The following is a 227,050-nucleotide window of genomic DNA, read 5'->3' as shown; positions in this document are numbered from 1 at the left end:
GGCCCGGCCGGCCTCTTTCGAGGCCCTTCAGTCAAGCGTCCCGGAACTCTCCGCGACAGTGCGCACACGCTGCGGATGCGCGTACTCCGTTCACACCCCGTGTGAAGCCCGGCACACTACGCTGTCGGCACCGAGTCACCGCGGCACCGGGGGGCACCCATGCAGCCCAACACCCTGCTCGACGCGATCCTGGACGAGGCCGGGATCTCGCACGCGGGACTGGCCGCGCACGTCAACCAGGCGGGACGCGCCCGCGGGCTGGCGCTGAGGTACGAACACACCGCCGTCGCACGGTGGTTGAAGGGCCAGCGCCCGCGCGGTCAGGTGCCCGACCTGATCTGCGAGGTCCTCGCCTCCCGCCTGCACCGCCCCGTCACCCTCGACGACATCGGCCTCGGTGTGCCCGGCGAACCGGCCGCCCCGCACACCGGCTCGCTCTCCGGGTTCGTGGAGCGAGCCACCGCCCTGTGGCGCTCCGACCAGCAGCGGCGCCCGCACATCCTCGGTGCCCCCGCGCTCACCGGCACGCCCGCCGTGATGCCGGTCTGGGAGTGGGAGAACCCGCCCGAGGACGTCGACGTCTCCCGCGGCGGGCGGCACCGGGTGACCGCCGCCGACCTGGAGATGCTGCGCTGCGCGCGGGCCCACTACGAGCAGATGTACCGCAAGGCCGGCGGCATGGCGACCCGTGCCCGCATCGTCGGCTTCCTCAACTCCGAGGCCGCGCCGCTGCTGCGCGGCGGTTACACCGACGCCACCGGACGCCAACTGCACCGGGCCACCGGCGGCCTGGTGGCGGTCGCCGGGATCTGCGCGTACGACTCCGACGCGCACGGACTCGCGCAGCGCTACTTCCACCAGGCCCTGCGGCTCGCCAAGGCCAGCGGCGACCAGGGCCTCGGCGCCTACGTCATCGCGCTGCTGGTCAACCAGGCGCTGTTCATGCGGGAGTACCGGCAGGCCGTCGCCTTCGCCGAGGCCGCGCTGCGCGCCGCGGGCCGCCACATCACCCCGGCGCTCGCCTCCGACCTCTACGCGATGCAGGCGAAGGCGTACGCGCACCTCGGCGACGGCAGCGGCGCGCTGTCCTGCATCCGCCGGGCCGAGCAGGCCGCCGAGCGCATCCGACGCGGCTACGAGCCCGACGAGACCGGCTATGTCCAGCCCGGGCTGGTCAACGTCCAGGTCGCCGAGGCCCTGTTGAGCCTCGGGGAACTGGCCGCGGCCGGGGAGCACGCCGCGGCGGCGGTCGACAACCCGGCGCACGACCGCGGCCGGGTGCACCGGCTCGCCATGCTCAGCACCATCGAACTGCGCAAGGGCAACGCCGACAAGGCGGTGGCCACCGCCGTGCAGATGGCCGAACAGGCCCGGGGCATGGAGTCCCAGCGTCTGCGCGACCGACTCCGCGCGGTGCGCGAGCACCTGGTGCGCAGCGGCTGCGCGGGCACGACCGAGGCCGCCGAACTCATCGACGGGGCGCTGCGCGTACCGCTGTGATCCGTCCGCCCCTCGGGGCACACTGCGCCCACCACTGCGCCGTGAGCGGCCGCCGTGCGCCTGCTGCCGGGACGCTGCTGCTGCGATATTGCCACCTACTCCAAGAAAGGTGGCAGAACCGTGCAGTGGACGAAACAGAGCGAACAAAATGTGTACGCAAATCGCTGGTTCAGCGTCAATCTCGCCGATGTCGAACTACCGGACGGTCGGCACCTCGACCACTTCCTCATACGGATGCGTCCGGTGGCCGTGGCCACGGTCGTGAACGAGGCGAACGAGGTCCTCCTGCTGTGGCGGCACCGCTTCATCACCGACAGCTGGGGCTGGGAACTGGCGGCCGGCGTCGTCGAGGACGGCGAGGACGTCGCGGTGGCGGCGGCCAGGGAACTGGTGGAGGAGACCGGCTGGCGGCCGGGACCGCTGCGGCACCTGATGAGCGTGGAGCCGTCCAACGGGCTCACCGACGCCCGGCACCACGTCTACTGGGCCGACGAGGGCACGTACGTCGGGCACCCCGTGGACGACTTCGAGTCGGACCGCCGGGAGTGGATTCCGCTCAAGCTCGTTCCCGACCTGGTCGCCCGCGGGGAGGTCCCGGCCGCCAACATGGCGGCCGCGTTACTCCTGCTGCACCATCTCAGGCTCGGCCAGGACATGCCCGGCCTCGGCCGCCGGGCCGGCTAGCGTCCGAGGGCCTGCCAGACCGCCACGATCAGCGCGCCCAGGGCCGTGACGACGGCCACCGAGGGCAGGGGCCAGCGGGCGTGCTCCAGCGCGGTCAGCCGGGTACTGAGGTCCGCCAGCTCCTTGGCGGTCTCCTCGGTGCGGTGGGAGAGCAGGGCGTGCCCGCCCTCGACTCGGGCGTAGGCCACATCGAGCCGGCGTCGTAACTCTGCGAGTTCTCCCTGGGCGACAGGGTGCTCGGGATCGGCGGTCACGGACCGCTCCTTTCCGTAGGCGTCTCACGTCCCTTGCATGTGCATGTCGAGTCAACTCGCCTGGTGGGCGCCTGGGGAGAGTGTGCGGACGGCATATGCGAGCCCGGGGCGCACACGCCGTGTGAAAGCCGCGGGCCCGGCACCACCTGAGGTGCCGGGCCCGTGCGCGTAGCTGCGCGTAATCAGCCGTAGGAGTAGAAGCCCGAACCGCTCTTGCGGCCGAGGCGGCCCGCGTCGACCATGCGCTGGAGCAGCGGGGGAGCGGCGTACAGCGGCTCCTTGTACTCCTCGTACATCGAGTACGCCACCGAGGAGACCGTGTCCAGGCCGATCAGGTCCGCCAGCTTCAGCGGGCCCATCGGGTGGGCGCAGCCCATCTCCATGCCGTTGTCGATGTCCTCGCGGCTCGCGATGCCCGACTCGAACATCCGGATCGCGGAGAGCAGGTACGGGATCAGCAGCGCGTTCACCACGAAGCCGGAGCGGTCCTGGGCGCGGATGGCGTGCTTGCCGAGCACCTTCTCGGTGAACAGCTGCGCCCGGCTCAGCGTGCCCTCGGAGGTGGTGAGCGCCGGGATCAGCTCGACCAGCTGCTGCACCGGGGCCGGGTTGAAGAAGTGGATGCCGATGACGTGGTCGGGCCGCGAGGTGGCGACCGCCAGCTTCACCAGCGGGATCGAGGAGGTGTTGGAGGCCAGGATCGCGTCCGGCCGGGTCACGACCTGGTCGAGCACCTGGAAGATCTCGGTCTTGACCTGCTCGTTCTCGACGACCGCCTCGATCACCAGGTCACGGTCGGCGAACTCGCCGAGATCGGTGGTGAAGCTGAGCCGCGCCTGCGTGGCGTCCCGCTCCTCCTCGGTGATCTTGCCGCGCTCGGCGGCCTTGGCCAGCGAGTTGTACAGCCGGGTGCGGCCGATCTCCAGAGCCTCGCCCGTGGTCTCGGCGACCATCACCTCCAGACCGGAGCGGGCGCACACCTCGGCGATGCCCGCCCCCATCTGGCCGCAGCCCACCACGCCGACGCGTGCGATATCTCCCGAGATGCCGGTCACATCGTCCCTTTCGCTGACTTCAAGGCCGGTAACAGGCGTACCGGGGTCCCCGGCGCCTGCTCCGATCGAGCACGTTACCCCCGAATGGTCACGGATCCGTCTCCCGGGTCGGGCATGCTGAGGCCCCGTACACGATCCGTGAGCGTGCGGATCCACAGCGTTCAGGAGGTCCTCCCATGGGCGGTGTCTCGCGTCGTGCCTTCGCGGTGGCGGCGTTGTCGGCGTTCACCATGGCGCCCGCGGCGTCGGCGGCGCCGGTCTCCGCGTCGGAACCGCCGGTGCGCCGCGCCGCCGCCGGGATGCGGGGCATGTGGCTCGCCACGGTGGCCGGCCGCGACTGGCCCACCCGCGCCGGGCTGGGCGCCGCGGAGCAGCGCGCGGAACTGGTCGAGCACCTGGACAACGCGGTCCGGCACCGGCTGAACACGGTGTTCCTCCAGGTGCGGCCGACGGCCGACGCGCTGTGGCCCTCGCCGTACGAGCCGTGGTCGCAGTACCTGTCCGGCAGCCAGGGACGCGACCCGGGCTGGGACCCGCTGGGCACGGCGGTCGAGGAGGCGCACGCCCGCGGCCTGGAGCTGCACGCCTGGTTCAACCCGTACCGGGTCTCCCTGCACGACGATCCGAGCCACCTGGTCCCCGCCCACCCCGCGCGCAAGCACCCCGAGTGGGTGGTGCCGTACGGCGGGAAGCTCTACTACAACCCCGGGCTGCCCGAGGTCCGGGCCTTCGTCCAGGACGCGATGCTCGACGCGGTGGAGAAGTACGCCGTGGACGGCGTCCACTTCGACGACTACTTCTACCCCTATCCGGTCACCGGCGAGAGCTTCGACGACGGCGTGGCCTTCAGCACCTTCGGCGCCGGCTTCGGCAGCCGGGCCGACTGGCGGCGGGACAACATCGACCGGCTGGTGCGCGAGACCGCGGCACGCGTCAGGAAGGTCCGCCCGTCCGCCCGGTTCGGGGTGAGCCCCTTCGGGGTGTGGCGCAACGCGGCCACCGACGAGCGCGGCTCGGACACCCGGGCGGGCGTCCAGACGTACGACGACCTGTACGCGGACACCCGCAAGTGGGTGCGCGAGGGCTGGCTCGACTACGTCGTGCCGCAGCTGTACTGGAGCATCGGCCAGAACGGCGCGGACTACGCGAAGCTGCTCCCCTGGTGGGCCGAGGTGGCCGAGGGCAGCCGGACGCAGCTGTACGTGGGCGAGGCGCTGTACAAGGCCGGGGACCAGGCGCAGCCCGCCGCCTGGCAGGACCCGGCCGAGCTGTCCCGGCACCTCACGCTGGCCGCCCGCTACCCGCAGGTGCGCGGACACGTCTTCTTCTCCGCCAAGGACGTGGCGGAGGACCAGGGCGGTGCGATGGCGCGGCTGACGGCGGACCACTACACGCTGCCGGCCACCGCACCGCGCTGAGCCGGCCGCCCGGGACCGGCGCGGGCTAGAGCTGGATCTCCCGGTGCCGGATCTCGGTGTCGGGTCCGGGCGAGCACACGCCCTCGTGCCCGTCCTCGAACCGGACCCGGTACGGGGGAGAGCCCTTCTCGCCCAGAACCTCGACGATCTCGCCGACCTTGTCGTGTTCACCGACCACCCGGCCGTGCTGCACCAGCTGGTCGCCCTTCATTGCGTGCATGCGTGGGGCCTCCTCGCCTGTGTGCCGCTCTCAGCCCCGGGCCCGCTGGGTGACCGCGATGCACACCAGTACCGCCGCGGCCGTCAGCGGAGCGGCCACCGTCAGGTGCTCGCCCAGGAGAAGTACCGACCACACCAGTGTGAGCAGCGGCTGGGCCAGCTGCAACTGGCTGGCCTTCGGGATCCCGATGGCCGCCATGCCCCGGTACCAGACGACCAGGCCGAGGAACTGCGAGCCCGCCGCCACCCACAGCAGCCCGGTCACGCTGTGCGCCGTCAGGTGCACCGGCTCGAACGACAGGGCGACCGCGGCCATCGGCACCGTCAGCGGCAGACACAGCACCAGCGCCCAGCCGATCACGTGCCAGCCCGGCATCACCCGGGCCAGCCGGCCGCCCTCCGTGTAGCCGGCCGCGCACACCAGCAGCGCCGCGAAGAGATAGGCGTCGGCCGAGGTCAGCGCCCCGCCGCTCTGCTGCACCGTGAAGGCGATCACGGCCGCCGCACCCGCCAGGGCGGCGAGCCAGAAGGTGCGCGAGGGCCGGGTGCCGATGCGCAGGGCCGAGAACAGCGCGGTCGTCAGCGGGAGGAGGCCGACCACGACGGCGGCGTGCGCGGTCGTCGACGTCTGGAGGGCGAGCGTGGTCAGGAGCGGAAAGCCCAGGACCACCCCGGCGCCGACCACCGCGAGCCCCGCCCAGTGCCGCCGCTCGGGGAACGCCACGCGCAGTACGAGCAGGCAGCCCCCGGCGATCACCGCGGCCAGGATGCTGCGCACCGCGATCAGGGACCAGGGGCCGAAGCCCTCCAGGCCCCAGGCGGTGGCCGGGAAGGTGAGGGAGAAGGCGACGACGCCGAGCGCGGCCAGCAGCGTGCCGGAGGACCGGCCGCCGGTGCTCGCGGTCGGACCGCCCACTGCTATCCCGGACGGTGCGGTAGCGCTACTCTGTGCTCTCATGCAAGAGCGTAGCAGTGTCGCTGACCTGGTGAGTGAGTTGCGGGGAGAACTGGACCGCTACTCGCCCGGCGGAAAGCTCCCGTCGAGCCGGGCCCTCGTCGACCGGTTCCGGGTGAGCCCGGTGACCGTCTCCCGGGCCCTGGCGCAGCTGGCGGCCGAGGGACTGGTGGTCACCCGGCCCGGCGCCGGCGCCTTCCGTGCCCGGCCGCGCCCCACGGCCGCACCCACGGGGGACACCTCCTGGCAGGAGGTCGCGCTCAGCGCCGACGGTGCCGCCGACCTCGTACCGCGCACGGTGGACGCCTCGGGCGTGCTGGTCTCGCTGGCCGCCCCGCCGCCCGGCGTCGTGGAGTTCAACGGCGGCTACCTGCACCCGTCGCTCCAGCCCGAGCGCGCGATGGCCGCGGCCCTGGCGCGGGCCGGGCGGCGGCCCGGTGCGTGGGGGCGGCCGCCGATGGAGGGGCTGCCGGAGCTGCGGGAGTGGTTCGCGCGCGGGATCGGCGGAGCCATCACGGCCGCGGAGGTGCTGATCACGGCGGGCGGGCAGTCCGCGCTGACCACCGCCCTGCGCGCCCTCACCCCGCCCGGCACCCCCGTGCTGGTCGAGTCGCCGACGTACCCCGGCATGCTGGCCATCGCGCGGGCGGCCGGACTGCGCCCGGTGCCGGTCCCCGTGGACGCCGACGGTGTCCGCCCGTCCCTGCTCGCCGACGCCTTCCGGGCCACTGGCGCCCGTGTCCTGGTCTGCCAGCCCCTCTTCCAGAACCCGACCGGTGCCGTGCTCGCCCCCGAGCGGCGCGGTGAGGTGCTGCGCATCGCGCGGGCGGCCGGCGCCTTCGTGGTGGAGGACGACTTCGTACGGCGGCTGGTGCACGAGGACGCCGGACCGCTGCCGGCGCCGCTCGCCGCCGACGACCCGGACGGCGTCGTGGTCCACGTCTGCTCGCTGACCAAGGCGACCTCGCCCAGCTTCCGGGTCAGCGCGCTGGCCGCACGCGGGCCGGTCCTGGAGCGGCTGCGGGCCATCCAGGTCGTCGACACCTTCTTCGTGCCCCGGCCGCTCCAGGAGGCGGCGCTGGAACTGGTGGGGTCACCCGCCTGGCCGCGCCATCTGCGCGCGATCGCCGCCGAGTTGAAGGACCGGCGGGACGCGATGACGTCCGCGCTGCGGCTGAGCCTGCCCGAGGTGTCGCTGCCGCACATCCCGTCCGGCGGATACCACCTGTGGCTCCGCCTGCCCGACGGCACCGACGAGGTCGCGCTCACCGCGGCCGCCCTGCGCGCGGGCGTGGCGATCACCCCGGGCCGCCCCTACTTCAGCGCCGAACCCCCCGCCGCCCACCTCCGGCTGAGCTTCGCGGCGGTGGCGGGCGCCGGCGAGATCGCCGAAGGCGTACGACGGCTGCGCACCGCCTGCACGGAGACGTGGGGCGGCTGACGCGGCCGGCCTCGGCGCGACATCCGGTCGACGCGGCCCCACCGGCCCTGCGAGCATCCCGGCATGACCCACACCCCGAGGCTGCCGAGGGCTACGAGATCTCCACCGACCCGCGGCGCATCGACGGGGAGCGCGTGCACCGGCGGCTCTCCACCGACGCGTACTGGGCCCTCGGGCGGCCCCGCGAGAGGCAGGACCGGGCCATCGAGGGCTCGCTCGACTTCGGGGTCTGCGACGCCCTGCCGGGGGAGCAGCACGGGGTCTACGAGAAGGTCGGCTTCACCGCGCTGGAGTGGCCCGGCGCGTGGATGGCGCTCACCTTCGGGCCGTGAATGGCGTGAATCCTGGGTAGCCCCGAGTAACACCCCTTGACCTGGTCACCTCGGCCCTCCACCATCACGGCATGGCGCTTCGGGTCACGTTCGTCGCCTCCGCACGCAGCTCACCGCTGCTCGCCGAGCGCTTCGACGACGACCGGCCGCTGGACCAGGCCGGATGGGACGAGGCGCTCCGTGCCGCGGGCGGTCTGCTGTCGCTGGCGGCCGCCGAGCTGCGCTACTGCTCGCCCACGCCCCGCAGCCGCGCCACCGGGGACGCCCTCGGCTGCGCGCCGCTGGTCCAACTCGCCCTGCGGGACTGCGACATGGGCCGCTGGCGCGGACTGACGCTCGCCGAGGCCATGGCCCGCGAGCCCGCGGCGGTGGACGCCTGGCTCGCCGACCCGTGGTCGGCCCCGCACGGCGGGGAGTCGCTGCTGGTCTTCATCAGCCGGGTCGGCGGCTGGCTCGACACCCGCCCGGGCGAGCACGGCGACCGCATCGTCGCCGTCGCCGAGCCCTCCGTGATCCGGGCCGCGCTGGTCTACGCGCTGCGGGCGCCACCGGCGACGTACTGGAACCTGGACGTGCGGCCCCTCTCGGCGACCACGCTCACGGGCCGGGCGGGCCGCTGGAGTCTGCGGTTCGAGGGGACGCCTCCGCAGTGGGCCGCGCATCCGGCGTTCCGCGAAGATAATCCGTGGTGAGCAGCAGGTCCTTGGCCGGGCCGCCCACCCGCCACACCGTCCGCCAGCGGTCCGGGCCCTGGACGGTGAACTCGCCGCGGTAGAGGTCGGCGGCGCACGGATGGTCGGCCACATGGCGTCCCGAGGCCAGGTCGAGGCCGTGGAAGGGGCGGCCGTCCGCGAAGCGCACGTCGGCGGTGCCCGGAGAGCTCCCCGGCGCATAGCGCAGCGTCCGCTCCGCGGGCCGGGTCACGCCCTGCCAGTTGAAGGCACCGGACTCCCGGCTCAGCAGCCCGCCCTCCGGCAGCGCGTCGAACGCGGTGGTCCCCTCGAAGCGGCCCTCCGCGCCATTCGTCAGGTCCCGCACCGTCCGCTCGGTGTGCCACCGGCCCGCGAGATACGCCAGCACGTCCGGCACCGGCCACGACTCGCCCATGTCCACTCGCTTTCCGGCCCCGGCCACTGTTTGCCTCTGATTGCTGTGCGACCCGTTGACGCACTTCGGCCTCCTCTCCCATCTTGCCGTTCCAAGTACTGATCAACGTCCGGTATACCGAATCTTCGTCAACGGGCGGCTTCTGGAGGTGTTGCTGGCGGCTGAGGCGGCAAGCGAGGAAGACGAAGGTGTCGTGAAGGTCGCGAACCTGTGGACCTCGCCGCACAGGAAGGTGCTGAAGACTCCTCCCGAGGCGCACCCACCCACCGCACCGAGCGGCACGTCCGCCCACGACGACAAGGAGTACTCATGCAGAGCGGCCGGGCACCCGCATCCCAGGCGCCCCTCTCGCGCCGACGGCTCTTCGGTCTCTCCGCCGGGGCCTTTCTGGCCGCCGGGTGCACCGGCGACGCGGACCGCGACGACCGGGGAAACGACACCACGGGCAGGCCGAAGAGCACGGAGTCCGGACGGCCCCGCGCCGCCGCCCCGGACGGTGCGCTCGGCGCGAACTTCAACGAGGACCCCACCTATGTGGACAAGGCGGCCCTGGACGGCCTGGGCACCAGCTGGGTGCGCGGCTTCACCGTGCTGGACCGCGTCAAGGAGGGTATGGCCCCGGAGCGCCTGCGGGCGGTCCGCGCGCTCCTGGACCTGCACAGCCAGGGTTTCGGCACCATTCTGGCGCTGAAGTTCCAGTTCAGGAAGGAGGGCCGGACGGTCCCGGCCCCGGGGACCCGGGAGATGCGGGCCGAACTGGCGGCCGTGGACAAGGTTCTTGAGACCGTCCTGGACAAGGTGGAGATCCTCACCCTTGGCAACGAACCCTTCCTGGAAACCCGGCCGCAGGAGAGGCGGACCAAGCTCAACCCCTTCTACCAGGCGGTCGCGAAGCACGTCATCGACTACCGGGACGCGCGCTTCCCCGGCGGGTGCCGCACCCGGCTGCACATGGGCGCCCTCAACCACCTGGACGACCCCGCGATGCTCTCGGATGCCACCGAGGAGTGGATCGCCTTCGTCAACCGGACCGTGCAGCTCGACGGACTGGACATGCACCCGCACGTCACCTCGGCCGGGGCCGCCCAGAAGTACCTGGACTACGTCCTGCCCCGGCTCGACCGCGCCAAGAAATTCCTCGTCACCGAGTTCTCCCTGGTCAACCACTACCAGCGGCAGATGCCGAAGCCCCTGCCCGCCCCATTCCTCACCGCCCACGGCAAGGACCTTGGCCTCGGCCGGGACACCCGGGTGTGGCAGTTCCTCAAGGCCGCCGCCGCACGCCCTCTCACCGAGGAGCAGTGGCGGGACTTCCTGCGGATGAGCCCGTGGTTCGAGGACCACAAGCACTTCATGCGGGACCAGGTGACCGCGTACCGGGAGACGGGCCGCCTGGCTGTGGCCACTTACGGAGTGGTGCAGGGCAAGGCGTCCGTGCGCGACATCACCGAGAAGACGAAACCCTGGATGCTCAACAGCCTCTACGTGCCCCGCACCGTCCGTCACGAACGAGGCGCGCCACTCCCGCGTAGCTACACCGTCTCCGACGACTTCGCCGCCCTGCAGCGCGAACAGGACCGCCTCCCGAAACGCTGATCCGGCTCAGGGGGGCTTGGCCGCGTCCCGGGCGGGCCCCTCGTGGACCGGATTGCATAAACGTGCAGCGAAACGTATAGTCATGCCATCAAGGATGGAGGACGTCATGGCGGTACGTGCGGCGGTGGCCGGAGCGAGTGGGTATGCGGGCGGTGAGCTGCTGCGTCTGCTGCTCGCGCACCCCGAGGTCGAGATCGGCGCCCTGACCGGCAACTCCAACGCGGGTCAGAGGCTCGGCGCGCTGCAGCCGCATCTGCTGCCGCTGGCCGACCGGGTCCTGAAGGCGACCACGCCCGAGGCGCTCGGCGGGCACGATGTCGTGTTCCTCGCGCTGCCGCACGGCCAGTCCGCCGCCGTCGCCGAGCAGCTCGGGCCGGACGTGCTGGTCGTGGACATGGGCGCCGACTTCCGCCTGAAGGACGCCGGCGACTGGGAGAGGTTCTACGACTCCCCGCACGCCGGCACCTGGCCCTACGGCCTCCCCGAACTGCCGGGTGCCCGCGCCGCGCTGGAGGGGTCCAAGCGTGTCGCGGTGCCCGGTTGCTACCCGACCGCCGTCTCGCTGGCCCTCTTCCCGGCCTACGCCGCCGGCCTCGCCGAGCCCGAGGCCGTGATCGTCGCCGCCTCCGGCACCTCCGGCGCGGGCAAGGCGGCCAAGCCGCACCTGCTGGGCAGCGAGGTCATGGGGTCCATGTCGCCGTACGGCGTCGGGGGCCTGCACCGGCACACCCCCGAGATGATCCAGAACCTCGGCGCGGTCGCCGGTGAGCCGGTCTCCGTCTCCTTCACGCCGACCCTCGCACCGATGCCCCGCGGCATCCTCGCCACCTGCACCGCCAAGGCGAAGCCCGGCGTCACCGCCGAAGCCGTCCGCGCCGCCTACGAGAAGGCCTTCGCCGACGAGCCCTTCGTGCACCTGCTGCCCGAGGGCCAGTGGCCCGCCACCGCTTCCGTCTACGGTTCCAACGCCGTTCAGGTCCAGGTCGCGTACGACCCCGCCGCGGGCCGCGTCATCGCCATCGGAGCCATCGACAACCTGGCCAAGGGCACCGCGGGCGGTGCCGTCCAGAGCATGAACATCGCCCTGGGTCTCGACGAGACCACCGGACTGACGACGATCGGAGTCGCCCCGTGAGCGTGACCGCAGCAAAGGGATTCACGGCGGCCGGAATCACCGCCGGGATCAAGGAGAGCGGCAACCCCGACCTGGCCCTCGTGGTCAACACCGGTCCCCGCCGCGCCGCCGCGGGCGTCTTCACCTCCAACCGCGTCAAGGCCGCGCCGGTCCTCTGGTCCGAGCAGGTGCTGAAGAGCGGGCAGGTGTCCGCCGTGGTCCTCAACTCCGGTGGCGCCAACGCCTGCACCGGCCCCCAGGGCTTCCAGGACACCCACGCCACCGCCGAGAAGGTCGCCGAGGTGCTCGGGACCGGGGCGGGCGAGGTCGCCGTCTGCTCGACGGGACTGATCGGCGTACTGCTGCCCATGGACAAGGTGCTCCCGGGCGTCGAGACCGCCGCCGGGCAGCTCTCCGAGCACGGCGGCGAGAAGGCCGCCATCGCCATCAAGACCACCGACACCGTGCACAAGACGTCCGTCGTCACGAAGGCGGGCTGGACCGTCGGCGGCATGGCCAAGGGCGCCGGGATGCTCGCGCCGGGCCTCGCCACCATGCTCGTCGTCCTCACCACCGACGCCGACCTGGAGGCCGGCGCGCTGGACACCGCGCTGCGCGCCGCCACCCGCGTCACGTTCGACCGCGTCGACTCCGACGGCTGCATGTCCACCAACGACACCGTGCTGCTGCTGGCCTCGGGCGCCTCCGGCGTCACCCCGGCCCAGGACGACTTCGCCGAGGCCGTACGGACCGTCTGCGACGACCTCGGGCAGCAGCTCATCCGGGACGCCGAGGGCGCCAGCAAGGACATCAAGGTCGAGGTCGTGAACGCCGCGACCGAGGACGACGCCGTCCTGGTCGGCCGCACCATCGCCCGCAACAACCTCCTCAAGTGCGCCATCCACGGCGAGGACCCCAACTGGGGCCGCGTGCTCTCCGCCATCGGCACGACCTCCGCCGCCTTCGAGCCCGACCGGCTGAACGTCGCCATCAACGGCGTCTGGGTCTGCAAGAACGGCGGTGTCGGCGAGGACCGCGAGCTGGTCGACATGCGCTACCGCGAGGTCCACGTCGTCGCCGACCTCGCCGCCGGCGACGCCACGGCCACCATCTGGACCAACGACCTCACCGCCGACTACGTCCACGAGAACAGCGCGTACTCCTCATGAGCACCCGTAAGCACACCGCGCTCCCCAAGGCCCAGACCCTCATCGAGGCGCTGCCCTGGCTGACCCGGCACCACGGCAAGACCGTCGTCATCAAGTTCGGCGGCAACGCCATGGTCGACGAGGACCTGAAGTCCGCCTTCGCCCAGGACGTGGTCTTCCTGCGCCACGCCGGCCTCAAGCCCGTCGTCGTGCACGGCGGCGGCCCGCAGATCAGCGCCGCCCTCGACCGGCACGGCATCGTCAGCGAGTTCAAGGCCGGCCTGCGCGTCACCACCGAGGACGCCATGGACGTCGTACGGATGGTGCTGGCCGGACAGGTCCAGCGCGAGCTGGTCGGGCTGCTCAACCAGCACGGACCGCTCGCCGTCGGCCTCACCGGTGAGGACGCCCACACCATCACCGCCACCAAGCACCAGCCCCGGATCGAGGGCGAGCTCGTCGACATCGGGCGGGTCGGACAGATCACCGAGATCGACACCGGCGCCATCGAGGCGCTGCTCGCCGACGGCCGCATCCCGGTCGTCTCCTCGATCGCCCGCTCCCAGGACGACCACCATGTCTACAACGTCAATGCTGATACGGCGGCTGCGGCACTCGCTGCGGCGCTCGGCGCCGAGACTCTCATGGTCCTCACCGACGTCGAGGGTCTCTACGAGGACTGGCCGGACTCCGACGAGGTGATCAGCCGCCTCACCGCGACCCAGCTGGAGAAACTGCTGCCCGACCTGTCCTCCGGCATGGTGCCGAAGATGGAGGGCTGCCTGCACGCCGTGCGCAACGGCGTCACCACCGCCCGGGTCATCGACGGCCGGGTCCAGCACTCGATCCTGCTGGAGATCTTCACCGACGAGGGCATCGGCACGATGGTCGTGCCGGACGAACAGGGGGAGTCGTGAGCAACACCGGGGACACCGCGGGCAACGCGGAGCTGACCGAGCGCTGGCAGGGCACGCTGATGAACAACTACGGCACGCCCCGCCTGCCCCTGGTGCGCGGCGAGGGCAGCCGGCTCTGGGACGCCGACGGCACCGAGTACCTGGACTTCGTCGGCGGCATCGCGGTCAACGCGCTCGGCCACGCCCACCCGGCGGTGGTCGAGGCCGTGAGCCGGCAGATCGCCTCCCTCGGCCACGTCTCCAACCTCTTCATCGCCGAACCGCCCGTCGCCCTCGCCGAACGGCTGCTCCAGCACTTCGGCCGCGACGGCAGGGTCTACTTCTGCAACTCCGGCGCCGAGGCCAACGAGGGCGCCTTCAAGATCGGCCGGCTCACCGGGCGGCCGCACATGGTCGCCACCGAGGGCGGCTTCCACGGCCGCACCATGGGCGCCCTGGCGCTGACCGGCCAGCCCGGCAAGCAGGAGCCGTTCCGGCCGCTGCCCGGCGACGTCACCCACGTGCCCTACGGGGACGCGCAGGCGCTGGCGGCGGCGGTCACCGAGGAGACGGCCCTGGTCGTCATCGAGCCGATCCAGGGCGAGAACGGCGTGGTCGTCCCGCCGCCCGGCTATCTCAAGGCCGCCCGCGCCATCACAGCCGCCACCGGGGCGCTGCTGGTCCTGGACGAGGTGCAGACCGGCGTCGGCCGCACCGGCCACTGGTTCGAGTACCAGGCGCACGAGGGCGTCCTGCCGGACGTCGTCACCCTCGCCAAGGGCCTCGGCGGCGGGCTGCCGCTGGGCGCGACGGTCGCCTTCGGACGCGCGGCCGAACTCCTCCAGCCGGGCCAGCACGGGACGACCTTCGGCGGCAACCCGGTCGCCTGCGCCGCCGGACTCGCCGTCCTCGACACCATCGCGGACGAGGGTCTGCTGGACAACGTGAAGCGGCAGGGCGAGAGGATCCGCGGCGGAGTCGAGGCTCTCGGCCACCCGTTGGTCGGGCACGTCCGGGGCGCCGGACTGCTCCTGGGTATCGTGCTCACCGAGCCGCTCGCGCCCCAGGTGCAGCAGGCGGCTCAGGACGCCGGAATCCTGGTGAACGCGCCCGCCCCCGATGTCGTACGGCTGATGCCCGCGCTGAACCTCGGCGACGACGTGGTGGACGCCTTCCTCGGGGCCCTGCCCGGCATCCTTGACCAGGCCGCCCACGCGGCCCACGGGGACGGACGATCCGGAGAATGAGACGACGATGAGCCAGGCGCAGGAGCACGATCAGACGGCGGGGCCCGCCCTGCCGCAGACCCGCACCGCACGCCACCGGCGGATCGTGGACATCCTCAACCGGCAGGCGGTGCGCTCGCAGAGCCAGCTCGCGAAGCTGCTCGCCGACGACGGGCTGACCGTCACCCAGGCGACGCTCTCCCGCGATCTGGACGAGCTGAACGCGGTGAAGATCCGCAACACCGACGGCGACCTCATCTACGCGGTGCCCAGCGAGGGCGGTTTCCGCACCCCGCGGGCGCCGCTCGGCGAGTCGGCGAAGGAGGAGCGGATGCGGCGGCTCTCCGCGGAGCTGCTGATCTCCGCGGAGGCCTCGGCGAACCTCGTGGTCCTGCGTACCCCGCCGGGTGCGGCGCAGTTCCTCGCCTCGGCCATCGACCAGGCGGAGCTGCACGACATCCTCGGCACCATCGCCGGCGACGACACGCTGATGCTGATCAGCAGGGAGCCGACGGGCGGACAGGCGCTCGCCGACCACCTGCTGCGGCTGGCGCAGAACGGCCACTGAGCGGGGCCGGCGCGCCGGGGGTCATCTCCGTGTCAGCACCGCGACCAGCTCGGCCAGACCGTCCACCGCCCAGTCGAAGGCGTCCGAGCCGCGCGGCGGGTCACCCACCGGGCGCCGGACGTAGGCGGTGCGCATGCCCACGGCCTGGGCACCACGCAGATCCCAGGCGTGGGCGGCGACCATCAGCACCCGCTCCGGCGGACAGCCGGCGGCGCCGAGGGCGAGCCGGTAGACCTCCGGCGCGGGTTTGTACGCCCCCGCGTCCTCGGCCGACAGGGCCTGGTGCCAGCGCAGTCCCGCGTACGCGTTGAGGCGGAGCAGCGACGCGCGGCTCGCGTTGGAGAGCCCCAGGACCGGGAAGCGTTCGGCCAGGCGCGCGAGACCCGCGACGGAGTCGTCCCACGACGGCAGGCGCCGGCCGGCGGTGGCCAGCCGCGCGACGGCGTCCACGTCGGTGAGCCCGGCGTGTTCGGCGACCCGCTCCGCCGCCTCGCGGTCCAGGACCCCGGAGTCGGCGTAGGGCCGCTCCTTCGCCCCGATGCGTCCCGTCTCGTGCTCGACGTGCTCCTGCCACACCGTGAGCAGGTGACCGACCGACGCCGCGTCGGCCTCGGGCACCGCCTCGCGCAACGCCGCGCGCAGTCCCCCCGGTTCGTCGACCATCGTGCCGAGCACGTCGAACACGACGGCCTCGATATCGCTCGCCTCTGCCATGCGGCCTCCTCCAGCGCGTGCGGACACCTGCCCGGCGGCACGCCGGTCACCCGTCGGCCGGGTTCAGCCCAGCCGGGCCGCCAGTCCTCCAGTACACCGCACCTCGTCCCCGGCCGTGATCAGCAGCCCCTCGACGCCGGGCAGCGACTCCAGCCACCGCAGCCCCTCCCGCGAACCCATCGCGAACGCCGCCGTCGCCCAGCAGTCCGCCCAGGTCAGCCGCGGCGCCACCACCGTCACGGACAACAGGTCGGTGACCGCCGAACGCCCGGTGCGCGGGTCGACGACATGCGCGCCCCGCTCGGCGCTGCCGGACGTCGCCACGGCCAGCTCGGCCGCCCCGGCCGCGGAGACCACGGCCGCGAGCCCGCCGGGCCGCAGCGGGTCCGACACACCGACCCGCCAGGGCCGCCGTGCCCCCGGCGACCCGAGCAACTGCACGTCCCCTCCGCCGTTGAGGCTGACCCCCGTCGCACCCGCCGCCGCGATCCGGCGGGCGGCACGCTCCACGGCCCAGCCCTTGACGATCCCGGTCGGATCGAGCCGTCCGCGGTACCGCGTGCTGAACCAGCCGTCGCTGACCCGCTCCGCCTCGGCCGCCAGCTCCAGCACCTCGGCGACCTCGGGCGCGCACGCTTCGACGGTCACCTCGTCCCGCGCCAGCCGGGAGACCTGGCTGTCGTCGCGGTAGGTGCTGAACACCTCGTCGGCCCGGTGCAGCCCGGCGACCGCCTCGTCCAACGCCGCCCGGACGGCCTTGGGTTCCCCGCCGCGGACGTCGAAGGAGAAGACGGTCCCCATCGCCTCCTCCACGTGACGCACCGCGGCGGGAGCCTGTGCGGACTCGGCCACGGCGTCAGCCACCGGCCCGGTCCAGTGCCGATTGCAGGGACTGCTTGTATCCGGCGCTCGTGTAGGTGGCGCCGGAGACGGCGTCGATGTCGGCGGTGCCGGCGCTGACGGCGGCCCGGTCGAGCTTGGGCACCGCGTCGGCTGTGACCTGGTCGCTCCGTCCGCCCTTGGGTGCCTGGAGGGTCTCGGCGTCGGTGATCCTCCCGCCGCTGACGGTGACACGCACCTGGACGGGCCCGTACTGGGTCTGCGCGACGTCACCGGTGAGCACCTGCGTGCCCTGCCCACCGCCGCCCTGCTCCTCGCCCGAGCCGTCACCGGAGCCCTGCCCCGTCCCGCCGCCGGAACCCTGCCCCGAGCCCGAGCCCTCGCCCGAGTCCTGTCCCGCGGAGGCGGCCGCGACCTTGTCCAGCGCCGACTGGAGGGACTTCACGTATCCGGCGCTGGTGTAGGTGGCGCCGGAGACGGCGTCGATGTCGGCGGTGCCGGCGCTGACGGCGGCCTGGTTGAGCTTGGGCACCGCGTCGGCGGTCACCTGGTCGCTCTGCCCGCCCTTGGGCGCCTGCACGGCCTCGGCCCCGGTGATCTTCCCACCGCTCACCGTGAGCCGGACCTGCACCGGCCCGTACTGGGTGTCGGCCGCGTCTCCGGTGACCGTGCCGGACCCGGCGCCCCGGCCGCCCTGCGGCGACTGCGCGGCCACCGGCGGTGCGGCGCCGCCCGCCGCCGATGCGGAGCCCGGGTCCGAGGCCGGTTTCAGCGACAGCAGCAGCACGATCCCGGACACGGTCGCGGCGCCGGCGAGCACGGCACGCCGAACGGGGTGACTTTTCCTCATCTGTCCTGGACTCCTGATGTCCGTCGCTCACATCTCGAACGACTCGTGGTGGATACGGCGGGCGGGAACTCCCGCGCCGCGCAGTGCCTCGTACACCGACTGGGCGAAACCGGGCGGCCCGCACAGGAAGACGTCGTGGCGTTCGACGTCCGGGATCTTGCGGCTCAGGGTCTCCGCGGAGATGTCCGGGCGCTCCCCGTCCGGGCTGTTGACCGCGTACATCAGCCGGGCGCCGCGCTCCTCGGCGATCCCGGCCAGCTCGTCCCACAGCGCCAGCTCCTGCGTGCTGTTGGCCCGGTAGAGCAGCGTGATGTCGCCGGACGCGCCGGGCAGCGTCTCGAACAGCGCCCGCATCGGCGTGATCCCGACCCCGCCCGCCACCAGCAGCACCTTGCCGCGGCTGCGGCGCTGGGCGGTCAGGGCGCCGTACGGACCCTCGGCCCACACCCGGGTGCCGGGCTCCAGCTCGCGCAGCCGGGCGCTGTGGTCGCCGATCGCCTTCACGGTGATCCGCAGCATGTCCGGGCGCGGCGCCGCCGACAGAGAGTACGGGTGGGAGCTGAACCGCATCCCCGGCGCCAGGAACCGCCAGCGGAAGAACTGGCCGGCCTCCGCGCCCATCCGGTGCAGCCGGCGACCGCCGATCAGCACCGACACGATGCCGGGCGTCTCCTCGATCACCGCCTCCACCCGCATCCGGTGCCGCAGGTTGAGGCGCAGTGGCGTCAGCACGCGGTACCAGAGGACGAGCGCCGTCACCGACCCGTACAGCACGTACCAGACGGTCTTGGCGACCGGCTCGACCGCGAAGTCGTTGCCGGTGCTCAACTGGTGCCAGAAGGTCAGGAACACGGCCGCGTACGTCAGCAGGTGCACGTGGTACCAGAGGTCGTACGGGATGCGCCGGCGGACCGGGCCGATCGAGATCAGCCCGATGACGACCAGCAGTCCGGTGCCGATGGCGGCCTTGCCCATGTCGGGCAGCTGGTTCACGGAGTCGACCGTCTGGGCGACGATGTCACCGAGGCCCTTGCCGGCCTGCGCGGCGTAGCCCCACATGATCAGGAAGACGTGGGCGAGGACCAGGCAGAGCGTGTAGCGGCCGGTCATGGCGTGCCAGCGGGCGACCCGGTCTGAGCCCACCCGTCGCTCCAGCGCCGGCACCCGCGCCATCTGGAGCACCACCAGCGCCATGAGGTACCCGGCGAGCAGGCCGGTGATCCGGCCCGCGTTGAGGATCATGCCGGTCTGGTCGGAAATGGCGGGCGTGTTGCGCCACCACAGCCACAACACGCCCGCCGCGCCCGCCCACACGGCGAGCAGCAGGGGGACGGCGGGGGAGCGGCGCGGACGGATGCGCCGCATCGTCTGACGGCGGGCGGCACGGCCGCCGGCGAGCGTGGTGGTCACGGTTCCTCCGTGGGGACTTGACCCTTGGCCCACAGATACGCGCCGCGCCGCCCGAGCGTTCAGCCCGGTCCGGACTCCTGTCGCCGGTCAGTAGCGCGTGATCGCCGTCGCGCCGCCGGTGGTGCCGATCGCGAGGTGCGGGCGCTCGTCGGGCTCGGCCCACCGCAGGATGCGCCGCATCGCCTCGGCCGGCACCGACACGCAGCCGGCGGTGGCCCCGCGCCCGTCGACGTGCAGGAAGATGCCGGCGCCGCGCCCGCGCACGGGGCGGTGGTAGTTGAAGCCCACGACCAGGGCGTGGGCGTACTGCGCCGTGTAGGTGACCAGGTGTTCGGCCTCGGCGGCGCGGCAGTCGGCGGGGCGCGGCTCGGTCCAGCGGTTGTAGGCGCGCGAGGCGTTGTCCTGGCACCACCAGGAGTCCTGGCGGACCGGCCGGTACCGGTACGCCGTGCCGCGCGGGGCGGGCCGGATGCCGAAGGCGTACGGCAGGTCGTACAGCCCGGTCGGGGTGGTGTTCGTGCCCTGCACGCGCGTCGCCCCGTCGGTCAGCCCCCCGGCCCCGAAACGGGCGGGCGCGGAACCGGCCCGCACCCACCGGCCGTCCCCCGCGCCCCTGCGGTCCCACCAGGTGACCGTGCCCGTCGTCGAGCCGGTGCCCGGCGCGACGGCGGTGATCAGCTGGGTGCCGCCGCCGGTGTCCGCCATCCGGGCCGGAAGCGGCTGGGCGGCGGGCCCGCCGGGCGGCGCGGAACCGAGCGTGAGGAGGGACGCGGAGACGAGGACGGCTACGACACCGGGGCGCATGGGTCAGACGGTAGAGGGGGGCAGCGGCAACGGCAGCCCGGGAAGGCCGTCCAGGCTCGTCGCGACGTGGTCCTTCTTGGTGAAATAGGCACTGAGCGAGGCGTCGTCCTCCCGGGCGAACCGCTTGCCGTGCAGATCCCGGTCCTCCTCGTACGCCATGAAGGGGACGGCGTAGCCGCAGGTGTCGCGGACGAGTTCGGCGGTCACGACGATGATCGCGCGCAGTCCGTGCGCGGTGCTGTCGATGTCGGGGAAGTGGCCGAGGAGGCCGGGGAAGCGTGGGTCGTCGCGGAAGACGGGCTCCCCGCGGCCGTGCACCCGGACGATGTTCGGCGGGCCCTGGAACGCGCACCACATCAGGGTGATCCGCCCGTTCTCCCGCAGGTGGGCGATGGTCTCGGCGTTGGAGCCTGCGAAGTCGAGATAGGCGACGGTGAGTTCGTCCAGCACCGCGAAGCTGCCCGTGAGGCCCTTGGGGGACAGGTTCACCGTGCCGTCGCCGGCCAGGGGTGCGGTGGCGGTGAAGAAGAGGGGCTGCGCCTCGATGAAGGCGCGGAGTCTGCCGTCTATGCGCTCATAAGTCTTTCCCATGCCTAATGATTATGCGGGAGTGGACGCGAGGCGTCCCGCCTGCCTGCGAGATTGACGAAACATGCAGAGTTCTGCATACTCATGCATGACAGTGATCGTACGGTGAGGAGCGACCCAAGTGAGCAGCAACAGCGGTGACGTCCGGCTCTGGGGCGGCCGTTTCGCCGACGGTCCCGCCGAGGCCCTGGCGAAGCTGTCCGCGTCCGTGCACTTCGACTGGCGGCTCGCGCCCTACGACATCGCCGGTTCGCGTGCCCACGCGCGCGTGCTGCACAAGGCGGGCCTGCTCACCGAGGACGAGCTGACCCGGATGACCGACGGCCTCGACCGGCTCGAGGCCGACGTCGCCGACGGCTCCTTCACCGGCACCATCGCCGACGAGGACGTGCACACCGCCCTGGAGCGCGGCCTGCTGGAGCGCCTCGGCGCCGACCTCGGCGGCAAGCTGCGCGCCGGCCGGTCCCGCAACGACCAGGTGGCCACCCTCTTCCGGATGTACCTGCGCGACCACGCCCGGACCGTCGGCGGCCTGATCGCCGACCTCCAGGACGCGCTGATCGGCCTCGCCGAGGCCCACCCGGACGTGGCCATGCCCGGCCGCACCCACCTCCAGCACGCCCAGCCCGTGCTCTTCGCGCACCACGTCCTCGCCCACGTCCAGGCGCTCGGCCGGGACGCGGAGCGGCTGCGCCAGTGGGACGAGCGCACCGCCGTGTCCCCGTACGGCTCCGGCGCGCTCGCCGGCAGCAGCCTCGGCCTGGACCCGGAGGCGGTCGCCCGCGACCTCGGCTTCGAGCACGGCAGCGCCGGCAACTCCATCGACGGCACCGCCTCCCGCGACTTCGTCGCCGAGTTCGCCTTCGTCACCGCGATGATCGGCGTGAACGTCTCGCGGATCGCCGAGGAGATCATCATCTGGAACACGAAGGAGTTCTCCTTCGTGACCCTGCACGACGCCTTCTCCACCGGCTCGTCGATCATGCCGCAGAAGAAGAACCCGGACATCGCCGAGCTGGCCCGCGGCAAGTCCGGCCGCCTGATCGGCAACCTGACCGGCCTGATGGCGACCCTCAAGGCCCTCCCGCTCGCGTACAACCGCGACCTCCAGGAGGACAAGGAGCCGGTCTTCGACTCCATCGACCAGCTGGAGATCCTGCTCCCCGCCTTCACCGGCATGATGGCCACCCTCACCGTGCACCGCGAGCGCATGGAGGAGCTGGCCCCGGCCGGCTTCTCGCTGGCCACCGACATCGCCGAGTGGCTGGTCCGGCAGGGCGTCCCGTTCCGCGTGGCGCACGAGGTGGCCGGCGAGTGCGTGAAGGCCGCCGAGGCCGAGGGCAAGGAACTGGACGAGCTGACCGACGAGCAGTTCGCGAAGATCTCCGCCCACCTCACCCCCGAGGTCCGCTCCGTGCTCGACGTCCCCGGCGCCCTGGCCTCCCGCAACGGCCGCGGCGGCACGGCGCCCGAGGCGGTCGCCGTCCAGCTCGCCGAGGTGAAGGCGGACGTGGCGGCCCAGCACATGTGGGCGAACGCCAAAACGAGCGCCCCGCAGGGGCGCGGGGAACTGCGCGCCTAGCCACGACGCACTCGCACCCGGAACCACCGTCCGGACCGTGCTCAGAAGCGGAGGGTCGCGGGTTACGTTGGTCGCAAGCCTCACCGGAGCCGACCGAACGGAGCCCGCGATGCCCTTCGCCCGCCTGGCCACAGCAACGACCCCGACCTGCCACATCGGCCTCGGTCTCGCCGCCGTCGGGCGCCCCGGCTACATCAACCTCGGCCGCGACCGTGACCTCGGAGAGAACCGCACGGTACAGGCGATGCGCGAGCGGACCCACGACCTCCTCGACGCCGCCTACGCCCAGGGCGTGCGCTACTTCGACGCGGCCCGCTCCTACGGGCGCTCGGAGGAGTTCCTGGCGGACTGGCTCCGGGAGCGCCCGGAGGCCGACGACGTGATCGTCGGCAGCAAGTGGGGTTACACCTACACCGCCGACTGGTCCACCGCGGCCGAGCGGCACGAGGTCAAGGACCACGGCGCGGCGACCTACGAACGTCAGCGCGGCGAGACCGACGCCCTGCTCGGCGACCGGCTCGACCTCTACCAGATCCACTCGCTGACCCCCGACAGTCCGGCCCTCACGGACAAGGAACTGCACGCGAAGCTGGCCGAGGCCGCCGCGGGCGGGGTCACCGTCGGCTTCTCCACCAGCGGCCCCGCCCAGGCCGAGGCGATCCGCGCCGCGCTCGCGGTGACCGTGGACGGCGAACCCCTCTTCCGTACCGTCCAGTCGACGTACAACGCGCTGGAGACCTCCGCCGGGCCCGCGCTGGCCGAGGCGCACCAGGCCGGGCTCACCGTGATCGTCAAGGAGGGCATGGCCAACGGCCGCCTCGCCGAGCCCCACGCGCCCGGCGCCCTGCGGGCCGTCGCGGAGGAGACGGCCCTGGGCTGCGACGCGGTCGCCCTCGCGCTGATCCTGCGTCAGCCGTGGGCGGGCGTGGTCCTCTCCGGGGCCGCCACCGTGAACCAGCTCGGTTCGAACCTGCACGCCGCCGTCGTCGACTTCGACGAGGACCAAGTGGCACGCCTCGGCGCGCTCGTCGAGGAACCGGGCGCCTACTGGGAGCGGCGCGGGCAGCTGCCCTGGCACTGAGCCCTTCGCAAGTCCGTGACTCATCTCTGAGAGGTGAGTCACGCATGCCCAGTGTGAGACAAGATTGTCTCATGTGGGTTATCGTTGTCTCATGGCCGTTGATCGAGACCAGGTACTGCGCGACGCCGCGTCCCTGCTGACCCGCAAAGCCACCGCGACGATGGACGAGGTGGCACGGGCGGCCGGGATCAGCCGGGCCACGCTGCACCGGCACTTCGCCGGGCGCGACGCGCTGGTCCGGGCGCTGGAGGCGCTCGGCATCGCCGAGTGCGAGGCCGCCCTGGCGGCGGCCCGCCTCGACGAGGGAGCGGCGGCCGACGCGGTCCGCCGGCTCGTCGGCGAGATGGAGCCCGCCGCCGGTCTGATCGCCTTCCTCTACACCGAGAACCAGCTGTTCGAGGGCGAGGAGCAGAACGAGGGCTGGGCACGCGTCGACGCCCGACTGGCCGCGCTGTTCCGCCGGGGTCAGGAGAGCGGCGAGTTCCGCATCGACCTCACCCCGGCCTGGCTCACCGAGGCGCTCTACGGCCTGATCGGCGCCGGCGCCTGGGCCGTGACCGAGGGCCGCGTGGCCCGCAACGACTTCACCCACATGATCGTCGAGCTGCTGCTCGGCGGCGCACTCCGGAGAGAGGGATCATGACCCGCACCCTGCAGTCGGCACACACGACCGAGGCGGTGAAGCGCCCCGGCCGCTGGCTGGCGCTGTCCGTCCTCGTGCTGGCCGTGCTGCTGGTGGCCGTCGACGCGACCGTGCTCGGTCTCGCGACCCCCTACATCAGTGAGGACCTCGCCCCGTCCGGCACCCAGCTGCTCTGGATCGGCGACGTCTACTCCTTCGTCATCGCCGGTCTGCTCGTCTCCATGGGCAGCCTCGGCGACCGCATCGGCCGCAAGCGGATCCTGCTCGTGGGCGCCACGGCGTTCGGCGCGATATCCGTGCTCAACGCCTACGCGCACACGCCCGAGCTGATGATCCTCGCCCGGGCGCTGCTCGGCGTCGCGGGCGCCACCCTGATGCCCGCCACCCTCGCCCTGATCCGGAACCTCTTCCACGACCCGCGCGAACGCAGCCTCGCCGTCGGCATCTGGGGCGCCACCGCCTCCGCCGGTACGGCGGTCGGCCCGATCGTCGGCGGGTTCCTGCTGGAGCACTTCTGGTGGGGCTCGGTCTTCCTGATCAACCTGCCCGTGATGGCCGTCCTGGTCGTCGTCGGCGCCAAGCTGCTGCCCGAGTCCCGCAACCCCAACCCCGGCCCGTGGGACCTGCTGAGCGTCACCCTCTCCCTGGTCGGCATGGTCGGTGTCGTGTACGCCGTCAAGGAGGCCGCCGCGCACGGCTTCGCGTGGGCCACGCTCGCCGCGGGCCTGCTGGGCGCCGCCGCGCTCCACGGGTTCGTGCGCCGTCAGCTGACGATGCCGAAGCCGCTGCTCGACATGCGGCTGTTCCGCAGCCGGGGCTTCAGCGGGGCGGTCCTGGCCGACCTGCTGACCATCCTGGGCCTGTCGGGGCTGGTGTTCTTCCTCTCCCAGTACCTGCAACTCGTCCAGGGCAGGCGGCCCTTCGAGGCGGGACTGGCCGAGCTGCCGGCCGCCGTCGGCGCGGTGGTGGCGGGTCTGATCGCGGGCCGCGCGGCCCGGCGCTTCTCGGTCCGTGCCGTGGTCGCGGGCGGGCTCGCCGCCGTCGGCCTCGCGCTCGCCGCCCTGACCGTCGTCGGGCAGAACACCGGCTACCCGCTGCTCGGCGCGGCCCTGCTGGTCGTCGGCGTCGGCGCCGGGTTCTCCTTCACCGTGACCGCCGACGTGATCCTCTCCAGCGTGCCCAAGGAACAGGCGGGCGCCGCCTCGGCGGTCTCCGAGACGGCGTACGAACTCGGCGCCGCGCTCGGCATCGCGGTGCTCGGCTCCATCGTGACCGGCATCTACCGCGACTTCACCGGTCCGGCGGGCACTCCGGCGGCGGCACACGAGTCACTGGGGGGCGCGGTGGAGGCCGCCGCGGGTCTCCCCGCCGACACGGCCGGGGCGCTCCTGGACTCCGCCCGCCAGGCCTTCGTCGACGGCCTGACCCTCGCGGCCGGTGTCGGCGCCGCGGTCCTCCTGGCCGCCGCGGTGGCCTCCTGGTTCCTGCTCCGGGGCCAGCGCCTGGAGGACGGGGTGGAACACCCGTAGCCCCCGGCGCGGACACACGAACGGCGAGCCACACCCTGGGGTGCGGCTCGCCGTTCGTGGTCTGCGGGGCCTGCCGTCCGTGGCACGGTTGCCGCCCGTGGTACTCGGGGAGTGCCGCACCGGCGTCTGCCGTCCGCGATTCGAGGACCCGCCGCCGTGGTGTGGGCGTCTGCCGTCCGCGTCCTGCGGCACCCGCCGCCGTGGCTTGGGCGGGTCCGGTGCGTGCGGTGGCGCGGCGCGCTGTCCGCGGTCGCGGTTCTCTCCGCCGATCGCGCGGTCAGCCGTGCGCGTCGTGGACGGCCTGCCTCATCCATGGCCGAGCGGCCCGGCCTCCGCGAGGTGCGAGGCTCCAGCCGTGCTTGGTGGATCACGTCCCGGCCCGGCGGTGATGCCCGACCGACCCGCGTGGCCCCGCACGGGGGAGTACGGCGCCGACGAGGGCGGTCGGCCCACCCGGCGCACGTGGGCGAGGGGCGTGAGGTCAATCCCGCGGGTCCGCCGGAGGCTTACGCCGCCTTCGCCTTGCTCGCGTACATGTCCACGTACTCCTGGCCCGACAGCCGCATGACCTCGGTCATCACGGAGTCGGTCACGGCGCGCAGGACGTAGCGGTCGCGGTCCATGCCCTCGTAGCGGGAGAACTCCATCGCCTCGCCGAAGCGGACCGTGACCTTGCCCGGCCGGGGCAGCCCCGCGCCGCCCGGCTGGAGCTTGTCGGTGCCGATCATGGCGAACGGGACGACGGGGGCGCCGGTCATCAGGGTCAGCCGGGCGATGCCGGTGCGGCCGCGGTAGAGGCGGCCGTCGGGGGAGCGGGTGCCCTCCGGGTAGATGCCGAAGACCCGGCCCTCGTCCAGCACCCGGCGCCCGGTCATCAGCGCCGCGACACCGCCCCGGCCGCCGTCGCGGTCGACCGGGATCATGCCGACGCCGGTGAAGAACCAGGCCATCAGGCGGCCCTTGAAGCCCTTGCCCGTGACGTACTCGTCCTTGCCGATGAAGAAGACCTGCCGGTCGCAGACCAGCGGCAGGATCATCGAGTCGATGAAGGTGAGGTGGTTGCCGGCCAGGATCACCGGACCGTCGCCCGGGATGTTCTCCACGCCCTCCACCCGTGGGCGGAACATCAGGCGCATGATCGGGCCGAGCACTGCCTTGATGAGCGCGAAGCGGGACAACGGGTCCTCCGGTGTCGGGGATGCGGTATGAGTCTGTGCAGGTGAGGACATTACTCGCGGCCCAGGGGGTCACGCACCTCGGGTCACCCGGGTCTTACGCGGTGTTGACGCGTGTTCACCTGCGGTGCCGTCGTGTTGCGCGGCGGTAACGTCCCCACGCCGGTGTGAGGCAGGTCGCGCCCGGAGACCGGTGTGTCGCCGGTCCGGGTGTGCCGACCCGGCCCGGATCGAAGCACGGGCGCCGCCCGCACCGTACGAGGCGCGCCGCCGGAGCCGCGCCACCGACCCGTGTGACATCGGGTACCCCCGCAGACCGCCCTCAAGCCGACGGCCCGTCAGCCATCCGCACCCACCACTCTCAGGGGCCTCCGGCGCCACGCTCGTACCGCGTACGACATCACCTCGCACCCGCGTGTTCCGGCCACGGTCTCCCACTCGTCATGTACGCGCCCCTACGATCGGCCCGCACCGACGTCGACGGCAGGAGGCCCTCATGGGAACGCAGGAGTCGGACGAGCAGGCGGGCGGCACGGGACGGCGCGCGCTGCTCGGAGCGGCGGTGCTCGGCGCGGGCGGAGCCGTGTTCGGCCTGTCCGGCACGGCGAGAGCCGCCGGCACCGGGCACGGCGGGGGGCACGGCGGCGGCCTGGGAGGCCTGCCCGTACCGACCGTCATCGGCCACCGCGGCGCCAGCGGCTACCGCCCCGAGCACACCTTCGGCTCCTACGAACTGGCCCTCGACATGGGCGCCGACATCGTCGAGGCCGGCGACCTGGTACCGACCAGGGACGGCCACCTCGTCTGCCGCCACGAGCCCGAGATCGGCGGCACCACCGACGTCGCCGACCACCCCGAGTTCGCCGACCGCGAGCGCACCAAGCTGCTCGACGGCGTCTCCACCACCGGCTGGTTCACCGAGGACTTCACCCTCGCCGAGCTGAAGACGCTCCGCGCGACCGAGCGCATCCCGGCCAACCGCCCGCACAACACCCTCTACGACGGCCGCTGGGAGATCCCCACCTTCGAAGAGGTGCTCCGCTGGCAGAACGAGCAGACCCGCAGGCGGGGCAGGCAGGTCTGGATCTACCCCGAACTCAAGCACCCCACCTACTTCCGCAAGCTGGGCCTGGGCACGGAGGAGCGCCTCGCGCGGCTGCTGCGCAAGTACGGCAAGGACCGCAAGAACTCGCCCGTCGTCATCCAGTCCTTCGAACCCACCAGCATCCAGCGGATGAACAGGCTCGTCGGCAACCCCCTCGCCGTCCTGCTGTCCGGCGCGAACAGCCGCCCCTGGGACTTCGTCGAGACCGGCGACCCGCGCACCACGGCCGACCTGATCACGCCGAAGGGCCTCAAGGAGATCGCCTCCTACGCGCAGGGCATCGGTCCCACGCTCGACCTGATCATCCCGAAGGACTCCGCGGGCCGGCTCACCGAACCGACGACCCTGGTCCGCGACGCGCACCGCGCGGGCCTGATCCTGCACCCCTACACCATGCGCAACGAGAACCCCTTCCTGCCCGCCGAGTTCCGCAAGGGCGGCGACCCCGACGCCTACGGTGACGTCTTCGGGGCGTTCCGCACCTACTTCGCCACCGGCATCGACGGCATCTTCACCGACAACCCGGACACCGGCGTGCTGGCCCGCGAGGACTTCGTCAACGGCTGAGCGTCCGCCCCCGGTTGGGGTGAGCTTCGGCCGCCCGGGCAACCCGCCGCCCGGGCGGCCGCGTCGACGTGCGTATGACGCACGACCTGGTCACCTCCCTGAGTCCCCTGCTCACCGCCGAGGCCGCGGCCGAGGCACATGCGTCCGGGGCCGAGCCCGGCGACCTCGAACAGGCGGTCTGGCTGCGCCTGCTGGAACGCCTGGAGGCCGACGGCCCGCCCTCCGACCCGCACCGCTGGCTGCGCCGCGCCGTCCGCACCGAGGCCCGCCGCACCCGCCGGACGACCCGGCGCGAGCGGCCGTACGAGACCGAGCCCGCCGGTGCCGCCGAGCACGATCCCGAGCAACTCGCCCTCGCCGCCGCCCGGCACCGCGCCCTGCGCGACGCGGTGCGCAGGCTGCCCGGCCGCTGCCCCCGGCTGATGGAGGCGCTGTTGTCGCAGAGAGACCTCACATACCGGGAGATCGCGGGGGAGTTGGGTATCTCACAGGGCAGCCTTGGACCGGAACGTTCCCGATGTCTGGGATGTCTGCGCCGATTGTTGACGCCGGAGGTTGCGGCCCGCTGAGGACGGGGATAGGAGTGGGGGACCACTGGTGATCAGGTGAGCGGGAGGCATGCGCACATGGGCATGAGCGTGACCATCTCGGCGGCGACCGAAAAGGACGCCGAGCAGATCTTCCGGTTGCAGTACCTCTGCTTCCAGAGCGAGGCGGCGCTGTACGGCAACTACCGCATCGACCCGCTCGTCCAGACCCTGGACTCCGTGCGCGGCGAGGTCGCCGCCGACTGCGTCTACGTGGCGCGGCTCGGCGAGGAGGTCGTCGGCTCGGTGCGCGGCCGGGTGAGCGAGGACGGCGCCGCCGCCATCGGCAAGCTGTGCGTCCATCCCCGGCTCCAGGGACACGGCATCGGAGCCCGCCTGCTGCGGGCCGCCGAGGCCGCCCTCGCCGACGAGCGGGGCGCCAAGCGCTTCCGCCTGCACACCGGACACCGCAGCGAGAGCGGCCTGCGGCTGTACCGGCGGGTCGGCTACGAGACGGTGGGCACCGCCCAGGGTGACGACGGCGTTCCCATGATCGTCCTGGAGAAGCCCGCCAAGGCGTACGCGACGACCGCCTGACCCACCGCCGGGACCGTACGGCGGCGTCAAGCGGTGCGGGCCCGGCGCAGCCAGTAGAGCGCGGACAGCGGCAGCAGTACGGGAATGAAGAGGTAGCCCATCCCGTAGTCGGACCACACGGTCGCGTCGTGGAAGGCGGACGGCTCCACCATCGTCCAGGTGCCGACCGTCAGCACGCCCACCAGCTCTGCGGCGCAGCACACCACCGCCGCTCTGCGGGCCGTCTCACCGCCGCGCACCAGCGTGTACGTGATGAACCCGTACACGAGACCCGCCAGGGCGGACAGCGTGTAGGGCAGCGGCGCCCGGTCGAACTCGGTCGCGATCTGGTACGCGGAGCGGGACACGGCGCCGACCACCATCACCCCGTACAGCCACACCAGCAGGATCCCGGGCCCGCTGATCAGCCGCGCACCGGCCGGCTTCTCCTCCGTGGCCACCACGTCAGCCTCCCCAGATGTCATACAGCCGCACCTCCAGGACGGCGAGGACGACGCCGCCCGCGGCCACCGTCACCGAGCCCCAGCGGGTGCGCTCGGCCAGCGACATGAACCCCGCCGCAGGAACACAGGCGAAGGCGCCCAGCAGATACGCCACGAAGATCGTCGTGCCCTGGTCCGGCTCCTCGCCCCGCGCCAGCTGCACGATCCCGACCACGAGCTGGACCAGCGCCAGCAGCGAGACCACGGCCATGCCGATGAAGTGCCAGTCCTTGGTCGGCTGGTCACGGTAGGCCGCCCAGCCGCACCAGGCGGCGAGCAGCAGCGCGGCGACACCGGTCACCAGCGTCAGGGCGTCAAGCATGGCAGCGAGCCTATTACGGCCCAAAAGGCCCGCCGTCCCCGGCCCCGCCCCCGCACCCGGCACCGACCCGCGGCGGACCCGTAGGGTCGGGGGCATGAAGCTCCACGCGCAGGCCCTGCTGTTCGACAACGACGGAACCCTCGTCTCCTCCCTCGAGTCCGTGGGCCGCTGCTGGACGCGGTGGGCCGGCGAGTACGGGATCACCGCGGAGGAGTTCTCACGGGTCGAACTGCACGGCCGGACCGCCGCCGAGATAGCCGCCGACCTGCTCCCCGCCCACGCGGTGCCGCGGGCCGTCGCGCGGATCGAGCAGCTGGAGGTCGAGGACGTGCCGAACGGCGGAGTACGACTGCTGCCCGGCACCCGGGACTTCCTCGACGCGCTGCCCGCCGACCGCTGGGCCGTGGTCACCTCCGCGACCCGGCGGCTCGCCGAGGCCCGGCTCGGGGCCGTCGACGTCCTCCCCAAGAACCTCGTCGCCGCCGACGACGTCACACGCGGCAAGCCCGACCCCGAGCCCTACCTGCTGGGCGCCCGCGTCCTGGGCGTCGACCCGGCCGACTGCGTCGTCTTCGAGGACGCCCCCGCCGGTCTGCGGGCCGGCCGCGCCGCCGGGATGCGGACCGTGGCGTTGGCCACAACCCACCGGCCCGGCGAACTCGAGGCCGACCTGGTGGTCACCGACCTGTCGGCCTTGTCCCCACTGGTCACCGACGCGGGCATCGAGATCGTCGTCCGGGGCTGATCCACCGGCCCGCGACCACACCACCGTCCACCGCTGTCCATCATGCGGACAGCGGCGTCCGGTCACGAGTACACGTCTGCTTTACTGATCGCATGAGCACGACGAGCGACCGCACCCCTGCGACCGAGGCGACGATGACGCCCGGTGCTCGTTGTATGTGCCGCATCGCTCCTCGCACGTGTCGAATGTGCGCCTTCTAGAGGGCCCCTGCACCACCTGAGCCTCGCGCCCCGAAGCGAGCGCCGCTCATGACCGCAACCGTGCCCCGCGCACGCGGCTGAGCCACGCCCCGCGCACACGTTTCTCCCCGGTCAGCCGGGTCGCACCGCCACCGCGAGAACGTGCCGCGTTCCGAAGGACCCCAAGCCCCCGAAGAACAACGCCCCGTGCCCGGCGCCCACCACCGCGCCGCGCACTCGACAGTGACGGAAACCCACGTGATCACCACATCGGGCCTCACGAAGGTCTATCGCTCACGCGGCCGCGAGGTCACCGCCCTGGACGGCGTCGACCTGCACGTCCGCGAGGGCGAGGTGTACGGCGTCATCGGCCAGTCCGGCGCCGGCAAGTCCTCGCTCATCCGCTGCGTCAACCTCCTGGAGCGGCCCACGGCCGGCACGGTGACCGTCGCCGGCCAGGACCTCACCGCGCTGGCCGGCCGCGGCCCCCGCGCGAGCCGCGAACTGCGGCAGGCACGCAGCCGCATCGGCATGGTCTTCCAGCACTTCAACCTGCTCTCCGCGCGGACCGTGCGGGACAACGTCGAACTGCCCCTGGAGATCCTCGGCAAGTCCGGGAAGGAACGTTCCCGCAAGGCGCTGGAGCTGCTCGACCTCGTCGGCCTCGCCGACAAGGCGGGGGCCTATCCCGCCCAGCTCTCCGGCGGCCAGAAGCAGCGCGTCGGCATCGCCCGCGCCCTGGCCGGCGACCCCAAGGTGCTGCTCTCCGACGAGGCCACCAGCGCCCTCGACCCGGAGACCACCCGCTCCATCCTCCAGCTGCTGCGCGACCTGAACCAGCAGCTCGGTCTGACCGTTCTGCTCATCACCCACGAGATGGACGTCGTCAAGACCATCTGCGACTCCGCCGCCCTCATGGAACACGGCCGCATCGTCGAGTCCGGCACCGTCGGCGAACTCCTCGCCACTCCGGGCTCCGAACTGGCCGCCGCGCTCTTCCCGGTCGGCGGCGACGCCTCCGCCGACGACCGCACCGTCCTCGACATCACCTTCCACGGCGAGGCCGCCACCCAGCCGGTCGTCTCCCAGCTCTCCCGCACCTACAACATCGACATATCGATCCTCGGCGCCGCCATCGACACCGTCGGCGGCCTCCAGGTCGGCCGGATGCGCATCGAACTGCCCGGCCGCTACGAGGACAACGTCGTGCCCGTCGGCTTCCTGCGCGAACAGGGCCTCCAGATCGACGTGGTGAACGCGACGAGCGAGACGCCGTCCGCGCTGGTGAAGGAAGGTGCCAAGTGACCTGGTCCGAGATGCAGCCCCTGCTGGAGCAGGCCTCCTGGGAGACCCTGATCATGGTCGGCTGGTCCACCCTGATCGCCGTCGTCGCGGGACTCCCGCTCGGTGTCCTGCTCGTCCTCAGCGACCGGGGCGGACTGCTCCAGAACGTCGTGGTCAACAAGGTCGTCGGCCAGGTCGTGAACGTGGGCCGCTCGATGCCGTTCATCATCCTGATGGTCGCGCTGATGAGCTTCACCCGCTGGGTCACCGGCACCACCATCGGCAGCGAGGCCGCGATCGTGCCGCTCGCCATCGGCGGCATCCCGTTCTTCGCGCGCCTCGTCGAGACCGCCGTGCGCGAGGTCGACGGAGGGCTCGTCGAGGCCGTCCAGTCCATGGGCGGGAACACCTGGACCATCGTCCGCAAGGTCCTGGTCCCCGAGGCGCTCCCGTCCCTGATCGCCAGCACCACCACCACGGTCATCGCGCTCATCGGCTACTCGGCCATGGCCGGCACCGTCGGCGGCGGCGGCCTCGGCGACCTCGCCGTCCGCTACGGCTACCAGCGCTTCGAGACCGGGCTGATGTGGATCACCGTCGCGCTCCTCGCCGTCGCCATCTCCCTCATCCAGTTCGCCGGCGACTACGCGGCCCGCACCCTGCACAGCCGCGGGCGCGGCGGCGCCGCCCCCAGGCTCCGGCTGCTCAAGGCGAAGGAACCCGCCGCCGCCGACATCGGCAAGGTCGCCTGACCCACCCCTCCCAAAGACTCCCCGTTGTACCCGAGACGGGGTCGCACCACCTCAGGAAAGGCACTTTTCGTGCGTAACACCGCCAAGATCACCACCGCCGTCCTCGCCACCGGAGCCCTCACCCTCGGTCTCTCCGCCTGCGGCTCGGACAAGGACTCCGCCTCCGACACCTCCGGCCCGCTGGTCGTCGCCGCGACGCCCGTCCCGCACGCCGAGATCCTCACCTACGTCAAGGACAACCTGGCGCAGAAGGAGGGCCTCGACCTGGAGGTCAAGGAGTTCACCGACTACGTCACGCCGAACACGGCGACGGAGGACGGCTCGGTGGGCGCCAACTACTTCCAGACCGAGCCCTACCTCGCGGACTTCAACAAGAAGAACGGCACGCACCTGAAGTCCGTGGCCTCGGTGCACCTGGAGCCGCTCGGCCTGTACTCCCACAAGGCCGACAAGGCCGGCGACCTGAAGAACGGCGCGACCATCGCCCTGCCCAACGACACCGTCACCGAGGCCCGCGCGCTGCAGCTGCTCGCCTCGGAGGGCCTGATCACCCTCAAGGACGGCGCGGGCAACTCGGCCACCACCGCCGACATCACCAAGAACCCGAAGAACCTCGAGTTCAAGGAGCTGGAGGCGGCCCAGACCCCGCGCTCCCTGAACGACGTCGACGCCGCGGTGATCAACGGCAACTACGCCCTCGAGGCCGACCTCAAGCCGGCCAAGGACGCCCTCGTCCTGGAGTCCGCCAAGGACAACCCGAACGTCAACCTCCTCGTCGTCAAGGAGGGCCAGGAGGACGACCCGCGGGTCAAGAAGCTCGCGAGGCTCCTCACCTCGCCCGAGGTCGAGAAGTACATCGAGGACAACTTCGCCGGGTCCGTGCTCCCCTCCTTCTGATCCGTCCCTGCTCCGGTCCCGATCCGAACAGCGCGTCCCGCACCGGGTCCGCTCCGCACGGCGGAGCGGACCCGGTGGTGCGGTTGAGTGCTTTCATGCTGCATGCTGGGCAGTTCGAGCAGGCCCTGACGGTTACACAGGTTACGGAGCGGCGCATGACGAGCACCTTCCCCAACATCTCCATCAGCACGGAGCGGTTGGTGCTGCGCCCCCTCGACGAGGACGACGTCCCGGCCCTCGCCGCCATGATGAACGACGAGCAGGTCGCCGCCTGGACCCACGTCCCCCAGCCCTTCACCGAGGACGGCGCCCGCGCCTGGATCGGCGGCCACGCCCCCGCCGAGCGCACCGCCGGCCGCGGCCTCGACCTCGCCGTCACCGAGTTCCTCACCCAGCGGCTGGTCGGCGTCGTGCAGCTGGCCAAGACCAACTGGCACGTCCGGTCCACCGAACTGTCGTACATCATCGCCCCCTGGGCCCGCGGCGAGGGCTACGCCTCCGAGGCGGCCCTGGCCACCGCCCAGTGGCTCTTCGGCGACCAGAAGTTCGAACGCGTCGAGCTGCGCACCGCGGCCGACAACACCGCCTCCCAGCAGGTCGCCCAGAAGATCGGCTGCATCAGCGAGGGGGTCCTGCGCAACGCCTGTATAGCGCGGGTCCGCACCGAGGACGGCCTCTGGACGGACGTACGCACCGACTTCATCGTGTGGAGCCTGCTGCCGGAGGACCTGGAGGGTGGGTCCGGGCAGCTCACCGACAACGGCGACTTCACCGCCTTCACGGACTGGAACTGACCCCGGGGGCCGACGCCGCCGCTCCGGGACCGGGCCGCAGCGGGTACCCTCACGGGGCGCGCCCGCGCATGGTTTCGTGACCACGACCTGCGAAATTCCTGGAGACTGACGACGATGGCCGACCGTGTCACGGTGATCGGCTGGGACGGTTCACCGCTGACCGCCGCGGCACGCTCCGCACTGGGTGCCGCCACGCTGGTGGCCGGCGCCGCCCACCACCTGGCACTTCCCGAGGTACCGCCCACCGCAGAGCGCATCCGTCTCGGCAGCGTGGCCCTCGCCGCCCGGCGCATCGCCGCCCACCGCGGCACGACCGTCGTCCTCGCCGACGGGGACCCCGGCTTCTTCGGCGTCGTACGCACCCTGCGGGCGCCCGAGTTCGGCCTGGAGGTGGAGGTCGTCCCCGCCGTCTCCTCCGTGGCCGCCGCCTTCGCCCGCGCCGGGATGCCCTGGGACGACGCCCATGTGGTCGTCGCCCACCCCCGCACCCTGCGACGTGCGGTGAACGTATGCCGGGCCCACACCAAGGTCGCGGTCCTCACCTCCCCGGGCGCCGGGCCCGCCGAACTCGGCCTGCTGATGGAGGGCGTCCACCGCACCTTCGTCATCTGCGAGGAACTCGGCACCACACGCGAGCGGGTCACCGTCGTCACCTCCGACAAGGCCGCCGACCACACCTGGCGCGACCCGAACGTCGTCATCGTGGCCGGCGGCAGCGTCGGCCCGGGCGTGGCACCCGACGGCACCGGCTGGATCGCCGGCCGCGACCCCGCCGCCGGACCGCGCGGCTGGTCCCTGCCCGCCGAGGCGTACGCCGGCCCGCTGGGCGAGGGGGAGACCGATCTGCTGCGCACGGCCCAACTCGCCAGGCTCGGACCCCGCCCGGGGGACCTGGTGTGGGACATCGGCTCCGGCAGCGGTGCCTTCGCCACCGAGGCGGCACGGGGCGGCGCCGCCGTCATCGCGGTGGACCGCGACGCCGACGCCTGCGCCCGCACCGAGGCCACCGCACGCCACTTCGGCGTCCAGCTCCAGACCGTGCACGGCACCGCGCCGCACGTCCTGGAGAACCTGCCCGAACCCGACGTCGTCCGTGTCGGCGGCGGGGGAGCGGCCGTGGTCTCCGCGGTCGCCGACCGGCGCCCGCAGCGCATCGTGGCGCACGCCGCGACCCGTGACGCGGCCGAACTCGTGGGCAGGGACCTGACGGAGCACGGGTACCGGGTCGAGTGCGCCCTGCTCCAGTCCGTCGGACTGGACACCCGGACGTGGACGGAGACGGAGCGGAGCGTCGCGTTCCTGCTCGCCGGTGAAATCCCGCGGCGCGAAGCGCCTCGTTGAGGGGCGGTGGCCGGGCGGCGGGTGGGACTGCCGGACCGCGCCCCGTGATCGGTTGTTCATACCGCGCGGGGTAGGCTGGCGGATTGTTGTACCGCACTCGGACACCCGGCACTTCGTCGGCCGATGTCCGCAAAAACCCGCACCTTCCGGGGCGGGTGTGGTACGGCAGAACCGGAGGACGCGCAACGTGGCGCAGTCCACAGCGGGCCGTCGCGGATCAAGCTGTCGTGGCGGGGGAACGACCGCGACAATGCCACTCAATGGCTTTGTCGTCTTTCCTGCGGGTCGTTCGTGCCGCTGGGCACGCACGCTCGTTCTTCACTGTGGGGCGGTCGGTGCGCCGCCCCGGGTGAGCTGGTCGTAGAAGCACTAACCGATGGGCGAGGGGTTACGCATGACCGACACCGGCCAGATCCCCGGCGAGGGGCTGCCGGAGAACGCAGGCATGGTGGAGCAGCCGGGCGTCCCCGCACCCGGCGCGTACACCTACCTCTCCGAGGCCGAAGCCGAGGACGAGGACCTGTTGTTGCTGCCGGGAGCCCAGGGTGCATGGGGCAACGAGGTCGCGCCGCCCGCGCCGGAGCCGGTCGTCGAGACCGTGCACCAGCCGGGCCCGCACGAGCTGTCCGGACGTGACAGCGGCTCGGTCGACCTCAATGGCGTCCGCCTGCCCGATCCGGCGCAGGACCCCGCGACCGCCCCGGCCCCGCCGCGCAGGCCCCTGCACCTCGGCCCGCCGATTCCCGACACCTCCGCCAGCCCGGTCCGCTCCCTCGCCGACCGCGGCCCGGCCGACGCTCCGGTACGGCACTCCGGACCGCCGGCCGCCGGCCCGGAGTACCTCGACGGCCAGCAGGCCGCCGCGACGCCTCCGCAGGCCGCCGCGCCCTGGGGAGCGCAGAACGAGCCCCAGACCGCGCCGGCGCCGGTGAGCGCCGCGGCGGGGCATGCGGAAACGGTTATTCCGGTACCGGAGCAGGCGTCGGAGCCGGTGGGCGCCGCCCAGGCGCTCGTCACGCGCGTCGCCACGGAGGCCGTCGCGGCGACGGGTGGAACGGGCACGCCCGAGCCCGAGTCCGGCGAGGATTCCGCGCCGGTGGCCCACGTACCCGGCCCGGCGGAGGAGCCTGCTCCCGAGCCGGTCGTCGCGGAGCCCACTCCCGAGCCGTTCGCCACGGAGCCCACTCCCGAGCCGTTCGCCACGGACCCCATGGCCCTGGCGGGTGACGAAGGCCAAGAGGCCCAGGCGGCCGAAGGCGCCGAGGGGGCCGACGCGGTCTCCGAGCCGTCGGCTCCCGAGGAACCGGTGGCGTGGGAGGAACCCCGGCCCGCCGAGGCTCCCGCGCCTCAGGAGGCCCCGCCGGCCGAGGCTCCCGCGCTACAGGACGCCCCGGTTCCGGAGATGCCCGCGCCGCAGGACGCCCCGGTCCCGGAGATGCCCGCGCCGCAGGACGCCCCGGTCCCGGAGATGCCCGCGCCGCAGGACGCCCCTGTCCCGGAGATGCCCGCGCCGCCCGTCCCGGCAGCCGAACCCGCACCCGAGGTCACCGAGCCCGAACCGGCCCCGGCGCCGGAGGCACTGGTGGCCACCGAACCGCCCGCACCGGCGCAGCAGGAGGAGGTGCCGCAGCCCGAGCCGCAGGCACCCCCCGTACCGCAGGATCCGGCACCGGCACAGCCGGAGGTCGAGTTCGCCGCGCAGCCGCCCGCCGAGCCCGCCCCCGAAGCCCACCCCACCGCCGAAGAGGCCCCGGACGTACCGCAGGAGGACGTGCCCCAGGACGCGGCCGTGTTCCCCGCCCCGCCCGAGCCCGCGGCCACCGACGCGACTCCGGTCGCCGCCACCGCCGAGCAGCCCCGGCCCGAGCAGGCGCCCGTCGCCCAGGAACCGCAGCCCGACGACTCGGTCGGCCGGTTCCTGCCGGTCGACGGTGCTCCCGTGCCCACCACCCCGCACCTCGCCCCCACCCCGCCGGAGGCGCTGGTCCTTCCGCCGGAGGGCCTGGCCGCGGAACCCGGCACCGAGGCCCCCGCGACGGACCCCGCACCCGAGATCCCGGCCCCCCGCGAGGCCGACCCGGGCCTCGCCCAGAGCGCCGACGACCTGGACACCCACGCCGCCGACCAGGACGACCTCGTCGACGCCGCCGCGCCGGCCCCGGAGCAGACGGCGTCCCAGGACGTACGCCGGTCCGCCGGACCCGCGGCCCCCGCCTACGACGACGCCGAGCGCGAGGCCGTACTGAAGGTCATGCGCGAGCGGCGCGACATCCGCAACGGCTTCCGCGGCGACCCCATCCCGCACGAGGTGCTGCTCCGCGTCCTGGAGGCCGCGCACACGGCGCCTTCCGTGGGCCACTCGCAGCCCTGGGACTTCGTCGTCATCCGCTCCGCCGACACCCGCCGCGCCATGCACGAACTGGCGATGCGTCAGCGCGAGGCGTACGCGAAGTCCCTCCCCAAGGGCCGGGCCAAGCAGTTCAAGGAACTGAAGATCGAGGCCATCCTCGACACCCCGGTCAACATCGTCGTCACCGCCGACCCGACGCGCGGCGGCCGGCACACCCTGGGCCGGCACACCCAGCCGCAGATGGCGCCGTACTCCTCGGCGCTCGCCGTCGAGAACCTGTGGCTCGCCGCCCGCGCCGAGGGCCTCGGCGTCGGCTGGGTCAGCTTCTTCGACGAGCGCGAGATGGTCCGCGCCCTGGGCCTGCCCGAGCACCTGGACGTCGTCGCCTACCTGTGCGTCGGCTACGTCGACGAGTTCCCGGACGAGCCCGAGCTGATGCAGGCCGGCTGGTCCAAGCGCCGCCCGCTGTCCTGGGTCGTGCACGAGGAGACGTACGGCCGTCGCGCCCTGCCCGGCGAGGCGCCGCACGACCTGCTCGCCGAGACCGTCGCGCAGATCCGCCCGCTGGACGCCAAGGCGCTCGGCGAGGCGTGGGAGCGGCAGAAGCGGATGACCAAGCCGGCCGGCGCGCTCGGCATGCTGGAGATCATCTCCGCCCAGCTCTCCGGGCTCTCCCGGCAGTGCCCGCCGCCCATCCCGGAGCCCGCGGCCGTCGCGGTCTTCGCCGGTGACCACGGAGTGCACGCCCAGGGCGTCACCCCCTGGCCGCAGGAGGTCACCGCCCAGATGGTGGCCAACTTCCTCGGCGGGGGAGCGGTCTGCAACGCGTTCGCGACCCAGGTCGGCGCCGAGGTCTGCGTCGTGGACGTCGGCGTCGCCACCGACCTGCCCGCCACGCCCGGCCTGCTGCCCCGTAAGGTCCGGGCCGGCACGTCCGACATGACCACCGGCCCCGCGATGACCCGCGAGGAGGCCAAGCAGGCCGTCGAGGTCGGCATCGAGACCGCCCGCGACCTGGTGGCGGCGGGCAACAAGGCGCTGCTCACCGGCGAGATGGGCATCGCCAACACCACCGCGTCCGCTGCGCTGATCTCGGTCTTCACCGGCGCCGACCCCGCCGAGGTCACCGGCCGGGGCACCGGCATCAACGACGAGACGCTGGCCCGCAAGACCGAGGTCGTCCGCCGCGCCCTGGAACTCCACCAGCCGGACCCGGCCGACCCGCTGGGCGTCCTCGCCGCCATCGGAGGATTCGAGCACGCCGCCATCGTCGGCCTGCTCCTCGGCGGCGCCTCCCTGCGCACGCCGGTGATCCTGGACGGTGTCAGCGCCGGCGCCGCCGCCCTGGTGGCCCGGGCGATCGCCCCCGAGGTCCTCGCGGCCTGCATCGCGGGCCACCGCAGCGCCGAGCCGGGACACGTCGCCGCGCTCAACAAGCTCGGCCTGCGTCCCCTGGTCGACCTGGACCTCCGCCTCGGCGAGGGCACCGGCGCGCTGCTGGCCCTGCCGATGGTGCAGAGCACCGCGCGGGCGATGCACGAGGTGGCGACCTTCGACTCGGCCGGGGTCACCGAGAAGTAGCACCGCGACGCGCCGGACGGGCGGAGCGGGAGCGGGCGGCGGCAGATCCGTCGCCACCGTCCCGCCACCGCCCCGGGCCGGCCGTACGCTGGACCGACCTCGTGCCGCCCGTGCACGTCTTTTACAATCCGCACGTATCCGCACGTCAGGGCCGCTCCACCGACGCAGCGCCCCCCCCGCATGTCAGGACGAGGAGCCCACCCTGATGGCCGAACACCCCGCCTACCCCGTAGGCCTCCGCCTCACCGGCCGTCGCGTGGTCGTCCTCGGCGGCGGTCAGGTCGCCCAGCGCCGCCTGCCCGCGCTGATCGCGGCGGGCGCCGACGTCCTCCTCGTCTCTCCCTCGGCGACCGCGTCGGTCGAGGCGATGGTGGACGCGGGCGAACTCACCTGGGAGCGACGCCGGTACGCGGAAGGCGACCTCACGGACGCCTGGTACGCCCTGATCGCCACCAGTGACGCCGAGGCCAACGCCGCCGCCTCCGCCGAGGGCGAGCGGCGCCGCGTCTGGTGCGTCCGCGCCGACGACGCCGACCGGGCCACCGCGTGGACCCCGGCGTCCGGCCACAGCGCGGGCGTGACCGTGGCCGTGCTCACCACCGACGCGCGCGACCGGGACCCCCGCCACACCGCCGCCATCCGCGACGCGGTCGTGGAGGGCCTGCGCGACGGGACGCTCGTCGCCCCGCACCAGCGCACCCGGGCCACCGGCGTCGCCCTCGTCGGCGGCGGCCCCGGCGACCCGGACCTGATCACCGTCCGGGGACGCCGCCTGCTCGCCGAGGCCGACGTCGTCATCGCCGACCGGCTCGGCCCGCGCGACCTGCTCGCCGAGCTGCCGCCGCACGTCGAGGTCATCGACGCCGCGAAGATCCCGTACGGCCGTTTCATGGCCCAGGAGGCCATCAACAACGCGCTGATCGAGCACGCCAAGCAGGGCAAGGCCGTGGTCCGGCTGAAGGGCGGCGACCCGTTCGTCTTCGGCAGGGGCATGGAGGAGGCGCAGGCGCTGGCCGAGGCGGGCATCCCGTGCACCGTGGTCCCCGGCATCTCCAGCTCCATCTCGGTGCCCGGCGCGGTCGGCATCCCGGTCACCCACCGCGGCGTCGCCCACGAGTTCACCGTGGTCAGCGGCCATGTCGCCCCCGACGACGAGCGCTCCCTGGTCGACTGGGCGTCCCTCGCCAAGCTCACCGGCACCCTCGTGATCCTGATGGGCGTCGACAAGATCGGCCGGATCGCCGAGACCCTCGTCGCGCACGGCAGGTCCCCCGAGACGCCGGTCGCCCTGGTCCAGGAGGGCACGACGGCCGCCCAGCGCCGGGTGGACGCGACCCTCGCCACCGTCGCCGACCGGGTCGTCTCCGAGGGCGTCAGGCCCCCGGCCGTCATCGTCGTCGGCGAGGTCGTCGGCGTGGGCCCGCACGGGACGGTCTGACATGGGCGACATCGTCACCGTCGACGACCCCGGCGACCCGCGACTGCACGACTACACGAACCTGACCGACGTCGAACTGCGCCGTCGCCGCGAACCCGCCGAGGGCCTGTTCATCGCCGAGGGCGAGAAGGTCATCCGCAGGGCCGGCGAGGCGGGCTACGCGATGCGCTCGATGCTGCTGTCCGCCAAGTGGGTCGACACCATGCGCGACGTCATCGAAGAGGCCCCCGCCCCCGTGTACGTCGTGGACCCCGTGCTCGCCGAGCGGGTCACCGGCTACCACGTCCACCGCGGCGCCCTCGCCTCCATGCGGCGCAGGCCGCTCCCGGCCACCGCCGACCTGCTGCGCACCGCCCGGCGCGTCGTGGTCATGGAGTCGGTCAACGACCACACCAACATCGGCGCGATCTTCCGCTCCGCCGCCGCCCTCGGAATGGACGCGGTCCTGCTCTCCCCGGACTGCGCCGACCCCCTGTACCGGCGCAGCGTGAAGGTCTCCATGGGCGCGGTCTTCTCCGTGCCCTACGCCCGCCTCGACACCTGGCCGGCCGGGCTGGAGACGGTCCGCGAGGGAGGCTTCTCGCTGCTCGCCCTCACGCCGGACGCACGGGCCGAGCCCCTCGACGAGGTCGCCCCGCACCGCATGGACCGGGTGGCCCTCATGCTGGGCGCCGAGGGTGACGGGCTGTCCCGTCGGGCGCTGGCCGCGTCCGACACCTGGGTCCGCATCCCGATGTCCCACGGCGTCGACTCCCTGAACGTGGGCGCGGCGGCGGCGGTCGCCTTCTACGCGGTGACGGTGGGCCGCCCCACGGCGTAGCCCGCGGCTACCGCCCCGGTGCCGGGTCCCCGGAGCGGGATCCGCCGCCGGGCACCTGCACCCGCTCCTGAGCCGCCCGTACGACACCGCGGTCGTCGCCGAGCCCCTGCGACGGCCCCTGGCAGCCCTGCGCGACGGCGATACCCAGCGCGACCAGCAGCGTCACCACCACGAAGACGAACAGGCGCTGCCGCAGCAGCCGCGGGTTCGCGGGGCGGCGCCGCCCGGTTCCCGTGGTTCTCGGCCCGGTGCGGCCGGTCCCGCTGCGCGGCCCCGGCCGGCCGCCGTCGTTGCGTGTGTTGCCGCGGCCGGTGCCGTCGCGGGGGGCGGGCGTGGACCGGGACGAGGACCGGGCGCCCGTACCGCCGTTGCGCGACGGCGTACCCCCGCGCGCGGGCGTACCCCCACGCGACGGAGTGGCGCGCCGGGGCGCCGGCCCACGGGACCCCGGGGTGCTCCGCGGCGCCGGGGTGCCCTGCGTACGCCGTGGCGCGCGCTCGGGGTAGGTGTCGGCGAGCCGTCCCGTCGGCAGGTCGGCCTCCGCGCTGCGCGGCGCCGGCGGCCGGGCGTCGGCCAGGCCCTGGGCCTCGCGGGCGGCGATCTCCTTCAGCCGCAGCGACAGTTGCAGCGTGCTGGGGCGCTCCTCGGGGTCCTTGGCCAGGCACGCCCGCACCAGCGGGGCCAGCGCGTCGGGAACGCCGTGCAGCTGGGCCTCCTCGTGCACCACGCGGTACAGCATCACCTCGGAACTGCCGTGCCCGAAGGGCGAGTCGCCCATCGAGGCGTACGCCAGCGTGGCACCGAGCGAGAACACGTCCGTGGCCGGCGTGACCGCCGCCCCGCGCACCTGCTCCGGCGCGAGGAACCCGGGGGAGCCGACCGCGGTGCCCACGTGGGTGAGGGTGGAGGCGCCCGTCGCCCAGGCGATGCCGAAGTCGATGATCCGCGGCCCCTTCGGGGACAGCAGGATGTTGGACGGCTTCAGGTCCCGGTGCACCACCCCGGCCTCGTGCACCGCGACCAGCCCCTCGGAGAGGGCGGCGCCCACGGCGGCGACGTCCGCCGCGCCGAGCGGGCCCCCGTCGACGACCTTGTCGTGCAGGGAGGGGCCGGGCACGTACTGCGTGGCGAACCAGGGGCGGTCGGCGTCCAGGTCGGCGGCGACCAGCCGGGCGGTGCAGCCGCCCCGGATCCGCCGGGCCGCCGAGACCTCACGCGCGAAGCGCGACCGGAACTCCTGGTCCTCGGCCAGGTCCGGCCGGATGACCTTCAGCGCGACCCGCTGCCCCTTCTTGTCGGAGCCCAGGTAGACCACGCCCATTCCACCCGCGCCGAGCCGCCTGTGAAGCCTGAACGAGCCGACGACGCGCGGGTCCTCGCGCCTCAGGCGCATCATCGCCATGTTCATCCCCGCTGCCCGGTCCCTGTGACGAGCCACAGCTTACGTTTCCACGGCCGCCCGCGCGCAGAGGCCGCGCCCTCTCGCGACGACGGATTGTCAGTGCGGGGTGCGACAGTTGAGGGGCGGTCAGGAAACGGGCGGGCGATCCGCCCCCGGCCCGCCGGTGATCCCAACCGACCGTCAAGGGCGGGGGATTGGGTCCGGGACGGGAGGCCGGGCGGTGCGGGTGGAGGACGCCGGGAGGACGCCGGGTGCCTGCCGTGCGGGCCGGTCCGGGTCGGACGGCCGGTGGAGACGGGGGCGCACGGGGCGCTGTCGGAAGTGAGCGAAGTCACCGGACGGCCCGGCGATACCGGGGCAGGGCGGGCACCCCGTCCGGGAAGACCCCGAGTCCCGGGACGCGGTCTCCACCCAGGGGAGTACTCGGCTGGTCATGGCTCATCCTCCGGGAGGCCCGGCAATCGGTACGAGGGCATGACGCCCGGCGATCCCCGGGCACCTAGATTTGAGGTCAAGCGGCGGGTGGCAGCACTCGTCCCCCGAGGTCAGACACCCGCCGCTGCCAAGGACAACGGAATCGGTCAGGAGAGGGACCATGGCCCAGACGCTGCCGCGGACGCTGGTCCGCACGCGGGAGACCCGCAGTCAGGGCCGCCGCCACCCCGCGGTGGCGACGCTCATGGCCCTGCCCCTGGCGGTCCTGCTCCTCCTCGTCTTCGACGGGTGGGAGACAGTGGCCACACAAGCGTCGTCCGTGGGTGTGGTGCTGGGGCGCTGAGCGGCGCCCCGGGCCCGGAAGAGCGGTCCGGGCGGGGACATCCATCCATGAAACCCCGTGGGGACGGGGGTGCGGCGGACGGCAAGAATGCCGGCGCAGCTGGGGAGCTGCGCCGGCATTGCCGTGTCCGAGGAAGCGGTGCGTACCCTCACCCGGTGACCACGGACGCCCTCCTCCTCGCCCTCGCGGCCCGCGTCAGGGCCACGGCCCACGCCGGCACTCCGGCCTGTGCCTGCGGCGCGGCCACCCTCACCACCCTGGCCGACCGTCCGGACGCCACCGTCGTCCGGCACGCAGGCGCCGTCGCCAAGGCCCACGCGGAGGACGCCGACCCCGCCGCCCTGGCCCTCCGCGTCGAGGTCGCCGCCCGGCTCCCCGGCGTCCTCCTGCCGCCGCTCGCCCTGGCGCCCGTGACGCTGCACGGGCGGCTCGTCACCTCCTGGCCGTACGGCACCCCCGTGGACCCCGAGGATCCGGACGCGGCGCCCTGGGAGGCTGCGGCCGTACTCCTCGCGCGCCTTCACCGGGCGCCGGTGCCCGCCGCCGTTCCCGCGATGCGCGGACCCGCGAAGGCGGCCCAGGCCGTCGCCCGCCTCCGGGCCGGCGCCCCGGACCACCCCGCCACCGACCCCGTGCTCCGGGCCTGGGCGGACCTGCCCGCCTGGGCGCGCGGCGAGGCCGCCCCGCCGACGGCGGCCGGCCTGGTCCACGGCGACTTCCACCTCGGCCAGCTCGTCCGCCACCCCGCCCCCGGAGGGCCCTGGCTGCTGATAGACGTCGACGACCTCGGCACCGGCGTCCCGGCCTGGGACCTGGCGCGTCCGGCGGCCTGGTACGCCTGTGGACTGCTCCTGCCCGAGGAGTGGCACCGCTTCCTGACCGCCTACCGCGCAGCCGGCGGCCCCGCCGTCCCGTCCGACGGCGATCCCTGGCCCGCGCTGGACGTCCCGGCCCGCGCCCTCACCGTGCAGACCGCGGCCCGCTCCGTCACCAAGGCGCTCGCGGCGGGCCGGCCCCTGGACGAGGTGGAGCTGCCCCTGGTCGACGCCTGCGCCCGCATGGCCGCCGTCCGCCCCTGCGCCCCAGGCGGTTGAGCCGAATTTCCGCGAAGTAGGGTGCAACCGACCCGCGGCCGGACAGAGTCTGTCCTGGCGATACGCGAAGCAGGACCGACCGGCGAGGAGTTGAGCCGTCCATGCAGTGCCCCAAGTGCCACGCACCGATGCACACCTACAACCGCAACGGCGTTCAGATCGAGCAGTGCAGCGGCTGCCGCGGCATCTTCCTCGACTACGGCGAGCTGGAGTCGCTGACCCGCCTGGAGGCCCAGTGGTCCCAGTCCGCTCCGCCGCCGGCCCCGCCCGCCGCCCCGCAGGCGTACCCGGCCGCGCAGCAGCCCGCCTGGGGTGCCCCGCACGGCGGTCACGGTCACGGGCACGGCCACTACGGTCACCACCGTCAGAAGGGCTTCGGCCGGATGCTCTTCTCCAGCTGATCCGGCTCTCCGGCTGATCCGGACACGACGAAGCCCCGGCCGTACGAGACGGCCGGGGCTTCGGTGGGTGTGGACGATACTGGGATTGAACCAGTGACCTCTTCCGTGTCAGGGAAGCGCTCTCCCGCTGAGCTAATCGTCCTGGGAGTGATGCGATGGTGCGACGTACTGCGTGCGCGATACTGGGATTGAACCAGTGACCTCTTCCGTGTCAGGGAAGCGCTCTCCCGCTGAGCTAATCGCGCGGGGATCCTTACGGACCGGTGATCCTTGCGGACCAGTGGACGATACTGGGATTGAACCAGTGACCTCTTCCGTGTCAGGGAAGCGCTCTCCCGCTGAGCTAATCGTCCTTGGAGGTGGAGACGGGATTTGAACCCGTGTAGACGGCTTTGCAGGCCGTTGCCTCGCCTCTCGGCCACTCCACCAGGAGTGTAGGAGGCCCGGGAGACCCCCTGTTCCTGCGAGCGGACGACGAGGCTCGAACTCGCGACCTCAACCTTGGCAAGGTTGCGCTCTACCAACTGAGCTACGTCCGCCTGTCGGTTCGGTCCGCTTGCGCGGCCCGGCGACGTGATGAACTCTAGCGGATACCGGGGCCAGTACAAAAACGCGTTTGTGCAGCGTGCTGCGGTGCGTCCGCTCGCGGACCTGGTCAGGGCTCCCGGAAGGACACGTTCGGGTGCCCTCCGGGACACCGGCCTAGACTCGGGCACGTGCACGACCTCCCTCCTCTCGCCCGCTTCGGCGACCGCGTCGCCACCGGTCTCCTCGACGTCACGAGCGATCCCGCCGCTCTGGAGTCCGAGGGTTTCTGGGCCGTCTGCGCGGACTTCGAGGGCCGTACGACCTGCGCACGCTTCGCGGACGTACGGACCGAGCCGGTGCCGGCGCCCGCACCGGGGCGGTGGCACGGACCGGCCGTCGGTGACTGGACGTCCTCCCTCGACCGCGCCGCGTACACGTCGGCGGTCCGGCGCATCCGCGAGCACATAGCGGCCGGCGAGGTCTACCAGGCCAACCTCTGCCGGGTCCTCTCGGCGCCTCTCGCCCCCGACGCCGACGTGGACGCCCTCACCGCCCTGCTGGCCCGGGGCAACCCGGCGCCGTACGGCGGCACGATCAGGCTGCCCGGACACGGCGTCGAGATCGCCACCGCCTCGCCCGAGCTGTTCCTGCGCCGGGACGGCCGGACCGTGGAGTCCGGGCCGATCAAGGGGACCGGGCTGACCGAGGGAGACCTGCTGGAGAAGGACTACGCCGAGAACGTCATGATCGTGGACCTGGTCCGCAACGACGTCGGACGGGTCTGCGCCACGGGCAGTGTGACCGTCCCCGACCTGTGCGCCGTCGAGAAGCACCCCGGCCTCGTCCACCTGGTGTCGACCGTACGCGGCGAACTGCGCGCGGACGCCGGCTGGCCGGAGCTGTTCGACGCGGCCTTCCCTCCCGGGTCCGTCACCGGTGCGCCCAAGTCGAGCGCCCTGCGGATCATCGACGCCCTGGAGACCGCGCCGCGCGGCCCGTACTGCGGGGGCGTCGGCTGGGTCGACGCGGACCGGGGCACCGGCGAGCTGGCCGTCGGCATCCGGACGTTCTGGACCGACCGGACCGAGGGGCTGCTGCGCTTCGGCACCGGCGCCGGCATCACCTGGGGGTCCGACCCGGACGGCGAATGGCGGGAGACCGAACTGAAGGCGTCCCGGCTGCTCGCGGTAGCGTCGGGGGTGTACGAGGTCACCGGAAGTGGAGAGGCGCTACCGACGTGAAGATCTGGCTCGACGGCGGGCTGCAGGACATGGAATCCGCCCGCGTCTCCGTCCTCGACCACGGGCTCACCGTGGGCGACGGCATCTTCGAGACGGTGAAGGCGGTGGCCGGCCGGCCGTTCGCGCTCACCCGCCACCTGGACCGGCTGACCCGATCGGCCCGCGGCCTGGGCCTGCCCGACCCCGACCTCGACGAGGTCCGCCGCGCCTGCGCCGCCGTCCTGGCGGCCGACCCGGTGCCGCTGGGACGGCTCCGCATCACCTACACCGGCGGCCACGGCCCCCTCGGCTCCGACCGCGGCGAGCACGGCCCGACCCTCGTCGTCGCCCTCGGGGAGACGAGCCGCCGCCCCGATTCCACGGCCGTCGTCACGGTGCCGTGGACCCGCAACGAACGCGGCGCGCTGACCGGCCTCAAGACCACCTCCTACGCCGAGAACGTCGTCGCCCTGGCCCGCGCCCGGGAGCGGGGCGCCTCGGAGGCGCTGTTCGCCAACACGGTCGGGCAGCTCTGCGAGGGCACCGGCTCCAACGTCTTCGTCGTCCTCGACGGAGAGATCCACACCCCGCCGGTCGCCTCCGGCTGCCTCGCCGGAATCACCCGCGCCCTGGCCGTCGAGTGGAGCGGCGCCCGCGAGACCGACCTCCCGCTGGACGTACTGGAACGCGCCGACGAGGTCTTCCTGACCTCCACGCTGCGGGACGTGCAGGCCGTGCACCGGGTCGACGACCGCGAACTTCCGGGCGCTCCCGGACCGGTGACCGCCAAGGCCATGCGGGTCTTCGAGGAGCGCTCCGGGGACGACCTGGATCCCTGAGCGCGGATATTGGGCTGCCCTTCGGCCTCTTTGATGGGTAGAACTGCCCTGATGACCACGACCCTGCGGCCGACCGAGCCGCTCCAGCGCGCCGCCGACGGGACGCGCTCCCGCCGCTACCAGGTGTGCGTGAACAGCCGCCCCGTCGGTGCCATACACCTCGGCACCTCGCGCTCCCTCGGCGACTCGGTGGCCGTGATCCACCGGCTGCGCATCGACGAACCGGACCGCCGGCGGGGCCGGGGCACGGTGGCCGCGCTCGCCGCCGAGGAGATCGCGCGCGGCTGGGGCTGCCAGCAGATCGAGGTGGGCGTCGCCGCCGACGCGGAGGCCGGCGCCCGCCTCACGCAGGCGCTCGGGTACGTCCTGCGCAACCGCGGCATGACCAAGCAGCTCGGCGGCACCCCGCCCGCCCTGCCCGAGGGCAGCCGCGCCCGGCCGATGACACCGGACGAGTTCGACACCTGGCAGGCCTACGAGTCCGAGCAGTACGCCCGCACCTGGATGGAGCGGGGGCTGCCGGAGGCCGAAGCGCGCACCAAGGCCCGCCGTGACCACGAGGTGCTCCTGCCACAGGGTCTGGCCACGGAGAACACGCTGTTCAACGTGTTGGAGCACGAGGGGACCAGGGTCGGGATCCTCTGGCTCGCGCTGCACGAGGACCGGGCCTTCGTCTTCGACGTCGAGGCCGACGAGGCCCACCGGGGCCGGGGGCACGGCCGCACCCTGATGCTGCTGGCCGAGAGCCGGGCGATCGGCGCCGGCCGGCCCCTGATCGGCCTCAACGTGTTCGCGGGGAACACCGCGGCCGAGCGCCTCTACGAGTCGCTCGGCTACCGGACCACGCGGTCCCTGTTCTACAAACCCCTGCTGTAAGCGCGGTGGGGGACCGGCACGGGACGGCTTACGGGTCTCAGCCCTGCCGCTCGGCCAGCAGCCGGTCCGCGATCTCCTCGATCCGCTCGCGCAGCCCCTCCTGGCTCTTGCCGCCGTCGAGGCGCTCGCCGCCGATCACGTAGGTCGGCGTGCCGGTCACGCCGATCGCCTTGCCCTCGGCCTGGTCGGCGTCGACGATCAGGATGTGCCGGCCGTCGACGAGGGCGGTGTCGAACTCCTCCGCGTCCAGTCCGAGGTCGCCCGCGACCTCCACCAGCAGCGCCTCGCCCTTGCGGTCCAGCTCCGCCACGCGGCCCAGCACGGCCTCGGCGTACGGCCATCCGCTGCCCTGGGCGACGGCCTCCTCGGCGGCCTGCGCGGCGGCGAAGGCGTGCTTGTGCTTCTCCAGCGGGAAGTGCCGCAGCCGCAGCTCCAGCCGGTCGCCGTAGCGGGCGCGAAGGGCGCGCAGGTCGTCCAGGGCGGCGTGGCAGTCCGGGCACTGGAGCTCGCACCAGACGTCGAGTACGGGCGCGGCGGGCCCGGCGGGGGAGGAGTCACTCATGGCCCCATCCTCCCAGCCCACGGGGCGGCACCCCGACCGCGGTCCTCCTCCGGCACCGGCACCTGGGGAGGAGTCGACCCGGAGATCTCCCTGATCTCGGGCCACGGCATGGCCTCACCGCGTGCGGGCGGTGCAGGATGGAAGGGACGAAGTACTCATGCCCGACCTGGCCCAGCTCTGGAGGACCGGATGATTGCCGAGACCGTCTGCTCCGCGGTGTCCGCGGCGGGCCTGGGCATCGCGGCGGTCACCGCGTACCGCAGGCGTTTCCTCACCGCCGTCCGTGTCGCCGCCTACGCGCTGGTTCCGATCGGCCTGGTGATGACCGGGGTCGTGGAGTGGCTGGCCGACACCGCCTTCAGCCCGGTGGCCTGGGCCGGATTCGGAGTCCTGGGCGTGGCCTGGGTGCTCTTCATGATCACGCGCACGGTCGAGCGCCGCCGCGGCGGCACCCGCAAGGAGCGCAAGCAGGCCAGGGCGGCGGCACAGCGCGACGCGGTGGCGCCGGGCGCCTCCGCACCCTCGCTGGGCGCCGGTGCGAGCCCGGCCGCCAAGCCCGCGCCCAAGCCGGCGAACGCGTCCCGTGGTGAGGACGACTTCAGCGACATCGAGGCCATCCTCAAGAAGCACGGCATATGACCTCCGTCGTCCCGGGCTGAAGCGACACAGCGGTCCCAGGCCGACAGCGCGTGCTCCGTAACGATCACGATCCGACCGGACATTGCGACATTCAACGAACTCCCGGTCGTTACGGGCGTGCTGATCGCGAAGGCCCGCTCCGCTGCGTCATCATCGCCGCGAGATGCCGGACACCACTCAGCTGGATCCCCAGCTGGACACGAGACAGAGCGAAACCGCGCGGACACGGAGTGAACCACGCGGCTGCCTCTTCGCCCTTTCCCAGCCACCGCTCATGATCTTCCTAGCGGTGATCGGGTGTCTGCTGCTCATGGCTGCGTTGCACGATCTGCTGTTGCTGTGAGCCGTACCCGCGCTCCCCGGCGCCACCCGCCGGGGGCCGCGACACACCGCCCGGGCGGGTCCACGCGTCCGCCCGACCGCGCCGACGGCTCAGCCCGCGGCCTCCTTGCGCCGGGCCCGGTAGGCCGCCACATGCAAACGGTTTCCGCACGTCCGGCTGTCGCAGTACCGCCGCGACCGGTTGCGGGAGAGATCGACGAAGGCACGCCGACAGTCAGGGGCCTCACAGCGCCGCAGCCGCTCCTGCTCACCGGCGACCACGAAGAAGGCCAGGGCCATCCCGCAGTCGGCGGCCAGATGGTCCGCGACGGAGGCACCGGGCGCGAAGTAGTGGATGTGCCAGTCGTAGCCGTCGTGGTCGGTGAGACGGGGCGTGGTGCCGGCGGCCGCGACCAGGTCGTTGATCAGTCCGGCGGCGGCCCGGGCGTCGGGAGCCGCGAAGACCGCGGCGAACCTCCCACGGATCTTGAGGACCGCCGAGAGATCGAGTTCCGAGAGCACGCCGACGTCGCTGATTTCGTGCGTTCCCACGAATTCCTGGAGGGCGGCGACGTCCGGCAGCCCGTCCGGAGCCGTGTCGTCCTCCGGTACGGAGTTCACCAGATCGACCACGGTGTCGAGCGCGCACCGGATGTCGTGGGTGATCAGCACACTTAGCTCCCTGGCCTGGGGTCGGGCGGGCGCCCGCCGATGCTGGCCGATGGTAGTGCCATCCGCGGCGGGCGGACCGGCCGCGATCGCGCCCCCGGCCGCCGGTTGCCCTTACAACGGGGCCGGACCGGCCTTCGTTCCCCGGCGGGAACACGCGTCGGCGCCGTCCCCGCGGAGAACCGCGGCGACGACGCCGTGTGTGCCGTATGCGGTTGTCCCGGCCCGTGCCGTCACCCCGAGTCGACGGCGACGGGCGGCTTCACGCGGAGCCCTCTCCCTAGCTTTCCGCCAGGATGTGCGAGAGCTCCTGATCGAGATCGAAGTGCCGGTGCTCCGTGCCGGGGGGCACGGCGGCGTCTGTGCGCTTCAGGAAGGACTCCAGGGCCCTCGCGGGGGCCTCGAGCAGTGCCTCGCCCTCCGGAGAGCTGAGAGCGATGCACACGACGCCCTGGCCGTGACTGCGGGACGGCCAGACACGGACGTCGCCGGTCCCGGTGGGACGGTGGAGCCCTTCGGCGAGGAGGTCGCGGGCGAACACCCACTCGACGGTTTCCTCGGCTCCGGTGTGGAAGGTGGCGTGCACGGCGTAGGGGTCGGCCGTGTCGTACCGCAGGCCTGCGGGGACAGGCAGGGAGGACTCGCTCGACACAACGAGGCGCAGGTGCAGCTCGCAGCTGACCGTGGTGTTCATAAGCGCCAGGGCCTTTCGCTCAGTGTGCGCTCGGGGATTCGCACGTCGGCGAAATCGACATGCCACCTACGGTGCCGTTGTAAACCCCTCTGAGTGTTTTGCGTGCGTTTACGTAACTCTTCTGGCCGAGTGATCGTTCGAGTCCTGCGCCCATTCCGGTGACAGGTTTCGCTCAGGTAGTGTTTGGCCGTATGAACACGGGGAGTAACAAGCCCGGCGAGGCGGCCGTGGCGGAAGACCGTACGGGGACGGACGACGCCACGGGCGAGCGCGCGCTCGGCTCGCGGGCACCGGATTTCATCAAGGCGCGCCGCGCCCTGCACCTGAGCTGGCAGGTCGGCGTGTTCATCGTCGGCCTGGCCGTGGTGGTGGCCGGCATCATCATGCTGCCGCTGCCCGGACCGGGCTGGGTCGTGATCTTCGGCGGCATGGCGATCTGGGCGACCGAGTTCGTCTGGGCCCAGCTGGTGCTGCGCTGGACCAAGCGCAAGGTCACCGAGGCGGCGCAGCGCGCCCTCGACCCCAGGGTGCGCCGCAGGAACATCATCCTGACCTCGATCGGGATGCTGATCTTCGCCGTGCTCGCCGGGATCTACCTGTGGAAGTTCGGCCTCGAGATGCCTTGGAAGATCAAGGACCAGTGACCGCCCGCGACGGGCGCGGCGTCCCGGTACCGGCTGGTCACGAGCGCCTCTGACATGGGGTAATGTTCTTCCTGCGTCCGGGCGATTAGCTCAGTGGGAGAGCGCTTCGTTCACACCGAAGAGGTCACTGGTTCGAACCCAGTATCGCCCACCGGATCATCAGGCGGCCCGGCTCACGATCGTGAGCCGGGCCGTTCTGTCGTGTCGTCGTCCGGTGCGCGGGTCGGCGTCCGCCGCCCGGTACGTACGTGCCCGTCACCTGGTGCGTACGTGTCCGCCCCCGGCGGGTCCGCCCCGGGTCCGCCGGTCGCTCCCGGTGTCCGCCGGCGCGCTCGCGCGACGGTTCCGCTTCCGTGTGCCGTCATCCAACCGTGACCTTCCGCGACCCGCGTGCCGGCGGGCTCCCCGGTGTTCGGTCCGTCGGTCGCGCGGCGCCCACCTGGCTGTTCTCGGGTGCTTCCGACGCCGCCCCCGAAACGGCGCCTCCGGCTCGTCGCGCCGGGCGCCCGTAAATTCCTGTCCTAATCGTTGACGAGCTTCCGGGCCCTCCGTACCTTGTGCCAGCAAGCGCTTACTTGAAACGATTCATGAGGCGAAGGCCGCGTCGCGGGGAGGCTCGTATGCAGCAGGGCGGGAATGCGCGGAGGCAGGTCGGGAGGCGCACGGTCCTCAAGGCGGCGGGAGCTTCGCTGGCCGTCACGGGGCTGGGGGCCGCGGCCACCGCGTGCGGCGGCGGGAGCGGTTTCGGGAGACGGTTCGGTGACGATCCGTTACTCCTGGTGGGGTGCCGAGGACCGGGCCGAGCGCATCAACAAGACCATCGCGCTCTTCGAGAAGAAGTACCCGAAGATCAAGGTCAAGACGGACTTTCAGCCGTACACCGACTTCTGGAAGAAGTTCAACACGCAGGCTTCCGGGGGGAATCCGCCGGACGTCTTCCAGAATGCCATCGGATTCCTTCGCAAATACGACGCGAAGAATGTCCTGCTCGACCTCGGCGGGCAGGTCGAGGCCGGAAACCTCTCCATGGACGGATTCCGCGCGGGCCTGGAGAAGTTCGGCGAGATCGACGGCAAACTCCTGGGCGTGCCCGTCGGTTCGAACTCCATGGCCCTGGTCATCGACAAGCCCGTCTACACCCGGGCCGGCGTCAGGCCCGAACAGGGCTGGACGTGGGACGACTTCGACGAGGCGATGACGAGGGTCCGGGACCGCACGGGCCGCGCCGGTGACAGCGGCATGTACGGAGTCATGTACCTCTACGACCTGTACCTGCGGCAGAACGGCAAGGCATTCTTCACCGAGGACGGACTCGGCTTCACCGAGGCCGATCTGACCGCCTGGTGGACCAAGGCGGACAAGGCCGTGCGGTCCGGCCTCTTCGCCGACCCCAAGAAGGTCGCCCAGATCAAGCCCAAGTCGGCGCTCTCCGCCGAACTGGCCGGCAGTGAGTTCACCTGGGACAACTTCACCGTCCGCTACACGGCGGAGGGCAAGAGCGAGTACGGACTCGCGCCGATCCCCACCACGGACGGCAAGAAGACCGGCCAGTACCTGGGCTCGCTGATGCTGAGCGCCTACAAGCGCACCCAGCATCCCAAGGAGGTCGCCCAGTTCATCGACTTCATGGTCCACGACCCCGAGGTCGCCAAGATCATGGGATATGACCGCGGTGTTCCCACGACCCAGGCCCAGTACGACGCCTACCGGCCGACCGACCCGGTGAACAAGGCCATCGCCGCCTATGAGGAGTCGCTGGTCGAGTCGGGCGTGCTGGAGCCGATCACCCCGCACCCGAACGGCGCGGACATCTGCGAGGCCGCCTTCCTGCGCATCGCCGAGGAGATGGCGCTCGGCTCACGCTCCGTCGGGGACGCCGTCGAGCAGTTCTTCACCGAGTCGAAGACGGCTCTCGCCGGCTGAGGGGACGAGCACCGTGACACACGCCCCCGCGATGGCGGGCCCGGCCCGGGAATCCCGGCCGCGGCCCGCCCCGGAGAAGCCTGTGCGCTCCGCCGCGCAGAAACGGCGGGGCCGTCGGGAGAACCTGGCCGGCTACCTCTTCATGTCCCCCTGGATCGCCGGATTCCTGCTGCTGACGGCGGGACCGATGGTCGCCTCGCTCTACTTCGCGTTCACCGACTACAACCTGTTCGACGCGCCCAGGTGGATCGGCCTGGACAATTTCTCCGAGATGTTCGGCGACCCCCGCTGGCGCCACTCGGTGCGGATCACCCTCTGGTACGTCGTCGTCGGTACGCCGATCAAGCTGCTCGCGGCGCTCGGCGTCGCGCTGCTGCTGGCACAGAAGCGGCGCGGGCAGGCCTTCTACCGGGCCGCCTTCTACGCGCCCTCGCTGATCGGCGCGAGCGTCTCCATCGCCATCGTGTGGAAGGCGATCTTCTCGGACGACGCGGTCGTCGACCGGACCCAGCAGTTCTTCGGGATCGGCGCCGGAGGCTGGACCGGCGACCCGGAACTGATCATCTACAGTCTGGTGGCACTCACCGTCTGGCAGTTCGGCGCCCCCATGGTCATCTTCCTGGCCGGCCTCAAGCAGGTGCCGCGCGAGCTGTACGAGGCGGCCGACGTCGACGGGGCGGGCAAGCTGCGCCAGTTCTGGAACATCACCCTCCCGATGATCTCCCCGGTGCTCTTCTTCAACGTCCTGCTGGAGACGATCCACTCGTTCCAGATCTTCAGCTCCGCCTACATCGTCGGCGGCGGCGCCGGGGGCAACGCCTGCGGTCCCGCGGACGGCACGATGGTCTACACCTGCTACCTGTACGTCCAGGGCTTCGAGAACAGCCGCATGGGCCTGGCCTCCGCCATGGCGTGGATGCTGCTGGTCGCGGTCGCCCTGGTCACCGCGGTGCTGTTCTGGTCCCAGAAACGCTGGGTGCACTACGAGGAGGGCGGCCGATGAGCGCGCAGGCCACGGAGGTCACGCCGACCACCGCCACGAAGGGGGCCGTGCGGCGCCGGCTGCCGGGTTCGCTCGCCTGGCACCTCGGGTCGCTGGCGATCCTCGCGGTGATCCTCTACCCGGTGCTCTGGGTCGTCGGCGGCTCCTTCAAGGAGAGCGGTGACATCGTCGGCAGCCTGGACCTCTTCCCGGGCGACCCGATCGTCTCCAACTACACGAGCCTCGCCGACGGCATCGCGGACATCTCGATCTCCACCTTCTTCCTCAACTCGCTGTTCCTGGCCGTCGGTTCCGTGATCGGGATCGTGGTGTCCTGCTCGCTCACGGCCTACGCCTTCGCGAAGATCAGGTTCGCCGGGCGCAATCTGCTGTTCACGCTGATGATCGGCACGCTGCTGCTCCCGTACCACGTGCTGCTGATCCCGCAGTACGTGCTCTTCCGCAACCTGGACATGATCAACACGTACACTCCGCTGCTGCTGGGGAAGTACCTGGCCACCGAGGCGTTCTTCGTCTTCCTGATGGTCCAGTTCATGCGCAACCTGCCCAGGGAACTGGACGAGGCGGCCCGCCTCGACGGCTGCGGGCACTTCCGGATCTACTGGTCGATCGTGCTCCCGCTGTGCCGTCCGGCCCTGATCACCAGCGCGATCTTCACCTTCATCAACTCCTGGAACGATTTCATGGGCCCGCTGATCTACCTCAACGAACCCGGCAAGTACACCGTCTCGCTCGGTCTGAAGATGTTCGTGGACCAGGAAGGGCTGGCGAACTACGGCGGCATGATCGCCATGTCCCTCGTCGCGCTGCTGCCCGTGCTCGCCTTCTTCCTGGCCTTCCAGCGCTATCTGATCGACGGCATGGCGACGTCCGGCCTGAAGGGCTGAGGTGAGCCGATCATGACCCAGGCGCGTGCGAAGGCCCGTACGGAGCGGGCGGGGGAGCGGGGCGAGTCGCGGTTCGCCGAGGGCTTCGCCCTGTTCGCCGAGTGCCTGCTCACCGGCGTGTGGATCGCGGTGGCGGCCCTGCCGCTGGTCACCTACCCCGCCGCGTTCGCGGCCGGCGCGCGCCACCTCGGACGCCGGCTCGCCCACGAGCGCGGCGGCCTGCGGGAGTTCGCGGCCGACTTCCGGGCCGCGGCGCGCCGCGGGTGGCTCGTCGGGGTCGGCGGATGGGCCGCCCTGGCGGTGGTGTGGGTGGACGTGCGGGCGGTCCGGGACGGACTGCCGGGCGGCGCCTTCGTCGGTGCCGTCGGGGTCATGGCCCTCATCGGCGCGGCCGTCGCGGGACTGCGCGCGGCGGCGGCCTGGCACCCGGGTGCCTCTTGGCGTTCGCTGCTCGCGGGTGCCGCCCGGCGCACCGTGCTCGACCCCGCCGGTTCCTTCCTCCTCGTGGGCGGACTGGCCCTCGTGGTCTGCTCCGCCTGGTTCAGCGCACCGCTGGCGGTCGCCGTCCTGGGCGCGGTGGCGGCGGCTGCCGTCGCCGTGGAGGAGCGCCACCGGCGCCGCTGACGGGCCCGTCCCGGCCGCGGTGCCCCACCCACAGTTCTGTCTGTCATGCCCATGCCGCTCATGCCCTGTCGCAAGAGCCCTGTCACACGAAAGGAAGGCCATGTCCCGCATCCCCCGCAGGTCCCTCCTCAAGGCGGCCGCCGTCGCCGGCGCCGCCGCCCAGTTCAGCTGGGCACTGGGCACGAAGAACGCGCAGGCCGCGGTGGCCGACGACAGCCCCGTCACGCTGACCTGGCTGGAGGACGGCGGCCTCGGCGCCGCACCCGGCTCCACCGTAGGCGTCCCCTGGCCCCGGGGCACCTTCCGGGCGGACCAGTCCTTCGCGGTCACGGACGCCGACGGCAAGGACGTGCCCGTGCAGTCCTGGCCGCTCGCCCAGTGGCCGGACGGCTCCCTGAAGTGGACCGCGCACGCCGTCGGTTCGGGCACCGGCGCGCTCACCCTGGCCGCCGGCACGCCCGCCGCACCCACCCGGAAGATCACCGTTGACCGGCGCGGCGGCATCATCGACATATCGACCGGTGTCATCACCGCGCGGATCGGCACCTCGGGATCGACGCTCGTCAAGTCGGTCGTCCGCGGCTCCACCGAGATCGCCAGGAACGGCCGCCTCGTCGTGCTGCGCAGGCCCGAGATCGAGGACGACGAGCAGGGCACGGTCAGGTCCGAACGCTTCGACGGCGCGATCCACGAGGTGAAGGTGGAACAGGAGGGGCCCGTCCGCGCCGTGGTCCGTGTCGACGGCGAGCACCGCAAGGGACGCCGCGGCCTGCTGCCCTTCTCCGTCCGCCTCTACTTCTACGCGGGCGCCGACTCCTTCCGCATGGTGCACACCATCACGTTCGACGGGAAGCAGGAGCCCGGGAAGGCGAACGGCGACTTCGTCCGGGGCCTCGGCGTCCGCTTCACCGTCCCGATGCGCGACGAGTCCTACGACCGCCACATCCGCCTCGGCGGCGAGGGCACCGGCCTGCTGCGCGAGGCCGTCAAGGGCATCACCGGACTGCGCCGCGACCCCGGGGCGGCCGTACAGGCGGCGCAGTTCGCCGGTGAGCAACTGCCCGACCCCGCCACCTGGGACCAGCGCGTCACCACCCGGCTCCAGTACATCCCCGAGTGGGGCGACCACACCCTCTCCCAGCTGTCCGCCGACGGCTTCACCGTCCGCAAGCGCACCAGGAAGGGCCACGGCTGGATCGGCGCCGGCGGCGGACGACGCGCCTCCGGCTTCGGCTACGTCGGCGGCGTGAGCGGCGGCCTCTCCTTCGGCCTGCGCGACTTCTGGGAGAAGTTCCCCGCCCAGCTCGACATCCGCGACGCCCGGACCGACGCGGCCGAGGTCACCCTCTGGCTCTGGTCACCCGAGGCCCAGCCCATGGACCTGCGCTTCTACCACGACGGCATGGGCCAGGACAGCTACGCCGAACAGCTCGAAGGGCTCAACATCACCTACGAGGACTACGAACCCGGCTTCGGCACCCCGTACGGCATCGCTCGCACCAGCGAGCTGATGTTCTGGGCCAACGCCGCCACCCCGAGCGCGGAGACGCTCGCCGAACAGGTCCGGGCCGTGCGGACACCGCCGCAGCTCGCCGCCCCGCCCGCACAGCTCATCAGGTCCCGGGTCTTCGGTCCCGGCCTCTACTCCGAACCCGACCGTTCCACGCCCGCCAAGGCCAGGATCGAGGACCACCTCGACTTCCTCTTCACCTACTACAAGGACCAGGTGGAGCAGCGACGCTGGTACGGCTTCTGGGACCACGGCGACGTCATGCACTCCTACGACACCGCCCGCCATCAGTGGCGCTACGACGTGGGCGGCTACGCCTGGGACAACTCCGAACTCTCCCCGGACCTGTGGCTCTGGTACGCCTACCTGCGCTCCGGCCGGGCCGACATCTTCCGCTTCGCCGAGGCCATGACCCGGCACACCGGCGAGGTCGACGTCTACCACCTGGGCGAATGGGCCGGCCTCGGCACCCGGCACGGCGTCCAGCACTACGCGGACAGCGCCAAGCAGCAACGCATCGCCAACACCACCTACCGCCGCTTCTACTACTTCCTCACCGCCGACGAACGCGTCGGCGACCTCATGCACGCCAACGTCGACTCCGACGAGACGTTCCTCGCCCTCGACCCGCTGCGAAAGATCCGCACCGAGCCGTACACACCCGACCGGCACGCCCTGTCGATCGGCTTCGGCACCGACTGGAGCGGCCTGGCGTCGGCCTGGCTGACCGAGTGGGAACGCAGGGGACCCAAGTGGGAGAAGGCCCGGGACCGCGTCCTGTCCACCATGGAGACCATCGCCGCCCAGCCCAACGGCTTCGTCCAGGGCAGCGGCCTGTACGACCTGGACACCGGGAGGTTCGCCGTCGCCGACACGCCGAAGGTCGAGGTGTCCCACCTGTCGGCCGTCTTCGGCCTGGGCGAACTCTGCGCCGAGCTGATCGACCTCGTCGACATGCCCGCGTTCCACGAGGCGTACTACGACTACTGCCGCTACTTCAACGCCTCCAAGGCCGAACAAGCGGCCCGGTACGGCAAGGACTTCGGCAGCCTCATCCTCTTCCAGGGCCACTCGCGCCTCGACGCCTACGCGGCCGTGCGGACCGGCGACGAGAAGCTCGCCACGCGCGCGTGGGCCAAGTTCTACGACTCCGACGGCTACAAGGAGTCGGCGCCCTGGACGACGGAGAAGCTGACCGGCCCCGTCGCCCTGGTGCCGGGCAGCGAGGCGAGCTGGGTGTCCACCAACGACACCGCCCTCTACGGCCTCGCCGCCATCGAGAACCTGGCACTCCTCGGCGACAGGATGCCCTAGACGGCACGTGACACGGGCGGGTACGGGCACACTCCACAGGTGGACTGGAACCAGTACCGATTCCGCAGCCTGTGGGCGCTGCCCGCGCCCGCCCCGGACGTCTACCGCGCGCTGGAACGGATCGAGGACTATCCCCGCTGGTGGCCGCAGGTGCGCGAGGTCACCCGGCTCGACGACACCAGCGGACTCCTCCGCTTCCGCTCCCTGCTCCCGTACGACCTCACCGCGACCCTGTACGAGGGGCACCGCGACCCGGCGGCCGGGGTCCTGGAGGTCGCGATGCGCGGCGACATGGAGGGATGGGCGCGCTGGACGGTCACCCCGCGCGGATCCGGCACCCTCGCCCGCTACGACCAGGAGGTCGACGTGCGCAAGCCGCTGCTGCGCCGGCTCGCCGTGCCGGGGCGGCCGCTGTTCCGGGCCAACCACCGGCTGATGATGCGGGCGGGGCGGCGCGGCCTCGCCGCGTACCTGGAAGGCGGTCGGCAAGCGGTTTGATGGAAGCGCGCCGGGCCCTGTATTGTTCGGTGCGTTCCCGGGCGATTAGCTCAGTGGGAGAGCGCTTCGTTCACACCGAAGAGGTCACTGGTTCGAACCCAGTATCGCCCACCCGGGAAGAGCCGGTCCGTTGCACGACGGACCGGCTTCTTCGTGTGCCGACGCGTGCGCGTCCGGGCTCACGCCGCGGCGGGCAGGTCCGGCCGCAGTGGCCAGGCCGGGTCCACCGGCTCCTCGGTGCCGTTGAGCGCGAACCACGCCTGCAGTCCCCGCGCCTGCCCCGCGTGCCACACCGCCTGGAGCGTGTGCAGCTCGGCGGGGGACAGGCGCTCCAGCCGGCCCGGGAAGCACCGCCCCACCGCCCGCACCACCTCCAGCGAGGCCTGCGCGTCGGCCGCCGCGTCGTGCGCCTCCGCCAGCTCGACGCCGTAGTGCGCGCACAGGTCGGTGAGGGTGCGGCGGCCCTTGCGGTACCGGTCCAGGTGCTTGTCGAGCACCCTCGGGTCCAGCACGTGCAGCGACGTCCGCTCCAGCCAGCGGCCCAGGGACGAGGCGCGGTGGCGGCGCAACTCGCGGTCCAGCAGCGTGAGATCGAACGGCGCGTTCATCACCACCAGCGGACGACCGGCGCGGGCCTGCTCGGCCAGCGCCTCCGCCATCTCGTACATCACCGGCGCCGGCCAGCGGCCGTGGCGCTGCAGATGCTCGTCGGTCAGCCCGTGCACCGCCGTCGCCGACTCCGGCACCGGCACGCCCGGGTTCACCAGCCACCGGGTGACGCGCGGCCGGAGCCCGGGCGCGTCCTGGACGACGAGCGCCGCCGACACTATCCGGTCGGTCTCGACGTCCACACCCGTCGTCTCCGTGTCGAAGGCGGCCAGCGGCCCCTCGAACCAGCTCGCCATAGGGCACTCAACTCCTCGTCCACACACGCCGACTGACGCGCCGTCCTCTGTCCCGGTTCGGTGATACCCGGGCTGTTTGCGACGTACGCCGGAAGGACACAACAGGATTACGGGTCATCGCAGTTCAGCGACCCGCGACACGGACACACCAGTTCTGGAAGGCTGTTGGCCATGGCCATCGCGCAGCCCGAACGGGGCGGGCTGCTGCCGGAGCGCACCGCGCCCACCCGCGGCTCCCTCGCCACCACCGCCTGCATGGAGACCCTGCAGGTCGGCTACCTCCACGCGGTCGCCGCCGCCGCGGGCTGCTCGCTCTCGCAGCCCTTCCCGGACAACGGCATCGACTGGCACGTCAGCCACAGCGCCCCCGGGCACACGGTCGACGACGAGGTCACCATCAAGGTGCAGCTCAAGGCGACGTACCAGATCCCGCCGCAGCCGCCCGGCCGCTTCTTCTCCTTCACGCTCGACAACGACCACCTGGCGAAGCTCGCCCGCACCCCGGTCTCCGTGCACAAGATCCTGGTCGTGATGATCGTCCCGCGGTCCAGGGACCAGTGGCTGCGGGCCGGCCACGACCGGCTCGACCTCAGGCACTGCTGCTACTGGACCAACCTCGCCGGACACCCGGTCACCGGCCGGCGGCGCACCACCGTGCGGATACCGACCGCGCGGGTCTTCGACGACCGGGCGCTGTGCGAGATCATGACGCGGGTCGGTACGGGAGGGAAACCATGACGCACCGCCCGACCGGCGAACCCCTGCGCGCCGTACGGCCGCACCCCGCCGGTGACGACTCCGCCTGGGACGACGGCCGTCCGCCCGAGTCCGCCGCCGTCGACCCGGCCGTCCTGACCGCGCTGCTCCACCGGCACGGCTGGCAGCGGCGCGGCGGCGCCCCCGGCCGCTACGGCCGCTGGACACCACCCGGCCCGGCGGCCGGAGCCACCAGCCTGCTGGTGCCCGTCAGCCGCGCCTTCCCCGACAGCGAGGACCTGCTGGGCGAGGCGCTGCTCGCCCTGTCCCGCAGCGCCACCCCCGCCGCCCGCGAGATCCTCGTCTCACTCGCCGTCCCCAGCGACGAGATCCGCTGGGCACGCGACGTGCCGACCGGACCCGGCGACACCGCCTCCTGGACCGCCGAGGAACAGCTGCGCGCCGCCGCCCGCCGGATGCTGCTCGCCGGAGCGCTCGCCACACGCGCGCGTGCGGGCTACTTCGGCGCCCGGCACCGGCGCACCGCCGCCACCGCCCTGGAGGACGTGCTGGTCGGCACGGCCCCGGGCGGCCGCCGGCTGACGGCGTTCGTGCCGGTCACCAGCGGCCGCCCGCTCGCCGTAACCCTCCACCAGGCCCTGTACGCCGCGCGTGAGGCCGTCGACTACCGGCGGGCCACCGGCGGCATGGAAGCCTTCGACGCCGCCGTCGGGGCCGGCGTCAGCCACGAGCTGACCGAGGCGCTGGTCGCCCTGGTCCGCGGCACCCAGGGAGCCAGGATCGCCGTCGACTGGGCGCCCGCCGCGGGCGTCCCCGACGGCTGCGGCGCCCTCGCCGAAGCCGTCGAGTTCTCCCCCGGCGACCTGCCCGCCCTGCGCGAGGCCGCCGCCCGCTATCTGCGCGCGGAGCCCTCCGTGCCGGTGCGGATCACCGGCACCGTCGTCCGCATGCGCCGTTCCGGACCGCGCGGCACGGGCACCGTACGGCTGCGGGTGCTGGCCGGTGCCGAGGTGCCGCACGTGCGGATCACCCTGGACGAGGACGCCTACCGGATCGCGGGCCACGCCCACCTCGTCGGACTTCCGGTGCGGGTGCTCGGGCGGCTGGAGAGCCGGGGCGGCTTCCGCCGGCTCACCGGGGCCTGCGAGATCGCACCGGTGCAGGTCGACGACGCGGAGCGGGACCGGCTGCTCAAGGCGGTCCAGGAGCACGTGGAGGTGGCGGCCTTCTTCGAGGAGACCTGCGGCGGTGACGGCGAGACCGCCGAGGACTACGACGCGGGGTGAGGGCCGCCGCCGGGAATGATTTCGCGGTGCACGGGTCCGGGTCGGTACGATCGCCCTCATGCGTGCGCTCCGGTATGGCGCCGCGGCCCCACCTTCAGTCAGGAGAGACCGGTGTCAGACGTCCGTGTGATCATCCAACGCGATTCCGAGCGGGAAGAACGCGTGGTGACGACGGGCACTACGGCCGCCGAGCTCTTCGCCGGCGAGCGCTCGATCGTCGCGGCGCGGGTGGCCGGTGAGCTCAAGGACCTCGCCTACGAGGTCGGCGACGGCGAGACCGTCGAGGGCGTCGAGATCTCCTCCGAGGACGGCCTGAACATCCTGCGGCACTCCACCGCGCACGTCATGGCGCAGGCCGTGCAGGAGCTGTTCCCCGAGGCCAAGCTGGGCATCGGCCCGCCGGTCAAGGACGGCTTCTACTACGACTTCGACGTCGAGAAGCCCTTCCACCCCGATGACCTCAAGGCCATCGAGAAGAAGATGCAGGAGATCCAGAAGCGCGGCCAGCGGTTCTCGCGCCGCGTCACCAGCGACGAGGCCGCCCGCGAGGAGCTGGCCAAGGAGCCGTACAAGCTGGAGCTGATCGGCCTCAAGGGCAACGCCGCGCAGGCCGCCGACGGCGCCGACGCCGAGGTGGGCAGTGGTGAGCTGACCATCTACGACAACCTCGACGCCAAGACCGGCGAGCTGTGCTGGAAGGACCTGTGCCGGGGACCGCACCTGCCGACCACCCGCGCCATCCCGGCCTTCAAGCTGATGCGCTCGGCCGCCGCCTACTGGCGCGGCAGTGAGAAGAACCCGCAGCTTCAGCGCATCTACGGCACCGCATGGCCGACCAAGGACGAGCTGAAGGCGTACCTGGAGTTCCTGGCCGAGGCTGAGAAGCGCGACCACCGCAAGCTCGGAACCGAACTGGATCTGTTCTCCTTCCCCGACGAGCTGGGTCCCGGCCTCGCGGTGTTCCACCCCAAGGGCGGGGTGATCCGCAAGGTCATGGAGGACTACTCGCGCCGTCGGCACGAGGTCTCCGGCTACGAGTTCGTGAACACCCCGCACATCTCGAAGGAACACCTCTTCGAGATCTCCGGGCACCTGCCGCACTATGCGGAGGGCATGTTCCCGCCCATCCAGTTCGACGAGCAGAACTACCGCCTCAAGGCGATGAACTGCCCGATGCACAATCTGATCTTCAAGTCCCGCGGCCGCTCCTACCGCGAGCTGCCGCTGCGGCTCTTCGAGTTCGGGACCGTGTACCGGTACGAGAAGTCGGGTGTCGTGCACGGCCTGACCCGCTCGCGCGGCTTCACCCAGGACGACTCGCACATCTACTGCACCAAGGAGCAGATGCCCCAGGAGCTGGACACGCTCCTGACCTTCGTCCTCGACCTGCTGCGCGACTACGGCCTGAACGAGTTCGAGCTGGAGCTGTCCACCCGCGACGACTCCGACAAGTTCATCGGCTCCGAGGAAGACTGGGCGGAGGCCACCGAGGCACTGCGCCAGGCCGCCGAGAAGCAGAACCTGCCGCTGGTTCCGGACCCGGGCGGCGCCGCGTACTACGGCCCGAAGATCTCCGTCCAGGCCAAGGACGCGATCGGTCGGTCCTGGCAGATGTCGACCATCCAGGTCGACTTCAACCAGCCGAAGCGGTTCGGCCTCGAGTACACCGCCGCAGACGGCTCGCGTCAGCAGCCCGTCATGATCCACCGGGCGCTGTTCGGCTCCATCGAGCGGTTCTTCGGCGTCCTGCTGGAGCACTACGCGGGAGCCTTCCCGGCCTGGCTGGCCCCCGTCCAGGCGCTCGGCATCCCGATCGGCGACGCCCACGTGCCGTACCTGCACGACTTCGCCGAGAAGGCCCGGGCCGCGGGCCTGCGCGTCGAGGTCGACACCTCCTCCGACCGGATGCAGAAGAAGATCCGCAACGCCCAGAAACAGAAGGTGCCCTTCATGGTCATCGCGGGCGACGAGGACATGGCGAACGACGCGGTCTCCTTCCGCTACCGCGACGGCTCCCAGGAGAACGGCATCCCCGTCGACGAGGCCATCGCGAAGATCGCGAAGGTGGTCGAGGAGCGGGTGCAGGTCTGATCGCGGGCTTGCGGGGCCCCCGGGACCTCCCGGGGGCCTTTCCCTGTCGCCGTACACGACGCCATATGCTGCACGCATGACGAGTGAGCCGGAGCAGCAGTCGGGAGTGGGGACGCAGGACGCGTTCCAGCGCCTGTGGACGCCCCACCGGATGGCCTACATCCAGGGCGAGAACAAGCCGAGCGGCCCGGGCGCCGACGACGGCTGCCCCTTCTGCTCGATCCCGGCCAAATCCGACGAGGACGGGCTGGTCGTCCGCCGCGGTGAGCACGTGTACGCGGTGCTCAACCTGTACCCGTACAACGGCGGCCACCTGATGACCGTGCCGTACCGCCACGTCGCCGACTACACCGACCTGACCGACGTGGAGACCGCGGAACTCGCCGAGCTGACCAAGCAGGCGATGACGGCGCTGCGCACCGCGTCCGGCGCCCACGGCTTCAACATCGGCATGAACCAGGGCACGGTGGCCGGCGCGGGCATCGCCGCCCACCTCCACCAGCACATCGTGCCCCGCTGGGGCGGCGACACCAACTTCATGCCGGTGGTCGGCCACACGAAGGTGCTGCCGCAGCTTCTGGGCGACACCCGCAAGATGCTGGCGGAGGCCTGGCCCTCCGCCTAGCGCCCGGCGACGGGACCTACGCGTTGTAGAGGTCGGCCTTCCCGGGCGTCGCATCCTGCACGGCCGTACTCAGGAACGCCGACCGCGTGCCGAACTTCTCCGTGTCCACGCCGTTCTCCTCCAGCACCTTGATCGACGCCGCGTGCACCACCCGCAGCACCGGCGCCGCCGCGCGCAACGCGTCGTCGGCCATGAAGCGGTGCCGCCACGGCTGGTCCGCCCACGCGTGCCGCAGCCCGAACGGCTCCGGCAGCCCGATCGTGCCGCCGAGCCAGTTCAGCAGCGGCGGATACCAGGTGAGCGGTGCGCGGACGGCGAGGCGGACCACCTCGCCCGCGGTGACCAGCGGGAGCATCACCTTGCGCGTCTCCCACGGCTTGAACGACTTGGCGACCTCCTTGGAGGGCGCCTCGGGCTTGGCGGTGAACAGCGGGTTCACCGGACCGAGCGCATGGCCGGTGACCTCGATGCGCAGCGTCTCGTGCAGCACGGTCACCGTGATCAGCATGGTGATGACCAACTGGCCGTCCCACAGCGTCCACTGCACACCCAGGTAGTGCCGGTCACCGGCACCGAACTGCTGCTTGTTGCAGATCTCCTGTATCGCGTGCGTCTTGACCTGGTACGCCTCGACGTCCGTGCCCTCCGGACGGGACACCGCCTTCGCGTTCTCCCCGATCGGCGTGACCACCCAGTGCCGTATGGACGGCTTGGTGAAACCGCCGGTGTTCAGCGGACCGCGTTCCAGCATGCGCAGCTGGTCGTGGATGGACTTCACGACGTCCCAGCTGCGGAAGGGGTGGATCTCGCGCGCCGGGTCGGCCGGTGCCAGGTTCTCGGCGAGCTGCCAGCTGCCCCAGCGCGTGCCCATGCCGAGTATGCCCTTGGGACCGGCGTAGAACACGGAGTTGGACTGCTGCTCGGCGCCGAGCTTGGCCAGGGACTGGCGCAGCTGCTCGGCAGAGGTCTCGTTCGGGTTGCTGGGGACCGCCTCGGGCACCTTGGCGCCGACGCCGCTGCCCGACAGGAGGCCGTCCCAGCGCTCGCGGAGGTCCCTCGCGGTGCCCTCGCAGATCCGCTTGGCCCAGAACCAGCCCACGACCGGCAGGACGACCGCCGCGCGGGCGTACCAGGCCCAGAAACCGGTGAAGGGCATCTTCACGAGGAACAGCACGGCCAGCGCGGCGACCGCGAGCAGCACCGCGGTGCCCAGCGCACCGGCCTGCTTGTTCTCCGACTTGGCGACGGTGGTGCGGATCTGGAAGCCCAGCAGCCAGATCAGCATCCCGGGCAGGAAGAGCACGCCGCACAGCAGGATGACCAGGGAGAGCCGGGCGTCGCGTGCCCTGCGGATGCCGTTGGCCGCCAGGCAGTGCTCGACGACCACCTGCGGCTCCGCCCCGAAGGACTGGATGAGCGGCTTGCGGCCGCTGCCCAGCATGCGGTCGGCCACCGCGCGGGAGAAGGCCTCGCCGAGGTTGGGCCGGAAGATCGTGGCCCAGGACCGGCCCGCGTTGAGGGTCGTCTGGTGCCACTCGTTGTCGGCCTTCTTGATCTCCGCCAACTCGCTGTCCCGGTAGGCGGCCGACGCCAGCGCGAAGGTGGCCGTCTGGCCACCTTCGTCCGTGCGCGGCACCTGCGGTCCGAAGAAGTCCGCGTAACCGCCGTCAACGGCCATTCCCGCCCCCGATCGCCACCACTGTCGCTCCTGCGGCCTTCCCGACTTCCCTGCCCCGCACACCTGTTGATCTGGTCATCAGCGTATCCGCAGCCGGCGGCACGCGTCACCGGACGCCGGAAGGCGCCCCCACGCGCGCGGGTCGAGCCGCCGGGCACGCCGTCGTGCGCGGGGCGGAGTGCCGCCGGCGCGGGCGTTCCCGCGCCGGCCGGCCGGGCGCCGCTACGACGCCGCGCGCACCTCCTCGGGCAGCCGGTCGGCGACCTGCTGCGGCATCGGTTCGTGGCGCGCGTAACGGCGGTCGAAGCGCGCGGTGCCGTGCGAGAGGGAGCGCAGGTCGACCGCGTAACGGCCGATCTCGATCTCGGGCACCTCGGCCCGGATCAGGGTCCGGCCCCCGCTCGTCTGCTCGGTGCCGAGCACCTTGCCGCGCCGCCCCGACAGGTCGCTCATCACCGCGCCCACGTAGTCGTCGCCGACCAGGACGCTCACCTCGGCCACCGGCTCCAGCAGATGGATCCGGGCCTGCGCCGCGGCCTCCCGCAGCGCCAGGGCGCCGGCCGTCTGGAAGGCGGCGTCGGAGGAGTCCACCGAGTGCGCCTTGCCGTCAAGCAGCGTGACCCGCACGTCGATCAGGGGATGGCCCGCCGCGACGCCCTTGGCGGCCTGCGCGCGCACGCCCTTCTCGACGGACGGGATGAACTGCCGGGGCACGGCGCCGCCGACCACCTTGTCCACGAACTCGACGCCCGAGCCGTTCGGCAGCGGCTCCACCTCGATCTCGCAGATGGCGTACTGCCCGTGCCCGCCGGACTGCTTCACGTGCCGCCCGCGCCCGCCCGCACGGTCCCCGAACGTCTCCCGCAGGGACACCCGGTGGGGTACGACGTCGACCTGGACGCCGTAGCGGCTGCGCAGCCGCTCCAGGGCCACGTCGGCGTGCGCCTCCCCCAGGCACCACAGGACCACCTGGTGCGTGTCCTGGTTGTGCTCCAGGCGCATCGTCGGATCCTCGGCGACCAGCCGCGCAAGCCCCTGGGACAGCTTGTCCTCGTCGGGCTTGCTGTGCGCCTCGATGGCGAGCGGCAGCAGCGGATCGGGCATCTCCCAGGGAGCCATCAGCAGCGGGTCCTCCTTGGCCGAGAGCGTGTCCCCGGTCTCCGCGCGGCTCAGCTTGGCCACGCACGCCAGGTCGCCCGCGATCACGTGCGAGACCGGCCGCTGCTGCTTGCCGAACGGCGTCGACAGGGCGCCGATCCGCTCGTCTGCTTCGTGGAGGGCACGGCCCTCGTGGCCGCGGTCGGCCAGCCCGTGTCCGGAGACGTGCACCGTCTGGTCGGCGCGCAGGGTGCCGGAGAACACCCGGACCATCGAGATCCGGCCGACGTACGGGTCGGACGACGTCTTGACGACCTCCGCGACCAGCGACTCCCCGGGATCGCACATCCGCAGCTCGCGCCCGGCGCCCTCGGGCGTGGTCACCCGGGGTGCCGCCCGCTCCAGCGGCGTCGGAAAGCCACGGGTGATCAGCTCCAGCAACTCGACCGTGCCCAGTCCCTGCCGGGCGCCCTCCGCCGCGGGAGCCGCGGCCAGCACCGGAAAGAACACGCCGCGCGCGACGGCCCGTTCCAGGTCCTCGATGAGCGTCTTGACGTCGACCTGCTCACCGCCGAGATAGCGCTCCATGAGGGTCTCGTCCTCGCTCTCCGAGATGATCCCCTCGATCAGCATGGAGCGGGCCTCGTCGATCACCGGCAGCTCCGCCTCGCCCGGCTCGGACTCCTCGCGCTCGCCCGACGCGTAGTCGAACAGTTTCCGCGACAGCAGGCCGATGAGCCCGGTCACGGGCGCGTGCCCGTCGGGCGCCGGGGTTCCCCGCAGCGGCAGGTACAGCGGCAGCACCGCGTCCGGATCGTCCCCGCCGAAGGCCTCCGCGCAGATCCGCGTCATCTCCTCGAAGTCCGCGCGGGCGGCCTCCAGATGCGTGATCACGATGGCGCGCGGCATCCCGACGGCGGCGCACTCCTCCCACGCCATGCGGGTCGAGCCGCCCACCCCGTCGGAGGCCGAGACGACGAAGAGGGCCGCGTCCGCCGCGCGCAGACCGGCCCTCAGCTCACCGACGAAGTCGGCGTACCCGGGAGTGTCCAAGAGATTGATCTTGATGCCGCCCCATTCGACCGGCACCAGGGAGAGCTGCACGGAGCGCTGCTGCCGGTGCTCCATCTCGTCGTAGTCCGAGACGCAGCCGCCGTCCTCCACGCGGCCCGCCCGGTTCACCGCTCCCGCGGTCAGCGCGAGAGCCTCCACCAAAGTCGTCTTGCCCGATCCGGAGTGGCCGACCAGCACCACATTCCGTACGGATGCGGGATGGTCGGCCGCCGTTGCCCTTCCGGCGGCTCCGGGACGGGTGTGGTGTGCCTTGTCGCCCATGTCCTGCCTCCCGTGCACGGTGAGGTCCCTGTGGGCGCGGACACGCGGGACCGCGTGCACTGGCGGCTCCGGCGACGCCCGCGGTCCTTCGAGCTTTCCACTCCCTTCACGCCGCGTCCATACGAAGGACCCGATCCCACCGCCCACCGGCCGCCGGGACGCTGGGTCCGGGTGCCCGGCCCCCGCCCACGCGCGCGCGTGACTACGATGGGCCAGCCGGTGGCCAGCAGGGGCCGCGGCCACAGCGACCGTCGGGAAGGCCATGCTGAACAAGTACGCGCGTGCATTCTTCACGCGTGTCCTCACACCGTTCGCCGCGTTTCTCATCCGCCGGGGGGTCAGCCCGGACACGGTCACGCTCCTCGGCACCGCCGGCGTGGTCGCGGGTGCGCTGGTCTTCTACCCCATGGGTGAGTTCTTCTGGGGCACGGTGGTGATCACGCTCTTCGTCTTCTCGGACCTCGTCGACGGCAACATGGCCCGCCAGCTCGGCCGCTCCAGCCGCTGGGGCGCGTTCCTGGACTCCACCCTGGACCGGGTCGCCGACGGCGCCATCTTCGGCGGGTTCGCCCTCTGGTACGCGGGCGCCGGCGACGACAACATCCTGTGCGCGGTGTCGATCTTCTGCCTGGCCAGCGGCCAGGTGGTGTCGTACACCAAGGCGCGCGGCGAGTCGATCGGTCTGCCGGTCGCCGTCAACGGCCTGGTCGAGCGGGCCGAGCGGCTCGTCGTCTCCCTGGTCGCGGCCGGACTCGCGGGCCTGCACAAGTTCGGTGTCCCCGGCATCCAGTACCTCCTGCCGATCGCCCTGTGGATCGTCGCCGTCGGCAGCCTCGTCACGCTCGTCCAGCGGGTCGTCACGGTCCGCCGGGAGGCCGCCGAGGCCGACGCCGCCGCGCAGGAGAGCCAGGGCACCGAGGCGGCCAAGTGAGCGCTCGCGACCGGCTGACCGACGCCCTGTACGGCGCCGGCTGGAGCACCGTGAAGAAGCTCCCCGAACCGGCCGCCGTACGGCTCGGGCGCACCGTCGCGGACCTGGCCTGGAAGCAGCGCGGCGCGGGCGTGCGGCGCCTGGAGAGCAACTACGCGCGCGTGGTGCCGGGTGCCGGCCCGGAACGCCTCGCCGCCCTCTCGCGCGCGGGCATGCGCTCGTACCTGCGCTACTGGATGGAGTCCTTCCGGCTCCCGGCGTGGAGCACCGAGCGGATCGAGTCCGGCTTCACCGCCAAGGACCTGCACCACCTCACCGACGGCATGGACGCCGGAAAGGGCGTGATCCTCGCCCTGCCGCACCTGGCCAACTGGGACCTCGCGGGCGCCTGGGTCACCACGAAACTGGGCATCCCCTTCACCACGGTCGCCGAGCGGCTCAAGCCGGAGACCCTGTACGACCGTTTCGTCGCCTACCGCGAGTCCCTCGGCATGGAGGTGCTCCCGCACAGCGGCGGCGCCGCGTTCGGCACCCTGGCCAGGCGGCTGCGCGACGGCGGCCTGGTCTGCCTGGTCGCCGACCGCGACCTGTCCGCCTCCGGCGTGGAGGTCGACTTCTTCGGCGAGACGGCCCGCATGCCGGCCGGACCAGCCCTGCTCGCCCAGCAGACCGGCGCGCGGCTGCTGCCGGTGACGCTCTGGTACGACGACTCACCGATCATGCGCGGCCGGGTGCACCCGCCGGTCGCGGTCCCGGAGTCAGGCACCCGGGCCGAGAAGACGTCCGTCATGACACAGGCGCTGGCCGACGCCTTCGCCACGGGGATCGCCGACCACCCGGAGGACTGGCACATGCTCCAGCGCTTGTGGCTGAAGGACCTCGACCCCGCCAAGGCACCCGCGGCGGCCGACGGACGGGGCGCCTCGTGAGGATCGGCATCGTCTGCCCGTACTCCTGGGACGTGCCCGGCGGCGTCCAGTTCCACATCCGGGACCTCGCCGAGTACTTCGTCCGCCTGGGCCACGAGGTGTCCGTCCTCGCCCCCGCGGACGACGAAACGCCCCTGCCCCCGTACGTCGTCTCCGCCGGGCGCGCCGTGCCGGTGCCGTACAACGGCTCGGTGGCCCGGCTGAACTTCGGCTTCCTCTCGGCCGCCCGGGTGCGGCGCTGGCTGCACGACGGCGCCTTCGACGTCATCCACATCCACGAGCCGACCTCGCCCTCGCTGGGCCTGCTCACCTGCTGGGCGGCGCAGGGCCCGATCGTGGCCACCTTCCACACGTCCAACCCGCGCTCCCGCGCGATGATCGCCGCGTACTCGATCCTCCAGGCCGCCCTGGAGAAGATCAGCGCCCGGATCGCGGTGAGCGAGTACGCCCGCCGCACCCTCGTCGAGCACCTCGGCGGGGACGCGGTCGTCATCCCCAACGGCGTCGACGTCGACTTCTTCGCCGGCGCCGAGCCCAAGTCCGAGTGGCAGGGCGACACGATCGGCTTCATGGGGCGCATCGACGAATCCCGCAAGGGGCTGCCGGTGCTGATGCGGGCCCTGCCGAAGATCCTCGCCGCCCGTCCGCAGACCCGGCTGCTGGTCGCCGGGCGCGGCGACGAGGAGGAGGCCGTCGAGAGCCTGCCGAAGGAACTGCGCTCCCGGGTGGAGTTCCTCGGCATGGTCAGCGACGAGGACAAGGCCCGCTTCCTGCGCAGCGTCGACCTGTACGTGGCGCCCAACACCGGCGGCGAGAGCTTCGGCATCATCCTCGTCGAGGCCATGTCGGCCGGTGCCCCCGTCCTCGCCTCCGACCTGGACGCCTTCGCCCAGGTCCTCGACCGGGGCGCGGCGGGCGAGCTGTTCCCCAACGAGGACGCCGACGCGCTGGCCGACGCCGCGGTGCGGCTGCTCGCCGACCCGGAGCGCCGCGCCGCGCTGCGGGAGCGGGGCAGCGCCCACGTACGGCGCTTCGACTGGTCCACGGTCGGCGCGGACATCCTCTCCGTCTACGAGACGGTGACGGCGGGCGCCGCGGCGGTGGCGGCCGACGAGCGGGCGACCGGGCTCAGGGCACGCTTCGGGCTGGCCCGGGACTGACCGGCCGGCCCCACCGATAGGGTTGCGGCCCGTGACCGCAACCCTGATCTGGATCCTGGTCGTCCTCGTCGCCGTCGGCCTGTATCTCAGCTGGACGGCGGGACGGCTCGACCGGCTGCACGCCCGGATCGACGCCGCCCGCGCCGCCCTCGACGCGCAGTTGCTGCGCAGAGCCTCCGTCGCCCAGGAACTCGCCACCTCGGGCGTGCTCGACCCGGCCGCCTCCATGGTGCTGTACGAGGCCACGCACGCCGCCCGGCAGGCCGAGGAGGAGCTGCGGGAGGTGGCCGAGAGCGAGCTGAGCCAGGCTCTGCGGGCCGTCTTCGCCGATCCGCCGCAGGTCGACGTGTTGCGCGAGGCACCCGGGGGAGAGGAGACGGCGCACGAGCTGGCCGAGGCCGTACGGCGGGTCCCGATGGCCCGGCGCTTCCACAACGACGCGGTGGGCGCGGCCCGCCGGCTGCGTGAGCACCGCAAGGTCCGCTGGTTCCGCCTCGCGGGCCACGCCCCCTTCCCGCTCGCCTTCGAGATGGACGACGAGCCGCCGGCGGCCCTGGTTGACCGGGCCGCCTGAGCCGTCGCCGCTTGCCCGCTTCCGTCGCCGCCCGCGCCAAAACGATCCACCGGCTTCCCATTGGCCCTTGCTGTGGCCTGGTCCCCTCGCGTTTCCTCGGTGCTGCACAAACCCCCTTCCCCTCAGCGAGGTACCCGTGTCCAGCACGCTCTCCGAAAACCAGGCCCCCGAGACCGGCACCGCCCGCGTGAAGCGCGGCATGGCCGAGCAGCTCAAGGGCGGCGTGATCATGGACGTCGTCACGCCGGAGCAGGCGAAGATCGCCGAGGACGCGGGCGCCGTCGCCGTCATGGCCCTGGAGCGGGTCCCGGCCGACATCCGCAAGGACGGCGGCGTGGCCCGGATGTCCGACCCGGACATGATCGAGGGCATCATCGGCGCGGTCTCCATCCCCGTGATGGCGAAGTCCCGCATCGGCCACTTCGTCGAGGCCCAGGTCCTGCAGTCCCTCGGCGTCGACTACATCGACGAGTCCGAGGTCCTCACCCCGGCCGACGAGGTCAACCACAGCGACAAGTTCGCCTTCACCACCCCGTTCGTCTGTGGCGCCACCAACCTCGGCGAGGCCCTGCGCCGCATCGCCGAGGGCGCCGCGATGATCCGCTCCAAGGGCGAGGCCGGCACCGGCAACGTCGTCGAGGCCGTCCGTCACCTGCGCCAGATCAAGAACGAGATCGCCCGTCTGCGCGGCTACGACAACAACGAGCTGTACGCCGCCGCCAAGGACCTGCGCGCCCCCTACGAGCTGGTCAAGGAGGTCTCCGAGCTGGGCCGCCTCCCCGTGGTGCTCTTCTCCGCGGGCGGCGTCGCCACCCCGGCCGACGCCGCGCTGATGCGCCAGCTCGGCGCCGAGGGCGTCTTCGTCGGCTCCGGCATCTTCAAGTCCGGCGACCCGGCCAAGCGCGCCGCCGCCATCGTGAAGGCGACCACCTTCTACGACGACCCGAAGATCATCGCGGACACTTCCCGCAACCTCGGCGAGGCCATGGTCGGCATCAACTGCGACACCCTCCCCGAGACCGAGCGCTACGCCAACCGCGGCTGGTAAGGCACCTGATCACATGAACGACACCCCCGTCATCGGCGTCCTGGCCCTCCAGGGCGACGTACGGGAGCACCTCGTGGCCCTGGCCGCGGCCGACGCCGTGGCCAGGCCGGTCAGGCGCCCCGAGGAGCTCGCCGAGGTGGACGGCCTGGTCATCCCGGGCGGCGAGTCCACCACCATCTCGAAGCTGGCCGTCCTCTTCGGAGTGATGGAGCCCCTCCGCGCGCGCGTGCGGAACGGTCTGCCCGTCTACGGCACCTGCGCCGGCATGATCATGCTGGCCGACAAGATCCTCGACCCGCGCTCCGGGCAGGAGACGGTCGGCGGCATCGACATGATCGTGCGCCGCAACGCCTTCGGCCGCCAGAACGAGTCCTTCGAGGCGGCCGTCGACCTCGAGGGCGTCCCCGGCGACCCCGTGGAGGGCGTGTTCATCCGCGCCCCCTGGGTGGAGTCCGTCGGCGCCACGGCCGAGGTGCTCGCCGAGCACGAGGGCCACATCGTCGCCGTCCGCCAGGGCAACGCGCTGGCGACGTCCTTCCACCCGGAGCTGACCGGCGACCACCGTGTGCACCGCCTCTTCGCCGACATGGTGCGCGCGAACCGGGAGGCGGAGTCCTTGTAGGATTCCCCGGGTACCTCCCAGGCTCCGCAAGCGCTGGGGGAGTTCGTACAAAGACGGGTTACGCGAAGGAGACAGGCAGATGTCCGGCCACTCTAAATGGGCTACGACGAAGCACAAGAAGGCCGTGATCGACGCCAAGCGCGGCAAGCTCTTCGCGAAGCTGATCAAGAACATCGAGGTCGCGGCCCGCATGGGCGGCGTCGACATCGAGGGCAACCCGACCCTGTACGACGCCATCCAGAAGGCGAAGAAGCAGTCGGTGCCCAACAAGAACATCGACTCCGCGGTCAAGCGCGGCGGTGGTCTGGAGGCCGGCGGCGCCGACTACGAGACGATCATGTACGAGGGCTACGGGCCGAACGGCGTCGCGGTGCTCATCGAGTGCCTCACCGACAACCGCAACCGCGCCGCCTCCGACGTCCGCGTCGCCATGACCCGCAACGGCGGCTCCATGGCCGACCCGGGCTCCGTGTCGTACCTGTTCCACCGCAAGGGCGTCGTGATCGTCCCCAAGGGCGAGCTGGGTGAGGACGACGTCCTCGCCGCCGTCCTGGACGCGGGCGCCGAGGAGGTCAACGACCTCGGCGAGTCCTTCGAGGTGCTCAGCGAGGCGACCGACCTGGTCGCGGTCCGCACCGCCCTCCAGGACGCCGGCATCGACTACGAGTCCGCCGACGCCAACTTCGTCCCCACCATGCAGGTGGAGCTGGACGAGGACGGCGCCCGGAAGATCTTCCGGCTCATCGACGCCCTGGAGGACAGCGACGACGTGCAGAACGTCTTCGCCAACTTCGACGTGAGCGACGAGGTCATGGAGAAGGTCGACGCGTAACGCGCCCCAGCTCAGCGGGCCGACGGGGACACACCCCGTCGGCCCGTCGCTTTGTCGGTGGCACCCGATAGCCTGCACAAACAGGTGATCGAGGAGAGGGGGGTCGGGCATGCGCGTTCTGGGGGTGGACCCGGGGCTGACCCGCTGCGGGGTCGGCGTCGTGGAGGGCGTCGCGGGCCGGCCGCTCAGCATGATCGGCGTCGGCGTCGTCCGCACCCGCGCGGACGACGACCTCGGCCACCGGCTGGTCGCCGTCGAGCAGGGCATCGAGCAGTGGCTGGACGAGCACCGGCCGGACCGCGTCGCCGTGGAGCGCGTCTTCAGCCAGCACAACGTGCGCACCGTCATGGGCACCGCCCAGGCCAGCGCCGTCGCGATCCTCTGCGCCTCCCGCCGCGGCATCCCCGTCGCCCTGCACACCCCCAGCGAGGTCAAGGCCGCCGTCACCGGCAGCGGCCGGGCGGACAAGGCGCAGGTCGGCGCCATGGTCACCCGGCTGCTGCGGCTCTCCGCGCCCCCGAAGCCCGCCGACGCCGCCGACGCCCTCGCGCTCGCCATCTGCCACATCTGGCGCGCCCCCGCGCAGAACCGGCTCCAGCAGGCCGTCGCTCTGCACACCTCCCGGGGCCCGGCCGGCCCCCGGAGCCCGCACACCCCTCACCCGTCGAAAGGCACCACGGCATGATCGCCTTCGTCAGCGGCACCGTCGCCGCCCTCGCCCCGGACGCCGCCGTGGTGGAGGTCGGCGGCGTCGGCATGGCCGTCCAGTGCACGCCGAACACCCTCTCCACCCTCCGCCTCGGCAAGCCCGCCAAACTCGCCACCTCCCTCGTCGTCCGCGAGGACTCGCTCACGCTGTACGGCTTCGCCGACGACGACGAGCGCCAGGTCTTCGAGCTGCTCCAGACGGCCAGCGGCGTCGGCCCCCGCCTGGCCCAGGCGATGCTCGCCGTGCACAGCCCCGACGCCCTGCGCAGAGCCGTCTCCACCGGCGACGAGAAGGCGCTCACCGCCGTCCCCGGCATCGGCAAGAAGGGCGCGCAGAAGCTGCTGCTGGAGCTGCGGGACCGCCTCGGCGAGCCCATCGGCGCCCCCGCCGTCGGAGCCCCCGTCAGCACCGGCTGGCGCGACCAGCTGCACGCCGCCCTGATCGGCCTCGGGTACGCGACCCGCGAGGCCGACGAGGCCGTGTCCGCCGTGACCCCCCAGGCCGAGGCCGCCGGGGGCACGCCCCAGGTGGGGCAACTGCTGAAGGCGGCCCTCCAGACCCTGAACCGCGCCCGCTGAACCGCCACCACCGACCCCCGAGGCACACCACATGAACTGGGACGACACGACCGACCCGTCCGACGCCCCCGAAGGACTCGTCGGCTCCGCCGAGGAGCGGCTGGTGGGCTCCGTCGCCGACGGCGAGGACCAGGCGGTGGAGGCCGCCCTGCGCCCCAAGGACCTGGGCGAGTTCATCGGCCAGGAGAAGGTCCGCGAACAGCTCGACCTCGTGCTGCGGGCCGCACGCGCGCGCGGCGCCACCGCGGACCACGTGCTCCTCTCCGGCGCCCCCGGCCTCGGCAAGACCACCCTCTCGATGATCATCGCGGCCGAGATGGGCGCTCCCATCCGCATCACCTCCGGCCCCGCCATCCAGCACGCCGGCGACCTCGCCGCGATCCTCTCCTCGCTCCAGGAGGGCGAGGTCCTCTTCCTCGACGAGATCCACCGCATGTCGCGGCCCGCCGAGGAGATGCTCTACATGGCGATGGAGGACTTCCGCGTCGACGTGATCGTCGGCAAGGGGCCCGGCGCCACCGCCATCCCCCTGGAGCTGCCCCCCTTCACCCTGGTCGGCGCCACCACGCGCGCGGGACTGCTGCCGCCGCCGCTGCGCGACCGCTTCGGCTTCACCGCCCACATGGAGTTCTACGGACCGGGCGAACTGGAACGGGTGATCCACCGCTCGGCCGGCCTGCTCGACGTGGAGATCGACCCCGCGGGCGCCGCCGAGATCGCCGGCCGCTCCCGCGGCACCCCCCGCATCGCCAACCGCCTGCTGCGCCGGGTGCGCGACTACGCGCAGGTCAAGGCCGACGGCCTGATCACCCGCGAGATCGCTTCGGCCGCCCTGGCGGTCTACGAGGTCGACGAGCGTGGCCTGGACCGGCTCGACCGCGGCGTCCTGGAGGCCCTGCTCAAGCTGTTCGGCGGCGGTCCGGTGGGCCTGTCCACGCTCGCCGTGGCCGTGGGGGAGGAGCGTGAGACAGTGGAAGAGGTCGCCGAACCCTTTCTCGTGAGGGAAGGTCTCCTCGCCCGCACCCCGCGGGGGCGGGTCGCGACGCCGGCGGCCTGGGCGCATCTGGGGCTCACCCCGCCCGGTGCGCAGACCACCGGAAACGGACAACAGGACTTGTTCGGGACGTGACGTCCCCGTCACGACGAGGGCATTCGCCCGAGCAGGAACCCCAGTGCCATGCTGAGCGTTGTTCCATGCGCGCGGACTCGCTTAGACTCCGCCGATGCCGCCCTTGTCGGCGGCGTACACACCCCCAACCATCAGGCCGCTCACCATCGCGGTCGTGTGAAGGAAGTACCGACCCGTGAGTCTCGTGACCCTCCTCCCGTTCATCGTGCTCATCGGGGCCATGTTCCTGATGACCCGGTCGGCGAAGAAGAAGCAGCAGCAGGCCGCCAACATGCGGAACGAGATGCAGCCCGGATCCGGTGTCCGCACCATCGGGGGCATGTACGCCACCGTCAAGGAGGTCAACGACGACACGGTCCTCCTCGACGCCGGTCCGGGTGTCGACCTGCTCTTCGCCAAGAACAGCATCGGTGCCGTCCTGACCGACGACGAGTACAACCGCATCGTCCACGGCATCGAGCACGACCTGAAGTCGGACGCCGACGTCGTCCCGGACGACGCCTCCTCCCTCACCGAGTCCGACGCCGCCACCGACGCCGCCTCCGACGACCAGCCCGTCGACCTCGGCAAGAAGGACACGGCCGACGAGCCGGCCGGCGAGCCGACGGTCGACGCCGCGCCCGCCGAGGCGAAGGCCGACGAGCAGGCGAAGAAGTCCGACGGCGGTTCCGAGGCGAAGTAAGCCGTGCCCCGGGGTGCGCGGAGACGTCCAGGACGTCCCCGCGCACCCCGTGTGACGCGTGGCTCGCACGGATCCGGACACCATGTGATGGCCGCGGGTGACGCCTCCCCGGCGCGAAGCGGCCCGAGAGGGAGTACGCAAAGGTGGTAGCACCTAAAAAGGGAAAGAATGCGAGCGCTCCGAGTAAGCCCGGGCGCTCGCTGGCCCTGATTCTGATCGCCATCGTGGCGCTCACCGGAGGCATGTTCGCCACCGGACACACGACTCCGCGTCTCGGTATCGACCTGGCCGGCGGCACCAGCATCACACTCCGGGCGGTCCCGGAGGCGGGCCAGGAGTCCGCGATCAACAAGACCAACATGGACACCGCGGTCGACATCATGGAGCGCCGTGTCAATGGTCTGGGTGTCTCCGAGTCCGAGGTCCAGACTCAGGGCGACCGGAACATCATCGTCAACATCCCCAAGGGGACGAACTCCGAGGAAGCCCGCCAGCAGGTCGGCACCACCGCCAAGCTGTACTTCCGCCCGGTCGTAGCCACCGAGCTCTCCGGTGCCAACGCGACGGGCAGCCCGTCGCCGAGCGCCACCGGCAACCCCTCGGACAAGGCGAGCGACAAGGCCACCGACAAGGCCACCGACGGGCAGGACAAGGCGACCGACAAGGACGGCGCGAGCTCCACGCCCTCCGACTCCGCCTCGGCGAGCGCCACCAGCCAGGGCCGCGCCGCGTCCGACGCCCTCAAGGCCGACCCCAGCCCGTCCGCCAAGACCTCCGACGGCGCCTCCCCGTCCCCGAGCGGCGCCGCCGGCGACGCCAAGCTCCAGCAGCAGTACGCGGCGCTGGACTGCACGAACGCCGCCGACCGCGCCAAGGCCGGTGACGGCTCCAAGCCCGGCGACTCGATGGTGGCCTGCGGACAGAACTCGCAGGGCCAGTGGCAGAAGTACGTCCTCGGCCCCGCGTCGGTCGACGGCACCGACATCGACAAGTCCGAGGCCGTCCTCAACACCCAGACCGGCGCCGGCTGGACCGTGACCATGAAGTTCACGGACAAGGGCGGCAAGAAGTTCGCCGACATCACCGGCAAGCTGGCGAAGAACCAGTCCCCGCAGAACCAGTTCGCCATCGTCCTGGACAACGAGGTCGTCTCCGACCCGTACGTCAGCCAGGCGCTCACCGGCGGCAGCGCGGAGATCTCCGGCAACTTCGACCAGGACGAGGCCCAGGGCCTCGCCAACATGCTGTCCTACGGCGCCCTGCCGCTGACCTTCAAGGAGGACAGCGTCACCACCGTCACCGCCGCGCTCGGCGGTGAGCAGCTCAAGGCGGGTCTGATCGCGGGCGCCATCGGCCTCGCGCTGGTCGTCCTCTACCTGCTGGTCTACTACCGCGGCCTGTCCTTCATCGCCGTCACCTCGCTGCTGGTCTCCGCGGGTCTGACGTACGTGATCATGTCGCTGCTCGGCCCGACCATCGGCTTCGCGCTGAACCTGCCGGCCGTCTGCGGAGCCATCGTCGCCATCGGCATCACGGCGGACTCGTTCATCGTGTACTTCGAACGCGTCCGCGACGAGATCCGGGAGGGCCGCACCCTGCGTCCCGCCGTCGAGCGGGCCTGGCCGCGCGCCCGGCGCACCATCCTGGTCTCCGACTTCGTGTCGTTCCTCGCCGCCGCGGTGCTCTTCATCGTCACCGTCGGCAAGGTGCAGGGCTTCGCGTTCACGCTGGGTCTGACCACCCTGCTCGACGTGGTGGTGGTGTTCCTCTTCACCAAGCCGCTGCTGACGCTGATGGCCCGCCGCAAGTTCTTCGCGAGCGGTCACAAGTGGTCCGGCCTCGACCCGAAGAGCCTGGGCGCCAAGCCGCCGCTGCGCCGCACCCGCCGTCCCTCCCGTCCCGCCGCCGGCCCCGTCGACCCGAAGGAGGCGTGAGATGGGAAAGCTCGGCAACCTCGGCGCCCGACTGCACCACGGCGAGGTCGGCTACGACTTCGTCAAGAACCGCAAGCTCTGGTACGGCATCTCGATCCTCATCACCATCACGGCCATCGTCGGCCTGGCGGTGCGCGGCCTGCACATGGGCATCGAGTTCCAGGGCGGCGCGGTCTTCACCACCCCGAAGAACATGAGCGCCTCGGTCTCCCAGGCGGAGACCTGGGCGGAGGACGCCTCCGGGCACGACGCGATCGTCCAGAAGCTGGGCGACGGCAGCCTCCGTATCCAGATCGCGGGCACCGACACCGGGGCGTCGGACCAGATCAAGCAGCAGCTCTCCGAGGACCTGGACGTCCCCGCGGAGAAGATCAACGCCGACCTGGTCGGCCCCAGCTGGGGTGACCAGATCGCGAACAAGGCCTGGCAGGGCCTCGGGATCTTCATGGTCCTGGTGGTGATCTATCTGGCGATCGCGTTCGAGTGGCGCATGGCCCTCGCCGCGTTCGTCGCACTGATCCACGACATCACCATCACGGTCGGGATCTACGCCCTCGTCGGCTTCGAGGTCACACCGGGCACGGTGATCGGTCTGCTGACCATTCTCGGTTACTCGCTCTACGACACCGTCGTCGTCTTCGACAGTCTCAAGGAGCAGACGAGGGACATCACCAAGCAGACTCGCTGGACCTATGGCGAGATCGCCAACCGCTCGATCAACAGCACCCTGGTCCGCTCCATCAACACCACGGTGGTCGCGCTGCTGCCGGTGGGCGGTCTGCTGTTCATCGGTGGCGGTGTCCTCGGCGCCGGCATGCTCAACGACATCTCGCTGTCGCTGTTCGTCGGTCTCGCCGCGGGTGCCTACTCGTCGATCTTCATCGCCACGCCGCTCGTCGCCGACCTCAAGGAGGCCGAGCCGCAGATGAAGGCCCTCAGGAAGCGGGTCCTGGCCAAGCGCGCCCAGGCCGCGGCCAAGGGCGAGCCGGCGCATTCCGCGGACGACGGGGAGTCCTACGCGGACGAGGAACCCGACGACGCCGCCGCCGCGGTCGTGGGCCCCCGCAACCAGCCCGCCTCCCGCGGCCGGGGTCGCGGCCGTCCCTCGGGGAAGCGGCGATGACCGGCACGACCGACATCACGGAGCTGCTGCTCAGCCGCATCCGGGACGTGGCCGACTACCCGGAGCCGGGTGTGGTGTTCAAGGACATCACCCCGCTCCTGGCCGACCCCGCGGCCTTCACGGTCCTGACCGACGCGCTCGCCGAGGTCGCCGGGCAGACCGGCGCCACCAAGGTCGTCGGCCTGGAGGCCCGCGGCTTCATCCTGGGCGCCCCGGTGGCCCTGCGGGCGGGCCTCGGCTTCATCCCCGTACGCAAGGCGGGCAAGCTCCCCGGAGCCACCCTCGGCCAGGCGTACGACCTGGAGTACGGCTCCGCCGAGATCGAGGTGCACGCCGAGGACCTGGACGCGGGCGACCGCGTGCTGGTCGTCGACGACGTCCTCGCCACCGGCGGCACCGCCGAGGCGTCCCTGGAGCTGATCCGCCGGGCCGGCGCCCAGGTCGCCGGCCTCGCCGTCCTGATGGAGCTGGGCTTCCTCGGCGGCCGGGCCCGCCTGGAGACGGCCCTGGCGGGGGCGCCGCTGAAGGCGCTGCTCACCGTCTGACCGCGCACACCGCGCACACCGCGCGCCTGAGGCGGGCCCGGAGGAATCCGGTGCCCGCCTCAGGCGTTTCCCCAGTTGAAGGCCTTCACATTGGCCTGAAGGCGATCCTCGGGGGCAGGATCGCTACCATGGGATCTCCGGAGCCTGACCGGGGGACCCGGATCGCGCACGAGGAGTCCTCTTGCCAGACGAGGCCCAGCCACTGACCGCCGCAAAGCCCGAGTCCGCCTCGGCGTCCGCGGCGAAGCCCGCGCCCAGCGCGCCCCAGGCGAAGAACGACACGCGTGGGCCGATCAGGCACGCCTCGTCCGGGCCGGTCGACAAGCCCGCCGAGCAGCAGCCGCACCCCAAGCCGCTGCCGCCCGAGCGCCCGCGGAACGCGCCGGTGGTGCGCGCCCCCGCGGGCCAGCCCGCCCGCTCCGGCTCCTCCAACCGCGTCCGCGCCCGCCTGGCCCGGCTCGGCGTCCAGCGCGCCAACCCGTACAATCCGGTCCTGGAGCCCCTGCTGCGGATAGTGCGCGGCAACGACCCCAAGATCGAGACGGCCACCCTGCGCCAGATCGAGCGCGCCTACCAGGTCGCCGAACGCTGGCACCGGGGGCAGAAGCGCAAGAGCGGCGACCCGTACATCACGCACCCGCTCGCCGTCACGACCATCCTCGCCGAGCTGGGCATGGACCCGGCCACGCTGATGGCCGGTCTGCTGCACGACACCGTCGAGGACACCGAGTACGGCCTGGAGGACCTGCGCCGCGACTTCGGCGACGTGGTCACCCTGCTCGTCGACGGCGTCACCAAGCTGGACAAGGTCAAGTTCGGCGAGGCCGCGCAGGCCGAGACCGTGCGCAAGATGGTCGTCGCCATGGCCAAGGACCCGCGCGTCCTGGTCATCAAGCTCGCCGACCGCCTGCACAACATGCGCACCATGCGCTACCTCAAGCGCGAGAAGCAGGAGAAGAAGGCGCGCGAGACCCTGGAGATCTACGCGCCGCTCGCCCACCGGCTGGGCATGAACACCATCAAGTGGGAGCTGGAGGACCTCGCCTTCGCGATCCTCTACCCCAAGATGTACGACGAGATCGTCCGCCTGGTCGCCGAGCGCGCCCCCAAGCGCGACGAGTACCTCGCCGTCGTCACCGACGAGGTCCAGCAGGACCTGCGCGCGGCCCGGATCAAGGCGACCGTCACCGGCCGCCCCAAGCACTACTACAGCGTCTACCAGAAGATGATCGTCCGCGGCCGTGACTTCGCGGAGATCTACGACCTGGTGGGCATCCGCGTCCTGGTGGACACCGTCCGCGACTGCTACGCGGCGCTGGGCACGGTCCACGCCCGCTGGAACCCGGTTCCGGGGCGGTTCAAGGACTACATCGCGATGCCCAAGTTCAACATGTACCAGTCGCTGCACACGACGGTCATCGGACCCGGCGGCAAGCCCGTCGAGCTGCAGATCCGCACCTTCGACATGCACCGCCGCGCGGAGTACGGCATCGCCGCGCACTGGAAGTACAAGCAGGAGGCCGTCGCCGGCGCCTCCAAGGTGCGCAGCGACGCGCCCAAGTCGTCCGGCAAGGGCAAGGACGACCACCTCAACGACATGGCGTGGCTGCGCCAGCTCCTCGACTGGCAGAAGGAGACCGAGGACCCCGGCGAGTTCCTGGAGTCCCTGCGCTTCGACCTCTCCCGCAACGAGGTCTTCGTCTTCACCCCCAAGGGCGACGTCATAGCGCTCCCGGCGAGCGCCACCCCCGTCGACTTCGCCTACGCCGTCCACACCGAGGTCGGCCACCGCACCATAGGGGCACGGGTCAACGGCCGGCTCGTCCCGCTGGAGTCCACCCTGGACAACGGCGACCTGGTGGAGGTCTTCACCTCCAAGGCGGCCGGCGCGGGCCCCTCCCGGGACTGGCTCGGCTTCGTGAAGTCGCCGCGCGCCCGCAACAAGATCCGCGCCTGGTTCTCCAAGGAGCGCCGCGACGAGGCGATCGAGCAGGGCAAGGACGCCATCGTCCGCGCCATGCGCAAGCAGAACCTGCCGATCCAGCGCATCCTGACCGGCGACTCCCTGGTCACGCTCGCCCACGAGATGCGCTACTCGGACATCTCCGCGCTGTACGCGGCGATCGGCGAGGGCCACGTCTCCGCGCAGAACATCGTGCAGAAGCTCGTCCAGGCGCTCGGGGGCGAGGAAGCCGCGACCGAGGAGATCGACGAGTCGATCCCGTCGGCCCACGGCCGCGGCCGCAAACGCCGGACCAGCGCCGACCCGGGCGTCGTCGTCAAGGGCGTCGAGGACGTGTGGGTCAAGCTGGCCCGCTGCTGTACGCCCGTACCCGGCGACCCCATCATCGGCTTCGTCACCCGGGGCAGCGGCGTCTCGGTCCACCGCAGCGACTGTGTGAACGTGGACTCGCTCTCCCGCGAGCCCGAGCGCATCCTCGAGGTCGAGTGGGCGCCCACCCAGTCCTCCGTCTTCCTGGTCGCCATCCAGGTCGAGGCCCTGGACCGCTCCCGGCTGCTGTCGGACGTCACACGCGTGCTGTCCGACCAGCACGTCAACATCCTCTCCGCGGCCGTCCAGACCTCCCGCGACCGGGTGGCCACCTCCCGCTTCACCTTCGAGATGGGCGACCCCAAGCACCTCGGGCACGTCCTGAAGGCCGTACGCGGCGTGGAGGGCGTCTACGACGTGTACAGGGTGACGTCGGCGCGCAGGCCGTCCTAGCGGCCCGCACGGGCCCGTACGACACATACGAGAGGGGCTCCCGTACGCACCGTACGGGAGCCCCTCTCGTATGCGCGGTGTCAGCCGCCGAACTCGTGCAGGCCCTTCAGCGCCTGGTCCAGCAGCGCCTGCCGGCCCTCCAGCTCGCGCTCCAGCTTGTCGGCCTTGGCGTTGTTGCCCTGGGCACGCGCCTGGTCGATCTGGGAGCGCAGCTTGTCGACGGCGGCCTGCAGCTGTCCGGTCAGCCCCTCGGCACGCGCGCGTGCCTCCGGGTTGGTCCGGCGCCACTCGGTCTCCTCGGCGTCCTGGAGCGCGCGCTCGACCGCGTGCATCCGCCCCTCGACCTTCGGGCGGGCGTCGCGCGGGACGTGGCCGATGGCCTCCCAGCGCTCGTTGACCGAGCGGAACGCGGCCCGGGCCGACTTCAGGTCCTTGACCGGGACGAGCTTCTCGGCCTCCTCGACCAGCTCCTCCTTGAGCTTCAGGTTCTCCGCCTGCTCGGCGTCCCGCTCGGCGAAGACCGAGCCGCGGGCGGCGAAGAACACGTCCTGGGCGCCGCGGAAGCGGTTCCACAGGTCGTCCTCGTGCTCGCGCTGCGCACGGCCGGCGGCCTTCCACTCGGACATGAGGTCGCGGTAGCGCGCGGCCGTCGGCCCCCAGTCCGTGGAGTTCGACAGCGCCTCGGCCTCGGAGACCAGCCGTTCCTTGGTCTGCCGGGCCTCCTCGCGCTGCGCGTCGAGCTGGGCGAAGTGCTGCTTGCGGCGCTTGGAGAACGCCGAGCGCGCGTGCGAGAAGCGGTGCCACAGCTCGTCGTCGGACTTGCGGTCCAGGCGCGGCAGGCCCTTCCAGGTGTCCACCAGGGCGCGCAGCCGTTCACCGGCCACCCGCCACTGGTCGGAGCGCGCCAGCTCCTCCGCCTCGGCGACCAGCGCCTCCTTGGCCCCGCGCGCCTCGTCGGACTGCTTGGCCCGCTGGGCCTTGCGCTCCTCGCGCCGTGTCTCCACGAGGCCGACGAGCTTGTCCAGCCGGGCCCGCAGCGCGTCCAGGTCGCCGACCGCGTGGTGCGCGTCCACCTGCTCGCGCAGGTGGTCGACGGCGGTCTGGGCGTCCTTCGCCGACAGGTCGGTGGTCTTCACCCGCTTTTCGAGGAGGCCGATCTCGACAACCAGGCCTTCGTACTTGCGTTCGAAATAGGCCAGCGCTTCCTCGGGGGAGCCCGCCTGCCAGGAACCGACGACCTGCTCGCCGTCGGCCGTACGCACGTACACGGTGCCCGTCTCGTCGACGCGGCCCCACGGGTCGCTGCTCACAGCGCCTCCTCCACATGATGCCGACGGAGGGATTCGCTTCCCCCGGGCATCGTCCACAGTTTCGTCACGGCCAAGATAGGCGACCGGCGGGTGGCCTGTCCGCATCCCGCGCGACCGAACTTTCGCTGATGAGGGTCAGGATTTCGAGACGGTGGCCTTGTCGATCACGACCGTCGCGTTGGGTGCCCCGTCACCCGCGCCGGTGCTCTCGCCGGCCGCCGCGATCTTCTTGAGCACGGTCATGCCGTCCTCGGAAATCGTGCCGAACGGCGTGTAGCTGGGCGGCAGCGGACTGTCCTGGTACACGAGGAAGAACTGGCTGCCGCCGGAGTTCGGCTGCCCGGTGTTCGCCATCGCGATCGTGCCCGCCGGGTACGTGTTCTTCTTCAGGCTCTTGTCCTTCAGGTTCTCGTCCGGGATGTTGTAGCCCGGTCCACCGTTGCCCTGGCCCGTCGGGTCGCCGCACTGGAGCACGAAGATCCCGTTGGTGGTGAGCCGGTGGCACGGCGTGTGGTCGAAGAACCCCTTCCCCGCAAGGAAGTTGAACGAGTTGACGGTGTGCGGCGCCGCCGACGTCTTCAGGTCGATCCCTATGTCACCGCAGGTCGTCGACAGTTTCATCGCGTACTTCGCCGACTTGTCGATGGTCATCGCAGGTTCCTTCTTCCAGGTCTGCGTCTTGACCTTGCCCTCGGCGGGCTTGTCGCACGGGTCCTCGGCCTTCTTGCTCGCCGAAGGGCTCGGCGTGACCTCCGCGTTGGCGTTCGTCTTGTCGTCGTCGTCCTTGAGGACCACTCCGGTCGTGTACAGCGCGACGCTGCCGATCAGAATCACGCCGAGCACCGACGCGATCGCCGCGTTGCGGGTGCGCGCCTTGCGCCGCGCGGAGGTACGTCGCTGCTGCTGCCGCAAGAACTTCTCCCGGGCGAGCTGACGCCGCCGCTGCTCCTGGCTGACCACCGGTTTCTCTCCTCATGCGTCTTCGTGTGCCGACCGGTACGCGTGGGTGCGATGAGCCGACCGTGGGCGTGTAGCCCCGTACCGTATATGGGTTCGCTGAGGAAACGGCACCGCCGGTAGGCTCTGACCATGGGCGCGGCCCGTTCGCAAGCCCACCCGTACCGACACAAACGAAGGACGATCGTGCTCATTGCCGGGTTCCCCGCCGGGGCCTGGGGGACGAACTGTTATCTCGTCGCCCCCGCCGCCGGTGAGGAGTGCGTGATCATCGACCCGGGCCACCAGGCGGCCCCCGGAGTCGAGGAAGCGATCAGGAAGCATCGGCTCAAGCCCGTCGCCGTCGTCCTCACCCACGGCCACATCGACCACGTCGCCTCGGTCGTCCCGGTGTGCGGCGCGCACGACGTGCCCGCCTGGATCCACCCCGAGGACCGGTACATGATGAGCGACCCCGAGAAGGGCATCGGCCGCACCATCGGCATGCCGCTCATGGGCGAGCTGACGGTCGGGGAGCCGGACGACGTCAAGGAGCTGACCGACGGCGCCAAGCTGGAACTGGCGGGCCTGGAGCTGACCGTCGCGCACGCGCCGGGCCATACGAAGGGGTCGGTGACCTTCGGTCTGCCCGAGTCGGCGGACATCCCGCCGGTCATGTTCTCGGGCGACCTGCTGTTCGCCGGCTCCATCGGACGCACCGACTTCCCCGGTGGCTCCATGGACGACATGCTCGAGTCCCTGGCCCGCGTGGTCCTGCCGCTCGACGACGCCACCGTGGTGCTGCCCGGTCACAACGACTACACGACCATCGGCCAGGAGCGCGCCACCAACCCGTATCTGCGGCAGGTGGCGGCGGGCCGCCAGGAGCACAGCGCGCCCGGCGCGCCCCGACGAGGAATGTGACGAGAGACCTTCCGTGAGCACCTTCAAGGCCCCCAAGGGCACGTACGACCTACTGCCCCCCGACTCCGCCAAGTACCTGGCGGTCCGCGAGGCGATCGCGGCCCCCCTGCGCAACTCCGGCTACGGCTACATCGAGACGCCCGGCTTCGAGAACGTCGAGCTGTTCGCGCGCGGTGTCGGCGAGTCGACCGACATCGTGACCAAGGAGATGTACGTCTTCGAGACCAAGGGCGGCGACCGGCTCGCCCTGCGCCCGGAGACGACCGCCCCCGTGCTGCGCGCGGTCCTGGAGGCCAACCTGCACAAGGCGGGCAACCTCCCGGTCAAGGTCTGGTACTCGGGCTCGCAGTACCGCTACGAGCGCCCCCAGAAGGGCCGTTACCGCCACTTCTCCCAGGTCGGCGCCGAGGCGATCGGTGCCGAGGACCCGGCCCTCGACGCCGAGCTGATCATCCTGGCCGACCAGTCGTACCGCGCGCTGGGCCTGCGGAACTTCCGCATCCTGCTCAACAGCCTGGGCGACCAGGAGTGCCGCCCCGTCTACCGGGCCGCGCTCCAGGACTTCCTGCGCGGCCTCGACCTGGACGAGGACACCCTGCGCCGGGCCGAGATCAACCCGCTGCGCGTGCTGGACGACAAGCGCCCCGACGTGCAGAAGCAGCTCACCGACGCCCCGCTGCTGCGCGACTACCTGTGCGACGCCTGCAAGGCGTACCACGAGGAGGTGCGCGACCTGATCACGGCGGCGGGCGTCGTCTTCGAGGACGACCCGAAGCTGGTGCGCGGCCTGGACTACTACACGCGCACTACGTTCGAGTTCGTCCACGACGGCCTCGGCTCCCAGTCCGCGGTGGGCGGCGGCGGGCGGTACGACGGGCTCTCCGAGATGATCGGCGGCCCGGCCCTGCCGTCCGTGGGCTGGGCCCTCGGCGTCGACCGCACCGTCCTCGCCCTGGAGGCGGAGGGCATCGAACTGGACATTCCGTCCGCCACCTCCGTCTACGCGGTGCCGCTCGGCGAGGAGGCCCGCCGGATCCTCTTCGCCAAGGTCACCGAGCTGCGCAAGAACGGCGTCGCCGCCGACTTCTCCTACGGCGGCAAGGGCCTCAAGGCCGCGATGAAGGCGGCCAACCGCTCGGGCGCCCGCTACGCCCTGGTCCTGGGCGAGCGCGACCTGGCCGACGGCGTCGTCCAGCTCAAGGACATGGAGTCCGGCGAGCAGACCGCGATCGGCGTCAACGAGATCGTGGCCGAGCTGGAGTCCAGGCTCGGCTAGCGCGCCGGTACGTCCGGTCCCCTCCAGGGGCGCGCGTGTTCGTCCGCGCGTGCCCCCGGGGAACGGGTGTTGGCCAGAAGGGGCCGCTCCGGGGTGATCGCCAGACCGTTCATATGTTCATCGAACGGTGCCCATACAGGGTGGTGCGGCACAATGGCCCTGCCCGAAGCAGGTCCGACTCACCAGTGACGGAATCGGCGTGATGAGCAAGACGACAGTGAAGGACGTCTCCACCGTGGCGGAGCCCGCGCCGGAACCCGCATCCGGAACACCGCGCATCGAGGGCGGCAGCCGCGCCTTCGCGCTGCTGCTGGTGATCACCGGCGCGGCCGGACTGCTCGCCGCGTGGGTCATCACGCTCGACAAGTTCAAGCTGCTCGAGGCCAAGGTCGCCGGGACGACCTTCACCCCCGGGTGCAGCCTCAACCCCGTCGTCTCCTGCGGCAGCGTCATGGAGAGCGACCAGGCGGCCGTCTTCGGCTTCCCCAACCCGATGCTGGGCCTGGTGACCTACGGCATCGTCGTCGCCGTCGGCGTGAGCCTGCTCGCCCGCGCCCGCTTCCCGCGCTGGTACTGGCTCACCTTCAACGCCGGCACGCTCTTCGGCGTGGGCTTCTGCACCTGGCTGCAGTTCCAGTCCCTGTACCGGATCAACGCGCTGTGCCTGTGGTGCTGCCTCGCCTGGGTCGCCACGATCCTGATGTTCTGGTACGTGACGTCCTTCAACGTCCGCAAGGGCTTCCTGCCCGCGCCGAGCTGGCTGCGCGGCTTCTTCGGCGAGTTCACCTGGGTCCTCCCGGTGCTGCACGTCGGCATCATCGGCATGATGATCCTGACGCGCTGGTGGGACTTCTGGACCAGCTGACCTGCCCCGCCGGGTTGTCAGTGCCGTGATTTAGGGTTCAGAGCGTGGAGCCCGACCTGTTCACCGCCGCAGCCGAAGAACGCCAGGAGAAGGACCCGACCGGCAGCCCCCTCGCCGTGCGGATGCGTCCGCGCACCCTCGACGAGGTCGTCGGCCAGCAGCACCTGCTCAAGCCCGGATCCCCCTTGCGCCGCCTGGTCGGCGAGGGCGGCTCCGGCCCCGCCGGTCCCTCCTCCGTCATCCTCTGGGGCCCGCCGGGCACCGGCAAGACCACCCTGGCGTACGTCGTGTCCAAGGCCACCAACAAGCGCTTCGTGGAGCTGTCCGCGATCACCGCGGGCGTCAAGGAGGTCCGCGCGGTCATCGACGGCGCCCGCCGCGCGGTCGGCGGGTACGGCAAGGAGACCGTCCTCTTCCTCGACGAGATCCACCGCTTCAGCAAGGCCCAGCAGGACTCCCTGCTCCCGGCCGTCGAGAACCGCTGGGTCACCCTGATCGCCGCCACCACCGAGAACCCGTACTTCTCGGTGATCTCCCCGCTGCTCTCCCGCTCCCTGCTGCTCACCCTGGAACCCCTCACCGACGACGACGTGCGGGGCCTGATCCGCCGCGCCCTGACCGACGAGCGCGGCCTCAAGGAGGCGGTGGGGCTGCCCGAGGACACCGAGGAGCACCTCCTGCGCATCGCGGGCGGCGACGCCCGCCGGGCCCTGACCGCCCTGGAGGCCGCTGCCGGGGCCGCGCTCGACAAGGGCGAGTCCGAGGTCTCCCTGACGACCCTGGAGGAGACGGTCGACCGGGCCGCGGTGAAGTACGACCGCGACGGCGACCAGCACTACGACGTCGCCAGCGCCCTGATCAAGTCCATCCGCGGCTCCGACGTGGACGCCGCGCTGCACTACCTGGCCCGGATGATCGAGGCCGGCGAGGACCCCCGCTTCATCGCCCGGCGCCTGATGATCTCCGCCAGCGAGGACATCGGCCTGGCCGACCCGAACGCACTGCCGGTCGCCGTCGCCGCCGCCCAGGCCGTCGCCATGATCGGCTTCCCGGAGGCCGCCCTCACCCTGAGCCACGCCACCATCGCCCTCGCCCTCGCTCCCAAGTCCAACGCCGCGACCACCGCCATCGGCGCCGCCCTGGACGACGTACGCAAGGGGCACGCCGGGCCGGTCCCCGCGCACCTGCGGGACAGCCACTACAAGGGCGCGGGCAAACTCGGCCACGGGCAGGGGTACGTGTATCCGCACGACCTGCCGGAGGGCATCGCCGCCCAGCAGTACGCCCCGGACGAGCTGAAGGACCGGACGTACTACGAGCCCACCCGGCACGGCGCCGAGGCCCGCTACGCGGACGCCGTGGAGTGGACCCGCGGACACCTCGGTCGCAAGCGGTCCTGAGCAGCCTGTAGAATCACCGGAAGCGCTGAGTCCCGTGCCGTCAGAACGGGACAACCAGCCGGAACCCTTCGGGGTTCCAGGAGCGTCGCGCACCGTCGATAGGTGTCGCGGGCAGCCCACCACCACCCGGAGTCCCGGGAGCGGCCGGTGGGCCACTCGCGTGCTGCACGTATGTGCCCAGACCAGGGAGCGGCTGCCCGACAGGTCCCGCGAGGGACCGGACGGGTTTCCCCGGCTGCGGATTGCGACCTCCCTCAACCCTGACAAGCCGGAAACCAGGAAAGAGACACAGACAGTGGCGAACCAGCCCCGCCCCAAGGTCAAGAAGTCGCGTGCCCTCGGCATCGCGCTGACCCCGAAGGCCGTCAAGTACTTCGAGGCCCGCCCCTACCCGCCGGGTGAGCACGGCCGCGGCCGCAAGCAGAACTCGGACTACAAGGTCCGTCTGCTGGAGAAGCAGCGTCTGCGCGCGCAGTACGACCTCAGCGAGCGCCAGCTCGTCCGCGCCTACGAGCGTGCCTCCAAGACCAACATGAAGACCGGCGAGGCCCTGGTCATCGAGCTCGAGCGCCGTCTCGACGCGCTGGTCCTGCGTTCGGGCATCGCCCGCACGATCTACCAGGCCCGCCAGATGGTCGTCCACGGCCACATCCAGGTCAACGGCCAGAAGGTCGACAAGCCGTCCTTCCGCGTCCGCCCGGACGACGTCGTGCAGGTGCGCGACCGCTCCAAGGAGAAGACGCTCTTCACCATCGCCCGCGAGGGTGGCTTCGCCCCCGACGGCGAGACCCCGCGCTACCTCCAGGTGAACCTCAAGGCCCTGGCGTTCCGCCTGGACCGCGAGCCGAACCGCAAGGAGATCCCGGTGATCTGCGACGAGCAGCTCGTCGTCGAGTACTACGCCCGCTGATCCCAGCCCCGGCGCAGTACCACCAGCGGTACCTCAGCCCGCCGTCTCCCCACCCCTACGGGTGGGCGGGGCGGCGGGCTTCGCCGTCCGCGCGCCCGGCGCGGCCCGCCGCCCCGTCCCGCGCGGCGCCGGCAGCGAGGCCCGCACCCCGGGCCTGCGCAGCGCCCGCGACACCGCCTCCGGGCGGCCGAGCAGCGCCCCGTGCCCCACGCACTCCTCGTACCGCTCGTCGCCCAACTGCTCCCGGGCGGCCGCCTCGCACAGCTCGTGCGGCGCGTTGTAGTGCGCCGAGCCGAACAGCCGCAGCCCCACCGAAGGCCACATCCGGCCCGCGGCGCCCTGGAGCACCGCGGCCTCCGCCGGGTCGCCCTCCGCCACCGTGACCAGCGCCAGCAGCTCCACCGCCAGCACCGAGCCCAGCTGGTCCCGGAAACCATGGGCGCCGCTCAGGCAGTCCGCCAGCAGCTCACGGGCGCGCATCGGGTCGCCCTCGCTCCAGGCCGCGTACGCCAGCACGTACAGGGCGTAGCCCCGGGCCCAGCGCTCGCCGTGGTCCTCGCAGACCCGGCGCACGTCCTCGCACAGGCGCACCGCGTCCGGCAGATCGCCCTGGAACGCCCGGGTCATCGCCAGCTCCACCTGGCCCATCAGGACGTTGCTGTTGAGTTCGCCGATCTCCTGGTAGCGCTCCAGCGCCGAGCGCAACAGCCGCTCCGCGCGCGGCATGTCGTCCGTCACCAGCGCCAGACAGCCGGCGCGGTGCTCCGCGTACGCCACCGCCGTGGGGTTCGCCGACCGCTCCGCCTCCTCGCGGCACTCCTGGAGCGCCGCCAGCGCGGGCACCGTGTCGCCCTGGAGGATCGCCACGTAGGCAAGCACCCACAACGCCTTCAGCCGGGACTGCTCGCCCGCCGTGGGCTCCGCGTCGAGCCGCACCGCCTGCTCCAGCCAGCGCCGGCCCTCCGACAGCCGCCCGCAGCCCACCCAGTGGAACCACAGGGCACCGGCCAGATACTGGCCCAGGTGCGCCCCGTCCGGCTCGGTCAGGCAGTGCTCCAGGGCGCTGCGCAGGTTCGGCAGCTCCGCGTCCACCCGCGCGGCGACCTCGCCCTGGCGCGGTGAGAACCACTCCAGCTCGCACCATGTCGCCAGACCCACGTACCAGTCCCGGTGCCGCCGCCGCAGCCGGGCCGCGTCGCCCATCGCCTCCAGCCAGTCGGCGCCGTACGCCCGGACCGTGTCGAGCATCCGGTAGCGCACCCCCGCCGGGGTCTCCTCGCGGGCCAGCACGGACTGCGCGAGCAGTGCCGAGAGCACGTCGAGGACGTCCCCGGCGGGCAGCCCGTCGCCGCTGCACACGTACTCGGCGGCCTCCAGGTCGAACGGCCCGGTGAACACCGACAGCCGGGCCCACAGCAGGCGCTCCTGAGGCGTGCACAGCTCGTGGCTCCAGCCGATCGCCGTGCGCAGCGTCCGGTGCCGGGGGAGCGCGCTGCGGTCGCCGCCGGTCAGCAGCCGGAAGCGGTCGTCGAGCCGTTGCAGCACCTGCCGCGGCGACAGCGCGCCGAGCCGCCCCGCCGCCAGTTCGATCGCCAGCGGGATCCCGTCCAGACGCCGGCACAGCTCGCGCATCTCGCCCCCGTCCCCGTGGTCACCACCCTCCGGCCGGCGCGGCACGTTCCGCTGCCTGGCCCGGACCGTCAGCAGTTCCAGCGCCTCCTCAGGGCCCAGCGGCGCCAGCGGAACCAGCAGCTCCCCGGCCACGCCCAGCGGCCGGCGTCCCACCGCCAGCACCCGCAGCCCCGGCGCGCGGCCCAGCAGGTCGGTCACCAGCCCGGCACAGGCGTCGACCAGGTGCTCGACCCCGTCCAGGAGCAGCAGCAGGTCCCGCTCGCCGAGGTAGGTGAACAGGGTCTCGCGCGGCAGCCGGGTCGTGTGGTCGGTCAGGCCCAGCGCCTCCACGACCGCGTAGTCGACGAACTCCGCGTCCCGCACCGGTGCCAGCTCCACCCGCCACACCCCGTCCCGGGGTGCGCGCCCGGCGCCCGCCCGCGCGGCGAGCCGTGACTTGCCGGCGCCGCCGGCGCCGGTGACGGTCACCAGCCGCCCGGCGTCCAGCGCCCGGCCCAGCTGTGCGAGCTCCCTCCCTCTCCCCACGAAACTGTCGAGTTCCAGCGGGAGGTTGCCGGGCGGGACGCCGTCGCGCCGATGGTCTCGCATAAGACACGGAGCGTACTGAACCGTATTCACTCCGTACAATCGCTTCACGCAACTCGACCGGATCGCGCCGCGCGCCGACGGAATCCGGTACGGAGCGCCGCGTGCGGCGCGATAGGCTCGGTGCACGACTTTCCCGATGTTCAGGCACGTCTTTCAGGGAGCGGGTGCACACAGTGTCCGGTGGCGAGGTGGCCGGGATCCTGGTGGCGGTCTTCTGGGCGATCCTGGTCTCCTTCCTCGCCGTCGCGCTGGCGAGGCTGGCCCAGACGCTCAGGGCGACCACCAAGCTGGTGGCGGACGTGACCGACCAGGCCGTCCCGCTGCTGTCCGACGCCTCGTCGGCGGTGCGCTCCGCGCAGACCCAGATCGACCGGGTCGACGCGATCGCCTCCGACGTCCAGGAGGTCACGTCGAACGCCTCCGCCCTGTCCACCACCGTGGCCTCCACCTTCGGCGGCCCGCTGGTCAAGGTCGCGGCGTTCGGATACGGCGTGCGCCGGGCACTCGGCGGTCGCAAGGACGACCTGCCCGCCGGGCCGGCCAGGGAACGGCGCACCGTGATCGTGGGCCGTACGATTCCGGCCGCGCGGCGGACGAAGCGGAAGAAGGACTGATCCAGCGATGTTCCGCCGTACCTTCTGGTTCGGCACCGGCATGGCCGCCGGTGTCTGGGCCACCACCAAGGTCAACCGGAAGCTCAAGCAGCTGACCCCCGACAGCCTCGCCGCGACCGCGGCCAACAAGGCGCTAGACGCGGGCACCCGGCTCAAGGACCGCGCGGTCGGCTTCGCCCTCGACGTCCGCGACAACATGGCCCAGCGGGAGGCCGAACTGGACGACGCGCTCGGGCTGAACGCCCCCGTCGACCGCGAACTCCCCGCACCCCGGCGCCGCAACGCCATCGAGAACAACCCGACGTACGTCGACAGGACGACGTACTCGTACAACCGGAATGAGGACCACTGATGGAGTCGGCCGAGATTCGCCGCCGCTGGTTGAGCTTCTTCGAGGAGCGCGGTCACACCGTGGTCCCTTCGGCGTCGCTCATCGCGGACGACCCGACTCTGCTGCTGGTCCCGGCCGGCATGGTGCCGTTCAAGCCTTACTTCCTGGGTGAGGTCAAGCCGCCCTTCGACCGCGCCACGAGCGTGCAGAAGTGCGTGCGCACGCCCGACATCGAAGAGGTCGGCAAGACCACGCGCCACGGCACGTTCTTCCAGATGTGCGGCAATTTCTCCTTCGGCGACTACTTCAAGGAAGGCGCCATCAAGTACGCCTGGGAGCTGCTCACCAGCCCCCAGGACAAGGGCGGTTACGGCCTCGACCCCGAGCGCCTGTGGATCACCGTCTACAAGGACGACGACGAGGCCGAGCGCATCTGGCACGACGTCGTGGGCGTGCCCACCGAGCGCATCCAGCGCCTCGGCAAGAAGGACAACTACTGGTCCATGGGCGTCCCCGGCCCCTGCGGCCCCTGCTCCGAGATCAACTACGACCGCGGCCCCGCGTTCGGCGTCGAGGGCGGCCCCGCCGTCAACGACGAGCGGTACGTGGAGATCTGGAACCTCGTCTTCATGCAGTACGAGCGGGGCGAGGGGATCGGCAAGGAGGAGTTCGAGATCCTCGGCGAGCTGCCGAGCAAGAACATCGACACGGGCCTCGGCCTGGAGCGCCTCGCCATGATTCTGCAGGGCGTGCAGAACATGTACGAGATCGACACCTCCATGGCGGTCATCGACAAGGCCACCGAACTGACCGGCGTGGCCTACGGCGACGCCCACGACTCGGACGTCTCCCTGCGCGTGGTCACCGACCACATGCGCACCTCCGTGATGCTCATCGGTGACGGCGTCACCCCCGGCAACGAGGGCCGCGGCTACGTGCTGCGCCGCATCATGCGCCGCGCCATCCGCAACATGCGGCTGCTCGGCGCCACCGGCCCGGTCGTCAAGGACCTGATCGACGTCGTGATCGGCATGATGGGGCAGCAGTACCCCGAGCTGATCACCGACCGGGAGCGGATCGAGAAGGTCGCGCTCGCCGAGGAGAACGCCTTCCTCAAGACGCTGAAGGCCGGCACCAACATCCTCGACACCGCCGTCAGCGACACCAAGGCCGGCGGCGGCACGGTGCTCGCCGGCGACAAGGCCTTCCTGCTCCACGACACCTGGGGCTTCCCGATCGACCTCACCCTGGAGATGGCCGCCGAGCAGGGCCTGTCCGTGGACGAGGACGGCTTCCGCCGCCTGATGAAGGAGCAGCGGGAGCGCGCCAAGGCCGACGCCCAGGCCAAGAAGACCGGGCACGCCGGCGCCGGCGCCTACCGCGCGATCGCCGACCAGGCCGGTGCCACCGACTTCGTCGGCTACAGCCACACCGAGAGCGAGTCCACCATCGTCGGCATCCTCGTCGACGGCGCCTCCTCCCCGGCCGCCACCGAGGGCGACGAGGTCGAGGTCGTGCTGGACCGCACCCCGTTCTACGCCGAGGGCGGCGGCCAGATCGGCGACACCGGCCGGATCCGGGTCGACACCGGCGCCGTGATCGAGGTCCGGGACTGCCAGAAGCCGGTCCCCGGCGTGTACGTCCACAAGGGCGTCGTCCAGGTCGGCGAGGTCACCGTCGGTGCCAAGGCCCACGCCTCCATCGACGACCGGCGCCGCCACGCCATCGCCCGCGCCCACTCGGCCACCCACCTCACGCACCAGGCCCTGCGCGACGCCCTCGGCCCGACGGCCGCCCAGGCCGGTTCCGAGAACCAGCCCGGCCGCTTCCGCTTCGACTTCGGCTCGCCCTCCGCCGTGCCGACGGCCGTGATGACCGACGTCGAGCAGAAGATCAACGAGGTACTCGCGCGCGATCTCGACGTGCAGGCCGAGGTCATGGGCATCGACGAGGCCAAGAAGCAGGGCGCCATCGCCGAGTTCGGCGAGAAGTACGGCGAGCGGGTGCGGGTCGTCACCATCGGCGACTTCTCCAAGGAGCTGTGCGGCGGCACTCACGTGCACAACACCGCCCAGCTCGGCCTGGTCAAGCTGCTCGGCGAGTCGTCCATCGGCTCGGGCGTGCGCCGCATCGAGGCCCTGGTCGGCGTGGACGCCTACAACTTCCTCGCCCGTGAGCACACGGTCGTCGCCCAGCTCCAGGAGCTGATCAAGGGCCGCCCGGAGGAACTGCCGGAGAAGGTCTCCGCGATGCTCGGCAAGCTCAAGGACGCCGAGAAGGAGATCGAGAAGTTCCGCGCGGAGAAGGTCCTCCAGGCCGCCGCCGGACTCGCCGAGTCCGCCAAGGACGTGCGCGGCGTGGCCCTGGTGACCGGGCAGGTCCCGGACGGCACCACCGCCGACGACCTGCGCAAGCTGGTCCTCGACGTGCGCGGCCGCATCCAGGGCGGCCGGGCCGCGGTCGTGGCCCTGTTCACGACGGTCAACGGCAAGCCGCTGACCGTCATCGCCACCAACGACGCCGCCCGCGAGCGCGGCCTCAAGGCGGGCGACCTGGTGCGCACCGCCGCCAAGACCCTCGGCGGCGGCGGTGGCGGCAAGCCGGACGTCGCCCAGGGCGGCGGCCAGAATCCGGCCGCCATCGGCGACGCCGTGGACGCCGTGGAGCGCCTCGTGGCGGACACCGCCAAGTGAACGGTCCGGAGCACCCTCAGGTGGGGGACCAGGCGGAGGGCCCGGCCATGCGCCGCGGCCGCCGCCTGGCCGTCGACGTCGGGGACGCCCGGATCGGGGTCGCCTCCTGCGACCCCGACGGGATCCTCGCCACACCGGTGGAGACCGTCCCCGGACGCGACGTGCCCGCCGCGCACCGCAGGCTCAGGCTGCTGGTGGAGGAGTACGACCCGATCGAGGTCGTCGTCGGTCTCCCGCGCTCCCTCAAGGGGGGCGAGGGCCCGGCCGCGGCCAAGGTGCGGCGCTTCGCGCAGGAGCTGGCCCGGGGCATCGCGCCGGTGCCGGTCAGGCTCGTCGACGAGCGCATGACCACGGTGACCGCCACCCAGGGGCTGCGCGCCTCGGGCGTGAAGTCCAAGAAGGGCCGCTCCGTCATCGACCAGGCCGCCGCTGTGATCATCCTCCAGCAGGCGCTGGAATCCGAACGGGTGTCAGGCAGACCACCCGGCGAGGGCGTCGAAGTGGTCATCTGATCGCGATACGGTAACGTTCCGCGCGATGCGGAGGCATTCGAACAGCCACCGCACAGCAAGAGGCGGAACGGAAGCAGGCCCTCGTTCACAGGCCCCGCCCCCCGTCCCCTCGCGGCTCTAGGGGATCGATGACTGACTATGGCCGGGGCCCAGGCTCCGAACCGTGGCATCCGGAGGACCCGTTGTACGGGGACGGCGGATGGGGAGGACAGCAGGCCCACGCGGGCGGGCAGTCCCCCTACGGCGGCCAGCCACAGTATCCGGAGCAGCAGCACGCCCAGCAGCAGTACGCCGACTGGAGCGACGGCGGCCAGTCCGCGTACGGCAACCAGCCCCAGTACGACGAGTACGGGCGGCAGCACCCCGAGCCGCAGTACGACCAGTACGGTCAGCCGCAGTACGACCAGCGGCAGTATGACCAGCAGCAGTACTGCCAGCAGTACGCGCCCCAGGCGCACCCCCAGCAGGGATACGACAACGGCAACTGGGACACCGGCGCGCATCCCCACGCGCAGTACCCGGGCGACCCGTCGGACCCCTACGGCCGGCAGCCCGCCGGCTACCCGGCCGAACAGCCCGACTTCTACGGCACGCCGGAGGCGTATCCCCCGCCTGAGCCGCCCGGCCGCCGGCGCACCGAGCCCGAGCCGCAGCGCACCGACTGGGACCCCGGACCCGACGAGGGCGAACACGCGTTCTTCGCCGGCCGGGACGCCGACAGCGACGACGACCCGGCGGACGACGGCCGCGACGACCGCAGGGGGCGTGGCGGCAAGCCGAAGAAACGTCGCAGCGGATGTGCCTGCCTGGTGGTCTGCCTGGTGCTGGGCGGCGGTGTCGCGGGCGTCGGCTATTTCGGCTACCAGTTCTACCAGGACCGTTTCGGCGCCGCCCCGAACTTCGCGGGCGACGGCAACGGCGAGGAAGTCACCGTCACCATCCCCAAGGGCGCGGGCGGCTCCACGATCGGCCAGGAGCTGAAGCGGCAGGGCGTGGTGAAGAGCGTCGACGCCTTCATCGCCGCCCAGCAGAGCAACCCCCGCGGCAAGAGCATCCAGGACGGCGTGTACACGCTGCAGAAGGAGATGTCCGCCGAGAGCGCGGTCGAACTCCTGCTCAGCCCCGGCAGCCGCAGCAACCTGATCATCGCCGAGGGCAGGCGCAACGTCGACGTCTACAAGCTGATCGACAAGCGCCTCGGAGTGAAGGAAGGCACCACCGCCAAGGTCGCCAAGACCGAGTCGGACAGCCTGGGCCTGCCCGACTGGGCGCTGAACCACAAGAACGTCAAGGACCCCCTGGAGGGCTTCCTCTACCCGTCCAGCTACTCGGCGGCCAAGGGCCAGAAGCCCGAGGACGTGCTGAAGCAGATGGTGTCCCGGGCCAGCGAGCAGTACCAGCGGATCGGCCTGGAGGAGAAGGCGGAGGGCCTGGGCCTCAAGGGTCCGTGGGAACTGCTCACGGTCGCGAGCCTCTTGCAGGCGGAGGGCAAGACCCACGACGACTTCCGCAAGATGTCCGAGGTCATCTACAACCGGCTCAAGCCCACCAACACCGAGACGAACCAGAAGCTCCAGTTCGACTCGTCCTTCAACTATCTCAAGGGCCAGAGCAACATCAACATCAGCGAGTCCGAGATCAACAGCAACACGGACCCGTACAACACCTACACCAACAAGGGCCTGCCGCCCGGACCCATCGGCAACCCCGGCGAAGAAGCCCTGCAAGCCGCCCTGAACCCCACGACCGACGGCTGGATCTACTTCGTGGCCACGGACGGCGTGGCCAAGACCGAGTTCGCCAAGACGCACGACGAGTTCTTGAAGCTGAAGGAAAAGTTCGATGCCAGCTCCGGCAACTGACCGTCGCCGGGCCGCCGTTCTCGGCTCCCCGATCGCCCACTCACTCTCGCCGGTACTGCACCGCACCGCCTACGCGGAGCTGGGGCTGGCGGACTGGACGTACGAGAGCTTCGACGTCGACGAGGCGACGCTGCCCGGCTTCCTCGAAGAGCTGGGGCCCGAGTGGGCGGGGCTGTCGCTGACGATGCCGCTCAAGCGGGCGGTGATCCCGCTGCTCGACGGCATCAGCGAGACGGCGGCCTCCGTGGACGCGGTCAACACCGTCGTCCTCACCGACGACGGCCGCAGGACCGGCGACAACACCGACATCCCCGGCATGGTCGCCGCCCTGCGCGAGCACGGCATCGAGAAGGTCGAGACCGCGGCGGTCCTGGGCGCAGGCGCCACCGCGTCCTCCGCGCTCGCCGCCCTGGCCCGGATCTGCACCGGCGAGATCACCGTCTACGTCCGCAGCGCGGCGCGCGCCGCCGAGATGCGCGGCTGGGCGGAACGCCTCGACATCGGTGTGCGCGTCGCGGACTGGGCGGACGCCGAGGAGGCGCTGCACGCCCCGCTGGTCGTGGCCACCACCCCGGCCGGCACCACCGACGCCCTCGCCGCGGCGGTCCCGGAGATGCCCGCCACCCTCTTCGACGTGCTCTACGACCCCTGGCCCACCGCGCTGGCCGCCCGCTGGTCACTGTCCGGCGGCGCCGTCGTCAGCGGCCTCGACCTGCTCGTCCACCAGGCGGTCCTCCAGGTGGAGCGGATGACGGGCCGCGCGCCCGCCCCCCTCGCCGCCATGCGAAAAGCGGGAGAACGCGCGCTCGCGGACCGTTAGGATCCGTCCGGTTCCGCAGGGGGCGGAACGGGAGGGGAAGAACGACCCATGGACACCGGTGTGCCGCTGGCCTCCGTCAAGACCCAGATCTTCGAAGCCGTACTGGGCTTCCTGCCCGACTGGGTGCAGATCACGGTGCTCGCGCTGATCGTGCTCGCCGTCGTCGCGAGCTGGGTGATCAAGCTCAAGCGCAGGATCGACCGCCGCCGCGCGCCGAGCCCCGGGCACCCCGTCACCGCGCCGGCACCGTACGCCCAGGGCAGCGGCGCCGACTACCTGGGGCCGTACGCTCCGCCGCAGCGGCGGGAGAGCGGCGCCGACTTCCTCGGCTCCTACGCCCCGGCGCGGGGGCAGGGGGACGGGCCCGCCTGACCGGCCCCGTCCGGTCCATGGACCGGCGGGCGGTCCGGACCGCCGGACGTGGGAGGATCGAAGGTGGCGGACCGGGGCCGCGCACCCGGTCGAGCCGTCGCCGTACGCGGAGAAGGCGCGTACGCAGGCATACCGGGGCGCGAGCACTGAGGAGCACCGTTGAGCAGGTTGCGCTGGCTGACCGCGGGGGAGTCCCACGGTCCCGCACTCGTGGCGACGCTGGAGGGACTGCCCGCCGGCGTGCCGATCACCACGGACATGGTGGCGGACCATCTGGCGAGGCGTCGGCTCGGCTATGGACGCGGTGCCCGGATGAAGTTCGAGCGCGACGAGGTCACCTTCCTCGGCGGCGTCCGGCACGGCCTGACGATGGGTTCCCCGGTCGCCGTGATGGTGGGCAACACCGAGTGGCCCAAGTGGGAGCAGGTCATGGCGGCCGACCCGGTCGACCCGGAGGTGCTGGCCGGCCTGGCGCGCAACGCCCCGCTGACCCGGCCCCGCCCCGGCCACGCCGACCTCGCGGGCATGCAGAAGTACGGCTTCGACGAGGCCCGCCCGATCCTGGAGCGTGCCTCCGCGCGGGAGACGGCCGCCCGCGTGGCGCTCGGCGCCGTGGCGCGGTCGTACCTCAAGGAGACGACCGGCGTCGAGATCGTCAGCCACGTCGTCGAGCTGGCCGCGGCGAAGGCCCCCCACGGCGTGTACCCGACGCCGGCCGACGTCGAGAAGCTGGACGCCGACCCGGTGCGCTGCCTGGACGCGGACGCCTCGAAGGCGATGGTCGCCGAGATCGACCAGGCCCACAAGGACGGCGACACCCTCGGCGGCGTCGTCGAGATCCTCGCCTACGGCGTGCCGGTGGGCCTCGGCTCCCACGTCCACTGGGACCGCAAGCTCGACGCCCGGCTCGCGGGCGCGCTCATGGGCATCCAGGCGATCAAGGGCGTCGAGATCGGCGACGGCTTCGAGCTGGCCCGCGTGCCCGGTTCCCAGGCCCACGACGAGATCGTGAACACGCCCGAGGGTCTTCGTCGCGTCTCCGGCCGCTCCGGCGGCACCGAGGGCGGCCTCACCACCGGTGAGCTGCTGCGGGTGCGCGCCGCGATGAAGCCGATCGCGACCGTGCCGCGCGCCCTGAAGACCGTGGACGTGACCACCGGCGAGGCCACGCAGGCGCACCACCAGCGCTCCGACGTGTCCGCCGTGCCGGCCGCCGGAATCGTCGCCGAGGCCATGGTGGCCCTCGTGCTCGCGGACGCCGTCGCGGAGAAGTTCGGCGGCGACTCGGTCGTCGAGACCCGCCGCAACGTGACCTCGTACCTCGACGCCCTGGCCATCCGATGAGCGGGGCCCCGCTGGTCGTCCTCGTCGGACCGATGGGCGTGGGCAAGTCCACCGTCGGACAACTGCTGGCCGAGCGGCTCGGCGTGGGCTACCGGGACACCGACGAGGACATCGTCTCCGCCCAGGGGCGCAGCATCGCCGAGATCTTCGTGGACGAGGGCGAGCCCGTCTTCCGGGAACTGGAGAAGAACGCCGTGCGTACGGCGCTCACCGGGCACGACGGCGTGCTCGCCCTCGGCGGCGGCGCGATCCTGGACGCGGACACGCGTGCCCTGCTCGCCGGGCAGCGGGTCGTCTACCTCTCCATGGCCGTTGACGAGGCCGTCAAACGGACCGGCCTGAACGCCGCGCGTCCACTGCTGGCGGTCAACCCGCGCAAGCAGTGGCGCGAACTGATGGAGGCCCGTCGGCACCTGTACGAGGAGGCGGCCACGGTGGTCGTGGCCACCGACGGCCGCACGCCCGAGGAAGTCACCCAAGCCGCGCTGGACGCACTGGAGTTGAAGGAAGCATGAGCGAGGCAGTCACCCGGATCCGGATCGACGGCACCGCCGGGTCCGAGCCCTACGAGGTCCTGGTGGGCCGTCAGCTCCTCGGCGAGCTGGGCGGCCTGATCGGCGACCGCGCCAAGCGGGTCGCGGTGATCCACCCCGAGGCGCTCGCCGAGACCGGTGACGCCCTGCGCGCCGACCTCGCCGAGCAGGGCTACGAGGCGGTCGCCATCCAGGTGCCCAACGCCGAGGAGGCCAAGACCGCGGAGGTCGCCGCCTACTGCTGGAAGGCGCTCGGCCAGTCCGGGTTCACCCGCACCGACGTCATCATCGGTGTCGGCGGCGGCGCCAGCACCGACCTCGCCGGGTTCGTGGCCGCGACCTGGCTGCGCGGGGTGCGCTGGATCGCCGTCCCCACCACCGTGCTGGCCATGGTGGACGCGGCCGTCGGCGGCAAGACCGGCATCAACACCGCCGAGGGCAAGAACCTCGTCGGCTCCTTCCACCCGCCGGCCGGTGTCCTGTGCGACCTGGCCGCCCTGGACTCGCTGCCGGTCAACGACTACGTCTCCGGGCTGGCCGAGGTCATCAAGGCCGGCTTCATCGCCGACCCGGTGATCCTGGACCTGATCGAGTCCGACCCGCAGGCCGCGCGGACCCCGGCCGGACCGCACACCGCCGAGCTGATCGTGCGGTCCATCAAGGTCAAGGCCGAGGTCGTCTCCTCCGACCTGAAGGAGGCCGGCCTCCGGGAGATCCTCAACTACGGCCACACCCTCGGCCACGCCATCGAGAAGAACGAGCGCTACAAGTGGCGGCACGGCGCCGCCGTCGCGGTCGGCATGCACTTCGCCGCCGAACTGGGGCGCCTCGCGGGCCGCCTGGACGACGCCACCGCCGACCGGCACCGCACCATCCTCGAAGCGGTCGGCCTGCCGCTGCACTACCGCCACGACCAGTGGCCCAAGCTCGTCGAGAACATGAGGGTCGACAAGAAGTCGCGCGGCGACCTGCTCCGCTTCATCGTCCTGGACGGACTCGCCAAGCCCACCGTGCTGGAGGGTCCCGACCCGGCCGTCCTGCTCGCCGCCTACGGCGAGGTGGGCGAGTAGTACCCCGGTGCACCATCCGTCCGATTCGCCTCCCGCGACGGGCACTTGGTGCCGCCCCCAGCCGTTCACCAAAGGACGGCCGGGGGCGGTACCGTTCGGTAGCACGCGGGGCCCCCGTCCCGCTGTCAGCGCTCATCACCTGTACGAGACGGAGTGGCACCGGATGCAGCACCCCGTGGGTTCGCCGCTGCCGCCGCCCCACCAGCCGGGGCACGGACCGGCCGCCGGCTGGTCCCCGGCCGCACACCACCCGGGTCCGCACCAGGGGCCCGCCCCCGTGCCCCCGCCTCAGGCGCCGGAGTACCCGATGCGGGCCCCCGACCCCGCGGCCCCGCCGCGGACGGCGGCGCCGCAACCGGCACCCGGCCCGGCACCGGGTGCGCACCAGCCGGCCCCCGCCCCGCCCGTGCCGGACACCACCGGCCACGTACGGCTGCCGCCCGGCGGCCCCGTCGCCGTGCCCAGCGTGCCCCCCGCGACGGCCGCCGCACCCGACTCCACCACGACCACCCTGGCGGTACTGCTCATCGGTCCCGCCGGAGCCGGCAAGACCAGCGTCGCCAAGTACTGGGCGGACCACCGCCGGGTCCCCACCGCGCACATCAGCCTCGACGACGTCCGCGAATGGGTCCGCTCCGGCTTCGCCGACCCCCAAGCCGGGTGGAACGAGCACTCGGAGGCGCAGTACCGCCTCGCCCGCCGCACCTGCGGCTTCTCCGCGCGCAACTTCCTCGCCAACGGCATCTCCTGCATCCTCGACGACGCGGTCTTCCCGGACCGCCCGGTCGTCGGCCTCGGCGGCTGGAAGCGGCACGTCGGGCCCGGCCTGCTCCCGGTCGTCCTGCTGCCGGGCCTGGACGTCGTCCTGGAACGCAACGCCGAACGCCGCGGCAACAGGCGCCTCACCGACGAGGAGGTCGCCCGCATCCACGGCCGCATGGCCGGCTGGTACGGCTCGGGCCTCCCCATCATCGACAACTCCCAGCTGGACGTCCCGGAGACCGCCCAGCTCCTGAACGAGGTCCTGTCCCGCTCGATAGCGAGCCCGCCCAGCTGGTAGCGCCCCGAAGCGGAGGGGGAACTGCGCGAGAAGCCCCACCGGACCGCACCCGCCACACGACACCGCCCCCACCCCCGAAGGCACACCCCCGCATCCCCACTCGGCCTCTCCCAGGCGGCGCCCCCGCAGCGGAGCCCATACGCTCGGGGCATGTCAGAGGTGTACGCGGCCCGCCGGACGCGCCTACGGGAACGCTGCAACGCGGGCGGCAGCGCGGCGGCGCTCGTCTCCCGGCCCGCCAACGTGCGCTATCTCGCGGGCGCCGCCCCGCACGGCGCCGTGCTGCTCCTCGGCAAGACCGAGGACGTGCTGGTCTGCTCCGGACCGCTGGACGACCGGCCGGCCCAGGCCAGGCCCGACGAGTCGCTTCAAGTGCGGGCGCTGCCGGGACCCGGCGGCGACGCCGCCGTCGCGGCGACCGGCTTCGCCGCGACCCAGGGCGCCGAGTCCCTCGCCACCGAGGACCACCACCTCACCGTCGTCCGGCACCGCGCCATGCGCTCCGTCGCACCCGGGCTGCGCCTGACCGACCTGGGCCAGGCGGTCGAGCAGCTCCGGGTGGTCAAGGACGAGGAGGAGATCTCCTGCCTGCGCATCGGCGCCGAGATCGCCGACCAGGCCCTCGGTGAACTCCTGGAGTCCATCCTGGTCGGGCGCACCGAACGGCATCTCGCCCTGGAGCTGGAGCGCCGCCTGGTCGACCACGGCGCCGACGGCCCCGCCTTCCCCACCTCCGTGGGCACCGGCCCGAACTCGGGGCGCCGCGGCCACCGCCCCACCGACCGGCGCGTGGAGGAGGGTGACTTCCTCTCGGTCTGCCTGGGCGCGACCTACCGCGGCTACCGCTGCGAGATCGGGCGTACGTTCGTCATCGGCACCTCGCCGGCCGACTGGCAGATCGAGCTGTACGACCTCGTCTTCTCCGCCCAGCGGGCCGGACGGGAGGCGCTCTCACCCGGTGCCGCCTGCCGTGACGTGGACCGTGCCGCCCGCCAGGCGCTGGACTCGGCGGGGTACGGTGAGCACCTCCCGGCGCTCACCGGTCACGGCGTCGGACTCGAAATCGACGAGGACCCGCAGTTGGCTCCTGCGGCCATGGGTAAACTGGACGCTTGTGTGCCGGTCACCGTCGAACCGGGGGTCCACCTCCCGGGCCGGGGCGGGGTCCGGATCGATGACACGCTCGTCGTGCGCCCCGAGGCGGACGGCGGACCCGAGCTACTCACCATCACGACCAAGGAGCTGCTCGCGCTCTAGCCTCGCGCTTGTGCGTACGCTCCGGGGTCGTCCACGTCAGTCCAGTCCAGGAGATTCCGCAACCGTGGCTTCCACGAACGACCTCAAGAACGGCATGGTGCTCAAGCTCGAAGGCGGCCAGCTCTGGTCCGTCGTCGAGTTCCAGCACGTCAAGCCCGGCAAGGGCCCGGCCTTCGTGCGCACCAAGCTCAAGAACGTGCTTTCCGGCAAGGTCGTCGACAAGACCTTCAACGCCGGCGTCAAGGTCGAGACGGCCACTGTCGACAAGCGTGACATGCAGTTCTCGTACATGGACGGCGACTACTTCGTCTTCATGGACATGGAGACCTACGACCAGCTGCACGTCGACCGCAAGGCCGTCGGCGACGCCGCCAACTTCCTGGTGGAGGGCTTCACCGCCACCGTCGCGCAGCACGAGGGCGAGGTGCTCTTCGTCGAGCTGCCCGCCGCCGTCGAGCTGACCATCCAGGAGACCGAGCCGGGCGTCCAGGGCGACCGCTCCACCGGCGGCACCAAGCCCGCCATCCTGGAGACCGGTCACCAGATCAACGTCCCGCTCTTCATCACCACCGGTGAGAAGATCAAGGTCGACACCCGTTCCAGCGACTACCTCGGCCGGGTGAACAGCTAACCGTGGCTGCTCGCAACACGGCCCGCAAGCGCGCCTTCCAGATCCTCTTCGAGGGCGATCAGCGCGGCGCCGACGTCCTGACGGTGCTCGCCGACTGGGTCCGGCACTCCCGGTCCGACACCCGGCAGCCGCCGGTGAGCGAGTACACGATGGAGCTGGTCGAGGGCTACGCCGCCCACGCCGAGCGCATCGACGAGCTGATCGCGCAGTACGCGGTCGGCTGGACGCTCGACCGGATGCCCGTCGTCGACCGCAACATCCTGCGCCTGGGCGCGTACGAACTGGTCTGGGTCGACGCGACTCCGGACGCGGTCGTCCTGGACGAGATGGTGCAGCTGGCGAAGGAGTTCTCCACGGACGACTCGCCCGCGTTCGTGAACGGCCTGCTCGGCCGGCTGAAGGACCTGAAGCCCTCGCTGCGCCGCGAGTAGCTCCGCAGGTGTCGCGGGGGACGCGGTCACCGTGGGGGCGTGGTGGGGGAGCGGCTGCGGGTCGTCCGTGGCTGGTCGCGCCCACGCGGCGGTAGCCGCAAGGTCGGCACGCCCCCCGCGCCCCTGAGGACGTCGAGCGCAACCATGTGACAAAAACCGCCGGGGTGGCCGGAACCAATGGGTTCCGGCCACCCCGGCGGCACGTTTCTGCTGAGGGGTGTGGGGCTCAGAGTTCGTCGTGGGACGCCACCGCGCGGCGCGCGTCCGCGTCCAGGACGCCCCAGCTGATCAGCTGCTCGGTCAGAACCGAGGGCGACTGGTCGTAGATGACGGCGAGTGTGCGCAGGTCGTCCTGGCGGATCGAGAGCACCTTGCCGTTGTAGTCACCGCGCTGCGACTGGATCGTGGCCGCGTACCGCTGGAGGGGGCCCGCCTTCTCGGCCGGCACCGTGGCCAGCCGCTCCAGGTCCAGGACCAGCTTCGGCGGCGGCTCGGCGGCACCGCCCGGGGTGGTGCCCGGCAGCAGCTCCTGCACGGGAACGCCGTAGAAGTCCGCCAACTCGGCGAGGCGCTGCACGGTCACGGCACGGTCGCCGCGCTCGTACGAACCGACCACGACGGCCTTCCAGCGGCCCTGGGACTTCTCCTCGACACCGTGGAGGGAAAGGCCCTGCTGGGTGCGGATGGCCCGGAGCTTGGCCCCGAGCTGTTTGGCGTATTCGCTGGACATATGGCTCCCCGGACAAGGTGTCGACGCGGCAGGCTCTGTCTGCCGGCTCGCGCGGCTGGTAACTCACTGTGAGGTTACGCAGCGTTACTCTCCTGCGTCAAGCCGAATGGGCCGCACCGACTCTTCCGTGGTATCCGCCATTCATTGCTCCGAGCGGGTGACACGGATGCGGCAGAAGAGTGACATGGGGGTGTCGGGGGCGCCGCCGGTGCGGGCATGTGTGCCTGCTACCGTAGGTGGCGCATATCCGACGTCCTTTAAGGTCCGTCCCGTGAGGCGGAGAAGGGGGTCCGTTTCACATGGACAAGCAGGACACGCAGGAAGCACAGCAGGACGCACGGCCCGTCCTGGAGGGGCCTGACATCGCACGGGTCCTGACCCGCATCGCCCACGAGATCGTCGAGCGCGCCAAGGGCGCCGACGACGTGGTGCTCCTCGGCATCCCGACCCGGGGCGTCTTCCTCGCCCGGCGGCTCGCCGACAAGCTGGAGCAGATCACCGAACGCAAGATGCCGGTCGGTTCGCTCGACATCACCATGTACCGCGACGACCTGCGCATGCACCCGCCGCGCGCCCTGGCCCGCACCGAGATCCCCGGTGACGGCATCGACGGCCGCCTGGTCGTCCTCGTCGACGACGTGCTCTTCTCCGGCCGCACCATCCGGGCCGCCCTCGACGCGCTCAACGACATCGGCCGCCCGCGCGCGGTGCAGCTCGCGGTCCTCGTCGACCGGGGCCACCGCGAGCTGCCCATCCGCGCCGACTACGTCGGCAAGAACCTCCCGACGTCGCTGCGGGAGACGGTCAAGGTCCAGCTCGCCGAGGAGGACGGTCGCGACACCGTGCTGCTCGGTGCCAAGCCGGCCGCCCCGGGCGCCCACCCCTAGCACTGCGCGTACGCACCCAGCCGTGCCGTACGCCCCGTCGGCGCGCCCCCGCGCGTGCCGGGCCGCCCGAATTATCCCGCTCTTCCGCATGACTCGCCCTACGGAGCCTGACAGATGCAGCGTCATCTCATCTCGGCCGCCGACCTCACCCGCGACGACGCCGTCCTGATCCTCGACACCGCCGAGGAGATGGCCCGGGTCGCGGACCGGCCGATCAAGAAACTGCCGACCCTGCGCGGCCGTACCGTCGTCAACCTCTTCTTCGAGGACTCCACCCGGACCCGGATCTCCTTCGAGGCCGCCGAGAAGCGCCTGTCCGCGGACGTCATCAACTTCACCGCCAAGGGATCCAGCGTCTCCAAGGGCGAGTCCCTCAAGGACACCGCCCAGACCCTGGAGGCCATGGGCGTCGACGCGGTCGTCATCCGGCACGGCGCCTCCGGCGCCCCGTACCGGCTGGCCACCTCCGGCTGGATCGACGCGGCCGTGGTCAACGCCGGCGACGGCACCCACCAGCACCCCACCCAGGCCCTCCTCGACGCCTTCACGATGCGCCGCCGCCTGGTCGGCCGCGACGCCGGCCTCGGCAAGGACCTGAACGGCCGCCGGATCACCCTGGTCGGCGACATCCTGCACAGCAGGGTCGCCCGCTCCAACGTCGACCTGCTGCACACCCTCGGCGCCGAGGTCACCCTCGTCGCCCCGCCCACCCTGCTGCCGGTCGGCGTCGAGACCTGGCCCTGCGAGGTCTCCTACGACCTCGACTCGACGCTCCCCAAGTCCGACGCGGTGATGCTGCTGCGCGTGCAGCGCGAGCGCATGAACGCCGCGTTCTTCCCGACCGAGCGCGAGTACTCCCGCCGCTACGGCCTCGACGGCGAACGCATGGCGAAGATGCCCGACCACGCCATCGTGATGCACCCCGGCCCGATGGTCCGCGGCATGGAGATCACCGCCGAGGTCGCCGACTCCGACCGCTGCACCGTCGTCGAGCAGGTCACCAACGGCGTCTCCATCCGGATGGCCGTCCTGTACCTGCTGCTCGGCGGCAACGAGCCCGCCGTGACCCACGCCCGCACCAGCGAGGAGAAGTAAGACACATGAGCAAGATCCTGATCCGCGGTGCGAAGGTGCTCGGTGGCGAGCCGCAGGACGTGCTGATCGACGGCGCGACGATCGCCGAGGTCGGTACGGGGCTGAGCGCCGAGGGCGCCGAGGTCGTCGAAGCCGGCGGCAAGGTGCTGCTGCCCGGCCTGGTCGACCTCCACACCCACCTGCGCGAACCCGGCCGCGAAGACTCCGAGACCGTCCTCACCGGCACCCGCGCGGCCGCGAGCGGCGGCTACACCAACGTCTTCGCCATGGCCAACACCTTCCCCGTCGCCGACACCGCCGGCGTCGTCGAGCAGGTCTGGCGGCTCGGCCAGGAGTCCGGCTACTGCGACGTGCAGCCCATCGGCGCCGTGACCGTCGGCCTGGAGGGCGCCAAGCTCGCCGAGCTGGGCGCCATGCACGAGTCCGCGGCCGGCGTCACCGTCTTCTCCGACGACGGCAAGTGCGTCCACGACGCCGTGATCATGCGCCGCGCCCTGGAGTACGTGAAGGCCTTCAACGGCGTCGTCGCCCAGCACGCCCAGGAGCCCCGCCTCACCGAGGGCGCCCAGATGAACGAGGGCGTCGTCTCCGCCGAGCTGGGCCTCGGCGGCTGGCCGGCGGTGGCCGAGGAGTCGGTCATCGCGCGGGACGTGCTGCTCGCCGAGCACGTCGGCTCCCGCGTCCACATCTGCCACCTGTCGACCGCCGGGTCCGTCGAGATCGTCCGCTGGGCCAAGTCCCGCGGCATCGACGTCACCGCCGAGGTCACCCCGCACCACCTGCTCCTCACCGACGAGCTGGTCCGGTCGTACAACCCGGTCTACAAGGTCAACCCGCCGCTGCGCACCGAGCGTGACGTCCTGGCGCTGCGCGAGGCGCTCGCCGACGGCACGATCGACATCGTCGCCACCGACCACGCCCCGCACCCGCACGAGGACAAGGACTGCGAGTGGGCCGCCGCCGCCATGGGGATGGTGGGCCTGGAGACCGCGCTGTCGGTGGTCCAGGAGACCATGGTGGAAACGGGCCTGCTGGACTGGGCCGGCGTCGCCGACCGGATGTCCGTCAAGCCCGCGCAGATCGGACAAGCCACCGGACACGGCCGTCCCGTCTCGGCTGGTGAGCCCGCCAACCTCACCCTCGTCGACACGGAATACCGTGGCCAGGTGGACCCCGCGGGCTTCGCCTCGCGCAGCCGCAACACCCCGTACGAGGGCCGTGAGCTGCCGGGCCGTGTGACGCACACGTGGCTGCGGGGCAAGGCCACGCTCGTCGACGGGAAGCTCACGTGACACCTGTAATCCTGCTGGCCGCCGAGAAGGAATCGGCGCAAGTGACCGACTGGGCCGCCCGTATCGGCTGGGTCGTCGGCCTCGGACTGTTCGTCGCGCTCGTCTACTGGCTGATGCGCGAGGGCTGGAAGTGGCGCGGCACCCTCCAAAGCGACCTGCCCGACCTGCCCGGCGCGCCGGACGACCCCGGTCCGGCGAGACTGGTACTGAGCGGCCGCTACCACGGCTCCACCACCGCCGGGCAGTGGCTGGACCGCATCGTGGCGCACGGCCTGGGCACCCGCAGCCGGGTCGAGCTCACCCTGACGGACACGGGACTGGACGTCGTACGCCCCGGCGCGGCCGACTTCTTCGTCCCCGTCACCGCACTGCGCGAGGCCCGGCTCGACAAGGGCATCGCGGGCAAGGTCCTCACCGAGGGCGGACTGCTCGTCGTCACCTGGGCGCACGGGGACAAGCTGATCGACTCCGGCTTCCGCTCCGACCACGCGGCCGAGCACAACGAGTGGGTCGAAACACTGAACGACATGATCAACAAGACGGAAACGGAAGGCGCACGATGACGACCTCCACCAGGGGAGTCGACAGGACTCCCGCAGTACTCGTCCTGGAGGACGGCCGGACCTTCCGCGGCCGCGCCTACGGGGCCGTGGGGGCCACCTTCGGCGAAGCCGTGTTCTCCACCGGCATGACCGGCTACCAGGAGACCCTCACCGACCCGTCGTACCACCGTCAGGTCGTCGTCATGACCGCCCCGCACGTCGGGAACACCGGGGTCAACGACGAGGACATGGAGTCCAGGAAGATCTGGGTCGCCGGGTACGTCGTCCGCGACCCCGCGCGCGTGCCCTCCAACTGGCGCTCCACCCGCTCCCTCGACGAGGAGCTGGCCGCCCAGGGCGTCGTCGGCATCTCCGGCATCGACACCCGCGCCCTCACCCGTCACCTGCGCGAGCGCGGCGCCATGCGGGTCGGCATCTTCTCCGGCCACGCGCTGCCCGACGAGGGCACCATGCTCGCCGAGGTCCGCCAGGCCCCCGAGATGAGCGGCGCCGACCTCTCCGCCGAGGTCGCCACCACCGAGGCGTACGTCGTCCCGGCGATCGGCGAGAAGAAGTACACCGTCGCCGCCGTCGACCTCGGCATCAAGGGCATGACCCCGCACCGCATGGCCGAGCGGGGCATCGAGGTGCACGTGCTGCCCGCCACGGCCACCGTCGAGGACGTCTACGCCGTCAACCCGGACGGCGTCTTCTTCTCCAACGGCCCCGGCGACCCGGCCACCGCCGACCACCCGGTCTCCGTCATGCGGGGCGTCCTGGAGCGCGGCACCCCCCTCTTCGGCATCTGCTTCGGCAACCAGATCCTGGGCCGCGCGCTCGGCTTCGGCACCTTCAAGCTGAAGTACGGCCACCGCGGCATCAACCAGCCGGTGCAGGACCGTACGACCGGCAAGGTCGAGGTCACCGCGCACAACCACGGCTTCGCCGTCGACGCCCCGCTCGACCGGGTCTCCGACACGCCGTACGGCCGCGCCGAGGTCTCCCACGTCTGCCTCAACGACAACGTGGTGGAGGGCCTCCAGCTCCTCGACCGGCCGGCCTTCAGCGTCCAGTACCACCCCGAGGCGGCCGCCGGCCCGCACGACGCCGCCTACCTGTTCGACCGCTTCACGTCTTTGATGAGCACAGCTTTGATGGAGGGCCAGCGTGCCTAAGCGCACCGATATCCAGTCCGTCCTGGTCATCGGCTCCGGCCCGATCGTCATCGGCCAGGCCGCCGAGTTCGACTACTCGGGCACCCAGGCGTGCCGCGTGCTCAAGGCCGAGGGCCTGCGCGTCATCCTGGTGAACTCCAACCCGGCGACGATCATGACCGACCCGGAGATCGCCGACGCCACCTACGTCGAGCCGATCACCCCCGAGTTCGTCGAGAAGATCATCGCCAAGGAGCGCCCCGACGCGCTGCTGCCGACGCTCGGCGGCCAGACCGCCCTCAACACCGCGATCTCCATGCACGGCCAGGGCGTGCTGGAGAAGTACGGCGTCGAACTGATCGGCGCCAATGTCGAGGCGATCAACAAGGGCGAGGACCGCGACCTCTTCAAGGACGTCGTCGAGGAGGTCCGCAAGAAGATCGGGCACGGCGAGTCCGCCCGCTCCTACATCTGCCACTCGATGGACGACGTCCTCAAGGGCGTCGACGCGCTCGGCGGCTACCCGGTCGTCGTCCGACCCTCCTTCACCATGGGCGGCGCCGGCTCCGGCTTCGCCCACGACGAGGAGGAACTGCGCCGCATCGCCGGACAGGGCCTCACCCTCTCGCCGACCACCGAGGTGCTCCTGGAGGAGTCCATCCTCGGCTGGAAGGAGTACGAGCTGGAGCTGATGCGCGACAAGCACGACAACGTGGTGGTCGTCTGCTCCATCGAGAACTTCGACCCCATGGGCGTGCACACCGGCGACTCGATCACCGTCGCGCCCGCGATGACGCTGACCGACCGTGAGTACCAGGTGCTGCGCGACGTCGGCATCGCGATCATCCGCGAGGTCGGCGTCGACACCGGCGGCTGCAACATCCAGTTCGCGGTGAACCCCGAGGACGGTCGCGTGATCGTCATCGAGATGAACCCGCGCGTGTCGCGCTCCTCGGCGCTGGCCTCCAAGGCGACCGGCTTCCCGATCGCCAAGATCGCGGCCAAGCTGGCCGTCGGCTACACGCTCGACGAGATCCCGAACGACATCACCCGCGAGACCCCGGCCTCCTTCGAGCCGACCCTCGACTACGTGGTCGTCAAGGCCCCGCGCTTCGCCTTCGAGAAGTTCCCGCAGGCCGACTCCACGCTCACCACCACCATGAAGTCGGTCGGCGAGGCCATGGCCATCGGCCGCAACTTCACCGAGGCCTTCCAGAAGGCCCTGCGCTCGCTGGAGAAGAAGGGCAGCCAGTTCACCTTCGTCGGCGAGACGGGCGACAAGGCCGAACTGCTGCGCGAGGCCGTCCGGCCCACCGACGGCCGCATCAACCTGGTCATGCAGGCCATCCGCGCGGGCGCCACGCCCGAGGAGGTCTTCGAGTACACGAAGATCGACCCCTGGTTCGTCGACCAGCTCTTCCTGATCAAGGAGACCGCCGACGAGCTGACCGCGGCGCCCGAGCTGACCGCCGACCTGCTCGCCGAGGCCAAGCGGCACGGCTTCTCCGACCAGCAGGTCGGCGAGATCCGCGGCCTGCGCGAGGACGTGGTCCGCGAGGTCCGGCACGCGCTCGGGATCCGCCCGGTCTACAAGACGGTCGACACCTGCGCGGCCGAGTTCGCCGCGCAGACGCCGTACTTCTACTCCTCCTACGACGAGGAGACCGAGGTCGCGCCGCGCGAGAAGCCGGCCGTCATCATCCTGGGCTCCGGCCCGAACCGCATCGGCCAGGGCATCGAGTTCGACTACTCCTGCGTCCACGCCTCCTTCGCGCTCAGCGACGCCGGGTACGAGACCGTGATGGTCAACTGCAACCCGGAGACCGTCTCCACCGACTACGACACCTCCGACCGGCTGTACTTCGAGCCGCTCACCCTGGAGGACGTCCTGGAGATCGTCCACGCGGAGCAGCAGGCCGGCCCGGTCGCCGGTGTCGTCGTCCAGCTCGGCGGCCAGACCCCGCTGGGCCTGTCGCAGGCGCTCAAGGACAACGGCGTGCCGGTCGTCGGCACCTCGCCCGAGGCCATCCACGCCGCCGAGGACCGCGGCGCCTTCGGCCGGGTCCTCGCGGAGGCGGGCCTGCCCGCCCCCAAGCACGGCACCGCCACCACCTTCGCCGAGGCCAAGGGCATCGCCGACGAGATCGGCTACCCCGTCCTGGTACGGCCCTCCTACGTCCTCGGCGGACGCGGCATGGAGATCGTCTACGACGAGACCCGCCTGGAGGCCTACATCGCCGAGTCGACCGAGATCAGCCCCTCCCGGCCGGTCCTCGTCGACCGGTTCCTGGACGACGCGATCGAGATCGACGTCGACGCGCTGTACGACGGCGAGGAGCTGTATCTCGGCGGCGTCATGGAGCACATCGAGGAGGCCGGCATCCACTCCGGCGACTCGGCGTGCGCCCTGCCCCCGATCACGCTCGGCGGCTTCGACATCAAGCGGCTGCGGGCCTCCACCGAGGGCATCGCCAAGGGCGTCGGCGTGCGCGGCCTGATCAACATCCAGTTCGCGCTGGCCGGGGACATCCTTTACGTCCTGGAGGCCAACCCGCGCGCGTCCCGCACGGTGCCCTTCACCTCGAAGGCGACCGCGGTGCCGCTGGCCAAGGCTGCCGCCCGCATCTCGCTGGGCTCCACCATCGCCGAGCTGCGCGCCGAGGGCCTGCTCCCGGCCACCGGCGACGGCGGCGAGCTGCCGCTGGACGCGCCGATCTCCGTCAAGGAGGCCGTGATGCCGTGGTCCCGCTTCCGGGACATCCACGGCCGCGGCGTCGACACCGTCCTCGGTCCGGAGATGCGCTCCACCGGTGAGGTCATGGGCATCGACTCGGTCTTCGGGACGGCCTACGCCAAGTCGCAGGCGGGCGCGTACGGCCCGCTGCCCACCAAGGGACGTGCCTTCATCTCGGTCGCCAACCGGGACAAGCGCTCGATGATCTTCCCGGCCCGCGAGCTGGTCGCCCACGGCTTCGAGCTGATGGCCACCTCCGGCACCGCCGAGGTCCTCAAGCGCAACGGCATCAACGCCACGGTGGTCCGCAAGCAGTCCGAGGGCCCCGGCCCGAACGGCGAGAAGACCATCGTCCAGCTCATCCACGACGGCGGCGTCGACCTCATCGTCAACACCCCGTACGGCACCGGCGGCCGCCTCGACGGCTACGACATCCGCACGGCCGCCGTGGCCCGCTCCGTGCCCTGCCTGACCACCGTCCAGGCACTGGCGGCGGCGGTCCAGGGCATCGACGCCCTCAACCACGGAGACGTGGGAGTGCGCTCGCTCCAGGAACACGCGGAATTCCTGACCGCGGCCCGCGACTAGCGGCCCCGAGGGGGACACCGGAAACGGTGTCCCCCTCTTCATGACCCCACCGTCTCCTTCATGAGCCGACCGTCTCCAGAGGCGTCACGAGGACACATGTACACGATCTTCTTCAAGCTCTTCTTCTCCCGCATGGACCCGGAGCAGGCCCACCACCTGGCCTTCCGCTGGATCCGGCTGGCCGCCCGCGTCCCCGTGCTGCGCACCTTCGTCGCCGCCGCCCTCGCGCCCCGCCACAAGGAACTGCGTACCGAGGCCCTGGGCCTGCGCATGCACGGACCCTTCGGGCTCGCCGCCGGGTTCGACAAGAACGCCGTCGCCGTCGACGGCATGGCGATGCTCGGCTTCGACCACGTCGAGATCGGCACCGTGACCGGGGAGCCGCAGCCCGGCAACCCCAAGAAGCGGCTGTTCCGGCTGGTGGGCGACCGGGCGCTGATCAACCGGATGGGCTTCAACAACGACGGCTCGCTGGCCGTGGCCGCCCGCCTGGCCTCCCGCACGCCCGTCTTCCCGACGGTCGTCGGCGTCAACATCGGCAAGACCAAGGCCGTCCCGGAGGAGGAGGCCGTCGGCGACTACGTGAAGTCCGCCGAACGGCTCGCCCCGCACGCCGACTACCTGGTCGTCAACGTCTCCTCCCCGAACACGCCCGGGCTGCGCAACCTCCAGGCCACCGAAGCGCTGCGGCCGCTCCTGACGGCGGTCCGCGAGGCCGCCGACCGCGCGGTCACCGCACGGCGCGTCCCGCTCCTGGTGAAGATCGCGCCGGACCTCGCCGACGAGGACGTGGACGCGGTCGCCGACCTGGCCGTGGAGCTGGGCCTGGACGGCATCATCGCCACCAACACCACCATCGCGCGCGAGGGTCTGGGCCTGACCTCCTCACCCGTCCTCGTGCGCGAGACCGGCGGCCTGTCCGGCGCGCCCCTCAAGGCGCGCTCCCTGGAGGTCCTGCGCCGCCTGTACGCGCGCGTGGGCGACCGGATCACCCTGGTGGGCGTCGGCGGCGTGGAGAACGCCGAGGACGCCTGGCAGCGCATCCTGGCCGGGGCCACGCTGGTCCAGGGCTACAGCGCGTTCATCTACGAGGGCCCGCTCTGGGGCCGTGCCATCCACAAGGGGCTCGCCGCGCGGCTGCGGCAGAGCCCCTACGCCACCCTCGCCGACGCGGTCGGCGCCGACGTGAGGAAGCCCCGATGACCCGCATGACGGTACTCGAGCCCTTCGGCGCCCGGCTGCGCCGCGCGATGGACGAGCGCGGCCCGCTGTGCGTCGGCATCGACCCGCACGCCTCCCTGCTCGCCGAGTGGGGGCTGGGCGACGACGTGGCCGGTCTGGAGCGCTTCAGCCGCACCGTGGTCGAGGCGACGGCGGACCGGGTGGCCGTGCTCAAGCCGCAGAGCGCCTTCTTCGAGCGCTTCGGTTCGCGCGGCGTCGCCGTCCTGGAGAAGTCCGTCGAGGAGGCGCGCGCGGCCGGGGCACTGGTGGTCATGGACGCCAAGCGCGGCGACATCGGCTCGACCATGGCCGCCTACGCGGAGTCCTTCCTGCGCAAGGACGCGCCGCTGTTCTCGGACGCGCTGACGGTCTCGCCCTACCTCGGCTACGGCTCCCTGAGGCCGGCCGTCGACCTGGCGCGCGAGAGCGGTGCCGGTCTGTTCGTGCTGGCGCTGACCTCGAACCCGGAGGGCGGTGAGGTCCAGCACGCGGTCCGGCCCGACGGGCGGAGCGTGGGGGCGACGATGCTGGCGCACCTCGCCGCCGAGAACGCGGGGGAGGAGCCCCTCGGCTCCTTCGGCGCGGTGGTCGGCGCCACCCTCGGCGACCTGTCGTCGTACGACCTGGACGTCAACGGACCGCTCCTCGCACCCGGCATCGGCGCCCAGGGAGCGACCCCGGCGGACCTGCCGCGCGTGTTCGGTGCGGCGGTGCGCAACGTGGTGCCGAATGTCAGCAGGGGTGTGCTTCGTCACGGTCCGGACGCAACCGCACTGCGTACGGCCGTGGACCGCTTCGCCGACGAGGTCAGAGCCGCTCTGGCGGCGGCCTAGGACGCCGAGACCTTGGATACATCCTCAAATCCGAGGCATTATGTCCCTAATGTCCGGCCTCACGGAGGCTGACCAGGACTTTTCCGCTGTTCTCGCTGACTCTGGCGGACTTGACCGCTAGTCTCCGTCGAGAGCCAGCGGGCAAGCGTGTTGCTCGTGGCTCCCCAGGTGTGGGGCGACTAGGTTCCTCACCGGTCCGTATCCGACAGTTCGACATCCGAGGTGACGTAGGCGTGGCTCTTCCGCCCCTTACCCCTGAACAGCGCGCAGCCGCGCTCGAAAAGGCCGCCGCGGCTCGCCGGGAGCGGGCCGAGGTCAAGAATCGACTCAAGCACTCCGGCGCCTCCCTCCACGAGGTCATCAAGCAGGGTCAGGAGAACGACGTCATCGGCAAGATGAAGGTCTCCGCCCTCCTCGAGTCCCTGCCGGGCGTGGGCAAGGTCCGCGCCAAGCAGATCATGGAGCGTCTGGGCATCTCCGAGAGCCGCCGCGTGCGCGGTCTCGGGTCCAACCAGATCGCCTCCCTGGAGCGTGAGTTCGGCAGCACCGGCAGCTGAGTCCGGACCACTCCGGGATTGCTGGAATAATCGCTGGCATGGCTGCAACACCCCGGGGGACGTCCCCCGTACCCCCGGACGCACGTCCGCGGCTGACCGTGCTCTCCGGCCCCTCGGGGGTCGGCAAGAGCACGGTCGTCGCCCATATGCGCAAGGAACACCCCGAGGTATGGCTGTCGGTCTCGGCGACGACCCGCCGGCCCCGCCCGGGCGAGCAGTACGGTGTCCACTACTTCTTCGTCACCGACGAGGAGATGGACAAGCTGATCGCCAACGGGGAGCTGCTGGAGTGGGCCGAGTTCGCCGGCAACCGCTACGGCACGCCGCGCGCGGCGGTACTGGAGCGCCTGGAGGCCGGTGAGCCGGTGCTCCTGGAGATCGACCTCCAGGGTGCCCGGCAGGTCCGCGCCTCCATGCCCGAGGCCCAGCTGGTGTTCCTGGCCCCGCCCTCCTGGGAGGAGCTGGTGCGCCGGCTCACCGGGCGCGGCACCGAACCGCCGGACGTGATCGAGCGCCGCCTCGGCACGGCCAAGGTCGAGCTGGCGGCCGAGCCGGAGTTCGATCAGACGCTGGTCAACACCTCCGTCGAGGACGTGGCGCGCGAGCTGCTAGCCTTGACGAACGTCGTGTGATCGTTACTGGTCACTCTGGCTGAATCTTTCCCATCCATCGGAAGGTAGAGCGTGTCCTCTTCCATCTCCGCGCCCGAGGGCATCATCAACCCGCCGATCGACGAGCTCCTCGAGGCCACGGACTCGAAGTACAGCCTCGTGATCTACGCGGCCAAGCGCGCCCGCCAGATCAACGCGTACTACTCGCAGCTCGGTGAGGGCCTCCTCGAGTACGTCGGTCCGCTCGTCGACACCCACGTACACGAGAAGCCGCTCTCGATCGCCCTGCGCGAGATCAACGCAGGGCTGCTGACCTCCGAGGCCATCGAGGGTCCGGCGCAGTAGTACCGGCGACATCGGCGGTAGTATTTTCAGCCTGAAGCTGACTTTTCCACAGGCCCGGCAGCCCGACTGTCGGGCCTGTGGTGTGTCATGGGTCGTAAGCGTTATCCGAGTCGGGGAGAGACGGTGGACAAGCCCAAGGTCGTTCTGGGGGTCAGTGGCGGCATCGCCGCGTACAAGGCCTGTGAGCTGCTGCGCAGGTTCACGGAGTCGGGGCACGAGGTCCGGGTCGTCCCCACCGCCTCCGCCCTGCACTTCGTCGGCGCCGCCACCTGGTCCGCCCTGTCCGGAAACCCCGTGTCGACCGAGGTGTGGGACGACGTCCACGAGGTCCCGCACGTGCGCATCGGCCAGCACGCCGACCTGGTCGTCGTCGCGCCCGCCACCGCCGACATGCTGGCCAAGGCGGCCCACGGCCTCGCCGACGACCTCCTCACCAACACCCTCCTGACGGCCCGCTGCCCGGTCGTCTTCGCCCCCGCCATGCACACCGAGATGTGGGAGCACCCGGCCACCCAGGAGAACGTGGCGACACTGCGCCGCCGCGGCGCCGTCGTCGTCGAACCGGCCGTCGGCCGCCTCACCGGCGTCGACACCGGCAAGGGGCGGCTGCCCGACCCCGGCGAGATCTTCGAGGTCTGCCGCCGGGTACTCGCCCGGGGCGCGCGGGAGCCGGACCTCGCCGGACGCCACGTCGTGGTCAGCGCAGGCGGCACCCGGGAGCCCCTCGACCCGGTCCGGTTCCTCGGCAACCGCTCCTCCGGCAAGCAGGGCTACGCCCTCGCCCGCACCGCCGCCGCGCGCGGGGCCCGCGTCACCCTGCTCTCGGCGAACCCGTCGCTCCCGGACCCGGCCGGCGTGGACGTGGTCCCGGTGGGCACCGCGGTGGAGCTGCGCGAGGCGGTGCTGCGGGTCGCGGCGGAGGCGGACGCCGTCGTCATGGCCGCGGCGGTCGCCGACTTCCGGCCGGCCGCCTACGCCACCGGAAAGATCAAGAAGAAGGACGGCCAGGAACCGGCGCCGATCGAGCTGGTGCGGAATCCGGACATCCTCGCCGAGGTCTCCGGCAGCCGGGCCCGCCCGGGCCAGGTGGTCGTCGGCTTCGCCGCCGAGACCGACGACGTCCTCGCCAACGGCCGGGCGAAGCTGAAGCGCAAGGGCTGCGACCTCCTCGTGGTCAACGAGGTGGGGGAGCGCAAGACCTTCGGCGCGGAGGAGAACGAGGCCGTCGTCCTCGGCGCCGACGGCACCGAGACCCCCGTTCCGTACGGTCCGAAGGAGGACCTGGCCGAAACGGTGTGGGACCTCGTGGCGGAACGACTCGCCTGAATGAGCCATTCGGCCGGGCGGTCCGCGCGAACCCCGCCCATTCGAGCGTGGCGGCCCTGGCCAAGGCCGCCTCGTTCTGGGCAGAATGCCCGTGCCGCAGGTCACAGCCCTTCCGAGAGCTGAGACGGGTGAGTCCGCGGCCGAGCGTGACCGATAAACTGTTCCTTGGACGTCGCCGGGTGCAGCTCCCCGTGCCGTCCGCCAATGATCAGCCAGCAGCCGCTGCAACCCCAGGGAGCGTTGTGTCCCGTCGCCTGTTCACCTCGGAGTCCGTGACCGAAGGTCACCCCGACAAGATCGCTGACCAGATCAGCGACACCATTCTCGACGCGCTTCTGCGCGAGGACCCGACCTCTCGGGTCGCCGTCGAAACCCTGATCACCACCGGTCTGGTGCACGTGGCCGGAGAGGTCACCACCAAGGCCTACGCGGACATCGCCACCCTCGTCCGCGGCAAGATCCTGGAGATCGGCTACGACTCCTCGAAGAAGGGCTTCGACGGCGCGTCCTGCGGCGTCTCGGTCTCGATCGGCGCCCAGTCCCCGGACATCGCGCAGGGCGTCGACACGGCTTACGAGAACCGGGTCGAGGGCGACGAGGACGAGCTGGACCGGCAGGGCGCCGGCGACCAGGGCCTGATGTTCGGCTACGCGTCCGACGAGACGCCGACCCTCATGCCGCTGCCCGTCTTCCTGGCGCACCGCCTCTCCAAGCGCCTCTCCGAGGTCCGCAAGAACGGGACCATCCCCTACCTGCGCCCCGACGGCAAGACCCAGGTGACCATCGAGTACGACGGCGACAAGGCCGTCCGCCTCGACACGGTCGTGGTCTCCTCCCAGCACGCCAGCGACATCGACCTGGAGTCGCTGCTCGCTCCCGACATCAAGGAATTCGTCGTCGAGCCCGAGCTGAAGGCGCTCCTCGACGACGGCATCAAGCTGGACACGGAGAACTACCGGCTCCTGGTCAACCCCACCGGCCGCTTCGAGATCGGCGGCCCGATGGGCGACGCCGGCCTCACCGGCCGCAAGATCATCATCGACACGTACGGCGGCATGGCCCGCCACGGCGGCGGCGCCTTCTCCGGCAAGGACCCGTCCAAGGTCGACCGCTCCGCCGCCTACGCCATGCGCTGGGTCGCCAAGAACGTGGTCGCCGCGGGCCTCGCCGCCCGCTGCGAGGTCCAGGTGGCCTACGCCATCGGCAAGGCCGAGCCGGTCGGCCTCTTCGTGGAGACCTTCGGCACCGCCAAGATCGACACCGAGAAGATCGAGAAGGCGATCGACGAGGTCTTCGACCTCCGTCCGGCCGCGATCATCCGCGACCTCGACCTGCTTCGCCCGATCTACGCCCAGACCGCCGCCTACGGCCACTTCGGCCGTGAGCTGGCGGACTTCACCTGGGAGCGCACCGACCGCGTGGACGCGCTGCGCAAGGCGGCGGGGCTCTAGGACGCCCGGAGCGCCACTCCAGGAGGCGCGGACGCGTCCTTCGCACGTCACGAGGCCCGGTGTCCCCGACGGGGGCGCCGGGCCCCGGCGCGTTCCGGGGCGGCGTCGGACCGGTACCGGGACGGTGTGATCGCGGGCGCCCGCGGTTGTCAGTGGCCTTTGCGAGAATGCAGGCGTGAGCAGCGAGAACGGACCGGCCGAGGGCGGCGCGCAGGACGCGCCGCCCGAGCAGCTCGCGCTCATCCGGGAGACCGTGCGCCGGGCGAAGACGCCCCGGGCCAAACCGCGGACCTGGCGCGGAGCCGCGCTCGCCGGGGAGCTGCCGGTCGCCAGGGTGCTCGTCGACAAGGGCGTGCTCCACCTCGACCGGTACTTCGACTACGCGGTGCCCGAGGAGCTCGACGCCGAGGCCCAGCCCGGTGTGCGGGTGCGGGTGCGCTTCGGGGCCGGGCGGCACCGGGTGCGGGACGGGCGGCGCGAGGGCGGCGGGCTCATCGACGGCTTCCTCATCGAGCGGCGCGCCGAGTCCGACTACTCGGGGCCCCTCGCGGCGCTGGCCCAGGTCGTCTCGCCCGAGCGGATCCTCGACGAGGAGCTGCTGGGACTCGTGCGCGCCGTCGCCGACCGGTACGCGGGCAGCCTCGCCGACGTGCTCCAGCTCGCCGTACCCCCGCGCAACGCGCGCGCCGAGAAGCGAGCCTCGCCGGACCCGCTGCCCCCGCCGCCGGCGCCGGAGCCGGGGTCCTGGGCGCGGTACGAGCGGGGCGAGGCGTTCGTGAGGGCGCTCGCCTCGGGAAGCGCACCCCGCGCGGTGTGGAACGCGCTGCCCGGCCCGCAGTGGAGCGAGGAGCTGGCGCGGGCGGTGGCGGCCACGCTGGCCTCCGGCCGGGGCGCGCTCGTCGTCCTGCCGGACGGGCGGGCGGTCGCCCGCGTCGACGCCGCGCTGACCGGCCTGCTCGGCGAGGGGCGGCACGCGGTGCTCACCGCCGACGCCGGACCCGAGAAGCGGTACGCGCAGTGGCTCGCGGTGCGCCGGGGCGCCGTACGGGCCGTCGTCGGGACCCGCGCGGCCATGTTCGCGCCGGTGCGCGACCTCGGGCTGGTCGCCCTCTGGGACGACGGCGACGACAGCCACAGCGAGCCGCACGCCCCGCAGCCGCACGCGCGGGAGGTGCTGCTGCTGCGCGCCGCCCAGGACCGGTGCGCCTTCCTGCTGGGCGGCTGGAGCTGCACCGTGGAAGCCGCCCAGCTCGTGGAGACCGGCTGGGCCCGGCCGCTGGTCGCCGCCCGGGACCAGGTGCGGGCCGTCGCCCCGCTGGTGCGCACCGTGGGCGACGGCGACCTGGCCCGGGACGAGGCCGCCCGCGCCGCACGGCTGCCGACCTTCGCCTGGCAGGTCGTCAGGGACGGACTGCGGCACGGACCGGTGCTGGTGCAGGTGCCGCGGCGGGGCTACGTGCCGCGGATGGCGTGCGCCGCGTGCCGGACGCCCGCGCGGTGCCGCCACTGCGCGGGGCCGCTGGAGGGGCAGGAGTCCGGGTCCGCGCTGCGGTGCGGCTGGTGCGGGCGCGAGGAGAGCGGCTGGCACTGCCCGGAGTGCGGCGCCTTCCGGCTGCGCGCGCAGGTGGTGGGGGCGCGGCGCACCGCCGAGGAACTGGGTCGCGCCTTCCCCGCGGTGCCCGTGCGCACCTCCGGACGCGAGCATGTGCTGGACACCGTGGCGCAGGCCCCGGCGCTGGTCGTCAGCACCCCGGGCGCCGAACCCGTCGCCGAGGGCGGCTACGCGGCGGCGTTGCTGCTCGACGGCTGGGCGATGCTCGGGCGGCCCGACCTGCGCGCCGGTGAGGACGCGCTGCGCCGCTGGCTGGCCGCCGCCGCGCTGGTGCGCCCGCAGAGCGCCGGCGGCACCGTCGTCGCCGTCGCCGAGCCGACCCTCAGGCCGGTGCAGGCGCTGGTGCGCTGGGACCCCGTCGGTCACGCGGTGCGGGAGCTGGCCGAGCGGGCCGAGCTGGGTTTTCCGCCGGTGTCCAGGATGGCGGCCGTGGCCGGGCCTCCGGAGGCGGTGGCCGGTTTCCTGGGTGCCGCGGAGCTGCCGCCCGAGGCCGAGGTGCTGGGCCCGGTGCCGCTGCCGGTCACCTCGGCAGGGCGTCCGCGCCGGGCGGGGGCCCCACCGCCCGGGGAGCATTGGGAGCGGGCGCTGATCCGGGTGCCGCCGGGGCGCGGGGCGGCGCTGGCCGGTGCGCTGAAGGCCGCCCAGGCGGCGCGGACGGCACGGGGGAGCGACGCGGTGGTGTGGGTGCGGATCGATCCGCCGGACATCGGCTGAGGGGCGCGGGCCGCCCCCGCGGGAGCCGGTGGCCGAAACGGCCGACCGCCCTCCAGCAGGATCCGGGAGGGCGGCCGGGCGGTGCCGTCAGCCGTTGCGCGGCCCCGGGAAGGCCGTCGGCCGGACCTCGTCGCGCCAGGCCGGGCTGCTCGACGTCGGCTGGGTCGGCATCGAACGCGCGGCCGGGACCGTGGGCACCCCGGGGAGGGCGGGGCCCACGTTGACCGGTCGGGTGCCCGTCGGCTCCGGGGTGGGCTCGGGCGCCTCGGCGGCGGCCACCGGCTGGGCGGCGGCGCGGCGGGAGCCGTAGCGGCGGTGCACCGCCTGCTTGGTGACGCCGAGTGCGGAGCCCACCGCGTCCCACGAGAAGCCGAGCGAGCGGTCGAAGTCCACGGCGGCGGTGACCAGGGTCTCGACGCTGTCCCGCAGTTCCTGGGCGAGCCGGACCGTCGGGGCGGGGGCGCGTCCGTAGACGACGAAGCCCGTGGAGGGGCCGGAGCGACGCGGACGGTAGACGTTGCCCAGCTGGGCGGTGAGGGTGCGCAGTGCGTCCACCTGCCGGCGGACCCGCTCGATGTCCCGCACCAGCAAGTGCAGGCTGGCCCGAGCCTGGGCGTCGTGGGTTGCGTGGTCGGCCATGAACAAGCCTCTCGAACCGGCGTTGAAAGGAATCGGGCCGCGCGGGCGGCCCGGTGTGGTCAACTCTTCCTTGACCAACGCGTGGGGGCTCCGCGGGTCACGGGGTGGGGGCGTGGGGGCATATGCGTGCGCCTGGTTCGGTGAGGTGTGCGCCTCGGCCGCCGGCCATCGGCTTGTCTCTCCCACCCGCGCACCACCCGTTTCCAGTTCGTTGGGAGATGGACCTCTGCCGTCGTTGTCGCTCGCCGTCGGCGGCTACCCGGTTCGCCCGGGCTCGTAGACTGGTGTGCTGCCCGCCCACGCCCCCGCCCGAGAGGCCCGTCCCACCCATGAAGCTCGTCTTCGCCGGTACCCCCGAGGTCGCCGTTCCCGCTCTGGACGCCCTGATCGCCTCCGGGCGTCACGAGGTGGCCGCCGTCGTCACGCGGCCCGACGCTCCGGCCGGGCGCGGGCGCCGGATGGTCGCCTCGCCCGTGGCCGAACGGGCCGAGGAGGCGGGCATCGAGGTGCTCAAGCCCGCGAAGCCGCGCGACCCCGAGTTCCTGGACCGGCTGCGCGCGATCGCGCCCGACTGCTGCCCCGTCGTCGCCTACGGGGCCCTGCTGCCCCGGGTCGCCCTCGACGTGCCCGCCCGCGGCTGGGTCAACCTGCACTTCTCGCTGCTGCCCGCCTGGCGCGGGGCCGCGCCCGTGCAGCACGCGCTCATGGCGGGCGACGAGATCACCGGCGCGTCCACCTTCCTGATCGAGGAGGGCCTGGACTCCGGCCCCGTCTACGGGACGGTCACCGAGACCGTGCGGTCCACCGACACCAGCGGCGACCTGCTGACCCGGCTCGCGTTCGCCGGCGCCGGGCTGCTCGCGGCCACCATGGACGGCATCGAGGACGGCACCCTGGACGCCGTACCGCAGCCGGCCGACGGTGTCACCCTCGCTCCGAAGATCACCGTCGAGGACGCCCGGATCGACTGGTCCGCCCCGGCGCTGCGCGTGGACCGCGTGGTGCGCGGGTGCACCCCGGCGCCCGGTGCCTGGACCACCTTCCGGGGCGAGCGGCTCAAGCTCGTGCAGGCGGTCCCGCTCCCCGACCGGAACGACCTCGCCCCCGGGCAGCTCGCCCCCGGCAAGAACAACGTGTACGTCGGCACCGGCTCCTACGCCGTCGAGCTGCTGTGGGTGCAGGCGCAGGGCAAGAAGCCGATGCGGGCCGCGGACTGGGCGCGGGGGGCGCGGATCACCGAGGGCGAGCTGCTGGGCGACTGACCACCGCCGCACCCCCGTTCCCCGGCCCGACGTAGGCTGGACAGCGCACTTCATCACACACCCGGAGCACCTTTTCGTGAGCGAGCAGCCTCGTCGTCCCCGCAAGCCCGGCAAGCCCTACCGCAGGCCGCAGAAGGACCCCGTCCGCCTGCTCGCCTTCGAGGCGCTTAGGGCGGTGGACGAGCGGGACGCCTACGCCAACCTGGTGCTGCCGCCGCTGCTGCGCAAGGCGCGGGAGAAGGAGGGCCCCGAGAAGTTCGACGCCCGGGACGCCGCCCTCGCGACCGAGCTGGTGTACGGGACGCTGCGCCGGCAGGGGACGTACGACGCGATCATCGCCGACTGCGTCGACCGGCCGCTGCGGGAGGTCGACCCGCCCGTCCTGGACGTGCTGAGTCTCGGCGTGCACCAGCTCCTGGGCACCCGCATCCCCAGCCACGCCGCCGTGTCCGCCTCCGTGGAGCTGGCGCGGGTCGTGCTCGGCGACGGGCGGGCCAAGTTCGTCAACGCCGTGCTGCGCAAGGTGGCGCGGGACGACCTCGACGGCTGGCTGGAGCGGGTCGCGCCGCCCTACGACGAGGATCCCGAGGACCACCTCGCCGTCGTGCACTCGCACCCCCGCTGGGTGGTCTCCGCGCTGTGGGACTCGCTCGGCGGCGGCCGGGCCGGCATCGAGGACCTGCTGGCCGCCGACAACGAGCGGCCCGAGGTGACCCTCGTCGCCCGCCCCGGCCGTGCCACGACCGACGAGCTGCTCGGCGAGGAGGCCGCCGTGCCGGGCCGCTGGTCGCCGTACGCGGTGCGGCTCAGCGAGGGCGGCGAGCCCGGGGCCGTCGAGGCCGTACGCGAGGGCCGCGCGGGTGTGCAGGACGAGGGCAGTCAGCTCGTCGCCCTCGCCCTCGCGGGCGCGCCCCTGGAAGGCCCCGACCGGCACTGGCTGGACGGATGCGCCGGTCCCGGCGGCAAGGCCGCGCTGCTCGGCGCCCTGGCCGCCGAACGCGGCGCCTTCCTGCTCGCCTCGGAGAAGCAGCCGCACCGCGCGGGACTGGTGGCCAAGGCGCTGGACGGGAACCCGGGGCCGTACCAGGTGATCGCCGCCGACGGGACCCGTCCGGCGTGGCGCCCCGGCAGCTTCGACCGCGTCCTGGTCGACGTGCCCTGCACCGGCCTGGGTGCCCTCCGCCGCCGACCCGAGGCGCGCTGGCGGCGCCGGCCCGAGGACCTGGAGGGGTTCGCCCCGCTCCAGCGCGGCCTGCTGCGCGGTGCCCTGGACGCCGTACGGATCGGCGGCGTGGTCGCTTACGCGACCTGCTCACCCCACCTCGCCGAGACCCGCGCGGTCGTCACGGACGTCCTCAAGCAGCACCCCGGCGCCGACCTCCTCGACGCCCGCCCCCTCCTCCCCGGCGTCCCCGCCCTCGGCGAGGGCCCCGACGTACAGCTCTGGCCCCACCTCCACGGCACGGACGCGATGTACCTGGCCCTGATCCGCAGAACCGCATAACGCGCCCCGGAACCCGAAGGGGCGCGGGGAAGTGCGCGAGCATCCACATCCCGCCCGCACCCGACGAACAACCCCCCACCCCCCGGCCCCCCGTCCGGCCACACCCCCGGAGGGCATGGCAGGCTTGGGGCCATGGCCGCGCAGATCAACCCCAGCATCCTCTCCGCCGACTTCGCCCGCCTCGCGGACGAGGCCGAGGCGGTCGCCGGAGCCGACTGGCTCCACGTCGACGTCATGGACAACCACTTCGTCCCGAACCTCACACTCGGCGTGCCGGTCGTGGAGTCGCTGGCCAAGGCGACCGAGACCCCCCTGGACTGCCACCTGATGATCGACGCCCCCGACCGCTGGGCGCCGCAGTACGTGGAGGCCGGGGCCGGTTCCGTCACCTTCCACGTCGAGGCGGCCGCCGCGCCGGTACGGCTGGCCCGGGAGATCCGCGCCAAGGGCGCCCGCGCGTCCATGGCGCTGAAGCCCGCGACGCCGATCGAGCCGTACGAGGACCTGCTCCCCGAACTCGACATGCTGCTGATCATGACGGTTGAACCGGGCTTCGGCGGGCAGGCGTTCCTCGACATCATGCTCCCGAAGATCCGGCGCACCCGTGAGCTGATCAAGAAGCATGGTCTGGAGCTGTGGCTCCAGGTCGACGGCGGCGTGTCGGCGTCGACGATCGAGCAGTGCGCCGACGCCGGAGCGGACGTCTTCGTCGCGGGTTCCGCCGTCTACGGGGCATCCGACCCGGCCGAGGCGGTACGTGCACTGCGCACGCAGGCCGAGTCGGCGACCGCCGGGGCGTCCTGGTCCTGCGACCACTGAGGAACAGAACGTGAACGGCTCCCATCAGGGCTGATCAAGTGCGTCGAATCTGCAAGGATGAACGGCGTATCCAGAGTGTGAACAGCAGTGAGGAGATCGCCGTGTCGGGTATGTCGGCGGGCCGTTCAGCCATGCGGATGGGACCCGCTGAGCTGGTCCAGGCGGCGGCCATGGCCCGCCGCTTCTACCTCGAGGGCAAGTCCAAGATCCAGATCGCGGAGGAGTTCGGCGTCAGCCGCTTCAAGGTGGCCAGGGTCCTGGAGACCGCCCTTGAGCGAGACCTTGTACGAATCGAGATCCGGGTGCCGGCCGAGCTGGACGCCGAGCGCTCGGACGCGCTGCGGGCCCGCTACGGGCTCAGGCACGCCGTCGTGGTGGAGTCCCCGGCCGACGCCGAGGAGACACCCGACCCCGAGAACCTGGGCGAGGTGGCCGCCGACCTGCTCGGCGAGCTGGTCACCGAGGGCGACGTGCTGGGCCTGGCCTGGGGCCGGTCCACCATCCACATGGCGGCGGCGCTCGACCGGCTGCCGCCGTGCACGGTGGTGCAGCTGACGGGCGTGTACGACGCCGGGACCGCCGAACGCGGCTCGGTCGAGGCCGTGCGGCGCGCCGCGCAGGTGTCCGGCGGCGACGCGCACCCCATCTACGCGCCGATGCTCCTGCCGGACGCGGCCACCGCGCAGGCGCTGCGCCACCAGACCGGGATCGCCCGGGCCTTCGAGTACTTCGACAAGGTCACGGTCGCCTGCGTCTCCATCGGCTCCTGGGAGCCGGGCATCTCGACGGTGCACGACATGCTCAGCGACGAGGAGCGCGCGCACTACGCCTCGCTCGGGGTCGCCGCCGAGATGTCCGCGCACCTCTTCGACGCCGAGGGGCGCCGGGTCGGGCGGGACCTGGGGGAGCGGTGCATCACGGTCAAGGCCGACCAGCTCCGCCGCATCCCCGAGGTCGTCGCGATCGCGGGCGGGCAGCGCAAGGCGGCGGCCATCGACGCGGTGCTGCGCTCCGGGCTGGTCACCAGCCTGGTGACGGACACGTCGGCCGCCGACCACCTGATGACGCTGGGCTCGGCACCGAAGTCCACGCTCAACCGGACGGACCCGGACGGGGTCTGACGGAGACTCAGGACGGCACGGACGACCAGAACGGGAGAGGGCACGACATGACCGAGGATCCCGCGGGGCGGCTCGTGGTCACGCTGGACCTCGACGGGGTCACGGACAAGGCGGGCCTGATGGACCGCTGCGCCCGTGACCTGGCCCTGCCCGACTGGTTCGGCCGGAACTGGGACGCGCTCGCCGACTCCCTCTCCGACCCGTCCGTCTGGCCGCCGGAGGCCCAGGAGCGGGGGCTGGTCCTCGTGGTGCGGGGCTGGCGGGCGTACGCCGAGGCGCGGCCGGACGAGTGGACCGTGGCCGAGGAGGTCTTCGCCGAGGCCACCGACCGCGGGCCGGGACTCTTCGTCACGCTCGGACCTGGAGGTTCCTCCAAGGAGGCTCCTGACCAGCCTGGATGATCTGCCCGGGGGTTGCCGGCGCCCGGCCGTGGGAGAATGAAGTACGTGCTCTTTCCCCCTGGCTGACCTGTCCGGGGGCCACCTCTGATCGACTGGGATGTGCAGCACGTGCGTTTCCTGAATGACATCCAGCCCTCGTACGACCTGACGTACGACGACGTTTTCATGGTGCCGAGCCGTTCCGCCGTGGGCTCCCGGCAGGGCGTGGACCTCGGCTCCCCGGACGGCACGGGCACCACCATCCCGCTGGTCGTCGCCAACATGACCGCCATCGCGGGACGCCGGATGGCGGAGACGGTCGCCCGGCGCGGCGGCCTCGTGGTCATCCCGCAGGACATCCCGAACGAGGTCGTCACCGAGGTCGTCTCCTGGGTGAAGAGCCGCCACCACGTCCTGGACACCCCGATCGTGCTGGTCCCGCACCAGACCGTGGCCGACGCGCTGGCCCTGCTGCCCAAGCGCGCGCACAACGCGGGCGTCGTCGTCGACGGTGACCACAAGCCGGTCGGCGTGGTCACCGACACCGACCTGACCGGCGTGGACCGCTTCACCCAGCTCGAAGAGGTCATGTCCAAGGACCTGATCCTCATCGACGCGGACATGGACCCGCGCGAGGCCTTCAACACCCTCGACGCCGCCAACCGGCGCTACGCCCCCGCCGTCGACAAGGACGGCCGCCTCGCCGGCATCCTCACCCGCCGGGGCGCCCTGCGCGCCACCCTGTACACCCCGGCGACGGACGCGAACGGCAGGCTCCGCATCGCCGCCGCGGTCGGCATCAACGGGGACGTCGCGGGCAAGGCCAAGCAGCTCCTCGACGCGGGCGTGGACACCCTCGTCATCGACACCGCCCACGGGCACCAGGAGTCGATGATCAGCGCCGTCAAGGTGGTCCGCGACCTCGACCCGCGGGTTCCGATCGTCGCGGGCAACATCGTCTCCGCCGAGGGCGTGCGCGACCTGATCGAGGCCGGAGCCGACATCGTCAAGGTCGGCGTCGGACCGGGTGCCATGTGCACCACCCGCATGATGACCGGCGTCGGCCGGCCGCAGTTCTCCGCCGTCCTGGAGTGCGCCGCCGAGGCGAAGAAGTACGGCAAGCACGTCTGGGCCGACGGCGGCATCCGGCACCCGCGCGACGTGGCCATGGCCCTCGCGGCCGGCGCCTCCAACGTGATGGTCGGCTCCTGGTTCGCGGGCACCTACGAGTCCCCGGGCGACCTCCAGCACGACGCCAACGGCCGTGCCTACAAGGAGTCGTTCGGCATGGCCTCCGCCCGCGCGGTGCGCAACCGCACCTCCGAGGAGTCGGCGTACGACCGGGCCCGCAAGGGGCTGTTCGAGGAGGGCATCTCCACCTCCCGCATGTTCCTCGACCCGGCCCGCCCCGGCGTCGAGGACCTGATCGACTCGATCATCGCGGGCGTCCGCTCGTCCTGCACCTACGCCGGTGCCGGCTCGCTGGAGGAGTTCGCCGAGAAGGCCATCGTCGGCATCCAGAGCGCAGCCGGCTACGCCGAGGGCAAGCCGCTGCACGCCAGCTGGGGCTGAGCACCGGCTCGCGTCCGAGAAGTGTCAGGGCGGCTTGACGTCAAGCCGCCCTGACGTGACGCTCGACGCATGACGACACCGCAGAGCATCGAGCCGCAGCACACCCTGCTGACCGCCGTGGCCCGCCTCGACGAGCTGCGCGCCCGCGAGTCCCTCGCCGGGACGGGCAGCGACGAGGAAGCCCTCGACCGTCCCCAGCTCCTGGAACTGCTCGCGCTGAGCGAGGTGGTGGCCCGCAAGGCCGCCTACGGACGCCGGCTCACCGTGCGGGCCGCCCGCGAGGCAGGCGCCTCCTGGTCGCAGATCGGGGCCGCCCTCGGCACCAGCAAGCAGGCCGCCTGGGAGGCGCACACGCGCTGGATCGACGCCCAGGAGGCCGCCCGCGACCGGCCCGGCGAGATCGGCCCCGACGCGGCGGAGGTGGCCGAGGCGCGGGCCGTCGCGGGCGATCCCGACAGCCACTGACCAGGGACGATTCACCCTCCGCCGGACCCGCCGCGCAACGCCCCACGGCCTTCGCGCAACGAACACACGCCATGCCCCGTCGAACGCAACGATCGTGCCGGGACGCGCAAGGTTGCTGCATTACCCGGGCCGCGCCCCGCTCGTAGTGTTCTGCGCTGTACGTGGCGTGGCGGGGACCCCGCTCGGTGGGTTCCCGTTCGTTCCGCACGAGCGCGCCCGCCGGTCCCCGCCGCTCCCAGGCCCCGCCACCAGCCCGTCCGCTCACACGGCGGCGCCGACCGGCAGCGACAAAGGAGTCAACGCGTGCTCGACCAAGGCGCACCCCCGCACCACGACGCAACGGCCACCGCACCGTCCCCGGGCCTGGCCGCGCGCCTCATGCGCCGCAAGCCCGTCGAACGACTGGTCGCCGAGGGCGGCCAGGGCGAGGGCGGCAGCCTCCGCCGCTCCCTCGGCCTCTGGCAGCTCACGATGATCAGCATCGGTGCCACCCTCGGCACCGGCATCTTCGTCGTCCTCGGCGAGGCCGTCCCCAAGGCCGGTCCCGCCGTCACGCTCTCCTTCGTCATCGCCGGCCTCACGGCGCTCTTCTCGGCCCTGTCCTACGCCGAACTGGCCGGCACCATCCCGGTCGCCGGATCCTCGTACTCGTACGCCTACGCCACGATGGGCGAGCTGGTCGCCTGGATCTGCGGCTGGTGCTTGATCCTGGAGTACGGCGTGTCGGTGGCCGCCGTCGCCGTCGGCTGGGGCGAGTACCTGAACGAGCTGCTCGACGGCACCATCGGCGTCACCCTCCCCGCCGTCCTGTCGGCGCCACCCGGCGACGGCGGCGTCTTCAACCTGCCCGCGCTGATCGTCGTCCTGCTCGCCATGACGTTCCTGCTGGGCGGCGCCCGCGAGTCCGCCCGGGCCAACACGATCATGGTCGTCGTCAAGATCGCGGCCCTGGTGCTGTTCTGCGCGATCGGCGTCCAGGGCTTCCGCTCCGGCAACTACGAGCACTTCATGCCGCTCGGCATGGCCGGCGTCAGCGCGGCCGGCGCGACGCTCTTCTTCTCCTACATCGGCTTCGACGCCGCCTCCACCGCCGGTGAGGAGGCGAAGAACGCCCAGCGCGACCTGCCCCGCGCGATCATGCTCTCCCTGATCATCGTCACGGTGCTGTACGTCCTCGTCGCGGCCGTCGCCGTCGGCGCCAAGCCCTGGCGGAACTTCACCGACTCCGAGGCGTCCCTCGCGCAGATCATGACCGACGTCACCGGACAGAGCTTCTGGGGCACCCTGCTGGCCTTCTGCGCGGTCGTCGCCATCGCCAGCGTCGTCCTGACCGTGCTCTACGGGCAGACCCGCGTCCTGTTCGCCATGTCCCGCGACGGACTGGTGCCCAGGGTCTTCTCCAAGGTCCACCCGAAGACCGGCGCGCCCCGCGCCAACACCCTGATCGTCTCCCTGTTCTGCGGCGTGCTGGCCGCCGCCATCCCGCTCGGGCAGCTCGCCGACGCCACCAGCATCGGCACCCTCTTCGCCTTCGCCCTGGTCAACGTGGCCGTCGTGGTGCTGCGCCGGACCCGTCCGGAGATGCCCCGCACCTTCCGGGTCCCGCTGTCGCCGGTCCTGCCCGCCCTGGGCTTCGGCTTCTGCGTCTGGATGATGGGCAGCCTGTCCACCGTCACCTGGGTGGTCTTCGGTGTCTGGATGGCGGTGGGGCTCGTGTTCTACTTCGTGTACGGCCACCGCCGCTCCCGACTCGCCACGCCGGACACGTCAGAGGTCCGGACGCACCAGAAGTGAAGTGAACCGCCCGCAGTGCTGAACGAACTCGACGAACGCATCGTGCACGCCCTCGCCGAGGACGCCCGCCGCTCCTACGCGGACATCGGGCAGTCGGTCGGCCTGTCCGCGCCCGCCGTGAAACGGCGCGTGGACCGGCTGCGCGCCACCGGGGCCATCACCGGCTTCACCGTACGGGTCGACCCCGCCGCGCTCGGCTGGGAGACCGAGGGGTTCGTCGAGATCCACTGCCGTCGCAACACCTCGCCGGAGACCATCCAGCGTGGCCTGGAGCGGTACCAGGAGGTCGTGGCCGCGTCCACCGTCACCGGGGACGCGGACGCGGTCGCCCAGGTCTTCGCCTCCGACATGCGGCACTTCGAACGGGTCCTGGAGCGGATCGCCGGGGAGCCGTTCGTGGAGCGGACCAAGTCCGTGCTGGTGCTCTCGCCGCTGCTGCGGCGCTTCTCGTCGGGGTCGCCCACGTAATCGGTGGGCAGGAGGCCCGGTGCCGTCTAGCATCGGTGGCATGACCCGGCGACATTGATCCACCCGTAGCGCCTCCTCCCGAGGGCCGCCCCGGACGCCGTACCTCCGGTGTCCGATCCGCCCCCTCGGGAAGGCCTCATGACTCTCTCACCCGAGCGTGCCCCCGCCACCGCCGGTACCCGGCGGCTGACGCGCACGCTGTACGCCTCCGCGTTCTGCGACGAGTTCGTCCTGCTCTACCCGGTGTACGCGCTGCTGTTCAGCGACACCGGTCTGTCCGTCTGGCAGATCTCCTCCCTGTTCGCCCTGTGGTCGCTGACCGGCGTCCTGCTCGAGGTGCCGTCCGGCGCCTGGGCCGACGCCGTATCCCGGCGGCTGCTCCTGGTCCTCGGCCCGCTGCTCACCGCCGCCGGCTTCGCCCTGTGGGTGCTCGTGCCCTCCTACGGCGCCTTCGCGCTCGGCTTCGTGCTGTGGGGCACGGGCGGTGCCCTCGGGTCCGGCGCGCTGGAGGCGCTGGTCTACGACGAACTGGACCGGGCCGGCGCGGCCGACCGGTACGCCCGGGTGATGGGCCGGGCGCGGGCGGTCGGCATCGCCGCGACGATGACCGCGATGGGCCTGGCCGGTCCGGTGTTCGCCTGGGGCGGCCACGGGGCGGTGGGCGCGGCGAGCGTGCTGGTCTGCCTCGCCGGGGCGGCCGTGGCGACGCGCTTCCCCGAGCACCGCGAACCGTCCGCCGGCGGTCCGGGCTGGACCGCGACCCTGCGCGCCGGACTCGCCGACGCCCGCACCGACCGCTCGGTGCGCGGCGCGCTGCTGCTGGTCCCGGCCGTGACCGCGGTGTGGGGTGCTCTCGACGAGTACACGCCGCTGCTGGCGCTGGACACCGGCGTCGCGGAGGAGACCGTTCCGTGGCTGCTGCTGGTGATCTGGGCCGGAGCCACCGTCGGCAGCCTGCTGGCCGGTGCCGCCGACCGCCTGACCGCCACCGGGTTCGCCGCCCTGCTCACCGGTTCCGCGCTCGCCCTGGCGGTGGGCGCCGCCGCGGGCACCCCGGCCGCCCTGGTCCTGGTCGGGCTCGCCTTCGGCGGATTCCAGCTGGCGACCGTGCTCGCCGACGCGCGTCTCCAGCGGCGGATCGACGACACCGGCCGGGCCACCCTGACCTCGGTCGCGGGCCTCGGCACCGAGCTGGGCACCCTCGCCACCTACGGCGCCTACGCGGTGGCATCCTCGGCGACCGGGCACGGCACCGCGTTCGCCCTGGCCGCGGTGCCGTACCTGCTGACGGCGCTGGCCCTTGTCACCGTCGCGCGGGCTACAACCGCGGCCGCCAGGGCACGACCGTGAAGTCGCCGCTGCCCTTCTTCACCTTCTCGAAGGGGGCCGACCCGACGCACTTGGGCGGTTCCCCGCCCTCCACGGGGCTGCCCGTCGCCGCCCAGCTGTAGCCGAGCCGGTCGTGGCGGCCGAGGTCGTGGACCGTGATGCCGACCCGCCTGCCCTCGGCGCCCGGCAGGTCGGAGTCGGTGATGACGCCGGAGACGACGGCGACGTCGCCGCCGGTCAGGAGGCAGTCGACGGTGGCCTTCGCCCGGGCGCCCCCGCCGTCGAGGTAGTGGCTGAACTCGAACGTCCCGGTCGCCTCGAGCGGGTTGTCGTCGTGCTCCGCCGCGAGGTGGGCGTCGAAGGTGAAGGTGATGTCGTCGCCCGCCGACCGGTAGAGCTTGGCGCTGCCGGTCAGCGCGGCGGCCTCCCGCGGGGGCGGCCCCTGCGGGGTGCCCTCGTGCGGCCCGGACGCGACCGCGGCACCGGTGGTGACGGCGGTGAGCAACAGGGCGGCGCAGAGCGCGGCGGTCGTCGTACGGCTTCGTTTCATGGCGGTCCCTCGGTGGGCGGGTGGCGGCGGACTTGAACGCCCACCACTGTCCCGTCGCCGCACCCCCGCCACATCGCCTTCGGGGCGGGACCGCCCTCCGCCGCGCGGCGGGGAGCGTCCGCCCGGGATGCCACCCGAGGAGGAGCGGGCGCCCCTGCCGGCGCCCCGCCGGGCGGGCCCGGGAGCGTGAACGGGGCGCCCGTCCCGCGCCGCCGGCGGCCGCGCACAACGAATCTCCGCGCCGCGCCCGACGCACGCAACGAACCGCTCTCCGGTGCGCAACAGGTCCGTCTTGTCCGGCCGAGTCCGCCGACCGTACCGTCTATCTGGCCCCCCGACCCCCTCCCACCGGTGAGGAACACGCATGCGCACCGCCCTGCTCCAGAGCTCCGGCCGGCCCGGCTCCACCGCCGAGAACCTCAAGGTCCTCGACGAGGCCGCCGGCCGGGCTGCCGCCGCGGGTGCCGGGCTGCTCGTCACCTCGGAGCTGTTCCTGACCGGGTACGCGATCGGCGACGACATCGGCGTCCTCGCCGAGCCCGCCGACGGCGACTCGGCCGACGCCGTCGCGGAGACCGCCGGGCGCCACGGCCTCGCGATCGCGTACGGCTACCCCGAGCGGGAGGGCGAGCGGGTCTTCAACTCCGTCCAGCTGGTCTCCGCCGACGGCACTCGCCTGGCCAACTACCGCAAGACCCACCTCTTCGGCTGCTTCGAGCGCGACCACTTCACCCCGGGTGAGCAGCCGGTCGTGCAGGCGCGGCTCGACGGCGTCACCGTCGGCCTGATGATCTGCTACGACGTGGAGTTCCCGGAGAACGTCCGCGCCCACGCCCTGGCCGGCACCGACCTGCTGCTCGTGCCGACCGCGCAGATGCATCCGTTCCAGTTCGTCGCCGAGTCGGTCGTGCCGGTGCGGGCCTTCGAGAACCAGATGTACGTGGCGTACGTCAACCGGGCCGGTCAGGAGGGGGAGTTCGAGTTCGTCGGCCTCTCCACCCTCGCCGGGCCCGACGGCACCGCCCGCGCGCGGGCCGGCCGCGCCGAGGAGCTGGTCCTCGGCGACGTGGACCCGGCCCTCCTCGCCGCGTCCCGCGAGCACAACCCGTACCTGAAGGACCGCCGCCCCGGTCTCTACGGGTCCCTCGTCCGAACCCCCACCGCCACCCCCTCCGTTCCACCCGTGCAAGGAGTCCGCACCCCATGACGTCCACCGTGCCCAACGCCGTCGAGCACGCAGACGAGCAGCAGCCGCCGATCACCATGTTCGGTCCGGACTTCCCGTACGCGTACGACGGCTTCCTCGCCCACCCGGCGGGGCTCGGCCAGATACCGGCGACCGAGCACGGCGCCGAGGTCGCGGTCGTGGGCGGCGGCCTGTCCGGCATCGTGGCCGCCTACGAGCTGATGAAGATGGGCCTCAAGCCCGTCGTCTACGAGGCCGACAAGATCGGCGGCCGGCTGCGGACCGTGGGCTTCGACGGCTGCGACGAGTCCCTGACCGCCGAGATGGGCGCGATGCGCTTCCCGCCGTCCTCCACCGCCCTGCAGCACTACATCGACCTGGTGGGGCTCCGGACCAGCCCCTTCCCCAACCCGCTCGCCGAGGCGACGCCCTCCACCGTCGTGGACCTCAAGGGCGAGTCGCACTACGCCGAGACGCTCGACGACCTCCCGCAGGTCTACCGGGACGTGGCCGACGCCTGGGCGAAGTGCCTCGAAGAGGGCGCCGACTTCTCCGACATGAACCGCGCCCTGCGCGAGCGCGACGTCCCGCGCATCCGCGAGATCTGGTCCCGGCTGGTCGAGAAGTTCGACAACCAGACCTTCTACGGCTTCCTCTGCGACTCCGAGGCCTTCAAGTCCTTCCGGCACCGGGAGATCTTCGGCCAGGTCGGCTTCGGCACCGGCGGCTGGGACACCGACTTCCCCAACTCCATCCTGGAGATCCTGCGGGTCGTCTACACCGAGGCCGACGACCACCACCGCGGCATCGTCGGCGGTTCCCAGCAGCTGCCGACGCGCCTGTGGGAGCGCGAGCCGGAGAAGATCGTCCACTGGCCGCACGGCACCTCGCTCGCGTCCCTGCACGCGGACGGCGAGCCGCGCCCGGCCGTGACCCGGCTGAACCGCACCGCCGGCAACCGGATCACGGTGACGGACGCCGACGGCGACATCCGCACCTACCGGGCGGCGGTCTTCACCGCCCAGTCCTGGATGCTGCTGTCCAAGATCGCCTGCGACGACTCGCTCTTCCCGATCGACCACTGGACGGCGATCGAGCGGACCCACTACATGGAGTCGTCCAAGCTCTTCGTGCCGGTCGACCGCCCCTTCTGGCTGGACAAGGACGAGGACACCGGCCGGGACGTCATGTCGATGACCCTCACCGACCGCATGACCCGCGGCACCTACCTCCTGGACGACGGCCCGGACAGGCCCGCCGTCATCTGCCTCTCCTACACCTGGTGCGACGACAGCCTGAAGTGGCTGCCGCTGTCCGCGAACGAGCGGATGGAGGTCATGCTGAAGTCACTCGGCGAGATCTACCCGAAGGTCGACATCAGGAAGCACGTCATCGGCAACCCGGTGACGGTCTCCTGGGAGAACGAGCCCTACTTCATGGGCGCGTTCAAGGCGAACCTCCCCGGCCACTACCGCTACCAGCGGCGCCTGTTCACACACTTCATGCAGGAGGATCTGCCCGAGGACAAGCGCGGCATCTTCCTCGCCGGCGACGACATCTCCTGGACGGCCGGCTGGGCCGAGGGCGCGGTCCAGACGGCGCTGAACGCCGTCTGGGGCGTCATGCACCACTTCGGCGGGGAGACCGACGCGACCAACCCGGGCCCGGGCGACGTGTACGACGAGATCGCGCCGGTGGAGCTGCCCGAGGACTGATCCACCGGGCGGTCCCGGGCGGGTCCGCTCAGACGCCGGCCGCCCGGGCCTTCTCGTACACCTGGGCGGCGACGTCCTTCAGCTCCTCGGCGTCCCGCAGGGTGCTCTGGAGGTCGAGCAGGACCTCGTCGAGGCCGAGGTCGGTGTACGCGGCGAGGTCCGCCACGATCTGGTCGACGCTGCCGTGGAACGGGCGGCGCTCGACGCTGTCGTCGGTCGCCGGGGAGTAGCGGGCGTTGACCCGCAGCGAGGTCCGGATCGGTGCGGTGCGTCCGCACTCCTCGGCCAGCTCGCGCAGCTGCCGCCACTGCGCGGCCACGGCCTCGGCGCCGACGCCGGTGGGCAGCCAGCCGTCGGCGTGGTCGACCAGGCGGCGCCGGGCCCTGCCGCTGCCGGCGGCCAGCAGGATGGGGATCGGGCGGGCGGGCTTGGGCCCGACCACGGCCGACGCGATCTTGGTGACGTGGCCGTCGTAGACCACCGGGTCCGGGCCCCAGACGGCCCGGCACACCCCGATCAGCTCGTCCAGGGCGGCACCGCGCTCGGCGAACGGCCGCACGGAGGCCGCCGCGTACTCGTCGTGGGACCAGCCCGTGCCGAAGCCGGCGACCACCCGGCCGCCGCTGGCCGCGTCCAGTGTGGCGAGCGTCCTGGCCAGCTGGAACGGCACGTGCAGCGGGGCCACCAGGACGCTCGAGCCAAGCTCCGCCCGTTCGGTGGCCGCGGCGGCGAGGGCCAGGGTGACCAGCGGTTCCGCCACGTTGCGGTACTCGTCGGGCCAGGGCAGGCCCTCGATGCCGTACAGCCCCTGGGTGGCGGGTTCGGGGAACAGGGCCCGTTCGAAGACCCAGAGGCTGTCGTAGCCCGTTCGTTCCGCCGCGCGGGCGACGTCGGGGACGTCCTTGCCGAGGTCGTACTGGCGCATCTGGGGGAGGCCGAGTCCGAGCCGGATCGTCATGCCTGGGTGCTCCTTCGCAGTCGGGGTGCGATGTCGCGCATGCTTGCAACGTACAACGAACGGGCCGCGGTTGCCCGTGCGCACCGGCGGCAGCGGCCGGGTTCAGTCCGGCAGCGGGGTGAGCAGCATGCGTCCGGCGAAGCCCACCGCCGCGTCCAGCCGCTCGGTGAACTCCCCGGCGACGTCCGGCAGCCGGCGCAGCGCCCACAGCGCGCGGGCCGCCGCCCAGGTGGCGTCGCGGGCACGGTCCAGGCTCCACGAGCCGAGCAGATGGGTCAGCGGGTCGGCGATCTGGAGGACGTCGGGGCCCGGCATCAGCTCGTCGCGGACGCGCTCCTCCAGCGAGACGAGGAGATCGCCCACGCGGTCGAACTCGTCCTCCAGGTCGACGGGTTCGCAGCCGAGCGTACGGCAGGTGTCCACCACGGCCAGCGCCAGATCGTGACCGATGTGCGCGTTGATGCCCGCCAGCGCGAACTGCAGCGGGCGTACGCCGGGATGGCGGCGGAACTGGAACACGGGCCGCCAGCACGCGGGTGGACGGCGGTCCTCCGCCGCCGCGTCCACGGCGTCCAGGAACCGCTCCGCGAACCGCACGTCCAGCGCGATCGCCGCCCGGGCGTCCGTGAACCGGCCGCTGTCGATGTGCCGGTCGACCTCCTCCGTGACGGAGAGGTAGACGCGGTTGAAGACCGCCACCCCGTCCCGGCCGGGCAGCGCCGCGTCGAGGGCGCGCATCCGGGTCAGCACCGAGTCCACCGTCCGGACGGCCGTCGGTACTTGCTCGCAGTGGGCCATGGCGGCAGCGTCGCAGCTTTAGGGTGACCGCAGTGCCGGCGGGCCCGGCGCTTCCCCAGAACGGGGGAACGCGCCCGCCGCGCGGGGGAGGGGGAACCGTACGTGTCAGGCCATCGTGCCCGGCGCCGGGCCGCTCGCAGGGCGGAGCGCGGACGCGCCGCCCGGCGCGGCGCGATGGCCGCGCTCGCGTCCGTCGTGGTCGCGGTGGGCGCCGCGACCGGCATGCTGACCGCGCTCGGCGACGACGGTGGCGGCGGTGCGGACGAGGCCCGCCCGGCCGTGACGCGGACGCCGTGGCCGAAGCCCCCGCCCGCCGCGCCGTCGCCCTCGGACCCGGCCTCGGCGTCGGTCTCCGCCTCGCCCCCGGTGCGGAAGGCGAGCGGTACGCCCTCTCCGGCGCGGACGGCCCGGACGGCGCCGTCCCGTACCGCCGGGCCCGCCCCCCTGCTCTACCGGCACCCCGAGTCCCAGGTCCTGGAGTGGGTCCGGACCCACCCCGACGATCCGCGCCGGGACGTCATCGCGTCCCGCGTGGCCGGCCACCCGGCCGCCGTCTGGTTCGCGGACTACACGCCCGCCACCCTCACCCCCCGGGTCCGCGCCGTCACCTCCGGGGGCGCCGCCCGGGGCCGGGTGCCGGTCGTCGTGCCGTACGCGATACCCGACCGCGACTGCGGCGGCCACTCCCAGGGCGGGGCGCCGGGTCTGGACGCCTACGACGACTGGATCGACCGGTTCGCGGCCGGGCTCGGCTCCGGCGAGGTCATCGTGATCCTGGAGCCCGACTCGGTCGCGCAGGCCGACTGCCTGTCCGCGGGGGAGCGGGCCGACCGCTTCGCCTCCCTGGCCCGGGCCGGCCGGGTGATGAAGGACGCCAATCCCGCCGCCCGGGTCTACTTCGACGCGGGCCACTCGGGCTGGCACGCGCCCGCCAGGCAGGCGGCCTGGCTGAAACAGGCCGGCGCCGCCTCGCCCGACTCCTCCGACGGCGTCTTCAGCAACGTCTCCAACTTCCACGCCACCGCCGACGAGGTCGCCCACGACCGCGCCGTCCTCGACGCCCTCGGCGGCCCGCCGAGCCTCGGCGCCGTCGTCGACACCAGCCGCAACGGCAACGGGGCGCCGTCCGACGGCGAGTGGTGCGACCCGGCCGGCCGCAGACTCGGGCGCGCGCCGACCCTGCACACCGGCATGGGACGCGTCGACGCCTACCTGTGGGTCAAGCTGCCCGGCGAGTCCGACGGCTGCCGGGGGAAGCCGGGCACCTTCACACCGTCGTACGCCTACGACCTGGCGCGCTGAGCGCCGGGATCGTCGCCCCCGCCCTTCTCGTCGTACGAGGACGTCCCCTCGTCGAGCAGCGGCTGCTGCGTCTTGAGGTGGGCCGGGGCGAACGCCCGCAGCGCGTGGTAGCCGGTGATGACGACCAGGGTGCCGAGCGCGATGCCGCTGAGCGAGAAGGTGTCGGTGAACTCCATACTGACGTTGCCGACGCCGATGATGATGCCCGCGGCGGCCGGCACCAGGTTGAGCGGGTTGCGCAGGTCCACCTTGGCGTTCACCCAGATCTGGGCGCCGAGCAGGCCGATCATGCCGTAGAGGATGACGGTGATGCCGCCGAGGACACCGCCCGGGATGGCCGCCACGACCGCGCCGAACTTCGGGCAGATGCCGAAGAGGAGGGCGAATCCCGCGGCGGCCCAGTAGGCGGCCGTCGAGTAGACCCGGGTCGCGGCCATCACGCCGATGTTCTCGGAGTACGTGGTGTTGGGCGGGCCGCCGACCGCGGTGGACAGCATCGAGCCGACGCCGTCCGCGGAGATCGCCGTGCCCAGCTTGTCGTCGAGCGGGTCGCCGGTCATCTCGCCGACCGCCTTGACGTGCCCGGCGTTCTCCGCGACCAGCGCGATGACGACCGGCAGGGCGACCAGGATCGCCGACCACTCGAAGCTCGGCCCGTGGAAGGACGGCAGGCCGATCCAGTCGGCCTGGCCCACGGCGGACAGGTCCAGCCGCCAGTGGTCGGTGACCTTGCCGCTGCCGTCCACCGAGTGGATCTTCCCGAAGACCAGGTCGAGCACCCAGGACAGGAGGTAGCCGAAGACCAGCCCCAGGAAGATCGCGATCCGGGACCAGAAGCCGCGCAGGCAGACCACGGCCAGACCCGTGAACAGCATCACCAGCAGCGCCGTCCACTGGTCCTGCGGCCAGTAGGTGGACGCGGTGACCGGCGCCAGGTTGAAGCCGATCAGCATCACCACGGCACCCGTGACGATCGGCGGCATCGCGGCGTGGATGATCCGCGCCCCGAAGCGCTGCACGGCGAGACCCACCAGGAACAGCGCGGCGCCGACCACCAGGACCGCGCCGGTCACCGTGGCGCTGGTGCCGCCCTGCGCCCGGATGACCGCGGCGACGCCGACGAAGGAGAGCGAGCAGCCCAGATAGCTGGGGACCCGGCCGCGGGTGGCGAGCAGGAAGATGACGGTCGCCACGCCCGACATCATGATCGCCAGGTTGGGGTCCAGGCCCATCAGGACCGGAGCCACGAAGGACGCCCCGAACATGGCCACCACGTGCTGGGCGCCGAGCCCGGCCGTGCGGGGCCACGAGAGCCGTTCGTCGGGGCGGACCACCGCTCCGGGGGCGGGGGTCTTCCCGTCCCCGTGCAGCTTCCAGCGCACGCCGAGGTCCATGGTGAGGTTTCGCTTTCTCTGTACGTGAGGACGGTCCGGACCATTGTCAGGGACACCGGTCCCGCTCACGTCCCGCCCCCCTCCCCGGCTGACCAGCACCTTCCCGGTGGGTGTCGCCCGGCGGCCGAGCCCCGGGGCGGCGCTCCTCAGGACTGCCGGTCGGGCACGCCCGCGTTCGACGGGCTGATCTTCGGGCGGTCCCGGTCGCCGACGCGCAGCACCTTCGCGAACACCACGAGACAGCAGGCCAGCACGGTCACCAGACCGAACGACACCACCAGGCTGGTCGCCTGGGCCAGCCCGCCGATCGCGCTCGGGGCGACCAGCCCCGAGGTGTACGTGATGGTGGCGACGCCCGCGATGGCCAGGCTCGGGTTGGACCCGGCCCGGCCGGCCGCGGCGAAGCACAGCGGGACGACCACGGCGATGCCGAGGCCCATCAGCGCGAAACCGGTCATCGCCACCGCCGGATGGCCCCCCACGACGACGAGCAGACCGCCGAGCGTGGCCAGTACGCCGCTCACCCGCACCACACGCACCGCGCCGAACCGGTCCACCACCTTGTCGCCGGCCAGCCGGGCCAGCGCCATGGTGAGCGTGAAGCCGGTCGTGCAGGCCGCGGCCAGCCCGGCCGAGGTCTCCAGCTCGTCCCGCAGATAGACCGCTGACCAGTCCAGGCTCGCCCCCTCCGCGAACACCGCGCAGAACCCGACCGCGCCGATCAGCAGCGCCGACCTGGGCGGCAGCGCGAACCGCGGCGGCGGATCCTCGTCCTCGGCGGGCTGGAGGTCCAGCACCCACGTGCAGGCGACCAGGCCCGCCACGGTCAGCACCGCGGCGGCCAGCACGTGGTGCAGCCGGGCGTCCGCGCCCAGGTGGGCGGCGAGGGTGCCGGCGGCCGATCCGATCAGCGCGCCCGCGCTCCACATGCCGTGCAGGCTGGACATGATCGACCGGTCGAGCCGGTTCTCTGTCTCGACGCCTAGCGCGTTCATCGCCACGTCCGACATGCCCGCCGTGGCGCCGTAGACGAACAGGGTGAGGCACAGGGTGAGCAGGTTCGGGGCGAGGGAGGGCAGCACCAGCGCCAGCGTCCACAGCGCCAGCAGACCGCGCAGCGCGGTGCGGGCGCCGAAGCGGTGGCTGACGCTGCCCGCCAGCGGCATCGCGACGGACGCGCCGAGCGCCGGGAACGCCAGCGCGAGCCCCAACTGGCCCGCGCTCACCCCGGCGTGGTCCTGGATCCACGGCACGCGGGTCGCGAAGGAGCCGGTGACGGCGCCGTGCACGGCGAACACGGCCGCCACGGCGTACCGGGACCGCCTCACCTCGCGTTGCCCGTAGGTCACTGTGCTCATGGTCCACCCCTCCGTTTCCGTGCCGCGCGAGCCGCCGGCCGCGGCGTAAACTATCAGGGACCCTGCCTGATAGATAGTGGATTACCGGCGCGCGCCCCGCGCCGCCGATCTGGAAGGATCCCGGCATGCCCGCATCCCCGAGCACCGCCCGGGCCATCAACGACCGGCTCGCCCTCGACCTGCTCCAGCGACAGGGCCCGTTGACGGCAGGGCAGTTGAAGCAGCTGACCGGCCTGTCCCGGCCCACCGTGGCCGACCTCGTCGAACGCCTCTCCGCCTCCGGGCTGATCGAGGTGGCGGGGGAGTCGGGCGAGCAGCGCCGGGGTCCGAACGCCAAGCTCTACGGCATCGTCGCCGGGCGGGCCCACCTCGCCGCCCTCGACGTCCGCACCGAGGGCGTCGCCGTGCTCGTCTCCGACCTGGTGGGCCGGGTGCTCGCCGAGGCGTCCGCGCCGATCGACGACGACTCGGGCACCGGGCCCGCGGTGGAGCAGGCGGTGAGCCTGGTCGAGCGCGCGGCGAAGGAGGCCGGCGCCGACCGGCTGCACACCGTGGGCATCGGCGCGCCCGGCCTGATCGACCCGGCCAGCGGTGAACTCCGCGACTCCAGCGGCCTGCCCGCGTGGCACCGCCGGCTGACGACCGCGCTGCAGGAGAAGTTCCCCGAGGCGCGGGTCGGCGTGGAGAACGAGACCAACCTCGCCGCCCTGGCCGAGCAGCGCGACGGCGCGGCCCGGGACCGGGACACCTTCGTGCTCCTGTGGCTCGGCCTCGGCATCGGCGCCGCCGTCGTCCTCGACGGCACGCTGCGCCGGGGCGTCTCCGGCGGCGCCGGAGAGATCGGCTTCATGCCGGTGCCGGGCACCTCGGGCCTGCCGTCCGCCACCGACTGCGACGGCGGCTTCCACTCCGTCGCCGGGGCGGCGGCGGTGACCGCCCTCGCCGCGGAGCACGGCCTCACCGCGACCCCGGCCGGTCCCGAGCCGTACGCGGCCGCGCTGGTCCGGGAGGCGGTACGCGGCTTCGCCCCGGGCGCCGAACCCTTCTTGGACGCGCTCGCCGACCGGATCGTCCTCGGGGCCGCCGCCGTCGTCTCCGTCCTCGACCCCGGCTGCCTGGTGCTGGCCGGCGAGATCGGCCGGGCGGGCGGCGACGCCCTGGCCACCCGCGTCCAGCACCGCCTCACCCGGATGTCACCCCTCGCCACCGAGGTACGCCCCAGCACCCTGGGCGGCGGCGCCGTTCTGCGCGGCGCCCTCCTCACCGCCCGCGACCGGGCCCAGGACGACCTGTTCGCCCCGCCGGAGCGGTAGCCCAGGAGAGGCTCCCGCTCGTCACCGCCTCCGCGAACCGCCCCGCACGCGGTCAGGGTGCCGGCCGTCGCGCCTCCGCGTCCGTGCCGCCGAAGGCCGACCCGTCCGCCGCCAGCCACAGCAGGACCGCGGGCAGCAGGACCGCCGCTCCCAGCAGCGCCATGAAACCCGCGGCGCTCGCCGCGGACAGGGGCTCCAGGTGCCGGGCGTGGAACAGGAGATGGGCGACGGAGTTCACCAGGTAGGCCACCAGCGCGGTCAGCACCAGACGCCGCTCCATCGCCGCCACCGCCGCGCACAGCACCACGGCGAGGGCGAGGCTCGCGCCGCCGAAGTCCTGGAGCAGATGCTCGTTGTAGGGCGGCAGGTGCGACACCCAGGGCCACTTCCAGAACAGCTCGGGCAGCAGCACGATCCCCAGCCCCAGCACCACCTGCGTACCGGCCAGCAGACCGAGACCCGCCCGCAGCCACGCGCGTCCGCTCATCCGCGCCGCCCGTCCTCCCCGCCGCCGAACCGTGCCGCCAGATACTCCTCGAACGTGCCCGTGCCGACCGCCCGCCCGGGTGCCAGGTGCCCGCCCGCGCGGAACGCCCGGTAAGTCTTCCCCGCCAGCGGCACCTTCACCACGGCCCGCCTGCGTCCCGTCGCGCGCAGATACGCGCGGGCCAGCGACTCGAACGTCCGCACCTCGGGGCCGCCCATGTCGGCCACCCGTCCGGCGGGCGCGCCGGCGGCCAGTGCGGCGAGCCGGTCGGCCACCTCCGCCACCTCGACCGGCTGGTCGCGGATCCCGGCCGGCAGCGGCAGGACCGGCGCCTTGGCCAGCGCCTGGAGCACCTGCACGACCAGGTCGTGGAACTGGGTCGCCCGCAGCACGGTCCAGCCGAGCCCCGACTCCTCGACCGTCCGCTCGACGGCGAGCTTGGACCGGTAGTAGCCGAACGGCACCCGGTCGACGCCGACGATCGAGATGTAGACCAGATGCGCCACCCCGGCCCGCCGCGCCGCCGCGACGAGGTTCGAGGCCGCCCGTTCGTCACCACCGCGCGGTGAGGTCGCGCAGTGCACGACCGTCTCCACTCCGCCGAGCGCCGCGTCCAGTCCGCCACCGTTCTCGCGCAGATCGACGGCGTACGGCCGGCTGTGCCGGCTCAGCACCCGCACCTCGTGCCCGTCCGTGCGCAGCCGTTCGGTGACGAGCCGGCCGAGGGTGCCGGTGCCGCCGGTCACCAGGATGTCGGTCATGCTGCTCAGCCCCTGTCGGACGAGCGGGGCTCCCGGATGGAGCGCCCTGTCGTCACGTCCAGTGTGTCGAGGCCGGTCCCGCCGCGCAGGTCGCCGATTGGGTGGCCCGGCGGCGGGCAAGGGCCGTCGTCACCGCCGCCGGGCCGGTTCTGGCCGGGGGTCAGCAGGCCCCCAGGTCCTGCCAGACGCCCCATTCACCGCTGGTGCCGGGCTCCTCGCCCTTCGTCCACCACTTGGACTTCCACGTGTGCCCCTGGTGGGACACCGTGGTGCCACCGCCGTACGCCGAGGCCGTGTCCCAGGCCGGGGCGGCGCACTCCGTCGGGCCGGGCGACCCGGAGCCCGTGGGGGAGGGGGTGGGTGTCGGCGTCGGGCTCGGGGTGCCGGGGTCGACCGCGGTCGTGCCCCGGGCGAGGTCACCCGTCAGGGCGTACGACTTCCCGCCGAAGGTCACCGTCCAGTTCGACGGCGTCGACACCGGCAGGTGGTACACGAGGTCCACCGTCGTGGAGGCTCCCGGCGCCAGCGACTGCCAGGCGGGCAGCTTCAGCGAGGCGCGGTGGTAGTCGCCCTTGAGTCCGCCCACGTTGCTGCCGGTGTGGTCGCTGCGGACCACCGAAGTACCCCAGCCGGACTGGTCCTTGGCGTTGCCGGGCGCGGACGTGCCGTAGTCGAACCGGAACTCCGTACCGCCCGGCAGCGGCGTGTCCGTGTTGTTGGTGATCTTCAGCTTGGGGCTGATCGGGTAGTTGGAGTCGCCCAGCGGGAACTGGCCGAACTCCACGTCCACGTCCAGCGCCTCGGACGGCATCTCGGTGGTGGCTCGCCGTGCGCCGTACGGAGCGGCCGCCTTGAACGTGTCGTACATCGTGTCGGTCAGCGTCGAACCCGGCACGTACTGCCCCTCGGCCGCGTCCCAGGCGTAGTCCCCGGCCAGCTCCCAGATCATCGTGCCGCCGATGCCGCGGTCGGCCACGTACTCCGCCTTGGCCCGCACCGACTGCTCGTCCTCCGTGGACAGGAAGACCTTCTTCTCGGCGTTCCACAGCCAGGGCGCGACCAGTGTGGCGTCGTACTTGCGGGCGTACGTCCCGGTCAGCCGGGTGTCGGCGGGGAAGCCGTAGTCGGTGACGTAGTCGCCGACGACGCCCTTCTCCAGGTTCTTGGCGTGCCACATGGGGTTGGAACCCGCGGGCGACTCCTCGCCGTCGGTGTCCAGGTCGTGCCACAGGTTGTCGATGCCGACCGCGCCGTCACCGCACTTGGTCAGCCCGGAGCCGGCCGGGCAGTCCGTGGCGGGGGCCCGGCCCCAGAGCCCGTCGGTGCCGCCGGTGACGTTCTTGAAGCCGCGCGTGTAGTACGGCAGCCCGATGTTGATGCGGCCCGCGGGCATCGAGCCGCGGAAGTAGTGGTAGGCCCAGTCGGTGTTGAGGTAGCCGATGCCGCCGTACTGCGAGGTCGTGTAGACGCCCGCGGCGGCGAGTTCCGCGTCCTTGCCGTCGTCGAAGAGCGAGGCGTTGGGGCCGACGTACTCGTTCCAGGCGCCGTGCAGGTCGTACGACATGATGTTGACGTAGTCCAGGTACTTCTGGACCTGGAAGGTCTCCATGCCGCGCAGCAGATACCCGGAGGATGGAGCGGCGACGGAGAGCAGGTAGTGCCGGCCGTCCGCGGCACCCGCGCGGTCGAGCTTCTCGCGCAGCGTCTTCATCAGCGCCGCGTAGCCCTTGACCAGTCCGGCCCGGCGGCCGTTGGCGAAGGACCAGTCCAGCGGGTTGCCCGCGTCCTTCATCGTCGTCGGGTACTCGTAGTCGATGTCGACGCCGTTGAAGCCGTACTTCCGTACGAAGTCGACGGCCGAGTCCGCGAAGGTGTCGATGCCGGCCTGGTTGACCGAGCCGTCCGCGTGGGTGGCCATCGAGTAGAAGCCGCCCGAGTCCACGCGCGAGCCGTCGTCCGCGAAGTAGCCGCCCGTCTCGGCCCAGCCGCCCACCGAGATCATCGTCTTGACGTCGGGGTGCTGCTTCTTGAACTTGCTGAGCAGGTTGAAGTGGCCCTTGTAGGGGAGGTCAGGGTCCATCTCGGCGCCCGCGACCCCGGGCCAGGTCATGCCGGTGGCCGGGTTCTTCGCGCCGTCCGAGCCCACGGAGAGCCGGTTGCCGCCGTCGACGTGCGCGAAGGCGTAGTTGATGTGGGTGATCTTGTCCCACGGGATGTCCGAGGCCAGGTACGCCGGCTTGCCGTCCTTGCCGGTGCGCCAGCTCGTGAAGTAGCCGATCACCCGGCGGGGGTGGTCCGCGCCCATCTTCTCCCGGCCGGCGGAGTCGTAGACCGAGCAGTACGGGACGTCGGTGCCGGGGGTCTCGTAGAGCCCGTCCGGGCGACAGGTCTCCTGGTCGGCGGCTTGCGAGGCGGTGGCCGGGAGTCCGGCGAGGAAGAGTCCGGTGATGGCGGCGGCAGCGGCGAGGAGCGCGGGTCTCGCTCGGCGGCGGGATCTGGAACGTGAGGGGGAAGGCACAGTCGGTTCCTCTCCACGGAAGTTGCGCAGACAGTAGAGAGGACTAGACCAGAGCGTCAATAGGTATGGACCAATTGAAGAGCCCAGTGTGGGCAGGTCAGTTGAGGGGCACGGGGCGGTCGAGCCTGGGTCGAGAAGCGCTCTGTGAGCCACCCCACACACTCCGTCCGCATGGACGGCGATCAGGCGTGGCACACTGGCTCTGTACCAGAAGCAGCGCACTCCGGGGTCGGTGAAAGTCCGAACCGGCGGTTACAGTCCGCGACCCGGTCGCCTCCAGCGACCGGTTGACCAGGTGAAATTCCTGGACCGACGGTTAAAGTCCGGATGGGAGGCAGTGCGCGGCGGGCGGGCATTCGTGCGCGCCGCCGATCTCTGGGCTCGCCCGTCACGGGTGGGCTCGTCCGGCGTCGCCCCAGGTGTCCTCGCTCGCGGTCTCTGTCGTTCTCGACAGCCCCGGAGTCCGTGCCCGAAGAGGCAGGAGGACCCGGGAAGTGTTCACCGGAATCGTCGAAGAGCTGGGCGAGATCACCGCCGTCGAGACCCTCGACGACGCCTGTCGCTTCCGTCTGCGCGGCCCCGTGGTCACCGAGGGGGCCCGGCACGGAGACTCCATCGCCGTCAACGGCGTCTGCCTCACGGTCGTCGACCACGAGGGCGACGAGTTCACCGCCGACGTGATGGCCGAGACCCTGGACCGCTCCAGCCTGGGCGTCCTCACCACCGGCTCCCGCGTCAATCTGGAGCGCCCCACCGCCGTCGGCGCCCGCCTCGGCGGCCACATCGTGCAGGGCCACGTCGACGGCACCGGCGAGATCCTGGAGCGCAAGCCCTCCGAGCACTGGGAGCTCGTGAAGATCTCCCTGCCCGCGGACCTCGCCCGCTACGTCGTGGAGAAGGGCTCCATCACCGTCGACGGCATCAGCCTCACCGTCGTCGACGCCGGACCCGACTTCTTCACCGTCAGCCTCATCCCCACCACGCTCGCCCTGACCACGCTGGGTCTCAAGCAGCCCGGCGACCCGGTCAACCTCGAAGTGGACGTCATCGCCAAGTACGTCGAGCGGCTGCTGGGCGCCCAGGGAGGCACCCGGTGAACTGGCTCAACTCCGAGGCGTTCACGCTCTTCGGCCAGCACATCAAGTGGTCCGACATGATCGGCAACGTGATCGGTCTGCTCGGCCTCGCGCTCGGCTGGCGGCGCTCCATCTGGACCTGGCCCGTGCAGTTCGTCTCCGGACTCGTCCTCTTCACCGCCTTCGCCACCGCCCACCTCTCCGGCAGCGCCGGCAAGCAGATCGTCGTCATGGCGGTCGCCGCCTGGGGCTTCTGGCAGTGGAACCGCGGCCGGCGGCAGAACCAGGACGGCTCCATCGCCGTCCGGTTCGCCACCTGGCGCGAGCGCGGCGTCCTGGCCGCCGCGGCCGCCGCCGGCACCCTCGCGGTGGGCGGCCTGTTCACCGCCTTCCCGACCCTGTCCTGGGACCCCTGGCCGGACGCCTACATCTTCGTCGGCACCGTCGTCGCGATGTACGCCCAGGCGCGCGGCATGGTCGAGTTCTGGTTCGCCTGGCTGCTCGTCGACCTGGTCGGCGTCCCGCTGAACTTCGCCAACGGCTTCGCCTTCTCCGGCTTCGTCTACGTCCTCTACGGCGCGCTCGTCCTGTGGGGCCTGCGCGACTGGTGGCTGCGCTCCCGCACCGCGGCGCGGCCCGTCCCGGAAGGAGCGCCCGCATGAGCACCCGCCCGTCTCCCACCGCCGCCCTGAACGAGGCGCTTCGCGCCGCACCTCTTGGCCCGCCCCTCCTCTACAGCCCCGACGGCATCGACGACCTCTCGCTCGACCCGGTCGAGCGGGCCATCGCCGACATCGCCGCCGGACGCCCGGTCGTCGTCGTCGACGACGAGAGCCGCGAGAACGAGGGCGACCTCGTCATCGCCGCCGAGAAGGCGACCGAGGAGATCGTCGCCTTCATGATGAGCGAGTGCCGCGGCCTGATCTGCGCCCCCATGGAGGGCGACGAACTGGACCGGCTCCGGCTCCCGCAGATGGTCGACGACAACACCGAGTCGATGAAGACCGCCTTCACCGTCTCCGTCGACGCCACCGCCGCCCACGGCGTGAGCACCGGCATCTCGGCCTCCGACCGCGCCACCACCCTCCAGCTCCTCGCGAGCGGCACCGCCGAACCCACCGACCTGGTCCGCCCCGGCCACATCTTCCCGCTGCGCGCCCGCTCCGGCGGCGTCCTCGTCCGCGACGGCCACACCGAGGCCGCCGTCGACCTGGCCCGCCTCGCGGGGCTGCGCCCGGCCGGCGCCATCGTCGAGATCGCCGGCGAGGACGGGCGGATGCTGCGGCTGCCCGAGCTGATCCCGTTCGCCCGCAAGCACGGCCTGACGATCATCTCCATCGAGGACCTCATCGCCTACCGCCGCAGCGCGGAACCGACCGTCCGCCGCGAGGCCGAGGTCCACCTCCCCACCCGGCACGGCGAGTTCACCGCGTACGGCTACCGCTCCACCGTCGACGGCGTCGAGCACGTCGCCCTCGTGCACGGCGACGTAGGCGACGGCACCGACGTCCTGGTCCGCATCCACTCCGAGTGCCTCACCGGCGACGTCTTCGGCTCCCAGCGCTGCGACTGCGGTCCCCAGCTCGACGCCTCCCTGGACCGCATCCAGGCCGAGGGGCGGGGCGTGGTCGTCTACCTGCGCGGCCACGAGGGGCGCGGCATCGGCCTGATGTCCAAGCTGCGCGCCTACGAACTCCAGGAGCGCGGCCGGGACACCCTCGACGCCAACCTGGAACTGGGCCTGCCCGCCGACGCCCGCGACTACGGCGCCGGCGCCCAGATCCTCCAGGACCTCGGCGTACGCTCCGTCCGCCTGATGACCAACAACCCGGACAAGAGCGACGCCCTCGTCCGGCACGGCATCGACGTCACCGGCCGCGAGCCGATGCCCGTCCAGGCCGGCGAGCACAACCTCCGATACCTGCGCACCAAGCGGGACCGGATGGGACACGACCTGCCCTGGCTGGACACGAAGCCCGTGTCCACCTGCGGCAACCAGTAAGCAAGCAGCAACGCGAGGAGCGACGTGAGCGGCAAGGGTGCACCGGAACTGTCCGTACGCAACGTGGGGGACCTGCGGGTCGCCGTCGTCGCGGCACAGTGGCACGACCAGGTGATGGACGGACTGGTGGACGGCGCCCTGCGCGCCCTGCACGACCTCGGCATCGACGAGCCGACCCTGCTCAGGGTCCCCGGCAGCTTCGAGCTCCCGGTGGTCGCCAAGGTCCTCGCGGGCCGTGGCTACGACGCGGTCGTCGCCCTCGGCGTCGTCATCCGCGGCGGCACCCCCCACTTCGACTACGTGTGCCAGGGCGTCACCCAGGGCCTGGTCCAGGTCTCCGTGGAGACCGGCGTCCCCATCGGCTTCGGCGTCCTCACCTGCGACACCGAGGAGCAGGCCCTGGACCGCGCCGGACTGGAAGGCTCCAACGAGGACAAGGGGCACGAGGCGGTGACCGCGGCCGTCGCCACGGCGGCCACGCTCCGCTCAGTATCCGAACCGTGGCGCTAGCCCCGCCGGCACTACGCGTAAAGTGGGCGCCACCATGTCCAATAAGACGTTCGAGGAGCTCTTCACCGAGCTCCAGCACAAGGCCGCAAACGGCGACCCCGCCACCTCCCGCACCGCCGAGCTGGTGGACAAGGGGGTCCATGCCATCGGCAAGAAGGTCGTCGAGGAGGCCGCCGAGGTCTGGATGGCCGCCGAGTACGAGGGCAAGGACGCGGCGGCCGAGGAGATCTCGCAGCTGCTGTACCACGTCCAGGTGATGATGGTCGCCCGCGGCATCTCCCTGGACGACGTCTACGCCCACCTGTGAGCCCAGCACCCCCCTGCCCCACTCCACGCAAAGGAAGCCGACCTCATGCTGCGCATCGCCGTCCCCAACAAGGGTTCCCTCTCCGGCCCTGCGGCGGACATGCTGCATGAGGCCGGCTACCAGCAGCGCCGCGAGTCCAAGGAACTGCGCGTCGTCGACCCGACCAACGAGGTCGAGTTCTTCTACCTCCGGCCCCGCGACATCGCGATCTACGTCTCCTCCGGCAAGCTGGACATCGGCATCACCGGCCGGGACCTGCTGATCGACTCCGGCGCCGACGCGGAGGAGATCCTGCCGCTCGGCTTCGCCCGCTCCACCTTCCGCTTCGCCGGAAAGCCGGGCGCGGCAGGCGGCATCGAGGACCTCAAGGGCCGCACCGTCGCCACCTCCTACGAGGGCATCGTCGCCGCCCACCTGGCCGACCGGGGCATCGACGCCTCCGTCGTCCACCTCGACGGCGCCGTCGAGACCGCCATCGAACTCGGCGTCGCCGAGGTCATCGCCGACGTCGTGGAGACCGGCACCTCCCTGCGCAACGCGGGCCTGGAGGTCTTCGGCGAGCCCATCATGAAGTCCGAGGCCGTCGTGATCCGCCGCGCGGGCGCCGAGCCCGACGAGGCCACCGAGCCCAAGGTCCAGCAGTTCCTGCGCCGCCTCCAGGGCGTCCTGGTCGCCCGGACGTACGTGATGATGGACTACGACTGCCGCGTCGAGCAGCTGGAGAAGGCCGTCGCGCTCACCCCCGGCCTCGAATCCCCCACGGTCTCCCCGCTGCACAACGAGGGCTGGGTCGCCGTCCGCGCGATGGTCCCCGCCAAGGAGGCCCAGCGGATCATGGACGACCTCTACGAGATCGGCGCCCGGGCCATCCTGACCACGGCCATCCACGCCTGCCGTCTCTGAGCCCGCCCGGAGCGACGCCATGCCCGACACCACGCCGGACCTGCCCGCCCTGCCCGTCACCTTCCGGCCGGGCCGCACCCGCGCCGTCCTGATCGTCCTCGCCGTCGCCACCTTCGCGACCATCACGGCGGTCGGGACGGTGCTCGCCGGCCTCGGGACGGGGGAGCGCCTCAGCTTCGTGCTGACGGCCCTCCTCCTGGCCGGCGGACTGCTCCTGCTGGCCCGGCCTCACGTCGCCGCCGACGCGACGGGCGTCACGGTCGTCAACCTGACCACCAGGCGGCGCCTGGCCTGGCCCGAGATCCTCCGGGTCAACCTCCGCCACGGCGACCCCTGGGTCTTCCTCGACCTCAGCGACGGCACCAGCCTGCCCGTGCTCGGCATCCAGCCGGGCATCGCCAAGCAGCGCGCCATCGCCGACGCCCGCGCCCTGCGCGCCCTCGTGGAGGCCCGGTCCGGCGCCCAACCCGATCCGACGCGTGACTGACACCGCGCCGCGAGCCCTGCCGCGGGCGCCCTTTTCCTGATTAATCTGGGAACGACAGACGCGCCCACCGCGTCCTCGCCCCTGCCGCTCCGCCCGGTGCGCAGGGGGTTCCTGCTACCCGAGGAGTGACTCCCTCCGGCGATGGACGGACCGTCCTGCAGTACTTGCGCCGCCCCCTGCTGTGACACCGCACAGGCGGCGGCATCATGACCACCCCCCTGCTGCTCCTGGCAGCCGCTTTCCTGCTGATCCTCGCCAACGGCTTCTTCGTCGCCGCCGAGTTCGGCCTCGTCACCGTCGAACGGCCGGACGCCGAACAGGCCGCCGCCGACGGTGACCGGCGGGCCCACCGGGTCGTCGAATCCCTCAAGGAGCTGTCCTTCCAGCTCTCCGGCACCCAGCTCGGGATCACCATCACCTCCCTGGTCGTCGGCATGCTCGCCGAACCGGCGCTCGCCCAGCTCCTGGACGGCCCGTTCACGGCCGTCGGCGTCCCCGACGGCGCCGTGCCCGGCGTGTCGGTCGTCGTCGGCATGCTGCTGGCCTCGGCGGTGCAGATGGTGATCGGCGAGCTGGTGCCCAAGAACTGGGCGGTCTCCAGGCCCCTCCAGGTCGCGCGCTTCGTCGCCGGCCCGCAGCACGCCTTCGCCCGGCTCTTCCACCCCGTGATCGCGGCCCTGAACTCCGTGGCCAACCGCCTGGTCCGCGCACTCGGCATCGAGCCCGCCGAAGAGCTGGCCTCCGCCCGCACCCCCGGCGAACTGGTCTCCCTGGCCCGGCACTCCGCCCGCGCCGGCGCGCTGGAACAGGGCACCGCCGACCTCTTCGTGCGGACCCTGTCCCTGGGCGACCTGACCGCCCAGCACGTCATGACCCCGCGGGTGAAGGTCAGCGCCCTGCACTCCTCGGCCACCGCCCAGGACGTGGTCAACCTGACCCGCGCCACCGGACTGTCCCGCTTCCCCGTCTACCGGGAGAGGATCGACGAGATCGTCGGCATGGTGCACCTCAAGGACGCGCTCGCCGTCCCCGCCCACGACCGGCTGCGCGTCCTGACCGGCCGGATCGCCCGCCCGGCGCTGCTCGTCCCCGAGACGCTGCCCGTCCGGCCGCTCCTCGCCCGCCTGCGCAGCGAGCAGCCCATCGCGGTCGTGGTCGACGAGTACGGCGGCACGGCCGGCGTCGTCACGCTGGAGGACATCGTCGAGGAGATCGTCGGCGAGGTCCGCGACGAGCACGACGGCCTGGACGCGCCCGAACTGGCCCCCGCCCCGCCCGAGGACGGCCGCCCCGCCTGGGACGTCGACGGCAGCTGCCGCGTCGACGCCCTGCGCCGCGTCGGTCTCGAAGCGCCCGACGGTCCGTACGAGACCGTGGCCGGGCTCGTCGCCGACCTGCTCGGCCGCATCCCCGCCGTCGGCGACCGCGCGGAGCTGCCCGGCTGGCGGCTCTCCGTCCGCCAGGTCGGCCACTACCGCGCCGAACGGATACGGCTGGTGCGCACGGCGCCGGTCTCGGTGCCGGAGGCCGCCCGATGAGCGTCCTGCAACTCCTCTTCGCGGCGCTGCTCGTGCTCGCCAACGGGTTCTTCGTCGGCGCCGAGTTCGCGCTGGTCTCGGTGCGCCGCAGCCAGATCGAACCACTCGGCACCGCCCGCGCCCGCCAGGTCCTGTACGGGCTGGAGCGGCTGCCGCGGATGATGGCCGCCGCCCAGTTCGGGATCACCGTCTGCTCACTGACGCTCGGCGCCGTCGCCGAACCGACCGTCGCGCATCTGCTGGAGCCCGCCTTCGCGTGGATCCACCTGCCGCACGGCATGATCCACCCGCTCGGCTACGTCATCGCGCTGGCCGTCGTGGTCTTCTGCCACCTCGTCATCGGCGAGATGGTCCCGAAGAACCTCGCGATGGCCGCCCCCGAGAAGGCCGCCCTGTGGCTCAGCCCCGGCCTGGTCGCCTTCGCCCGCCTCTGCGGACCGGTCACCGTCGCACTCGGCGCCTGCGCGCGGGTCGTCCTGCGGCTGTTCCGCGTCGAGCCCAAGGACGAGGTCGAGGCCGTCTTCACCAGCGAGCAGCTCAACCGCCTGGTGGAGGACGCCGGCCAGGCCGGCCTGCTCGACCCGGAGGAGCAGGAACGCCTGGAGGACGCCCTGGAACTGGGCTCCCGCCCGGTCACCGACGTGCTCCTCAAGAGGGAGTCCCTGGTGACGGTCAGCCCCTCGGTCACCCCGGCCCGGATCGTCGCGCTCACCGCCCGCACCGGGTACTCGCGCTTCCCGGTCGCCGCCGGACAGGGCGCCTTCATGGGGTACCTGCACGTCAAGGACGTCCTCGACCTGGAGGAGTCCGAGCGGGCCGTGCCCCAGCACCTCTGGCGCCCGATGACCACGCTGCGCCCCGAACTGCCCCTCGACGACGCCCTCACGGTGATGCGCCGCGCGGCCACCCACCTGGCCCAGGTGACGGACGCCTCCGGCCGGGTGCTGGGCCTGGTCGCTCTGGAGGACGTGCTGGAGCTGCTGGTGGGGGAGGTCAGGGACCCGGCCCACCGGGTGGTGACGCCGCAGCTCACCCGGTCGGCGGATCCTGCGGCCCCCGCCCCGACAGCACCTCCCCATACGCCTGCATCAAGTCCGGCAGCCGCAACGTAGCCAGGTCGTCCCGGGTCAGCTCGCCGGGACAGACCGACAACCGCAGATCCCGGTAGGCGCAGCTCTTCTCGTACAGCGTCCGCAGGAACCGCCCGTTGCCCAACTCGTCGATCCACCCCTGGTCCACCACGTGCCCGGCGATCGACCGCAGCTCGTCCAGCGCCTCCTCGTCCCACCCGTCCCCGTTCTCGGCCGCGAGCACCTCACCGATCGAGGTCAGCTCCAGCGGCCGGTACGAGGGGAAGTCGACCCGCGAGGTGAAGCGGGAGGACAGCCCCGGGTTGGCGGCGAGCAGCCGGTCCATGCCCTCCGGATAGCCGGCCAGGATCACCACCAGGTGGTCGCGGTTGTCCTCGGCGCGCTTCAGCAGCACCTGGAGCGCCTCGTCGCCGTACGCGTCGCCCTTGCCGTAGCCGGAGTTGGACAGGGAGTACGCCTCGTCCACGAAGAGGACGCCGCCGAGCGCGGAGTCGATCAGTTCGTTGGCCTTCACAGCGGTCTGGCCGAGGTACTCGCCGACCAGGTCGGCCCGCTGCGCCTCCACCAGGTGGTCACCGCCGAGCAGGCCGAGGGCGTAGAAGACGCGGCCCAGGATGCGGGCCACGGTGGTCTTGCCGGTGCCGGAGGGGCCGGAGAAGACGAAGTGACGTTTGGGCGGCTGGACCGGCAGGCCCTGCCCGGCGCGCAGCCGCGCCATGTTCAGCTGTGCGGACAGCGCCTTGACCTGACGCTTCACCGGCTCGAGTCCCACCATGCGCTCCAGCTCGGCGAGCGCCTCCTCCAGCAACGCGGGGTCGGTGGGCCCGGTCGGCAGGGCCGGATCGGCCCCGTCGGCCTTGTGGCGCACCGGCGGTCCGCTCAGCGTGGGCAGCGGCGAGCCCGGCGAGGACCCGGGCGCGGAGACCTTGAGGTCGCGCTGCTCGGTGCCGAAGAGCGGGTCAAGACCGTCCAGGCCGTCCAAGCCCGGGCCGGCTCCGGAGAGGCCCGCGAGGTCGGCGGCGTCGTCGTAGCCGTCGCTCTCGTCGATCGCCGCCAGCCGGGCCGAGGTGTCCATGAACGCCGGGTCGACGCGGTGCACGGCCCGGTACAGGGGGAGTGCCGCGGCGCTGCGGCCGGTGCCCTCGTGGGCCCGCGCCAGCCAGTAGCGCAGCTCCTTGCGCTGGGGCTGCTCGCTGCGGCACCGCATCAGGGCGGCCGACAGCAGCGGCTCGGCCTGGCCGAACATCTCCAGGCGGACCCGGGCCATGCCGCTGAAGAGGCCGGCCTCGATGCCCAGCAGGGGATCGCCGAGCAGGGGGTCGGTGTGCCGGACGAGCTGCTCCCAGTCCTTGACGAGGTAGGCGCGGCAGGCGTGCAGGAAGCGGACCTGGGCGTCGGTGTCGACCGGCGGCAGCCCGGCCAGCGCCCGGTCCAGCTCCGGGACGTGGCGGCCGTCCAGCCAGTGGGAGGCGTGCGCGAGCAGCAGGTCGCGCGGGTTCTCCAGCACGGGCTGCACCCACCAGCCCAGCCAGTACCAGGAGTTGAGGGTGCGACGGTGGCGGGCGCGCTGCTCGCCGAAACGCTCCCGGTTGCGGAACATCCGCAGCAAGGCGTTCGTGGTGTCGACGCGCAGGGCGTGCAGCCCCAGCCAGCCGTCGGCCATGGTGGGGTCGATGCGTACCGCGGTCCGGAACTCCTCCTCCGCCTGCGGGTAGGCCCCCATGGTGTAGGCGTCCACGCCGCGCAGCCAGGCGAGGTCGGCCGGGGCCTGCGGGCCCCGCGTGCCGAAGTCCATCCCGTCCCCCACGTACCGTGCCCCCGTCGGTAAGCCGCCGAGCCGTCGCCCGTCCGGCCGCCTCGGTCAACGGCTGCACCGAGGACCGGAGTTGCAGGTGCGCGCGGCAACCGCCCGTAGGTCGCACCGAGGGCATCGTACCCGCGGCGCCCGGTCCTCCGAAGAGTGCGGGGAGCCGTCGTTCCGCGAGGTGGGAGTGGCTGGAACAGGCGACCGAATGGTGACCGAGGGTGAGCGTCCGGCGTCACGGAGCACCCGGAAAACGGGCTCAGGGCAGAACGAAGCCCCCGATCACGGGGGAACAACCGGGGGCTTCGCGTCTGTCGGCGGCTTCGAACTACCGCACATTCAGAACGTAAGACCTGTACGGCCCCTGGGTCAAGCGGAGTTGGGGCGCGTCCGTGGGTTGCCGGGGCGCGATCTTCACGAGTTCAGCACATTGCCGACGGTCCGTCACCCTGCGTGAAAAAAGGGGGTCCGGAAGTGGTCCCCGCCGGCCCCGGCAGCACCTCGTACCCCTCCTCCCTCTGCCGTACCAGGCAGTGCGCGAAGGGGCGCGAAGGGTCGTCCGTGAGGTGGCGGCGCTCCGCCGGAACCCATCCGTCCCAGAACTCCCGCTGTTCCGCTCCGTCGCGCGCCCGGCCGCGGGCCCACGCCTCCTCGGCGGGCAGGTCCATCCAGAACAGCAGCGCCAGGTGCGGACGGAGCGCCCGACGGCCCGCGCCGACCCCCTCGACCAGTACCACCGGCGCGGGCGGCAGCGGACGCGCCGCCCCGAAGCGCCGGGACCGCCAGTCGTAGGGGGTGTAGTGCGCGGTGTCCCCGTGTCGCAGCGGCTCGATCACCTGGCCGAGCAGCCGGTCGGTCCAGTCGAACAGTTCGTCGTGACTGGCGATGTCGTCGAGGCGCAGCACCGGTGCGCCGCCCAGCCCGGCCGCCAGCCGTCCGGCGAACGTGGACTTCCCGGAACCGGCGTGCCCGTCGACGCCGATCAGGCGCACGGGCCCGCAGGAGGGCGGAAGGCGGCGGAGCCGGGCGGCGAGGTCGTGGATGACGGATCCTGTGCGGCACGAGGGGACGGACACGGTTCGCCCCGCACTCTAACCGCGCCCCCGACCCGTCCCCACCTCGCCGTTCGCGCCACAGGTCGACACCAATGTTCGTGGCGTGGCGTGCGCGGAAGTGCTGGCAGGAGCGGGCGCCTGCGGTCATAGTGGGCGCACGACCGTGCAACGGACCCGCCCGACTCGGACACCTGGGGGTCTCCCGCCCATGAGCAGAGCCGAACAGCCGTCCCGCAGAGCCGTCCTGGCCGCGGCAGTCGCCGCGGCCGCCGTCGCCGGTGGCGCGGTCCCGGCCACCGCCGAGGCCGCCGCGTCCGGCGCGGGCACCGGCGGTGGCGACGGGGACACCGGCCGCGCCCCCGCCCGCCGGGTCGACTACCGCGCCTGGACGACCTACAGCGACTGGCGGCGCGGTACCACCCGGGGGGCCCGGGTCGCGGCGGGCTCCCGGCCCGGCGTGACGATCGGCACCCCGGCCGGCACCACCGACTACACCGACCCGCACACCGGCACCACCGCCGCCTGGGAGTACGCCACCTGGACCTCGCCCGTCCACCGGCTCACCGTGCCCTCGACGGAGGCCATCGCCTCCTGGAACGCGCACACCCCGAGCGGCACCTGGATCCAGGTCGAGCTGCGCGGCACCTACTCCGACGGCACGGACACGCCCTGGTACGTGATGGGCCGCTGGACGGCGGGCGACGGTGACCAGGACATCCGCCGCACCTCGGTCGACGACCAGGGCGACGGCAGGAGCAGCGTCTGGACGGACACCTTCGCGGTCGACGACGCGGCCTCGGGCCTCCGCCTGGCCTCCTACCGGCTCCGGCTCACCCTGTACCGGCGCCCCGGCACGCGGAGCGCGCCCACCGTCTGGCGGCTCGGCGCGATGGGGTCCGACGTCCCCGACCGCTTCACCGTCCCGGCCTCCGCGCCCGGCCTCGCCCGGGAACTGCGCGTCCCGCGCTACTCGCAGGAGATCCACAAGGGCCAGTACCCCGAGTACGACAACGGCGGCGAGGCCTGGTGCAGCCCCACCTCCTCGCAGATGATCATCGAGTACTGGGGTGGCAGGCTCACCGAGGACCAGCTCTCCTGGGTCGACCCCTCCTACGCCGACCCGCAGGTCTGCCACGCGGCCCGGTGCACGTACGACAACCAGTACTCCGGCTGCGGCAACTGGCCGTTCAACGCCGCCTACGCGGCCACCTTCAAGGGCCTCCAGGGCGTGGTGACCCGCCTCGGCTCCCTCACCGACCTGGAGACGCTGATCGCGGCCGGCATCCCGGCCATAACGTCCCAGTCGTTCCTGGAGAAGGAGCTGACCGGGGCGGGGTACGGCACCTCGGGCCACCTGATGACCGTGATCGGCTTCACCGCCGACGGGGACGTGATCGCCAACGACCCCGCCTCCGACGACAACGAGGCGGTGCGGCGCGTCTACAAGCGGCGCGAGTGGGAGAACATCTGGCTGCGGACCAAGCGGTACAACGCCGACGGCAAGGTCGTCTCCGGCACCGGCGGCGTCTGCTACCTGTACTTCCCGGCCCACCCGAGCGCGCGCCAGCGCAGGGCGCTCGCGGCGGTGGGCGTGCGCTGACGCAGCTCGAGGGCCCCCGGCGGACCGCCGCCGGGGGCCCTCGCTGTGACCAAGGTCTCCGGCGCAAAAGCCGCTGTCGGTGGCAAGGTGGACAGGACCGCGGGGGGAGTCCGCCGAACGCCCGAGATCAGTGAGAAGCCATGACCGCACACACCGCCACCGCCGCCCGTGTCCGTACCGGCGGCCCCAAGGACGACGGTCCGAAGATCGTCGAGCACGTCATGGGATGGACCCTCGTCGTGGTGGTCGCGATGCTCGTGGTTCAGCTGGGGCTGCTGTGACGTGACCGGCGTGTGACCTGCCCCACGACCCGACCTGCCATACTGCGGATGTCCCGCTGCCCGTAGGAGACCAGGGTCGAAATTGAATATCAGTCAACAACGTGCCGACGCCCGTCCCCGGGCGCGCGGCACCGAGCGGTCGCTGGCACGTCGCGCCGAACTCATCGCCATCGGGCGGAGGTTGTTCGCGGACACGTCCTACGACGCGCTCTCGATGGACGACATCGCCCGCCAGGCGCATGTCGCCAAAGGGCTGATCTACTACTACTTCCAGTCCAAGCGGGGCTACTACCTGGCGATCATCCAGGACTCCGTCGCCGACCTGGTCACCACCGCCGCCCGGGGCACCGAACTGCCCCAGGTGGACCGCGTGCAGCGCACCATCGACGGCTACCTGCGCTACGCCGAGCACAACCAGGCCGCCTACCGGACCATCGTCAGCGGCGGGGTCGGCTTCGACGCCGAGGTGCACGCCATCCGGGACGGGGTGCGCGAGGCCATCGTCGCCACCATCGCGGAGGGGGCCTACGGCCGCTCCGACATCGGGCCGCTGGCCCGCATGGGCCTGCTCGCCTGGGTGTGCAGCGTCGAGGGCGCCACCCTCGACTGGATCGGCCGGCCCGAACTGCTCCGCGAGACCATGCGCGAACTCCTGGTCAAGTCGCTCGGCGGCACCCTGCGCGCCATCGAGGAGCTGGACCCCGCCTACCCGGCCCCGGAGCCCGCCCGCCGCGACAGCTGACGAAGGGGCGGAGGCCCGAGCCGGCCTCCGCCCCCGCCCCCGTGCGCCGGGTGGTTCAGTCGATCGCCTTGATCAGCTCACCGTTCGCGGTGTCACCGCTCAGCTCCCAGAAGAACGTCCCGCCCAGACCCTGCTCGTTCTTGTACGACATCTTGGTCGCGATGGTCTGCGGGGTGTCGTAACTCCACCAGTCGCTGCCGCACTTGGCGTATGCGGTGCCCGCCACCGTGCCGGTCGCCGGGCAACTGGTCTTCAGCACCTTGTAGTCCTCGATGCCGTTCTCGTACGTGCCCTTCGCCGGGCCGGTCGCGGTGGAGCCGGGCTCCGACTGGGTGACGCCGGTCCAGCCGCGGCCGTAGAAGCCGATGCCGAGCAGCAGCTTCGAGGCCGGAACGCCGAGGCCCTTGAGCTTCGCGATGGTCGCCGAGGAGTGGTAGTCCGCCTTGGGAATGCCGGAGTACGAGGTGAGCGGCGAGTGCGGCGCGGTCGGTCCGGTGGCGTCCCAGGCGCCGAAGAAGTCGTACGTCATCGGGTTGTACCAGTCGACGTACTGGGCGGCGCCCGCGTAGTCGGCCGCGTCGATCTTGCCGCCGGCCGTCGCGTCGGCCGTGATCGCCGCGGTCACCAGGTAGTCCTGGCCGAACTTGGCACGCAGCGCGCTCATCAGCTTCGGGAACGCGTCCCGGCCGCTCTCGTCGCAGCTCAGGCCGCAGGCGTTGGGGTACTCCCAGTCGATGTCGATGCCGTCGAAGACATCGGCCCACTTGGAGTTCTCGACCAGGTCGTAGCAGGACTGGGCGAAGGCGGCCGGGTCCTTGGCGGCCTCCGTGAACCCGCCGGACCAGGTCCAGCCGCCGAAGGACCACAGGATCTTGAGGTCGGGGTGCTTCTCCTTCAGCTTGAGCAGCTGGTTGAAGTTGCCCCGCAGCGGCTGGTCCCAGGTGTCGGCGGTCCCGTCGACGGACTCGGCCGCGGTGTACGCCCGGTCGGTCGCCGCGTAGGCGTCGCCCATCGCGCACTTGCCGCCGGTGACGTTGCCGAAGGCGTAGTTGATGTGGGTCAGTTCGGCGGCGGAACCGGAGGTCTCGACGTTCTTGACGTAGTACTTCCGGTCGTAGGTGCCCCATTCGGTGAAGTAGCCGACGACCTTGGAACCGGCCGCGGCCTGCGTGGCGGGCGCCTGCGGAGGAGGCGTGGCCGTGGCCGTGCCGGCGCCGGCCAGCAGCCCCGCGCCGAGGGCGACGGAACACAGGGCGGAGAAGAGCGTCCGCAGGGAGCGGGCGCTGGGGAGGTGCGGGACGTGCATCGGGTGTCTCCTCGTGGGGGGAAGAGGGAAACGCGCGCCGATTGGCATGAACGCGGTAACGCGTTCGGGCCGTCACCGTAGAAGGACTAGACCAGTGGGGTCAATGGTGCGGACCATTTTCCGTCTGGAGGGCCGAATTCCGGCCCTTCGCGGCGGGCCGGACCCTTTCTTGAAGTAAGCGGTCGTTAACTGGTGACTCCATGCGTCCAATCGGGCATACTCACAGCGCACAGCCGCTGGTCAGCCGCTTCCGCGACCCGGGAGTGCGAGCATCGGCCAGGCCCGAACGACCCGGCGGAACCGCCTCCACCCAAGGCGCACGTCCGCCGATGCGCCCGACAGGGAGGAGAGCGTCGCCATGCCCGACCGCGCCCCGCAGCCGGTGGACCGGCAACTGCCCACGGACGAGGCACGGGATCTGATCTCACTCGTCCGCGACATCGCGCAGCGTGAGATCGCCCCGAGCGCGGCCGAGGAGGAGGACGCCGGACGCTTCCCGCGCGAGGTCTTCGCCCTGCTCTCCGACTCCGGTCTGCTCGGCCTGCCCTACGACGCCCAGTTCGGCGGCGGCGAGCAGCCCTACGAGGTGTACCTGCAGGTCCTGGAGGAGTTCGCCGCCGCCCGCCTCACCGTGGGCCTCGGCGTCAGCGTGCACACCCTCGCCTGCTACGCGCTGGCCGCCTACGGCACCAAGGAGCAGCAGGCCGACCATCTGCCCGCGATGCTCGGCGGCGGTCTGGTGGGCGCCTACTGCCTCTCCGAGCCCGCCTCCGGATCCGACGCCGCCTCGCTGCGCACCAAGGCCGTGCGCGAGGGCGACGACTGGGTGATCGACGGCACCAAGGCCTGGATCACCCACGGCGGCATCGCGGACTTCTACACCGTCATGGCGCGCACCGGCGAGGACGGGCCGCGCGGCATCACGGCCTTCCTGGTGCCCGGCGACGCCGAGGGGCTGAGCGCGGCGGTGCCGGAGAAGAAGATGGGGCTCAAGGGCTCACCCACCGCGCAGATCCACCTCGACGGCGTGCGGGTCCCGGACGACCGCCGGCTCGGCGATGAGGGGCAGGGCTTCGCCATCGCGCTGTCGGCGCTCGACTCGGGGCGGCTCGGCATCGCCGCCTGCGCGGTCGGCGTGGCCCAGGCGGCGCTGGACGAGGCGGTGTCCTACGCGGTCGAGCGGCGCCAGTTCGGCAAGCCGATCTCCGACTTCCAGGGGCTGCGCTTCATGCTGGCCGACATGGCGACCCGGATCGAGGCCGGGCGTGCGCTGTACCTGACGGCGGCGCGGCTGCGCGACGCCGGACGCCCGTTCGCCAAGCAGGCGGCCATGGCCAAGCTGTACTGCACCGACGCGGCGATGCAGGTGACCACCGACGCCGTGCAGGTCCTCGGCGGGTACGGCTACACCGCGGACTTCCCGGCCGAGCGGTACATGCGCGAGGCGAAGGTGCTCCAGATCGTCGAGGGCACCAATCAGATCCAGCGCATGGTCATCGCGCGTCACCTCGCGGGTCCCGAGGGACGCTGAAGTCGCCGGTGACGGTGAAGCCGCCGGCGACGGTGAAGCCACCGGCGACGCGGGAGTCGCCGTTGGCGAGGGCGTCGGCGGCGGTCAGGGCGTCGGCGCCGGTGAAGAAGTCGCCCAGTCCGCGCGGGGGTTCCGCGAGCCTGATCCACTCCGGGTCGTGGCGCCCGGGCAGGGTGCGGCCGCCGTCGGCCCAGGTCCGCATCAGCTCGCGGTAGATGGGTGGGTCCGGGATCTGCGGGGCCGGCGGAACCGGTCCGGCGGGCACCGGGACGAACACGCGGCGCCGACTCCCGGTCGCCGAGTACGTGTGGGTCATACCCGGGCAACGCGGCGAAGTGGGGACAGGTCACCGGCGGACGCAATCGAGCGTGAGTTCGCGGGTGTCCGCCGCCGTCGCGCGGTTGCCGGGGCGTCCTGACGTGTCGTCGGCTCGTCGACGCCGACCCGCGCCACGGCGTCCTGTGAGCCGTGGCGCGGGTGGGTGATCGAATCGGGCGGCGTATATGGGCGGCGTCCCCGGAACGGGGGCGCCCGGGTGGCTCAGGCCGCTTCGCTCCGCATCGTCGGCACCCGCATCGGGCGCGAGCCCGGGCCGCCGACGTGGGAGAAGGGCTGGGTCCGCCAGTCGAGGCCCCGGGGGAGCGTCAACAGCAGGGCGGTGTCCTGCTCGTGGGGCTGGAAGGACTCGTCCGCGGGGCGGGCCTCGGTGGCCCTGCGGCCGGTGCCGGCGCAGACCGTGAGCCCGAACGGATTCCACGGAGAGGCGCAGAGCGCGTGCTCCGGCAGCTCCCGCTCGTCCGCCAGCAGCGCGATGGGCTGCGCGCAGTCCGGGCAGATCACCCGGTACATCTCGAAGGTGTCGTAGGCGTCGAGGTCCTCGTCGTCGAAGGCGTCGGGTTCGACGCCCTCCGATACGGGCTCGACGACCGGCTGCTGCCGCTTGGGCGCGGTACGACCGGGGCGCTTAAGACTCTGCATGGGATTCTCCCCCTCGGGCTGGGCCGTGACGGCACTGCGGCCTCGACCACAGCAAGCACTTCCCGCCCCCTTCGCGGGGTAATCACGCGAACATCACGGAGACCGTTCGAGCGGTGTGGTCTTCGTCACATGCCCGGCGCGGGTGCCCCGTCCGGTGGATTTGTCCCCGCCCCGAACGCGGCCGACGCCCCGTCACATCACGAACCGGACATGCCCCGGACCGCTCAGGTATCCGAGGAGATCAACCGCACTGTAGGTTCTTGCGCCATGGAGGAGCTGGACCGACAGATCGTGCAGCTGCTCGTCAAGGACGGGCGGATGAGCTACACCGACCTGGGCAAGGCCACGGGCCTGTCCACGTCGGCCGTGCACCAGCGGGTGCGGCGGCTGGAACAGCGCGGCGTCATCCGCGGGTACGCCGCGGTCGTCGACCCCGAGGCCGTCGGGCTGCCGATGACCGCCTTCATCTCGGTGAAACCCTTCGACCCCAGCGCCCCCGACGACATCGCGGACCGCCTGGCCGGCGTCCCCGAGATCGAGGCCTGCCACAGCGTGGCGGGCGACGAGAACTACATCCTCAAGGTCCGCGTCTCCACGCCGCACCAACTGGAGGAACTGCTCGCCCGGGTACGCTCCCTGGCCGGCGTCTCGACCCGGACCACCGTGGTGCTCTCCACGCCGTACGAGGCACGCCCGCCACGCGTCTGACTCCGGGCCGCCCCGGCTCGCCCGCGTGGCCGCCCCGGCTGCCGGGCGGCCCCCGTGAGGGGCGAGACTGGTGTCCATGAGTGAGACCACCACCCCGTCCTCGACCGTCCTGCTGCGCCGCGGCGAGGTCCACAGTCCCGCCGACCCCTTCGCCACGGCCATGGTCGTCGAGCGCGGCCAGGTCGCCTGGGTCGGCTCCGAGGGCGCCGCGGACGCCTTCGCGGACGGCGTGGACGAGGTGGTCGACCTGGACGGCGCGCTCGTCACCCCGGCGTTCACCGACGCACATGTGCACACCACCGCGACGGGTCTCGCCCTCACCGGTCTCGACCTCTCCGGTGCCCCCACCCGGGAGGCCGCCCTCACCCTCGTACGCGAATTCGCCGCCGCCCGCCCGGACGACCGCGTGCTCCTCGGACACGGCTGGGACGCCGCCCGCTGGCCCGACGGCGTACCGCCGACCCGCGCCGAACTGGACCGGGCCACCGGCGGCCGGCCCCTCTATCTCAGCCGTATCGACGTCCACTCGGCCGTGGTCACCACCGCCCTGCTCGATCTGACCCCCGGCCGGGTCGCCCGTGCGGACGGACCGCTCACCGGCGACGACCACCACGCCGTACGCGCCGCCGCGCTCGGCGCCGTCACCCCGGCCCAGCGCGCCGCGGCCCAGCGCGCCGCCCTCGCGCACGCCGCCTCCCTCGGCATCGGAACCGTTCACGAATGCGCAGGCCCGGAGATCTCCTCCGAGGACGACTTCACCGGTCTGCTGCGCCTGACGGCCGAGGAGGCGGGCCCGCGGGTCATCGGCTACTGGGCCGAACAGGACGTCGACAGGGCGCGCGAGCTGGGCGCGGTCGGGGCGGCCGGTGACCTCTTCGTCGACGGCTCCCTCGGCTCGCACACCGCGTGCCTGCACCAGCCGTACGCCGACGCCGCGCACACCGGCACCGCCCACCTGGACGCCGTCGCGGTCGCCGCGCACGTCGTCGCCTGCACCGAGGCCGGCCTCCAGGCCGGCTTCCACGCCATCGGCGACGCCGCCGTGGCCACCGTGGTGGAAGGGGTCCGCGCCGCCGCCGACAAGGTCGGCCTCGCCCGCCTGCGCGCCGCCCGCCACCGCGTCGAGCACGCCGAGATGCTCACCCCCGAGACCGTCGCCGCCTTCGCCGAACTGGGCCTCACCGCCTCCGTCCAGCCCGCCTTCGACGCCCTCTGGGGCGGCGAGGACGGCATGTACGCCCGGCGGCTCGGAGCGGAGCGGGCCCGTACGCTCAACCCCTTCGCGGCCCTGCTGCGCGCCGGGGTCCCGCTCGCCTTCGGCTCCGACAGCCCGGTCACCCCCCTCGACCCGTGGGGCACGGTCCGGGCCGCCGCCTTCCACCACACGCCGGAACACCGGATCTCCGTGCGCGCGGCGTTCACGGCGCACACGCGCGGCGGCTGGCGGGCGGTCGGGCGCGACGACGCGGGAGTGCTGGTGCCGGGCGTGCCCGCCGACTACGCCGTGTGGCGCACCGGCGAACTCGTGGTCCAGGCCCCGGACGACCGGGTGGCCCGCTGGTCCACCGACCCGCGCTCCGGCACTCCGGGCCTGCCGGATCTGACCCCGGGCCGGGACCTGCCGGTCTGCCTGCGCACCGTCGTGGGCGGCCGGACCGTGTTCGTGCGGCCGGGCGAGTGATTGCGACGGCCGACAGGGCGATGATCTTCGGGCGCGTCCGACGTGCGTGTCCTCCGCGCTGACCTGGGCTTTGACGCAAAAGGCGCAGGTGGAACGACTGTTGACAGGCGACGGCGGGGGGCCGGTAGGTTCGGCCGGGTCCACCACCGGACGCCCGACCGGGGAATCTTCCGCGCACCGTCGCGGCGCCGCTGAGTCAGGGACGGTGTGCCGAACCGGTGCACCGCCACTGGCAGCCAGGCTCAGCGCTCGCGCCATGACGAGGGATCGTTCCGGCCGGTCGGGAGGTGTGACCCCGGGTGGGGCCCGGGCGCTCAGTAGACAACGGCTTTAGGTCGACCCGCAGCCAGCGGGCCCCAGGTCGGCCCGAAGGGCGCCGGGCCCCCATCCGCCGCGCAAACGGTCCGAAACGGCCATCCCTACCCCGGTCTTGGGAAAGCGACACCACCGTACGCACGTCCTGTCACGTCACCGCAGGCGGCGGCGATTAAGGTGGTGCTCTGCGTACGGACACGAAGGGGCAGTGGTGAACGACGGCGACGGGACGCCCGCGGCGGCGGGGCAGGGGAGGCGGTTCGGTCCCCTGGGCACGGTCCTGGTGATCATCCCGACCTACAACGAGGCGGAGAACATCAAGGCGATCGTCGCGCGCGTGCGCGAGGCGGTCCCCGAGGCCCACGTGCTCGTGGCCGACGACAACAGCCCCGACGGCACCGGCAAGCTCGCCGACGAGCTGGCGGCGGAGGACGATCACGTCCAGGTCCTGCACCGCAAGGGCAAGGAGGGCCTGGGCGCCGCCTACCTCGCGGGCTTCCGCTGGGGACTGGAGCACGGCTACGGCGTGCTGGTCGAGATGGACGCCGACGGCTCCCACCAGCCCGAGGAACTGCCCCGGCTGCTGACCGCCCTCAAGGGCGCCGACCTGGTGCTCGGCTCCCGCTGGGTGCCCGGTGGCCGGGTGGTGAACTGGCCCAGGTCGCGCGAGATCATCTCCCGCGGCGGCAGCATGTACTCGAGGATCGCGCTGGACCTGCCGCTGCGCGACATCACCGGCGGATACCGCGCCTTCCGCTCCGAGACCCTGGAGGGGCTCGGGCTGGAGGAGGTCGCTTCCCAGGGCTACTGCTTCCAGGTCGACCTGGCCCGCCGGGCGATCAAGGCGGGGTACCACGTCGTCGAGGTGCCGATCACGTTCGTCGAGCGGGAGCTCGGCGACTCCAAGATGAGCCGGGACATCCTCGTGGAGGCGCTCTGGCGGGTCACCACGTGGGGCGTGGGGGAGAGGGTCGGCAAGGTCCTGGGACGCGACAAGCACCCCGACGGGCCCGCCGTGCCGGGCGACAAGTCGACACAGGCGTCCGACAGGAACGCCTGATCGTCCCCTTACGCCGCGCTGAGCCGGGGCCAGGCACACTGGGAGTATGACGACTGGCGCTCAGACCCCCAGGTCCCCCGGCCGGCCTCCGCGCTCCCGGCTGCGCACCTTCCTGCCGCTGGGCATCGCCGCCTGGCTCGTCCTGGAGATCTGGCTGCTGACCGTGGTGGCCGGGGCGTCCAGCGGCCTCGTGGTCTTCCTGCTGCTGGTCGCGGGCATCGTCCTCGGCTCCGTGGTCATCAAGGCGGCAGGCCGCCGGGCCTTCAGGAACCTCACCGAGACGCTACAGCAGCAGCAGTCCGGCGTTCCGCCCGAGGCCCGTCCCAACAGCGAGGGCAACGGCCTGATGATGCTGGGCGGGCTGCTCCTGATCCTGCCCGGCCTCATCTCGGACGCGCTCGGCCTGCTCATGCTGCTGCCGCCGGTGCAGAAGGCCGTCAGCCGCTCCGCGCAGCGCACGGTGGAGCGCAGGATCCGCGAGGCCGGCCCGGGCACCCTGGGCGACGCCTTCCGTCAGGCCCGGATGCACCGCCCGGACGGCAAGGTGGTCCAGGGCGAGGTCGTCCGGGACGACCCGGACGACGCCCCGCAGGGCCCCCGTCCGCCGCTGACCCACTGAGCCCTCCGGGGGTCGCCGGATCGCCGGCCCCCCGGACACACCAAAACCGCGGGTGCCGCACGTGAAGCTCACGTACGGCACCCGCGGTGTTCGGTTGTGTCGCCTACGGTTTCCCGTTACGCACTCTTGCGGCTGTCTCGCGGATGGACCGCGATGTTCATAGCGCCGGAGCGCAGCACGGCCAGCCGCTCCTCGAGGACCTCTTCGAGCTCCTCGCGGGTGCGCCGCTCCATCAGCATGTCCCAGTGCGTACGCGCGGGCTTGGCCTTCTTCTCCTCAGGGCCGTCGCCGTCCACCAGGAGTGCCTGGGCCCCGCAGACCTTGCACTCCCACTCCGGCGGGATCTCCGCCTCGACCGAGAAGGGCATCTCGAAGCGGTGCCCCTTCTCGCATGCGTACTCCACGGCCTGGCGCGGGGCCAGGTCGATGCCGCGGTCCGTCTCGTAGCTGGTCACCACGAGGCGCGTGCCGCGAAGAGCTCGCTCACTCATGAATCGTGCCTCCCGGGCTTGTCGCCCACAGGACAGGTGTCGCTGTCGTCGTCATCCGGTCAACGTCCGGGCGGCGGTAAAGATTCCCGTCCCGACTCCCGATCCGGGTCCTGCGTCGCCGTCGCAGCCGCAGCCTTGCAACCAGTGCAGTACCCGCCAACGTCCGGTTTGTCACCTCTGCTAACAGATGTGACATTGCGTTTCGGCACCTTTGACGCGCAGTAACGGTCCGCCTGGCAGGCCAAACGCGTACACTACAGCCCTTTCGCGTCGAGTACTAAATCCTTTCGGGTACCGGGTTGCCCGCGTCGCCGATCGCACGCCGCACCGGTACCCGCGCGAGCAGCACGAAACCGAGCACGAAGAACGCCACCAGCGAGATGATGGCGTCCCGGTAACTCCCGGTCAGCTGGTAGGTGAGCCCGAAGAGCAGCGGCCCGAGCCAGCTCATCCCGCGGTCGCTCAGCTCGTACGCCGAGAAGTACTCGGCCTCCTTGCCGGGCGGTACCAACTGGGAGAAGAGGGAGCGGGAGAGTGCCTGGCTGCCGCCCAGGACCAGCCCGATCCCGGCGGCCAGCACGAAGAACCACACGGGAGCCCCGGCCGGCAGGAAGTACCCGGCGGCGAGGGTCGCCGTCCAGGCCACCAGCGACCCGAGGATGGTCCGCTTGGCCCCGTACGTCCTGGCCAGCCGCCCCAGGGCCAGCGCGCCCACCACGGCGAGCACCTGGACCAGCAGGACCGCCACGATGAGGGTGGACTGCCCGAGGCCCAGCTCTTCGGAGCCGTAGACCGACGCCTGGGTGATCACCGTCTGGATGCCGTCGTTGTAGACGAGGTACGCCAGCAGGAAGGCCAGTGTCAGCGGGTGGCGGCGCATGTCGCGGATCGTCGCCGCGAGCTGCTTCCAGCCGGTCCCCGCGGGCTCCCGCGCGGGGGTGCGGCGGTCGCGCAGCCGGCGTAGCGGGATGAGCGCGAAGGCGCCCCACCACAGTCCGGCGGACGCCAGGCAGATGCGGACCGCGGCGCTCTCGCTCAGTCCGAAGGAGTCGTGGGCGGTGTAAAGGATCAGGTTCGCGATCAGGACCAGGGCCCCGGCCGCGTATCCGAAGGCCCACCCGCGCGAGGAGACGGCGTCGCGTTCCTCGGGCGGTGCGATCTGCGGAAGGTACGAGTTGTAGAGCATCATCGCCACCGACTGCGCGGCGTTGGCGACGACCAGGAGCACGCCGCCCAGCAGATAGCGGTCGCCGTCCAGGAAGAACATCCCCGCCGTGGCCGCGGCGCCGGTGTACGCGGCCGCGGCCAGCAGCGGCTTCTTGCGGCCCGACCGGTCGGCCGCGGCGCCCACCAGGGGCATCACCAGGACCGCCACGATCACCGAGAGGGACACCGAGTAGGCGAAGAAGGACCCGGCGCGCACCGGTATCCCCAGCGGGTGGACGTACCCGTCCCCGTCCGCGGCCGACTCGGCGACCGACGTCAGATAGGGCCCCAGGAACACGGTGAGCACGCTCGTCGAGTAGACGGAGCACGCCCAGTCGTAGAAGTACCAGCCGCGTTGTTCGCGCCGCCGGTCGGCGGCCCCGTCGGCCGCGTCCGTCCGCAGGGTGTCGGTGCCCACCCGTGCCCTCGCTTCCCCGTGCGCGCGCACCGCCCCGGGCGGCCGGCCGGGACTCAGGCCCAGACGCCGCGGTCCTCCATGACCTTGCGCAGTGTGTCGATGTGATCGGTCATGATGCCATCCACTCCCAGGTCCAGGAGCCGGTGCATGCGGTCCGGATCGTTCACCGTCCAGACGTGCACCTGGAGCCCGCGCGCGTGGGCGGCGCGCAGGAAGCGGCGGTCCACGACCCGGATGCCCGACTGGACCTCGGGAACCTGCGCGGCCACCGGTGCAGGGCGTGGGGCGACCGGAACACCCCACGAGCGCAGCCGGAGGCCCAGGACGCCGCGGATGCCGTACGAGGTGGCCAGGCGCGGGCCCGCCAGGCGCTGGGCGCGCGCCACGCGTGCCTCCGAGAACGAGCCGACACAGACCCGGTCCCAGGCGTTCGTCCGCCCGATCAGCTCCAGGAGGGGCACCAGCGCGGGCTCCGCCTTCACGTCGATGTTCCAGCGCACCTCGGGGAAGGCTTCGAGGAGTTCCTCGAAGAGCGGCACCGGCTCCTCGCCCGCCACGCGCGCGTGACGCACCCGCTCCCACGGAAGGTCGGCGATCCGCCCGGCCCCCTCGGTCACCCGGTCCAGGGTCGCGTCGTGGAAGGCGACGAGCCTCCCGTCGCGCGTGGCGTGGACGTCGGTCTCGATGTACCGGTAGCCCGCCTCGACCGCCCGCCGGAACTGCCGCAGCGTGTTCTCCAGACCGTCCGCCGAACCGCCCCGGTGGGCGAAGGCGATCGGGCCGGGGTGGTCGAGGTAGGGGTGGCGTATCGGGCTGGTCACCGACGCAGTATCGCGCGCCGGGGTTCACCGGCGGCAACCACCGTGCTGCCGGAAGGTGCCGGGAGTACGGCGAAGACGCGCAGGAACACCTGGGCGAGCGGGCCGATCGACACCGCGTACAGGAGGGTGCCGATACCGACCGTGCCGCCGAGGGCGAAGCCCGTGACCACGACGGTGATCTCGACGGCCGTGCGCACCAGGCGTACCGAGAGGCCCGTGCGCCGGTTCAGGCCGGTCATCAGGCCGTCGCGCGGGCCGGGGCCGAACCGCGCGGCGATGTACAGCCCGGTCGCCGCCCCGTTCAGGACGATCCCCGTGACCATGGCGGCGATCCGCAGCGGCAGCCCCTGGGCGTCCGGCAGGACGGACAGGGTCGCGTCCATCGCCGCGCCGATCACCAGCACGTTGGAGACCGTGCCGAGGCCCGGCCGCTGGCGCAACGGGATCCACAGGAGCAGCACGGCGGCGCCCAGGACGGTCAGCACCACGCCCATGGACAGGCCGGTGCGTTCCGCCAGTCCCTGGTGCAGCACGTTCCACGGCTCCAGACCGAGTCCCGACCGGACCAGCAGCGCCGAACTCGCGCCGTACAGCGCGAGTCCGCCGTATAGCTGGGTCAGCCGCCGTGTGAGGTGCCTGTGCCGGACCTCGGCCTGCCTGGACAAGATCTGCCCCCTGTGTGGTCGTAGTGGCCTGCTGCATGACACCCTGTGGCTTGAGAAGGAGAAGCAACCATGGCCAATTCGGGGAAGGTGGACTGATTTCCATGGCGCAGTGGACCTCGGCCGTGGGGGCCGGTCAGCTCGCCCGGCTGCTCGGCTCCCAGCAGGACCGCCCCGCCGGGCCCGGCACCCGCCGCCCGCCCGCCTACCGCGCGCTCGCCGACGGCATTCGGCTTCTGGTCCTCGAAGGCCGCGTCCCGGTCGCCGCCCGGCTGCCCGCCGAACGCGAACTGGCCCTCGCCCTGACCGTCAGCCGTACCACCGTCGCCGCCGCCTACGAGGCGCTGCGCGCGGAGGGCTTCCTGGAGTCCCGGCGCGGCGCGGGCAGCTGGACGGCCGTACCGGCCGGGAACCCGCTGCCGGCGCGCGGTCTCGAACCGCTGCCGCCCGAAGCGCTCGGTTCGATGATCGACCTGGGCTGCGCGGCGCTCCCCGCGCCCGAGCCCTGGCTCACCCGGGCCGTGCAGGGCGCCCTGGAGGAGCTGCCGCCGTACGCGCACACCCACGGCGACTATCCGGCGGGACTGCCGACGCTGCGCGCGATGATCGCCGAGAGGTACACGGCGCGCGGGATCCCGACCATGCCCGAGCAGATCATGGTGACCACGGGCGCGATGGGCGCGATCGACGCCATCTGCCACCTCTTCGGGGGGCGCGGAGAGCGGATCGCCGTGGAATCGCCCTCCTATGCGAACATCCTCCAGCTGATGCGGGAGGCCGGCGCCCGGCTCGTCCCCGTCGCGATGGCCGAGGGACTGACCGGCTGGGACGTCGACCGCTGGCGCCAGGTGCTGCGCGAGGCCGCGCCGCGCGTCGCCTATGTCGTCGCCGACTTCCACAACCCCACCGGCGCGCTCGCCGAGGAGGACCAGCGACGCCGCCTCGTTGACGCGGCCCGGTCGGCGGGCACGGTGCTCGTGGCCGACGAGACGATGAGCGAGCTGTGGCTGGACGACGACGTCGAGATGCCGCGGCCCGTGTGCGCCTTCGACCCGGCCGGGTCCACGGTCGTCACCGTCGGTTCCGCGAGCAAGGCCTTCTGGGCCGGGATGCGCATCGGCTGGGTCCGCGCCGCGCCGGACGTCATCCGCAGCCTGGTCGCCGCGCGGGCGTACGCCGACCTGGGCACGCCCGTACTGGAGCAACTTGCCGTGAACTGGCTGTTCAGCACCGGCGGCTGGGAGCAGGCCGTGGCGGTCCGCCGCGAGCAGGCCGGGCAGAACCGGGACGAGCTGGTGGCGGCGGTACGGCGGGAGCTGCCCGACTGGGAGTTCGAGGTGCCCAGGGGCGGGCTCACCCTGTGGGTGCGGACGGGCGGCCTCTCCGGCTCCCGGCTCGCGGAGGCGGGGGAGCGGGTGGGCGTACGGGTCCCGTCCGGTCCGCGCTTCGGGGTCGACGGCGCCTTCGAGGGGTACGTCCGGCTGCCCTTCACCGTGGGTGGCGCGGTGGCGGAGGAGGCGGCGTCCCGGCTGGCCGCTGCGGCCCGCCTGGTGGAGAGCGGCGGCGCCGGGAGCGGCGGCGAGGCACCGCGGACGTTCGTGGCGTAGCCCAGCTTCGACGGTGGCGGTCGGTGGAAACGCGGCCGGGGCGGAGCGGTGGGTCGCTCCGCCCCGGCCGCGGTCACCTTCTCAGGAGGTCTCCGCCGCGACGGCCTTGGCGGGGACCGGCTCCGCCGCGGCGGCCGTAACGGGGACCGGCTCCGCGGGAACCGGCTCCGACGTCGCGGGCTCGGCGGTCGCCTCCGGCCCGCCCGGTGCCTCACGCACCTCCGTCGTTGTCTCCGTCGCCACCGGCGTGGGTTCGGGCTCGGTGGGGGCTTCCTCAGGCTCGGTCCGGTTGGATGCCGGCGGGGCCTTCTTCTCCATCGACACCGCCTTGGCCTCGGCCGTCGCCTCCGCCGCCTCCGCCTCCGCGGGGACCGGCGCCCGCTCCCCGTCCGCCGGGGTCGTGCGCGGGGGGAGCAGGTCGAGCACCGCCTGCCGGTGGGCGTCGCTCGTGGCGTCGTCGTAGGGGTCGGGGGTGGCCGGGACCTGGAGGCGGTGGACCGCACCCGTGCCGAGGCGGGCGTATCCGCGACCGGGGGGAACCTGGTCGACGGGCGTGGTGTGCGGGGGAGCGCCCAGCGCGGCGGTCAGTTCGTCCGCCGTGGCCGGGCCGAGCACCACGCGCGCGCGTGTGTGCTGCCGTACGGCGTCACTGAGGCTCTCCAGGGCGTCCAGCTGGTCGGCGACGACCACCGTCACGTGCGCGGCGCGGCCGTGCCGCAGGGGCACCTGGAGCAGGGACTGCGGGTCTCTGCGGCCCTCGGCCGTGGCGAGGTGCGTGAAGGCGCTCGGACGGTCCAGGAAGACCCACAGGGGCCGCCGGGTGTCGTCCGGTGCGGGCTGCCCTTCCTGACGGGCCCGGTTGACGGAGATCAGCCGGCGCTCGGTCTCGGCGGCGGCCCACTCCAGGCTGGTCAGCGCCCCGGTGAGGCCGGACTCGACGGCCAGGACGCCGTCCCGGCCGACCAGACAGGCGTACTCACCGGTGCCGCCGCCGTCGACGATCAGGATGTCTCCTTGGTGCAGCGCCTGGAGGGCGACCGAGCGCAGCAGGGTGGAGGTGCCGGTGCCGGGCCGGCCCAGGACCAGCAGGTGGGGTTCGGTCGAGCGGATGCCGGTGCGCCAGACGACCGGCGGGACGTCGCGCCGCTCCTCGCCGTGGGTGAGCGGGAGGGTGCGCTGGACCCGGGTCGGGTCGGTGAAGCCGAGGACGGTCTCGCCGGGTGCGGTGACGAAACGCTGGGCGGCGATGTCGGTGGGGAGCGCCGCGAGCACGTCGACGGTGAGGTGGTTGGACTCCTCGTCCCACGTGAAGTGGTACTCCCGGCCCCGGCCGGACTTCGCGGTGAGCAGGTGCTCGATGCGGGTCCGGGAGCCGGCCTCCCCGTCGGTGAAGTAGGCGGGGTAGCGGATCACCAGGTGGGTGAAGCGGCCGCCGTCGTCGAACTCGTAGGCCGGGAACGCCTTCTCCCAGGAGCCGCCGTGGGCGTACAGGGGGTCGGGGTCCTCGGCGAGCGAGAAATACGGGACCAGGGCCTCGTAGAGGGACTGGAGGCGCTGGGTCTGGGAGTCGTCGGGGCCTTCCGGCGTCGCCGGGGTGCGGTCCCTGCCCTGCCAGGCTGCCGCCGCCATCAGGGCGATGACGGCGAGCAGCGGGCCGTACGGCACGAGTGCCACGACCAGGACCACCGAGGCCACCAGGAACAGCAGCGCACCGCGCCGGTCCTTGGGGGTCTCGGTCCATCTGCTCCGCCCGGCGGCGGCCAGCCTGCGCAGGCCGCGGCCGATCGTGATCAGCGGCTGGAGGACGTCGGTGGCGCTGTCGGCCGCCGTCCGGGCCAGCACCCGGCTCCGGGCGAGCTGTGCGCCGCCGTTGCTCAGAATGCGGGGGAGGGGCCGCCGGGCCACTGATGCCTCCTGGTGCGTACGTGGGGGGTGTCGGGTGGGGGGTGAGGGGCGTCAGAACTTGATTCCGCCTAGGAGGCCCGCCAGGCTCTCGCCGCCCGCCTTGATGCTCGGCGCGATGGCCGTACTCGCGAGATAGAACCCGAACAGGACCGCGACCAGCGCGTGCGAGGCCTTGAGGCCGTCCTTGCGGAAGAAGATGAAGACGACGATGCCGAGCAGGACCACGCCTGAGATCGAGAGGATCATGTGAGTTCTCCTGGTTCACGGGGACAGTCACCATGAGTACTTCCAGGCTCACAGCATGTATCCATACGATAAAAGGTGCAAATGGGGGAAATTCGTCGGAAATACCCTGATTGGCGGCGTGTTTGTTGGGCCGGACGAGTGCTTCGCGAGCCAGTACCCTGGCGATTCACTCGTACGGCAGCACCGCTCGCCGCCGTGCGTGGCAGTACCCGGGGAGTACCCCGGCAGTGTGCGCAGTCCCGCAGTCCCCAAACGTTCGCAGTGAGAGGCGGTCCGGCCGATGAGTGAAGCCCCCGACCCCGAGGTCGTGGAGCTGGCGACCAAGATCTTCGATCTGGCCCGGCAGGGGCGGGCCGAAGAGCTGGTGGCGTATGTGGACGCCGGCGTTCCGGCCGATCTCACCAACGACCGCGGCGACTCCCTCGTCATGCTCGCCGCCTATCACGGCCACGCCTACGCGGTACGCGCGCTGCTGGGCCGCGGCGCCGACGCCGACCGCGTCAACGACCGGGGTCAGACCCCGCTCGCCGGAGCCGCCTTCAAGGGTGAGACGGAAGTGACGAAGGCGCTTCTCGAGGCCGGCGCGGACCCGGCCGCGGGCACCCCGTCGGCCGTGGACACGGCGCGGATGTTCGCCCGGACGGACCTGCTGGAGCTGTTCGGCGTGCAGTGACCGGACGTCGGTGCGGATCCTCCGAGGATCCGATCCGCACATTCTGACCAGGTAAAACACTGAAAACGGGGGAGGCGGTACAAGGCCGCCGAAATTTCGGTCGCGGCAGATGTGACCGCCGGGCCATCATGACGACGTGGTTCACGGACGTGATGGCTGGGCAGGTGTTGCCGCACCGCGCGGGCCGTGACACGGCTCGCAAGGGCCACCGACGAGAGGCAGGAACATGGTCTTCAGCAAGCAAGAGACGGCGGGCGCTCCGACGTGTTGGCGCACGGCCAGGTAACGCGTGTTCCCCGGTTGCGTCGACGCTTGATGTGAGGCTGTTTCCCATGTTCGATCCGGTCATAGCGCCCAGCGGTACGCTGCTCGGCCTGCTTCAGCGGGGTCGCGGCGACGGCACGCTGCACGCGCTCACCGCCCCGCGCCCCGAAGCGCTGGCGGCTCTGAACCACTGCGTTCTCCACGACCCCCGCCACGACTGGCAGGTCGAGAACCGCTCCCTCTACTACGCCCGCCTCTACCTCGACCTCAATGGCGAGCTGGACGCGATCGAGGCCCACCTCTTCGACCCCGAGGACGTCCTGGACGCCGACGAGTCGCGCACGGGGCTGGCCCTCGCGGTCCTCGGGCACCTCGCGTCCTACGGCAGGCTGGACGCGCTCGAACTGCTGCGCCGGTACGCCGCCCACGGCGTCAACTGGGCGTGGGCCCTGGACGAGCTGGCGCTGCGCGACGACGACGCGGGGCTGCGCGCCCTCGCCGCGCCCGTGCTGGCGCGTTTCCCGCGCGATCCCGAGGGCGACGCCGAGCTGGCCGTCGCCGTGCGGGACGCCTTCGAACCGCGGCCCTGGCGGCTGTGGGCCGACGACACCCGCGAATCGATCGCCACGCGTGTGCGTGCCGCCCACGAGGCGGGCAGCTTCGACCGCTGGCAGCGGCAGATGAATCCCACCGGCCCGCGTCCGGGCTGGAGCGTGCGTGCCGTGTTCGAGTGGGCGGAGCAGGGCATCGAGCGCGGCGCCGTGCTCCACGTGCCGGCCGCCCGCTGCCTCACCGCCGTCGCGGGACCCGAGGACCGGCCCGAGATCGTCGAGGCCGCCCGGTCCGGCACCGAGGCCGCCCGCAGCACCGCCCTGCACTACCTCGCCGACGCCAATGATCCCGACGTGCTCGACCTGATCGAGGGCGCCGCGACCACCGGCCCGACCCCGGTCGTGGAGGCCGCCGTCGCCGCCTACGAGCGCATGCGCAGCCTCGCCGCCGTCGACCGGGCCCGCGGCTGGGTGCACCGCCCCGACGCCCTCGGCGCCGCCGCCGGACGGGTGCTCGCCTGCCGGGGCGCGGCGCAGGACCGCGACCTCGTCCTCGCCGCCCTGCGCGAGGCCGTACGGGGCGAAGGCCCCGACGCGCCGACCCTGTGGACCCTCGTCGACGGCACCGGGCGCCTCGGCATCGCCTGTGCCGCCCCCGTGCTGCGCCACATCTACCGCGAGACCGCCTCCTCCCACCTGCGTGGCCGGGCCGCCCGTGCGCTGGCCGCCACCGACCCGTCGTTCGCCGCGGGCTTCGCCATCGAATGCCTGTGGGACTGCGAGGAGACCACCCGCGAGGTCGCCGCCCGGCACGCCGAGACCGGCGACAACCGGGTCGTCGAACGGCTGCGCAGGCTGGCCGCCGATCCGGCCGAGGAGGACGAGGTCCAGACGGCCGTGCGCAGCCGCTTCGGACCGGACGCGCCCGCCGTGTGAGACGACCCGGGGACGGTGGCGCCGGACCGTGCCCGGCCCGGCGCCACCGTCCCCGGGTGAATGGCGGATGGCGCGCGGGCCCGCCGGACATGGCCGTCGGCCGACCCGCCCGGCGCACGGGCAACGCTCATGGGACGTTTCCCGGCCGGAAAGATCGACGTTGACGCGAGCACGTCCAGTCCGGCGACAACACCGGTATGCGTGTCGTCATCGTGACCGAATCCTTTCCCCCCGATGTGAACGGCGTCGCCCACTGCGCGCTGCAGACCGCCCGGCACCTCGTCGACCGCGGTCACGAATGCGTCGTCGTCGCACCGGCCACCGCCGCCGGCCACGCGGCGGACGCCGCCGCTCCGTGCCCGCTCGTCCGCGTCCCCTCCCTCCCGCTCCCCGGCTACCCCCAGGTCCGCGTCGCCCTGCCCAGCCGGCGCGTGGCCGCCGCCATCGCCGAACACCGCGCGGACGTCGTCCACCTGGCCAGCCCCTTCGTCCTCGGCGTCCGGGGCATGGCCGCCGCCGCCCGCCTCGGCGTGCCCGCCGTGGCCGTCTACCAGACCGACCTCGCCGGCTACGCCCGCACCTACATGGGGGCGGGCGAGGCGGCCGCCTGGCGCCGCATCCGCTCCGTGCACGCCGCCGCCGACCTCACCCTCGCCCCCTCCGGCGCGGCCCTGCGCGACCTGAGGGCGCACGGCGTGCCCCGGGTCGGCCTGTGGCCGCGCGGTGTGGACACCGTCCGCTTCCGGCCCGACCGGCGCGACGAGGAGCTGCGCCGCGGGTTCGCCCCGAACGGCGAGCTGATCGTCGGCTACGTGGGCCGCCTCGCCCCCGAGAAGCAGGTGGAGCTGCTGTCCGGCGTCTGCGCCCTGGAGGGCGTGCGCGTGGTGGTCGTCGGGGACGGGCCCAGCCGGCCGGGTCTGGAACAGGCGTTGCCCGGCGCCGCCTTCCTCGGCCGCCGCACCGGCGAAGAGCTGGCCCGGGTCTTCGCCTCCCTGGACGTCTTCGTGCACACCGGCCCCCTCGAGACGTTCTGCCAGACCGTCCAGGAGGCCATGGCCAGCGGCGTGCCCGTCGTCGCCCCGGCGGCCGGCGGCCCGCTCGATCTGGTGGCCCACGGCAGCACCGGCCTGCTGGTGCCACCGCGCGACGCCGCCGCCGTACGGGACGCCGTGTGGTCGCTGTCCGCTGACCCCGTACTGCGGGCCGCGTACGGGGCGGCCGGCCGGGCGAAGGTCGAGGGGCGCACGTGGGCGGCCGTCGGCGACCGCCTGATCGGGCACTACAGGGACGTGCTGGCCTCGCGGAAGGCGGTGCTGGCGGCATGAACGCGCTGCGGATCGTCCGGCTCGCCAACTTCGTCGCACCCGCCTCGGGCGGCCTGCGCACCGCGCTGTGCGAGCTGGGCCGGGGATACCGGGCGGCCGGACACGACCCCGTCCTCGTGGTCCCGGGCGAGCACGCCGACGACCGGGAGACCGAGCAGGGCCGGGTGATCACCCTCCCCGGGCCGCTCCTGCCCGGCACCGGCGGCTACCGCGTCCTGACCGACAGGCGGCGCGTGAGCGCGCTCCTGGCGGACCTGGCACCCGACCGCCTGGAGGTGTCCGACCGCACCACGCTGCGCTGGACCGGCCGGTGGGCCCGGCGCGCCAGGGTCCCCGCCGTGATGGTCTCCCACGAGACCACCGACGGCGTGCTGCGCACCTGGGGCCTGCCCGAGGCGGCCGCCCGGCGCGCCGCCGACGCGCTCAACATCCGTACGGCGCACACCTACGCGCGCGTGGTGTGCACCACCGAGTTCGCCGAGCGGGAGTTCGTCCGCGTCGGCGCCCGCAACGTCGTACGGGCCCCACTCGGCGTCGACCTGGCCGGGCGGCACCCCTCGCTGCGCGACCCGGGTCTGCGGGCCCGTTTCGCGCGCGAGGACGAGGTCCTGCTGGCGACGTGCTCCCGGCTGTCGGTCGAGAAGCGGCCCGGCACGGCTCTCGACGCCCTCGACGCGCTCCGGCGGCGCGGCGTCCGGGCGGTGCTGGTGGTGGCCGGTGACGGACCGCTGCGGGCGCGGCTCGAACAGCGGGCACGGGAGCGCGGGCTGCCGGTGACCTTCCTCGGTCACGTCGCCGACCCCGGGCTGCTGGGCGCGCTCCAGGCGTCCGCCGACGTGTGCCTGGCTCCCGGACCGGCCGAGACCTTCGGGCTCGCCGCGCTGGAGGCGATGGCCTGCGGCACGCCCGTGGTCGCGAGCGCGTCGTCGGCGCTCCCCGAGGTGATCGGCTCCGCCGGGGCCGTCGCCGCCGACCACGGGGAGGCCTTCGCGGACGCCGTGGAGTCGCTGCTCGGGCACCGGGAGGCGGACCGCCGCGAGACGGCACGCGCGCGTGCCGAGTGCTTCGGCTGGGACACGGCGGTCGAGGCGTTCCTCGCCGCGCACGACGCGGCCGTCCCCACGCGCCCCGCGCTGCCGGAGACCGTGTCATGAGACGCCTCCGCTTCGTGGCCCTCGGCGACTCGCTGACCGAGGGTGTGGGCGACCCGGTGGGGCACGGGTGGCGGGGCTGGGCCGCGCTGCTCGCCACCGGACTCGCCGAGCAGCCCGTCCTCTTCACCAACCTCGCCCGCAGCGGCGCGCAGACCGTCGACGTGGCCGAGCGGCAGCTGCCGGCCGGCCTCGCCCTGCGCCCCGACCTCGTGTCCGTCGTCGTCGGCGTCAACGACACCCTGCGCCGCACCTTCGACCTCGGGGCGGTCGCCGCCCGCCTCGACACGGTGTACGGCGCCTGCACCGGGCGCGGCGCGCTGCTGCTCACGGCGTGTCTGCCGGATCCCGGGGCGGTGCTCGGGCTGCCGGACGCGCTCGCCCGTCCACTGGCCCGGCGGCAACGGGCGGTCAACGCCGTGGTGCACGCCCTGTCCGACCGGTACGGGGCCGTGCACCTGCACGCGTGCGAGGGCGGCTGGACGACGGACCGCTCGATGTGGAGCGTGGACCGGCTGCATCCCGGCGAGCGGGGGCACCGCCAGCTGGCCCTGCGCTTCCACGCGCTGCTCGCCGAGCGCGGCGTCGCCACCGGTCCCGCGCCCTCGCCCGACAACGAGTTCGCCGCCCCCACCCGGGCGGCGAGCCTGTGGTGGCTGGCCACCGCGGGCACCGGCTGGGTGGCCCGGCGCTGCACCGACCTGCTGCCCCAGCTGCTGACGCTGGCCGCCGGCGAACTGCGGCACCACGCACGCGGGACGAGCGCCCGGCTCGACCTGCGCACGTCCGCGGCCGTCACCGCCGCCCTCGCGGCGCTCGCGTCGAACGGCGGGCGGGAGGCGGAGGCGGCCTGAGAGCCGCCACCGGAAGGCGACGGGGAGGGAGTCCGGTGTCGGACGCACCTCCACCCTGCGGGCGTCAGCGCTCGCGTACCGCCACGAACCGCACCGGCGTCCCCGGTACCGCCTGGGCCGCCGCGGGGAGGTCGCGGGAGCGGACGACGCCGATCACCGGATAGCCACCGGTCGTCGGATGGTCGGCCAGGAACACCACGGGCCGGCCGTCCGGCGGCACCTGGACCGCGCCGAGCACCATGCCCTCGCTGGGCAGTTCGCCCGCGCGGGCACGCTCCAGCGGTGGTCCCTCCACGCGCAGTCCGATGCGGTTGCTCGCGGCCGACACCCGGTACGCGCGCGAGGTGAACGTCCGTACCGCCCCGGGCGTGAACCAGTCCGCGCGCGGGCCCGGCGTCACCCGCAGGATCAGCTCCGCCGGCGGTGCCGGCTGCGGGGCGACGTCCACGCACGCGTGCCGCCCGCGCGGCCGCCCCAGGGCGAGCACCATGCCGTCCGAGAGGGGCGGCGGTCCCAGGCCGGACAGCAGGTCGGTGGAGCGGCTGCCGAGCACCTGCTCGACCAGGACGCCGCCCGAGACGGCCACATAGGAGCGGACGCCGGAGCCGGCCGACCCCACGTCGAGCAGCGCGCCCGCCGGCACACCGACCGGCGCGCCCCAGGACACCGGCCTCCCGTCCACCGTCACAGGGCAGGGCGCGCCACCGACCGCCACGGTCATGGCGCACCGGGGGCGCAGGGCGCAGCCGGTGAGGGTGGTCTCCAGGACGGCCGCCTCGGGCGGGTTGCCGACCAGACGGTTGACCAGGGCGGCCGCGGGCGCGTCGAGCGCCCCGGAACGGGGGACGCCGAGGTGCGCGTGACCGGGGCGGCCCCGGTCCTGCACGGTGGTCAGGGCCCCGGCCCGGACGACGGCGAGCGCACGGTCCGTCATGAGCCGCCCCGCCGTTCGTGGGGTTCTCGGGGGCCTTTGGAGCCTTGGGGTGCCTGACGTCCTTGAGGTGCTGCCTGGGGTGCTTGCGGTGCTTGCGGTGCTCGGGGTCCTTCGGGGACGAACCGGACGCGCGTGCCGGGCGACAGGAGCGCCGCGGGCACGCGCGTGTGGTCCCACAGCACGGCGTCCGTGGTGCCGATCAACTGCCAGCCGCCCGGCGACGAGCGCGGGTACACGCCCGTGTAGGGACCGGCCAGCGCCACCGACCCGGCCGGGACGGCCGTGCGCGGGGTGTCCCGGCGCGGTACGTCGTACCGCGCGGGGAGCCCGGTCAGATAGCCGAAGCCGGGCGCGAACCCGCAGAAGGCGACCCGGAACTCGGTGTCGGCGTGGATGCGCGCCACCTCCCGCGGCGCCACTCCCCAGTGCGCGCCCACGTCGGCCAGGTCCGGGCCGTCGTAGCGGACCGGGATCTCGACGACGGGCCCCGCGCGCGGGGGAGCGGGCGGAACCTCGGCGGCGGTCAGTTCGGCCGCGAGCCGGGCCCGGCCGGCGACACCGTCCAGCAGGACGGTGCGGGCCGCCGGGACGATCTCCCGCGCGGCCAGCGTGCCCTCCGCGCGGCGCCGCAGCAGTTCCACGCGGAGCGCCTCCGCCTCCTCGCCCGAGGAGACCTCGACCAGCAGGGCGTCGTCGCCGACCGGCAGGACGTTCACGCGAAGGCCTCCACCCGGACGCCCGACGCCTCCAGCCGCTCCCGTACCCGGCGGGCCAGGTCCACCGCGCCGGGCGTGTCCCCGTGCACGCACAGGGAGCGCGCGCGGACCGTCACGACCGCTCCCGACCGGGCGGTGACCGTGCCGGAGCGGGCCAGCTCCACGGAGCGGGCCACGACGGAGTCGGGTTCGGTGACCACCGCGCCCTCCTGCCCGCGCGGCACCAGCGTGGCCTGGTCGGTGTACGCCCGGTCCGCGAAGGCCTCCGGCACGGCGGGCAGTCCCGCCTCCGCGGCCCGCTCCAGGACACGCGAGCCGGGCAGCCCGAGGACGGGCAGCGCGCCGCCCGCCAGGAGTACGCCGTCGACGACCGCCGCCGCCTGCTCCTCGTCCCGGACCACCCGGTTGTAGAGGGCGCCGTGCGGCTTGACGTACGCCACGCGCGTGCCCGCCGCGCGGGCGAAGACCTCTAGGGCGCCGATCTGGTAGGCCACCTCCGCCGCCAGCTCGGCGGGTGGCACGTCCATGGCGCGCCGTCCGAATCCGGCCAGGTCCCGGTAGGAGACCTGGGCGCCGACCGTCACGCCCCGCTCGGCCGCCAGCTCGCACACCCGCCGCATGGTGGCCGGGTCGCCGGCGTGGAACCCGCATGCGACGTTGGCGCTGGTGACGACGGAGAGCAGGCCCTCGTCGTCGGTGAGCCGCCAGCGGCCGAAGCCCTCGCCGAGGTCGGCGTTGAGGTCGATCGAGGTCATGTCTCCAGTGTCTCCGCTCTCGGGCGCCCGCAGGGGCACCCGGGGTCAGGCGACGCGGTACTGCTCGTCGCGCGCGTCGGTGAGGAACATCTGCCCCGGCGCGTGGGTCACGGCGAAGGGCAGCCGCGAGGCCATGACGGCCGCCTGTGGAGTCACCCCGCAGGCCCAGAACACCGGGATGTCGTCCGGCTCGGCGTCCACCGCGTCGCCGAAGTCGGGCCGGCCCAGGTCCTCGATGCCGAGCGCCGACGGGTCGCCGCAGTGCACCGGGCTGCCGTGCACCGCCGGGAGCAGGCTGGTCTCGTGGATCGCCGCCGACAGGTGGGCGGGCGGCACGGGGCGCATCGACACCACCATCGGGCCGTGCAGCCGGCCCGCCGGACGGCACCGACGCGTGGTGACGTACATCGGGACGTTGCGGCCCTGCTCGACGTGCCGGATCGGGACACCGGCCGACGCCAGCGCCCACTCGAAGGTGAAGCTGCATCCGATCAGGAACGTCACCAGATCGTCCCGCCAGTGCGCCCGCACGTCCGTCGGCTCCTCCACCAGCTCGCCGTCCCGCCACACCCGGTAGCGCGGCAGATCGGTGCGCAGGTCCGCGCCGTCGGCGAGCACGGTGGTCCAGGACCCGGCGTCGGTGACGTCGAGCACCGGGCAGGGCTGAGGGTTGCGCGTGCAGAACAGCAGCATGTCGTACGCCCAGTCGGCGGGCACCGAGATCAGGTTGGCCTGGGTGTGGCCCGCCGCGACCCCGGCCGTGGGGCCGGCCAGCCCCTCCCGGAAGAGGGAGCGGGCGGTTTTCGGGCTCCACGCGTGCGCGTGCCGTTCGACGAGGGCGAGCGGCCGGTCCTCGGCCACGTGCTGTGAGTGCTTCACGCCAGTTCCTTTCCGCGCGTCTCCGGCAGCCACAGCAGAGCCAGCGCCGCGATGGCGTAGCCGATGGCACCGAAGACCAGCGCGCCGCCCACACCCCAGCTGTCGGCCAGGAAGCCGACCGTGGTCGGGAAGACGGCGCCCACGGCGCGTCCGGTGTTGTACGTGAAGCCCTGGCCCGCGCCGCGTGCCGCCGTCGGGTACAGCTCGCTCAGGTACGAGCCGAAGCCGCTGAAGATGGCCGACATGCAGAAGCCGAGCGGGAAACCGAGCACCAGGAGCAGGGTGTTGGCGCCGTCGGGGATGTTGGCGTACGCCAGGATGCAGACCGCCGACAGCAGGGCGAACAGCCAGATGTTGCGTTTGCGGCCCAGCACGTCGGTGAGCCAGCCGCCGGTGAGATAGCCGATGAAGGCGCCCGAGATGAGGAAGGTCAGGTAGCCGCCGGTGCCGACGACCGACAGGTCCCGTTCGTCCTTCAGATAGGTCGGCACCCAGGTGGCGAGGGTGTAGTAGCCGCCCTGGACGCCGGTGGAGAGCAGGCTGGCGAAGAGGGTGACGCGCAGCAGGCCGGGCGCGCCGGCCGTACCGGGCTTGAAGATCGCCGCGAAGGAGCCCTTGCTCGCGCCCGGCTCCCGGATCTCGGTGGCCTGCGGCGCGTCGTGGACGCTGCGCCTGACCCAGACCACGAGCAGCGCCGGCAGCGCACCCGTCCAGAACATGACACGCCAGGCCAGATCGTCGCCGATCAGCGAGAACACCAGCGTGTACACGACCACCGCCAGGGCCCAGCCCACGGCCCAGGAGCTCTGGATCGCGCCGAGCGTACGGCCCCGGTGCCTGGCGCTCGCGTACTCGGCCACCAGGATCGCGCCGACCGCCCACTCGCCGCCGAAGCCGAGCCCCTGGAGGGCGCGGAAGACCAGCAGCGTCTCGTAGTTGGGGGCGAAACCGCACGCCACCGTGAACACGGCGTAGGTGATCACGGTGAGCAGCAGCGCCTTGACCCGGCCGACGCGGTCCGCCAGGACGCCCGCGAGGGCGCCGCCGATCGCCGAGACGACCAGGGTGACCGTCGTGAGCAGGCCGGTCTGGCCGCTGTCCAGGCCGAAGTACGCGGCCAGCGCCACCATGGTGAGCGGCAGTGTGAAGTAGTCGTAGGAGTCGAGGGCGTACCCGCCGAACGCGCCGCCGAAGGCGCGACGGCCCCGCGGGCCGAGGGCGTGCAGCCAGCCGAACGGGCCGTCGTCCGTGGTGTGTTCATCCGCGCCGGGACGCGCCTCGGTGGACAGGGCCCGTGGGGGAGGGGTTGTGCTCATGGGCACCTCGCAGGGGAAGGACGGAGGGTGCGTGCACTTCCTGGCACCGTAGGGGATCGTTCAACGATCCCTCAATACCCCTGTTGTTTCGTTCTGGTATCTGCGATTGAATTCCGGGCATGGCAGAGCAGTTGACGGGACTGGCCGACGACCGCGCCCTCCTGGGCCGGACCAGCACCGCCGAGCGGGTCTCGGACATCCTCAGGAGCCGGATCGCCGAGGGCTACTTCCCGCCCGGCACCCGCCTGTCCGAGGACAGCATCGGCGGCGCGCTCGGCGTCTCGCGCAACACCCTGCGCGAGTCGTTCCGGCTGCTCACCCACGAACGCCTGCTCGTCCACGAGCTGAACCGGGGCGTCTTCGTCCGGGTCCTGACCGTCGAGGACGTCGAGGACATCTACCGCACCCGCTCCCTCGTCGAGTGCGCCGTCGTACGCGGCCTCGGAAAGCCTCCCTACGCCCTCGAAGGGCTCGCCGAGGCCGTCGAGGACGGGCGCCGGTCGGCCCGCGAAGGTGACTGGAAAGCCGTCGGTACGGCCAACATCCACTTCCACCGGGAACTGGTCGCCCTCGCCGGCAGCGAACGCACCGACGAACTGATGCGCAGCGTCTTCGCCGAACTCCGCCTCGCCTTCCACGTCGTGGACGACCCACGGCGCCTGCACGAGCCGTACATCGCACGGAACGCGGAGCTCCTGACGGCCCTGGAGAACGGCGAGCGGGAGACGGCGGAGCGCCTGCTCGCGGTCTACCTCGACAACTCCCTCAAGCGCGTCGTGGAGGTCTACCTGCGGCGGGTCGGGGACGACACCCTCTAGGTCCGGTGCCCGCCGCCCCGGCCGTGGCCCCGGTCTCCGCCGCTCCGGACACGCCCCCGGCGGTCCCCGCGGTCGGCGGCCTGCCGTGCCGGGGCGCATCTGCGTCGTTTGGGTCGATGTCAGACCGAGGACCTAGTCTGTGCACCGTGACTTCGCCTGCACCGACGGACAGCGTTCCGCCCCAGCTCAGCGCGGGGCCGCGCCCTGCCCCGGGCCCGGCCGCCGACGAGGGACTGGCGCGGCGGCTGCGCGCGCTCGCCTGCACGGCGCCGCTGCACGACCTGGACGCCCGCAAGGCCAACCTCGCGGGCGAGTACTCGGTCTACGGCATGGCCGAGGTCGCCCTCGCCGCCATCGACCTCGTCACGCTGAACATGGACTTCGACACCGGCGCCGACCACGACCAGATAGTGGCCAGGCTGATCCCGCGCGTCGCCGCCCAGGCCCCGCGCCGTCCCGCCGCCGAGCACGAGCGGGTGGCCCGCTGGGTCCTGGAGAACCTGATCAACGTCGGCAGCGTAGACCGCGGCTTCCGCGCGGTCTACGGCACCTTCGGACCGGACGGTACCTACGTCCGCCGGGACTACGACTTCAAGCTCCTGGAGGAGGTCCCCGGCCCCGGCGGCACCGTCTACCTGCGCACCACGGACGAGGCGGTCAACGTCCTGGTCGGCGCCCTCGACACCGACGTCACCAGCGCCCAGATCGCCGCCGAGGTCAAGCTGGAGGTGCTGATCAGCCGGGGCCGCCTCGCCGACGCCCAGCTCGCCGCCGAGCAGGCCCGGTACCGGACCGTGCAGTACTCCGAGACCCTGCGCCGCGCCCTGGACGCCACCCGGCGCAACGTGCGCGCGGTGGACTGGCTGAGCGCCGTCCCCGACATGATCGCCGAGGCCCTGGACCACGTCGCCGACCGGTACCGCCACGAGAACGCGATCCTCACCAACATCCGCAAGGCCCGCGACGAGTCCGAGGACCACGAGCACAAGCGCCGCGCGGCCGAGCTGGTCGACATCGTCAAGGACTGCATCCGCCGCCACACCCAGCTCCAGTCCCGCCTCCTGGAGGCCGGCCCCCTCTTCCGCGCCGAACAGGACCGGCAGGCCTTCGCCACGCCCCTGACCACCTCCGGCCTCGATCTCTACGGCCATCTGGTGGCCCCCGTCCTGCCGTTGCCCCTGGAGCGGGCGCTGCGCGTCACCGACGCCTTCTTCGCCCGCGGCACCGGACTGCGCACGCCCGTCTCCGTCCGGGTCGGCGACCTCGTCGACATACTCCTGACCCCGCCGGTGGAGCGGGAGCACCTGGGCGCCGAGATGCCGGAACCCGACCTGATCGCCACTCCGGACGACAGCCGCTTCAGCGAGGAGCAGCTCGCGGCCGCCATGGAGCTGCTCGACCTCCCGCACGACGCCCCGCGCCGGCTGTCGGGACTGCTGGCCGACGCCCGCGCCCAGGACCCCGAACTGCCCTACCTCGTCGCCCTGCTGGCCGTGCACGCGGCCAGCCCGCCGGTCGGCACCGCCTACCGGCAGGGCGAGCCGAAGCTGCTGTTCGCCGTGGACGACGGCACCGAGCTGGACGACCACGAGTTCGGCGGCGCCGACCTCATCGTCGGCACCGCGCTGCTGGACGCGGCGGGCATGGCCGCCGCCCGCACGGAGGCGGCATGACGGTCACCCACCGCCACACCCCCCACCGCCACACGCCCCTACGATCCGAACAGCACGAGTGCCGGCACGGCGACGAGCGCCGGCACAGCAAGGAGAACCGACCGTGACCGAGCACGTCGACCGGAGCGAACCGGAGGCGGGTGCCGCGCCGGCCACCGCGGCCGTCACGCCCGCCGACGCCGCCGACGCGGCGCGGCTCGTCTCCTTCGGTCTCCAGCCCAAGCTGCTGCCCGCCCGCGACCAGGAGTACGCCGACCTGCTGCGCCGGTACCGCGAGGACCCGCCCTTCGCGCGCCTCGCCGACGCCGTCGCGACCGGCCTCGGTCTGATCGTGCTGGAAGTCTCCCCGCGCGCGGGCATGGCCGTCACCGCCGCCGAGGACTCGGTGTTCGCCGTCCGCATGGGCGACTACGCGCGCCGCGCCGCCACCGACTCCGGCGACCGCTTCCTGCACGGCCTCGCCCACCTCGCCCTCGCCGCCATGGCCTACCCGCGCCCCGAAGACCTCGCCGACGACGGCTACATCGGCCGCGTCACGGTCAACGGCGTGGACGCCTTCGTCCGCCAGGCCTGCCGCCGACTGGAGGAGCGCGCCGACGAGCAGGGCGAGAACACCGACCCGGCCACCGACGCCCCCGGCCTGGAGGCCGCCTGGCGGATCTGGGCCAGACGCAGCTCCACCGGCGCCACCAAGGACGCCCGCAGGCTCCCCGGCTCCACCACCGGCATCGTCGGCAAGGCCGCCGCGTTCCTCACCGAGTCCGGCTTCCTCCAGCGCACCGGCGACGACAGCGGCGGCACCTACCGCACGACCGCGCGGTACCAGCTCCAGGTGCGCGACATGGCGGGCAGCGCCGCCATGGCCGAGCTGCTGGACCTGGGCGTCGTCCCGGTCACCGACGGCACGGCGACGCTGCTGCCCGCCGAGGAGACGGAAGACCTGGAGCTGGTGGCCGACGCCGGGCTGCCGTTCCACTCGCCCTGACCCCGCGCCCAGCGCCGCCCCCGCCTCCCCGACCTCCCGAAGACTTACGAGAGTCCGCCATGTACGAGCTGTCCCGGGTCCGCCTCTACTCCATCGGACCCGCCGGTGCGCGCTACGCCGACACCGTGCTTGACCTGCGCGGTGTGGGCGAGCCCGTGCCCGACCCCGCGCCCACGCAGGCGGAGTTCTTCGAGGAGGAGCCGGTCGGCCCGCCGCGCCGCCCCGCCCCCGCGGGGGTGCTGTTCCTGGAGAACGGCGGTGGCAAATCCGTCCTGCTCAAGCTGATCTTCTCGGTGATGCTGCCCGGCCACCGCAACACCCTGGGCGGCGCCAGCTCGGGCGTCCTGCGCAAGTTCCTGCTCGCCGACGACTGCGGACACGTCGCGCTGGAGTGGCAGCACGTGCAGAGCGGCGAGTGCGTCGTCGTCGGCAAGGCCAGCGAGTGGCGCGGGCGCCAGGTCTCCAACGACCCCCGCAAGTTCGCCGAGGCCTGGTACTCCTTCCGGCCCGGGCCGGGACTGACCCTGGACAACCTGCCCGTCGCCGAGGCCACCGCCGTACGCCCGCCCGTGGAGGGCGTCTCCGGCGCCCAGGGCAGGCGGCGCACCATGAAGGGCTTCCGCGACGCCCTCACCGAGGCCGCCAAGACCTACCCGCACCTGGAGGTGCACTGGGAGGAGATCCACGACCGCTGGATCGAGCACCTCGGCGACCTCGGCCTCGACCCCGAACTCTTCCGCTACCAGCGCGAGATGAACGCCGACGAGGGCGAGGCCGCCGGCCTCTTCGCCGTCAAGAAGGACGCCGACTTCACCGACCTGCTGCTGCGTGCGGTCACCGACACCCGTGACACCGACGGACTCGCCGACCTGGTGAGCGGCTTCGGCAACAAGCTGGGCCGACGCGCCGAGCTGATCGCCGAACGCGACTTCACCGCCGGGTCCGTCGAGCTGCTCGGCCGGATCGTCGAGGCCGCCGAGGTCCGCACCCGCGCGCGCGACATCCACACCGCGGCCGAACGCCGGACCAGGACCCTCGCCCGGCGGCTCACCGCGCGCGGCGCCCAGGAGCGGGTCAGGGCCTCGGACCTCGCCCAGCGGGTCACCGCCGCCGCCCGAGCCGTCACCCACGCCGAGTCGGCCCGTGACCGCAGCGCCCTCATCGCCGCCGAACTCGCCTACCGGCACGCCTCGCTCGCCCTGACCGGCGCCGAGAAGTCCGCCGCCGCCCAGAAGCGCGAACTCGCCGACGCGCGCACCCTGCACTCCGCCTGGCAGGCCGCCGAGGCCGTACTGCGCCACCGCGCCGCCGCCGACCGCGTCGCCCGCGTGTCCGCCGCCATCCAGGAGGCCGAGCGGGACGCGGCCCCCGCGCTCGCCGCCCGCGCCAAGGCCGCCGTCGACCTCGTCCGCGCCCTGCACGCGGCGGCCGACCGGGCCGAGGGCCACGCCAACGAGGAGGAGGAGCGGTCCGCCGCCCTCCAGGAGGTCAGCGACGCGGCGCACCGCGACTCCACCACCGCCGCCACCGAGGCACAGCGCGCCCGCAGCGAGGTGGGGCACCTGCGCCAGCGCCTCACCGAGGTCGAGCAGGAGACCACCGAAGCGGTCAGGGCCGGCTGGCTCGACGACAGCGCGCCCGACGCCGACCCCGCCCGCGCGGCCCTCGCCGCCAGCGACGCCGAGAAGAGCACCGTCGCGGCCTGGGACACCGCCCGTGAGTCGGCACGCCGGGCCACGGAGCACGCGCGCGAGACGGCCTCCGCCGAGAGCCGCGCCGAACTGACGGCCGCCCGCGCGGCCGACGCCGCCACCGCGGCCGAACGCGCCCACGAGGCCGAGCGCCGCACGGCCGAGGCACTGGCCGTCGAGGAACGCCTCGCGGAACTGCTCGGCCTCGCCGCCGGCACCCGCCCCGGCATCCCGCAGCCCCGCCACGACGCGGACCACGACCCCGCGCCCGCGCGGGCCGACGGCGCCCTCACACCCCAGGAACTCGACCGCTTCGCCGACGAACTGCGCGAACTGCTCGACGACACCGTCTCCTCCGCCGAACGCCAGTTGTTCGACCTGCGCACCGCCGCCGCCGACGACTCCCGCATCCTCGGCGCGCTCGGCGACGGCGGACTGCTGCCGCCCGGCCCCGACGTGCTGGCCACCGTGGAGTTCCTGGGCGAGCACGGCATCCCCGCCCTGCCCGGCTGGCGCTACCTCGCGCAGGCCGTCGACCCCGCCGACCACGCGCGCGTGCTGGCCGCCCGGCCCGAACTGGTCGACGGCGTCATCATCACCGACCCCGACTCGCACACCCGCGCGCGCGACGTCCTCGGCGACGCGGCCCTCCTCCCGCGTTCGGCCGTCGCCGTCGGCACCGCCGCCGCCCTGCTCGCCCCCACCCCGGCCCCCGACTCCGACGCCGGGGACGTCTTCCTCGTACCGCCGAACCCCGCGATGCACGACGAGCACGCGGCCGACGAGGAGCGGCACGCGCTGCGCGCGCGGGCGACCCGGCGGGACGAGGAGATCCGCACCCTCGCCGCCCGGCTCGGCAAGGACCGCGAGCTGGCCGCCCGGCTCGCCTCCTGGCGCGCCGGCTGCCCCGCCGGACGCCTCACCGAACTCGCCCGGACCGCCGAGGAGGCGCGCGCCTTCGCCGACGAGGCCGAGGCCGAACTGACCGAGGCGCGCACCGCGCGGACCGAGGCGGACGAGGCCGCCGCCGAGGCCGTGCACCTGCGGGACGAACGGCAGGAGGCCGCGCAGAAGGCCCGGCGCGCCGCCGACGCGCTCGCCGGGCTCGCCTTCCGGCTGCGGGAACGGGCGGGCTGGCAGGTCCGCCTGCGGGAACTCGCCGACGAGGGCGCCGAGGCCGAGGCCCGCGCCCAGGCCTGCCTGGACCGGGCCCGCGCTGCCGACGAGGACCGCCGCGCCGCCCAGCGCGCCGCCGACGACGCCCGCCGCACCGCCCGCGCGCTGCGCGCCGAGCGCTCCGAGATCGCCGGCGCCCCCGACGACGTGACCGAGGACGGACCGGACACACCCGGCGACGGCACGGACGCGCCGAAGGCGTCCCTGCCGGACCTGCGCGAGGCCTACCGCGCCGCGTCCCAGGTGTACGAGAAGGTCGGCGTCGGCGCCGACCTGCGCGCCGAACAGGCCCGCGCCGAGAGCGACGAGAGCGCCGCGCGAGGGGACCTGGACCGGCTCAGCAACAAGGTCCGCACCCGCGCCGGGCAGCTCCTCGAATCGCCCGACGGCTCCGACGGACCGTCCCGGCAGGCCGCCGCCGCCCGCGCCGAGGAGCTGGTGCAGCTCCTGGAGACCCGCATGTCGAGCGCCAGCGAACAGCTCGGCCGCCTGCGCGGCGAGGCCGAACGGCACGCGCCCGAGGAGGGCGACGCCCACACCGAGCTGCCCGAGGAACTCCTCCCCCGCGACGCCGACCACGCCCAGACCCTGCTGCGCACGGCCACCACCGAACTCGCCTCCCACACCGAGGCGCTCACCCGGGCCCGCGACGCCCACGCCGGACTGCTCGGCACGCACCGCGCCGCCGAGGACGCCGCCGGCGGCTTCGACGAGATCGCCGCGATGCTCCGTGACCTGCTGCGCGAGCACGCGGCCGACGAGGAGCAGGAAGAGCCCGAGCCGTATCCGGGCGGTCTGGAGGAGGCCCGCCAGGCGGCCGGTGAGGCCCGCCGTTCGCTGCGCGGCTGCGCCGCCGACCTGTCCGCCGCCGAGGCCGGGGTCCGCGAGGCGAGCGACGTCCTGGTCCGGCACGCCAACTCCACCCGATACGAGCAGGTCCGCACCCCCGCGCGGCAGCAGATCCGCGAGCTGCCCGCCGCCACGCTGCCCGAGCACGCGGCCAAGTGGGCGGACGCCTTCGCGCCCCGGCTCCGCGTCCTCACCGACGAACTCGCGCAGTTGGAGCGCAACCGCGACTCGATCGTGGACCGGCTGCGCGGCCTGGTCGAGTCGGCCCTCGCCACCCTCCGCTCCGCCCAGCGCCTCTCCCGGCTGCCGGAAGGGCTGGGGGAGTGGTCCGGGCAGGAGTTCCTGCGCATCCGCTTCGAGGAACCCGACCAGGCCACCCTCACCGAGCGGCTCGGCGAGGTGGTCGACGAGGCCACCCGCGCCGCCGTGAAGAAGAACTCCGACCTGCGCCGCGACGGCATGTCCCTGCTGCTGCGGGGCGTCGCCGCCGCCCTGGCGCCCAAGGGCGTCGCCGTCGAGATCCTCAAGCCCGACGCCGTGCTGCGCGCCGAGCGCGTCCCCGTCGGCCAGATGGGCGACGTCTTCTCCGGCGGCCAGCTGCTCACCGCGGCCATCGCCCTGTACTGCACGATGGCCGCGCTCCGCAGCAACGACCGGGGCCGTGACCGGCACCGCCACGCAGGGACCCTGTTCCTCGACAACCCCATCGGGCGCGCCAACGCCACCTACCTGCTGGAGCTCCAGCGGGCCGTGTCCGACGCCCTCGGCGTCCAGCTGCTGTACACCACCGGCCTGTTCGACACGACCGCGCTCGCCGAGTTCCCGCTGGTCATCCGGCTGCGCAACGACGCCGACCTCAGGGCCGGCCTGAAGTACATCAGCGTCGAGGAGCACCTGCGGCCCGGCCTGCCGCAGCCGGCCCCGGCCGCCGAGGGGGAGGGGGAGACGGTGCACAGCGAGATCACGGCGACCCGGATGTTCAAGCGCCCCGCGCCGTCAGCCTCCTAGCCGCTCCAGCAGCCACTCGTGGAAGAGCCCGATGTGGTGCTCGGTCGGCACCAGCACGCCGCCCCCGCGGTAGGCGCGGGACGACATCGCGGGCTGGGTCCGCTCGCACGCCGCGAAGTCCTGCGTGTTGACCCGGTGGAACAGTTCCACCGACCGGGACAGGTCCGCCCCCGACGCCACCACGTCGGGGGCGTACAGCCAGTCGCACTCGACGACCGTGCGGTCCTCGGCGAGCGGGAACATGCGGTGCAGGATCACGTGGTCCGGTACGAGGTTGACGAAGACCGTCGGCCTGACGGTGACGGCGTAGTAGCGGCGGTCCTGGCTCTCCGCCACCTCGGGCAGCCGGTCGAAGCCCTCGCCGCCGTCGACCGTGAAGCCCTTGACCTCCTCGCCGAACTCGGCGCCGTGGCCCACGTAGTACTGGGCCGCGTAGCCGTCCGCGAACTCGGGCAGCACGTCGGTGAGTTCGGGGTGGATGGTGGCGCAGTGGTAGCACTCCATGAAGTTCTCGACGATCAGCTTCCAGTTGGCCCGCACGTCGTACCGGACGCGTCGGCCGAGGGCCAGCCGCTCCGTCCCGTAGCGCTCGATCGCCGCCGGGTCGCCGAGCCGTTCGACGACGGCACCGCGCACCGTCTCCTCGAAGGAGGGCGGCTCGTCGGCCAGGCACACCCAGGCATAGCCGAGCCATTCACGCAGGGCGACCTCGGCCAGGCCGTACGCGGCGCGGTCGACGTCCGGCATCTTCGTCAGGCCGGGCGCGGCGACCAGCCGGCCGTCGAGGTCGTACGTCCAGGCGTGGTACGGGCACTGGAGGTTGCGCCGCACCTCGCCCGACTCCTCCAGGCACAGCCGGGCACCCCGGTGGCGGCAGATGTTGAGGAAGGCGCGCAGTGCGCCCGTACGGGTGCGGGTGACGACGACGCTCTCGGACCCGACCTGCACGGTGCGGAAGGCACCGGGCCGTTCCAGGTCGGCGCCGCGGACGGCGCAGAACCACAGCGACTCGAAGACCTGCCGCTGTTCCTGACGGAAGATCTCCGGGTCGGTGTAGTAGCGGCCGGGCAGGGTCGCGATGAGGCTGGGGGACAGGGGGGTCGTCGTCACGTGCTGGCTCCTCGGGCGGACGCGGCGGTGAGGCGAGCGGGGTCGAAGAGACCGATCGGGTGCGCGGTGTCGCCGGTCAGGGCCAGGTCGGCGAGGATCTCGCCGACGACGGGCACGAACTTGAAGCCGTGCCCGGAGAATCCGCAGGCCACGGTGACCGAATCGCGATGCGCGGGATGGCGGGCGATGACGAAGTGCTCGTCCGCTGTGGTGGTGTACATGCAGGTGGCGGCCTTGAGGAAGGTGCCGGGCAGATCGGGGAGACGGTCGGACATGTGGTCCGCCATGGCCCGGACCTCGTGGTCGTGCACGGTCCGGTCGATGGCCTCCGGGGTGGTGACCTGCCCCTTGCGGAAGAAGGCGACCTTGGCGCCGTGGTCCGGACCGTCGATGGCGGGGAAGCCGTACACCTGGACGCCGGCCGCGTCCTCCCAGACGTAGATCGGCTGGTTGGCCGGGAGGAAGCGGCCGATGCCGCCCCGGGGCTGGAACCAGTACATGACCTGCCGCTCCACCGTGAACGGCACCCCGAGGTCGGCGAGCAGCCGCGGCGCCCAGGCGCCCGGGCAGATCACCAACCGGGCGGCGGCGTAGGTGTTCTCGCCGGTGTGCACACGGACGCCGTCCCGGTACGGCTCCCAGCGCGTCACCGGTTCCTCGAAGTGCAGGTCGGCGCCCTGGCGGGTGGCGAGCTGGAGATGGGCGGCGACCGTGTTCTCGGGGCGCAGCAGGCCCGCCTTGGCCTCGTACAGAGCGACCTCGTCGTCCCGCGGGGCGAGCGTCGGAAACCGGCGGCGGATCTCCCGCGCGTCCAGCATCTCGTGCGGCAGGTCCCACTCGCGGGCCGACCGCAGGGAGCCGGACACGGTCCAGGAGTCGGGCCGGCCCACCATCACGCCCCCGCACAGCAGGGCGATGTCCCGGCCGGTGGCCCGCTCCAGGTCGGCGTACAGCTCGTAGGCGCGCAGCAGCAGGGGAACGTACGCCGGGTCCTCGAAGTACGACTGTCGGGTGATCCGGGAACCGCCGTGGCTGGAGCCCCGGTTGTGCACGGGGCCGAACCGCTCCAGGCCCAGCACGCGGGCGCCGCGCGCGGACAGGTGGTGGGCGGCGGCGCTGCCCATGCCGCCGAGGCCGATGACGATCACGTCGTAGGTGGGGGACAAGAAGGGCCTCCTGGCGTCCTAGCGGCGGATACGGGTCATCCTCGGGTCGAACAGCGGCTCCTCGGCGACCGTGGCGGGCACCTTCTCGCCGAAGTACTCCACGTGCACACCGGTGCCGGCGGCCAGGCCGGCGGGGAGCCAGGCGTACGCGACGCAGCGGCCGAGTGTGTAGCCGTACGAGGCGCTGGTCACGTACCCGGCGGGCGCGCCGTCCACGTGGACCGGCTCCTTGCCGAGGACCACGGCCGCCGGGTCGTCGAGGAGCAGCGGCGTCAGGCGACGGCCGGGCTCGCCCGCGCGGGCCAGCGCGGCCCGGCCGACGAAGTCCGCCTTGTCCATGCGGACCGCGAAGCCGACACCGGCCTCGTACGGGTTGTCCTCGTCGGTCATGTCCGTGCCCCAGGCCCGGTATCCCTTCTCCAGGCGCAGGGAGTTGAAGGCCGAGCGTCCGGCGGCGATCACGCCGAGGTCCCGGCCGGCCTCCCACAGCGTGTCCCAGAGCCGCAGGCCCAGGTCGGCGGTGGTGTACAGCTCCCAGCCCAGTTCACCGACGTAGCTCAGGCGCATCGCGGTCACCGGCACGTGGCCGACGTACGTCTCCCGGGCGCGGAAGTAGCCGAACGCCTCGTGCGAGAAGTCGTCCGGCGTCAGCGGCTGGACGAGGTCGCGGGCGAGCGGGCCCCAGACGCCGACGCCGCAGGTGCCGGAGGTGATGTCCCTGATGTGCACCTCCCCACCGGGCGCGTGGCGCAGGAGGTGGTCGAGGTCGGCGGGGGAGTTGGCGCCGATCTGGAAGCGGTCGGGGGCGAGGCGGGCGACGGTGAGGTCGGAGCGAATGCCTCCGGATTCGTCGAGGAGGAGGGTGTAGGTGACCGCGCCTGGCTTCTTGCGCAGGTTGTTGCTGGTCATGCGGTCCAGGAAGGCAAGAGCGCCCGGCCCGGTGACCTCCAGGCGGCGCAGCGGCGTCATGTCGTACAGGGCGACCCGCTCGCGGGTGACCCGCGCCTCCGCCGCCGCGATCGGAGACCAGTGCCGGGCCGACCAGGCGTCGCGGTCGGGAAGGCGCGCGTCCGGGGCGAGCCCGGCGTTGGCCTCGTACCAGTGCGGGCGTTCCCAGCCGCCGCCCTCCAGGAAGTACGCGCCGAGCTCCCGCTGCCGTGCGTGGAACGGGCTGACCCTGAGCGGACGCGGCCGCTCCATCGGCTGGAGCGGGTGGATCACGTCGTACACCTCGGTGAACTGCTGCGCGCCGCGTTCGCGGACGTACGCCGGTGACCGCTGCGCCTCCTCGAAGCGCGTGAGGTCGCACTCGTGGACGTCGAGCGACGGCCGTCCGTTCACCATCCACTCGGCGACGGCCTTGGCGACACCGGCCGAGTGGGTGACCCACACCGCCTCCGCGAGCCAGAAGCCCCGCAGGTCACGGGACTCGCCGAGGACCGGCATGCCGTCCGGGGTGAAGGAGAAGACGCCGTTGAAGCCCGACTCGACGTCCGAGTCGCGCAGGGCGGGCATCAGCCGGCGGCAGTCCTCCCAGCTCGGCGCCCAGTCCTCCGGGGTGAAGGGGTACGACGACGGCATGTCCATGTGCCGGGCGCGTGCCTCGTCGTAGCCGGGCACGGCGAACGGGTCGACGGGCAGCGGCCGGTGGGCGTAGGAGCCGACGCCGAGGCGGTCGCCGTGCTCACGGAAGTACAGGTCGCGGTCCTGGAAACGGAGGATCGGCTTCGATGCCTCCTCGGTGGCGCCGCCCAGCTCGGGCAGCGGACCCGTCCTCGCGTACTGGTGGGCCAGCGGTTGCAGGGGTACGTCGACGCCGGCCATGCGGCCGACGACCGGTCCCCAGAATCCGGCGGCGGAGACGACGTGGTCGGCGGGGAAGGTGCCGCGGTCGGTGACGACGCCCGTGACCCGGCCGTCCTGCCGCTCGATGCCGGTGACCGTGTGCCGTTCCAGGAAACGTGCGCCCCGCGCGGTGGCGCGGTCCAGCTGGGCGCGGCAGGCGGGCACGGCGCGGGCCAGCCCGTCCCCCGGGGTGTGGAATCCGCCGAGGACCACCGACTCGTCGAGGAGCGGCCAGAGTTCCTTGCAGCGTGCGGCGTCGACGATCTCGCCGGTCACGCCCCAGGAGGCGGCGTAACCGGCCCTGCGGTGCAGGTCGGCGAGGCGCTCCGGCGTGGTGGCCAGCTCCAGGCCGCCGACCCGCTGGAAGCACGGGGCGCCGTCCCACGTGAGGGACGTGAACTTCTCGACGGTGTACCGCGCGAACGCCGTCAGGGTGCGCGACGGACTGGTCCGGAAGACGAGGCCGGGCGCGTGCGAGGTGGAGCCGCCGGGCGCGGGCAGCGGGCCCTGTTCGAGGACGGTGACGTCCGTCCAGCCGCGCGCGGTCAGCTCGTCCGCGAGGGAGCAGCCGACGACGCCCGCGCCGATGACCACCACGCGGGGCGGGGGCCGCAGGCCGTGGCCGCTCACAGGACCACCACCGAGCGCAGCACCTCGCCGCGTCGCATCCTGCCGAACGCCTCCTCCACCCGGTCCAGCGTCGTCGTCTCCGACACGAAGGCGCCCAGGTCGAGCAGTCCGTACAGGTACTGGTCGATCAGGAACGGGAAGTCGCGGCTCGGCAGACAGTCGCCGTACCAGGACGACTTGATCGCACCGCCGCGCGAGAACACGTCGATGAGCGGCAGTTCGACCGTCGTCTCCGGTGTGGGCACGCCTACCTGGACCAGCACTCCGGCGTGGTCACGCATGTAGAAGGCCTGGCGGAACGTCTCCGGGTGGCCCACGGCGTCGATCGCGATGTCCACGCCGTGGCCGTCGGTGAGGGCGCGGACCGCCTCGACCGGGTCCGTGCCGCGGGAGTCGACGGTGTGCGTCGCGCCGAACCGTTCCGCCCGGTCCAGTTTCCGGCCGTCCACGTCGACCGCGATGATCTTCATGGCGCCGTTCAGGGCGGCACCGGCGATCGCCGCGTCGCCCACGCCGCCGCAGCCGATCACGGCGACCGAGTCGCCGCGGCCGACGCCGCCCGTGTTGACGGCGGCGCCATAGCCGGCCATCACCCCGCAGCCGACGAGACCGGCCGCCTCGGGCCGGGCGGCCGGGTCGACCTTCACGGCCTGGCCCGCGGCGACCAGCGTCTTCTCGGCGAAGGCGCCGATGCCGAGGGCGGTGGTCAGCGGGGTGCCGTCCAGCAGGGTCATCGGACGGGCGGCGTTGCGGGAGTCGAAGCAGTACCAGGGGCGGCCGCGGCGGCAGGACCGGCAGCCACCGCAGGGCGCCCGCCACGCCAGCACCACGTAGTCGCCCGGCGCGAGGTCGGTGACGCCCTCGCCGACCGCCTCGACGGTGCCGGCCGCCTCATGGCCCAGCAGGAACGGGAAGTCGTCGGTGATCGCGCCCTCGCGGTAGTGCAGATCCGTGTGACAGACCCCGCAGGCCTGCACCGCGACCAGAACCTCGCCGGGCCCGGGATCCGGGACGACGATCGTCTGCACTTCGACGGGTGCGCCCCTCTTCACAGCGACTACGGCACGGACCTCGTGTGACACGAGAAGCTCCTCTGCTGTTGCGCATTGCACGATGGGTTGCGCGATGAGAAACATAGTGGGAACGCCGTCGAGGGGCCGTCAAGAGGTACGGGTTAACCCTTGGCAAAACGAGCGGGCGGCGGGCCCGGGGTGCGAAACACACCGGACACGGGACGGCGCGGAACCCGGGCCCCCGGAAGGGAGTTCGGGTCCCGCGCCGTCGGACGGGACGTCGGCGGGGCCGCCCCGCCGGGTGGGAGGGCTCAGCCGCCGTAGCCCATGCGCCGGGACAGCTCGACCCCCGCCGCCAGCGCGCGCTTGGCCAGGTCGGGCAACCGCTCCGGCGTCAGCCGGTACACCGGGCCCGAGACACTGATCGAGGCGATCACCTTGCCGTCGTGCGAGCGCACCGGCGCCGCCACGGCCGCGAGCCCGATCTCCAGCTCCTCCTGTGTGATCGCGTAACCCTGCGCGGTCACCGTCTCCAACTCGCCGCGCAGCACCGCCGCGCCGGTGACGGTGTGCTCGGTGAACCGGTGCAGCGGGCGGGCCAGCAGCCCCTCGCGCAAGGTGGTCGGCAGATGGGCGAGCAGCACCTTTCCGCTGGCGGTGGCGTGCAGCGGGGTGCGCCGGCCGAGCCAGTTCTGTGCGGTGACCGAGGCGGTGCCGCGGGCCTGCATGACGTTGACCGCCGCGTCGTCGTCCAGCACCGCTATGTTCGACGTCTCGCCGAGTTCGTCGGCCAGCTCGCGGCAGACGGGCACACCCTCCTGCGAGATGTCCAGCCGCACGGCCGCCGCTCCCGCCAGCCGCAGCACGCCGGCGCCCAGGTAGTACTTGCCGCGCTCCTTCTCCTGCGCCACCAGACCGCGGTTCTCCAACACGCCGAGCAGCCGGAACGCCGTGGACTTGTGCACGTCCAGTTCGTCGGCGATCTCGGTGACACCCGCCTCCCCGAGCCGGGCGAGGATCTCCAGCACGGTCACGGCGCGGTCCACCGACTGCACGCCGCTCACCGCGCCCCTGCCTGACTGCTTGTTCTCCACGCGGTCCTCACCAGGGTCGGGCTGCTGCTGTGTGCGGGTCATGGCTCAACTCTCACCACCTGGCGGCCCGATCGGGCCGCATCTGCGGGAAGCCCTTGACGCCACGGGCGCCCGCCCGGATTCTGTTGCGCATAGCGCTCTCCAGTGCGCCATGTGAAACATCATGTTACCGAAGCGTCCGGATCCCGGAAGGGTACGCGCTCCGCACCCCGCCGAACTACGCGATCCGGACCGAGAGGGGAGCCCATGATTCCCGTCTGCCGTCTCGAAGACCTCCCCAAGGGCGGGTCCGTCCGCGTCGAGACCAGTCCGCCGATCGCCGTCTTCCACACCGACGACGGCGATCTCTACGCCATCGACGACACCTGCAGCCACCAGGACGCCTCTCTCTCCGAGGGCTGGCTGGAGGGCTGCCTGGTCGAATGCCCGCTGCACGCCGCCTCGTTCGACCTGCGCACGGGCCTCCCGACCTGCCTCCCGGCCCGCCGGGCGGTGCGCACCCACCGGGTCGGCGTCGAGGACGGCTTCGTCCACGTCCACCTCGCCGCGGAGGAGGGCAGCGCCGCATGAGGACCGTGACCGTGGTCGGTGCCTCCCTGTCCGGCCTGTACGCCGCCCGGGAACTGCGGGCCCAGGGGTTCGACGGACGCCTCGTGGTGGTCGGCGGCGAACCCCACCCGCCCTACGACCGGCCGCCCCTGTCCAAGGAGTTCCTCACCGGCCGGGCCGACGAGGAGCACCTGGCGCTCAGCGACGCCGAGGAGGCCGCCGAACTGGACGCCGACTGGCTGCTCGGTGTCCGCGCCCGCGCCCTGGACGCCCGCGGACGGACCGTGCTGCTCGACGACGGCCGCACCGTGTCCACGGACGGCGTCGTCGTCGCCACCGGGGCATCGGCACGGCGCCTGAACGGCGGTGGCCTCGCCGGGGTCCACACCCTGCGCACCCTGGACGACGCCCGCGCCCTGCGCGCGCACCTCACCCGCGGTCCGTGCCGGGTGGTCGTGGTCGGCGGCGGTTTCGTCGGCGCGGAGACCGCGTCCTCGTGCGCCGCCCTCGGTCACGCCGTCACCGTCGTCGAGGCCGCCGCGATGCCGCTCGTGCCGCACCTCGGCGCGGAACTGGCCGCCGTCTGCGCCTCCCTGCACGGCCGTGCCGGAGTCGGGCTGGTCACCGGCGCGTCCGTGGCCGCGCTGCGCGGCACGGCGGCCGTCACCGGGGTCGACCTCACCGACGGCCGCGCGCTGCCCGCGGACGTGGTGGTCGTCGGCATCGGTGCCACCCCCAACACCGCCTGGCTGGCGGGCTCGCCCCTGCTCCTGAACGACGGCGTCCTGTGCGACGACGGCTGTGTGACCGCCCTGCCGCAGGTGGTCGCCGTCGGTGATGTGGCCCGCGTCGGCGGCACCCGCGCGGAGCACTGGACCTCCGCCACCCAGCAGCCCCGGGCCGCGGTGCGCAACCTCCTCGCCGGACGCACGCTGGAGAGCGCGAGGTCGGTGCCGGACTTCTGGTCCGACCAGTACGGCTCCCGCCTCCAGTTCGCCGGGCGGCGCCGGGACGGCGACACCGTGCGCATCGCCGAGGGCGGGATCGCCGACGGCGCGCCCGACGAGGGCGGCTTCCTGGCCCGCTACGAACGAGACGGGCGTACGACCGCCGTGCTCGCCGTGGACCGGCCGCGCCCCTTCATGCGGGTCCGCCGCGAACTCGCCGCCGAAGAGGCGGGGATACCGGTGACCGTCGGTGGGGCGGGGCCGGGCGCGCGGTGAGGCGTGACCCGGCGAGGGACGTCGGCGGAGCCACCCGGCCGGCGTGCCGTGCGTCGCGGTCCGCCAACGGCGCCCGGAGCGGGCCTCCGTCCCAGGGCCGCTCAGTCGCTCAAGGGTGTGACAGCCGGCTCGCGCCACCGCCCCGCCGGCGTATCCGCTCCTGGCTCCGCTCGGCGGACCTCTCCTGGCGCCGGGCCCGGCGACGCTCGCGCCGCATGGCCCGCGCGGTGCTGCTCGGCTCCGACACCACGCCGTGCCGCTGGTTCCAGACCTGCCGCGTCACCCACACGTCCAGCACGCCCCACGTGGCCACCACCGTGCCCGCCACACTGCCGATCACCATCGGGAACGCCAGCCAGGACTCCGCCATCGTGCACAGGAAGGCCACCATCGCCATGATCAGCGTCACCGCGACGACGATCACCGCGCGGACGGCCGCCGTACGCACCGGATCCGGCAGCCGACGCCGCCGCGCGGGCTCCTCCCGCCACAACGGCCGGTAGCCGGACGGCTGCTCGCGCGCCGCCCGCCTCCCCGGTCCCTCCGGCCGGTCATACGCCGGTCCGCCCGTACCGGCTGCCGGAACGTCGCGATCCGGTGCCTTGGGGGCCGATCGGGCGGTCACCCGGGCCGCACCGCCGTCCTCGGGCGCCCCGCGCCGCTCCGCCGTGCCCATTGACATGTCACTCCCCACCGCCAGCAGACAGCTCGACCGTGTCCCACGACACGGCTCCCCTCTGGCTGCCCGGCTTGCGCTGCTTTACGCCGCCCAGAGGCGGGATGCGGCTCCTGTGGCCGATTCCGCCTCCATTTCCCGTAGTGAACGACGAACGACGTGCGCTCAAGATTCCCGAAAGGCCCGCGCAGTCGAAGAATTTCGGCCAATCCGCCCGGTCGAGCCGGAGCCGAACCCTCCCCGCACACCCCGATCCCGGGAGGCAATCTCCCGCAATGACCGGACAACTGACCATCACCGCACCCTGGCGCGGAGGTTCGCCCGCCGGACGGGCCTTCGAGTTACGTATGCGTCAGTAGTAGGCTCGCGCCGTTTGTTGACGCACATGTGTACCCCCTCCCGGAGGGGGTCGAGCTGGGGGAGGCCATGCGCTTTCGCGGGAAGTCGATCCGCCGGAAGATCGTGGCGCTGCTTCTCGTGCCGCTGGTGTCCCTGACCGCGATCTGGGCGTTCGCCACGGTACTCACGGGGCGCGAGGCGGAACGGTTGTTCAGCGTCTCCACCGTCGTCGAGGAGATCGGCTACCCGATCGAGGACACCGTCCGCGTCCTCCAGCAGGAACGCCGCCAGACCCTCGTCCACCTCGCCGACCCGCGCGCCTCCGACGGGTTCGCCGCCCTCCAGCGCAGCCGCACCGCCACGGACGACGCCGTCGCCGAGATCCGCAGCAACGCCGCCGACCCCGGCGTGCGCGACGAAATGGGACAGACCGAGGAGGAGCGGCTCACCGCCGTACTCGACGCCTTCGATGGCATCGGCTCGCTGCGCCGCAGCGTCGAGGACGGCACCGTCGACCGCGCGCAGGCGCTCGGCCTCTACAACCGCCTGGTCGACCCCTGCCACGACCTGCTCGCGAGTCTGAACGTCGTCGACAACGTCGGTCTGGACAAGCAGTACCGCGCGCTCGTCAACCTCTCCCGCGCCCGCGAACTCCTCTCCCGCGAGGACGCCCTCCTCGGCTCCGCCCTGGTCACCGGCCGGCTCACCCGCGCCGAGATCCGGGACGTCTCCGACCTCGTGGCGCAGCGCACCCTGATGTACGGCATCAACCTGCCGCTGCTGCCGTCCGCCGAACGCGGCCGCTACGAGCGCTTCTGGAAGAACGCCTCCTCCGCCCCGCTGCGGACCGCCGAGGAGGCCGCCCTCTCCGCCGGGGCCGGGACGCCCCGCGGCGTCACCGCCAAGAGCTGGGACACCGCCGCGGGCAGCGTCCTGGAGGAACTCGGCGCCCTCGACGACGACGCGGCCGACCGCTACCAGGACCGGGTCGACCCGGTCGCGACGAACGTCATCGCCAAAGTGGTCATCGCCGGCGCGCTCGGCCTGATCGCCCTGCTCTACTCCCTGTTCCTCTCGGTACGCGTCGGCCGCTCCCTGATCCGTGACCTCAAGCAGCTGAGACTGGAGGCACACGAGGCGTCCGGCGTCCGGCTGCCCAGCGTCATGCGCCGCCTCTCCGCGGGCGAGGAGGTCGACGTGGAGACCGAGGTGCCGCGCCTGGAGTACGACAGGAACGAGATCGGCGAGGTCGGCCAGGCCCTCAACACGCTGCAGCGGGCCGCCGTGGAGGCCGCCGTCAAGCAGGCCGAACTCCGCGCCGGTGTCTCCGAGGTCTTCGTCAACCTCGCGCGCCGCAGCCAGGTGCTGCTGCACAAGCAGCTCACGCTGCTGGACACCATGGAGCGCAGGACCGAGGACACCGAGGAACTCGCCGACCTGTTCCGCCTCGACCACCTGACCACGCGGATGCGCCGGCACGCCGAGGGCCTCGTCATCCTCTCCGGCGCCGCCCCGTCCCGGCAGTGGCGCAAGCCCGTCCAGCTCATGGACGTGGTGCGGGCCGCCGTCGCCGAGGTCGAGGACTACGAGCGCATCGAGGTCCGCAGGCTGCCGCGGGTGGCCGTCACCGGGCCGGCGGTCGCCGACCTGACCCACCTGGTGGCCGAACTCCTGGAGAACGCCACGGTGTTCTCGCCACCGCACACCGCCGTCCAAGTTCTGGGCGAGCGCGTCGCCAACGGCTTCACCCTGGAGATCCACGACCGCGGCCTCGGGATGGCGGCCGACGCCCTCCTGGACGCCAACCTCCGGCTCGCCGAGACCCCCGAGTTCGAGCTGTCCGACACCGACCGGCTCGGCCTCTTCGTCGTCAGCCGGCTCGCCCAGCGGCAGAACGTCCGGGTCTCCCTCCAGCCCTCCCCGTACGGCGGCACCACCGCGGTCGTCTTCGTCCCCGACGCGCTGCTCTCGGACGACGCCCCCGACACCAACGGCATCGGCTTCCGCCTCGACCGTCCCCAGCACGTCAAGGAGAAGGGGCGACAGGAGAGCCGTCGTTCGGCCCTGTCCCACGTGCCGGCGCGGCTGCCGGAGCGCCCGGCCGCGCTGCTGGACGGACCGGTGGAACTGGAGGCGCCCGTCGACCTGGACGCCCTCGACGGCCTGCCGGGCGGGCTCGACGACGAGGACGGTGAACGCGGCGGCCTGTTCCGCCCGCGCCGCTCGCTCGCCGCGGCCGACGACGACCGGTCGGGCCAGGACGACGACCGGGCCGACGCGGACGCACCCCTCCCGCTGCCCCGCCGCCGCACCCCCAAGCTGGTCAGTTCGCACGGCCGCCCGGTCCCCTCACGGGACGCCCGGGACGGTGCGGACGAGCAGCCCCCGGCGGACGCGGACGCCGACGGCACGCGCGTCCCGGCCGCACCGCGGGCAGGAGCGGACGAACCGCCCGCGCTGCCCTCCCGCCGGAAACGCGGACATCCCGCGGGCCGGGACGGCGGCCAAGCCTCCGGAGGCGGCCGCGCCGAGGGGCGGGACGCCGACGCCGCGGAGTCCGGTGCGCTGCCCCGGCGCGTGCGGCAGGCCAACCTCGCGCCCCAGCTACGGCAGGGCCCCGAACCGTCCGAGGACCGCTCCGACCCCGCCGACCGTGACGCCGACGAGGTCCGCAGCCGGATGGCCTCACTCCAGCGCGGCTGGCGGCGCGGGCGCGAGGAGAACGCCGCGGGTGACGACGTCCCCGGCGGCACGGCACCAACAGCACCACGAGGAACGACAGAGGGGGACGGTCGATGACCGCACCGAAGGCGACCGGCCACAGCGCGACCAAGTCCGGGGAGCTGAACTGGCTCCTCGACGACCTGGTGGACCGGGTCGCGAGCATCCGCAAGGCAGTCGTCCTGTCCGGCGACGGCCTGGCGACGGGTGCGTCCAAGGACCTGACCCGGGAGGACAGCGAGCACCTGGCCGCCGTGGCGTCGGGCTTCCACAGCCTCGCCAAGGGCGTGGGCCGCCACTTCGAGGCGGGCAGCGTCCGGCAGACGGTCGTCGAACTCGACGACGCCTTCCTGTTCGTCACCGCCGCCGGCGACGGCAGCTGCCTCGCCGTACTCTCGGACGCCGACTCGGACGTCGGCCAGGTCGCCTACGAGATGACCCTCCTCGTCAAGCGGGTCGGCGCACACCTGGCCACCGCTCCACGCACCGATGTGCCCTCGGGCGGGTAAGTGGGATGACATGAGCGCAGACGGTCAGGGAAGAAACCACTGGTTCGACGACGAGGCCGGCCCCGTCGTCCGTCCGTACGCCATGACGCGCGGTCGCACCACCAGCGCGGCCCAGCACCGCCTCGACCTGATCGCGGTGGTCGTCACGGAACCCCACGCGGACGACCCCGAGGCGGACGTCACCCTCTCGCCGGAGCACGTGGACATCGTCGGACTGTGCCGGGAGACCCCGCAGTCGGTCGCCGAACTCGCCGCCGAACTCGACCTGCCGATCGGGGTCGTGCGGGTCCTGGTCGGCGACCTCGTGGACGTCGACCTCGTCCACGTCAACCGGCCCGTACCCCCGGCCGAACTGCCGGACGAGAACATTCTGCGCGACGTGATCAATGGACTGAGGGCACTGTGAACCCTCCCACCGGCTCGTCGAGCGGCACGTTAAGGAGTAGAGACCGATGATCTTCGGGCGTTCCCAGCGCGGCAAGCCGCCGGTCGAGCCCGTCACGCTCAAGATCCTGGTGGCCGGCGGCTTCGGCGTGGGCAAGACCACCCTCGTCGGCGCGGTCAGCGAGATCCGGCCGCTGCGCACCGAGGAACTCCTCACCGAGGCCGGGCGGCCCGTCGACGATCTGAGCGGGGTGGAGGAGAAGCACACCACCACGGTGGCCATGGACTTCGGACGCATCACGCTGCGCGAGGACCTGGTGCTCTATCTGTTCGGCACGCCCGGCCAGGAGCGGTTCTGGTTCATGTGGGACGAGCTGTCCGAGGGGGCGCTGGGGGCGGTCGTCCTGGCCGACACCCGCCGCCTGGAGGACTGCTTCGCCGCCGTCGACTACTTCGAACGGCGTTCCATCCCCTTCCTGGTCGGCGTCAACTGCTTCGAGGGCTCGGCCCGCTATCCCTCCGAGACCGTCCGGCAGGCCCTCGATCTGGACCCCGACGTGCCCGTGGTGATGTGCGACGCGCGTGACCGGGAGTCGGTCAAGGAGGTCCTCGTCGGCGTGGTCCAGCACGCGATGGCCCAGGCAGCCGACCGCCGTCGGGTCGTCACGACCTGACCGGCGCCGGTCACCGGTCACGGAACTCCGCCTCCAGCACCGCGTCCTCGTCGGACGTGACGGTCATCGCGCTCCCTGATGCCCATCCCATCCGAGCGGAATCTCACGGGCATCAGGGGGACCCCGGAACACCCCCGGGCTCGACCCTCAGCCGGCCGGACCCGGACCGTCTTCGTCCTCCAGCCAGCCGAAGCTCTTCTCCACCGCCCTGCGCCAGTTGCGGTACTCGCGGTCGCGCACCGAAGACTCCATCGCGGGGGCCCACTCGGCGTCCCGCTGCCAGTGCGCCCGGAGGGCGTCGAGACCGTTCCACACTCCGGTGGCCAGCCCGGCCGCGTACGCGGCGCCGAGGCAGGTCGTCTCGGAGACCCGGGGCCGGATCACCGGCACCCCCAGCACGTCCGCCTGGTGCTGCATCAGCAGCCCGTTCTTCGTCATGCCCCCGTCGACCTTCAGAGTCGTGATGCGCACCCCCGAGTCCTGGTACATCGCGTCCACGACCTCACGCGTCTGCCAGCTCGTCGCCTCCAGCACCGCCCGCGCGAGATGCGCCTTGGTGACGTACCGGGTGAGCCCGGTGACCACCCCGCGCGCGTCGGAACGCCAGTACGGCGCGAAGAGCCCGGAGAACGCGGGCACGATGTAGGCGCCCCCGTTGTCCGCCACGCTCGCCGCCAGTGGCTCGATCTCGTCCGCGTCGCGGATGATGCCGAGCTGGTCGCGGAACCACTGCACCAGGGCGCCGGTGACGGCGATCGAACCCTCCAGGCAGTAGACGGGCGCCTCGTCGCCGATCTTGTAGCCCATCGTCGTGAGCAGCCCGCTCTTCGACGGCACCGGCCGGTCACCGGTGTTGAGCAGCAGGAAGCTGCCCGTGCCGTAGGTGTTCTTCGCCGCGCCTACGTCGTAGCAGGCCTGGCCGAACACGGCCGCCTGCTGGTCGCCGAGCGCCGAGGCCACGGGCACGCCGGCGAGCTGGCCGACGGCGGTGCCGTACACCTCGGCGGACGACCTGATCTCCGGCAGCACGGCCTCGGGGATGTTCATCGCCGAGAGGATGGCCGGGTCCCACTGGAGGGTGCGGAGGTCCATCAGCATGGTGCGCCCGGCGTTGGTCACGTCGGTGACGTGCCGCCCGCCCTCGGTGCCGCCGGTGAGGTTCCAGATCAGCCAGGAGTCGATGGTGCCGAAGGCGATCTCGCCGCGCTCGGCCCGGGCCCTGAGGCTGGGCACGTTGTCGAGCAGCCAGGCCGCCTTCGGCCCGGAGAAGTAGCTGGCCAGCGGCAGCCCGGTCGACTCGCGGAAACGGTCCTGCCCGTCCGTGCCGCCTAACTGGCGGCACAGCGCCGAGGTACGGGTGTCCTGCCACACGATGGCGTTGTGCACCGGCTTGCCGGTCGCCCGGTCCCACAGCACGGTCGTCTCGCGCTGGTTGGTGATGCCCAGTGCGCTGAGCTGGTCGGCCCGCAGCCCGGCCTTGGCGATCGCCCCGGCGACCACCGCCTGCACCTTGGACCAGATCTCGGTGGCGTCGTGCTCCACCCAGCCCGGCTTGGGGAAGATCTGGCGGTGTTCGCGCTGGTCGACGGCGACGATCGCGCCGTCCTGGTCGAAGACGATGCAGCGGCTGGAGGTGGTGCCCTGGTCGATCGCGGCGACGTACTTCGTGGAGTGGTCCGTCATGGCTGCCCCTTGGGCTGGATTCGGAGGACGGAAGGCCGTTGGGAGGACCGTTCAGAAGGCCATGCTGTAGATGAACCCGGCGAGCACCCCGCCGATCAGCGGCCCGGCCACCGGCACCCAGGCGTAACCCCAGTCGGAGGTGCCCTTGTTGGGGATCGGCAGGAAGGTGTGCACGATGCGCGGACCGAGGTCGCGCGCGGGGTTGATGGCGTAACCGGTCGGCCCGCCGAGGGAGAGGCCGATCCCGACCACGAGCAGGGAGACGATCAGCACCAGCGTCCCGGACTCGCCGAGCCCCTCGGTGAGTCCGAAGGCCAGGATCGGCAGCACCAGCCCGACGGTCGCGATGATCTCCGTGACCAGGTTGGCGACCGGGTTCCGGATCTCCGGGATCGTGGAGAAGATGCCGAGCGTCGGCACCGGCTCGTCCGCGCTGCCCTCGGTGGTACCGGTCTGGCGGACGTTGGCCTGGAACTGGGCGAAGTAGGTGAGGTAGCACAGGACGGCGCCGAGCATCGCCCCCACCAGCTGGCCGAGCAGGTATACCCAGACCTTGCCCCACTCGCCGGTGTCGACGGCGATCCCGAGGGTGACGGCGGGGTTGAGATGCCCGCCGGACAGCGGCGCCGCGGTGTACGCGCCCGCCAGCACACCGAACCCCCAGCCGAACGCGATCACCACCCACCCCGACGCCCGCGCCTTGCTGTACCGGAGGGTCACGGCGGCGCAGACACCCGCGCCGAAGAGGATGAGGATCGCCGTACCGATGATCTCGCCGACGAAGATGTCTCCGTTGCTCATGGCGGCTCCTAGGCCCTGGCCCGGGACGGTCGGCCCCGGTCCTCACGTGCGGGGTGCGTTCCCATGGCGAGTTCCGCCGCGGGGGCGTGGGTGACGAGCGTGCCGTAGCAGCCGAACCGCCCGTGGGGGAGCGGGCCCCCGAGCACCGGGGAACCCGCGCGACGCAGACCGGAATACGCCGAGATGTACGGCGATGTCGACTGACACCGGAAGTGTTCACCGGCGTCCCGGGAGCGTCAAGGTGGCCGACGGCAACGGTTCCGGCGACACGCCGCCACGCGCGCGTGGCCGACGGCATGTCCCGCCCCCTGGCGCGGCGGCCGTCCGCTCAGCCCGCGGGCGCCGCCGACCGGTCCGAGCCGCGCCGGACCTCGTGCCCCGGCGCACCCGCCCGGCCCAGCACCCAACTCGCGCCGCGCAACGCCTTGGCGGCCTTCTTGAGCGGTGCCAGGCCTGCCGCGGCCTGCCGGTGGTCCGGCACGCTGCCCGGCGCGCACAGGACCGTCGCGAGGGAGAGCGTCACGGACCGCCCGCCGGCCGACCACGGGACGTCCAGCACGGAGGCGACCAGCGGATCCAGCCCGTCCGGGTCGGTGAGCACCAGGAAGTCGTCCCCGCCGATGTGCCCCACGCGCGTGGTCCCCTTCGCCGACCGGAGCAGCGCCTGCCCGACCGACCGGATCAACTCGTCCCCCGCGGCGAACCCGGCCCCGTCGTTCACCTGCTTGAAGTGGTCCACGTCGAGCCAGCTCAGCGCGAACGCCCGCCCGTCCGCGATCCGCCGGTCCACCTCGCCCGTGATGGCGTCCGAACCGGGCAGCCGGGTCAGCGGGTTGAGCCCGGCCGCCTCCTCCACCCGGCTCTCGGCCAGCGCCCGCACCAGGTCCGCGAGCCGTACGACGCCCACGCACCGCCCATACGCGTCCACCACGGCCACGTCGTCCGACGTACGGCCCCGGCCGCCGACCGCCACCACGTCCAGTACCTCCCAGGCCGTCGCGTCCACGCCCACCGTCCGCGGCGCGTCGCCCAGCTTCGCGGCCGGGCGGTCGGCGTAGAGAGCGTGCCCGTAACGTGCCGACATGGACAGCAGGAAGCGGGAGCGGTGCACCGACCGCACCGGCACGCCGTCGCGGTCCACGAGCAGCACCCCGGACACGTCGGGCGACCCGGTCAGCAGGGCCCGCACCTGACCCGCCGAGGCCGTCACGGGCAGCAGCGCGGCCGGCCGCACGAACTGCCGTACCGACGGCCCCGACCGCGGCGCCGGTACGACGCCGGGCGGGCCGGACGGAACGTACACGTCCGCCGCGGGCAGCCGGGCCGGCGGCGCGAACAGCTCGCCCTGCGCCCACTGCGCCCCGGCCGCCCGCGCGACGGCGTACTGCCTCTCCGTCTCGACCCCCTCGACCGACAGCAGCGCCCCCATCTCGTCGCACAGCACCCGCATCGCCCGCACGGCCGCCGGCCTGGCCAGCAGCGACGCGTCGAGCTTGACCAGTTCCGGCGCCAGGTCCGTCAGCAGCCGCAGCGGCGCGTCGCCGTCGCCGACCCCGTCCGCGGAGATCCGGAACCCCTGCGCCCGCAGCACGGTCAACGCCTCCAGCAGGGCCTGCCGCGGCACATGCGTGTACGGCGGACAGACGTCGAGCGTCACCTCCCACGGCATCCGGCCCGCCTCCCGCACGGCGTCGTGCAGGGGCTGCAGCCCGCCCAGATCGGCGAGGGTGCCCGCGAACACGTTGACGTGCAGCGGCAGCAGCGTCTCCTTGCGCACCGCCGCGCGCAGCGCCGACACCGCCAGGCGGCCGTCGAGTTCGGGGTCGCGGCGCGCCTCGGCCAGAATGTCGCCGCTCTCCGGGCGGGCGAGTATCTCCAGCGCCGCGACCCCGCCGGTCATCAGATTGACCACCGGTTGGAAGGCGAAGCGGAGAGGATCCGTCCAGGAGCGCACGGGAGCAGGATCGCGCCGCCGGCACCCACGCGGGCCCAGTTCATGAGACGTTCACGCGGGATTCCGGCTCACCGGCACCGCACACGCGCGGTGAGTCGCCGGGCCGCCCCCTTCCCTCACGGGAGTCGGTCCTGATAGATGCAGGGAACATGACACGACTCTCGACCGCGCTGCGCGCTCTGGCCCCCGCCTTCGCCGCCCTGCTCGCCGTCACGGCGGTACCCGCCACCGCGCAGGCCAGGCCCGAACCGAGGGCCCCGGAGAACTTCGTGGCGCTGAGAAGCGTCGATCCGACGATCATCCAGGAGATCCGCTACGTCACCCCGCACAACTTCGTCGGCGAACCGATCGACGGCTACCGGCAACCGCTGTGCATCCTCACCCGCCCCGCGGCCAAGGCCCTCCACCAGGCGCAGACCCGGCTGCTGCGCCAGGGCTACTCCCTGAAGGTGTACGACTGCTACCGGCCGCAGCGCGCCGTCGACCACTTCGTCCGCTGGGCCGAGGACCTCGACGACCAGGCCATGAAGGCCGAGTTCTACCCGGAGGTCGACAAGACCCGCCTCTTCGACGACGGCTACATCGCGGAGAAGTCCGGCCACAGCCGGGGCTCGACCATGGACCTGACGATCGTACGGCTCCCGGCGAAGCCCACCCCGCCGTACCGTCCCGGACAGCCCCTGGTGCCGTGCTTCGCTCCGCAGGGCGAACGCTTCCCCGACAACTCCGTCGACATGGGCACCGGATACGACTGCTTCGACACCCGCTCCCACACCCTCGACCCCCGCGTCCAGGGCACCCAGCGCGCCAACCGCCTCCTGCTCAAGGACACCTTGGAGGACGTCGGCCTGGTAAACCTCCCCGAGGAGTGGTGGCACTTCACGTACAAGCCCGAGCCCTACCCGGACACCTACTTCGACTTCCCGGTCTCCACCAGGTCCCTCGCCGGCCGCCGCTGAACGGGCTGCCGGAGCCGCCCGCTCCGCGAATCGGATACAGTCCGCCGCGTGTCCGAAACTCAAACCTCCGTTCCCAACTCCGCGCCGAATTCGCACTGTTCGAGCTGCGGCACGCCCTACGGAGAGGGCGTCTCCGGCTGGCCCCGCACTTGCCCCGCCTGCGGCACCGTGGCCTACCGCAACCCACTGCCGGTCGCGGTGGCCCTCCAGCCCGTGTACGACACGCAGGGCACCGCCCTGGTGGTCATCACTCGCACCGTGGCCCCCGCGCGCGGGGGCGTCGCCCTGCCCGGCGGCTACATCGACGACCGGGAGGACTGGCGGCAGGCCGTCGTCCGCGAACTCAAGGAGGAGACCGGCATCGACGCGGCGAGCCACGACGTACGGCTCGCCGACGCCATGAGCTCGCCCGACGGCCACCTGCTGCTCTTCGGCTCCCTTCCCGAGCGTCCGGCCGAGAGCCTCCCCGCCTCCCACGCCACCGACGAGACAGAGGGCTGGCACCTCCTGCGCCGGTCGGATGAGCTCGCCTTCCCGCTCCACACCAGGGCCGTACGGTCCTGGTTCGAGGGCCGCTACCTCTGAGCCGGGCGCTCGGCCCGCCCTCGCACACGCACAGGACAGAGCGGCTCCCCGGCCCCGTCCCCGCCCTCGCGTCGCACGATCACCCGCTCATCCTCCCAGCGCGACACGTAGCGCTCGATCTCCGGTTCCACCCACCCGTCGCCCGCGTCCCGCACGACCAGCCCACCGCCGGTCCGCCCCCGCGCGGGCGCCCACACCTCCAACTCCGGCGCCCCGTCCTCCCCGCGCACCGGAACCACCGCTCCCGCGCGCGCGAACACCGGGATCCGCGCCAACGGAGCCTCCACGAGCACCTGCGCCGGCCCCTCGTACGCCCGCTCCGTCACCACGTCGTACCACCACCCCCGCGGCAACCGCACCGCGCGCCGGTCCGCACCCGGATCGAGCACCGGCGCCACCAGCAGACAGTCACCCAGCAGGAACGCGTCCTCGCAGTCCCGCAACGCCCGCTCCTCCGGCGACGACCACCACAGCGGACGCACGTACGGCGCACCCGTACGCCGGGCCAGATGCGCCAGCGTCACGAAGTACGGCAGCAGCCGACGCCGCTCGGCGAGCGCCACGCGCGCGTACTCCAGCACCTCGGCCCCGAACTCCCACGGCTCCCTGCGCCCCGCCCGAGGCCCTCCGTGGGTGCGGAACAACGGCAGGTGGGCCGCCAGCTGGAACCACCGCAGATACAGCTCCGGCGACGGACTCCCGTCGGTCCCGCCCACGTCCGGCCCCGCGTACGGCACCCCGCACAGCCCGAGACCCAGCACCGACGCCAGCGACGCCCGCAGCCCCGGCCAGCCCGTGGCCACGTCCCCCGACCACGTGCCGCCGTACCGCTGAAGCCCGGCCCACCCGGAGCGCGAGACGACGAACGGCCGCTCGCCGGGCACCAGGGCCCGCAGCCCCTCGTACGCGGCGCGGGCCATGCACAGGCCGTAGACGTTGTGCGCCTCCCGGTGGTCACCGCCCCCGCCCTCCAGCCAATGTCGGGCGGAGCGCGGCAGCGTCGGCTCCCCGAAGGCGGCGAACGACGTGGGCGCGTTCAGGTCGTGCCACACACCGGCGAACCCCTGCCCCAGCCGCTCCTCGTAGCGTTCGCCCCACCACTCGCGCGCACGCGCGTGGGTGAAATCCGGGAAGACCACGTCCCCGGCCCGTGCCACACCCCGCACGACCGGCCCGGAGGCCTCCCGGACGAACACGTCCTCGCGCGTCCCACCGTCGTACACCGGGTTGCCGGGCACGGCGGGCACCGCCGGCTCGACGACCGACACCAGCCGGATCCCGTCCCGCCGCAGCTCCTCGGCGAGGACCGGCAGCTTGGGAAACCGCTCCTCGTCCACGGTGAACACCTGGTGGGCATCCGCATGACCGATGCCCAGGTGCACCGCGTCCAGCGGCAGATCACGCTCCTGGTAGCCGGTGACGACCCGCCGGACCTCCTCCTCGTCACCGGATCCCCACAGTGCGTGATGGTGACCCAGCGCCCATGACGGCGGCAACGCGGGCGCCCCGGTCAGCGAGGCCCAGGCGAGCAGCACACGCGCGGGCGTACCCACCATCACCCAGCACCGCAGCGGACCGCCGTCCATCCGCAGCACGCTCCGCCCCGGCCGGTCGTGCCCGGAGCCCGCCCCCTCCGCGCCCTCCCGCAGGTCCACCGTGCCGTCCCACGTGCTGTCGTGGAAGACCAGATGCGTCCCGGCGTCGGCCACCACCAACTGCACCGGCATCGTGACGGACAATGGGTCCGCGCCCGCTACGGAGGGCAGGCCCGAGTCGGTGTTCCACAGCCGGTACGTGCCCTCTCGCAGCCGGGGCCCCGCGGACCGCCCGCCGAGCCCGAAGAACCGGGCGTCCGCCGCCACCTCCGACCGCTGAGTCCAGCGCGCCGGCCCGCCGTCGGCCGGCTCCCACCAGCGCGGCGGCAGCTCACGCCGCAGCACCACGCCCCCCGGGGTCCGCACCTCGACGGCTCCGTGCCGGGACACCGCCACCGTGGCCCGCTCCGCGACCACCCGCCGGCCGCCGTCCTTGTCCGGCTCCAGCACCGCCCGCGGATCCGGCTCAGGACAACGGCCCGCCAACGCGTACGACGGCTCCGGACCCGCCCCGTCCCAGCCCCAGAAGACCGCCCCGTTCACGGCGACGAGGATGCGCAGTTCCGAGCGGCCGAACCGGATCACCCCGCCCCCCGGTCCGGGCTCCACCTCCCGCATCGGGCCCGGCACCCTCGCCCGCTCCGCACCCCGCGGCGGCAGTCCCGCGGCATCGGCCCGCCTCCGGCGCCACGCCACCCGCACGCTACGCAACCCCTGCGCCGCCCCCGCCGAACCGAACGTCTTCATCGAACGCACCAGGTCACGACCGTCCATGCTGCTCACCCTGCCATCGACGAGCGCGCCCAGGGGCGTCGTTCAACTGCCGTTCACCCGTGACGGGACCACATCTTCACGACACCGACTATGTGGGGCACGCCCTGGTGCGGAAGTCGATCACATGGCATCGTCCGTGTCAGCTGCGTCACGCGCACACCCCAGCCCGTGCGCGGAGGACGCACACGACGCGCACAGTCCGGGAGCCGCCCATGTCGACCGTCACCCCCCAGCCGCTCTGGCAGCCAGACCCCCAGCGCGTCGCCCAGGCGCGGATCACCAGGTTCCAGACCTGGGCGTCCGACCACCACGACGCCCCCGCCGACGGCGGCTACCCCGCACTGCACCGCTGGTCCGTGAACGAGCCGGAAACCTTCTGGAAAGCCGTCACGGAGTGGTTCGACGTCCGCTTCTCGACCCCCTACGCGCACGTACTGGCCGACCGCGTGATGCCCGGAGCCCAGTGGTTCCCCGGCGCCACCCTCAACTACGCCGAGCACGCCCTGCGCGCCGCGGCCACCCGCGCGGACGAACCGGCCCTCCTCCACGTCGACGAGACCCACGAGACCGTCCCCGTCACCTGGGGCGAGCTGCGCCGCCAGGTCGGCTCGCTCGCCGCCGAACTGCGGGCCCTCGGCGTCCGCCCCGGGGACCGCGTCAGCGGCTACCTCCCGAACATCCCCCAGGCCGTGGTCGCCCTCCTCGCCACCGCGGCCGTCGGCGGTGTCTGGACCTCCTGCGCCCCCGACTTCGGCGCCCGCAGTGTCCTGGACCGCTTCCAGCAGGTCGAGCCCGTCGTCCTGTTCACCGTCGACGGCTACCGCTACGGCGGCAAGGAACACGACCGCCGCGACACCGTCGCCGAACTCCGCCGCGAACTGCCCACCCTGCGCGCCGTGGTCCACATCCCGCTCCTCGGCACCGAGGCCCCCGAGGGAGCGCTCGACTGGGGCACCCTGACGGGCGCGGACACGGAACCCGTCTACGAACAGGTGCCCTTCGACCACCCCCTGTGGGTGCTGTACTCCTCCGGCACCACCGGCCTGCCCAAGGCCATCGTCCAGTCCCAGGGCGGCATCCTGGTCGAACACCTCAAACAGCTCGGGCTGCACTGCGACCTCGGCCCCGAGGACCGCTTCTTCTGGTACACGTCGACCGGCTGGATGATGTGGAACTTCCTCGTCTCCGGCCTGCTCACCGGGACGACGATCGTCCTCTACGACGGCAGCCCCGGATTCCCGGCGACGGACGCCCAGTGGCGCATCGCCGAACGCACCGGCGCCACCCTCTTCGGCACCTCCGCCGCCTACGTCATGGCCTGCCGCAAGGCCGACGTCCACCCGGCCCGCGACCTGGACCTCTCCCGCGTCCAGTGCGTCGCCACCACCGGCTCCCCGCTCCCGCCTGACGGCTTCCGCTGGCTGCACGACGAGTTCGCCGAGAGCGGCGCGGACCTGTGGATCGCCTCCGTCAGCGGCGGCACCGACGTGTGCTCCTGCTTCGCGGGCGCGGTCCCCACCCTTCCCGTGTACATCGGCGAACTCCAGGCCCCGGGCCTGGGCACCGACCTCCAGGCCTGGGACCCCCAGGGCAACCCCCTCACCGACGAGGTCGGCGAGCTGGTCGTCACCAACCCCATGCCGTCGATGCCGATCCGCTTCTGGAACGACCCCGACGGCAGCCGCTACCACGACAGCTACTTCGACACCTACCCCGGCGTCTGGCGGCACGGGGACTGGATCACCCTCACCTCACGCGGCTCCGTCGTCATCCACGGCCGCTCCGACTCGACCCTCAACCGGCAGGGCGTCCGCATGGGCTCCGCCGACATCTACGAAGCCGTCGAACGACTCCCCGAGATCAGGGAATCCCTCGTCATCGGCATCGAACAGCCGGACGGCGGCTACTGGATGCCCCTGTTCGTGCACCTCGCCCCAGGAGCCACCCTCGACGAGCCCCTGCTCGACCGCATCAAACGGACCATCCGCGAACAGCTCTCCCCGCGCCACGTCCCCGACGAGGTCATCGAGGTACCCGGCATCCCGCACACGCTGACCGGCAAACGCATCGAGGTACCGGTCAAGCGCCTCCTCCAGGGCACCCCCCTGGACAAGGCCGTCAACCCCGGCTCCATCGACAACCTCGACCTGCTCCACTTCTACGAGGACCTGGCCCGCAAACGCTCCTGACCAGGCACTCGACCGGCCGGCCGCCTCGACGGCGCCCGGCCGGCCCGCGCCCGCCCGACGCCGTTGTCAGTGCCGCCGATTACTGTGAGTGAGCATTGATCGACCGTGCACAGGGGGAAACATGGCGCACACCGACCAGACCATGCGACGCGTCCTGCGCCGCGAAATCGCGGGCACCATCGGACTGCTCACCGACGAACACGACTTCCGCGCCATGCGGCGCTACCGCAGCTTCACCTTCCACGACCACGCCGCCTATCTCCGCCAGGTCGAAGCCCTCCTGAGGGCACGAGCCGCAGAGGGCACCCACACCACGATCGCCCTCTTCGACCCGGAGGAGTACGCCGACTACTGCACCACGGCGGGCCTCGACCCCGACGCCCCCGCCAGCCGGACCCGCTTCACCGCCGAACTCGCCACCAACGGACCCACCGTCCCGTACGAGGGCCAGCCCCTCACCGACCTGCTGCCGGCCCTGGTCGACGAGGCCGTCCGCCAGGCCACCTGGGAGTACGCCTCCACCCTGCTCGCCCGCCTCGGCGCGTGCTCCACCTGCGGCGAAGATCTCGGCCGAGCCGCCTTCACCCGGGCCTCGCGCCTCCTGCTCCAGGTCCTGCGCACGGCCCCACCGGGCAACCGGCACCTGGTGTGCAGCGTCTCGGGATCCCCGGAAGACCTCGTCTCCGTCCTGCACGCCGACGAGGAGATCGACGGCACCCCGCACCTCGACGAGGCCGAGGCCCTCGAATTCACCAGCGTCCTCGCCCTCGGCCTGGCCACCCACAGCCCCGGCGGACTCGTCATGCGCATCAGCCCGGCGAGCGGCCCCGACCGCATCCACGGCTGGCGACTGCGCGGATACGGCCTCGAACCCCTCACCGCCGGCGAGATCTTCGACGCGTACTGCACCGACGTCGAGAACGGCGACCTCATCTCCCCGGAGTCCAACGTCGACTACTGCGCCCCGCCCGACCTCGGAGACGACCACCTGCCCCCGGGACACCACCACTGACGACCGCGGGGCGCCCCACCCGGAGGTGGAACGCCCCGTACACAGCGACAGCCGCGGCCCCGCCCGGCCCTACTCGCCGGACAGCACCGCCTGAGCCGCGTTGCGCGCCTCCTCGGCGCTCTCCGCCGCCCGGGCGGCCGCGGCGGCCCGCTCGCACTGCGCCAGCGTGAACTTCGCCAGCGTCGCCCGCACGTACGGCAGCGACGCCGCACCCATGGAGAGGGAGGTGACACCCAGACCCGTCAGCACACACGCCAGCAGCGGATCCGCCGCGGCCTCACCGCACACGCCGCAGCTCTTGCCCTCGGCCTTCGCCGCCTCGGCGGACAGCGCGACCAGGTCGAGCAGCGCAGGCTGCCACGGGTCCTGCAGCCGGGACACCGCACCCACCTGACGGTCGGCGGCGAAGGTGTACTGCGCGAGGTCGTTGGTGCCCAGCGACAGGAACTCGACCTCCTGGAGGACCGAGCGCGCACGCAGCGCGGCCGACGGGATCTCCACCATCGCGCCGAACTTCGCCCGCAGCCCGGCCTCGCGGCAGGCGTCCGCGAACGCCTTGGCGTCGGCCCGGTCCGCCACCATCGGCGCCATGACCTCGAGGTAGACCGGCAGACCCTCCGCGGCCTTCGCCAGCGCCGTCAGCTGCGTCCGCAGCACGTCCGGGTGGTCCAGCAGCGTCCGCAGACCCCGCACACCCAGCGCCGGGTTCGGTTCGTCGCCCGGGGTCAGGAAGTCCAGCGGCTTGTCCGCGCCGGCGTCCAGCACCCGCACGACGACCCGGCCCTCGGGGAACGCCTCCAGCACCTGCCGGTAGGCGGAGACCTGCTTCTCCTCCGTCGGCGCGTTCTTGCTGTCGTCGAGGAAGAGGAACTCGGTACGGAAGAGACCGACGCCCTCCGCCCCGGCCTCCACCGCCGCCGGTACGTCGGCGGGACCACCGATGTTCGCGAGCAGCGGCACCTTGTGCCCGTCCGACGTCGCACCCGGGCCGGTCGCGGCGGCCAGCGCCGCCTTGCGCTCGGCCGCCTCCGACGCCAGCCGCTCCTTCTTCTCTGCGTCGGGGTTCACGAAGATCTGCCCGGTGCTCCCGTCGACGGCCACGACCGTGCCCTC

The 227,050-nt window shown here is 72.5% G+C and carries 206 protein-coding genes, 7 tRNA genes, 1 pseudogene and 1 riboswitch (1 of these 215 cut by a window edge); of the genes and pseudogenes, 148 read left to right on the top strand and 66 right to left on the bottom strand.

Going from position 1 to position 227,050, the window contains the following annotated elements:
* The first annotated feature begins 159 nt into the window (after window positions 1-159).
* Together OIE75_RS07235 and OIE75_RS07230 are read left to right on the top strand one after the other, a co-directional pair.
* On the top strand, window positions 160-1,500 hold the full coding sequence (locus OIE75_RS07235) for a transcriptional regulator (RefSeq protein WP_307010666.1): 1,341 nt from the start codon (window positions 160-162) through the stop codon (window positions 1,498-1,500).
* A gap of 120 nt (window positions 1,501-1,620) precedes the next feature.
* Window positions 1,621-2,184, top strand: a complete 564-nt coding sequence (locus OIE75_RS07230) for an NUDIX hydrolase (RefSeq protein WP_329470026.1) — start codon at window positions 1,621-1,623, stop codon at window positions 2,182-2,184.
* Here OIE75_RS07230 and OIE75_RS07225 read toward each other — a convergent pair.
* Together OIE75_RS07225 and OIE75_RS07220 are read right to left on the bottom strand one after the other, a co-directional pair.
* Window positions 2,181-2,438, bottom strand: a complete 258-nt coding sequence (locus OIE75_RS07225; RefSeq protein ID WP_307010663.1) for a hypothetical protein — start codon at window positions 2,436-2,438, stop codon at window positions 2,181-2,183. The two genes, OIE75_RS07230 and OIE75_RS07225, sit on opposite strands and share 4 nt — an antisense overlap.
* Before the next feature lie 182 nt (window positions 2,439-2,620).
* Window positions 2,621-3,493: a 3-hydroxybutyryl-CoA dehydrogenase gene (locus tag OIE75_RS07220; protein WP_307010662.1), complete on the bottom strand. Its 873-nt coding sequence runs from the start codon at window positions 3,491-3,493 to the stop codon at window positions 2,621-2,623.
* Between the two features lie 176 nt (window positions 3,494-3,669).
* Here OIE75_RS07220 and OIE75_RS07215 point away from each other — a divergent pair, with 176 nt between their 5' ends.
* Window positions 3,670-4,911 carry a glycoside hydrolase family 10 protein gene (locus OIE75_RS07215; RefSeq protein ID WP_329470024.1) on the top strand — a complete coding sequence of 414 codons (1,242 nt, stop codon included), beginning with the start codon at window positions 3,670-3,672 and terminating at the stop codon, window positions 4,909-4,911.
* Window positions 4,912-4,936: 25 nt separating this feature from the next.
* Here the strand turns inward: OIE75_RS07215 and OIE75_RS07210 are convergent, their stop codons facing one another.
* Window positions 4,937-5,131 (bottom strand): DUF1918 domain-containing protein, encoded by a 195-nt coding sequence (locus tag OIE75_RS07210; protein ID WP_122617272.1) that lies wholly within the window; start codon window positions 5,129-5,131, stop codon window positions 4,937-4,939.
* Window positions 5,132-5,161: 30 nt separating this feature from the next.
* Entirely contained in the window at window positions 5,162-6,088 is a 927-nt protein-coding gene (locus OIE75_RS07205) for a DMT family transporter (RefSeq protein WP_122617270.1), read from the bottom strand.
* On the opposite strand from OIE75_RS07205, the gene OIE75_RS07200 reads away from it, so the two are divergent.
* The 3 genes from OIE75_RS07200 to OIE75_RS07190 all read left to right on the top strand — a co-directional run bounded on the left by OIE75_RS07200 (window position 6,087) and on the right by OIE75_RS07190 (window position 8,550).
* Window positions 6,087-7,526, top strand: coding sequence for an aminotransferase-like domain-containing protein (locus tag OIE75_RS07200; protein ID WP_329470022.1), 1,440 nt, complete (start codon window positions 6,087-6,089; stop codon window positions 7,524-7,526). The genes OIE75_RS07205 and OIE75_RS07200 overlap by 2 nt on opposite strands.
* A 47-nt stretch (window positions 7,527-7,573) precedes the next feature.
* A complete protein-coding gene (locus tag OIE75_RS07195; protein ID WP_329473943.1) occupies window positions 7,574-7,858 on the top strand; it encodes a hypothetical protein in 285 nt (94 codons plus the stop codon).
* 71 nt (window positions 7,859-7,929) lie between these two features.
* A complete protein-coding gene (locus OIE75_RS07190; RefSeq protein WP_307010655.1) occupies window positions 7,930-8,550 on the top strand; it encodes a histidine phosphatase family protein in 621 nt (206 codons plus the stop codon).
* Here OIE75_RS07190 and OIE75_RS07185 read toward each other — a convergent pair.
* Window positions 8,456-8,965, bottom strand: coding sequence for a DUF6314 family protein (locus tag OIE75_RS07185; RefSeq protein WP_329470020.1), 510 nt, complete (start codon window positions 8,963-8,965; stop codon window positions 8,456-8,458). The two genes, OIE75_RS07190 and OIE75_RS07185, sit on opposite strands and share 95 nt — an antisense overlap.
* Before the next feature lie 309 nt (window positions 8,966-9,274).
* On the opposite strand from OIE75_RS07185, the gene OIE75_RS07180 reads away from it, so the two are divergent.
* The 6 genes from OIE75_RS07180 (at window position 9,275) to OIE75_RS07155 (ending at window position 15,513) form a co-directional block, all read left to right on the top strand.
* Window positions 9,275-10,561 (top strand): hypothetical protein, encoded by a 1,287-nt coding sequence (locus OIE75_RS07180; RefSeq protein ID WP_329470019.1) that lies wholly within the window; start codon window positions 9,275-9,277, stop codon window positions 10,559-10,561.
* 106 nt (window positions 10,562-10,667) lie between these two features.
* Complete coding sequence (argC, locus tag OIE75_RS07175; protein WP_329470017.1) at window positions 10,668-11,696, top strand: N-acetyl-gamma-glutamyl-phosphate reductase; 1,029 nt, start codon at window positions 10,668-10,670, stop codon at window positions 11,694-11,696.
* Window positions 11,693-12,844 carry a bifunctional glutamate N-acetyltransferase/amino-acid acetyltransferase ArgJ gene (gene argJ, locus OIE75_RS07170; RefSeq protein WP_329470016.1) on the top strand — a complete coding sequence of 384 codons (1,152 nt, stop codon included), beginning with the start codon at window positions 11,693-11,695 and terminating at the stop codon, window positions 12,842-12,844. The genes argC and argJ overlap by 4 nt, the downstream gene beginning before the upstream one ends.
* Complete coding sequence (gene argB / locus OIE75_RS07165) at window positions 12,841-13,740, top strand: acetylglutamate kinase (RefSeq protein WP_307010646.1); 900 nt, start codon at window positions 12,841-12,843, stop codon at window positions 13,738-13,740. Before argJ ends, argB begins: the two co-directional genes overlap by 4 nt.
* Window positions 13,737-14,966, top strand: coding sequence for an acetylornithine transaminase (locus OIE75_RS07160; RefSeq protein WP_329470015.1), 1,230 nt, complete (start codon window positions 13,737-13,739; stop codon window positions 14,964-14,966). Before argB ends, OIE75_RS07160 begins: the two co-directional genes overlap by 4 nt.
* Before the next feature lie 7 nt (window positions 14,967-14,973).
* Window positions 14,974-15,513, top strand: a complete 540-nt coding sequence (locus OIE75_RS07155; protein WP_064726981.1) for an arginine repressor — start codon at window positions 14,974-14,976, stop codon at window positions 15,511-15,513.
* A 21-nt stretch (window positions 15,514-15,534) separates the two neighbouring features.
* Here the strand turns inward: OIE75_RS07155 and OIE75_RS07150 are convergent, their stop codons facing one another.
* The 6 genes from OIE75_RS07150 to OIE75_RS07125 all read right to left on the bottom strand — a co-directional run bounded on the left by OIE75_RS07150 (window position 15,535) and on the right by OIE75_RS07125 (window position 20,722).
* A complete protein-coding gene (locus OIE75_RS07150) occupies window positions 15,535-16,227 on the bottom strand; it encodes a haloacid dehalogenase type II (RefSeq protein WP_329470014.1) in 693 nt (230 codons plus the stop codon).
* A 63-nt stretch (window positions 16,228-16,290) separates the two neighbouring features.
* Window positions 16,291-17,028 (bottom strand): FAD:protein FMN transferase, encoded by a 738-nt coding sequence (locus OIE75_RS07145; RefSeq protein ID WP_307017788.1) that lies wholly within the window; start codon window positions 17,026-17,028, stop codon window positions 16,291-16,293.
* Window positions 17,029-17,083: 55 nt separating this feature from the next.
* Entirely contained in the window at window positions 17,084-17,917 is an 834-nt protein-coding gene (locus OIE75_RS07140) for an FMN-binding protein (RefSeq protein WP_329470013.1), read from the bottom strand.
* A 27-nt stretch (window positions 17,918-17,944) separates the two neighbouring features.
* Entirely contained in the window at window positions 17,945-19,327 is a 1,383-nt protein-coding gene (locus OIE75_RS07135; protein WP_329470012.1) for a ferredoxin reductase family protein, read from the bottom strand.
* 87 nt (window positions 19,328-19,414) lie between these two features.
* Window positions 19,415-20,131, bottom strand: a complete 717-nt coding sequence (locus OIE75_RS07130) for a L,D-transpeptidase family protein (protein ID WP_307010634.1) — start codon at window positions 20,129-20,131, stop codon at window positions 19,415-19,417.
* 3 nt (window positions 20,132-20,134) lie between these two features.
* Complete coding sequence (locus OIE75_RS07125; RefSeq protein WP_122617254.1) at window positions 20,135-20,722, bottom strand: pyridoxamine 5'-phosphate oxidase family protein; 588 nt, start codon at window positions 20,720-20,722, stop codon at window positions 20,135-20,137.
* Between the two features lie 118 nt (window positions 20,723-20,840).
* Between OIE75_RS07125 and argH the strand changes: the two genes are divergently transcribed.
* The 4 genes from argH to OIE75_RS07105 all read left to right on the top strand — a co-directional run bounded on the left by argH (window position 20,841) and on the right by OIE75_RS07105 (window position 25,554).
* The gene (argH, locus tag OIE75_RS07120) at window positions 20,841-22,301 is read left to right on the top strand and encodes an argininosuccinate lyase (RefSeq protein WP_307010631.1); all 1,461 of its coding nucleotides are present in this window, start codon (window positions 20,841-20,843) and stop codon (window positions 22,299-22,301) included.
* Between the two features lie 109 nt (window positions 22,302-22,410).
* Window positions 22,411-23,382 carry an aldo/keto reductase gene (locus tag OIE75_RS07115; protein ID WP_307010630.1) on the top strand — a complete coding sequence of 324 codons (972 nt, stop codon included), beginning with the start codon at window positions 22,411-22,413 and terminating at the stop codon, window positions 23,380-23,382.
* Window positions 23,383-23,473: 91 nt separating this feature from the next.
* Window positions 23,474-24,025: a TetR/AcrR family transcriptional regulator gene (locus OIE75_RS07110; RefSeq protein ID WP_307010629.1), complete on the top strand. Its 552-nt coding sequence runs from the start codon at window positions 23,474-23,476 to the stop codon at window positions 24,023-24,025.
* The gene (locus OIE75_RS07105) at window positions 24,022-25,554 is read left to right on the top strand and encodes an MFS transporter (protein WP_329470009.1); all 1,533 of its coding nucleotides are present in this window, start codon (window positions 24,022-24,024) and stop codon (window positions 25,552-25,554) included. Before OIE75_RS07110 ends, OIE75_RS07105 begins: the two co-directional genes overlap by 4 nt.
* Before the next feature lie 506 nt (window positions 25,555-26,060).
* Here OIE75_RS07105 and OIE75_RS07100 read toward each other — a convergent pair.
* The gene (locus OIE75_RS07100; protein ID WP_122617250.1) at window positions 26,061-26,732 is read right to left on the bottom strand and encodes a lysophospholipid acyltransferase family protein; all 672 of its coding nucleotides are present in this window, start codon (window positions 26,730-26,732) and stop codon (window positions 26,061-26,063) included.
* A 493-nt stretch (window positions 26,733-27,225) separates the two neighbouring features.
* Here OIE75_RS07100 and OIE75_RS07095 point away from each other — a divergent pair, with 493 nt between their 5' ends.
* The 3 genes from OIE75_RS07095 (at window position 27,226) to OIE75_RS07085 (ending at window position 29,525) form a co-directional block, all read left to right on the top strand.
* The gene (locus OIE75_RS07095; RefSeq protein ID WP_329470008.1) at window positions 27,226-28,401 is read left to right on the top strand and encodes a glycerophosphodiester phosphodiesterase; all 1,176 of its coding nucleotides are present in this window, start codon (window positions 27,226-27,228) and stop codon (window positions 28,399-28,401) included.
* Window positions 28,402-28,475: 74 nt separating this feature from the next.
* Window positions 28,476-28,970 carry an RNA polymerase sigma factor gene (locus OIE75_RS07090; protein WP_307010622.1) on the top strand — a complete coding sequence of 165 codons (495 nt, stop codon included), beginning with the start codon at window positions 28,476-28,478 and terminating at the stop codon, window positions 28,968-28,970.
* 57 nt (window positions 28,971-29,027) lie between these two features.
* Window positions 29,028-29,525 carry a GNAT family N-acetyltransferase gene (locus OIE75_RS07085; protein ID WP_307010621.1) on the top strand — a complete coding sequence of 166 codons (498 nt, stop codon included), beginning with the start codon at window positions 29,028-29,030 and terminating at the stop codon, window positions 29,523-29,525.
* A gap of 26 nt (window positions 29,526-29,551) precedes the next feature.
* On the opposite strand, the gene OIE75_RS07080 is transcribed toward OIE75_RS07085, so the two are convergent.
* Window positions 29,552-29,968, bottom strand: a complete 417-nt coding sequence (locus OIE75_RS07080) for a hypothetical protein (RefSeq protein WP_122617246.1) — start codon at window positions 29,966-29,968, stop codon at window positions 29,552-29,554.
* A 1-nt stretch (window position 29,969) separates the two neighbouring features.
* Window positions 29,970-30,329 (bottom strand): hypothetical protein, encoded by a 360-nt coding sequence (locus OIE75_RS07075; protein WP_122617245.1) that lies wholly within the window; start codon window positions 30,327-30,329, stop codon window positions 29,970-29,972.
* A 94-nt stretch (window positions 30,330-30,423) separates the two neighbouring features.
* Here OIE75_RS07075 and OIE75_RS07070 point away from each other — a divergent pair, with 94 nt between their 5' ends.
* From OIE75_RS07070 to OIE75_RS07030, 9 genes are all read left to right on the top strand, one after another.
* Entirely contained in the window at window positions 30,424-31,074 is a 651-nt protein-coding gene (locus tag OIE75_RS07070; RefSeq protein ID WP_307010620.1) for an HAD family hydrolase, read from the top strand.
* 437 nt (window positions 31,075-31,511) lie between these two features.
* Window positions 31,512-32,558, top strand: a complete 1,047-nt coding sequence (locus tag OIE75_RS07065; protein ID WP_307010619.1) for a methionine ABC transporter ATP-binding protein — start codon at window positions 31,512-31,514, stop codon at window positions 32,556-32,558.
* Window positions 32,555-33,289 (top strand): methionine ABC transporter permease, encoded by a 735-nt coding sequence (locus tag OIE75_RS07060; RefSeq protein ID WP_329470005.1) that lies wholly within the window; start codon window positions 32,555-32,557, stop codon window positions 33,287-33,289. The genes OIE75_RS07065 and OIE75_RS07060 overlap by 4 nt, the downstream gene beginning before the upstream one ends.
* Before the next feature lie 69 nt (window positions 33,290-33,358).
* Entirely contained in the window at window positions 33,359-34,186 is an 828-nt protein-coding gene (locus tag OIE75_RS07055; RefSeq protein ID WP_329470004.1) for a MetQ/NlpA family ABC transporter substrate-binding protein, read from the top strand.
* Between the two features lie 155 nt (window positions 34,187-34,341).
* The gene (locus tag OIE75_RS07050; RefSeq protein WP_329470002.1) at window positions 34,342-34,980 is read left to right on the top strand and encodes a GNAT family N-acetyltransferase; all 639 of its coding nucleotides are present in this window, start codon (window positions 34,342-34,344) and stop codon (window positions 34,978-34,980) included.
* A 114-nt stretch (window positions 34,981-35,094) separates the two neighbouring features.
* Entirely contained in the window at window positions 35,095-36,321 is a 1,227-nt protein-coding gene (cbiE, locus tag OIE75_RS07045; RefSeq protein WP_329470001.1) for a precorrin-6y C5,15-methyltransferase (decarboxylating) subunit CbiE, read from the top strand.
* Window positions 36,322-36,715: 394 nt separating this feature from the next.
* The gene (gene cobT / locus OIE75_RS07040) at window positions 36,716-40,252 is read left to right on the top strand and encodes a nicotinate-nucleotide--dimethylbenzimidazole phosphoribosyltransferase (protein ID WP_329470000.1); all 3,537 of its coding nucleotides are present in this window, start codon (window positions 36,716-36,718) and stop codon (window positions 40,250-40,252) included.
* Window positions 40,253-40,457: 205 nt separating this feature from the next.
* Window positions 40,458-41,690 carry a uroporphyrinogen-III C-methyltransferase gene (gene cobA, locus OIE75_RS07035; RefSeq protein WP_329469998.1) on the top strand — a complete coding sequence of 411 codons (1,233 nt, stop codon included), beginning with the start codon at window positions 40,458-40,460 and terminating at the stop codon, window positions 41,688-41,690.
* A gap of 1 nt (window position 41,691) precedes the next feature.
* Window positions 41,692-42,510, top strand: a complete 819-nt coding sequence (locus OIE75_RS07030; protein WP_307010613.1) for a TrmH family RNA methyltransferase — start codon at window positions 41,692-41,694, stop codon at window positions 42,508-42,510.
* Between the two features lie 7 nt (window positions 42,511-42,517).
* Here the strand turns inward: OIE75_RS07030 and OIE75_RS07025 are convergent, their stop codons facing one another.
* Complete coding sequence (locus OIE75_RS07025; RefSeq protein WP_329469996.1) at window positions 42,518-43,918, bottom strand: serine/threonine protein kinase; 1,401 nt, start codon at window positions 43,916-43,918, stop codon at window positions 42,518-42,520.
* 589 nt (window positions 43,919-44,507) lie between these two features.
* On the opposite strand from OIE75_RS07025, the gene OIE75_RS07020 reads away from it, so the two are divergent.
* From OIE75_RS07020 to OIE75_RS07010, 3 genes are all read left to right on the top strand, one after another.
* Window positions 44,508-44,690: a hypothetical protein gene (locus tag OIE75_RS07020; protein ID WP_125490898.1), complete on the top strand. Its 183-nt coding sequence runs from the start codon at window positions 44,508-44,510 to the stop codon at window positions 44,688-44,690.
* A gap of 155 nt (window positions 44,691-44,845) precedes the next feature.
* Window positions 44,846-45,784 (top strand): phosphotransferase family protein, encoded by a 939-nt coding sequence (locus OIE75_RS07015; protein ID WP_329469994.1) that lies wholly within the window; start codon window positions 44,846-44,848, stop codon window positions 45,782-45,784.
* A 101-nt stretch (window positions 45,785-45,885) separates the two neighbouring features.
* Window positions 45,886-46,185, top strand: coding sequence for a TFIIB-type zinc ribbon-containing protein (locus tag OIE75_RS07010; protein ID WP_122617233.1), 300 nt, complete (start codon window positions 45,886-45,888; stop codon window positions 46,183-46,185).
* Between the two features lie 70 nt (window positions 46,186-46,255).
* On the opposite strand, the gene OIE75_RS07005 is transcribed toward OIE75_RS07010, so the two are convergent.
* The 5 genes from OIE75_RS07005 to OIE75_RS06985 form a co-directional block, all read right to left on the bottom strand.
* Window positions 46,256-46,327 (bottom strand) — tRNA-Val (locus OIE75_RS07005).
* 31 nt (window positions 46,328-46,358) lie between these two features.
* Window positions 46,359-46,430: transfer RNA gene (locus OIE75_RS07000), tRNA-Val, on the bottom strand.
* A gap of 36 nt (window positions 46,431-46,466) precedes the next feature.
* Window positions 46,467-46,538, bottom strand: a tRNA-Val gene (locus OIE75_RS06995).
* Window position 46,539: 1 nt separating this feature from the next.
* Window positions 46,540-46,613, bottom strand: a tRNA-Cys gene (locus tag OIE75_RS06990).
* A 38-nt stretch (window positions 46,614-46,651) separates the two neighbouring features.
* Window positions 46,652-46,724 (bottom strand) — tRNA-Gly (locus tag OIE75_RS06985).
* 177 nt (window positions 46,725-46,901) lie between these two features.
* On the opposite strand from OIE75_RS06985, the gene OIE75_RS06980 reads away from it, so the two are divergent.
* The 3 genes from OIE75_RS06980 to OIE75_RS06970 are packed head-to-tail and all read left to right on the top strand — an operon-like array spanning window position 46,902 to window position 49,648.
* The gene (locus tag OIE75_RS06980) at window positions 46,902-47,954 is read left to right on the top strand and encodes a chorismate-binding protein (RefSeq protein WP_329469993.1); all 1,053 of its coding nucleotides are present in this window, start codon (window positions 46,902-46,904) and stop codon (window positions 47,952-47,954) included.
* Window positions 47,951-48,772, top strand: a complete 822-nt coding sequence (locus tag OIE75_RS06975) for an aminotransferase class IV (RefSeq protein ID WP_161332390.1) — start codon at window positions 47,951-47,953, stop codon at window positions 48,770-48,772. The genes OIE75_RS06980 and OIE75_RS06975 overlap by 4 nt, the downstream gene beginning before the upstream one ends.
* Window positions 48,773-48,823: 51 nt before the next feature.
* The gene (locus OIE75_RS06970; RefSeq protein ID WP_329469990.1) at window positions 48,824-49,648 is read left to right on the top strand and encodes a GNAT family N-acetyltransferase; all 825 of its coding nucleotides are present in this window, start codon (window positions 48,824-48,826) and stop codon (window positions 49,646-49,648) included.
* 37 nt (window positions 49,649-49,685) lie between these two features.
* On the opposite strand, the gene OIE75_RS06965 is transcribed toward OIE75_RS06970, so the two are convergent.
* Window positions 49,686-50,210 carry a DsbA family protein gene (locus OIE75_RS06965; protein ID WP_185832204.1) on the bottom strand — a complete coding sequence of 175 codons (525 nt, stop codon included), beginning with the start codon at window positions 50,208-50,210 and terminating at the stop codon, window positions 49,686-49,688.
* A 189-nt stretch (window positions 50,211-50,399) separates the two neighbouring features.
* On the opposite strand from OIE75_RS06965, the gene OIE75_RS06960 reads away from it, so the two are divergent.
* Window positions 50,400-50,849, top strand: coding sequence for a hypothetical protein (locus OIE75_RS06960; protein WP_307010602.1), 450 nt, complete (start codon window positions 50,400-50,402; stop codon window positions 50,847-50,849).
* A 163-nt stretch (window positions 50,850-51,012) separates the two neighbouring features.
* Window positions 51,013-51,192 (top strand): hypothetical protein, encoded by a 180-nt coding sequence (locus tag OIE75_RS06955; RefSeq protein ID WP_122617228.1) that lies wholly within the window; start codon window positions 51,013-51,015, stop codon window positions 51,190-51,192.
* A gap of 89 nt (window positions 51,193-51,281) precedes the next feature.
* On the opposite strand, the gene OIE75_RS06950 is transcribed toward OIE75_RS06955, so the two are convergent.
* Together OIE75_RS06950 and OIE75_RS06945 are read right to left on the bottom strand one after the other, a co-directional pair.
* Window positions 51,282-51,842, bottom strand: a complete 561-nt coding sequence (locus tag OIE75_RS06950) for a CGNR zinc finger domain-containing protein (RefSeq protein ID WP_307010600.1) — start codon at window positions 51,840-51,842, stop codon at window positions 51,282-51,284.
* Window positions 51,843-52,119: 277 nt separating this feature from the next.
* Complete coding sequence (locus OIE75_RS06945) at window positions 52,120-52,533, bottom strand: SsgA family sporulation/cell division regulator (protein ID WP_004002642.1); 414 nt, start codon at window positions 52,531-52,533, stop codon at window positions 52,120-52,122.
* A gap of 191 nt (window positions 52,534-52,724) precedes the next feature.
* Between OIE75_RS06945 and OIE75_RS06940 the strand changes: the two genes are divergently transcribed.
* From OIE75_RS06940 to OIE75_RS06900, 9 genes and pseudogenes are all read left to right on the top strand, one after another.
* Window positions 52,725-53,177 (top strand): TIGR02611 family protein, encoded by a 453-nt coding sequence (locus OIE75_RS06940; protein ID WP_307010599.1) that lies wholly within the window; start codon window positions 52,725-52,727, stop codon window positions 53,175-53,177.
* A 79-nt stretch (window positions 53,178-53,256) separates the two neighbouring features.
* A tRNA-Val gene (locus OIE75_RS06935) sits at window positions 53,257-53,328 on the top strand.
* A gap of 469 nt (window positions 53,329-53,797) precedes the next feature.
* Window positions 53,798-55,100: pseudogene (locus OIE75_RS06930) on the top strand (ABC transporter substrate-binding protein).
* Between the two features lie 31 nt (window positions 55,101-55,131).
* Complete coding sequence (locus OIE75_RS06925) at window positions 55,132-56,103, top strand: carbohydrate ABC transporter permease (protein WP_307017785.1); 972 nt, start codon at window positions 55,132-55,134, stop codon at window positions 56,101-56,103.
* Complete coding sequence (locus OIE75_RS06920; protein ID WP_329469988.1) at window positions 56,100-56,990, top strand: carbohydrate ABC transporter permease; 891 nt, start codon at window positions 56,100-56,102, stop codon at window positions 56,988-56,990. Before OIE75_RS06925 ends, OIE75_RS06920 begins: the two co-directional genes overlap by 4 nt.
* A 12-nt stretch (window positions 56,991-57,002) precedes the next feature.
* Window positions 57,003-57,614 carry a hypothetical protein gene (locus OIE75_RS06915; protein WP_329469987.1) on the top strand — a complete coding sequence of 204 codons (612 nt, stop codon included), beginning with the start codon at window positions 57,003-57,005 and terminating at the stop codon, window positions 57,612-57,614.
* A 100-nt stretch (window positions 57,615-57,714) separates the two neighbouring features.
* Window positions 57,715-60,438 (top strand): exo-rhamnogalacturonan lyase family protein, encoded by a 2,724-nt coding sequence (locus OIE75_RS06910; protein ID WP_329469985.1) that lies wholly within the window; start codon window positions 57,715-57,717, stop codon window positions 60,436-60,438.
* A 39-nt stretch (window positions 60,439-60,477) separates the two neighbouring features.
* Complete coding sequence (locus tag OIE75_RS06905) at window positions 60,478-60,936, top strand: SRPBCC family protein (protein ID WP_329469983.1); 459 nt, start codon at window positions 60,478-60,480, stop codon at window positions 60,934-60,936.
* Between the two features lie 39 nt (window positions 60,937-60,975).
* Window positions 60,976-61,047, top strand: a tRNA-Val gene (locus tag OIE75_RS06900).
* Window positions 61,048-61,115: 68 nt separating this feature from the next.
* On the opposite strand, the gene OIE75_RS06895 is transcribed toward OIE75_RS06900, so the two are convergent.
* The gene (locus OIE75_RS06895) at window positions 61,116-61,841 is read right to left on the bottom strand and encodes a 3'-5' exonuclease (protein WP_329469982.1); all 726 of its coding nucleotides are present in this window, start codon (window positions 61,839-61,841) and stop codon (window positions 61,116-61,118) included.
* 171 nt (window positions 61,842-62,012) lie between these two features.
* Between OIE75_RS06895 and OIE75_RS06890 the strand changes: the two genes are divergently transcribed.
* The 4 genes from OIE75_RS06890 to OIE75_RS06875 all read left to right on the top strand — a co-directional run bounded on the left by OIE75_RS06890 (window position 62,013) and on the right by OIE75_RS06875 (window position 66,560).
* Window positions 62,013-62,579, top strand: a complete 567-nt coding sequence (locus OIE75_RS06890) for a DUF4365 domain-containing protein (RefSeq protein WP_234958314.1) — start codon at window positions 62,013-62,015, stop codon at window positions 62,577-62,579.
* On the top strand, window positions 62,576-63,844 hold the full coding sequence (locus tag OIE75_RS06885) for a hypothetical protein (protein ID WP_329469981.1): 1,269 nt from the start codon (window positions 62,576-62,578) through the stop codon (window positions 63,842-63,844). Before OIE75_RS06890 ends, OIE75_RS06885 begins: the two co-directional genes overlap by 4 nt.
* 111 nt (window positions 63,845-63,955) lie before the next feature.
* Window positions 63,956-65,935, top strand: a complete 1,980-nt coding sequence (gene thrS / locus OIE75_RS06880) for a threonine--tRNA ligase (RefSeq protein ID WP_329469980.1) — start codon at window positions 63,956-63,958, stop codon at window positions 65,933-65,935.
* A gap of 76 nt (window positions 65,936-66,011) precedes the next feature.
* Window positions 66,012-66,560, top strand: coding sequence for an HIT family protein (locus tag OIE75_RS06875; RefSeq protein ID WP_329469979.1), 549 nt, complete (start codon window positions 66,012-66,014; stop codon window positions 66,558-66,560).
* A 16-nt stretch (window positions 66,561-66,576) separates the two neighbouring features.
* Here the strand turns inward: OIE75_RS06875 and OIE75_RS06870 are convergent, their stop codons facing one another.
* Both OIE75_RS06870 and OIE75_RS06865 read right to left on the bottom strand, forming a co-directional pair.
* The gene (locus tag OIE75_RS06870; protein WP_329469978.1) at window positions 66,577-68,238 is read right to left on the bottom strand and encodes a hypothetical protein; all 1,662 of its coding nucleotides are present in this window, start codon (window positions 68,236-68,238) and stop codon (window positions 66,577-66,579) included.
* 222 nt (window positions 68,239-68,460) lie between these two features.
* Window positions 68,461-70,671, bottom strand: a complete 2,211-nt coding sequence (locus OIE75_RS06865; protein WP_307010581.1) for an elongation factor G-like protein EF-G2 — start codon at window positions 70,669-70,671, stop codon at window positions 68,461-68,463.
* 262 nt (window positions 70,672-70,933) lie between these two features.
* On the opposite strand from OIE75_RS06865, the gene pgsA reads away from it, so the two are divergent.
* The 15 genes from pgsA (at window position 70,934) to relA (ending at window position 86,192) form a co-directional block, all read left to right on the top strand.
* Window positions 70,934-71,602, top strand: a complete 669-nt coding sequence (gene pgsA, locus OIE75_RS06860; RefSeq protein WP_307010579.1) for a phosphatidylinositol phosphate synthase — start codon at window positions 70,934-70,936, stop codon at window positions 71,600-71,602.
* Complete coding sequence (locus OIE75_RS06855; RefSeq protein ID WP_329469976.1) at window positions 71,599-72,531, top strand: phosphatidylinositol mannoside acyltransferase; 933 nt, start codon at window positions 71,599-71,601, stop codon at window positions 72,529-72,531. Before pgsA ends, OIE75_RS06855 begins: the two co-directional genes overlap by 4 nt.
* Entirely contained in the window at window positions 72,528-73,691 is a 1,164-nt protein-coding gene (locus OIE75_RS06850) for a glycosyltransferase family 4 protein (protein WP_307010575.1), read from the top strand. Before OIE75_RS06855 ends, OIE75_RS06850 begins: the two co-directional genes overlap by 4 nt.
* A 31-nt stretch (window positions 73,692-73,722) precedes the next feature.
* Window positions 73,723-74,265 (top strand): hypothetical protein, encoded by a 543-nt coding sequence (locus tag OIE75_RS06845; RefSeq protein ID WP_307010573.1) that lies wholly within the window; start codon window positions 73,723-73,725, stop codon window positions 74,263-74,265.
* A 136-nt stretch (window positions 74,266-74,401) separates the two neighbouring features.
* The gene (pdxS, locus tag OIE75_RS06840) at window positions 74,402-75,313 is read left to right on the top strand and encodes a pyridoxal 5'-phosphate synthase lyase subunit PdxS (protein WP_329469974.1); all 912 of its coding nucleotides are present in this window, start codon (window positions 74,402-74,404) and stop codon (window positions 75,311-75,313) included.
* A 13-nt stretch (window positions 75,314-75,326) separates the two neighbouring features.
* Window positions 75,327-75,935 carry a pyridoxal 5'-phosphate synthase glutaminase subunit PdxT gene (pdxT, locus tag OIE75_RS06835; RefSeq protein ID WP_307010571.1) on the top strand — a complete coding sequence of 203 codons (609 nt, stop codon included), beginning with the start codon at window positions 75,327-75,329 and terminating at the stop codon, window positions 75,933-75,935.
* A 79-nt stretch (window positions 75,936-76,014) separates the two neighbouring features.
* Window positions 76,015-76,767 carry a YebC/PmpR family DNA-binding transcriptional regulator gene (locus OIE75_RS06830; protein ID WP_307010569.1) on the top strand — a complete coding sequence of 251 codons (753 nt, stop codon included), beginning with the start codon at window positions 76,015-76,017 and terminating at the stop codon, window positions 76,765-76,767.
* Window positions 76,768-76,876: 109 nt separating this feature from the next.
* A complete protein-coding gene (ruvC, locus tag OIE75_RS06825) occupies window positions 76,877-77,452 on the top strand; it encodes a crossover junction endodeoxyribonuclease RuvC (RefSeq protein WP_329469971.1) in 576 nt (191 codons plus the stop codon).
* The gene (gene ruvA, locus OIE75_RS06820) at window positions 77,449-78,054 is read left to right on the top strand and encodes a Holliday junction branch migration protein RuvA (RefSeq protein ID WP_307010566.1); all 606 of its coding nucleotides are present in this window, start codon (window positions 77,449-77,451) and stop codon (window positions 78,052-78,054) included. The genes ruvC and ruvA overlap by 4 nt, the downstream gene beginning before the upstream one ends.
* 31 nt (window positions 78,055-78,085) lie before the next feature.
* Window positions 78,086-79,183: a Holliday junction branch migration DNA helicase RuvB gene (gene ruvB / locus OIE75_RS06815; protein ID WP_122617206.1), complete on the top strand. Its 1,098-nt coding sequence runs from the start codon at window positions 78,086-78,088 to the stop codon at window positions 79,181-79,183.
* A 175-nt stretch (window positions 79,184-79,358) separates the two neighbouring features.
* Window positions 79,359-79,865 carry a preprotein translocase subunit YajC gene (gene yajC / locus OIE75_RS06810; RefSeq protein ID WP_307010563.1) on the top strand — a complete coding sequence of 169 codons (507 nt, stop codon included), beginning with the start codon at window positions 79,359-79,361 and terminating at the stop codon, window positions 79,863-79,865.
* A 143-nt stretch (window positions 79,866-80,008) separates the two neighbouring features.
* The gene (gene secD, locus OIE75_RS06805) at window positions 80,009-81,799 is read left to right on the top strand and encodes a protein translocase subunit SecD (RefSeq protein WP_329469970.1); all 1,791 of its coding nucleotides are present in this window, start codon (window positions 80,009-80,011) and stop codon (window positions 81,797-81,799) included.
* Window position 81,800: 1 nt separating this feature from the next.
* Window positions 81,801-82,922: a protein translocase subunit SecF gene (gene secF / locus OIE75_RS06800; protein WP_307010559.1), complete on the top strand. Its 1,122-nt coding sequence runs from the start codon at window positions 81,801-81,803 to the stop codon at window positions 82,920-82,922.
* Complete coding sequence (locus OIE75_RS06795; protein WP_307010557.1) at window positions 82,919-83,467, top strand: adenine phosphoribosyltransferase; 549 nt, start codon at window positions 82,919-82,921, stop codon at window positions 83,465-83,467. The genes secF and OIE75_RS06795 overlap by 4 nt, the downstream gene beginning before the upstream one ends.
* 181 nt (window positions 83,468-83,648) lie before the next feature.
* Window positions 83,649-86,192: a GTP pyrophosphokinase gene (gene relA / locus OIE75_RS06790; RefSeq protein ID WP_307010555.1), complete on the top strand. Its 2,544-nt coding sequence runs from the start codon at window positions 83,649-83,651 to the stop codon at window positions 86,190-86,192.
* Between the two features lie 80 nt (window positions 86,193-86,272).
* Here relA and OIE75_RS06785 read toward each other — a convergent pair whose 3' ends face one another.
* Window positions 86,273-87,502 carry a DUF349 domain-containing protein gene (locus OIE75_RS06785; RefSeq protein ID WP_125490928.1) on the bottom strand — a complete coding sequence of 410 codons (1,230 nt, stop codon included), beginning with the start codon at window positions 87,500-87,502 and terminating at the stop codon, window positions 86,273-86,275.
* A gap of 135 nt (window positions 87,503-87,637) precedes the next feature.
* Entirely contained in the window at window positions 87,638-88,462 is an 825-nt protein-coding gene (locus OIE75_RS06780) for a peptidylprolyl isomerase (RefSeq protein ID WP_122617198.1), read from the bottom strand.
* A 183-nt stretch (window positions 88,463-88,645) separates the two neighbouring features.
* Between OIE75_RS06780 and OIE75_RS06775 the strand changes: the two genes are divergently transcribed.
* From OIE75_RS06775 to rpsD, 5 genes are all read left to right on the top strand, one after another.
* Window positions 88,646-89,362 carry an MBL fold metallo-hydrolase gene (locus OIE75_RS06775; RefSeq protein WP_329469968.1) on the top strand — a complete coding sequence of 239 codons (717 nt, stop codon included), beginning with the start codon at window positions 88,646-88,648 and terminating at the stop codon, window positions 89,360-89,362.
* A 13-nt stretch (window positions 89,363-89,375) separates the two neighbouring features.
* Window positions 89,376-90,638 carry a histidine--tRNA ligase gene (gene hisS, locus OIE75_RS06770; RefSeq protein ID WP_307010550.1) on the top strand — a complete coding sequence of 421 codons (1,263 nt, stop codon included), beginning with the start codon at window positions 89,376-89,378 and terminating at the stop codon, window positions 90,636-90,638.
* 202 nt (window positions 90,639-90,840) lie between these two features.
* On the top strand, window positions 90,841-91,503 hold the full coding sequence (locus tag OIE75_RS06765; RefSeq protein ID WP_329469967.1) for a vitamin K epoxide reductase family protein: 663 nt from the start codon (window positions 90,841-90,843) through the stop codon (window positions 91,501-91,503).
* Window positions 91,504-91,547: 44 nt separating this feature from the next.
* Window positions 91,548-92,903: a replication-associated recombination protein A gene (locus OIE75_RS06760; protein ID WP_329469966.1), complete on the top strand. Its 1,356-nt coding sequence runs from the start codon at window positions 91,548-91,550 to the stop codon at window positions 92,901-92,903.
* Window positions 92,904-93,198: 295 nt separating this feature from the next.
* Window positions 93,199-93,813 carry a 30S ribosomal protein S4 gene (gene rpsD, locus OIE75_RS06755; protein ID WP_031035730.1) on the top strand — a complete coding sequence of 205 codons (615 nt, stop codon included), beginning with the start codon at window positions 93,199-93,201 and terminating at the stop codon, window positions 93,811-93,813.
* A gap of 33 nt (window positions 93,814-93,846) precedes the next feature.
* Here rpsD and OIE75_RS06750 read toward each other — a convergent pair whose 3' ends face one another.
* The gene (locus tag OIE75_RS06750; protein WP_329469965.1) at window positions 93,847-96,033 is read right to left on the bottom strand and encodes an ATP-binding protein; all 2,187 of its coding nucleotides are present in this window, start codon (window positions 96,031-96,033) and stop codon (window positions 93,847-93,849) included.
* Between the two features lie 164 nt (window positions 96,034-96,197).
* On the opposite strand from OIE75_RS06750, the gene OIE75_RS06745 reads away from it, so the two are divergent.
* The 14 genes from OIE75_RS06745 to nusB all read left to right on the top strand — a co-directional run bounded on the left by OIE75_RS06745 (window position 96,198) and on the right by nusB (window position 109,563).
* Window positions 96,198-96,647: a DUF948 domain-containing protein gene (locus tag OIE75_RS06745; protein ID WP_125490934.1), complete on the top strand. Its 450-nt coding sequence runs from the start codon at window positions 96,198-96,200 to the stop codon at window positions 96,645-96,647.
* A gap of 7 nt (window positions 96,648-96,654) precedes the next feature.
* Window positions 96,655-96,999, top strand: coding sequence for a hypothetical protein (locus OIE75_RS06740; RefSeq protein ID WP_125490935.1), 345 nt, complete (start codon window positions 96,655-96,657; stop codon window positions 96,997-96,999).
* Window positions 96,999-99,671: an alanine--tRNA ligase gene (alaS, locus tag OIE75_RS06735; RefSeq protein WP_329469961.1), complete on the top strand. Its 2,673-nt coding sequence runs from the start codon at window positions 96,999-97,001 to the stop codon at window positions 99,669-99,671. The genes OIE75_RS06740 and alaS overlap by 1 nt, the downstream gene beginning before the upstream one ends.
* A 47-nt stretch (window positions 99,672-99,718) precedes the next feature.
* Entirely contained in the window at window positions 99,719-100,183 is a 465-nt protein-coding gene (ruvX, locus tag OIE75_RS06730) for a Holliday junction resolvase RuvX (RefSeq protein WP_307017783.1), read from the top strand.
* Window positions 100,184-100,311: 128 nt separating this feature from the next.
* The gene (gene mltG, locus OIE75_RS06725; protein WP_329469960.1) at window positions 100,312-102,045 is read left to right on the top strand and encodes an endolytic transglycosylase MltG; all 1,734 of its coding nucleotides are present in this window, start codon (window positions 100,312-100,314) and stop codon (window positions 102,043-102,045) included.
* Window positions 102,026-102,865: a shikimate dehydrogenase gene (locus OIE75_RS06720; protein WP_329469959.1), complete on the top strand. Its 840-nt coding sequence runs from the start codon at window positions 102,026-102,028 to the stop codon at window positions 102,863-102,865. Before mltG ends, OIE75_RS06720 begins: the two co-directional genes overlap by 20 nt.
* Before the next feature lie 48 nt (window positions 102,866-102,913).
* A complete protein-coding gene (locus OIE75_RS06715; protein ID WP_307010534.1) occupies window positions 102,914-103,237 on the top strand; it encodes a hypothetical protein in 324 nt (107 codons plus the stop codon).
* Between the two features lie 159 nt (window positions 103,238-103,396).
* Window positions 103,397-104,581, top strand: a complete 1,185-nt coding sequence (gene aroC, locus OIE75_RS06710; protein WP_329469958.1) for a chorismate synthase — start codon at window positions 103,397-103,399, stop codon at window positions 104,579-104,581.
* Complete coding sequence (locus OIE75_RS06705) at window positions 104,578-105,096, top strand: shikimate kinase (protein ID WP_161327852.1); 519 nt, start codon at window positions 104,578-104,580, stop codon at window positions 105,094-105,096. The genes aroC and OIE75_RS06705 overlap by 4 nt, the downstream gene beginning before the upstream one ends.
* Window positions 105,093-106,184, top strand: a complete 1,092-nt coding sequence (aroB, locus tag OIE75_RS06700; RefSeq protein WP_307010531.1) for a 3-dehydroquinate synthase — start codon at window positions 105,093-105,095, stop codon at window positions 106,182-106,184. The genes OIE75_RS06705 and aroB overlap by 4 nt, the downstream gene beginning before the upstream one ends.
* A gap of 163 nt (window positions 106,185-106,347) precedes the next feature.
* The gene (locus OIE75_RS06695; RefSeq protein WP_307010529.1) at window positions 106,348-107,244 is read left to right on the top strand and encodes a Pro-rich N-terminal domain-containing protein; all 897 of its coding nucleotides are present in this window, start codon (window positions 106,348-106,350) and stop codon (window positions 107,242-107,244) included.
* A gap of 150 nt (window positions 107,245-107,394) precedes the next feature.
* Window positions 107,395-108,501, top strand: coding sequence for an aminopeptidase P family protein (locus OIE75_RS06690; RefSeq protein ID WP_307010527.1), 1,107 nt, complete (start codon window positions 107,395-107,397; stop codon window positions 108,499-108,501).
* Between the two features lie 64 nt (window positions 108,502-108,565).
* Window positions 108,566-109,132 carry an elongation factor P gene (efp, locus tag OIE75_RS06685; protein ID WP_055415926.1) on the top strand — a complete coding sequence of 189 codons (567 nt, stop codon included), beginning with the start codon at window positions 108,566-108,568 and terminating at the stop codon, window positions 109,130-109,132.
* Between the two features lie 2 nt (window positions 109,133-109,134).
* Window positions 109,135-109,563, top strand: a complete 429-nt coding sequence (gene nusB / locus OIE75_RS06680; RefSeq protein WP_307010524.1) for a transcription antitermination factor NusB — start codon at window positions 109,135-109,137, stop codon at window positions 109,561-109,563.
* A 226-nt stretch (window positions 109,564-109,789) separates the two neighbouring features.
* Here nusB and bldD read toward each other — a convergent pair whose 3' ends face one another.
* The gene (bldD, locus tag OIE75_RS06675) at window positions 109,790-110,293 is read right to left on the bottom strand and encodes a transcriptional regulator BldD (RefSeq protein ID WP_003977337.1); all 504 of its coding nucleotides are present in this window, start codon (window positions 110,291-110,293) and stop codon (window positions 109,790-109,792) included.
* Window positions 110,294-110,592: 299 nt separating this feature from the next.
* Here bldD and pyrR point away from each other — a divergent pair, with 299 nt between their 5' ends.
* The 14 genes from pyrR to OIE75_RS06605 all read left to right on the top strand — a co-directional run bounded on the left by pyrR (window position 110,593) and on the right by OIE75_RS06605 (window position 127,255).
* On the top strand, window positions 110,593-111,180 hold the full coding sequence (gene pyrR, locus OIE75_RS06670) for a bifunctional pyr operon transcriptional regulator/uracil phosphoribosyltransferase PyrR (RefSeq protein ID WP_307010522.1): 588 nt from the start codon (window positions 110,593-110,595) through the stop codon (window positions 111,178-111,180).
* Window positions 111,181-111,294: 114 nt separating this feature from the next.
* Window positions 111,295-112,275: an aspartate carbamoyltransferase catalytic subunit gene (locus OIE75_RS06665; RefSeq protein ID WP_307010521.1), complete on the top strand. Its 981-nt coding sequence runs from the start codon at window positions 111,295-111,297 to the stop codon at window positions 112,273-112,275.
* Window positions 112,276-112,280: 5 nt separating this feature from the next.
* Window positions 112,281-113,567 (top strand): dihydroorotase, encoded by a 1,287-nt coding sequence (locus OIE75_RS06660; RefSeq protein ID WP_122617180.1) that lies wholly within the window; start codon window positions 112,281-112,283, stop codon window positions 113,565-113,567.
* The gene (locus tag OIE75_RS06655; RefSeq protein WP_307010519.1) at window positions 113,564-114,130 is read left to right on the top strand and encodes a PH-like domain-containing protein; all 567 of its coding nucleotides are present in this window, start codon (window positions 113,564-113,566) and stop codon (window positions 114,128-114,130) included. Before OIE75_RS06660 ends, OIE75_RS06655 begins: the two co-directional genes overlap by 4 nt.
* Window positions 114,127-115,284, top strand: coding sequence for a glutamine-hydrolyzing carbamoyl-phosphate synthase small subunit (gene carA, locus OIE75_RS06650; protein WP_307010517.1), 1,158 nt, complete (start codon window positions 114,127-114,129; stop codon window positions 115,282-115,284). The genes OIE75_RS06655 and carA overlap by 4 nt, the downstream gene beginning before the upstream one ends.
* On the top strand, window positions 115,277-118,585 hold the full coding sequence (carB, locus tag OIE75_RS06645) for a carbamoyl-phosphate synthase large subunit (protein WP_329469954.1): 3,309 nt from the start codon (window positions 115,277-115,279) through the stop codon (window positions 118,583-118,585). The genes carA and carB overlap by 8 nt, the downstream gene beginning before the upstream one ends.
* A gap of 96 nt (window positions 118,586-118,681) precedes the next feature.
* Window positions 118,682-119,788, top strand: coding sequence for a quinone-dependent dihydroorotate dehydrogenase (locus OIE75_RS06640; RefSeq protein ID WP_307010513.1), 1,107 nt, complete (start codon window positions 118,682-118,684; stop codon window positions 119,786-119,788).
* 5 nt (window positions 119,789-119,793) lie between these two features.
* Complete coding sequence (pyrF, locus tag OIE75_RS06635; RefSeq protein ID WP_329473942.1) at window positions 119,794-120,639, top strand: orotidine-5'-phosphate decarboxylase; 846 nt, start codon at window positions 119,794-119,796, stop codon at window positions 120,637-120,639.
* A 233-nt stretch (window positions 120,640-120,872) separates the two neighbouring features.
* Window positions 120,873-121,196 (top strand): integration host factor, encoded by a 324-nt coding sequence (locus tag OIE75_RS06630; RefSeq protein ID WP_003977346.1) that lies wholly within the window; start codon window positions 120,873-120,875, stop codon window positions 121,194-121,196.
* 38 nt (window positions 121,197-121,234) lie between these two features.
* Window positions 121,235-121,828 carry a guanylate kinase gene (gene gmk, locus OIE75_RS06625; RefSeq protein ID WP_329469953.1) on the top strand — a complete coding sequence of 198 codons (594 nt, stop codon included), beginning with the start codon at window positions 121,235-121,237 and terminating at the stop codon, window positions 121,826-121,828.
* Window positions 121,829-121,879: 51 nt separating this feature from the next.
* Complete coding sequence (rpoZ, locus tag OIE75_RS06620; protein WP_003977348.1) at window positions 121,880-122,152, top strand: DNA-directed RNA polymerase subunit omega; 273 nt, start codon at window positions 121,880-121,882, stop codon at window positions 122,150-122,152.
* Between the two features lie 123 nt (window positions 122,153-122,275).
* A complete protein-coding gene (coaBC, locus tag OIE75_RS06615) occupies window positions 122,276-123,478 on the top strand; it encodes a bifunctional phosphopantothenoylcysteine decarboxylase/phosphopantothenate--cysteine ligase CoaBC (RefSeq protein WP_329469951.1) in 1,203 nt (400 codons plus the stop codon).
* 242 nt (window positions 123,479-123,720) lie between these two features.
* Window positions 123,721-124,929 (top strand): methionine adenosyltransferase, encoded by a 1,209-nt coding sequence (gene metK / locus OIE75_RS06610; protein WP_125493510.1) that lies wholly within the window; start codon window positions 123,721-123,723, stop codon window positions 124,927-124,929.
* Window positions 124,930-125,104: 175 nt separating this feature from the next.
* Window positions 125,105-127,255, top strand: a complete 2,151-nt coding sequence (locus tag OIE75_RS06605; protein ID WP_329469949.1) for a primosomal protein N' — start codon at window positions 125,105-125,107, stop codon at window positions 127,253-127,255.
* A gap of 87 nt (window positions 127,256-127,342) precedes the next feature.
* On the opposite strand, the gene OIE75_RS06600 is transcribed toward OIE75_RS06605, so the two are convergent.
* A complete protein-coding gene (locus OIE75_RS06600) occupies window positions 127,343-127,894 on the bottom strand; it encodes a hypothetical protein (protein ID WP_329469948.1) in 552 nt (183 codons plus the stop codon).
* A gap of 329 nt (window positions 127,895-128,223) precedes the next feature.
* On the opposite strand from OIE75_RS06600, the gene fmt reads away from it, so the two are divergent.
* From fmt to OIE75_RS06550, 10 genes are all read left to right on the top strand, one after another.
* Window positions 128,224-129,156 carry a methionyl-tRNA formyltransferase gene (gene fmt / locus OIE75_RS06595; RefSeq protein ID WP_307010506.1) on the top strand — a complete coding sequence of 311 codons (933 nt, stop codon included), beginning with the start codon at window positions 128,224-128,226 and terminating at the stop codon, window positions 129,154-129,156.
* Window positions 129,157-129,232: 76 nt separating this feature from the next.
* On the top strand, window positions 129,233-130,660 hold the full coding sequence (locus OIE75_RS06590; RefSeq protein ID WP_329469946.1) for an RsmB/NOP family class I SAM-dependent RNA methyltransferase: 1,428 nt from the start codon (window positions 129,233-129,235) through the stop codon (window positions 130,658-130,660).
* 132 nt (window positions 130,661-130,792) lie between these two features.
* A complete protein-coding gene (rpe, locus tag OIE75_RS06585) occupies window positions 130,793-131,479 on the top strand; it encodes a ribulose-phosphate 3-epimerase (RefSeq protein ID WP_234958265.1) in 687 nt (228 codons plus the stop codon).
* A gap of 77 nt (window positions 131,480-131,556) precedes the next feature.
* Window positions 131,557-132,600: a sugar-binding transcriptional regulator gene (locus tag OIE75_RS06580; RefSeq protein WP_122617166.1), complete on the top strand. Its 1,044-nt coding sequence runs from the start codon at window positions 131,557-131,559 to the stop codon at window positions 132,598-132,600.
* A 47-nt stretch (window positions 132,601-132,647) separates the two neighbouring features.
* Complete coding sequence (locus OIE75_RS06575) at window positions 132,648-133,001, top strand: barstar family protein (protein ID WP_161332823.1); 354 nt, start codon at window positions 132,648-132,650, stop codon at window positions 132,999-133,001.
* Between the two features lie 108 nt (window positions 133,002-133,109).
* Window positions 133,110-134,552 (top strand): GuaB1 family IMP dehydrogenase-related protein, encoded by a 1,443-nt coding sequence (locus OIE75_RS06570; RefSeq protein ID WP_329469942.1) that lies wholly within the window; start codon window positions 133,110-133,112, stop codon window positions 134,550-134,552.
* Between the two features lie 69 nt (window positions 134,553-134,621).
* Window positions 134,622-135,017: a hypothetical protein gene (locus tag OIE75_RS06565; RefSeq protein WP_329469940.1), complete on the top strand. Its 396-nt coding sequence runs from the start codon at window positions 134,622-134,624 to the stop codon at window positions 135,015-135,017.
* Window positions 135,018-135,320: 303 nt separating this feature from the next.
* Complete coding sequence (locus OIE75_RS06560; RefSeq protein ID WP_307010496.1) at window positions 135,321-136,811, top strand: amino acid permease; 1,491 nt, start codon at window positions 135,321-135,323, stop codon at window positions 136,809-136,811.
* Between the two features lie 15 nt (window positions 136,812-136,826).
* Window positions 136,827-137,279, top strand: coding sequence for an Lrp/AsnC family transcriptional regulator (locus OIE75_RS06555; protein WP_125490424.1), 453 nt, complete (start codon window positions 136,827-136,829; stop codon window positions 137,277-137,279).
* Window positions 137,280-137,417: 138 nt separating this feature from the next.
* Window positions 137,418-138,629 (top strand): MFS transporter, encoded by a 1,212-nt coding sequence (locus OIE75_RS06550; protein WP_307010494.1) that lies wholly within the window; start codon window positions 137,418-137,420, stop codon window positions 138,627-138,629.
* On the opposite strand, the gene OIE75_RS06545 is transcribed toward OIE75_RS06550, so the two are convergent.
* Entirely contained in the window at window positions 138,598-139,158 is a 561-nt protein-coding gene (locus tag OIE75_RS06545) for a Repetin (protein ID WP_329469938.1), read from the bottom strand. The genes OIE75_RS06550 and OIE75_RS06545 overlap by 32 nt on opposite strands.
* 364 nt (window positions 139,159-139,522) lie before the next feature.
* On the opposite strand from OIE75_RS06545, the gene OIE75_RS06540 reads away from it, so the two are divergent.
* Together OIE75_RS06540 and OIE75_RS06535 are read left to right on the top strand one after the other, a co-directional pair.
* Window positions 139,523-140,365, top strand: coding sequence for a carbon-nitrogen hydrolase family protein (locus OIE75_RS06540; RefSeq protein WP_329469936.1), 843 nt, complete (start codon window positions 139,523-139,525; stop codon window positions 140,363-140,365).
* On the top strand, window positions 140,362-142,059 hold the full coding sequence (locus OIE75_RS06535; protein ID WP_329469934.1) for a flavin monoamine oxidase family protein: 1,698 nt from the start codon (window positions 140,362-140,364) through the stop codon (window positions 142,057-142,059). The genes OIE75_RS06540 and OIE75_RS06535 overlap by 4 nt, the downstream gene beginning before the upstream one ends.
* A 28-nt stretch (window positions 142,060-142,087) precedes the next feature.
* Here OIE75_RS06535 and OIE75_RS06530 read toward each other — a convergent pair whose 3' ends face one another.
* The gene (locus tag OIE75_RS06530; RefSeq protein WP_329469932.1) at window positions 142,088-143,017 is read right to left on the bottom strand and encodes a TIGR03619 family F420-dependent LLM class oxidoreductase; all 930 of its coding nucleotides are present in this window, start codon (window positions 143,015-143,017) and stop codon (window positions 142,088-142,090) included.
* Window positions 143,018-143,119: 102 nt separating this feature from the next.
* The gene (locus OIE75_RS06525) at window positions 143,120-143,815 is read right to left on the bottom strand and encodes a DUF5995 family protein (RefSeq protein WP_329469930.1); all 696 of its coding nucleotides are present in this window, start codon (window positions 143,813-143,815) and stop codon (window positions 143,120-143,122) included.
* A 174-nt stretch (window positions 143,816-143,989) separates the two neighbouring features.
* Between OIE75_RS06525 and OIE75_RS06520 the strand changes: the two genes are divergently transcribed.
* Window positions 143,990-145,117, top strand: a complete 1,128-nt coding sequence (locus OIE75_RS06520; RefSeq protein ID WP_329473941.1) for a glycoside hydrolase family 6 protein — start codon at window positions 143,990-143,992, stop codon at window positions 145,115-145,117.
* On the opposite strand, the gene OIE75_RS06515 is transcribed toward OIE75_RS06520, so the two are convergent.
* Together OIE75_RS06515 and OIE75_RS06510 are read right to left on the bottom strand one after the other, a co-directional pair.
* Window positions 145,099-146,511: a uracil-xanthine permease family protein gene (locus tag OIE75_RS06515; RefSeq protein ID WP_125490431.1), complete on the bottom strand. Its 1,413-nt coding sequence runs from the start codon at window positions 146,509-146,511 to the stop codon at window positions 145,099-145,101. The genes OIE75_RS06520 and OIE75_RS06515 overlap by 19 nt on opposite strands.
* 146 nt (window positions 146,512-146,657) lie before the next feature.
* Window positions 146,658-147,869 (bottom strand): MFS transporter, encoded by a 1,212-nt coding sequence (locus OIE75_RS06510; RefSeq protein ID WP_329469927.1) that lies wholly within the window; start codon window positions 147,867-147,869, stop codon window positions 146,658-146,660.
* A gap of 125 nt (window positions 147,870-147,994) precedes the next feature.
* On the opposite strand from OIE75_RS06510, the gene OIE75_RS06505 reads away from it, so the two are divergent.
* The gene (locus OIE75_RS06505; protein WP_307010476.1) at window positions 147,995-149,182 is read left to right on the top strand and encodes an ROK family transcriptional regulator; all 1,188 of its coding nucleotides are present in this window, start codon (window positions 147,995-147,997) and stop codon (window positions 149,180-149,182) included.
* Window positions 149,183-149,234: 52 nt separating this feature from the next.
* Here OIE75_RS06505 and OIE75_RS06500 read toward each other — a convergent pair whose 3' ends face one another.
* The 3 genes from OIE75_RS06500 to OIE75_RS06490 form a co-directional block, all read right to left on the bottom strand.
* Window positions 149,235-149,669 carry a hypothetical protein gene (locus OIE75_RS06500; protein WP_329469925.1) on the bottom strand — a complete coding sequence of 145 codons (435 nt, stop codon included), beginning with the start codon at window positions 149,667-149,669 and terminating at the stop codon, window positions 149,235-149,237.
* Window positions 149,666-150,430 carry an SDR family oxidoreductase gene (locus tag OIE75_RS06495; protein ID WP_329469923.1) on the bottom strand — a complete coding sequence of 255 codons (765 nt, stop codon included), beginning with the start codon at window positions 150,428-150,430 and terminating at the stop codon, window positions 149,666-149,668. Before OIE75_RS06495 ends, OIE75_RS06500 begins: the two co-directional genes overlap by 4 nt.
* A gap of 160 nt (window positions 150,431-150,590) precedes the next feature.
* Entirely contained in the window at window positions 150,591-152,948 is a 2,358-nt protein-coding gene (locus tag OIE75_RS06490; RefSeq protein WP_329469921.1) for a chitinase C-terminal domain-containing protein, read from the bottom strand.
* A gap of 214 nt (window positions 152,949-153,162) precedes the next feature.
* Window positions 153,163-153,293: riboswitch (FMN riboswitch) on the top strand.
* A gap of 149 nt (window positions 153,294-153,442) precedes the next feature.
* Between OIE75_RS06490 and OIE75_RS06485 the strand changes: the two genes are divergently transcribed.
* From OIE75_RS06485 to OIE75_RS06445, 9 genes are all read left to right on the top strand, one after another.
* Window positions 153,443-154,045, top strand: a complete 603-nt coding sequence (locus OIE75_RS06485; RefSeq protein ID WP_307010468.1) for a riboflavin synthase — start codon at window positions 153,443-153,445, stop codon at window positions 154,043-154,045.
* Window positions 154,042-154,686 (top strand): nicotinamide mononucleotide transporter family protein, encoded by a 645-nt coding sequence (locus tag OIE75_RS06480; protein WP_307010467.1) that lies wholly within the window; start codon window positions 154,042-154,044, stop codon window positions 154,684-154,686. The genes OIE75_RS06485 and OIE75_RS06480 overlap by 4 nt, the downstream gene beginning before the upstream one ends.
* Entirely contained in the window at window positions 154,683-156,026 is a 1,344-nt protein-coding gene (locus OIE75_RS06475) for a bifunctional 3,4-dihydroxy-2-butanone-4-phosphate synthase/GTP cyclohydrolase II (protein WP_329469918.1), read from the top strand. The genes OIE75_RS06480 and OIE75_RS06475 overlap by 4 nt, the downstream gene beginning before the upstream one ends.
* Before the next feature lie 24 nt (window positions 156,027-156,050).
* The gene (gene ribH / locus OIE75_RS06470; protein WP_307010464.1) at window positions 156,051-156,536 is read left to right on the top strand and encodes a 6,7-dimethyl-8-ribityllumazine synthase; all 486 of its coding nucleotides are present in this window, start codon (window positions 156,051-156,053) and stop codon (window positions 156,534-156,536) included.
* Between the two features lie 34 nt (window positions 156,537-156,570).
* Complete coding sequence (locus OIE75_RS06465) at window positions 156,571-156,843, top strand: phosphoribosyl-ATP diphosphatase (protein ID WP_161331928.1); 273 nt, start codon at window positions 156,571-156,573, stop codon at window positions 156,841-156,843.
* A 45-nt stretch (window positions 156,844-156,888) separates the two neighbouring features.
* Window positions 156,889-157,746 carry an ATP phosphoribosyltransferase gene (gene hisG, locus OIE75_RS06460; RefSeq protein ID WP_122617145.1) on the top strand — a complete coding sequence of 286 codons (858 nt, stop codon included), beginning with the start codon at window positions 156,889-156,891 and terminating at the stop codon, window positions 157,744-157,746.
* A gap of 19 nt (window positions 157,747-157,765) precedes the next feature.
* A complete protein-coding gene (locus tag OIE75_RS06455; RefSeq protein ID WP_307010459.1) occupies window positions 157,766-158,233 on the top strand; it encodes a PH domain-containing protein in 468 nt (155 codons plus the stop codon).
* 206 nt (window positions 158,234-158,439) lie between these two features.
* Window positions 158,440-159,771 (top strand): hemolysin family protein, encoded by a 1,332-nt coding sequence (locus tag OIE75_RS06450; protein ID WP_307010458.1) that lies wholly within the window; start codon window positions 158,440-158,442, stop codon window positions 159,769-159,771.
* Complete coding sequence (locus OIE75_RS06445) at window positions 159,768-160,883, top strand: hemolysin family protein (protein WP_307010456.1); 1,116 nt, start codon at window positions 159,768-159,770, stop codon at window positions 160,881-160,883. The genes OIE75_RS06450 and OIE75_RS06445 overlap by 4 nt, the downstream gene beginning before the upstream one ends.
* Here OIE75_RS06445 and OIE75_RS06440 read toward each other — a convergent pair.
* Both OIE75_RS06440 and OIE75_RS06435 read right to left on the bottom strand, forming a co-directional pair.
* Complete coding sequence (locus OIE75_RS06440) at window positions 160,801-162,657, bottom strand: AAA family ATPase (RefSeq protein ID WP_329469912.1); 1,857 nt, start codon at window positions 162,655-162,657, stop codon at window positions 160,801-160,803. The genes OIE75_RS06445 and OIE75_RS06440 overlap by 83 nt on opposite strands.
* Before the next feature lie 431 nt (window positions 162,658-163,088).
* On the bottom strand, window positions 163,089-163,742 hold the full coding sequence (locus OIE75_RS06435; RefSeq protein ID WP_307010454.1) for a uridine kinase family protein: 654 nt from the start codon (window positions 163,740-163,742) through the stop codon (window positions 163,089-163,091).
* Between the two features lie 187 nt (window positions 163,743-163,929).
* On the opposite strand from OIE75_RS06435, the gene OIE75_RS06430 reads away from it, so the two are divergent.
* From OIE75_RS06430 to OIE75_RS06420, 3 genes are all read left to right on the top strand, one after another.
* Window positions 163,930-165,321: a peptidase C39 family protein gene (locus OIE75_RS06430; protein WP_329469910.1), complete on the top strand. Its 1,392-nt coding sequence runs from the start codon at window positions 163,930-163,932 to the stop codon at window positions 165,319-165,321.
* A gap of 140 nt (window positions 165,322-165,461) precedes the next feature.
* Window positions 165,462-165,602, top strand: coding sequence for an SCO1431 family membrane protein (locus OIE75_RS06425; protein ID WP_307010449.1), 141 nt, complete (start codon window positions 165,462-165,464; stop codon window positions 165,600-165,602).
* Between the two features lie 82 nt (window positions 165,603-165,684).
* Complete coding sequence (locus OIE75_RS06420; protein WP_307010448.1) at window positions 165,685-166,344, top strand: TetR/AcrR family transcriptional regulator; 660 nt, start codon at window positions 165,685-165,687, stop codon at window positions 166,342-166,344.
* A 55-nt stretch (window positions 166,345-166,399) separates the two neighbouring features.
* Here OIE75_RS06420 and OIE75_RS06415 read toward each other — a convergent pair whose 3' ends face one another.
* Window positions 166,400-167,650, bottom strand: a complete 1,251-nt coding sequence (locus OIE75_RS06415; protein ID WP_329469908.1) for a glycoside hydrolase family 18 protein — start codon at window positions 167,648-167,650, stop codon at window positions 166,400-166,402.
* Window positions 167,651-168,008: 358 nt separating this feature from the next.
* Between OIE75_RS06415 and OIE75_RS06410 the strand changes: the two genes are divergently transcribed.
* The gene (locus tag OIE75_RS06410) at window positions 168,009-169,181 is read left to right on the top strand and encodes an acyl-CoA dehydrogenase (protein ID WP_329469906.1); all 1,173 of its coding nucleotides are present in this window, start codon (window positions 168,009-168,011) and stop codon (window positions 169,179-169,181) included.
* Here OIE75_RS06410 and OIE75_RS06405 read toward each other — a convergent pair.
* Both OIE75_RS06405 and OIE75_RS06400 read right to left on the bottom strand, forming a co-directional pair.
* The gene (locus tag OIE75_RS06405) at window positions 169,144-169,458 is read right to left on the bottom strand and encodes a hypothetical protein (RefSeq protein ID WP_329469904.1); all 315 of its coding nucleotides are present in this window, start codon (window positions 169,456-169,458) and stop codon (window positions 169,144-169,146) included. The genes OIE75_RS06410 and OIE75_RS06405 overlap by 38 nt on opposite strands.
* Window positions 169,459-169,721: 263 nt before the next feature.
* A complete protein-coding gene (locus OIE75_RS06400; RefSeq protein ID WP_161331269.1) occupies window positions 169,722-170,159 on the bottom strand; it encodes a hypothetical protein in 438 nt (145 codons plus the stop codon).
* A 267-nt stretch (window positions 170,160-170,426) separates the two neighbouring features.
* On the opposite strand from OIE75_RS06400, the gene OIE75_RS06395 reads away from it, so the two are divergent.
* From OIE75_RS06395 to fxsA, 4 genes are all read left to right on the top strand, one after another.
* Entirely contained in the window at window positions 170,427-170,867 is a 441-nt protein-coding gene (locus tag OIE75_RS06395) for an Lrp/AsnC family transcriptional regulator (RefSeq protein ID WP_122617133.1), read from the top strand.
* A 76-nt stretch (window positions 170,868-170,943) separates the two neighbouring features.
* Window positions 170,944-172,548, top strand: a complete 1,605-nt coding sequence (locus OIE75_RS06390; protein WP_307010439.1) for an amidohydrolase — start codon at window positions 170,944-170,946, stop codon at window positions 172,546-172,548.
* Between the two features lie 526 nt (window positions 172,549-173,074).
* Window positions 173,075-173,923, top strand: a complete 849-nt coding sequence (locus OIE75_RS06385) for a polyprenol monophosphomannose synthase (protein ID WP_307010436.1) — start codon at window positions 173,075-173,077, stop codon at window positions 173,921-173,923.
* A 46-nt stretch (window positions 173,924-173,969) separates the two neighbouring features.
* On the top strand, window positions 173,970-174,542 hold the full coding sequence (fxsA, locus tag OIE75_RS06380) for an FxsA family membrane protein (RefSeq protein ID WP_307010434.1): 573 nt from the start codon (window positions 173,970-173,972) through the stop codon (window positions 174,540-174,542).
* A 116-nt stretch (window positions 174,543-174,658) separates the two neighbouring features.
* Here fxsA and OIE75_RS06375 read toward each other — a convergent pair whose 3' ends face one another.
* The 4 genes from OIE75_RS06375 to yczE all read right to left on the bottom strand — a co-directional run bounded on the left by OIE75_RS06375 (window position 174,659) and on the right by yczE (window position 178,143).
* Complete coding sequence (locus OIE75_RS06375) at window positions 174,659-175,033, bottom strand: RNA polymerase-binding protein RbpA (protein ID WP_003977404.1); 375 nt, start codon at window positions 175,031-175,033, stop codon at window positions 174,659-174,661.
* Window positions 175,034-175,310: 277 nt separating this feature from the next.
* Window positions 175,311-176,657, bottom strand: a complete 1,347-nt coding sequence (locus OIE75_RS06370) for an MFS transporter (RefSeq protein WP_307010431.1) — start codon at window positions 176,655-176,657, stop codon at window positions 175,311-175,313.
* Window positions 176,658-176,710: 53 nt separating this feature from the next.
* Window positions 176,711-177,478 carry a glycerophosphodiester phosphodiesterase gene (locus OIE75_RS06365; protein ID WP_307010429.1) on the bottom strand — a complete coding sequence of 256 codons (768 nt, stop codon included), beginning with the start codon at window positions 177,476-177,478 and terminating at the stop codon, window positions 176,711-176,713.
* The gene (gene yczE / locus OIE75_RS06360; RefSeq protein ID WP_329469899.1) at window positions 177,475-178,143 is read right to left on the bottom strand and encodes a membrane protein YczE; all 669 of its coding nucleotides are present in this window, start codon (window positions 178,141-178,143) and stop codon (window positions 177,475-177,477) included. Before yczE ends, OIE75_RS06365 begins: the two co-directional genes overlap by 4 nt.
* 101 nt (window positions 178,144-178,244) lie before the next feature.
* Here yczE and OIE75_RS06355 point away from each other — a divergent pair, with 101 nt between their 5' ends.
* Window positions 178,245-179,747, top strand: coding sequence for an SCO1417 family MocR-like transcription factor (locus tag OIE75_RS06355; protein ID WP_122617128.1), 1,503 nt, complete (start codon window positions 178,245-178,247; stop codon window positions 179,745-179,747).
* An 81-nt stretch (window positions 179,748-179,828) separates the two neighbouring features.
* Here OIE75_RS06355 and OIE75_RS06350 read toward each other — a convergent pair whose 3' ends face one another.
* Complete coding sequence (locus OIE75_RS06350; protein WP_329469898.1) at window positions 179,829-181,652, bottom strand: hypothetical protein; 1,824 nt, start codon at window positions 181,650-181,652, stop codon at window positions 179,829-179,831.
* A 51-nt stretch (window positions 181,653-181,703) separates the two neighbouring features.
* Complete coding sequence (locus OIE75_RS06345; protein WP_003977410.1) at window positions 181,704-181,898, bottom strand: hypothetical protein; 195 nt, start codon at window positions 181,896-181,898, stop codon at window positions 181,704-181,706.
* A gap of 280 nt (window positions 181,899-182,178) precedes the next feature.
* Here OIE75_RS06345 and OIE75_RS06340 point away from each other — a divergent pair, with 280 nt between their 5' ends.
* The 5 genes from OIE75_RS06340 to OIE75_RS06320 all read left to right on the top strand — a co-directional run bounded on the left by OIE75_RS06340 (window position 182,179) and on the right by OIE75_RS06320 (window position 187,652).
* Window positions 182,179-182,571, top strand: coding sequence for an ankyrin repeat domain-containing protein (locus OIE75_RS06340; RefSeq protein ID WP_329469896.1), 393 nt, complete (start codon window positions 182,179-182,181; stop codon window positions 182,569-182,571).
* 332 nt (window positions 182,572-182,903) lie between these two features.
* Window positions 182,904-184,322, top strand: coding sequence for a HEAT repeat domain-containing protein (locus OIE75_RS06335; RefSeq protein ID WP_329469895.1), 1,419 nt, complete (start codon window positions 182,904-182,906; stop codon window positions 184,320-184,322).
* 197 nt (window positions 184,323-184,519) lie between these two features.
* Window positions 184,520-185,647, top strand: a complete 1,128-nt coding sequence (locus tag OIE75_RS06330; RefSeq protein ID WP_329469893.1) for a glycosyltransferase family 4 protein — start codon at window positions 184,520-184,522, stop codon at window positions 185,645-185,647.
* A complete protein-coding gene (locus OIE75_RS06325; protein WP_329469891.1) occupies window positions 185,644-186,801 on the top strand; it encodes a glycosyltransferase in 1,158 nt (385 codons plus the stop codon). The genes OIE75_RS06330 and OIE75_RS06325 overlap by 4 nt, the downstream gene beginning before the upstream one ends.
* The gene (locus tag OIE75_RS06320) at window positions 186,798-187,652 is read left to right on the top strand and encodes an SGNH/GDSL hydrolase family protein (protein WP_307010411.1); all 855 of its coding nucleotides are present in this window, start codon (window positions 186,798-186,800) and stop codon (window positions 187,650-187,652) included. Before OIE75_RS06325 ends, OIE75_RS06320 begins: the two co-directional genes overlap by 4 nt.
* A 64-nt stretch (window positions 187,653-187,716) precedes the next feature.
* On the opposite strand, the gene OIE75_RS06315 is transcribed toward OIE75_RS06320, so the two are convergent.
* The 5 genes from OIE75_RS06315 to OIE75_RS06295 are packed head-to-tail and all read right to left on the bottom strand — an operon-like array spanning window position 187,717 to window position 192,252.
* Window positions 187,717-188,586: a biotin-dependent carboxyltransferase family protein gene (locus OIE75_RS06315; RefSeq protein WP_329469888.1), complete on the bottom strand. Its 870-nt coding sequence runs from the start codon at window positions 188,584-188,586 to the stop codon at window positions 187,717-187,719.
* Complete coding sequence (locus tag OIE75_RS06310; RefSeq protein ID WP_307010408.1) at window positions 188,583-189,302, bottom strand: 5-oxoprolinase subunit B family protein; 720 nt, start codon at window positions 189,300-189,302, stop codon at window positions 188,583-188,585. Before OIE75_RS06310 ends, OIE75_RS06315 begins: the two co-directional genes overlap by 4 nt.
* Window positions 189,299-190,057 carry a LamB/YcsF family protein gene (locus OIE75_RS06305; RefSeq protein WP_307010407.1) on the bottom strand — a complete coding sequence of 253 codons (759 nt, stop codon included), beginning with the start codon at window positions 190,055-190,057 and terminating at the stop codon, window positions 189,299-189,301. The genes OIE75_RS06310 and OIE75_RS06305 overlap by 4 nt, the downstream gene beginning before the upstream one ends.
* Window positions 190,058-190,102: 45 nt before the next feature.
* Window positions 190,103-190,936, bottom strand: coding sequence for a putative hydro-lyase (locus OIE75_RS06300; RefSeq protein ID WP_329469884.1), 834 nt, complete (start codon window positions 190,934-190,936; stop codon window positions 190,103-190,105).
* The gene (locus OIE75_RS06295; protein ID WP_329469882.1) at window positions 190,933-192,252 is read right to left on the bottom strand and encodes an MFS transporter; all 1,320 of its coding nucleotides are present in this window, start codon (window positions 192,250-192,252) and stop codon (window positions 190,933-190,935) included. Before OIE75_RS06295 ends, OIE75_RS06300 begins: the two co-directional genes overlap by 4 nt.
* A gap of 119 nt (window positions 192,253-192,371) precedes the next feature.
* On the opposite strand from OIE75_RS06295, the gene OIE75_RS06290 reads away from it, so the two are divergent.
* The 4 genes from OIE75_RS06290 (at window position 192,372) to OIE75_RS06275 (ending at window position 200,452) form a co-directional block, all read left to right on the top strand.
* Complete coding sequence (locus OIE75_RS06290) at window positions 192,372-193,070, top strand: GntR family transcriptional regulator (protein WP_307010402.1); 699 nt, start codon at window positions 192,372-192,374, stop codon at window positions 193,068-193,070.
* A gap of 146 nt (window positions 193,071-193,216) precedes the next feature.
* Window positions 193,217-194,743, top strand: a complete 1,527-nt coding sequence (locus OIE75_RS06285) for a hypothetical protein (protein ID WP_307010400.1) — start codon at window positions 193,217-193,219, stop codon at window positions 194,741-194,743.
* A gap of 103 nt (window positions 194,744-194,846) precedes the next feature.
* On the top strand, window positions 194,847-195,728 hold the full coding sequence (locus OIE75_RS06280) for a hypothetical protein (RefSeq protein WP_329469879.1): 882 nt from the start codon (window positions 194,847-194,849) through the stop codon (window positions 195,726-195,728).
* A gap of 59 nt (window positions 195,729-195,787) precedes the next feature.
* Window positions 195,788-200,452, top strand: a complete 4,665-nt coding sequence (locus OIE75_RS06275; RefSeq protein WP_329469878.1) for a hypothetical protein — start codon at window positions 195,788-195,790, stop codon at window positions 200,450-200,452.
* On the opposite strand, the gene OIE75_RS06270 is transcribed toward OIE75_RS06275, so the two are convergent.
* From OIE75_RS06270 to OIE75_RS06250, 5 genes are all read right to left on the bottom strand, one after another.
* On the bottom strand, window positions 200,441-201,562 hold the full coding sequence (locus tag OIE75_RS06270) for an aromatic ring-hydroxylating oxygenase subunit alpha (RefSeq protein ID WP_307010395.1): 1,122 nt from the start codon (window positions 201,560-201,562) through the stop codon (window positions 200,441-200,443). The two genes, OIE75_RS06275 and OIE75_RS06270, sit on opposite strands and share 12 nt — an antisense overlap.
* Window positions 201,559-202,728 carry an N-methyl-L-tryptophan oxidase gene (gene solA / locus OIE75_RS06265; RefSeq protein WP_329469876.1) on the bottom strand — a complete coding sequence of 390 codons (1,170 nt, stop codon included), beginning with the start codon at window positions 202,726-202,728 and terminating at the stop codon, window positions 201,559-201,561. Before solA ends, OIE75_RS06270 begins: the two co-directional genes overlap by 4 nt.
* A gap of 18 nt (window positions 202,729-202,746) precedes the next feature.
* Complete coding sequence (locus OIE75_RS06260) at window positions 202,747-205,203, bottom strand: GcvT family protein (RefSeq protein ID WP_307010391.1); 2,457 nt, start codon at window positions 205,201-205,203, stop codon at window positions 202,747-202,749.
* Window positions 205,200-206,285 (bottom strand): S-(hydroxymethyl)mycothiol dehydrogenase, encoded by a 1,086-nt coding sequence (locus tag OIE75_RS06255; protein ID WP_307010389.1) that lies wholly within the window; start codon window positions 206,283-206,285, stop codon window positions 205,200-205,202. Before OIE75_RS06255 ends, OIE75_RS06260 begins: the two co-directional genes overlap by 4 nt.
* A 242-nt stretch (window positions 206,286-206,527) precedes the next feature.
* Window positions 206,528-207,271: an IclR family transcriptional regulator gene (locus tag OIE75_RS06250; RefSeq protein ID WP_122617453.1), complete on the bottom strand. Its 744-nt coding sequence runs from the start codon at window positions 207,269-207,271 to the stop codon at window positions 206,528-206,530.
* A 285-nt stretch (window positions 207,272-207,556) separates the two neighbouring features.
* On the opposite strand from OIE75_RS06250, the gene OIE75_RS06245 reads away from it, so the two are divergent.
* Window positions 207,557-207,880, top strand: coding sequence for a bifunctional 3-phenylpropionate/cinnamic acid dioxygenase ferredoxin subunit (locus OIE75_RS06245; RefSeq protein ID WP_307010387.1), 324 nt, complete (start codon window positions 207,557-207,559; stop codon window positions 207,878-207,880).
* The gene (locus OIE75_RS06240) at window positions 207,877-209,082 is read left to right on the top strand and encodes an NAD(P)/FAD-dependent oxidoreductase (RefSeq protein ID WP_329469874.1); all 1,206 of its coding nucleotides are present in this window, start codon (window positions 207,877-207,879) and stop codon (window positions 209,080-209,082) included. The genes OIE75_RS06245 and OIE75_RS06240 overlap by 4 nt, the downstream gene beginning before the upstream one ends.
* Before the next feature lie 109 nt (window positions 209,083-209,191).
* Here the strand turns inward: OIE75_RS06240 and OIE75_RS06235 are convergent, their stop codons facing one another.
* The gene (locus tag OIE75_RS06235; RefSeq protein WP_373463069.1) at window positions 209,192-209,758 is read right to left on the bottom strand and encodes a hypothetical protein; all 567 of its coding nucleotides are present in this window, start codon (window positions 209,756-209,758) and stop codon (window positions 209,192-209,194) included.
* Window positions 209,759-210,184: 426 nt separating this feature from the next.
* Between OIE75_RS06235 and OIE75_RS06230 the strand changes: the two genes are divergently transcribed.
* The 4 genes from OIE75_RS06230 to OIE75_RS06215 are packed head-to-tail and all read left to right on the top strand — an operon-like array spanning window position 210,185 to window position 214,385.
* Window positions 210,185-212,896, top strand: coding sequence for a sensor histidine kinase (locus tag OIE75_RS06230; RefSeq protein ID WP_307010381.1), 2,712 nt, complete (start codon window positions 210,185-210,187; stop codon window positions 212,894-212,896).
* On the top strand, window positions 212,893-213,327 hold the full coding sequence (locus OIE75_RS06225; protein WP_064726831.1) for a roadblock/LC7 domain-containing protein: 435 nt from the start codon (window positions 212,893-212,895) through the stop codon (window positions 213,325-213,327). The genes OIE75_RS06230 and OIE75_RS06225 overlap by 4 nt, the downstream gene beginning before the upstream one ends.
* A 10-nt stretch (window positions 213,328-213,337) precedes the next feature.
* Window positions 213,338-213,733: a DUF742 domain-containing protein gene (locus OIE75_RS06220; protein ID WP_161329009.1), complete on the top strand. Its 396-nt coding sequence runs from the start codon at window positions 213,338-213,340 to the stop codon at window positions 213,731-213,733.
* A 46-nt stretch (window positions 213,734-213,779) separates the two neighbouring features.
* Entirely contained in the window at window positions 213,780-214,385 is a 606-nt protein-coding gene (locus OIE75_RS06215; RefSeq protein ID WP_329469870.1) for a GTP-binding protein, read from the top strand.
* A 147-nt stretch (window positions 214,386-214,532) separates the two neighbouring features.
* Here OIE75_RS06215 and glpK read toward each other — a convergent pair whose 3' ends face one another.
* From glpK to OIE75_RS06200, 3 genes are all read right to left on the bottom strand, one after another.
* On the bottom strand, window positions 214,533-216,068 hold the full coding sequence (gene glpK, locus OIE75_RS06210; RefSeq protein WP_329469868.1) for a glycerol kinase GlpK: 1,536 nt from the start codon (window positions 216,066-216,068) through the stop codon (window positions 214,533-214,535).
* A 51-nt stretch (window positions 216,069-216,119) separates the two neighbouring features.
* Window positions 216,120-216,869 carry an MIP/aquaporin family protein gene (locus OIE75_RS06205; protein WP_329469866.1) on the bottom strand — a complete coding sequence of 250 codons (750 nt, stop codon included), beginning with the start codon at window positions 216,867-216,869 and terminating at the stop codon, window positions 216,120-216,122.
* 328 nt (window positions 216,870-217,197) lie between these two features.
* Window positions 217,198-218,823 carry a GGDEF domain-containing protein gene (locus tag OIE75_RS06200; protein ID WP_307010372.1) on the bottom strand — a complete coding sequence of 542 codons (1,626 nt, stop codon included), beginning with the start codon at window positions 218,821-218,823 and terminating at the stop codon, window positions 217,198-217,200.
* A 149-nt stretch (window positions 218,824-218,972) separates the two neighbouring features.
* Between OIE75_RS06200 and OIE75_RS06195 the strand changes: the two genes are divergently transcribed.
* Both OIE75_RS06195 and OIE75_RS06190 read left to right on the top strand, forming a co-directional pair.
* Window positions 218,973-219,782, top strand: coding sequence for a M15 family metallopeptidase (locus OIE75_RS06195; RefSeq protein WP_329469864.1), 810 nt, complete (start codon window positions 218,973-218,975; stop codon window positions 219,780-219,782).
* Between the two features lie 48 nt (window positions 219,783-219,830).
* Window positions 219,831-220,367 (top strand): NUDIX domain-containing protein, encoded by a 537-nt coding sequence (locus OIE75_RS06190; protein WP_307010370.1) that lies wholly within the window; start codon window positions 219,831-219,833, stop codon window positions 220,365-220,367.
* Here the strand turns inward: OIE75_RS06190 and OIE75_RS06185 are convergent.
* On the bottom strand, window positions 220,358-222,736 hold the full coding sequence (locus OIE75_RS06185) for a glycoside hydrolase family 31 protein (RefSeq protein ID WP_329469862.1): 2,379 nt from the start codon (window positions 222,734-222,736) through the stop codon (window positions 220,358-220,360). The genes OIE75_RS06190 and OIE75_RS06185 overlap by 10 nt on opposite strands.
* A 212-nt stretch (window positions 222,737-222,948) precedes the next feature.
* Here OIE75_RS06185 and OIE75_RS06180 point away from each other — a divergent pair, with 212 nt between their 5' ends.
* Window positions 222,949-224,925: an acetoacetate--CoA ligase gene (locus tag OIE75_RS06180; protein ID WP_329469861.1), complete on the top strand. Its 1,977-nt coding sequence runs from the start codon at window positions 222,949-222,951 to the stop codon at window positions 224,923-224,925.
* A 121-nt stretch (window positions 224,926-225,046) separates the two neighbouring features.
* The gene (locus OIE75_RS06175) at window positions 225,047-225,937 is read left to right on the top strand and encodes a hypothetical protein (protein ID WP_329469860.1); all 891 of its coding nucleotides are present in this window, start codon (window positions 225,047-225,049) and stop codon (window positions 225,935-225,937) included.
* A 69-nt stretch (window positions 225,938-226,006) separates the two neighbouring features.
* Here OIE75_RS06175 and ptsP read toward each other — a convergent pair whose 3' ends face one another.
* Window positions 226,007-227,050, bottom strand: the 3' portion of a protein-coding gene (gene ptsP / locus OIE75_RS06170) for a phosphoenolpyruvate--protein phosphotransferase (RefSeq protein WP_329469859.1). The gene runs 627 nt beyond the window's last position; 1,044 of the gene's 1,671 nt are visible here — the last part of the coding sequence; the start codon falls outside the window, past its right edge; the stop codon is at window positions 226,007-226,009.

This window comes from Streptomyces sp. NBC_01723 (genome assembly GCF_036246005.1).
Lineage (GTDB): Bacteria > Actinomycetota > Actinomycetes > Streptomycetales > Streptomycetaceae > Streptomyces.
This window is presented reverse-complemented; position numbering and strand designations above follow the sequence as displayed.

What these genes read in the sequence shown, in the direction of transcription:
- OIE75_RS07235 (WP_307010666.1), top strand. Translation starts at nt 160, where the DNA reads ATGCAGCCCAACACCCTGCTCGACGCGATCCTGGACGAGGCCGGGATC.
- OIE75_RS07215 (WP_329470024.1), top strand. Translation starts at nt 3,670, where the DNA reads ATGGGCGGTGTCTCGCGTCGTGCCTTCGCGGTGGCGGCGTTGTCGGCG.
- OIE75_RS07210 (WP_122617272.1), bottom strand. Translation starts at nt 5,131, where the DNA reads ATGCACGCAATGAAGGGCGACCAGCTGGTGCAGCACGGCCGGGTGGTC.
- OIE75_RS07200 (WP_329470022.1), top strand. Translation starts at nt 6,087, where the DNA reads ATGCAAGAGCGTAGCAGTGTCGCTGACCTGGTGAGTGAGTTGCGGGGA.
- OIE75_RS07205 (WP_122617270.1), bottom strand. Translation starts at nt 6,088, where the DNA reads ATGAGAGCACAGAGTAGCGCTACCGCACCGTCCGGGATAGCAGTGGGC.
- OIE75_RS07190 (WP_307010655.1), top strand. Translation starts at nt 7,930, where the DNA reads ATGGCGCTTCGGGTCACGTTCGTCGCCTCCGCACGCAGCTCACCGCTG.
- OIE75_RS07185 (WP_329470020.1), bottom strand. Translation starts at nt 8,965, where the DNA reads ATGGGCGAGTCGTGGCCGGTGCCGGACGTGCTGGCGTATCTCGCGGGC.
- OIE75_RS07180 (WP_329470019.1), top strand. Translation starts at nt 9,275, where the DNA reads ATGCAGAGCGGCCGGGCACCCGCATCCCAGGCGCCCCTCTCGCGCCGA.
- argC (WP_329470017.1), top strand. Translation starts at nt 10,668, where the DNA reads ATGGCGGTACGTGCGGCGGTGGCCGGAGCGAGTGGGTATGCGGGCGGT.
- argB (WP_307010646.1), top strand. Translation starts at nt 12,841, where the DNA reads ATGAGCACCCGTAAGCACACCGCGCTCCCCAAGGCCCAGACCCTCATC.
- OIE75_RS07155 (WP_064726981.1), top strand. Translation starts at nt 14,974, where the DNA reads ATGAGCCAGGCGCAGGAGCACGATCAGACGGCGGGGCCCGCCCTGCCG.
- OIE75_RS07150 (WP_329470014.1), bottom strand. Translation starts at nt 16,227, where the DNA reads ATGGCAGAGGCGAGCGATATCGAGGCCGTCGTGTTCGACGTGCTCGGC.
- OIE75_RS07145 (WP_307017788.1), bottom strand. Translation starts at nt 17,028, where the DNA reads ATGGGGACCGTCTTCTCCTTCGACGTCCGCGGCGGGGAACCCAAGGCC.
- OIE75_RS07140 (WP_329470013.1), bottom strand. Translation starts at nt 17,917, where the DNA reads ATGAGGAAAAGTCACCCCGTTCGGCGTGCCGTGCTCGCCGGCGCCGCG.
- OIE75_RS07130 (WP_307010634.1), bottom strand. Translation starts at nt 20,131, where the DNA reads ATGCGCCCCGGTGTCGTAGCCGTCCTCGTCTCCGCGTCCCTCCTCACG.
- OIE75_RS07125 (WP_122617254.1), bottom strand. Translation starts at nt 20,722, where the DNA reads ATGGGAAAGACTTATGAGCGCATAGACGGCAGACTCCGCGCCTTCATC.
- OIE75_RS07115 (WP_307010630.1), top strand. Translation starts at nt 22,411, where the DNA reads ATGCCCTTCGCCCGCCTGGCCACAGCAACGACCCCGACCTGCCACATC.
- OIE75_RS07110 (WP_307010629.1), top strand. Translation starts at nt 23,474, where the DNA reads ATGGCCGTTGATCGAGACCAGGTACTGCGCGACGCCGCGTCCCTGCTG.
- OIE75_RS07105 (WP_329470009.1), top strand. Translation starts at nt 24,022, where the DNA reads ATGACCCGCACCCTGCAGTCGGCACACACGACCGAGGCGGTGAAGCGC.
- OIE75_RS07095 (WP_329470008.1), top strand. Translation starts at nt 27,226, where the DNA reads ATGGGAACGCAGGAGTCGGACGAGCAGGCGGGCGGCACGGGACGGCGC.
- OIE75_RS07090 (WP_307010622.1), top strand. Translation starts at nt 28,476, where the DNA reads ATGACGCACGACCTGGTCACCTCCCTGAGTCCCCTGCTCACCGCCGAG.
- OIE75_RS07085 (WP_307010621.1), top strand. Translation starts at nt 29,028, where the DNA reads ATGGGCATGAGCGTGACCATCTCGGCGGCGACCGAAAAGGACGCCGAG.
- OIE75_RS07075 (WP_122617245.1), bottom strand. Translation starts at nt 30,329, where the DNA reads ATGCTTGACGCCCTGACGCTGGTGACCGGTGTCGCCGCGCTGCTGCTC.
- OIE75_RS07070 (WP_307010620.1), top strand. Translation starts at nt 30,424, where the DNA reads ATGAAGCTCCACGCGCAGGCCCTGCTGTTCGACAACGACGGAACCCTC.
- OIE75_RS07050 (WP_329470002.1), top strand. Translation starts at nt 34,342, where the DNA reads ATGACGAGCACCTTCCCCAACATCTCCATCAGCACGGAGCGGTTGGTG.
- cbiE (WP_329470001.1), top strand. Translation starts at nt 35,095, where the DNA reads ATGGCCGACCGTGTCACGGTGATCGGCTGGGACGGTTCACCGCTGACC.
- cobT (WP_329470000.1), top strand. Translation starts at nt 36,716, where the DNA reads ATGACCGACACCGGCCAGATCCCCGGCGAGGGGCTGCCGGAGAACGCA.
- cobA (WP_329469998.1), top strand. Translation starts at nt 40,458, where the DNA reads ATGGCCGAACACCCCGCCTACCCCGTAGGCCTCCGCCTCACCGGCCGT.
- OIE75_RS07030 (WP_307010613.1), top strand. Translation starts at nt 41,692, where the DNA reads ATGGGCGACATCGTCACCGTCGACGACCCCGGCGACCCGCGACTGCAC.
- OIE75_RS07025 (WP_329469996.1), bottom strand. Translation starts at nt 43,918, where the DNA reads ATGAACATGGCGATGATGCGCCTGAGGCGCGAGGACCCGCGCGTCGTC.
- OIE75_RS07020 (WP_125490898.1), top strand. Translation starts at nt 44,508, where the DNA reads ATGGCCCAGACGCTGCCGCGGACGCTGGTCCGCACGCGGGAGACCCGC.
- OIE75_RS07010 (WP_122617233.1), top strand. Translation starts at nt 45,886, where the DNA reads ATGCAGTGCCCCAAGTGCCACGCACCGATGCACACCTACAACCGCAAC.
- OIE75_RS06970 (WP_329469990.1), top strand. Translation starts at nt 48,824, where the DNA reads ATGACCACGACCCTGCGGCCGACCGAGCCGCTCCAGCGCGCCGCCGAC.
- OIE75_RS06965 (WP_185832204.1), bottom strand. Translation starts at nt 50,210, where the DNA reads ATGAGTGACTCCTCCCCCGCCGGGCCCGCCGCGCCCGTACTCGACGTC.
- OIE75_RS06960 (WP_307010602.1), top strand. Translation starts at nt 50,400, where the DNA reads ATGATTGCCGAGACCGTCTGCTCCGCGGTGTCCGCGGCGGGCCTGGGC.
- OIE75_RS06955 (WP_122617228.1), top strand. Translation starts at nt 51,013, where the DNA reads ATGCCGGACACCACTCAGCTGGATCCCCAGCTGGACACGAGACAGAGC.
- OIE75_RS06945 (WP_004002642.1), bottom strand. Translation starts at nt 52,533, where the DNA reads ATGAACACCACGGTCAGCTGCGAGCTGCACCTGCGCCTCGTTGTGTCG.
- OIE75_RS06940 (WP_307010599.1), top strand. Translation starts at nt 52,725, where the DNA reads ATGAACACGGGGAGTAACAAGCCCGGCGAGGCGGCCGTGGCGGAAGAC.
- OIE75_RS06925 (WP_307017785.1), top strand. Translation starts at nt 55,132, where the DNA reads ATGGCGGGCCCGGCCCGGGAATCCCGGCCGCGGCCCGCCCCGGAGAAG.
- OIE75_RS06920 (WP_329469988.1), top strand. Translation starts at nt 56,100, where the DNA reads ATGAGCGCGCAGGCCACGGAGGTCACGCCGACCACCGCCACGAAGGGG.
- OIE75_RS06915 (WP_329469987.1), top strand. Translation starts at nt 57,003, where the DNA reads ATGACCCAGGCGCGTGCGAAGGCCCGTACGGAGCGGGCGGGGGAGCGG.
- OIE75_RS06910 (WP_329469985.1), top strand. Translation starts at nt 57,715, where the DNA reads ATGTCCCGCATCCCCCGCAGGTCCCTCCTCAAGGCGGCCGCCGTCGCC.
- OIE75_RS06895 (WP_329469982.1), bottom strand. Translation starts at nt 61,841, where the DNA reads ATGGCGAGCTGGTTCGAGGGGCCGCTGGCCGCCTTCGACACGGAGACG.
- OIE75_RS06890 (WP_234958314.1), top strand. Translation starts at nt 62,013, where the DNA reads ATGGCCATCGCGCAGCCCGAACGGGGCGGGCTGCTGCCGGAGCGCACC.
- OIE75_RS06885 (WP_329469981.1), top strand. Translation starts at nt 62,576, where the DNA reads ATGACGCACCGCCCGACCGGCGAACCCCTGCGCGCCGTACGGCCGCAC.
- OIE75_RS06875 (WP_329469979.1), top strand. Translation starts at nt 66,012, where the DNA reads ATGACGAGTGAGCCGGAGCAGCAGTCGGGAGTGGGGACGCAGGACGCG.
- OIE75_RS06870 (WP_329469978.1), bottom strand. Translation starts at nt 68,238, where the DNA reads ATGGCCGTTGACGGCGGTTACGCGGACTTCTTCGGACCGCAGGTGCCG.
- OIE75_RS06865 (WP_307010581.1), bottom strand. Translation starts at nt 70,671, where the DNA reads ATGGGCGACAAGGCACACCACACCCGTCCCGGAGCCGCCGGAAGGGCA.
- pgsA (WP_307010579.1), top strand. Translation starts at nt 70,934, where the DNA reads ATGCTGAACAAGTACGCGCGTGCATTCTTCACGCGTGTCCTCACACCG.
- pdxT (WP_307010571.1), top strand. Translation starts at nt 75,327, where the DNA reads ATGAACGACACCCCCGTCATCGGCGTCCTGGCCCTCCAGGGCGACGTA.
- OIE75_RS06830 (WP_307010569.1), top strand. Translation starts at nt 76,015, where the DNA reads ATGTCCGGCCACTCTAAATGGGCTACGACGAAGCACAAGAAGGCCGTG.
- ruvC (WP_329469971.1), top strand. Translation starts at nt 76,877, where the DNA reads ATGCGCGTTCTGGGGGTGGACCCGGGGCTGACCCGCTGCGGGGTCGGC.
- ruvA (WP_307010566.1), top strand. Translation starts at nt 77,449, where the DNA reads ATGATCGCCTTCGTCAGCGGCACCGTCGCCGCCCTCGCCCCGGACGCC.
- ruvB (WP_122617206.1), top strand. Translation starts at nt 78,086, where the DNA reads ATGAACTGGGACGACACGACCGACCCGTCCGACGCCCCCGAAGGACTC.
- secF (WP_307010559.1), top strand. Translation starts at nt 81,801, where the DNA reads ATGGGAAAGCTCGGCAACCTCGGCGCCCGACTGCACCACGGCGAGGTC.
- OIE75_RS06795 (WP_307010557.1), top strand. Translation starts at nt 82,919, where the DNA reads ATGACCGGCACGACCGACATCACGGAGCTGCTGCTCAGCCGCATCCGG.
- OIE75_RS06765 (WP_329469967.1), top strand. Translation starts at nt 90,841, where the DNA reads ATGAGCAAGACGACAGTGAAGGACGTCTCCACCGTGGCGGAGCCCGCG.
- OIE75_RS06750 (WP_329469965.1), bottom strand. Translation starts at nt 96,033, where the DNA reads ATGCGAGACCATCGGCGCGACGGCGTCCCGCCCGGCAACCTCCCGCTG.
- OIE75_RS06740 (WP_125490935.1), top strand. Translation starts at nt 96,655, where the DNA reads ATGTTCCGCCGTACCTTCTGGTTCGGCACCGGCATGGCCGCCGGTGTC.
- alaS (WP_329469961.1), top strand. Translation starts at nt 96,999, where the DNA reads ATGGAGTCGGCCGAGATTCGCCGCCGCTGGTTGAGCTTCTTCGAGGAG.
- ruvX (WP_307017783.1), top strand. Translation starts at nt 99,719, where the DNA reads ATGCGCCGCGGCCGCCGCCTGGCCGTCGACGTCGGGGACGCCCGGATC.
- mltG (WP_329469960.1), top strand. Translation starts at nt 100,312, where the DNA reads ATGACTGACTATGGCCGGGGCCCAGGCTCCGAACCGTGGCATCCGGAG.
- OIE75_RS06720 (WP_329469959.1), top strand. Translation starts at nt 102,026, where the DNA reads ATGCCAGCTCCGGCAACTGACCGTCGCCGGGCCGCCGTTCTCGGCTCC.
- OIE75_RS06715 (WP_307010534.1), top strand. Translation starts at nt 102,914, where the DNA reads ATGGACACCGGTGTGCCGCTGGCCTCCGTCAAGACCCAGATCTTCGAA.
- OIE75_RS06705 (WP_161327852.1), top strand. Translation starts at nt 104,578, where the DNA reads ATGAGCGGGGCCCCGCTGGTCGTCCTCGTCGGACCGATGGGCGTGGGC.
- aroB (WP_307010531.1), top strand. Translation starts at nt 105,093, where the DNA reads ATGAGCGAGGCAGTCACCCGGATCCGGATCGACGGCACCGCCGGGTCC.
- OIE75_RS06695 (WP_307010529.1), top strand. Translation starts at nt 106,348, where the DNA reads ATGCAGCACCCCGTGGGTTCGCCGCTGCCGCCGCCCCACCAGCCGGGG.
- OIE75_RS06690 (WP_307010527.1), top strand. Translation starts at nt 107,395, where the DNA reads ATGTCAGAGGTGTACGCGGCCCGCCGGACGCGCCTACGGGAACGCTGC.
- bldD (WP_003977337.1), bottom strand. Translation starts at nt 110,293, where the DNA reads ATGTCCAGCGAATACGCCAAACAGCTCGGGGCCAAGCTCCGGGCCATC.
- pyrR (WP_307010522.1), top strand. Translation starts at nt 110,593, where the DNA reads ATGGACAAGCAGGACACGCAGGAAGCACAGCAGGACGCACGGCCCGTC.
- OIE75_RS06665 (WP_307010521.1), top strand. Translation starts at nt 111,295, where the DNA reads ATGCAGCGTCATCTCATCTCGGCCGCCGACCTCACCCGCGACGACGCC.
- OIE75_RS06660 (WP_122617180.1), top strand. Translation starts at nt 112,281, where the DNA reads ATGAGCAAGATCCTGATCCGCGGTGCGAAGGTGCTCGGTGGCGAGCCG.
- carA (WP_307010517.1), top strand. Translation starts at nt 114,127, where the DNA reads ATGACGACCTCCACCAGGGGAGTCGACAGGACTCCCGCAGTACTCGTC.
- OIE75_RS06640 (WP_307010513.1), top strand. Translation starts at nt 118,682, where the DNA reads ATGTACACGATCTTCTTCAAGCTCTTCTTCTCCCGCATGGACCCGGAG.
- pyrF (WP_329473942.1), top strand. Translation starts at nt 119,794, where the DNA reads ATGACGGTACTCGAGCCCTTCGGCGCCCGGCTGCGCCGCGCGATGGAC.
- gmk (WP_329469953.1), top strand. Translation starts at nt 121,235, where the DNA reads ATGGCTGCAACACCCCGGGGGACGTCCCCCGTACCCCCGGACGCACGT.
- OIE75_RS06600 (WP_329469948.1), bottom strand. Translation starts at nt 127,894, where the DNA reads ATGGCCGACCACGCAACCCACGACGCCCAGGCTCGGGCCAGCCTGCAC.
- fmt (WP_307010506.1), top strand. Translation starts at nt 128,224, where the DNA reads ATGAAGCTCGTCTTCGCCGGTACCCCCGAGGTCGCCGTTCCCGCTCTG.
- rpe (WP_234958265.1), top strand. Translation starts at nt 130,793, where the DNA reads ATGGCCGCGCAGATCAACCCCAGCATCCTCTCCGCCGACTTCGCCCGC.
- OIE75_RS06575 (WP_161332823.1), top strand. Translation starts at nt 132,648, where the DNA reads ATGACCGAGGATCCCGCGGGGCGGCTCGTGGTCACGCTGGACCTCGAC.
- OIE75_RS06565 (WP_329469940.1), top strand. Translation starts at nt 134,622, where the DNA reads ATGACGACACCGCAGAGCATCGAGCCGCAGCACACCCTGCTGACCGCC.
- OIE75_RS06550 (WP_307010494.1), top strand. Translation starts at nt 137,418, where the DNA reads ATGACTCTCTCACCCGAGCGTGCCCCCGCCACCGCCGGTACCCGGCGG.
- OIE75_RS06545 (WP_329469938.1), bottom strand. Translation starts at nt 139,158, where the DNA reads ATGAAACGAAGCCGTACGACGACCGCCGCGCTCTGCGCCGCCCTGTTG.
- OIE75_RS06540 (WP_329469936.1), top strand. Translation starts at nt 139,523, where the DNA reads ATGCGCACCGCCCTGCTCCAGAGCTCCGGCCGGCCCGGCTCCACCGCC.
- OIE75_RS06535 (WP_329469934.1), top strand. Translation starts at nt 140,362, where the DNA reads ATGACGTCCACCGTGCCCAACGCCGTCGAGCACGCAGACGAGCAGCAG.
- OIE75_RS06530 (WP_329469932.1), bottom strand. Translation starts at nt 143,017, where the DNA reads ATGACGATCCGGCTCGGACTCGGCCTCCCCCAGATGCGCCAGTACGAC.
- OIE75_RS06525 (WP_329469930.1), bottom strand. Translation starts at nt 143,815, where the DNA reads ATGGCCCACTGCGAGCAAGTACCGACGGCCGTCCGGACGGTGGACTCG.
- OIE75_RS06520 (WP_329473941.1), top strand. Translation starts at nt 143,990, where the DNA reads ATGGCCGCGCTCGCGTCCGTCGTGGTCGCGGTGGGCGCCGCGACCGGC.
- OIE75_RS06515 (WP_125490431.1), bottom strand. Translation starts at nt 146,511, where the DNA reads ATGGACCTCGGCGTGCGCTGGAAGCTGCACGGGGACGGGAAGACCCCC.
- OIE75_RS06510 (WP_329469927.1), bottom strand. Translation starts at nt 147,869, where the DNA reads ATGAGCACAGTGACCTACGGGCAACGCGAGGTGAGGCGGTCCCGGTAC.
- OIE75_RS06505 (WP_307010476.1), top strand. Translation starts at nt 147,995, where the DNA reads ATGCCCGCATCCCCGAGCACCGCCCGGGCCATCAACGACCGGCTCGCC.
- OIE75_RS06500 (WP_329469925.1), bottom strand. Translation starts at nt 149,669, where the DNA reads ATGAGCGGACGCGCGTGGCTGCGGGCGGGTCTCGGTCTGCTGGCCGGT.
- OIE75_RS06495 (WP_329469923.1), bottom strand. Translation starts at nt 150,430, where the DNA reads ATGACCGACATCCTGGTGACCGGCGGCACCGGCACCCTCGGCCGGCTC.
- OIE75_RS06475 (WP_329469918.1), top strand. Translation starts at nt 154,683, where the DNA reads ATGAGCACCCGCCCGTCTCCCACCGCCGCCCTGAACGAGGCGCTTCGC.
- OIE75_RS06465 (WP_161331928.1), top strand. Translation starts at nt 156,571, where the DNA reads ATGTCCAATAAGACGTTCGAGGAGCTCTTCACCGAGCTCCAGCACAAG.
- hisG (WP_122617145.1), top strand. Translation starts at nt 156,889, where the DNA reads ATGCTGCGCATCGCCGTCCCCAACAAGGGTTCCCTCTCCGGCCCTGCG.
- OIE75_RS06455 (WP_307010459.1), top strand. Translation starts at nt 157,766, where the DNA reads ATGCCCGACACCACGCCGGACCTGCCCGCCCTGCCCGTCACCTTCCGG.
- OIE75_RS06450 (WP_307010458.1), top strand. Translation starts at nt 158,440, where the DNA reads ATGACCACCCCCCTGCTGCTCCTGGCAGCCGCTTTCCTGCTGATCCTC.
- OIE75_RS06445 (WP_307010456.1), top strand. Translation starts at nt 159,768, where the DNA reads ATGAGCGTCCTGCAACTCCTCTTCGCGGCGCTGCTCGTGCTCGCCAAC.
- OIE75_RS06440 (WP_329469912.1), bottom strand. Translation starts at nt 162,657, where the DNA reads ATGGACTTCGGCACGCGGGGCCCGCAGGCCCCGGCCGACCTCGCCTGG.
- OIE75_RS06430 (WP_329469910.1), top strand. Translation starts at nt 163,930, where the DNA reads ATGAGCAGAGCCGAACAGCCGTCCCGCAGAGCCGTCCTGGCCGCGGCA.
- OIE75_RS06425 (WP_307010449.1), top strand. Translation starts at nt 165,462, where the DNA reads ATGACCGCACACACCGCCACCGCCGCCCGTGTCCGTACCGGCGGCCCC.
- OIE75_RS06415 (WP_329469908.1), bottom strand. Translation starts at nt 167,650, where the DNA reads ATGCACGTCCCGCACCTCCCCAGCGCCCGCTCCCTGCGGACGCTCTTC.
- OIE75_RS06410 (WP_329469906.1), top strand. Translation starts at nt 168,009, where the DNA reads ATGCCCGACCGCGCCCCGCAGCCGGTGGACCGGCAACTGCCCACGGAC.
- OIE75_RS06400 (WP_161331269.1), bottom strand. Translation starts at nt 170,159, where the DNA reads ATGCAGAGTCTTAAGCGCCCCGGTCGTACCGCGCCCAAGCGGCAGCAG.
- OIE75_RS06395 (WP_122617133.1), top strand. Translation starts at nt 170,427, where the DNA reads ATGGAGGAGCTGGACCGACAGATCGTGCAGCTGCTCGTCAAGGACGGG.
- OIE75_RS06390 (WP_307010439.1), top strand. Translation starts at nt 170,944, where the DNA reads ATGAGTGAGACCACCACCCCGTCCTCGACCGTCCTGCTGCGCCGCGGC.
- fxsA (WP_307010434.1), top strand. Translation starts at nt 173,970, where the DNA reads ATGACGACTGGCGCTCAGACCCCCAGGTCCCCCGGCCGGCCTCCGCGC.
- OIE75_RS06375 (WP_003977404.1), bottom strand. Translation starts at nt 175,033, where the DNA reads ATGAGTGAGCGAGCTCTTCGCGGCACGCGCCTCGTGGTGACCAGCTAC.
- OIE75_RS06355 (WP_122617128.1), top strand. Translation starts at nt 178,245, where the DNA reads ATGGCGCAGTGGACCTCGGCCGTGGGGGCCGGTCAGCTCGCCCGGCTG.
- OIE75_RS06345 (WP_003977410.1), bottom strand. Translation starts at nt 181,898, where the DNA reads ATGATCCTCTCGATCTCAGGCGTGGTCCTGCTCGGCATCGTCGTCTTC.
- OIE75_RS06340 (WP_329469896.1), top strand. Translation starts at nt 182,179, where the DNA reads ATGAGTGAAGCCCCCGACCCCGAGGTCGTGGAGCTGGCGACCAAGATC.
- OIE75_RS06335 (WP_329469895.1), top strand. Translation starts at nt 182,904, where the DNA reads ATGTTCGATCCGGTCATAGCGCCCAGCGGTACGCTGCTCGGCCTGCTT.
- OIE75_RS06330 (WP_329469893.1), top strand. Translation starts at nt 184,520, where the DNA reads ATGCGTGTCGTCATCGTGACCGAATCCTTTCCCCCCGATGTGAACGGC.
- OIE75_RS06325 (WP_329469891.1), top strand. Translation starts at nt 185,644, where the DNA reads ATGAACGCGCTGCGGATCGTCCGGCTCGCCAACTTCGTCGCACCCGCC.
- OIE75_RS06320 (WP_307010411.1), top strand. Translation starts at nt 186,798, where the DNA reads ATGAGACGCCTCCGCTTCGTGGCCCTCGGCGACTCGCTGACCGAGGGT.
- OIE75_RS06315 (WP_329469888.1), bottom strand. Translation starts at nt 188,586, where the DNA reads ATGACGGACCGTGCGCTCGCCGTCGTCCGGGCCGGGGCCCTGACCACC.
- OIE75_RS06305 (WP_307010407.1), bottom strand. Translation starts at nt 190,057, where the DNA reads ATGACCTCGATCGACCTCAACGCCGACCTCGGCGAGGGCTTCGGCCGC.
- OIE75_RS06295 (WP_329469882.1), bottom strand. Translation starts at nt 192,252, where the DNA reads ATGAGCACAACCCCTCCCCCACGGGCCCTGTCCACCGAGGCGCGTCCC.
- OIE75_RS06290 (WP_307010402.1), top strand. Translation starts at nt 192,372, where the DNA reads ATGGCAGAGCAGTTGACGGGACTGGCCGACGACCGCGCCCTCCTGGGC.
- OIE75_RS06275 (WP_329469878.1), top strand. Translation starts at nt 195,788, where the DNA reads ATGTACGAGCTGTCCCGGGTCCGCCTCTACTCCATCGGACCCGCCGGT.
- OIE75_RS06245 (WP_307010387.1), top strand. Translation starts at nt 207,557, where the DNA reads ATGATTCCCGTCTGCCGTCTCGAAGACCTCCCCAAGGGCGGGTCCGTC.
- OIE75_RS06240 (WP_329469874.1), top strand. Translation starts at nt 207,877, where the DNA reads ATGAGGACCGTGACCGTGGTCGGTGCCTCCCTGTCCGGCCTGTACGCC.
- OIE75_RS06235 (WP_373463069.1), bottom strand. Translation starts at nt 209,758, where the DNA reads ATGGGCACGGCGGAGCGGCGCGGGGCGCCCGAGGACGGCGGTGCGGCC.
- OIE75_RS06230 (WP_307010381.1), top strand. Translation starts at nt 210,185, where the DNA reads ATGCGCTTTCGCGGGAAGTCGATCCGCCGGAAGATCGTGGCGCTGCTT.
- OIE75_RS06225 (WP_064726831.1), top strand. Translation starts at nt 212,893, where the DNA reads ATGACCGCACCGAAGGCGACCGGCCACAGCGCGACCAAGTCCGGGGAG.
- OIE75_RS06220 (WP_161329009.1), top strand. Translation starts at nt 213,338, where the DNA reads ATGAGCGCAGACGGTCAGGGAAGAAACCACTGGTTCGACGACGAGGCC.
- OIE75_RS06215 (WP_329469870.1), top strand. Translation starts at nt 213,780, where the DNA reads ATGATCTTCGGGCGTTCCCAGCGCGGCAAGCCGCCGGTCGAGCCCGTC.
- glpK (WP_329469868.1), bottom strand. Translation starts at nt 216,068, where the DNA reads ATGACGGACCACTCCACGAAGTACGTCGCCGCGATCGACCAGGGCACC.
- OIE75_RS06205 (WP_329469866.1), bottom strand. Translation starts at nt 216,869, where the DNA reads ATGAGCAACGGAGACATCTTCGTCGGCGAGATCATCGGTACGGCGATC.
- OIE75_RS06195 (WP_329469864.1), top strand. Translation starts at nt 218,973, where the DNA reads ATGACACGACTCTCGACCGCGCTGCGCGCTCTGGCCCCCGCCTTCGCC.
- OIE75_RS06185 (WP_329469862.1), bottom strand. Translation starts at nt 222,736, where the DNA reads ATGGACGGTCGTGACCTGGTGCGTTCGATGAAGACGTTCGGTTCGGCG.
- OIE75_RS06180 (WP_329469861.1), top strand. Translation starts at nt 222,949, where the DNA reads ATGTCGACCGTCACCCCCCAGCCGCTCTGGCAGCCAGACCCCCAGCGC.
- OIE75_RS06175 (WP_329469860.1), top strand. Translation starts at nt 225,047, where the DNA reads ATGGCGCACACCGACCAGACCATGCGACGCGTCCTGCGCCGCGAAATC.